203 protein-coding genes, 2 tRNA genes, 6 pseudogenes and 1 riboswitch (2 of these 212 only partly in view) are annotated in these 226,092 nt (G+C 66.5%); of the genes and pseudogenes, 121 read left to right on the top strand and 90 right to left on the bottom strand.

The window, feature by feature from the left end:
• Nucleotides 1–760 carry the start of a DNA mismatch repair endonuclease MutL gene (gene mutL / locus BBJ41_RS08425; RefSeq protein WP_069746121.1) on the bottom strand. It extends 1,229 nt beyond the left edge of the window, so the window shows 760 of its 1,989 coding nt (coding positions 1–760); it begins with the start codon at nucleotides 758–760; its stop codon lies off the left edge, out of view.
• Between the two features lie 181 nt (nucleotides 761–941).
• Between mutL and BBJ41_RS08420 the strand changes: the two genes are divergently transcribed.
• On the top strand, nucleotides 942–1,625 hold the full coding sequence (locus tag BBJ41_RS08420) for a DedA family protein (RefSeq protein ID WP_069746120.1): 684 nt from the start codon (nucleotides 942–944) through the stop codon (nucleotides 1,623–1,625).
• A gap of 85 nt (nucleotides 1,626–1,710) precedes the next feature.
• Here the strand turns inward: BBJ41_RS08420 and BBJ41_RS08415 are convergent, their stop codons facing one another.
• The 4 genes and pseudogenes from BBJ41_RS08415 to BBJ41_RS08400 form a co-directional block, all read right to left on the bottom strand.
• Nucleotides 1,711–2,523 (bottom strand): mechanosensitive ion channel family protein, encoded by an 813-nt coding sequence (locus BBJ41_RS08415; RefSeq protein WP_069746119.1) that lies wholly within the window; start codon nucleotides 2,521–2,523, stop codon nucleotides 1,711–1,713.
• A gap of 200 nt (nucleotides 2,524–2,723) precedes the next feature.
• Nucleotides 2,724–4,151, bottom strand: coding sequence for a mannose-1-phosphate guanylyltransferase/mannose-6-phosphate isomerase (locus BBJ41_RS08410; RefSeq protein ID WP_069746118.1), 1,428 nt, complete (start codon nucleotides 4,149–4,151; stop codon nucleotides 2,724–2,726).
• A 406-nt stretch (nucleotides 4,152–4,557) separates the two neighbouring features.
• Nucleotides 4,558–6,572: pseudogene (locus tag BBJ41_RS08405) on the bottom strand (capsular polysaccharide biosynthesis protein).
• Nucleotides 6,573–7,724 (bottom strand): glycosyltransferase family 4 protein, encoded by a 1,152-nt coding sequence (locus tag BBJ41_RS08400; protein ID WP_069746117.1) that lies wholly within the window; start codon nucleotides 7,722–7,724, stop codon nucleotides 6,573–6,575.
• A 176-nt stretch (nucleotides 7,725–7,900) separates the two neighbouring features.
• Here BBJ41_RS08400 and BBJ41_RS08395 point away from each other — a divergent pair, with 176 nt between their 5' ends.
• The 25 genes and pseudogenes from BBJ41_RS08395 (at nucleotide 7,901) to BBJ41_RS08275 (ending at nucleotide 40,506) form a co-directional block, all read left to right on the top strand.
• On the top strand, nucleotides 7,901–9,064 hold the full coding sequence (locus BBJ41_RS08395; protein ID WP_069746116.1) for a polysaccharide biosynthesis/export family protein: 1,164 nt from the start codon (nucleotides 7,901–7,903) through the stop codon (nucleotides 9,062–9,064).
• An 81-nt stretch (nucleotides 9,065–9,145) separates the two neighbouring features.
• Complete coding sequence (locus tag BBJ41_RS08390; protein ID WP_069746115.1) at nucleotides 9,146–10,693, top strand: KpsE/RkpR family capsule polysaccharide export protein; 1,548 nt, start codon at nucleotides 9,146–9,148, stop codon at nucleotides 10,691–10,693.
• A gap of 6 nt (nucleotides 10,694–10,699) precedes the next feature.
• The gene (locus tag BBJ41_RS08385; RefSeq protein ID WP_059675579.1) at nucleotides 10,700–11,482 is read left to right on the top strand and encodes an ABC transporter permease; all 783 of its coding nucleotides are present in this window, start codon (nucleotides 10,700–10,702) and stop codon (nucleotides 11,480–11,482) included.
• The gene (locus tag BBJ41_RS08380) at nucleotides 11,479–12,135 is read left to right on the top strand and encodes an ABC transporter ATP-binding protein (RefSeq protein WP_069746114.1); all 657 of its coding nucleotides are present in this window, start codon (nucleotides 11,479–11,481) and stop codon (nucleotides 12,133–12,135) included. The genes BBJ41_RS08385 and BBJ41_RS08380 overlap by 4 nt, the downstream gene beginning before the upstream one ends.
• Nucleotides 12,136–12,167: 32 nt before the next feature.
• Nucleotides 12,168–13,691: a glycosyltransferase family 4 protein gene (locus BBJ41_RS08375; protein WP_069746113.1), complete on the top strand. Its 1,524-nt coding sequence runs from the start codon at nucleotides 12,168–12,170 to the stop codon at nucleotides 13,689–13,691.
• Nucleotides 13,692–13,712: 21 nt separating this feature from the next.
• Nucleotides 13,713–15,035: a sulfotransferase family 2 domain-containing protein gene (locus BBJ41_RS08370; protein ID WP_069746112.1), complete on the top strand. Its 1,323-nt coding sequence runs from the start codon at nucleotides 13,713–13,715 to the stop codon at nucleotides 15,033–15,035.
• Nucleotides 15,036–15,134: 99 nt separating this feature from the next.
• On the top strand, nucleotides 15,135–15,986 hold the full coding sequence (locus BBJ41_RS08365) for a capsular biosynthesis protein (RefSeq protein ID WP_069747634.1): 852 nt from the start codon (nucleotides 15,135–15,137) through the stop codon (nucleotides 15,984–15,986).
• The gene (locus BBJ41_RS08360; protein ID WP_069746111.1) at nucleotides 15,983–17,779 is read left to right on the top strand and encodes a DUF4214 domain-containing protein; all 1,797 of its coding nucleotides are present in this window, start codon (nucleotides 15,983–15,985) and stop codon (nucleotides 17,777–17,779) included. The genes BBJ41_RS08365 and BBJ41_RS08360 overlap by 4 nt, the downstream gene beginning before the upstream one ends.
• Before the next feature lie 17 nt (nucleotides 17,780–17,796).
• A complete protein-coding gene (locus BBJ41_RS08355; protein ID WP_167362195.1) occupies nucleotides 17,797–18,732 on the top strand; it encodes a WcbI family polysaccharide biosynthesis putative acetyltransferase in 936 nt (311 codons plus the stop codon).
• Nucleotides 18,729–19,571: an NAD-dependent epimerase/dehydratase family protein gene (locus BBJ41_RS08350; RefSeq protein ID WP_069746110.1), complete on the top strand. Its 843-nt coding sequence runs from the start codon at nucleotides 18,729–18,731 to the stop codon at nucleotides 19,569–19,571. The genes BBJ41_RS08355 and BBJ41_RS08350 overlap by 4 nt, the downstream gene beginning before the upstream one ends.
• 9 nt (nucleotides 19,572–19,580) lie before the next feature.
• Nucleotides 19,581–20,594 (top strand): GDP-mannose 4,6-dehydratase, encoded by a 1,014-nt coding sequence (locus BBJ41_RS08345; protein WP_069746109.1) that lies wholly within the window; start codon nucleotides 19,581–19,583, stop codon nucleotides 20,592–20,594.
• 15 nt (nucleotides 20,595–20,609) lie between these two features.
• Nucleotides 20,610–21,650: a GHMP family kinase ATP-binding protein gene (locus BBJ41_RS08340; protein ID WP_069746108.1), complete on the top strand. Its 1,041-nt coding sequence runs from the start codon at nucleotides 20,610–20,612 to the stop codon at nucleotides 21,648–21,650.
• Nucleotides 21,632–22,225 carry a D-sedoheptulose 7-phosphate isomerase gene (gmhA, locus tag BBJ41_RS08335; protein ID WP_122167270.1) on the top strand — a complete coding sequence of 198 codons (594 nt, stop codon included), beginning with the start codon at nucleotides 21,632–21,634 and terminating at the stop codon, nucleotides 22,223–22,225. Before BBJ41_RS08340 ends, gmhA begins: the two co-directional genes overlap by 19 nt.
• A gap of 1 nt (nucleotide 22,226) precedes the next feature.
• A complete protein-coding gene (locus BBJ41_RS08330) occupies nucleotides 22,227–22,919 on the top strand; it encodes a nucleotidyltransferase family protein (RefSeq protein WP_069746106.1) in 693 nt (230 codons plus the stop codon).
• On the top strand, nucleotides 22,916–23,485 hold the full coding sequence (locus BBJ41_RS08325) for a D-glycero-alpha-D-manno-heptose-1,7-bisphosphate 7-phosphatase (protein WP_069746105.1): 570 nt from the start codon (nucleotides 22,916–22,918) through the stop codon (nucleotides 23,483–23,485). Before BBJ41_RS08330 ends, BBJ41_RS08325 begins: the two co-directional genes overlap by 4 nt.
• A 266-nt stretch (nucleotides 23,486–23,751) precedes the next feature.
• The gene (locus BBJ41_RS08320; RefSeq protein ID WP_069746104.1) at nucleotides 23,752–24,954 is read left to right on the top strand and encodes a capsule biosynthesis protein; all 1,203 of its coding nucleotides are present in this window, start codon (nucleotides 23,752–23,754) and stop codon (nucleotides 24,952–24,954) included.
• Nucleotides 24,951–25,415: pseudogene (locus tag BBJ41_RS08315) on the top strand (SDR family NAD(P)-dependent oxidoreductase); the annotation flags it as partial. The gene BBJ41_RS08320 and the pseudogene BBJ41_RS08315, both read left to right, overlap by 4 nt.
• Nucleotides 25,416–25,635: 220 nt before the next feature.
• Nucleotides 25,636–27,147, top strand: coding sequence for an IS21 family transposase (gene istA / locus BBJ41_RS08310; RefSeq protein WP_027809980.1), 1,512 nt, complete (start codon nucleotides 25,636–25,638; stop codon nucleotides 27,145–27,147).
• A 4-nt stretch (nucleotides 27,148–27,151) separates the two neighbouring features.
• Complete coding sequence (istB, locus tag BBJ41_RS08305; protein WP_012213993.1) at nucleotides 27,152–27,940, top strand: IS21-like element ISBmu1 family helper ATPase IstB; 789 nt, start codon at nucleotides 27,152–27,154, stop codon at nucleotides 27,938–27,940.
• A gap of 86 nt (nucleotides 27,941–28,026) precedes the next feature.
• Nucleotides 28,027–28,353, top strand: a pseudogene (locus BBJ41_RS08300) (SDR family NAD(P)-dependent oxidoreductase); the annotation flags it as partial.
• Nucleotide 28,354: 1 nt separating this feature from the next.
• A pseudogene (locus tag BBJ41_RS08295) lies at nucleotides 28,355–29,885 on the top strand (LTA synthase family protein).
• 2 nt (nucleotides 29,886–29,887) lie between these two features.
• Nucleotides 29,888–37,528, top strand: a complete 7,641-nt coding sequence (locus tag BBJ41_RS08290; protein WP_069746103.1) for a type I polyketide synthase — start codon at nucleotides 29,888–29,890, stop codon at nucleotides 37,526–37,528.
• A complete protein-coding gene (locus BBJ41_RS08285; protein ID WP_069746102.1) occupies nucleotides 37,525–38,442 on the top strand; it encodes a UDP-3-O-acyl N-acetylglycosamine deacetylase in 918 nt (305 codons plus the stop codon). Before BBJ41_RS08290 ends, BBJ41_RS08285 begins: the two co-directional genes overlap by 4 nt.
• 64 nt (nucleotides 38,443–38,506) lie before the next feature.
• Entirely contained in the window at nucleotides 38,507–39,835 is a 1,329-nt protein-coding gene (locus BBJ41_RS08280) for an aminotransferase class I/II-fold pyridoxal phosphate-dependent enzyme (protein ID WP_069746101.1), read from the top strand.
• Nucleotides 39,832–40,506, top strand: coding sequence for a GNAT family N-acetyltransferase (locus BBJ41_RS08275; protein WP_069746100.1), 675 nt, complete (start codon nucleotides 39,832–39,834; stop codon nucleotides 40,504–40,506). Before BBJ41_RS08280 ends, BBJ41_RS08275 begins: the two co-directional genes overlap by 4 nt.
• A 21-nt stretch (nucleotides 40,507–40,527) precedes the next feature.
• On the opposite strand, the gene BBJ41_RS08270 is transcribed toward BBJ41_RS08275, so the two are convergent.
• Together BBJ41_RS08270 and BBJ41_RS08265 are read right to left on the bottom strand one after the other, a co-directional pair.
• Nucleotides 40,528–41,361, bottom strand: coding sequence for a class II glutamine amidotransferase (locus BBJ41_RS08270; protein WP_069746099.1), 834 nt, complete (start codon nucleotides 41,359–41,361; stop codon nucleotides 40,528–40,530).
• 176 nt (nucleotides 41,362–41,537) lie between these two features.
• The gene (locus tag BBJ41_RS08265; protein WP_069746098.1) at nucleotides 41,538–41,867 is read right to left on the bottom strand and encodes a carboxymuconolactone decarboxylase family protein; all 330 of its coding nucleotides are present in this window, start codon (nucleotides 41,865–41,867) and stop codon (nucleotides 41,538–41,540) included.
• Nucleotides 41,868–41,996: 129 nt separating this feature from the next.
• Between BBJ41_RS08265 and BBJ41_RS08260 the strand changes: the two genes are divergently transcribed.
• The 11 genes from BBJ41_RS08260 (at nucleotide 41,997) to BBJ41_RS08210 (ending at nucleotide 53,197) form a co-directional block, all read left to right on the top strand.
• Nucleotides 41,997–42,944 (top strand): cupin domain-containing protein, encoded by a 948-nt coding sequence (locus tag BBJ41_RS08260; RefSeq protein ID WP_069746097.1) that lies wholly within the window; start codon nucleotides 41,997–41,999, stop codon nucleotides 42,942–42,944.
• Nucleotides 42,945–43,046: 102 nt separating this feature from the next.
• Nucleotides 43,047–43,490, top strand: coding sequence for an inner membrane protein YiaA (gene yiaA, locus BBJ41_RS08255; RefSeq protein WP_069747632.1), 444 nt, complete (start codon nucleotides 43,047–43,049; stop codon nucleotides 43,488–43,490).
• A 139-nt stretch (nucleotides 43,491–43,629) separates the two neighbouring features.
• Entirely contained in the window at nucleotides 43,630–44,703 is a 1,074-nt protein-coding gene (locus tag BBJ41_RS08250) for a glycosyltransferase family 2 protein (RefSeq protein WP_069747631.1), read from the top strand.
• 58 nt (nucleotides 44,704–44,761) lie between these two features.
• Nucleotides 44,762–45,778: a hypothetical protein gene (locus tag BBJ41_RS08245; RefSeq protein ID WP_069746096.1), complete on the top strand. Its 1,017-nt coding sequence runs from the start codon at nucleotides 44,762–44,764 to the stop codon at nucleotides 45,776–45,778.
• Complete coding sequence (locus BBJ41_RS08240; protein ID WP_083281826.1) at nucleotides 45,775–46,524, top strand: ferritin-like domain-containing protein; 750 nt, start codon at nucleotides 45,775–45,777, stop codon at nucleotides 46,522–46,524. Before BBJ41_RS08245 ends, BBJ41_RS08240 begins: the two co-directional genes overlap by 4 nt.
• Nucleotides 46,521–47,678: a glycosyltransferase family protein gene (locus BBJ41_RS08235; RefSeq protein WP_069746095.1), complete on the top strand. Its 1,158-nt coding sequence runs from the start codon at nucleotides 46,521–46,523 to the stop codon at nucleotides 47,676–47,678. The genes BBJ41_RS08240 and BBJ41_RS08235 overlap by 4 nt, the downstream gene beginning before the upstream one ends.
• Complete coding sequence (locus tag BBJ41_RS08230) at nucleotides 47,675–48,292, top strand: phosphatase PAP2 family protein (RefSeq protein WP_069747630.1); 618 nt, start codon at nucleotides 47,675–47,677, stop codon at nucleotides 48,290–48,292. The genes BBJ41_RS08235 and BBJ41_RS08230 overlap by 4 nt, the downstream gene beginning before the upstream one ends.
• On the top strand, nucleotides 48,289–49,236 hold the full coding sequence (locus BBJ41_RS08225) for a fatty acid desaturase family protein (protein WP_069746094.1): 948 nt from the start codon (nucleotides 48,289–48,291) through the stop codon (nucleotides 49,234–49,236). The genes BBJ41_RS08230 and BBJ41_RS08225 overlap by 4 nt, the downstream gene beginning before the upstream one ends.
• A gap of 40 nt (nucleotides 49,237–49,276) precedes the next feature.
• Nucleotides 49,277–50,416, top strand: coding sequence for a YncE family protein (locus BBJ41_RS08220; RefSeq protein ID WP_069746093.1), 1,140 nt, complete (start codon nucleotides 49,277–49,279; stop codon nucleotides 50,414–50,416).
• A complete protein-coding gene (locus tag BBJ41_RS08215; protein WP_069746092.1) occupies nucleotides 50,413–52,830 on the top strand; it encodes an NHL repeat-containing protein in 2,418 nt (805 codons plus the stop codon). The genes BBJ41_RS08220 and BBJ41_RS08215 overlap by 4 nt, the downstream gene beginning before the upstream one ends.
• Nucleotides 52,831–52,897: 67 nt before the next feature.
• The gene (locus BBJ41_RS08210; RefSeq protein ID WP_156814752.1) at nucleotides 52,898–53,197 is read left to right on the top strand and encodes a hypothetical protein; all 300 of its coding nucleotides are present in this window, start codon (nucleotides 52,898–52,900) and stop codon (nucleotides 53,195–53,197) included.
• A 378-nt stretch (nucleotides 53,198–53,575) separates the two neighbouring features.
• Here the strand turns inward: BBJ41_RS08210 and BBJ41_RS08205 are convergent.
• From BBJ41_RS08205 to BBJ41_RS08165, 9 genes are all read right to left on the bottom strand, one after another.
• Nucleotides 53,576–53,652 (bottom strand) — tRNA-Lys (locus tag BBJ41_RS08205).
• 125 nt (nucleotides 53,653–53,777) lie between these two features.
• Nucleotides 53,778–54,527, bottom strand: a complete 750-nt coding sequence (gene ybgF, locus BBJ41_RS08200) for a tol-pal system protein YbgF (protein WP_069746090.1) — start codon at nucleotides 54,525–54,527, stop codon at nucleotides 53,778–53,780.
• 19 nt (nucleotides 54,528–54,546) lie between these two features.
• Entirely contained in the window at nucleotides 54,547–55,059 is a 513-nt protein-coding gene (gene pal, locus BBJ41_RS08195; protein WP_021157174.1) for a peptidoglycan-associated lipoprotein Pal, read from the bottom strand.
• A gap of 17 nt (nucleotides 55,060–55,076) precedes the next feature.
• Nucleotides 55,077–56,372: a Tol-Pal system beta propeller repeat protein TolB gene (gene tolB, locus BBJ41_RS08190; RefSeq protein ID WP_069746089.1), complete on the bottom strand. Its 1,296-nt coding sequence runs from the start codon at nucleotides 56,370–56,372 to the stop codon at nucleotides 55,077–55,079.
• Nucleotides 56,373–56,483: 111 nt separating this feature from the next.
• A complete protein-coding gene (gene tolA / locus BBJ41_RS08185) occupies nucleotides 56,484–57,539 on the bottom strand; it encodes a cell envelope integrity protein TolA (protein WP_069746088.1) in 1,056 nt (351 codons plus the stop codon).
• Nucleotides 57,536–57,985, bottom strand: a complete 450-nt coding sequence (gene tolR, locus BBJ41_RS08180) for a protein TolR (RefSeq protein ID WP_006484943.1) — start codon at nucleotides 57,983–57,985, stop codon at nucleotides 57,536–57,538. The genes tolA and tolR overlap by 4 nt, the downstream gene beginning before the upstream one ends.
• A gap of 10 nt (nucleotides 57,986–57,995) precedes the next feature.
• The gene (tolQ, locus tag BBJ41_RS08175) at nucleotides 57,996–58,673 is read right to left on the bottom strand and encodes a protein TolQ (protein WP_021157170.1); all 678 of its coding nucleotides are present in this window, start codon (nucleotides 58,671–58,673) and stop codon (nucleotides 57,996–57,998) included.
• A gap of 130 nt (nucleotides 58,674–58,803) precedes the next feature.
• On the bottom strand, nucleotides 58,804–59,289 hold the full coding sequence (gene ybgC, locus BBJ41_RS08170; protein ID WP_069746087.1) for a tol-pal system-associated acyl-CoA thioesterase: 486 nt from the start codon (nucleotides 59,287–59,289) through the stop codon (nucleotides 58,804–58,806).
• A 100-nt stretch (nucleotides 59,290–59,389) separates the two neighbouring features.
• A complete protein-coding gene (locus tag BBJ41_RS08165) occupies nucleotides 59,390–60,136 on the bottom strand; it encodes an SDR family NAD(P)-dependent oxidoreductase (RefSeq protein ID WP_069746086.1) in 747 nt (248 codons plus the stop codon).
• Between the two features lie 180 nt (nucleotides 60,137–60,316).
• Nucleotides 60,317–60,417: riboswitch (ZMP/ZTP riboswitch) on the top strand.
• Between the two features lie 137 nt (nucleotides 60,418–60,554).
• Here BBJ41_RS08165 and glyA point away from each other — a divergent pair.
• From glyA to BBJ41_RS08135, 7 genes and pseudogenes are all read left to right on the top strand, one after another.
• Nucleotides 60,555–61,802: a serine hydroxymethyltransferase gene (glyA, locus tag BBJ41_RS08160; protein ID WP_069746085.1), complete on the top strand. Its 1,248-nt coding sequence runs from the start codon at nucleotides 60,555–60,557 to the stop codon at nucleotides 61,800–61,802.
• Between the two features lie 6 nt (nucleotides 61,803–61,808).
• Nucleotides 61,809–62,288, top strand: coding sequence for a transcriptional regulator NrdR (nrdR, locus tag BBJ41_RS08155; protein WP_006476792.1), 480 nt, complete (start codon nucleotides 61,809–61,811; stop codon nucleotides 62,286–62,288).
• 183 nt (nucleotides 62,289–62,471) lie between these two features.
• A pseudogene (locus BBJ41_RS38700) lies at nucleotides 62,472–63,004 on the top strand (pilus assembly FimT family protein).
• Between the two features lie 16 nt (nucleotides 63,005–63,020).
• On the top strand, nucleotides 63,021–63,410 hold the full coding sequence (locus BBJ41_RS08150; protein WP_175972743.1) for a type IV pilus modification PilV family protein: 390 nt from the start codon (nucleotides 63,021–63,023) through the stop codon (nucleotides 63,408–63,410).
• On the top strand, nucleotides 63,400–64,233 hold the full coding sequence (locus tag BBJ41_RS08145) for a type IV pilus assembly protein (protein WP_069746084.1): 834 nt from the start codon (nucleotides 63,400–63,402) through the stop codon (nucleotides 64,231–64,233). The genes BBJ41_RS08150 and BBJ41_RS08145 overlap by 11 nt, the downstream gene beginning before the upstream one ends.
• A gap of 203 nt (nucleotides 64,234–64,436) precedes the next feature.
• Nucleotides 64,437–64,898 (top strand): pilus assembly protein, encoded by a 462-nt coding sequence (locus BBJ41_RS08140; protein ID WP_069747627.1) that lies wholly within the window; start codon nucleotides 64,437–64,439, stop codon nucleotides 64,896–64,898.
• Nucleotides 64,895–65,338, top strand: coding sequence for a type IV pilin protein (locus tag BBJ41_RS08135; protein ID WP_069746083.1), 444 nt, complete (start codon nucleotides 64,895–64,897; stop codon nucleotides 65,336–65,338). The genes BBJ41_RS08140 and BBJ41_RS08135 overlap by 4 nt, the downstream gene beginning before the upstream one ends.
• Before the next feature lie 54 nt (nucleotides 65,339–65,392).
• Here BBJ41_RS08135 and BBJ41_RS08130 read toward each other — a convergent pair whose 3' ends face one another.
• The 3 genes from BBJ41_RS08130 to BBJ41_RS08120 form a co-directional block, all read right to left on the bottom strand.
• Nucleotides 65,393–65,836: a DUF3318 domain-containing protein gene (locus tag BBJ41_RS08130; RefSeq protein WP_069746082.1), complete on the bottom strand. Its 444-nt coding sequence runs from the start codon at nucleotides 65,834–65,836 to the stop codon at nucleotides 65,393–65,395.
• 43 nt (nucleotides 65,837–65,879) lie between these two features.
• A complete protein-coding gene (locus BBJ41_RS08125) occupies nucleotides 65,880–66,269 on the bottom strand; it encodes a phage holin family protein (RefSeq protein WP_069746081.1) in 390 nt (129 codons plus the stop codon).
• Between the two features lie 119 nt (nucleotides 66,270–66,388).
• Entirely contained in the window at nucleotides 66,389–66,691 is a 303-nt protein-coding gene (locus tag BBJ41_RS08120) for an ElaB/YgaM/YqjD family protein (RefSeq protein ID WP_006494044.1), read from the bottom strand.
• A 318-nt stretch (nucleotides 66,692–67,009) separates the two neighbouring features.
• On the opposite strand from BBJ41_RS08120, the gene BBJ41_RS08115 reads away from it, so the two are divergent.
• Nucleotides 67,010–67,648, top strand: a complete 639-nt coding sequence (locus BBJ41_RS08115; RefSeq protein ID WP_069746080.1) for a peroxiredoxin — start codon at nucleotides 67,010–67,012, stop codon at nucleotides 67,646–67,648.
• 151 nt (nucleotides 67,649–67,799) lie between these two features.
• On the opposite strand, the gene BBJ41_RS08110 is transcribed toward BBJ41_RS08115, so the two are convergent.
• Nucleotides 67,800–68,987, bottom strand: a complete 1,188-nt coding sequence (locus tag BBJ41_RS08110) for an acyl-CoA dehydrogenase (RefSeq protein WP_021157157.1) — start codon at nucleotides 68,985–68,987, stop codon at nucleotides 67,800–67,802.
• Between the two features lie 275 nt (nucleotides 68,988–69,262).
• Here BBJ41_RS08110 and BBJ41_RS08105 point away from each other — a divergent pair, with 275 nt between their 5' ends.
• Complete coding sequence (locus BBJ41_RS08105; RefSeq protein WP_069746079.1) at nucleotides 69,263–70,054, top strand: IclR family transcriptional regulator; 792 nt, start codon at nucleotides 69,263–69,265, stop codon at nucleotides 70,052–70,054.
• Nucleotides 70,055–70,203: 149 nt separating this feature from the next.
• Complete coding sequence (locus tag BBJ41_RS08100; RefSeq protein WP_069746078.1) at nucleotides 70,204–70,614, top strand: GFA family protein; 411 nt, start codon at nucleotides 70,204–70,206, stop codon at nucleotides 70,612–70,614.
• A gap of 268 nt (nucleotides 70,615–70,882) precedes the next feature.
• Here BBJ41_RS08100 and BBJ41_RS08095 read toward each other — a convergent pair whose 3' ends face one another.
• Entirely contained in the window at nucleotides 70,883–71,686 is an 804-nt protein-coding gene (locus BBJ41_RS08095; protein ID WP_069746077.1) for an EAL domain-containing protein, read from the bottom strand.
• Between the two features lie 365 nt (nucleotides 71,687–72,051).
• Here BBJ41_RS08095 and BBJ41_RS08090 point away from each other — a divergent pair, with 365 nt between their 5' ends.
• Genes BBJ41_RS08090 through fahA form a run of 5 tightly spaced genes read left to right on the top strand, consistent with a single transcriptional unit; the run spans nucleotide 72,052 to nucleotide 77,991 of the window.
• A complete protein-coding gene (locus tag BBJ41_RS08090; protein WP_083281825.1) occupies nucleotides 72,052–73,713 on the top strand; it encodes an FAD-dependent oxidoreductase in 1,662 nt (553 codons plus the stop codon).
• Nucleotides 73,714–73,751: 38 nt separating this feature from the next.
• Nucleotides 73,752–73,982 carry a DUF2783 domain-containing protein gene (locus tag BBJ41_RS08085; RefSeq protein WP_069746076.1) on the top strand — a complete coding sequence of 77 codons (231 nt, stop codon included), beginning with the start codon at nucleotides 73,752–73,754 and terminating at the stop codon, nucleotides 73,980–73,982.
• A complete protein-coding gene (locus BBJ41_RS08080; protein WP_069746075.1) occupies nucleotides 73,979–75,340 on the top strand; it encodes an MFS transporter in 1,362 nt (453 codons plus the stop codon). Before BBJ41_RS08085 ends, BBJ41_RS08080 begins: the two co-directional genes overlap by 4 nt.
• 15 nt (nucleotides 75,341–75,355) lie before the next feature.
• Complete coding sequence (gene hmgA / locus BBJ41_RS08075; RefSeq protein WP_069746074.1) at nucleotides 75,356–76,690, top strand: homogentisate 1,2-dioxygenase; 1,335 nt, start codon at nucleotides 75,356–75,358, stop codon at nucleotides 76,688–76,690.
• The gene (gene fahA / locus BBJ41_RS08070; RefSeq protein WP_069746073.1) at nucleotides 76,687–77,991 is read left to right on the top strand and encodes a fumarylacetoacetase; all 1,305 of its coding nucleotides are present in this window, start codon (nucleotides 76,687–76,689) and stop codon (nucleotides 77,989–77,991) included. The genes hmgA and fahA overlap by 4 nt, the downstream gene beginning before the upstream one ends.
• A gap of 146 nt (nucleotides 77,992–78,137) precedes the next feature.
• Here the strand turns inward: fahA and BBJ41_RS08065 are convergent, their stop codons facing one another.
• The 5 genes from BBJ41_RS08065 to BBJ41_RS08045 all read right to left on the bottom strand — a co-directional run bounded on the left by BBJ41_RS08065 (nucleotide 78,138) and on the right by BBJ41_RS08045 (nucleotide 83,765).
• Nucleotides 78,138–79,298 (bottom strand): MFS transporter, encoded by a 1,161-nt coding sequence (locus BBJ41_RS08065; RefSeq protein ID WP_069746072.1) that lies wholly within the window; start codon nucleotides 79,296–79,298, stop codon nucleotides 78,138–78,140.
• Nucleotides 79,299–79,390: 92 nt separating this feature from the next.
• Nucleotides 79,391–80,560, bottom strand: coding sequence for an MFS transporter (locus tag BBJ41_RS08060; RefSeq protein WP_069746071.1), 1,170 nt, complete (start codon nucleotides 80,558–80,560; stop codon nucleotides 79,391–79,393).
• A 238-nt stretch (nucleotides 80,561–80,798) separates the two neighbouring features.
• The gene (bluB, locus tag BBJ41_RS08055; RefSeq protein WP_069746070.1) at nucleotides 80,799–81,593 is read right to left on the bottom strand and encodes a 5,6-dimethylbenzimidazole synthase; all 795 of its coding nucleotides are present in this window, start codon (nucleotides 81,591–81,593) and stop codon (nucleotides 80,799–80,801) included.
• Between the two features lie 156 nt (nucleotides 81,594–81,749).
• Complete coding sequence (locus tag BBJ41_RS08050) at nucleotides 81,750–82,751, bottom strand: 2-hydroxyacid dehydrogenase (RefSeq protein WP_069746069.1); 1,002 nt, start codon at nucleotides 82,749–82,751, stop codon at nucleotides 81,750–81,752.
• Nucleotides 82,752–82,781: 30 nt separating this feature from the next.
• Nucleotides 82,782–83,765: a LysR family transcriptional regulator gene (locus BBJ41_RS08045; protein ID WP_069746068.1), complete on the bottom strand. Its 984-nt coding sequence runs from the start codon at nucleotides 83,763–83,765 to the stop codon at nucleotides 82,782–82,784.
• 751 nt (nucleotides 83,766–84,516) lie between these two features.
• On the opposite strand from BBJ41_RS08045, the gene BBJ41_RS08040 reads away from it, so the two are divergent.
• Entirely contained in the window at nucleotides 84,517–85,728 is a 1,212-nt protein-coding gene (locus BBJ41_RS08040; protein ID WP_069746067.1) for a pyridoxal-phosphate-dependent aminotransferase family protein, read from the top strand.
• A gap of 42 nt (nucleotides 85,729–85,770) precedes the next feature.
• Here the strand turns inward: BBJ41_RS08040 and BBJ41_RS08035 are convergent, their stop codons facing one another.
• Nucleotides 85,771–86,706 (bottom strand): AraC family transcriptional regulator, encoded by a 936-nt coding sequence (locus tag BBJ41_RS08035; protein ID WP_069746066.1) that lies wholly within the window; start codon nucleotides 86,704–86,706, stop codon nucleotides 85,771–85,773.
• A gap of 135 nt (nucleotides 86,707–86,841) precedes the next feature.
• Between BBJ41_RS08035 and BBJ41_RS08030 the strand changes: the two genes are divergently transcribed.
• Together BBJ41_RS08030 and BBJ41_RS40260 are read left to right on the top strand one after the other, a co-directional pair.
• On the top strand, nucleotides 86,842–87,732 hold the full coding sequence (locus BBJ41_RS08030) for a DMT family transporter (RefSeq protein WP_069746065.1): 891 nt from the start codon (nucleotides 86,842–86,844) through the stop codon (nucleotides 87,730–87,732).
• Nucleotides 87,733–87,840: 108 nt separating this feature from the next.
• Nucleotides 87,841–89,222 (top strand): IS3 family transposase gene (locus BBJ41_RS40260; RefSeq protein ID WP_156814746.1). Its coding sequence is split into 2 segments (ribosomal slippage): nucleotides 87,841–88,321 and nucleotides 88,321–89,222, totalling 1,383 coding nucleotides; the frame shifts between segments, so codons are not numbered across the junction.
• Nucleotides 89,223–89,317: 95 nt separating this feature from the next.
• Here the strand turns inward: BBJ41_RS40260 and BBJ41_RS08015 are convergent.
• Nucleotides 89,318–90,532 (bottom strand): MFS transporter, encoded by a 1,215-nt coding sequence (locus BBJ41_RS08015; protein ID WP_069746064.1) that lies wholly within the window; start codon nucleotides 90,530–90,532, stop codon nucleotides 89,318–89,320.
• A gap of 348 nt (nucleotides 90,533–90,880) precedes the next feature.
• On the opposite strand from BBJ41_RS08015, the gene xdhA reads away from it, so the two are divergent.
• The 4 genes from xdhA (at nucleotide 90,881) to BBJ41_RS07995 (ending at nucleotide 95,931) form a co-directional block, all read left to right on the top strand.
• On the top strand, nucleotides 90,881–92,431 hold the full coding sequence (xdhA, locus tag BBJ41_RS08010) for a xanthine dehydrogenase small subunit (protein WP_069746063.1): 1,551 nt from the start codon (nucleotides 90,881–90,883) through the stop codon (nucleotides 92,429–92,431).
• 18 nt (nucleotides 92,432–92,449) lie between these two features.
• Entirely contained in the window at nucleotides 92,450–94,813 is a 2,364-nt protein-coding gene (xdhB, locus tag BBJ41_RS08005) for a xanthine dehydrogenase molybdopterin binding subunit (protein WP_069746062.1), read from the top strand.
• Nucleotide 94,814: 1 nt separating this feature from the next.
• Nucleotides 94,815–95,432 (top strand): xanthine dehydrogenase accessory protein XdhC, encoded by a 618-nt coding sequence (xdhC, locus tag BBJ41_RS08000; RefSeq protein WP_069747625.1) that lies wholly within the window; start codon nucleotides 94,815–94,817, stop codon nucleotides 95,430–95,432.
• 97 nt (nucleotides 95,433–95,529) lie between these two features.
• Entirely contained in the window at nucleotides 95,530–95,931 is a 402-nt protein-coding gene (locus BBJ41_RS07995) for a nuclear transport factor 2 family protein (RefSeq protein ID WP_069746061.1), read from the top strand.
• Between the two features lie 28 nt (nucleotides 95,932–95,959).
• On the opposite strand, the gene BBJ41_RS07990 is transcribed toward BBJ41_RS07995, so the two are convergent.
• The 3 genes from BBJ41_RS07990 to BBJ41_RS07980 all read right to left on the bottom strand — a co-directional run bounded on the left by BBJ41_RS07990 (nucleotide 95,960) and on the right by BBJ41_RS07980 (nucleotide 99,141).
• The gene (locus BBJ41_RS07990) at nucleotides 95,960–96,907 is read right to left on the bottom strand and encodes a LysR family transcriptional regulator (protein WP_069746060.1); all 948 of its coding nucleotides are present in this window, start codon (nucleotides 96,905–96,907) and stop codon (nucleotides 95,960–95,962) included.
• 69 nt (nucleotides 96,908–96,976) lie between these two features.
• Nucleotides 96,977–97,615: a DsbA family protein gene (locus tag BBJ41_RS07985; protein WP_069746059.1), complete on the bottom strand. Its 639-nt coding sequence runs from the start codon at nucleotides 97,613–97,615 to the stop codon at nucleotides 96,977–96,979.
• Nucleotides 97,612–99,141 carry a TAXI family TRAP transporter solute-binding subunit gene (locus BBJ41_RS07980; protein ID WP_236872056.1) on the bottom strand — a complete coding sequence of 510 codons (1,530 nt, stop codon included), beginning with the start codon at nucleotides 99,139–99,141 and terminating at the stop codon, nucleotides 97,612–97,614. The genes BBJ41_RS07985 and BBJ41_RS07980 overlap by 4 nt, the downstream gene beginning before the upstream one ends.
• 431 nt (nucleotides 99,142–99,572) lie before the next feature.
• Between BBJ41_RS07980 and BBJ41_RS07975 the strand changes: the two genes are divergently transcribed.
• The 3 genes from BBJ41_RS07975 (at nucleotide 99,573) to BBJ41_RS07965 (ending at nucleotide 104,617) form a co-directional block, all read left to right on the top strand.
• Nucleotides 99,573–99,938, top strand: a complete 366-nt coding sequence (locus BBJ41_RS07975; RefSeq protein ID WP_069746058.1) for a BON domain-containing protein — start codon at nucleotides 99,573–99,575, stop codon at nucleotides 99,936–99,938.
• A gap of 138 nt (nucleotides 99,939–100,076) precedes the next feature.
• Nucleotides 100,077–102,167 (top strand): D-(-)-3-hydroxybutyrate oligomer hydrolase, encoded by a 2,091-nt coding sequence (locus tag BBJ41_RS07970; protein ID WP_069746057.1) that lies wholly within the window; start codon nucleotides 100,077–100,079, stop codon nucleotides 102,165–102,167.
• A gap of 611 nt (nucleotides 102,168–102,778) precedes the next feature.
• On the top strand, nucleotides 102,779–104,617 hold the full coding sequence (locus tag BBJ41_RS07965; protein WP_069746056.1) for a S10 family peptidase: 1,839 nt from the start codon (nucleotides 102,779–102,781) through the stop codon (nucleotides 104,615–104,617).
• A gap of 135 nt (nucleotides 104,618–104,752) precedes the next feature.
• Here the strand turns inward: BBJ41_RS07965 and BBJ41_RS07960 are convergent, their stop codons facing one another.
• The 5 genes from BBJ41_RS07960 to BBJ41_RS07940 all read right to left on the bottom strand — a co-directional run bounded on the left by BBJ41_RS07960 (nucleotide 104,753) and on the right by BBJ41_RS07940 (nucleotide 110,077).
• Nucleotides 104,753–105,541: a sulfite exporter TauE/SafE family protein gene (locus BBJ41_RS07960; protein WP_069746055.1), complete on the bottom strand. Its 789-nt coding sequence runs from the start codon at nucleotides 105,539–105,541 to the stop codon at nucleotides 104,753–104,755.
• Nucleotides 105,542–105,824: 283 nt separating this feature from the next.
• Entirely contained in the window at nucleotides 105,825–107,264 is a 1,440-nt protein-coding gene (locus BBJ41_RS07955; protein WP_069746054.1) for a DHA2 family efflux MFS transporter permease subunit, read from the bottom strand.
• Nucleotides 107,265–107,403: 139 nt separating this feature from the next.
• Entirely contained in the window at nucleotides 107,404–108,135 is a 732-nt protein-coding gene (locus tag BBJ41_RS07950) for a DsbA family oxidoreductase (protein ID WP_069746053.1), read from the bottom strand.
• A gap of 188 nt (nucleotides 108,136–108,323) precedes the next feature.
• Nucleotides 108,324–109,118 carry a helix-turn-helix transcriptional regulator gene (locus BBJ41_RS07945; protein WP_069746052.1) on the bottom strand — a complete coding sequence of 265 codons (795 nt, stop codon included), beginning with the start codon at nucleotides 109,116–109,118 and terminating at the stop codon, nucleotides 108,324–108,326.
• Nucleotides 109,115–110,077: an ornithine cyclodeaminase family protein gene (locus BBJ41_RS07940; protein ID WP_069746051.1), complete on the bottom strand. Its 963-nt coding sequence runs from the start codon at nucleotides 110,075–110,077 to the stop codon at nucleotides 109,115–109,117. The genes BBJ41_RS07945 and BBJ41_RS07940 overlap by 4 nt, the downstream gene beginning before the upstream one ends.
• Nucleotides 110,078–110,458: 381 nt before the next feature.
• Here BBJ41_RS07940 and BBJ41_RS07935 point away from each other — a divergent pair, with 381 nt between their 5' ends.
• The 9 genes from BBJ41_RS07935 (at nucleotide 110,459) to BBJ41_RS07895 (ending at nucleotide 119,669) form a co-directional block, all read left to right on the top strand.
• Nucleotides 110,459–111,238, top strand: coding sequence for an ABC transporter substrate-binding protein (locus BBJ41_RS07935; protein ID WP_069746050.1), 780 nt, complete (start codon nucleotides 110,459–110,461; stop codon nucleotides 111,236–111,238).
• Nucleotides 111,239–111,306: 68 nt separating this feature from the next.
• Nucleotides 111,307–112,551, top strand: coding sequence for an NAD(P)/FAD-dependent oxidoreductase (locus tag BBJ41_RS07930; RefSeq protein WP_069746049.1), 1,245 nt, complete (start codon nucleotides 111,307–111,309; stop codon nucleotides 112,549–112,551).
• Between the two features lie 522 nt (nucleotides 112,552–113,073).
• Nucleotides 113,074–116,070 carry a beta strand repeat-containing protein gene (locus tag BBJ41_RS07925; RefSeq protein ID WP_069746048.1) on the top strand — a complete coding sequence of 999 codons (2,997 nt, stop codon included), beginning with the start codon at nucleotides 113,074–113,076 and terminating at the stop codon, nucleotides 116,068–116,070.
• A gap of 271 nt (nucleotides 116,071–116,341) precedes the next feature.
• Entirely contained in the window at nucleotides 116,342–116,701 is a 360-nt protein-coding gene (locus BBJ41_RS07920) for a COG4315 family predicted lipoprotein (protein WP_069746047.1), read from the top strand.
• Nucleotides 116,702–116,728: 27 nt separating this feature from the next.
• Nucleotides 116,729–117,244, top strand: a complete 516-nt coding sequence (locus BBJ41_RS07915; protein WP_069746046.1) for a sigma-70 family RNA polymerase sigma factor — start codon at nucleotides 116,729–116,731, stop codon at nucleotides 117,242–117,244.
• Nucleotides 117,241–118,023, top strand: a complete 783-nt coding sequence (locus BBJ41_RS07910; RefSeq protein WP_069746045.1) for an anti-sigma factor family protein — start codon at nucleotides 117,241–117,243, stop codon at nucleotides 118,021–118,023. The genes BBJ41_RS07915 and BBJ41_RS07910 overlap by 4 nt, the downstream gene beginning before the upstream one ends.
• Nucleotides 118,024–118,051: 28 nt before the next feature.
• The gene (locus tag BBJ41_RS07905; protein ID WP_069746044.1) at nucleotides 118,052–118,468 is read left to right on the top strand and encodes a cupredoxin domain-containing protein; all 417 of its coding nucleotides are present in this window, start codon (nucleotides 118,052–118,054) and stop codon (nucleotides 118,466–118,468) included.
• A complete protein-coding gene (locus BBJ41_RS07900; RefSeq protein ID WP_069746043.1) occupies nucleotides 118,465–119,097 on the top strand; it encodes a LolA family protein in 633 nt (210 codons plus the stop codon). Before BBJ41_RS07905 ends, BBJ41_RS07900 begins: the two co-directional genes overlap by 4 nt.
• 56 nt (nucleotides 119,098–119,153) lie before the next feature.
• Entirely contained in the window at nucleotides 119,154–119,669 is a 516-nt protein-coding gene (locus BBJ41_RS07895) for an SRPBCC family protein (protein WP_069746042.1), read from the top strand.
• A gap of 18 nt (nucleotides 119,670–119,687) precedes the next feature.
• On the opposite strand, the gene BBJ41_RS07890 is transcribed toward BBJ41_RS07895, so the two are convergent.
• The 6 genes from BBJ41_RS07890 to BBJ41_RS07865 all read right to left on the bottom strand — a co-directional run bounded on the left by BBJ41_RS07890 (nucleotide 119,688) and on the right by BBJ41_RS07865 (nucleotide 127,461).
• The gene (locus BBJ41_RS07890) at nucleotides 119,688–120,737 is read right to left on the bottom strand and encodes an ABC transporter ATP-binding protein (RefSeq protein ID WP_069746041.1); all 1,050 of its coding nucleotides are present in this window, start codon (nucleotides 120,735–120,737) and stop codon (nucleotides 119,688–119,690) included.
• Between the two features lie 28 nt (nucleotides 120,738–120,765).
• Nucleotides 120,766–122,364, bottom strand: a complete 1,599-nt coding sequence (locus BBJ41_RS07885; protein ID WP_069746040.1) for an ABC transporter permease — start codon at nucleotides 122,362–122,364, stop codon at nucleotides 120,766–120,768.
• Between the two features lie 2 nt (nucleotides 122,365–122,366).
• A complete protein-coding gene (locus BBJ41_RS07880) occupies nucleotides 122,367–123,401 on the bottom strand; it encodes an iron ABC transporter substrate-binding protein (protein ID WP_069746039.1) in 1,035 nt (344 codons plus the stop codon).
• 72 nt (nucleotides 123,402–123,473) lie between these two features.
• Complete coding sequence (efeB, locus tag BBJ41_RS07875) at nucleotides 123,474–124,781, bottom strand: iron uptake transporter deferrochelatase/peroxidase subunit (RefSeq protein WP_069746038.1); 1,308 nt, start codon at nucleotides 124,779–124,781, stop codon at nucleotides 123,474–123,476.
• A gap of 12 nt (nucleotides 124,782–124,793) precedes the next feature.
• The gene (locus tag BBJ41_RS07870; protein WP_069746037.1) at nucleotides 124,794–125,927 is read right to left on the bottom strand and encodes a hypothetical protein; all 1,134 of its coding nucleotides are present in this window, start codon (nucleotides 125,925–125,927) and stop codon (nucleotides 124,794–124,796) included.
• Between the two features lie 67 nt (nucleotides 125,928–125,994).
• On the bottom strand, nucleotides 125,995–127,461 hold the full coding sequence (locus tag BBJ41_RS07865) for a carbohydrate porin (RefSeq protein WP_069746036.1): 1,467 nt from the start codon (nucleotides 127,459–127,461) through the stop codon (nucleotides 125,995–125,997).
• A 682-nt stretch (nucleotides 127,462–128,143) separates the two neighbouring features.
• Between BBJ41_RS07865 and groES the strand changes: the two genes are divergently transcribed.
• Nucleotides 128,144–128,437, top strand: coding sequence for a co-chaperone GroES (gene groES, locus BBJ41_RS07860; protein ID WP_069746035.1), 294 nt, complete (start codon nucleotides 128,144–128,146; stop codon nucleotides 128,435–128,437).
• A 46-nt stretch (nucleotides 128,438–128,483) separates the two neighbouring features.
• The gene (gene groL, locus BBJ41_RS07855) at nucleotides 128,484–130,124 is read left to right on the top strand and encodes a chaperonin GroEL (RefSeq protein ID WP_031402778.1); all 1,641 of its coding nucleotides are present in this window, start codon (nucleotides 128,484–128,486) and stop codon (nucleotides 130,122–130,124) included.
• Nucleotides 130,125–130,269: 145 nt separating this feature from the next.
• On the opposite strand, the gene BBJ41_RS07850 is transcribed toward groL, so the two are convergent.
• Nucleotides 130,270–131,136, bottom strand: coding sequence for a hydroxymethylpyrimidine/phosphomethylpyrimidine kinase (locus BBJ41_RS07850; protein WP_069746034.1), 867 nt, complete (start codon nucleotides 131,134–131,136; stop codon nucleotides 130,270–130,272).
• A gap of 254 nt (nucleotides 131,137–131,390) precedes the next feature.
• Between BBJ41_RS07850 and BBJ41_RS07845 the strand changes: the two genes are divergently transcribed.
• The 8 genes from BBJ41_RS07845 to BBJ41_RS07810 all read left to right on the top strand — a co-directional run bounded on the left by BBJ41_RS07845 (nucleotide 131,391) and on the right by BBJ41_RS07810 (nucleotide 137,992).
• Entirely contained in the window at nucleotides 131,391–131,561 is a 171-nt protein-coding gene (locus BBJ41_RS07845; RefSeq protein WP_004186709.1) for a rubredoxin, read from the top strand.
• Nucleotides 131,562–131,665: 104 nt separating this feature from the next.
• Nucleotides 131,666–132,967 (top strand): FimL-related protein, encoded by a 1,302-nt coding sequence (locus tag BBJ41_RS07840; RefSeq protein WP_069746033.1) that lies wholly within the window; start codon nucleotides 131,666–131,668, stop codon nucleotides 132,965–132,967.
• A 182-nt stretch (nucleotides 132,968–133,149) separates the two neighbouring features.
• Nucleotides 133,150–133,728, top strand: coding sequence for a YqgE/AlgH family protein (locus tag BBJ41_RS07835; RefSeq protein WP_011351143.1), 579 nt, complete (start codon nucleotides 133,150–133,152; stop codon nucleotides 133,726–133,728).
• On the top strand, nucleotides 133,725–134,174 hold the full coding sequence (gene ruvX / locus BBJ41_RS07830; RefSeq protein ID WP_027788201.1) for a Holliday junction resolvase RuvX: 450 nt from the start codon (nucleotides 133,725–133,727) through the stop codon (nucleotides 134,172–134,174). The genes BBJ41_RS07835 and ruvX overlap by 4 nt, the downstream gene beginning before the upstream one ends.
• Nucleotides 134,161–134,676, top strand: a complete 516-nt coding sequence (gene pyrR / locus BBJ41_RS07825) for a bifunctional pyr operon transcriptional regulator/uracil phosphoribosyltransferase PyrR (protein ID WP_069746032.1) — start codon at nucleotides 134,161–134,163, stop codon at nucleotides 134,674–134,676. The genes ruvX and pyrR overlap by 14 nt, the downstream gene beginning before the upstream one ends.
• A gap of 74 nt (nucleotides 134,677–134,750) precedes the next feature.
• A complete protein-coding gene (locus BBJ41_RS07820) occupies nucleotides 134,751–135,782 on the top strand; it encodes an aspartate carbamoyltransferase catalytic subunit (protein ID WP_006476735.1) in 1,032 nt (343 codons plus the stop codon).
• A gap of 51 nt (nucleotides 135,783–135,833) precedes the next feature.
• Nucleotides 135,834–137,111 carry a dihydroorotase gene (locus BBJ41_RS07815; RefSeq protein ID WP_069746031.1) on the top strand — a complete coding sequence of 426 codons (1,278 nt, stop codon included), beginning with the start codon at nucleotides 135,834–135,836 and terminating at the stop codon, nucleotides 137,109–137,111.
• Between the two features lie 23 nt (nucleotides 137,112–137,134).
• Nucleotides 137,135–137,992 (top strand): lysophospholipid acyltransferase family protein, encoded by an 858-nt coding sequence (locus BBJ41_RS07810; protein ID WP_069746030.1) that lies wholly within the window; start codon nucleotides 137,135–137,137, stop codon nucleotides 137,990–137,992.
• Between the two features lie 32 nt (nucleotides 137,993–138,024).
• Here the strand turns inward: BBJ41_RS07810 and BBJ41_RS07805 are convergent, their stop codons facing one another.
• Nucleotides 138,025–138,864, bottom strand: a complete 840-nt coding sequence (locus BBJ41_RS07805; RefSeq protein ID WP_069746029.1) for a symmetrical bis(5'-nucleosyl)-tetraphosphatase — start codon at nucleotides 138,862–138,864, stop codon at nucleotides 138,025–138,027.
• Between the two features lie 343 nt (nucleotides 138,865–139,207).
• On the opposite strand from BBJ41_RS07805, the gene rfbB reads away from it, so the two are divergent.
• The 17 genes from rfbB to BBJ41_RS07715 all read left to right on the top strand — a co-directional run bounded on the left by rfbB (nucleotide 139,208) and on the right by BBJ41_RS07715 (nucleotide 160,277).
• Nucleotides 139,208–140,269, top strand: a complete 1,062-nt coding sequence (gene rfbB, locus BBJ41_RS07800; protein ID WP_069746028.1) for a dTDP-glucose 4,6-dehydratase — start codon at nucleotides 139,208–139,210, stop codon at nucleotides 140,267–140,269.
• 11 nt (nucleotides 140,270–140,280) lie between these two features.
• The gene (gene rfbA / locus BBJ41_RS07795; protein ID WP_069746027.1) at nucleotides 140,281–141,174 is read left to right on the top strand and encodes a glucose-1-phosphate thymidylyltransferase RfbA; all 894 of its coding nucleotides are present in this window, start codon (nucleotides 140,281–140,283) and stop codon (nucleotides 141,172–141,174) included.
• Nucleotides 141,159–141,710, top strand: a complete 552-nt coding sequence (rfbC, locus tag BBJ41_RS07790) for a dTDP-4-dehydrorhamnose 3,5-epimerase (RefSeq protein WP_069746026.1) — start codon at nucleotides 141,159–141,161, stop codon at nucleotides 141,708–141,710. The genes rfbA and rfbC overlap by 16 nt, the downstream gene beginning before the upstream one ends.
• A 93-nt stretch (nucleotides 141,711–141,803) precedes the next feature.
• Entirely contained in the window at nucleotides 141,804–142,715 is a 912-nt protein-coding gene (rfbD, locus tag BBJ41_RS07785) for a dTDP-4-dehydrorhamnose reductase (RefSeq protein ID WP_069746025.1), read from the top strand.
• Nucleotides 142,716–143,168: 453 nt separating this feature from the next.
• Entirely contained in the window at nucleotides 143,169–144,017 is an 849-nt protein-coding gene (locus BBJ41_RS07780) for a glycosyltransferase (protein ID WP_069746024.1), read from the top strand.
• The gene (locus tag BBJ41_RS07775) at nucleotides 144,014–144,979 is read left to right on the top strand and encodes an NAD-dependent epimerase/dehydratase family protein (RefSeq protein ID WP_156814808.1); all 966 of its coding nucleotides are present in this window, start codon (nucleotides 144,014–144,016) and stop codon (nucleotides 144,977–144,979) included. The genes BBJ41_RS07780 and BBJ41_RS07775 overlap by 4 nt, the downstream gene beginning before the upstream one ends.
• A gap of 2 nt (nucleotides 144,980–144,981) precedes the next feature.
• On the top strand, nucleotides 144,982–145,977 hold the full coding sequence (locus BBJ41_RS07770; protein ID WP_122167148.1) for an MraY family glycosyltransferase: 996 nt from the start codon (nucleotides 144,982–144,984) through the stop codon (nucleotides 145,975–145,977).
• Nucleotides 145,978–146,098: 121 nt separating this feature from the next.
• A complete protein-coding gene (locus tag BBJ41_RS07765; protein ID WP_069746021.1) occupies nucleotides 146,099–146,890 on the top strand; it encodes an ABC transporter permease in 792 nt (263 codons plus the stop codon).
• Between the two features lie 14 nt (nucleotides 146,891–146,904).
• A complete protein-coding gene (locus BBJ41_RS07760; RefSeq protein ID WP_069746020.1) occupies nucleotides 146,905–147,654 on the top strand; it encodes an ABC transporter ATP-binding protein in 750 nt (249 codons plus the stop codon).
• 339 nt (nucleotides 147,655–147,993) lie between these two features.
• Nucleotides 147,994–148,863: a dTDP-4-dehydrorhamnose reductase family protein gene (locus tag BBJ41_RS07755; RefSeq protein ID WP_236872055.1), complete on the top strand. Its 870-nt coding sequence runs from the start codon at nucleotides 147,994–147,996 to the stop codon at nucleotides 148,861–148,863.
• Between the two features lie 28 nt (nucleotides 148,864–148,891).
• Complete coding sequence (locus BBJ41_RS07750; protein WP_069746018.1) at nucleotides 148,892–149,902, top strand: polysaccharide biosynthesis protein; 1,011 nt, start codon at nucleotides 148,892–148,894, stop codon at nucleotides 149,900–149,902.
• Complete coding sequence (wecB, locus tag BBJ41_RS07745) at nucleotides 149,895–151,022, top strand: non-hydrolyzing UDP-N-acetylglucosamine 2-epimerase (RefSeq protein ID WP_069746017.1); 1,128 nt, start codon at nucleotides 149,895–149,897, stop codon at nucleotides 151,020–151,022. Before BBJ41_RS07750 ends, wecB begins: the two co-directional genes overlap by 8 nt.
• Before the next feature lie 16 nt (nucleotides 151,023–151,038).
• Nucleotides 151,039–151,824, top strand: a complete 786-nt coding sequence (locus tag BBJ41_RS07740; RefSeq protein ID WP_069746016.1) for a 2OG-Fe(II) oxygenase — start codon at nucleotides 151,039–151,041, stop codon at nucleotides 151,822–151,824.
• A gap of 3 nt (nucleotides 151,825–151,827) precedes the next feature.
• On the top strand, nucleotides 151,828–153,069 hold the full coding sequence (locus BBJ41_RS07735) for a glycosyltransferase (protein ID WP_083281824.1): 1,242 nt from the start codon (nucleotides 151,828–151,830) through the stop codon (nucleotides 153,067–153,069).
• Nucleotides 153,070–154,266: 1,197 nt separating this feature from the next.
• Complete coding sequence (locus BBJ41_RS07725; RefSeq protein WP_156814751.1) at nucleotides 154,267–155,247, top strand: hypothetical protein; 981 nt, start codon at nucleotides 154,267–154,269, stop codon at nucleotides 155,245–155,247.
• Nucleotides 155,248–155,751: 504 nt separating this feature from the next.
• Nucleotides 155,752–157,986 carry a glycosyltransferase gene (locus BBJ41_RS07720; RefSeq protein ID WP_167362194.1) on the top strand — a complete coding sequence of 745 codons (2,235 nt, stop codon included), beginning with the start codon at nucleotides 155,752–155,754 and terminating at the stop codon, nucleotides 157,984–157,986.
• A gap of 410 nt (nucleotides 157,987–158,396) precedes the next feature.
• Nucleotides 158,397–160,277 (top strand): nucleoside-diphosphate sugar epimerase/dehydratase, encoded by a 1,881-nt coding sequence (locus BBJ41_RS07715; RefSeq protein ID WP_069746011.1) that lies wholly within the window; start codon nucleotides 158,397–158,399, stop codon nucleotides 160,275–160,277.
• 117 nt (nucleotides 160,278–160,394) lie between these two features.
• Here BBJ41_RS07715 and BBJ41_RS07710 read toward each other — a convergent pair whose 3' ends face one another.
• The 6 genes from BBJ41_RS07710 to BBJ41_RS07685 all read right to left on the bottom strand — a co-directional run bounded on the left by BBJ41_RS07710 (nucleotide 160,395) and on the right by BBJ41_RS07685 (nucleotide 166,967).
• A complete protein-coding gene (locus BBJ41_RS07710) occupies nucleotides 160,395–161,372 on the bottom strand; it encodes an acyltransferase (RefSeq protein ID WP_069746010.1) in 978 nt (325 codons plus the stop codon).
• A gap of 160 nt (nucleotides 161,373–161,532) precedes the next feature.
• Nucleotides 161,533–162,636, bottom strand: a complete 1,104-nt coding sequence (locus BBJ41_RS07705; protein WP_069746009.1) for an MraY family glycosyltransferase — start codon at nucleotides 162,634–162,636, stop codon at nucleotides 161,533–161,535.
• A 27-nt stretch (nucleotides 162,637–162,663) separates the two neighbouring features.
• The gene (galE, locus tag BBJ41_RS07700; RefSeq protein ID WP_069746008.1) at nucleotides 162,664–163,686 is read right to left on the bottom strand and encodes a UDP-glucose 4-epimerase GalE; all 1,023 of its coding nucleotides are present in this window, start codon (nucleotides 163,684–163,686) and stop codon (nucleotides 162,664–162,666) included.
• A 15-nt stretch (nucleotides 163,687–163,701) separates the two neighbouring features.
• The gene (locus BBJ41_RS07695; RefSeq protein ID WP_069746007.1) at nucleotides 163,702–164,838 is read right to left on the bottom strand and encodes a glycosyltransferase family 4 protein; all 1,137 of its coding nucleotides are present in this window, start codon (nucleotides 164,836–164,838) and stop codon (nucleotides 163,702–163,704) included.
• Nucleotides 164,839–164,889: 51 nt separating this feature from the next.
• The gene (locus tag BBJ41_RS07690) at nucleotides 164,890–165,714 is read right to left on the bottom strand and encodes a glycosyltransferase (protein WP_069746006.1); all 825 of its coding nucleotides are present in this window, start codon (nucleotides 165,712–165,714) and stop codon (nucleotides 164,890–164,892) included.
• Nucleotides 165,711–166,967 carry an oligosaccharide flippase family protein gene (locus tag BBJ41_RS07685; RefSeq protein WP_069746005.1) on the bottom strand — a complete coding sequence of 419 codons (1,257 nt, stop codon included), beginning with the start codon at nucleotides 166,965–166,967 and terminating at the stop codon, nucleotides 165,711–165,713. Before BBJ41_RS07685 ends, BBJ41_RS07690 begins: the two co-directional genes overlap by 4 nt.
• Before the next feature lie 245 nt (nucleotides 166,968–167,212).
• Here BBJ41_RS07685 and BBJ41_RS07680 point away from each other — a divergent pair, with 245 nt between their 5' ends.
• From BBJ41_RS07680 to waaA, 4 genes are all read left to right on the top strand, one after another.
• Nucleotides 167,213–168,607, top strand: coding sequence for a phosphomannomutase/phosphoglucomutase (locus BBJ41_RS07680; protein ID WP_069746004.1), 1,395 nt, complete (start codon nucleotides 167,213–167,215; stop codon nucleotides 168,605–168,607).
• A gap of 174 nt (nucleotides 168,608–168,781) precedes the next feature.
• Entirely contained in the window at nucleotides 168,782–169,777 is a 996-nt protein-coding gene (gene waaC / locus BBJ41_RS07675; RefSeq protein WP_069747624.1) for a lipopolysaccharide heptosyltransferase I, read from the top strand.
• 25 nt (nucleotides 169,778–169,802) lie between these two features.
• Nucleotides 169,803–170,687, top strand: a complete 885-nt coding sequence (locus tag BBJ41_RS07670; RefSeq protein WP_069746003.1) for a Kdo hydroxylase family protein — start codon at nucleotides 169,803–169,805, stop codon at nucleotides 170,685–170,687.
• 37 nt (nucleotides 170,688–170,724) lie between these two features.
• Nucleotides 170,725–172,080, top strand: coding sequence for a lipid IV(A) 3-deoxy-D-manno-octulosonic acid transferase (waaA, locus tag BBJ41_RS07665; protein WP_069746002.1), 1,356 nt, complete (start codon nucleotides 170,725–170,727; stop codon nucleotides 172,078–172,080).
• 54 nt (nucleotides 172,081–172,134) lie between these two features.
• Here the strand turns inward: waaA and ureG are convergent, their stop codons facing one another.
• The 16 genes from ureG to hemN all read right to left on the bottom strand — a co-directional run bounded on the left by ureG (nucleotide 172,135) and on the right by hemN (nucleotide 186,744).
• On the bottom strand, nucleotides 172,135–172,782 hold the full coding sequence (gene ureG, locus BBJ41_RS07660) for an urease accessory protein UreG (protein WP_069746001.1): 648 nt from the start codon (nucleotides 172,780–172,782) through the stop codon (nucleotides 172,135–172,137).
• Between the two features lie 16 nt (nucleotides 172,783–172,798).
• A complete protein-coding gene (locus tag BBJ41_RS07655; RefSeq protein WP_069747623.1) occupies nucleotides 172,799–173,479 on the bottom strand; it encodes an urease accessory protein UreF in 681 nt (226 codons plus the stop codon).
• On the bottom strand, nucleotides 173,466–174,095 hold the full coding sequence (gene ureE / locus BBJ41_RS07650; protein ID WP_069746000.1) for an urease accessory protein UreE: 630 nt from the start codon (nucleotides 174,093–174,095) through the stop codon (nucleotides 173,466–173,468). The genes BBJ41_RS07655 and ureE overlap by 14 nt, the downstream gene beginning before the upstream one ends.
• 17 nt (nucleotides 174,096–174,112) lie before the next feature.
• A complete protein-coding gene (gene ureC, locus BBJ41_RS07645; protein ID WP_069745999.1) occupies nucleotides 174,113–175,819 on the bottom strand; it encodes an urease subunit alpha in 1,707 nt (568 codons plus the stop codon).
• A 40-nt stretch (nucleotides 175,820–175,859) separates the two neighbouring features.
• Nucleotides 175,860–176,165: an urease subunit beta gene (locus BBJ41_RS07640; RefSeq protein WP_069745998.1), complete on the bottom strand. Its 306-nt coding sequence runs from the start codon at nucleotides 176,163–176,165 to the stop codon at nucleotides 175,860–175,862.
• Nucleotides 176,166–176,173: 8 nt separating this feature from the next.
• Nucleotides 176,174–176,476, bottom strand: a complete 303-nt coding sequence (gene ureA, locus BBJ41_RS07635; protein WP_006406310.1) for an urease subunit gamma — start codon at nucleotides 176,474–176,476, stop codon at nucleotides 176,174–176,176.
• Between the two features lie 237 nt (nucleotides 176,477–176,713).
• Nucleotides 176,714–177,589 (bottom strand): urease accessory protein UreD, encoded by an 876-nt coding sequence (locus tag BBJ41_RS07630; RefSeq protein WP_069745997.1) that lies wholly within the window; start codon nucleotides 177,587–177,589, stop codon nucleotides 176,714–176,716.
• Between the two features lie 154 nt (nucleotides 177,590–177,743).
• The gene (gene urtE / locus BBJ41_RS07625; protein ID WP_069745996.1) at nucleotides 177,744–178,436 is read right to left on the bottom strand and encodes an urea ABC transporter ATP-binding subunit UrtE; all 693 of its coding nucleotides are present in this window, start codon (nucleotides 178,434–178,436) and stop codon (nucleotides 177,744–177,746) included.
• A 4-nt stretch (nucleotides 178,437–178,440) separates the two neighbouring features.
• Nucleotides 178,441–179,298: an urea ABC transporter ATP-binding protein UrtD gene (urtD, locus tag BBJ41_RS07620; protein WP_069745995.1), complete on the bottom strand. Its 858-nt coding sequence runs from the start codon at nucleotides 179,296–179,298 to the stop codon at nucleotides 178,441–178,443.
• Entirely contained in the window at nucleotides 179,295–180,482 is a 1,188-nt protein-coding gene (gene urtC, locus BBJ41_RS07615) for an urea ABC transporter permease subunit UrtC (RefSeq protein WP_069745994.1), read from the bottom strand. The genes urtD and urtC overlap by 4 nt, the downstream gene beginning before the upstream one ends.
• 1 nt (nucleotide 180,483) lies before the next feature.
• Nucleotides 180,484–182,103 (bottom strand): urea ABC transporter permease subunit UrtB, encoded by a 1,620-nt coding sequence (gene urtB, locus BBJ41_RS07610; protein WP_069745993.1) that lies wholly within the window; start codon nucleotides 182,101–182,103, stop codon nucleotides 180,484–180,486.
• Between the two features lie 141 nt (nucleotides 182,104–182,244).
• Entirely contained in the window at nucleotides 182,245–183,552 is a 1,308-nt protein-coding gene (gene urtA / locus BBJ41_RS07605) for an urea ABC transporter substrate-binding protein (RefSeq protein WP_039367747.1), read from the bottom strand.
• A 405-nt stretch (nucleotides 183,553–183,957) separates the two neighbouring features.
• A complete protein-coding gene (locus BBJ41_RS07600) occupies nucleotides 183,958–184,281 on the bottom strand; it encodes a rhodanese-like domain-containing protein (RefSeq protein WP_006488544.1) in 324 nt (107 codons plus the stop codon).
• Nucleotides 184,282–184,295: 14 nt separating this feature from the next.
• Nucleotides 184,296–184,952 (bottom strand): protein-L-isoaspartate O-methyltransferase family protein, encoded by a 657-nt coding sequence (locus tag BBJ41_RS07595; RefSeq protein ID WP_069745992.1) that lies wholly within the window; start codon nucleotides 184,950–184,952, stop codon nucleotides 184,296–184,298.
• 104 nt (nucleotides 184,953–185,056) lie between these two features.
• Complete coding sequence (locus tag BBJ41_RS07590) at nucleotides 185,057–185,314, bottom strand: hypothetical protein (RefSeq protein ID WP_069745991.1); 258 nt, start codon at nucleotides 185,312–185,314, stop codon at nucleotides 185,057–185,059.
• A gap of 38 nt (nucleotides 185,315–185,352) precedes the next feature.
• Complete coding sequence (gene hemN / locus BBJ41_RS07585) at nucleotides 185,353–186,744, bottom strand: oxygen-independent coproporphyrinogen III oxidase (protein WP_069745990.1); 1,392 nt, start codon at nucleotides 186,742–186,744, stop codon at nucleotides 185,353–185,355.
• 172 nt (nucleotides 186,745–186,916) lie between these two features.
• On the opposite strand from hemN, the gene BBJ41_RS07580 reads away from it, so the two are divergent.
• From BBJ41_RS07580 to BBJ41_RS07570, 3 genes are all read left to right on the top strand, one after another.
• On the top strand, nucleotides 186,917–187,234 hold the full coding sequence (locus BBJ41_RS07580) for a YkgJ family cysteine cluster protein (RefSeq protein WP_069747622.1): 318 nt from the start codon (nucleotides 186,917–186,919) through the stop codon (nucleotides 187,232–187,234).
• A 142-nt stretch (nucleotides 187,235–187,376) separates the two neighbouring features.
• On the top strand, nucleotides 187,377–187,958 hold the full coding sequence (locus BBJ41_RS07575; protein WP_069745989.1) for a DUF1439 domain-containing protein: 582 nt from the start codon (nucleotides 187,377–187,379) through the stop codon (nucleotides 187,956–187,958).
• A gap of 79 nt (nucleotides 187,959–188,037) precedes the next feature.
• On the top strand, nucleotides 188,038–188,868 hold the full coding sequence (locus BBJ41_RS07570; RefSeq protein WP_069745988.1) for an undecaprenyl-diphosphate phosphatase: 831 nt from the start codon (nucleotides 188,038–188,040) through the stop codon (nucleotides 188,866–188,868).
• 90 nt (nucleotides 188,869–188,958) lie between these two features.
• Here BBJ41_RS07570 and trmB read toward each other — a convergent pair whose 3' ends face one another.
• Complete coding sequence (gene trmB / locus BBJ41_RS07565; RefSeq protein ID WP_069745987.1) at nucleotides 188,959–189,726, bottom strand: tRNA (guanosine(46)-N7)-methyltransferase TrmB; 768 nt, start codon at nucleotides 189,724–189,726, stop codon at nucleotides 188,959–188,961.
• Nucleotides 189,727–189,859: 133 nt separating this feature from the next.
• Nucleotides 189,860–189,934 (bottom strand) — tRNA-Gly (locus BBJ41_RS07560).
• A gap of 326 nt (nucleotides 189,935–190,260) precedes the next feature.
• Between BBJ41_RS07560 and BBJ41_RS07555 the strand changes: the two genes are divergently transcribed.
• Both BBJ41_RS07555 and BBJ41_RS07550 read left to right on the top strand, forming a co-directional pair.
• Nucleotides 190,261–190,605 (top strand): cupin domain-containing protein, encoded by a 345-nt coding sequence (locus BBJ41_RS07555; protein WP_069745986.1) that lies wholly within the window; start codon nucleotides 190,261–190,263, stop codon nucleotides 190,603–190,605.
• A 325-nt stretch (nucleotides 190,606–190,930) separates the two neighbouring features.
• Nucleotides 190,931–192,091: an enolase C-terminal domain-like protein gene (locus BBJ41_RS07550; RefSeq protein WP_069745985.1), complete on the top strand. Its 1,161-nt coding sequence runs from the start codon at nucleotides 190,931–190,933 to the stop codon at nucleotides 192,089–192,091.
• Here BBJ41_RS07550 and BBJ41_RS07545 read toward each other — a convergent pair.
• The 3 genes from BBJ41_RS07545 to BBJ41_RS07535 form a co-directional block, all read right to left on the bottom strand.
• Nucleotides 192,077–192,721: a LysE/ArgO family amino acid transporter gene (locus BBJ41_RS07545; protein ID WP_069745984.1), complete on the bottom strand. Its 645-nt coding sequence runs from the start codon at nucleotides 192,719–192,721 to the stop codon at nucleotides 192,077–192,079. The two genes, BBJ41_RS07550 and BBJ41_RS07545, sit on opposite strands and share 15 nt — an antisense overlap.
• Before the next feature lie 138 nt (nucleotides 192,722–192,859).
• The gene (locus BBJ41_RS07540; protein WP_069745983.1) at nucleotides 192,860–193,201 is read right to left on the bottom strand and encodes a DMT family transporter; all 342 of its coding nucleotides are present in this window, start codon (nucleotides 193,199–193,201) and stop codon (nucleotides 192,860–192,862) included.
• Nucleotides 193,202–193,324: 123 nt separating this feature from the next.
• Nucleotides 193,325–194,254, bottom strand: coding sequence for a LysR substrate-binding domain-containing protein (locus BBJ41_RS07535; RefSeq protein ID WP_069745982.1), 930 nt, complete (start codon nucleotides 194,252–194,254; stop codon nucleotides 193,325–193,327).
• Nucleotides 194,255–194,424: 170 nt separating this feature from the next.
• Here BBJ41_RS07535 and BBJ41_RS07530 point away from each other — a divergent pair, with 170 nt between their 5' ends.
• The 3 genes from BBJ41_RS07530 to scpB all read left to right on the top strand — a co-directional run bounded on the left by BBJ41_RS07530 (nucleotide 194,425) and on the right by scpB (nucleotide 197,838).
• Nucleotides 194,425–195,747 (top strand): MFS transporter, encoded by a 1,323-nt coding sequence (locus tag BBJ41_RS07530; RefSeq protein ID WP_069745981.1) that lies wholly within the window; start codon nucleotides 194,425–194,427, stop codon nucleotides 195,745–195,747.
• Nucleotides 195,748–195,808: 61 nt separating this feature from the next.
• Nucleotides 195,809–197,032: a CaiB/BaiF CoA transferase family protein gene (locus tag BBJ41_RS07525; RefSeq protein WP_069745980.1), complete on the top strand. Its 1,224-nt coding sequence runs from the start codon at nucleotides 195,809–195,811 to the stop codon at nucleotides 197,030–197,032.
• Nucleotides 197,029–197,838, top strand: a complete 810-nt coding sequence (gene scpB, locus BBJ41_RS07520; protein WP_069745979.1) for a methylmalonyl-CoA decarboxylase — start codon at nucleotides 197,029–197,031, stop codon at nucleotides 197,836–197,838. The genes BBJ41_RS07525 and scpB overlap by 4 nt, the downstream gene beginning before the upstream one ends.
• A gap of 25 nt (nucleotides 197,839–197,863) precedes the next feature.
• Here scpB and BBJ41_RS07515 read toward each other — a convergent pair whose 3' ends face one another.
• From BBJ41_RS07515 to BBJ41_RS07500, 3 genes are all read right to left on the bottom strand, one after another.
• The gene (locus BBJ41_RS07515; protein ID WP_069745978.1) at nucleotides 197,864–198,406 is read right to left on the bottom strand and encodes a chromate transporter; all 543 of its coding nucleotides are present in this window, start codon (nucleotides 198,404–198,406) and stop codon (nucleotides 197,864–197,866) included.
• Nucleotides 198,403–199,014, bottom strand: a complete 612-nt coding sequence (locus tag BBJ41_RS07510; RefSeq protein WP_069745977.1) for a chromate transporter — start codon at nucleotides 199,012–199,014, stop codon at nucleotides 198,403–198,405. The genes BBJ41_RS07515 and BBJ41_RS07510 overlap by 4 nt, the downstream gene beginning before the upstream one ends.
• Nucleotides 199,015–199,316: 302 nt before the next feature.
• A complete protein-coding gene (locus tag BBJ41_RS07500; RefSeq protein WP_069745975.1) occupies nucleotides 199,317–200,072 on the bottom strand; it encodes a DeoR/GlpR family DNA-binding transcription regulator in 756 nt (251 codons plus the stop codon).
• A gap of 80 nt (nucleotides 200,073–200,152) precedes the next feature.
• On the opposite strand from BBJ41_RS07500, the gene BBJ41_RS07495 reads away from it, so the two are divergent.
• The 5 genes from BBJ41_RS07495 to BBJ41_RS07475 all read left to right on the top strand — a co-directional run bounded on the left by BBJ41_RS07495 (nucleotide 200,153) and on the right by BBJ41_RS07475 (nucleotide 203,274).
• Nucleotides 200,153–200,752, top strand: coding sequence for an NUDIX domain-containing protein (locus BBJ41_RS07495; RefSeq protein WP_069747621.1), 600 nt, complete (start codon nucleotides 200,153–200,155; stop codon nucleotides 200,750–200,752).
• A complete protein-coding gene (locus BBJ41_RS07490) occupies nucleotides 200,749–201,129 on the top strand; it encodes a TIR domain-containing protein (protein ID WP_069747620.1) in 381 nt (126 codons plus the stop codon). The genes BBJ41_RS07495 and BBJ41_RS07490 overlap by 4 nt, the downstream gene beginning before the upstream one ends.
• Before the next feature lie 182 nt (nucleotides 201,130–201,311).
• Nucleotides 201,312–202,184: an SIR2 family NAD-dependent protein deacylase gene (locus BBJ41_RS07485; protein ID WP_069745974.1), complete on the top strand. Its 873-nt coding sequence runs from the start codon at nucleotides 201,312–201,314 to the stop codon at nucleotides 202,182–202,184.
• A 328-nt stretch (nucleotides 202,185–202,512) separates the two neighbouring features.
• Nucleotides 202,513–202,899, top strand: a complete 387-nt coding sequence (gene crcB, locus BBJ41_RS07480) for a fluoride efflux transporter CrcB (protein WP_069745973.1) — start codon at nucleotides 202,513–202,515, stop codon at nucleotides 202,897–202,899.
• Nucleotides 202,900–202,923: 24 nt separating this feature from the next.
• Nucleotides 202,924–203,274: a DUF190 domain-containing protein gene (locus BBJ41_RS07475; RefSeq protein WP_069745972.1), complete on the top strand. Its 351-nt coding sequence runs from the start codon at nucleotides 202,924–202,926 to the stop codon at nucleotides 203,272–203,274.
• A gap of 9 nt (nucleotides 203,275–203,283) precedes the next feature.
• Here BBJ41_RS07475 and BBJ41_RS07470 read toward each other — a convergent pair whose 3' ends face one another.
• The gene (locus BBJ41_RS07470; protein WP_027788138.1) at nucleotides 203,284–203,847 is read right to left on the bottom strand and encodes a YggT family protein; all 564 of its coding nucleotides are present in this window, start codon (nucleotides 203,845–203,847) and stop codon (nucleotides 203,284–203,286) included.
• A gap of 76 nt (nucleotides 203,848–203,923) precedes the next feature.
• Nucleotides 203,924–204,853 (bottom strand): Rossmann-like and DUF2520 domain-containing protein, encoded by a 930-nt coding sequence (locus BBJ41_RS07465; protein ID WP_069745971.1) that lies wholly within the window; start codon nucleotides 204,851–204,853, stop codon nucleotides 203,924–203,926.
• Nucleotides 204,854–205,368: 515 nt separating this feature from the next.
• Between BBJ41_RS07465 and BBJ41_RS07460 the strand changes: the two genes are divergently transcribed.
• Nucleotides 205,369–205,674: a hypothetical protein gene (locus tag BBJ41_RS07460; RefSeq protein ID WP_027783774.1), complete on the top strand. Its 306-nt coding sequence runs from the start codon at nucleotides 205,369–205,371 to the stop codon at nucleotides 205,672–205,674.
• A gap of 118 nt (nucleotides 205,675–205,792) precedes the next feature.
• On the opposite strand, the gene BBJ41_RS07455 is transcribed toward BBJ41_RS07460, so the two are convergent.
• Together BBJ41_RS07455 and BBJ41_RS07450 are read right to left on the bottom strand one after the other, a co-directional pair.
• Nucleotides 205,793–206,461 (bottom strand): LysE family translocator, encoded by a 669-nt coding sequence (locus BBJ41_RS07455; RefSeq protein WP_069747619.1) that lies wholly within the window; start codon nucleotides 206,459–206,461, stop codon nucleotides 205,793–205,795.
• Nucleotides 206,462–206,519: 58 nt separating this feature from the next.
• A complete protein-coding gene (locus BBJ41_RS07450) occupies nucleotides 206,520–208,076 on the bottom strand; it encodes a UbiD family decarboxylase (protein ID WP_069745970.1) in 1,557 nt (518 codons plus the stop codon).
• Between the two features lie 596 nt (nucleotides 208,077–208,672).
• Between BBJ41_RS07450 and BBJ41_RS07445 the strand changes: the two genes are divergently transcribed.
• On the top strand, nucleotides 208,673–209,800 hold the full coding sequence (locus tag BBJ41_RS07445) for a lytic transglycosylase domain-containing protein (protein WP_069745969.1): 1,128 nt from the start codon (nucleotides 208,673–208,675) through the stop codon (nucleotides 209,798–209,800).
• Nucleotides 209,801–209,905: 105 nt separating this feature from the next.
• Here BBJ41_RS07445 and BBJ41_RS07440 read toward each other — a convergent pair whose 3' ends face one another.
• The 5 genes from BBJ41_RS07440 to BBJ41_RS07420 form a co-directional block, all read right to left on the bottom strand.
• Nucleotides 209,906–211,102 (bottom strand): pyridoxal phosphate-dependent aminotransferase, encoded by a 1,197-nt coding sequence (locus BBJ41_RS07440; protein ID WP_069745968.1) that lies wholly within the window; start codon nucleotides 211,100–211,102, stop codon nucleotides 209,906–209,908.
• A gap of 68 nt (nucleotides 211,103–211,170) precedes the next feature.
• Complete coding sequence (nusB, locus tag BBJ41_RS07435) at nucleotides 211,171–211,608, bottom strand: transcription antitermination factor NusB (protein ID WP_069745967.1); 438 nt, start codon at nucleotides 211,606–211,608, stop codon at nucleotides 211,171–211,173.
• A complete protein-coding gene (gene ribH / locus BBJ41_RS07430) occupies nucleotides 211,605–212,123 on the bottom strand; it encodes a 6,7-dimethyl-8-ribityllumazine synthase (RefSeq protein WP_011351235.1) in 519 nt (172 codons plus the stop codon). The genes nusB and ribH overlap by 4 nt, the downstream gene beginning before the upstream one ends.
• Before the next feature lie 53 nt (nucleotides 212,124–212,176).
• Complete coding sequence (gene ribBA / locus BBJ41_RS07425) at nucleotides 212,177–213,319, bottom strand: bifunctional 3,4-dihydroxy-2-butanone-4-phosphate synthase/GTP cyclohydrolase II (protein WP_069745966.1); 1,143 nt, start codon at nucleotides 213,317–213,319, stop codon at nucleotides 212,177–212,179.
• Between the two features lie 188 nt (nucleotides 213,320–213,507).
• Nucleotides 213,508–214,026: a DUF1993 domain-containing protein gene (locus BBJ41_RS07420; RefSeq protein WP_069745965.1), complete on the bottom strand. Its 519-nt coding sequence runs from the start codon at nucleotides 214,024–214,026 to the stop codon at nucleotides 213,508–213,510.
• Nucleotides 214,027–214,298: 272 nt separating this feature from the next.
• Here BBJ41_RS07420 and BBJ41_RS07415 point away from each other — a divergent pair, with 272 nt between their 5' ends.
• Nucleotides 214,299–214,901, top strand: a complete 603-nt coding sequence (locus tag BBJ41_RS07415; protein WP_069745964.1) for an O-methyltransferase — start codon at nucleotides 214,299–214,301, stop codon at nucleotides 214,899–214,901.
• Nucleotides 214,898–215,581, top strand: a complete 684-nt coding sequence (locus tag BBJ41_RS07410) for a GntR family transcriptional regulator (RefSeq protein ID WP_069745963.1) — start codon at nucleotides 214,898–214,900, stop codon at nucleotides 215,579–215,581. Before BBJ41_RS07415 ends, BBJ41_RS07410 begins: the two co-directional genes overlap by 4 nt.
• Nucleotides 215,582–215,683: 102 nt before the next feature.
• On the opposite strand, the gene BBJ41_RS07405 is transcribed toward BBJ41_RS07410, so the two are convergent.
• The 4 genes from BBJ41_RS07405 to BBJ41_RS07390 all read right to left on the bottom strand — a co-directional run bounded on the left by BBJ41_RS07405 (nucleotide 215,684) and on the right by BBJ41_RS07390 (nucleotide 219,398).
• Nucleotides 215,684–216,313, bottom strand: a complete 630-nt coding sequence (locus BBJ41_RS07405; RefSeq protein ID WP_069745962.1) for a riboflavin synthase — start codon at nucleotides 216,311–216,313, stop codon at nucleotides 215,684–215,686.
• A gap of 14 nt (nucleotides 216,314–216,327) precedes the next feature.
• Entirely contained in the window at nucleotides 216,328–217,449 is a 1,122-nt protein-coding gene (gene ribD / locus BBJ41_RS07400) for a bifunctional diaminohydroxyphosphoribosylaminopyrimidine deaminase/5-amino-6-(5-phosphoribosylamino)uracil reductase RibD (RefSeq protein ID WP_069745961.1), read from the bottom strand.
• 15 nt (nucleotides 217,450–217,464) lie between these two features.
• Nucleotides 217,465–218,748, bottom strand: coding sequence for a glutamate-1-semialdehyde 2,1-aminomutase (hemL, locus tag BBJ41_RS07395; RefSeq protein ID WP_069745960.1), 1,284 nt, complete (start codon nucleotides 218,746–218,748; stop codon nucleotides 217,465–217,467).
• Nucleotides 218,749–218,945: 197 nt separating this feature from the next.
• Nucleotides 218,946–219,398, bottom strand: a complete 453-nt coding sequence (locus BBJ41_RS07390; protein ID WP_069745959.1) for a hypothetical protein — start codon at nucleotides 219,396–219,398, stop codon at nucleotides 218,946–218,948.
• 222 nt (nucleotides 219,399–219,620) lie between these two features.
• Between BBJ41_RS07390 and BBJ41_RS42080 the strand changes: the two are divergent.
• Nucleotides 219,621–220,837: pseudogene (locus tag BBJ41_RS42080) on the top strand (Bcr/CflA family multidrug efflux MFS transporter).
• A gap of 101 nt (nucleotides 220,838–220,938) precedes the next feature.
• On the opposite strand, the gene BBJ41_RS07380 reads toward BBJ41_RS42080, so the two are convergent.
• From BBJ41_RS07380 to zwf, 3 genes are all read right to left on the bottom strand, one after another.
• On the bottom strand, nucleotides 220,939–222,867 hold the full coding sequence (locus BBJ41_RS07380) for a bifunctional transcriptional regulator/glucokinase (protein ID WP_069745958.1): 1,929 nt from the start codon (nucleotides 222,865–222,867) through the stop codon (nucleotides 220,939–220,941).
• A complete protein-coding gene (gene pgl / locus BBJ41_RS07375) occupies nucleotides 222,845–223,525 on the bottom strand; it encodes a 6-phosphogluconolactonase (protein ID WP_069745957.1) in 681 nt (226 codons plus the stop codon). The genes BBJ41_RS07380 and pgl overlap by 23 nt, the downstream gene beginning before the upstream one ends.
• Before the next feature lie 88 nt (nucleotides 223,526–223,613).
• Nucleotides 223,614–225,083 (bottom strand): glucose-6-phosphate dehydrogenase, encoded by a 1,470-nt coding sequence (zwf, locus tag BBJ41_RS07370; protein ID WP_069745956.1) that lies wholly within the window; start codon nucleotides 225,081–225,083, stop codon nucleotides 223,614–223,616.
• A 430-nt stretch (nucleotides 225,084–225,513) separates the two neighbouring features.
• Between zwf and BBJ41_RS07365 the strand changes: the two genes are divergently transcribed.
• Nucleotides 225,514–226,092, top strand: partial view of an ABC transporter substrate-binding protein gene (locus BBJ41_RS07365; RefSeq protein ID WP_069745955.1) — the start only. The gene runs 669 nt beyond the window's last position; 579 of the gene's 1,248 nt are visible here — the first part of the coding sequence; the start codon lies at nucleotides 225,514–225,516; its stop codon lies off the right edge, out of view.

The raw sequence follows: 226,092 nt of genomic DNA, 5'->3' as shown, positions 1-226,092 counted from the left end.
GGCCTGCGCAACCGTAGACGGCGAGCGGGCCGGCCTGCTCGTCGAGCGGTAGGTGCGCGGTCGCGAAGCTGTCGCCGAGGATCTTCGCGACGCGCTGCGCGGGCTCGGTTGCGTTCCAGTGCTCGACGGCCTTGCCGTTGTGCAGCACCGAGATCGCGACGTCCGGCCGCGCGAGCGCCGCGCGGCGGATCATTTCCAGGCAGTGGCCGAACTCGGTCTGCTCGCTTTTCAGGAACTTGCGCCGCGCGGGCGTATTGAAGTACAGCTCGCGCACCTCGATCGTCGTGCCGGTCGAGCCGGCGGCGGGCGACAGCACGCCCGTCTGCGCATCGATCTTCATCGCGTGCGCGGCGTCGGCCGTCCGGCTCGTGATCGACATCTCGGCGACCGACGCGATCGAGGCGAGCGCTTCGCCACGGAACCCGAGCGTCGCAACCGCTTCGAGCTCCTCGAGCGAGCGGATCTTGCTGGTTGCGTGGCGCAGCAGCGCGAGCGGCAGCTCGTCGGGCGGAATCCCGCAGCCGTCGTCGGTGATCGAGATGCGCTTGACGCCGCCTTCTTCCAGCACGATGCGCAGCGTCGACGCGCCGGCATCCATCGCGTTCTCGAGCAGCTCCTTGACGACCGACGCAGGGCGTTCGACGACCTCGCCCGCGGCGATCTGGCTGATCAGCTGGTCGGGCAGGGGCAGGATCGCGCGCAGCGGGCGCGGAGCAGGGGCGGGCGCGGCGCCCGCGGCCGTTTCGGTGATATCGGACATGGCCGAATTATAGCGAGGCGGCGGATGCGTGCCGGGGCGGCGGACCGTTACGTTTTTTCACGGAGCCTTAAGGTAGTTTCGGTATGATGACTCCGTCGCGCTCGACGCCTTGGCCGGCGGGCGCTTCCGCCTTTTCCGGTCGTTCCGGCCCTTTCGTCCTTTCGCCTTCGAGGAATCGCATTTGGATACGCTGCTTCATTTCGTCAACCTTGTTCTGCATATCGACGCATTCCTCGGCGATTTCATCCGGCAGTACGGCGCATGGGTCTACCTCGTGCTGTTCCTGATCGTGTTCTGCGAGACGGGGCTCGTCGTGTTCCCGTTCCTGCCCGGCGATTCGCTGCTGTTCATCGGTGGCGCGTTCGCGGCGACGGGCGAAATGAACGTCGGCGTGCTGATCGTGCTGCTGCTCGTCGCGGCGATCTCCGGCAACACCGTCAACTACATGATCGGCCGCTGGGTCGGCCCGAAGGTGTTCAACACGCATATCCCGGTGCTGGAGCGCTTCCTCGATCGCGCGGCGCTGCAGAAGACCCACTCGTTCTATGACAAGCACGGCGGCAAGACGATCGTGCTCGCGCGCTTCATCCCGGTCGTGCGCACGTTCGCGCCGTTCGTCGCGGGCGCGTCGTCGATGAGTGTCGCGCGCTTCCAGCTCTTCAACGTGATCGGTGCGCTGGTGTGGGTGCTGCTGCTCGTGCTGCTCGGTTACTTCTTCGGCAACATCCCGTTCATTCGCCAGTACCTGAACGTGATCGTGCTGGTCGGGATCGGCGCGGCGATCGTGCCGGTCGCGCTCGGCGCCGTGTGGAAGCTCGTGCGCGGGCGGCAATCGGACAACGCGCAGAAGACGGGCGGGCGCTGAGCGGGGGCGCTTCTCTTCCTTTTCGTTGCAATAAAAAAGCGTGGCAATTTGAATTGGCACGCTTTTTTTTCGTCCGGTGCCGCTGTTACGCGTTGCGATGCGAGACCGGCGTTTCCGGTGTCGGGTATTGCGCGTCGCGGAACGTCTCGAGGATCACGCGGTTGGTGTCGCAGTACACCTGCCAGTAGTTTTCAGGTGCCGTGGACGGGCGCACGAACAGCAGCGGGCCTTCCGGCGTGAACTGGAACACGCCGACGTCCGGCGCCGGGTTGGTCAGCACGTTCGGGATCTGCTGGATCGACGTCTTCAGGCGGTTGATCGCGTCGACTGCATCGACGCCGTTCGCGATCTTCGCGGTCAGGTCGACGCGACGGTGCGACGTTGCGCTGTAGTTCGCGATGTTGTCCGAGAAGATCTTGTTGTTGCCGACGATCGTCACGATGTTGTCGGGCGTGATGATCGTCGTGCCGAACAGGCCGAGTTCCTTCACCGTGCCCGTGACGCCGCCCGCGTTGATCACGTCGCCGATCTTGAACGGGCGCAGCACCTGCATGAACACGCCGGCGGCGAAGTGCGCGAGCAGGCCGCCCCAGGCGGTGCCGATCGCGAGGCCGAGGCCGGCGAGCAGGGCGGCGAACGAAGTCGTTTGCACGCCGAAGACCTGCAGGATCGCGAGGATCAGCAGGACCGTCAGCAGCACGCCGACGACGGAGGTCAGGTAGTCGGTCAGCGTCGGGTCGACCTTGCCGCTGCGGCGGACGACCTTGCCGAGCAGGCGGGTGGCGATGTGGATCGCCCAGCGGCCGACGAACCACAATGCGATCGCGGCGAGGAGGTTGAGGCCGAAGTCGAGGCCGCGGGTCATCAGGAATTGCTGGGCGGTGGCGAGATCGATCATGCGTTCTCCGAAGTCAAGGGTGAAAAGGGCGGCGCATGCACCGGGTTGGGTGGCGCTTTTATAACCTGACCTGGGAGGGGCGGGCAACCCGCTTGACGTTGCTTGACGTAATGAGAAACGGGCAGGACGCGTGTGCGTGCTGCCCGTTGGGGGATGTTTGATCGAGAGCTGTGGCGGCGCGCGACCCGGGAATTACCGTTTTACGACGCCGTGCGGCCGTAGGTATCCTCGAAGCGGACGATGTCGTCCTCGCCGAGATAAGAGCCCGACTGGACTTCGATCAGTTCGAGCGGGATCTTGCCGGGGTTCGTCAGCCGGTGAGTCGTGCCGAGCGGGATATAGGTCGACTGGTTTTCGGTCAGCATGATTTCCTTGTCACCGTTCGTGACCATCGCCGTGCCCTTGACGACGACCCAGTGTTCGGCGCGGTGGTGGTGCATCTGCAGACTCAGCTGTGCGCCGGGATTCACGATGATGCGTTTGACCTGGAAGCGGTCGCCCTGGTCGATGCCTTCATAAGAACCCCACGGGCGCACGACGCGACGATGCGTGACCGATTCGTGGCGGCCCGACTCGTTCAGCCATTCGACGATTTTCTTGACGTCCTGGGCCTTGTCGCGATGTGCGACCAGCACGGCGTCGGCAGTTTCGACGATCACGATGTTGTCGAGGCCGAGGGCGGCAACCATGCGGTGTTCCGCGCGGATATACGAATTCTTGACGGAGTCCGTGAATATGTCGCCGACGCAGGCATTACCCGATGCATCGGTGTCCGCGATGTCCGCAAGTGCGCTCCACGACCCGATGTCGCTCCAGCCCAGATCGGTCGTTGCGACGACGGCCGCACGTTCGGTCCTTTCCATTACGGCGTAGTCGATCGAGACATTGGGACAGGCGGAGAACGCGTTGGCGTCGAGACGGAGAAAATCGTGGTCGTGCTTGGCCGACGCGAAGGCGAGTTCGACCTGATGGGCAATTTCCGGTGCATGGCGATGCAGTTCTTCCATGTACGTGGATGCCTTCAGCATGAACATGCCGCTGTTCCAGTAATACCCGCTGTCCTTGACAAAACGCTCGGCGGTTGCGGCATCGGGCTTTTCGACGAATGCATCGACCTTGAAGGCTTTTCTGCCGTCGGCAAGGGCGGGGCCGCGCCGGATATAACCGAACCCGGTATGCGCTTCCGTTGGCGTGATACCGAAGGTGACGAGATGCTTGTCTGCCGCGATTACCGCTGCCTCACTGGCTGCAGTGATGAACGCCGGCTCGTTGAGGATAACGTGGTCCGATGGCAGCACCAGCAGTAGTGCATCGGGCGAGTCGTGCATGGCGAGCAACGCGGCAATTGCAATGGCGGGTGCGGTATTGCGGCCGACGGGCTCGAGCACGATTGACGACGGAGTGATATTGACCTGACGCAGTTGTTCTGCGACCAGGAAACGCTGTTCGTTGTTGGTGACAACGATAGGTGCAGTTGTGTCCGGGATGTTGCGCAGGCGGAGCGCGGTTTGCTGGACCAGGGATCTATCGCCGGTCAGTTTCAGATACTGCTTGGGATAGCCGCCGCGCGACATGGGCCAAAGACGCGAGCCGCTGCCGCCGCACAGGATGACCGGATGAATGTTCATGGTGTGTGGTCCTGGATTTCACCGACTGAGGCACATGTTGCCGTGCGTTGCAAAGTCGACGACTTTTCGTCGATCTTGTGATTGCGCCGCGGGTCGCGAGAGTGGCGAGGCGGCATGGTCCGTACTTGATAGGCGGGACAGTTGGGCGGTGACGCGGCGATTGTCGCATAGACCGGCAGATCGCCCCGCGCCCGAGCGGATACACGCAACGTCGCGCTCGCTATGTCGAGCGACGTCCATGCCGGCCGTTCTGCCCGGATCGATGGCCCGTCCTGTTCTTTGGCCGTGTCGCCGAACGATCGCGTGGTCGTTTGGTGTTCAAGCCGGTACCGATCAGGCCGGGAGCAGACGGGTTCCGCATGGTCATGATTATCCTCATGCGGTTGTTTGCGATGGGTCGGCGGCACTATTTTCCGCATTGCCAGAGGAGATGGCGTAGGCAGCTTGCAATCCAGCGGAGTGCTTTCCGAAACGGCCGCAGGCGATCGCCGCGGATTCTCGCCAGCGGTCGCGCTGCGGGCGTTGCCAGTTGCCGGACAACGAACTCGGGCGACGCAAACATCCGGAGCGACCAGTCCCAATAGATCGGATAGCGCAGCAACACGCCGGCGGCCAGCATATCAAGGGAAAGTGTGCGTTTGCGCCAGGGTTGCTCGAGTGCATCGTGTGTCAGGCCCCATCCCGCGTAGAAGGGCAGACCATACGTATGCACGGTTTTTCCGCGGATCAGGGCGTCGAAGCCTGACAGTGATGAAAGCGTGTGGATCTCGTCGGCGATTTCTATCAGCGAGATCAGGTCGGAATCCTGTTCGATCAGGTCGGCGCACGCATCGACCTCGATCGCGCCTCGACGATTACCCGACAGCACATCCGGATGAGGCTTGTAGACGATGAAGGCGTCAGGACGTCTGGCGCGAACTTCGCGAAGAAGATCTTCCGCGGTCGTAATGCCGCGCGTACCGAGCCGGATGGAGGCATCGTCTGCTACCTGACCGGGTACGAGTACGACGCACTTGCCGAGGGGAGCGGACCATGCCGGTTTGCGGCGACCAAGGTTGTACTTGGTCAGGCCCAGGCGGGCGATTTCGCGGCGCAGCGCGTTCGCCCGGACGAGCTCGGCCTCGTCGAAGTTTGTTTCGTTCAGAATGGTCGTGAGATCGCTCGGCTGGCCAGGATCGAAATAAAGGCCGTTTCGATCGATGACCTGGCTGTATGGCGCCACATGATCCGAGCCGAGGCCGGTCGAATGCAGAAATCCATCTTCGATGCGGATGAGCCGTCTGCCGGGCGGCAAGTCGTTCGTGCTGCGTGCACCCCAGAATGCGGCGTGCTCACCTTCTCGCAGATGACTGGCCTGGCGAGTCCACCTCAGTGTTCCGCCGCCGGCCGTGAGGTAGGGCGTTGCAAACGGACGTTTCCACCATTGGAAGCGTACGCCGGCCACCTGCTGCAGATCGGAGAATCGACGGCGAACGCCGTTTTGCAATTCGATGGCGTCGAGTAGATCGTCCACGCGACCGGGTGCATGCGTGACGGGATTCAGGTAGCGAGCAAAGCGCAGAAAGACGACGTCGAACAATGCCGCGAGTGTGGGGCGCGCGTTGCGGCCAGGCAGCCGAACGGCATCGTCGGTTAGGCCCCAGCCGGCATAGTATGGCGCACCGAATGCATGGACTCGTGTCCCGGCCAGCAGTGCCTGCATTCCCTCGGAGGCGCTCACGGTGTAGACGTGGTCGACGTGCTCCAGCGCAGCGCATAACGATTCGTGCTCACCGAGGTGCTGCATGTCGGGGGGAGGATGTCGGCCGCGGACGTCGATAGCCAAATGCCGGAGCCACTGTCTCTGGTGCGGGCAAGCCAAAACTTGGCACCTGGATGAGCGGTACGCGCAGCACGGATCATCCGCTCGAACGCGCTACGGTTGTTGCTCGTCGCAATCGCGCCGATCCCTTGTGAATATTGGCGCTCATCGATCAGCAGTACTCGGATTTCGTCGGGCTGTCGAGGTGGCGCACGGAATTCGGACACGCCGTCGCGGCCTCGTATGGCGTGATTGAGGAGGACGCGCTTCATCAACTCACCGACGGCCGCCGCAGTCCCCGCCGCGCGGTCTTGCTCAAGTGCCGTATCGAGCGCTTGAACGAATGCATCCGGTCCGACACGGGTGACCGGTACGACGAACCATGAGAGCAGCGGCGTCCCGGCCGGTACTTCCGCCCAGATCGGGCCGGGCAATGCTGCATGAGTCTGGGCGCCGCATGCGCGCGCGACGCTCAATGCGATTCGTCCGATTTTCCGGTCTATCCAAATGTACTCACGGCCGTTGTCCGACGAGTGTCTTGGTCGCTGCCTGCGTGCGATGCCAACCGGACTCGGTACGATATCCGACCAGTTCAGACGCGATGCCGTTGGGCGGGTCATTTAGTGCAACGTGTCGAGAAAAGCATCGACGCGTTCGAAGTGGTCGGCCCACGTCGGCTCGCGGAAGTGCTCGATTCGGGCGAGTTGCGCCGTGCGTTCGGGACTGTCGACTCGTGCGTAATTGCGGATGCTGGCAGCCCAGCCCGGACCGTCGAGCGGATCGAGGTAATCGGGGATTTCCGCTGCGACTTCCCGAAACACGTCCAGGTTGCTTGCAAGCACGGGCACGCCGTGCCCCAGCGCTTCGACAAGCGGCATCCCGTAACCCTCGACAAACGAAGGGAAGAGAAGTGCGCGCGCATGCTGCAACCAGGCGTAAAGACGCTCGTCGGAGCAGTTGGCCTCTTCAATTACGGTGCCGGGCAGGCTTGCGCAACGTTCCAGCATGTCGATCACATTCTCGCATTCCCAACCCCGACGCCCGATCACGACCAGTTTCGGTGCGGCGGCCCCTAGCTGCTCGATCAGACGCCGCCAGACATGCAGGATGAACCAGTGATTTTTGCGCGGCTCGATTGTGCCGAGCATCACGAAGTAGGGGGCATCGAGCAGGCGCTGGCGAGGTGGCTGCGGCTCAACGCCCGAAGCGAGGTGCGCGATCGTGCACGGTGGCAGTGGCAACGTTGTCCGGGCCGCTTCTGCCGCGAGCGACTCCAGCGTCGATCTGGAATTGGTGATGAGGCCGCTGGCGTACGCCAGTGCCGTATGAATTCGCCGCCGGTGCGTGTGTTCGACTCCTGGCCGAGTATATTCGGCATGAGTCAGCGGGATTAGATCGTGGATAAGAAATACGGATTTAATACTGCGGCTTGCTAATTTTTTGTAATAGCGCGGGAATTCCATTCCGCTGTGGCTTGTGTGCAACAGCGCGCCATTTTGAATTCTTGCGTTGTAGCTTGATTTCAGGCAAGTGCGCGCAATGAGGCTGCGTATCGCATTTTTGTTACGTACCGATGACGTAAGCCACTCGAAAATAAGCGCCGAATCTTTTTCCGTCAAAGTGACGAAAAAGCCACGCTCGCTGAGTACCGCGCGCGCTCGGCTGCCGTAGTGCCGAATGTACTCCAGCCCGACGCGGTCTACTCCTGTCGGCAGCAGACCCTGGTAAAGGCGGGTAACGAGACGCGTGACGTCTAGGTAGATGGTTGACAAGCGCGAACTTCGGGGCGTGCGATGGTTAATTAAGGATGCGCTGATTCGGGGCGCGCGTTGACAATAGGCGCGTTTTTTGGTGCGCCAGCTTGCTTGGGTAAATTTTATCGCGGGCGCTCAGTCTACCGGAAGTTATGCGACAATGCGCGAGCTCATAGGTTCAGCAACTATAAATAATGTCGCGTCCATTCTGCAAAATGTTTTTGATCGCGTGTGTCATGGGCGCGGTCACGCTTGCCGGTTGTTCAAGTATTCCTACGTCGGGAGCCAGTGGCGCACAAATCGCTCGGGCGTCGGAGAGCCCATCCGGGATTCAGGTCGTCGATGTGACGGAGGATGTCGCGCGTCAGCTGTTTGCTGATCGAAATACGGCGGACTTCGTGACTGCGCTGGGCGGCGGTGCATCGTTTCGGCAGCAGTTGGGCGTCGGCGACACGATTCAAGTGTCGATTTGGGAGGCCCCGCCCGCCACGCTTTTTGGTGCGGCTCAGTCGGAGGGGAGTGCGGGGCCGGCGAACGCGCGCGTGACGGTGCTCCCTGATCAGGCTATCGATGGCGACGGCAATGTCAATGTCCCGTTTGCAGGACAGATCAAGGCAGTCGGTCGCTCGCCGGCTCAGTTGGCGCGTGAAATTGCAGCGCGGCTGAAAGGCATGGCGCACGATCCGCAAGTACTGGTGAAGCTCGCGCGCAACGAGACATCGTATGTGACGGTTGTGGGCGATGTGACGGAAAACTCCCGCATGGCGCTGACTGCTCGGGGGGAGCGCCTCCTTGATGCGCTGGCGAGTGCGGGCGGTGCGAAACACCCGGTCGACAAAGTTACGATCCAGGTTACCCGCGGCAAGACGGTGGCCTCGTTGCCGCTCGACATGGTTATCCGTGATCCGCGGCAGAACGTTCCGCTGCATGCGGGCGATGTGGTCACCGTATTGTTTCAGCCGTATAGCTTCACGGTGCTCGGCGCGACGGGCAAAAATGACGAAATCAATTTCGAAGCGAAGGGGATTACGCTTGCGCAAGCCCTTGCGCGCGCTGGCGGCTTGCAGGATTCCCGTGCCGATGCACAAGGTGTGTTCATCTTCCGGCTTGAAGATGCCAAGGCGCTGAAATGGCCGACGACTCCTGTGCGTACGACGGCAGACGGAAAGGTGCCTGTCGTGTATCGCGTGAACCTTCGCGATCCGAATTCGTTTTTCGTGGCACAAAGCTTCATGGTTGACAACAGCGATCTGTTGTATGTCTCGAACGCCCCGATTGCCGAGCTTCAAAAATTCTTGAATGTTGTGTTCTCCGTGGCGTATCCGGTGATTACCGGTGTTCAGACAGTCAGGTACTGATTGCGGCGCTGCAGGTGATGGTTGCCGTTGCCGACGGTAAGGGCATGTGTTCGTTGTTTCAGGTGGTGATCGAGTAACACTATGAATGGCGTTGCATTCGCTGACTTCTTTTCGGGTAATGACTTGCCGATGCTGGAATCGGTCATTGCTGTTTCGAACCCGCAAGCGGCGCTTGCTCGTGCCAGGGAGCGTTACTCGGACTGTTCGCCAGCGGTGGATACGCCGACTGCTCTGGGATATGTATTCAACACGTGGCGTTTCCTGCTCGAGACTGGCGACGGCCAAGTGCGCCTACGTATTCAATCGGCATTTGAAGGTACCGACCTTGAGCATCGTCAGCTCGTCTTGAGATATCTGCTGACCGACGCGCGTGCATCGGCCATTTCCGTCGACGAATTGCGGCCCGCGTCATCGCCTCAACCTGTTGATGCGGCGGATCTGGTTGACGGTCCCAATTCCGCATTGCCGAAACGTGTGGCAATGGAGAGTTTCGATGTTCCCGCGCAGGAATCGCCATGGTTCTGGCGCGTATGGACAATCGGGCGGCTGAAGCTGACTCCGCTGTTTCTGGCGACGGTTGTGCTCCCGACTGCGATTGCTACCATCTACTATGGCTTGATTGCTTCGGATGTCTACATCTCCGAATCGCAATTTATCCTGCGCACACCAAAGCGATCGAGCGAACCGGGTTTGGGGGCGCTGCTTCAAGGCGTTTCCCTGTCGAAGACCAGTGACGACTCCAGTGTCGTCCAGGATTACATAAAGTCGCGAGACGCACTCGTCGTTCTCGAGAAGAAAATGCCTCTCAAAGATGCATTTGGCGGCCGCTATGCCGATATTTTCAGTCGATTCCCGGGGATAATCGGGCGCGACGGATTTGAGTATTTCTATCGATACTTCAAGAATCATGTTGCCGTCGACGCAGGGACTGCAACTGCGGTAACTACGCTGCGCGTTCAAGCCTATACATCGAAAGACGCATATCAGATCAACAAGAATCTGCTTGAAATGGCGGAGAAGCGGGTCAACGAGCTGAACGATCGCTCACGTCAAGACTCGCTCCGTTACGCTCTGGCGGAGGTTGCGGGGGCGGAAACCAAAGTCAAGGCTGCGTCGATTGCACTGTCGAAATTCCGGAGCAAGGCTAGCCTGTTCGATCCGGATCGACAATCCAATATCCAGCTGGAACTCATTGCGAAGTTGCGGAGCGAGCTCATCGCCAAGCAGGCGCAACTGACGCAATTGCGCATGCTCAGCCCGCAGAATCCCCAGATTCCGAGCCTGACCGCATCCATTGGTGCATTGGAAGCATCGATTGCAAGCGAAAAAGGCGGAGTGGCCGGAGAGAAAAATTCGTTGTCGGATCGTTCTGTCGAGTATCAGCGGCTGGCTTTGGAGCAGTCGTTCGGGGAGAAGCTGCTTGCCTCGGCGCTGACTTCATTGGAGCAAGCCAGGGCAGATGCGGAACGAAAGCAAATCTATTTGGAGCGGGTGGCGGAACCGAACGAGCCGGACGTGGCAATGGAGCCCAAGCGTGCCCGTAACATCTTCGCCTGCTTCATTCTCGGGCTCGCGGCCTGGGGCGTGTTGAGCATGCTGGTGGCGGGTATTCGGGAACATCAGGAATAACGCACCATGGCAAATTTCGGCCGATCGTTGGCGGTTCAGCGAAGAGTGATATTCGCGTTGCTGATGCGGGAAGTGCTGACTAGGTATGGACGTCACAACATCGGATTCTTATGGCTGTTTGTCGAGCCGATGATTTTTACGGTCGGGATTACCATCCTCTGGAATGCGACAGGAGCAACTCACGGATCGAATCTCCCGATTTCGGCGTTTGCTCTGACCGGATATTCGACGGTTCTGCTCTGGAGAAACATGCCGGGGCGATGCAGCATGGCGGTCACGCCGAATTTGGCGCTGATGTATCACCGAAATGTCAAAGTCATTGACATCTTCATTGCTCGTATTTTGTTGGAAGTGGTTGGTAATACCGCATCCTTTTTTGTGCTGATGATTACGTTTCATGCGCTGGGTCTTGTTAACTACCCCGAAGATATTCTCGAGGTGATGTTTGCATGGGTCATGATTATCTGGTTTGGCGCATCGCTGGGTTTTATCATCGGGGCATTGAGCGAGAAAACGGAACTCATCGAGAAGCTTTGGCATCCGGTTACCTATCTGATGTTTCCGCTATCGGGCGCCATCTTCATGGTGGACTGGCTTTCGCCGGCATTTCAAAAAATCGTCCTGTGGTTGCCCATGGTGCACGGAGTCGAAATGCTTCGCGAGGGCTACTTCGGTAGTCTCGTCGCAGCGCATTATGATATCGGGTATATGGCTTGCTCTTGCCTGGCCATGTCGCTGATTGGTCTTGCGTTGGTTCGCGACGTGGGGCGTGAGGTCACGCCAGAATGATTCGACTTTCCCAGGTCAGGAAAACGTATCAGACAAAATCCGGGCCGCGTACGGTTCTTGATGGCGTTGACGTTGATATAGCAAGTGGAGAAAAGATCGGCATTCTCGGAGGAAATGGAGCGGGGAAGTCAACGCTGATTCGTATCATCAGTGGGGCTGAGAGGCCGACCTCGGGGCGCGTACACAGAGGGATGAGCGTTTCATGGCCTCTGGCATTTGGCGGTGCATTCCAGACGTCGCTCACGGGTATCGATAACCTGCGATTTATATGCCGGATCTATGATGTCTCGGTCGAGGACAAGCTCCCTTTTGTGCACGAATTCACCGAGCTTGGACGATACCTTAATGAGCCGGTCAAAACATATTCGGCGGGGATGCGGGCCAAGCTTGCCTTTGCTATTTCGATGGCAGTGGATTTTGATTGTTTCCTCATCGACGAAGTCACGGCTGTCGGGGATGAGCGCTTTCGTCAGAAATGCCATGTGGAATTGTTCGAGAAACGCAATTCAAGAGCAATGATTTTTGTTTCTCATGATCCGGGATTCATCAGGGCTAACTGCCAGAGGGCAACGGTCCTGCATAGAGGGAAGCTGTATGAGTTCCCGGAAATGGATGAGGCATATCATTTTTATCGAGAAATGCAGCGCGTATAAAGCGGCAAATCTGCCGGCAAAGAAGAGTTGCGATGAAGAACAAAGTGCGTGTATTGGTTGAGCTTCGACCCGCGCTTGACGGGTATTCGGGTATTCCGCAGGAAACGCGCTTGCTGTTTCGTACGCTGCTGGGCCTGAAAAAGATGGCCGTGACTGGCTTGCTCCAGCAGGGTGGCCGCGATATTACGGCGAAGATGGTGCATGCCGAAGAGTCGGGCCGCCCTGCTGCTCAGATTCGTGCGATGTCGAAGATCGTTGTGTCATTTACCGACGATGGGCGTAGAGGGGTTGCTGGAGTAATTTCGCGCGCCATTAATACCGTGATCCGCGGAATTTCGCTGCGAGTATCCGTTATTTTTGGCTCTTCCGAGAAGCTTGGATTTTTCGCTCCGACGGAATTTGAAGACTTTGTCTGGCGCCGCTTTTTCGCAAAAACCCTTCCGGTTGACGATCGCCCTCACGTTCTGGCTGCGCAATATCGTATATTGCCGCTTGCAATGGCGACGCTGCATCGTCTCAAGATTTCAATGTCCGGATTGCTGTCGGTCAAGCGATTCAAAAAAATAGAAACCCGGGATTTCGATGTGTTTATTTCGCAAACCCCATTCCCGGGTGTTTTATCTTATAATACAAAATTAATTGTAAGGTATCACGATGCGATACCGATTTTTCTTCCGCATACGATCAAAGATCGGGCTTTTCATCATGGGGCTCACTACGATGCACTCGCGCGCAATGTTCGCTCGGGTGCCTATTTTGCGTGTGTCTCGGCTGCGACCAGAAGTGACCTGTTGAAGGTATTTCCGGAAGTCGAGGATCGTGCGGTTGTTATTCATAATACCGTCTCGCCGATATATAACGAAGTCGATTCTCCTAGGGCGTTGGTCAAGGATATCGTGTCTTCTCGCTTGTTTCGGCCGCTTGCGAAGAAATACAAGGCGCTCAGTAGTGGTCAGGTCGACGTTTTTACGCGAAATCGATTGGTTTCCGATCAGCAGGATTTCGAATACCTGCTGATGGTATCAACGGTCGAGCCACGGAAAAATCATGCTTCGCTCGTTGCCGCCTGGGAATTGCTTCGATCCCGGCACAACGAAACGTTGAAGCTCGTCCTGGTCGGAGATCTCGGATGGGACTACGCTGAATTCGTTGACGCGATAGTGCCGTGGGTCGAGAAGGGGGAGTTGTTCTTGCTGAGTAACGTAGCGGCCTCGGATTTGCGAGACCTCTACAAGCACGCGACCGTGACGGTTTGTCCGAGTTACGCGGAAGGTTTTGATTATTCCGGCGTGGAATCGATGATGAGTGGTGGTGTCGTTGCTGCATCCGATATCCCGGTGCATCGGGAGGTCTATGAAGATGCCTGCATCTACTTCAACCCTTATTCTGTCGAATCAATTGTTGGCGGAATACGAGAGGCAATTGCGTTGCGCAACGCTGCGGACACATTTGCCGAGTACCGTCAATGCGCGAAGCGAATTTCGGCCCGCTACACGGCTGAGGCCATTTCGCCTCGTTGGGACGAGTTTATACAAAGCGTTGGTTCGGCCCCTTGAGGTTCGAGAAGGCAATGGCATATGCGTGAGCGCACTGTAGATTATTCGTTTCGTGGCACGGCTCGCAGTCGGGAGCGGCTGTCGGGCCAGATGGTGTTTCATCACATTCCTAAAACAGCGGGATCGTCGTTCAACCAGATACTCCGTACGCTCTATCGTGACGACGAGGTATGCAATGCGGCGTTGGATTACGAACTCGACGAGGCGATGGCCGATGAAGCGCGTCGCTACGGACTCTTTGTCGGGCATTTCAGTTTTGATGCGTTGCGCCGACATTTCGGTGATGCAACGCGCTTGACTTTTCTCCGTGATCCGGTGCAGCGCTGTATTTCGCAATACCACAACTGGCATGATTCTTCGCGTTATGCGGATGCCTGGGTCGGACGCAATGAGACCAACCCGGATGTGATTGACGCGCTGAAGATGGCGTCCGAGATGTCGCTGTGCGAGTTCGTGAGTTCGGATAATCTGGTGATTTCCGATAGCGCGCAAAACATGATGACGCGCTACCTTGCGCCTCGTGCCGATTGGAAGAAGGAGCGTGGATACTATGACGCTGCGCTCGTCGCAGAGGCCAAGCGCAACCTTGTCGAGTATTTCCATTTCTTCGGTCTGACCGAACAATTCGACCGTTCTTTGTTGATTCTTGCGCATACGCTTGGTATTCGCCCATGGGAGCGGAGCGAGACGCTGCTGACTAATCGAAATCCGAAGAAAACTTCGTTTAGCAGCGGCTACAATACCACGTCTGAAGAAGCCGGCATCCTGCGCGATTACAACTTGATGGATATCGAGTTGTACGAATTTGCAGTCAAGGAATTCAATCGCCGTTTCGACGTGAGCTACCAGAGGCTTGTCGAGTGCGCCTTTGAGTATCTTGCCGACAAGGACACGCGCGACATTGGCAATGCTGGCGATTTCCACGTGTTCGACATGACGACCGCAGTCGGCGCCCGCGGTTTGCATTTCCTCGAATCCACCCGGCTGCCATGCGGCACGGATGTTCTCGGGCGTTGGACAGGGTTGGAACCTCGGGCCGTGTGGGAGATTCCGCTTCGCGCAGGGCGTGACAGCCACGTTGTGATCGAGGTCGACTATATCGATAGCGTATCGCATGAGGCACTGACGCCGGGGCACTTCACTTTAAACGACATGTCGGCTGTGCAGCACGCCTTCAGCACGGAGGGCTCGGTCCAACGTCTGCGCCTCGTTTTTCCCGTTGGCGCCACGTTTGCCGGCAGGATGTTGCACACGATGAAATTGGCTACTCCGCTTGTGCGGGCGGAAGATGGGACGCGCGACGTCGGCGTGCTTCTATTGCGCTTGCAGTCTTACAGCGTTTAGGTAAAAGAAATGATAAAAATCGTGATAGACCAGGATGTTGAGGGTTCCGAGGCAGTGGCCTCCTATCTTGCCGGTCGCATAACGGTCGGTGGCCGCCGCGTGCGCATCCTGTCGCTCAATGAGGCGAAAAATGCTCACGCCGCTGAGCGGTCGATTCGATCGAACGAGTCGGTCATTTCCCTGACCGCGCATTATCGACCGTCCGATTCGGAGAAGATTGTCTACTGGCTCAACGAATCGGGCATGGGCGCGGCAAAGGAAGCGCCGAGCGTGTTCATTCGATTCAAACACCTTTTTGCGGGCGCAATGAACGTCGGGTCGCTCCGTGGTGAGCGGGTATTTGTGAACGACACCATTGCGAAGAGTGAACTTGCTACACGCGTGGAGCGGATCGAGGTACTGCCGTTCCCGTTGACCAGCAAGGTTGGCGAACTGCCCGGCGAATATGGTCGCATGATCGCAGTGGAAGTCGGCAATGTCGACATGACGGATGACGAACTGATTGCTTGTCTTGATGCTTTGGGGCAGCCCGGCATCGAAGAATTGCTGGTGTTTTCCGCCAACAGGCAGGTCTGCGAGCGCATGGTCGGAATCGGTGAGCGTGTCGTGTTGAAACCGAAGGTCGTCCGGGAGTTTGATGCTTTTGAGGTGGCATTGTCCCGTAGCCTGTTGTATGCGGGAATCGGACTGGATGCGCGACTCAGTTTTCAGCGTCTGTCTCTGGCGGCGGCACTGTTGCGACCCGTCGTGTTCTACCGCTCGTCGATCGACGAGCGCTACTTCGTGAATGAAGTGACCGGGTTTGAAACCGATGATGTCGATTTCGTTGGCCAGATTGCCGGGATGTTCGCGAGCGGGGTGCTGCCGCCGGAGGCGTTCGGCGAAAGTCTGCACCTTCATCAGATGAGGCGTTACAGCCCGGACAAAATTTTGATGGACGCACTGCAATGAAGCTTGCATTTTTTACTCCGTTTCATGCGGCATGCGGCCCTGGCTTCATGTCGAAGGCTGTCGTCGAATGTCTGAAAGACTACTTCGACGTCACGGTCTTCTATCAATGGCACGCCGTACACCAGCCGTATGAGGTTGAAGACGTCGACGTTCGTATCATTGACAGTGATATGGACATGGAGTCGGTCGCCCGCGAATTCGATGCGGTGATTTATAACCTGGGCAACAACGAAGAGAATCACTACTCGATCTTCCAGTGCCTGAAGAAGTTGCCGGGTATCGTCGTGCTACACGATTTCGTGATGCAGCACGGGATCGTCAACGACCTCTTCAATCGCAAGCAAAAGCCCGACCTGTACTATTGGCTGCTTGCCGCGTTATATGGCAAGGATGGCGTGCGAGCCTGTCATTCCAGCGCGCTGAGCTATGCAGGAGGTGTGCGCGGCGGCTGGGATTCGCCGTCGGTGGCTTCGTTCCCGATGTTCGAAGTCTTTTCCGGGCTCGCCTCGGCGTGTGTGGTGCATTCGAAGTTTTTTGAAAGCCAGCTGAAGCCGCACTTCGCCGGTCCGATTCTGAGGTCACGGAATCCGTACGATCTCAAACGTGTACCTTCCGAAGAGGTGATCGACACCTTCTACAAGGTTCGCGAAAAGGCGGGTGGCAAGGTCGTTTTTGCAGCGTTCGGCCATATGTCGCCGAGCAAGTGCATCGACCGGGTCCTGCGCGTCTTCGGTCATTCGGAGCGCCTGAAGAAGGAAGCGCGACTTATCCTTTGCGGCGGTGCTTCACCCGAATACGATCAGTATCTGCGACGCCTGTGCGCTGACGGCGATCTTGGTCATTGCGTCGAGTTTCGCGGTTCAGTCAGCGATACCGAACTGTATGCGCTTCAGGTTGAGGCCGACGTGTTCGTCAACCTCCGGCAGCCCAATACCGAGGGACAGTCGGGGTCGCTGATCGAACAGCTCGCAGCTGGCAAGCCGGTGATCTGCTACGACACGGGTTGTTATGCTGATTTGAGTGACGACGTCGCATATAAAGTGCATAGTACGGCTGATTTCAACGAACTTCAGCGCGTATTCGAACGTCTCCTGAACGGTGTTGCCGAACGTCGAGAAGTGGGCCTGCAAGGCCGCGCGGCAGCACTGGAGTACGATTGCGCCCGTTATGCGCGGGAACTGTTCGAGTTTGTCTTTGAGAATCGCGAGTATTTGAAGGCTTTCCAGCAGCGGAATTTCGATGCATTGCGGCCCCTGGGTGTTTCCGGAGCGACCATCGATACACGGCATCCCGAAAACTACTCGAAGACCCAATCCATCTGGGGCGTGCTGGACGGCTTCGTTTCCCATGCGTCGTCGCAGGCGCTTTCCCTGATTCCCGGGGATGCGCGACATCACTACCTGTCCTTCCTGACCCAGCCCTATCGGCCGTTGGTTGACAGCCTTCTCGAGTTGTCGGCAAGCGATGTTCAGGATGCCGAGTTGGAGGCGGACGGGTTGTCGTTGTATTCGACTGCATCGGCTCCGGTGCTGGACACCTCGTTCTGGACAAAGCTGAAGTGCCCGATCAGCGAGCACTTCGCGTATATCGGGTACAAGAAGCTGCTGTGTCGCGATCCTGATCTCGCCGGCCTTCGCGACTACGCCGAGAAGTTGGCGTCGGAAACGCTATCGAGGAAGGAAATGATTTTGGCCATGCTCCGTTCTACCGAGTTTGCGGAGCGCTTCGGCGACATTCGGAAAAGCAGCGACTACGTCAGCCTCATGCGCTGGGCAGACGCTCAGGTCGCTTAACGTACGGAGATCGGTTGATGGCACAACGAAAGAAATATTCGGTGTACGGCTCATGTCAGGCGCCGGCGTTAGCCAAGGTGCTGAACAGTTGCCCGGCATTCGTCCGTGACTGGGAACTGGTGGAGATGGAGCCGTGCTTTGTCGCCAGCGAAGAGCAGATCGATCGCCATCTTGCGGAAACGATACCGAAGCTCGATCTATTTCTCTATCAACCTGTCTCGGAGGGGTATCGGGGAGAGAAATTCTCGTCCGTATTCCTCAGAAACAGTATGTCGCCGGGTAGTGTCGCGTTGTCGGTGCAATACATGCATTGGGAAGGCTATCATCCCACCGTTAATTCGCCGTACGGCCTGCCACCCCATCCGGAAGGCTATGTCGATGCGTTGATTGCGGGGGCCGTCGTCATGGATGTCGACACGGATACCTACCTCCGACACCTCGAAGAGATTGGCGCGTCACTGCGCCTCGATATCGACGAAATTGAAAACTGGTGTGTTGACGAACTGAAGTCGCGAGAAGTCGGTGAGAACGACGGCGGAAAGCAGATCGACATTTCTGTCACTGATTTCATCCTGGCCAATTATCGTCAGAAGCGGTTGTTCTACACGATGAATCACCCGACCGCGACGCTGATGCGAGAAATCGCAACGCGATGCATGTTGGCGATGGGCTATACGTACTCGGATATCAGCTTCGATCAGGGTCTTGATCCCTTGGATGTCACCAAAATATCCTTGTACCCGATATACCGAGATTGCTTCGATTTCTCGGAATTGAACAGAATGAACGAGTACCAGGTGCTTTACAAAAAGAAGGCCTACGAACCGTATCTTCTGGAACAGTTCGACTGGTTTGGGCGCTCGTCGAAGGATGAGGTGTCTGCCTTCTTTGATCGTGTCGTCGCGAATCGTGGATGGGTTCGCACGGCACTGCGCAGGGCTTTTGAATCATGAAGGTATTTCTTGTGGGCAGCACGGGGTACATCGGCAAGACATTGCACGATGCGTGCAGCCGGCGCTGGAGAACGCTGGGAACGTCGACGCGCGATGGTGCCGACATTGTTTTCTCGTTGGCCCGCGCCGAGACTTTTCCGTATGAGCAAGTGAGCGCGGGGGATGTCGTTGCAGTCGCTGCGGCCATATCGTCTCCGGACGCGTGCGCAAAGGACTATGAGACGGCATTCCAGGTGAACGTGACGGGAACCCTGGCGTTGATCCATGGCGTAGTGGCTCGCGGTGCTCGCGTCATTTTCTTCTCGAGCGATACGGTTTATGGCGCCAGCGAACAGTCGCTGGGCGAAGATGCGGAACTGACGCCGGCCGGTGTTTATGGTGCGATGAAGCGTCAGGTGGAGGCGGAGCTTGAAGGGAATGCTGCCGTCAAGGTGATTCGACTTTCCTACGTATTCTCGCTTCGTGACCGGTTCACGCAGTACTTGCTCGGTTGCGCGAAAGAAGGGAAACGGGCTGACATATTCAGGCCGTTTTCGCGCTGTGTCGTGTATTTGGGCGACGTCGTGGAGGGAATCGTTTCCCTGATCGAGCGATGGGATACGGTCGACGAACGAGTGATCAATTTCGTCGGGCCGGAACTGGTTGCCCGAGAGGATTTCGTCGAAAAGGTCCGAGATCTGGCGGTGCCGGAGCTGGAATATGAGTTCAGCGAACCCGAGGCTGATTTCTTCGCAAATCGACCTCGCATCATCAATGTAAGTTCTGCGCGTTTCGAGAGGCTGTTGGGGCGGCGCCCTTGCAGTCTTGGTGAAGCGATTAATCTTGAATTGTCTAATTAACGGTGTGATATGGCAAAGCGTGTTTTGATTACGGGTATTACCGGGATGGTGGGGTCGCATCTGGCCGATTTCCTTCTGGAGAATACGGATTGGGAAATCTACGGTCTGTGCCGTTGGCGCAGCCCGCTCGACAACATTTCCCACCTGCTGCCGCGTATCAACGAAAAGAACAGGATTCGTCTGGTCTACGGCGATTTGCGCGATTACCTTTCCATTCACGAAGCCGTCAAGCAGTCGACGCCGGATTTCGTATTCCACCTGGCTGCGCAAAGCTACCCGAAGACCAGCTTCGACTCGCCGCTCGACACGCTGGAAACCAACGTGCAGGGAACGGCCAACGTGCTGGAAGCGCTGCGCAAGAACAATATCGACGCCGTAACGCATGTTTGCGCGTCGTCGGAAGTGTTCGGGCGCGTGCCGCGCGAAAAATTGCCGATCGATGAGGAGTGCACGTTCCACCCGGCATCGCCGTATGCAATCTCCAAGGTAGGTACGGACCTGATCGGGCGGTACTACGCCGAAGCGTACAACATGACCGTGATGACCACGCGGATGTTCACGCATACCGGCCCGCGTCGCGGCGACGTGTTTGCCGAATCGACATTCGCCAAGCAGATCGCGATGATCGAGCGCGGACTGATCCCGCCGATCGTCAAGACCGGCAATCTCGACTCGCTGCGGACGTTCGCCGACGTGCGAGATGCGGTTCGGGCCTATTACATGCTCGTGACGATCAACCCGATTCCGGGCGCCTATTACAACATCGGCGGCACGTATTCCTGCACGGTTGGCCAGATGCTGGATACCCTGGTCTCGATGTCGACCTCCAAGGACGTCATCCGGGTCGAAACGGATCCGGAGCGCCTGCGCCCGATCGATGCAGATTTGCAGGTTCCCAATACGCAGAAATTCGAGGCAATCACCGGCTGGAAGCCCGAGATCTCGTTTGAGAAGACGATGGAAGATTTGTTGAATTACTGGCGCGCCAGGATTTCCGCTGGCGAGAAATTCTTGACCCGATAGAAATATAAACAACCAATGAATCCGACAATCATTCGCGCACGGGCCCCGCTGCGGTTGGGCCTGGCGGGAGGGGGGACCGACGTAGCTCCCTACGCCGATACATTCGGAGGCTACGTCCTGAATGCGACCATTGATCGCTATGCATATGCAGTGATCAAGACGCTCACGATACCGGCCGTGCGGTTCGTCTCGACGGATCAGCAGGTAGAAAAACACAAGCTTATTTCAGAGCCACTGGAGCTGAACGGTACGCTGGACCTGCATAAGGCGGTGTACAACTACATGATCCGGAACTACAACCATGGCAAGCCGATTCCGCTTGAACTGAGTACGTTCTGCGATGCGCCTGCAGGTTCCGGCTTGGGGTCGTCGTCGACGCTGGTTGTCGTGATGATCAAGGCGTTTGTCGAGTTGCTGAATCTGGCGCTGGATGACTACGCGATTGCGCAACTGGCTTATCGCATTGAACGCGTCGATTGCGGGTTGGCCGGGGGACGCCAGGATCAATATTCGGCAACGTTCGGCGGCTTCAATTTCATGGAGTTCTACGAGCAAGAACGCACGATCGTGAATCCGTTGCGAATCAAGAACTGGATTCTTTGTGAACTCGAGGCGTCGCTGGTCCTTTTTTACACCGGCGTGTCGCGCGAGTCGGCAAAGATCATTCAGGACCAGAGCGACAACGTGGTGTCGCAGAAGACCGCGGCAATCGAGGCGATGCACGGTATCAAGCGTGAAGCGCTCGTCATGAAAGAGGCGTTGCTGAAGGGCGACTTCAAGTCCTTTGTCGCTTCGATGCGCCTGGGTTGGGACAACAAGAAGAATTCGGCCCGAACCGTTTCGAACGCACATATCGACGAGATTTACGACGCGGCCATGCGTTCCGGCGCTCAGGCAGGAAAGGTCTCGGGCGCGGGCGGCGGCGGCTTCATGCTGTTTTTCGTACCGACCGAAAAGCGCATGGACCTGATCAGGACGCTTGGCGAATACGACGGACAAGTTAGCAACTGCCACTTTACGAAGAACGGGACGCAGGCATGGAGAATCGCGAATTGACGTACATCACGGACAGTATTGCAGAGGCCCAGCGGGTGATGGCTGCGATGCTTGCAGACGACCAGTTGCTTGCGACGGTTCAGAAAGTTGCCGACACCTGCATCGCATCCATCTCCCAAGGTGGCAAGGTGTTGCTCGCCGGTAACGGCGGAAGTGCCGCGGATGCACAGCATATTGCAGGGGAGTTTGTCAGCCGGTTCGCGTTCGACCGCCCCGGGCTGCCGGCGGTGGCGTTGACGACGGATACGTCCATTCTCACGGCGATCGGTAACGATTATGGCTATGAGAAGCTGTTTTCCCGCCAGGTGCAGGCGCTCGGCAACAAGGGCGATGTCCTGATCGGTTATTCGACGTCCGGACGATCACCGAACATCCTGGCAGCGTTCCGTGAAGCAAAGGCAAAAGGAATGACGTGCGTTGGCTTCACCGGCAATCGCGGTGGAGAAATGCGCGAGCTGTGCGACTTGCTGCTCGAAGTTCCGTCGCCGGACACGCCCAAGATCCAGGAGGGGCATCTGGTTCTCGGGCATATCGTTTGCGGGCTGGTCGAGAACGCCATCTTCGGGAAGCAGTGAAATGAGGGAAGCGATCATCCTGGCTGGGGGGTTCGGTACGCGGTTGCGCACGGTTGTTTCCGACGTTCCCAAGCCGATGGCGCCGATTGCCGGCAGGCCATTTCTTGAAATTCTCCTGACGCGTTTGAGCGAAAAGAGATTTTCCAGGGTGGTCCTGTCCGTTGGTTTCATGGCGGAGAAAATCGTAGCCCATTTTGGCGATCGCTTCGCCGGAATCGACCTGGCGTATTCGGTCGAAAGCGCTCCGTTGGGTACCGGGGGCGCGCTGAAGGCAACGTTGCCATACTGCGAGGGCGACCACGCGTTCGTTTTCAACGGTGATACGTATCTGGATCTCGAAGTTGACGAACTGGAGGCCGATTGGCAGGGCAGCGGCTTTCCGACGATCGTGGCTCGACAAGTGCCGGATACTGGACGATACGGCAGTCTCGTCGTCGACGATGGGCGGGTGACCGGGTTTGCCGAAAAAGGCATTTCGGGGCCAGGCCTGATCAATGCCGGTTGTTATGTTCTGCCGAAGGACATTCTTGCTGGCGAGACGGCGGAGAAGTTCTCGTTCGAGGCCGACTTCATGGCGTCCGCTGTCCAGTCTCGCAGGTTCGATGTCTTCGTCACGCGCGGGCAGTTTATCGATATCGGGATTCCGGAGGATTTTTACCGCGCCCAAGATGAACTTTCTGGAATCTGCAAGTGAAGAATCGCGCGTTGTTTCTGGATCGTGATGGTGTCATCAATCGCGACGACGGCTATGTTTTCAAGATCGAGAATTTTGTCTTTCTGGACGGGATTTTCGATCTTGCCAGAGCCGCCAAGGCGTTGGGGTACTTAAGCGTCGTGGTGACCAACCAGGCGGGCATCGGGCGCGGCTACTATTCGGAAGACGACTTTTTCCGCTTGTCCGACTGGATGAAGGGGGTTTTCGCGACGGAAGGCGCGCCGATCGATGGCGTGTACTTTTGTCCGACGCATCCCGAGCACGGCGTTGGCAAGTATAAGGTCGAGTCCGATTTCAGGAAGCCGAATCCCGGGATGATCCTGGCGGCCCAGCGGGATTTCGATCTTGACCTCGGGGCGTCGTTGCTCGTGGGGGATAAGGAGTCCGATATTCAGGCCGGGTTGACTGCGGGTGTCGGGACGACTCTCCTCGTATGCGACAAGGACGTGTCCCGGGTGGCGACAACGGCAAACGCTGTCGTCCGCAATCCGCGCGATGTCATTCAGTTTTTGATGGATTCCGGACCGGAAGCGGGATCTCTCTGAAGGGGCATGGCTTGATCGACGTCAGGCGTTCCTCGTATGCGTTGTCCGGATCAGCATTGAGGAGTGCCGTGTGTCGTTGGTACAGATGACGCGCACACGTGCGCCCGTGCAACCGAACGGGGGCATGTGCCGTCACTGACGTCACGCTGTTGGAGCAGGGTGTCAGAAGAAGGGCGTGGGTGTCGAGCGGCAAGGTGGCGTCGCCATTTTGTTTACGATTTGCTCGAGTGCGTTGGGCCTTCATAACTCAATTAGATAAGAACTGTATGTCCCGCTTCTTCCTTGCCCTGCAAGGCACTGCCTCTCCTTTTTTTGGTCGACTCGCTGCCGGTCTCGGCCAGCGAGGCCACCAGGTTCGGCGTGTAAATTTTTGTGGCGGAGATCTGGCGTATCAAGGTGCGGAAAGCGCCTGGAACTATCGCGACGAACCCGAAGGTCTTGTCACGTGGTATCGCGATGCCATTGCAACCCATGGCGTGACGGACGTACTTCTGTTTGGGGATTGTCGTGCGATACACCGGCCGATGCACGAGATTGCTCGCGCCTCGGGTGTGCGTGTTCACGTATTCGAAGAGGGTTACGTTCGACCGCACTGGATCACGATGGAGGGGCACGGTGTCAATGGGCGATCGTTGTTGCCGCGAGACCCTGCCCACTATCTCGACGCGCGCACGCATATCCCGCCCGTAGTGCCCGGGAAGCCCACCGGCTACAACCTTTACGAGCGTGCCTGCCACGATATCAGGTACCGGATGGCCAACGCGGTCTACGCGCACCGCTTTCCACATTACAAGTCTCACCGGCCCAGGAGCGGATTCCAGGAATACGCGGGTCTTGCGTATCGCGCCATTCAGCAACGCGTGCGCGACAGGGAAGCAGAGAACGTTACTCGTGATTTGCTGGAGCGAAAGCGTAAATACTACCTGTTTCCGCTGCAGCTCAACTCCGATTCCCAGATCGTCGATCATTCCCCTTTTGGCGGAATTTGCGACGCGATTGCGATTGTTTTACACTCATTCGCCGAAAATGCGCCCGGCGACAGTTGGCTCGTGATCAAGAATCACCCGCTGGACACGGGGCTGATCCGTTACCGTCAATTTGCAACGGCACTTGCCACCGAGCTGGGTATCGAAAAGCGGGTGATCTTCATCGACGCAGGCCACTTGCCAACGCTGCTTGATCAGTGTCGTGGCGTGGTCGTGATAAACAGCACGGTCGGTTTGTCCGCCGTGCACCATCGTCGCCCGCTCGTTGCATTGGGCACCGCGATCTACTCGATGCCGGGGTTGACCTGGCAAGGAAGCCTGGCGGACTTTTGGACAGAGGCCGACAGCCCGGACATGAATCTCTATCAGGCTTTTCTCGACTACGTGATGCACCATACGCAGATCAACGGCGATTTCTATACGCGTACCGGTATAGAAATGAGCGTCGCCGGCGCCGTGAGCCGGCTCGAGGCGGTGGCGTGAGCGACGGCGCCTGGCCGCGGCATATCGCCATTACGGGTGCGAGCGCCGGTCTCGGGCGCGCGCTGGCCCGGGGTTACGCACGACCAGGGGTGGTGCTGAGCCTCGGCGGACGTGACGCGGTGCGCCTTGATGAAAGTGCGGCCGAGTGCCGTGCCCGCGGCGCTACGGTTTTCGTTGCAACCGTCGATGTCCGGGACGCCGGTGGCATGCAGCGGTGGCTTGAACAGTTCGACGATGCTTACCCGATCGACCTGTTGATCGCAAATGCCGGCGCGGCCAGTACGCTTGCGCATGGCGGTGACTGGGAGACGCGCGAACGCACCGCTGAAATTGTCGATACGAATTTCTACGGCGCGATGAACGCCGTACTACCGACCATCGATCGCATGCGTACGCGTGGTAACGGCCAGGTCGCGCTGATCAGTTCGCTCGCGGCGTTGCGAGGCATGGCGATTTCCCCTGTGTCACGGGGCGGCGCTATGGAGCCAATGCGGGGTCGGCATAAGGGCGCCACTTGAGGGGCGGCACATAGGCGCCAGTCCAAGGGCGGCGTAATGGCGCCACGTTAGGGGCGGCGCATAGGCGCCAGCAGCATCAGGGCGAGAACGCGGTTCGAACTTTCCGAGTCGGTACGCTCCGTTCTTTTTGAACGGAGCGTCCATGGCCAACAGGAGGTTCGAATTGTTTGAATACCGCCAAGTCCTTGTCCGCATGCGGCAAGGCGATTCTGACCGCGACATCGCGCGCGGCGGTTTGATGGGGCGCAAGAAGCTGACGACCGTGCGCCGCGAGGCTGAAGCGCGTAGTTGGCTGGATCCGGTGCAGCCGCTGCCGGACGACGCTACGATCGCGGGTGTCTTCGGGCGCACGCCGCACCTGCCGCACACCTGTGTGTCGACGGTTGAGCCATATCGCGAACAGGTCCGCGAATGGCTTGCCGCCGGCGTTCAGGGCACCACGATCCATGCCGCCCTTCAACGCAATCATGGCTACGCCGGCAGCTATTGTGCCGTGAAGCGCATGCTGCGCCATCTGGCTGCCGAGCGCAGCGTGGCCACCACAACGATCCTCGACTTCGCACCGGCCGACGCCGCGCAGGTCGACTTCGGCGCGGGACCCGTGCTGACGGTCGAGGGCATTGCGGTCCGGACGTGGATCTTCGTGATGACGTTGTGCTGGTCGCGCCACCAGTATGCCGAGATCGTGCTGGACCAGACCGTCGAGACGTGGCTCGCCAGCCACCGGCGCGCCTTCGAATGGTTCGGCGGCTGTCCCGACCGGGTCATCATCGATAACGCGAAGTGCGCGATCATCCGGGCGTGTCGATACGAGCCGGCGGTGCAACGCTCGTACGCCGCGCTTGCCGAGGGATATGGATTCCGGATCGACGCCTGTCCGCCGCACGATCCCCAGAAGAAGGGCGTCGTCGAATCGGGCGTCAAATACGTCAAGAAGTCCTTCGTGCCGCTGCGCGAGTTCCGGGATCTGGCCGACGCCAACCGGCAACTGCGCGAATGGGTGATGCAGCAGGCCGGCACTCGTATCCACGGCACCGTCCACGAACGGCCGCTGACGCGCTTCGGCGTCGAGCGCCCGTTGCTCGCTGCATTGCCGGACGTGCCGCCGGTACTGTCGGTCTGGAAGGAGGTGGCGGTCCATCGCGACGGCCACGTCGTCTACAAGCACGCGCTGTACTCTGCACCGTTCACGCTCGTCGGCAAGTCGCTCTGGCTGAAGGCGACCGATACGGTCATCCAGCTGTTCCATCGGCATGAACTCGTCGCAACCCATCCGCGGCAGCGGGCCGGCGGTCGCCACACGGTGCGAGATCACCAGCCGCCCGAAGCGCAGGCCTGGCTCGAGCACGATCCGCAGTGGTGTCTGGCGCGCGCGAAGGAGATCGGGCCGTCGTGCCACGGCGTGATCCTCGCGCTGTTCAACGACAAGGTGCTCGTCAACCTGCGCGGCGCGCAGGGGATCATCCGGCTGCGACAGAAAGTCGGCGATCAGAGGCTGGAAGCAGCCTGCGAGCGTGCGCTCGCGTTCAGCAGCGCGAAGTACAGCACCATCAAGGGCATCCTCGACAAAGGCCTGGACAGCGAACCGGTGCCGCGTCCCGCGTCGGCCCCGACTGGCGCTTACCAGAACGGCGGCCGCTTCGGCCGTGATCTCCAATCCCTGCTGATCCACTGACACCATGAACCCGAGTCCCGAATTGAATTCCATCCTCAAACAGCTGCGCCTGTCCGGCATCCTCGACTCGCTTGAGCAGCGCAACCGTCAGGCGATCGACGGGCAGCTCGCCTATACCGAGTTCCTTGCCATGCTGCTGCACGACGAGGTTGCCCGTCGCGAACACAAGAAGCTCGGCACCCGTCTGCTGCGCGCCGGCTTCGCGATGGGCAAGACGCTCGAGACGTTCGACTTCGACCGGCTGCCTACGTTGAACCGCTCACACGTTCATGATCTCGCGACAGGCCGGTATCTCGACGAGAAGGTCGCGATCCTGATCGCCGGTCCAACCGGCACCGGCAAAAGCCACTTGGCCCAGGCGCTGGGCCACTGCGCCGCCCGCCAAGGCCGCGATGTGCTGTTCATCTCGCAGACCGAGCTGCTCAAGCGATTGAACGCCGCGCGCGCCACCGGCGCCTATGACCGCAAGTTCCAGCAGTACGCCCGGGTGCCGCTGCTGATCGTCGATGACTTCGCGCTCAAACCGCTACGTACCCCGCAGGACGAGGACTTCCACGATCTCGTCGCGGCCCGCTACGAGCACGCGGCGACCATCCTGACGTCGAATCTCGACTTCGGTGAATGGGGCGCCGCGTTCCCCGACAACCGCATCCTCGGCACCGCCACACTCGACCGACTACGCCACGGCGCCTACCGGCTCGTCCTCGAGGGCGACAGTTACCGCACCCCGAAACCGATGCCAGATCCCCCTCAAAATGCAGTTGCCAAAAACGGCAAAAAACCGCAACCTTGAAACCGTTCGAATCCGCGTTTTACCCCCGGTTCTGCTGGCGCCATTACGCCGCCCATCCCCGGCTCCTTTACGCCGCCCCGCGACACCCTGCCTATTGCGCGAGCAAGGCTGCCTTGAAGGCATGGGGTGACTCGGTGCGTCCGGTGCTGAAGCGCGACGGCATTCGTCTATCCGTCGTTTTGCCGGGGTTTGTCAAAACGGCGATGAGCGACGTGTTTCCGGGAGACAAGCCTTTCCTGTGGTCGTCCGACAGGGCAGCGCAGTACATACAGCGCGGCATTGCCGCCCGGCGTGCCGAAATTGCGTTCCCTGGTCTCCTCGCACTGGGCATGCGGTTGCTCCCACTGTTGCCTGCGGTGATCGCAGACGCGATCCTGGGTCGACTGTCCTATTTGCCGCGCGAGGAGCGATAGCGTGGCGTCGTCGATTTCGATCACGTTCGTCTTTGCCATTGCCCTGTCATTTGCCGCAGATACGATTGCAATTCCTCGCGCAGCCGTTCGCCGTGCCGCCTTGGCGCTGGGGGTGCACGTCGCGAGCGTTCTATTCATCGCCTGTGTCATCCTTGCGCTTACCCATCGCCCGCACTTTGCCGCGTTTCTCGCACTGGCGCTGGTGGCGCTTGCCAGCGCAGTCAGCAATGCGAAATTCGCATCCCTGCGCGAACCTTTTGTTTTTACCGACCTGAGCCTGTTCAGTCAGTTGTTCTCGCATCCGCGTCTTTACTTGCCGTTTTTGAGCACGGCAACGGTCGTGGCGATGGTGCTCGGCTCGGTCGTTCTCGCGGGGGGCTTCTTTCTCGATCCTGCGGTCTCGTCGCAAACTGCGTGGCGAGCTGCGGCGACGGCCTTGATTTGTCTCGCGACGAGCTGCCTGTTTGCCGCGCGCTTACCCCTCACGCTCGACCCGCTCGAAGACCAGCGTCGTCACGGATTCTTTGCCGTCTTTGTCGCGTACTTGCTGAACGGCATGCGGCCCGCCACGTTTCGCTCGATGGCAGGATTGATTTCCGCCGGTCCGTTTTCCCGCGAAGATGAGTCGCTTGGCCATCCGGACGTGATCGTGATCCAGAGCGAATCGTTCTTTGACCCACGCCCGTTGTCGGCAGCGATCGATCCGTCGATCCTGCATCACTTCGATCGGGTGTGCCGCGAGTCGGTCGAGCACGGGAAACTGACCGTGCCCGCCTGGGGGGCGAACACAATGCGTTCGGAATTTGCGCTCCTGACGGGTTTGCCGTCATCGCAACTTGGCTACGCCCGTTTTATCCTTACGCATTCGTGCGGAGCACCTGTGCTTCACTGGCGGGCTGGTTTCGCCGGGCAGGTTATCGTACGGCGGCGATTCATCCTTATTACGCGGATTTTTTCGGTCGCAACCGAGTTTTTCCGCTGCTCCAGTTCGATCGCTTTTTCGACATTCGTGCGTTCGGCGATGCACCGCGTGCCGGTCCGTATATTTCAGACGCGGCCGTGCTCGACCGGATTGTCTCGCTGCTCGACGAGAATCGCACGCAACCGGCGTTTCTGTTCGCGATGACGATGGAGAATCACGGCCCGCTGCACCTGGAGCCGGTGGTGGCCGGGGAGGCTGCCCGCTACCATACGCTCGGTGACGATTCCACGTGGCGTGACCTCACGGCGTACCTGCGCCACGTCGCCAACGCAGATGCGATGATCGGACGGCTTGTCGCCTATCTGCGCGCGTGCCGTCGAGATACGATCCTGTGTTTCTACGGCGATCATGTGCCCGCGTTGCCGCATGTATTCGAGAAGTTCGGGAACATACCCGACCAAAGCAATTACTTCATCTGGCGGAATTTCGGAGAGCATTCCCCCGGAAGCAGGACCGAGCGGTCGAGGATCTTGGCACCGTGTTGCTTCGCGCGATGAAGACGACGGGTGGGCAGGCAGTTTCGACTGGCGCGTCGGAGATAACAACGTAGCTATGATTAACACCAAGATCGCAATTATCGGTACGTCGTGCCGATTCCCGGGCGGAGTTTCCGGACTGGAAGATTACTGGCAATTGCTCGAGGGCGAACGCGACGCAGTCACCGAAATCCCCGCCGACCGCTTCGGCACCGATTTCTACCAGCATCCGTCCAAACGCGAGCCGGGCAAGAGCTACACGTTCTCGGCCGGCGTGCTCGACAACGTCGCCGGCTTCGATGCCGCATTCTTCGGCATTTCCCCGCGCGAAGCGGCCCAGATGGACCCCCAGCAGCGCCTGCTGCTCGAACTCGCATGGGAAGCCTTCGAGGACGCCGGCGTGCGTCCGGCCGACATGCGCGGCAGCAACTGCGGCGTCTTCGTCGGCGCCGCCAGCATGGACTACGGCAACCGCAACATGGACGATCTGAACGTGATCGATCCGTATTCGGCAACCGGCAACACGCTGAGCATCGCGTCGAATCGCGTGTCCTACCTGTTCGACCTGCGCGGCCCGAGCATGTCCGTCGATACGGCCTGCTCGTCGTCGCTCGTCGCACTCCATCAGGCCGTCAAGGCGCTGCAGTCCGGAGAAGCCGACGTGGCGCTCGCCGGCGGCGTCAACCTGCTGCTGCACCCGTTCGGCTTCGTCAGCTTCTCCAAGGCGTCGATGCTGTCGCCGCGCGGCCGTTGCCGCGCGTTCGATGCGACCGGCGACGGCTACGTGCGCTCGGAAGGCGGCGCATTCGTGCTGCTCAAGCCGCTCGATCGCGCGCTCGCCGATGGCGACACGATCCACGCGGTGATCGCCGGCTCCGGCGTGAACTCGGTCGGTCACTCACCGGGCGGCATCAGCGTGCCGGGCGCGGCCGCGCAGGCGTCGCTGCTGCGCAGCGTGTACGCGCGCGCGGGCATCGACCCGCAGTCGCTTGCCTATCTCGAAGCGCATGGCACGGGCACCGCGGTCGGCGATCCGATCGAGGCGCGCGCGCTGATCGACGTCGTGTCGGGCGAGCGCCCGGCGGATCGTCCGCTGCTCATCGGTTCGGTCAAGACCAACATCGGCCACCTCGAGACGGCATCCGGCATGGCCGGCCTGCTGAAGGCCGTGCTGTGCCTGAAGCATCGCGCGGTGCCGCGCTCGCTGCATTTCGTCACGCCCAATCCCGGGATCGATTTCGACGGCGGGCGGCTGCGTGTCGTCGATCGCTACACGCCGCTCGACGCGGGCGGTGCGCCGCTGACGGTCGGCGTCAACTCGTTCGGCTTCGGCGGCACGAACGCGCACGTCGTGCTGACCGAAGCGCCGGCTGCCAAGGATGCGCCGACGGCTGCGCCGGAACCGGCCGATGCGCCGTCTCCGCTCGTGCTGACCGCGCGCAGCGCGAATGCGCTCGGCGCGCTCGCGGGCCGCTATCTGTCGATGCTCGACAACGGCGGCGACTGGCAGGCGCTTGCTGCCGCGGCCGCGCGTCGCCGCCAATGGCTTGAACATCGCGCAATCGTTGCACCGGCCGACGTGGCCGAAGGCCGTGCCGCACTCGCGGCGCTGGCGCAACCGGTACCGGCGGGGTTGCCGGCCTGCGTGGCAACCGGCGAAGCGCCGGCCGACGCGCTGCGCACCGCGCTCGTCTTCTCGGGCAACGGGTGTCAGTGGGTCGGGATGGGCAACGAGCTCTACGCCGAAAACGCCGTGTTCCGCGCGGCGCTCGACGAAGTCGACGCGCTGTGGTGCGCCGACGGCAGCCCGTCGCTGGTCGACGTGATGCGCGGCGGCCCGAGCGCGGAATGGCTGGCCGGCGCAGGCGCCGAATGGCTCGCCGCGACGGAGAACGCGCAGCCGCTGCTGTTCGCGATCCAGGTCGGCATGATTCGCGTGATCGACGCGCGCGGCATGCGTTACGACGCGGCGATCGGCCATAGCGTCGGCGAAATCGCCGCGGCGTGGGTAACGGGCGCGCTGTCGCTCGCCGACGCGGTTCGTGTGATCAAGATTCGCAGCCGCGCGCAGGCGATGACGCGCGGCAGCGGCCGGATGGCGGCCGTCGGCATCGGCGAGGCCGCCGCGCGCGAGCTGATCGCGCGCCACGGGCTGGCACGACGCGTCGAGATCGCCGGCATCAACAGCCCCGATGCGGTGACGCTCGCGGGCGAGCTGCAGGGCTTGCAGGCACTGGAGGCCGCGCTGCGCGGCAACGGCAAGTTCTTCCAGATGCTGGATCTCGACTACGCGTTCCATAGCAGCCACATGGACCGCATCGAACCGGTCGTGCTGGCCGAACTGGCCAGCCTGCGGCCGCAGCCGGGCAACGGCGCTTTCGTGTCGACCGTGACCGGCGGCGCGCTTGCCGGCAGCGAGCTCGATGCGCGCTACTGGTGGCGCAATATCCGCGAGCCCGTGCGCTTCGGCGACGGCATCGCGCATCTGATCGAGCAGGGCATCCGGCTGTTCGTCGAGGTATCGCCGCATTCGATCCTGCGCACGTACGTGAAGCAGGCGCTGGCGGCTGCCGGCGCCAACGGCGTGGCACTGCCGACGCTCAAGCGCGATCACGGCAGCGCGGCGACGCTGCGGCAGGCGATTCTGTCGGCGATCGCGCATGGCGCGAACGTCGATCCCGATCGCTTTGCGCCGGGCGCGTCGCATGCGGCACTGCCGTCCTATCCGTGGCAGCGCGACCGCTATTGGCTGACGCCGACCGTCGAAGGCTACGGCCTCGTCAACCGCCGCCGCGAGCATCCGCTGCTCGGCTATCGCCTGCACGAACACGCGTTCGCGTGGGAAAACCAGCTCGATCCGGCGAAGCTGCCGATGCTGGCCGATCACGCCGTCGATGGCGGCGTGGCGTTCCCGGGCGCGGGATACGTGGAAATGGCGCTCGCCGCGGCGCGTGTCTTCTTCGATACGCCGGACGCGGCACTCGAAAACGTCGAGATCCGCACGCCGGTCGTCTTCCAGCCGCAGCAGGCGAAGCTGTTCCGGCTGGTGATCGAGCCGCGCACCGCGACTTTCACGATCGAGACGCGCGACCGGATGACCGAAGGCGCGTGGACGCTGAACGTCACGGGGCGGATGCTGGAAAGCGGCAACGCGCTCGGCGCGGCGAGCGTCGTACCGTCCGATACGCTCGCTCGCCTGCTCGCGCTGCCGGCCGCCGACGGCGACACGCTGTACGCGAACACGGCGACGATCGGTCTCGGTTACGGGCCGGCGTTCCGCTGGGTCCGCACCGTGCGGGTCGCCGCGGACGACGACGCGGCGCTGGCCGACGTCGCCGCGCCGGCCGCATGTGGCGATGCGCGGGCGCTGTCCGCGTATCTGCTGCATCCGGCGCTGATGGACAGCGGGTTTCATCCGCTGTTCGCGTTGCTTGCCGCCCATGCGCGCGACGGCGAGCATCCGGCCTACGTGCCGGTGCAGATCGGTCGCGTCGACTATCTGCGCGGCGACACGGTCGAACGCGTGCTCGCGCGGATCGACCGGCGCAGCCCGCATTCGATCGTCGCGCATTTCGAATTCCTCGACGCGCAGGGCGCGATCGTCGCGCGGCTCGGCGGTTGCCGGTTCCGGCGCGTCGATCTCGTCGGCCGTCGGCAGAACGCGCCTGCGCGGTTCGTCTATCGTCTTGAAGAAGTACCGCTGCCGGATGAAGTCGACGCAGCAGGGTTGCCGGCTCCCGACGCGCTGCTCGCGCAAGCCGCTGCGCGGCTCGACGCCGCCGAACACGGCGGCCGTCGCACGCAGCACCTGACCGAAATTCTGCCGCTGCTCGACGTGCTCGCGAGCCTCTACGCGCTTCGCGCCTTCGACGTGCTTGGCGCATTCGCCGGCACGTGGCAGCCGTCGCCCGCGCATGCGGCGCTGGCGGCGCGTCTTGGCAACATGCTGGTCGAGGACGGTCTTGCCCATCGCGACGGCGACGACGGCGCACGCCTCGTGCGTGACGACGCGGCGTGCGCGGCGTTGCCGCCGCTCGACGAGCTGTGGCGCGGGCTGCTGGCCGAGTCGCCGGGGCACGTGGCCGAGCTGACGCTGCTCGCGCATTGCGGCGCGGCGTTGCCGGACGTGCTGAGTGGCGCGAAGGATGGCGCACGTTTGCTGTCGCCGACCGGGCACAGCCTGGTCGAGCAACTCCTTGCCGCATCGCCCACCTGGCAGCACGTGCACGCGCTGCTGACGGCGAGCGTCGAGCAGGCGGTCGACGCATGGCGCCCGGCGCGCCGGCTGCGCGTGCTCGAACTGGGCGCGACGGACGGCGACGTGCTGCAGACACTCGGCATGCATCTCGCGGCCGCGCGCTGCGATCACACGATCGCCGCGACGGCCGGCCAGCTGGCCGGGTTCGATGCGGATGCGGAAGCGGCGGTGCGCACGGTTGCGCTGCAGCCGGGCGAACGGCTGTCGCTGTCGGCCGACGAAGCCGGCCCCTACGACCTGATCGTCGCGAACCGCGCATTGGGCGGCCGCCAGGATGTGGCCGATGCGCTGAACGCGATCCGGTCATGGCTGGCGCCGGGTGGTTTGCTGCTGCTGGCCGAGTCGCGCCGCGGCCGGTTCTCCGACATCGTGTTCGGCTCGCAGGCGACGTCGGCGGAAGCCGGCGCGCCCGTGCCGCTGGCGCCGGCCGATCTCGATGCGGCGCTCGAGCGCGCGGGCTTCGTCGACGTCGTGCGGCACGTCGAGCAGTCGCTCGATCTTGACGGCACGCCGACGTTCGTCGTCGCGCGCAACCCCGCGAGCGCCGTCGCCGCGTCAGGCGGCAACGACCCGAGCGATCTCGATACGCTGGCACGCACCGAGCAATGGCTCGTGATACACGCGCCGGATGCCGTCGGCGGGTTCGGCGGGCGGCTCGCGGATGCGCTCGCGCACGCGGGCTATCCGGCCGATATCGTCGACATCACGCATGCGGCCGATGCGATCGCTTCGTTGCCGGCCGGGCAGCCCGCGCATGTCGTGTTCTGTGCGCCGGAAACGCCGCTGGCCGAATCGGCAACGGGAGACGGCCTGATGGCCGCGCAGCGTAACGGCGTGATCGCGCTGGCGGCGCTCGTGCGCGCGCTCGGCGCGCAGCCGAACGCTGCCACGCGGCTGACCGTCGTCACGCGCGGCGGGGCGCCATTCGCCGGCACGGCGAATGCGCATCCGGAGCAGGCGACGCTGTGGGGCCTCGGTCGCGTGCTGGCGAACGAGCATCCCGAGCTCGCGTGCCGCCTGATCGACGTCGATCCGATGGCGGACCGGATTCCCGATGCATTGATTCGCGAATTGACCGGCGCGGCGGTCGAGGAAGAAGTCATCCTGAACGCGCACGGCCGGCTGGTGCCGCGCATGCTGACGGCCGCGCAGGCCGCGGCCCGCACCGACGGCGCGATCGCGCGGGCGGCGGTGCTCGCGTTCGATGCGCCGGGCTCGTTGCGCAATCTCGAATGGTTTGCGTTGCCCGAGCACGCGCTGGGCGCGGACGAGGTGGAAATCGAGCCCGTTGCAACCGGCCTCAACTTCCGCGACGTGATGTACGCGATGGGGCTGCTGTCCGATGAAGCGGTCGAGACCGGCTTCGCAGGTGCAACGATCGGCATGGAGCTGTCCGGCCGCGTCGTGCGGGTGGGGAGCGACGTGACGGCATTCGCGCCGGGCGACGCGGTGCTCGGGTTCGCGCCGGCGTCGTTCGCGACGCGCGTCAGGACGCGCGCGCAGGCGATCGCGCCGAAACCCGAACGCCTGTCGTTCGAGGAAGCGGCGACCGTGCCGACCCCGTTCTTCACCGCGTACTACGCGCTCGTCGAACTCGCACGGCTGCGCCGCGGTGAACGCGTGCTCGTGCACGGCGGCGCGGGTGGTGTCGGGATCGCGGCGATCCAGCTCGCGCGCCATTTCGGCGCGGAAGTGTTCGCGACGGCCGGCAGCGACGAGAAGCGCGAGTTCGTGCGCCTGCTCGGCGCCGACCACGTGCTCGATTCGCGCAGCCTGGCGTTCGCGGACGAGATTCGCGCGATGACAGGCGGCCAGGGCGTCGACATCGTGCTGAATTCGCTCGCCGGCGAGGCGATGGTGCGCAGCATCGATACGCTGCGTCCGTTCGGCCGTTTCCTCGAGCTCGGCAAGCGCGATTTCTACGAAAACAGCCATATCGGGCTGCGGCCGTTCCGCAACAACATCAGCTATTTCGGCATCGACGCCGACCAGTTGATGGGCGCGCTGCCGGAGCTGACGGCACGCCTGTTCGGCGAAGTGATGGCGCTGTTCGCGGCCGCGGCGCTGCATCCGCTGCCGTATCGCGCGTTTCCCGCCGAACGGGCCGAGGATGCGTTCCGCTACATGCAGCAGGCGCGCCAGATCGGCAAGGTGCTCGTGACCTATCCGTCCGGCACGCCGGCGCCGACACGCGGGGTCGCGAGCGCGGGTTCGCTCGCGCTCGATCCGCATGGCGCGTATCTGGTGGTCGGCGGCACGGGCGGGCTCGGCTTCGCGAGCGCGCGCTGGATGGTCGAGCGCGGCGCACGCCGGATCACGCTGGCGAGCCGTTCCGGCGAACTCGCCGGCGCGGCGCGCGACGAAGTCGAGTGCTGGCGCGAGGCGCTCGGCGTGACGGTCGACGTCGTCTCGTGCGACGTGACCGACGCAGCGGCGGTCGATGCGATGATCGCCGCGATCGTCCGGCGCGACGTTCCGCTCAAGGGCGTGCTGCATTCCGCGATGTCGATCGACGACGGCCTCGTGCGCAATCTCGACGACGCGCGTTTGGCCGCGGTGCTCGCGCCGAAGGTGGCCGGCGCGTGGAACCTGCATCGCGCAACGCGGGCGCTGCCGCTCGACCTGTTCGTGGTCTATTCGTCGGCGACGACCTATCTCGGCAATCCGGGGCAGTCGAACTACGTCGCGGCCAACAGCTTCCTCGAGGCGCTCGTCGAACATCGCCGCGCGGCAGGGCTGCCCGGCACGTTCATGGCGTGGGGGCCGCTCGAGGACGTCGGTTTCCTTGCACGTAACGCGGATACGCGCGAAGCCCTGCAGTCGCGGATCGGCGGCGCGTCGATCACGTCCGGCGAGGCGATGATCGCGCTCGAGCGGGCGCTGGTCGCGGGCGCGGCCGGCGAAGCCGTGGTGCGGCTCGACTGGCACGCCGTTGCGCGCGGGATGCCGGCCGCGAAGGCGCGCCGGTATGCGCTGCTGCAATCGCACGCGAACGGCGGCGATGCGCGCGACGGCGGCACGCAACTGCGGGAAGATGTACTTGCGCTGCCGCGCGACGAAGCGATTGCGCTGGTGGCCGGGACGCTGCAGGCACAGATCGCGCGGATTCTGCACATGACGCCCGATCGCATCGCGCTCGACCGGTCGGTACTCGACATGGGCATGGATTCGCTGATGGGGATGGAACTCGGCCTCGCGGTCGAGGAAGCGTTCGAGGTCAAGCTGTCGGTGATGGCGATCGCGGAGGGCGCGTCCGTGACGACGCTGGCCGGACGCATCGTCGATTCGATCGGCGCGTCGGCCGATGCCGACGCCGGCTCCGCGGCCGATGCCGCGCAGGAGGCCGTCGCGGCGCTCGCCGCGAAGCATGCGATCGACGGCGAAGCGCGCGCGAAGCTCGACGTCCGGCCGGCTGCCGTCCCCGGTCATGCATCGCCGACGCTGGAGGTCGCCCGGTGAGCGCGCCGACCGGCTGGGCGACGCGCCAGGGCACGCTGGCAGGCCCGTTGACGATCGACGGTCACGGGCTGCATACGGGGCGCCGGGTGGGGGTGCGCATCCTGCCGGGGCGTCCGGAGGACGGCGTGACCGGCATCGCGTTCCGCCGCGTCGCACAGGGGCGCACCCTCGCGACGCTGCCGGTCGATCCCGCGCTGCGTCGCGCGCAGCCGCTCTGCACGATGCTGCGTAATGCCGACGGCGTCGGCGTTCGCACGGTCGAGCATCTGCTTGCTTCGCTGCTCGCGTGCGAGATCGATCACGCGATCGTCGAGCTCGATGCGGAAGAAGTGCCGATTCTCGACGGGAGCGCTACGCCCTGGGTGGACGCGATCCGCGCGTGCGGCCGCGTCGCGCTCGACGCGCCGAAGCGCTTCATCCGCGTGTTGCGGCCGGTCGTCGTCACGGATGGCGAGGGCGACCAGCGGCGCGAAATGCGGATCGAACCGGCGCCGCGTTACGAACTGAGCGTGCGCAACGACTTGCGCGGCTTCGGCGACATGCACTGGGACGGTGCGCTGACGCCGGCCGCATTCGCGACCGAAATCGCGCCGTCGCGTTCGTACGGGCGCGTGAAATGGGCCGTGCCGGCGATCGTCGCCGGCTACCTGCGCGGCGTGCCGATCCTGCGCGGCGCGCGGCCGTCGTGCACCGCTTCGATCGTCGGCAATCGCGTGCTGGGCGGGATGCGGTTGCCGGAAGAGTTCGTCCGGCACCGCGTGCTCGACCTGGTCGGCGATCTCGCGCTGGCCGGCGCGCCGCTGCTGGCGCGCGTGAGCGCGTTGCGGCCGAGCCACGAGATGAATTTCCGGCTGGTCGATGCGCTGCTGGCCGCGCCCGATGCGTGGCAGTGGGCCGAGTTTTCCGACGCGTGACACCACGCTTTTTCAAAATGCCCGGCGTAACATAGCGCCTTTTCGAGATAAAGCGAAGGAAGCAATGGCACTGGGAGAGCATCTTCGCCAGCAACTGGCGGCGAAAGCGCTGAAACGGCAACTGGAGCGCGCGACCGATGCCGCCGCGGCGCCCGGCGTGCCGGGCACGCCGGCTGCGCAGGCCGCCTCGGCGCGCAGCCGCTTCGAGTCGATGCCGCAGTATCAGCAGGTGCGGATCATGCGCGAGATGGGCGAGAAGCTGCGCGTCGACTCGCCGTTTTTCCGCGTGCACGACGGCGTTGCCGGTGCGACGACGCAGATCGGCGGCCGCGAATACCTGAACTTCGCGAACTACAACTACCTCGGCCTGGCCGGTGACCCGGCGGTCACCGCGCGCGCGAAAGCCGCGATCGACCGCTACGGCACGTCGGCCTCCGCGAGCCGGATGGTCGCGGGCGAGCGCCCGGTGCAGCGCGACCTCGAACGCGCGCTGGCGGCGTTCTACGAGACCGACGACTGCGTCGCGTTCGTGAGCGGCCATGCGACCAACGTGACCGTGATCGGTGCGTTGTTCGGGCCCGGCGACCTGATCGTCCACGATGCGCTTGCGCACAACAGCATCGTGCAGGGCGCGCAGCTGAGCGGCGCGAAGCGGCTGAGCTTCGCGCACAACGACTGGCAGGCGCTCGACGAACTGCTCTCCCGCGCGCGCCGCGAATACCGGCACGTGCTGATCGCGATCGAAGGGCTGTACAGCATGGACGGCGATTTCCCCGACCTGCAGCGCTTCGTCGACGTGAAGACGCGCCACGGCGCGTTCCTGCTGGTGGACGAGGCGCATTCGCTCGGCGTGCTCGGCGCGACCGGCAAGGGCATCCGCGAGCATGGCGGCGTCGCGTCCGACCAGGTCGACATGTGGATGGGCACGATGAGCAAGACGCTGGCCGGCTGCGGCGGTTTCATCGCCGGCTGCCAGCCGCTCGTCGACATGCTGCGCCACCTGGCGCCGGGCTTCCTGTACAGCGTCGGGCTCGCGCCGACGCTCGCCGAAGCGTCGCTGGCCGCGCTCGAGCGCCTGCAGGCCGAGCCGGAGCGCGTCGCGCGGCTGCAGGCGCGCGGGCGGCAGTTCCTGACCGAAGCGCGCGCCGCCGGGCTGAACACGGGCACGAGCGCCGGGTATGCGGTCGTGCCGGTGATCACGGGCAGTTCGCTGAAGGCCGCGCAGTGGGCGAACGCGATGTTCGAGGAAGGGATCAACGTGCAGCCGATCTTCTATCCGGCCGTCGAGGAAAAGGCCGCGCGCCTGCGCTTCTTCATCTGCTCGACGCACGAGCCGGAGCAGATCAGCCGGACGGTCGCCGTGTTGTCGCGGCTCGCGGGACGCGCCGCATGACGCAGGCCGCCGCGTTCGCGCATGCGGCACCGCGCGCCGATGGGCGCCTGCGGTTTCGCGCGGCCGAGGTGGGCGACGCGACGTCGTGCGCGCCGCTCGTGTTCGCGTCCGGCGTGGCCGAATTCGGTTTCTTTCTCGGTGAAAGCGATGCCCGCTGCATCGCGTTCCTGGAGCAGGGATTCCGGTCGCGATACGGGCGCTTCTCGTGGCGCCGGCATCGCGTCGCGGTCGCCGCCGACGGCACGGTGCGCGCCGTGATGGCGATTCACGACGGGCAGCGGACGATGTTCGACGACGTGCACGTGGTCTGGGCGCTGGCGCGCTTCTTTGGCGTGCGCCGCACGATCGGCCAGTTGCTGCGCGGGCTGATCCTCGAGACGGAAATCCCGGCGCCCAAGCGTTCGCAGATCCTCGTCGCACATTGCGCGACGGACGAGCGCCAGCGCGGCACCGGCATCTTCAGCGCGCTGTTTCGCGACGCGCTGGACACCGGCGCATTGCCGGGCGACGGCAGCCGCGACGTCGTGCTCGACGTGCTGACCCGCAACGTGCGCGCCCGCACGCTGTACGAACGGCTCGGGTTCGCCGCGCTGCCGCGCCCGCGCGCCCGTTCGCGCCGGCTGCCCGCCGAACTCGATTCGATCCGGATGCGGTTCACGCGCCGCGGCTGACGGCGCGCGCGGTAGCGGCCGCTACTTGTGCCGCGGGCTGAACGGCCGCTGCTGGACGTCGGCGCCGTGCGCGACGATCGCCATGCTCTCCGGCACTTCCTCCCACGCGCCGCGCAGGTCGACGAGCGGTTCGGACACGACCATGAACGCGTCGTCGCCGGCTTCGGCGATGCGCGGGTTGTGCGGATACAGCGCGTGCAGGTGCTTGAACGACGTGCTGTGGAACAGCGAGCGCGACTGCCGTTCGCTCGAGTAGCGCACCGCGATGATCCGTTCGCCGTCGGTCGCGCAGACCGTCATGTTGAGCGGGTCGGCCACGCGATGCCGCGCCGCGGTTTCCTCGACCACGCCGACCATCCGCTCGAGCGCCGGCAGCGGCGTCTGCTCGAGGCCGTACGTCAGCGCAAGGCGGAACATCAGCTCGGAGTCGGTCGAGCCTTCGAGCGTCGGGAACAGCGCCGGATCGACCTTCAACGTCAGGTCGCGGCGCAGCTTGTGAAAGTCGCGGATCAGCCCGTTGTGCGCGAACAGCCAGCGACCGTGGCGGAACGGGTGACAGTTGGTTTCCTGCACGGGCGTGTCGGTCGCCGCGCGGATATGCGCAATGAACATCCGCGAGCGGATCGCCCGCGCGGCTTCGCGCAGGTTGCGGTCGTTCCACGCGGGATGCACGGAGCGGTAGCGGAACGGCAGTTCGTCGGGGTGGCCGTACCAGCCGATGCCGAAGCCGTCGCCGTTGGTGGTCGTGGCGCCCAGCTCCGAATGCAGGCTCTGGTCGATCAGCGAATGCTTCGCGCGGAACAGCACGGTTTCCAGATGGATCGGATTGCCCGTATAGGCGAGCCAGCGGCACATGGAGCGCTCCTTCACGATGGATCGTTCGCGCATGGTAGCCGAGTTCGCCGCGCGCTCGCGCCTGCGCACGCCGGGGCGGTCGACCGGGCGGGCACGCCGCCCAATCGTCATACGTGGCGTCCGGACGCGCGGCGCCCGGGCGCCGCGCATCGTGGCTGCCGCCGCAGCCGTCGTGCTCAGTCGCCGAGCGCGTCCATCACGCGCGCCGAATAGACGAGCGCCGCGCCCGCATTCAGCGCAATCGCGACGCCGAGCGCTTCCGCCACTTCCTCCCTGGTCGCGCCGTGCTTGGTGGCCTCGGCCGTGTGAACGGCGATACAGCCGTCGCAGCGGGTCGTGACGGCCACCGCGAGCGCGATCAGCTCGCGCGTCTTCGCGTCGAGATGGCCCGTCTTGGCGCCCGCGCCGGACAGCGCCTTGTAGCCGGCCAGCGTATCGGGCGACAGCTTGGCGATGTCGCCGATGCGCGTCGAGAGTTCCTTCCGGTATTCGTTCCAGTTCAGCATGATGCGTCCTTTCGAGAAGAGGTGAGGAGGGCGGCGGGCGCCGCGATCTCGGGCGATGCAGGGCTATTCTGATCGTTCGCGCTGAGGGTTTCGATACGCTAGAGTGTCAATTTTTAGCGCGATCGTCTCATGGATGCGTTGAGTCAATTGTTGTCGCTGGGCCGCAGCCGGGTCGAACTCGACGTGCGCTGCCTGCTCGACGGGCCGTTCGCGATGCCGCACGATCCGTTGCCGCCCGGCGAGGCGGCGTTTCACCTGCTGCTGGCCGGAACGTGCCGGCTGCGTACCGCCGACGGGCGCACGCTGCAACTCGCCGACGGCGATTTCGTGCTGCTGCCCGCGGGCAGCGCGCACGACCTGTTCGATGCGGGTGCCGGCCGGTCGCGGTCGGCCGCGCCGCTGCGCGATTCGCACGCCGGCGGCGGCGCGGTGCTGCCGGTCAAGACGAATCTCGATTCCAACGAACCGGATGGCGCAAGCGTGGACCTGCTCTGTGGACGCTTCGTCTATGCGCGCGGCGCGGGCGAACTGCTGATGCGCACGCTGCCGCACGTGCTGCACGTCGGGTTGCGCGAGGCATCGGGGCCCGCGTCGCTGCAACTGCTGACGAGCGTGCTGCGTACCGAGGCGTCGAACGCGCATCCGGGCGCCGGCGCGATCGTGAACGCATTCGGGCAGGCGCTGCTGGCGTATGCGTTGCGCGCGTACGGCCGCGATGCGCGCGTGCCGTCCGGCTGGCTCGCGCTCGCGGCCGATGCGCGGCTCGGCCAGTCGGTCCAGGCCGTGCTGCAGGCGCCGGAGAAGCCGTGGACGGTCGAGTCGCTCGGCGAAGCTTCCGCGATGTCGCGCGCGACCTATGCGCGGCATTTCCGCGAGAAGGCCGGGATGAGCGTCGGCGCGTTCGTCGCGCAGATCCGGATGATGCACGCGTGCGCGCTGCTGCAGGACACGCAGCGCGGGCAGGCGGAGATCGGGCAGGCGGTTGGCTATCAGTCCGAGGCGGCCTTCGGCAAGGCGTTTCGCGCGGTGCTCGGCACGACGCCCGGGCGCTGGCGGCGCGCGCAGCGCGGAATGTAAGACTGCAAGCGCGGCGTCTTGGCGCGGGGCAAAGCTGCTACCATGCGCAAAACGCAGTTCAACGAAAACGATTTCGAACAAGAAGAAAGAGAGGGCAAAGCAATGAACCAGTCCACCATCCAGCAGCCGTCGTTTGCATTCGTGGCCGCATCGTGGGCCGCGCTGCTCGCGGGTTTCGCGGCATTCCTGATCGGTCTCTGGAACGCCGGCATGCAGCTCAACGAGAAGGGCTACTACTTCACCGTGCTGGTGTTCGGCCTCTATGCGGCGATCTCGCTGCAGAAAAGCGTCCGCGATCGCGCGGAAGGCATTCCCGTCACCGGCATCTACTACGGCCTCAGCTGGATTGCGCTGCTGCTGTCGATCGCGCTGCTGATCGTCGGCCTGTTCAATGCAACGCTGCAGTTGAGCGAGAAGGGTTTCTACGCGATGTCGTTCGTGCTCGCGCTGTTCGGCTCGGTAGCCGTGCAGAAGAACACGCGCGACCTGCAGAACGCGAAGCCGCGCTTTACCGACGCCGATTCCGCGCCGACGATTCAGGAGTGACGGTGCGCGGGGCGGGCGCCCGCAACGGCCGCCCGTTTCGTGAAGCCGTCCGCGGCGCATCGCATTCGCCCGCGCGCCGCAGGCTTCCCGTCGATGCGTTTCATCCATGCCGCCGCGCATGACGATGGAGATACTTCGGATGCCAGATCACACCCCCACCGCACGACATACGCTCGCGGCTGCCCGTTCCGTGGCGTCGAAGGCCGCACTCGTGCTGGAGACGAACAACCTGCGTGGCGGCGCCGGCCTCGCGCAGGCGGTCGACAGCCTGAAGCGCCTCGTGTCGGCGCTGTCGAAGCAGAGCGTGCCGCCCGTGGCGCTCGCGCAATGGATCATCACGCACGACGGCCTGCCCGCTGACGCATGCGCGCAGATCGCCGTGCTGGCCGGCCGCCCGATCGACTTCGTCGAGATCGGTGCGCGCACCGGTTACTACGATGCGAAGAACGACGGATTCGATCGCGTCGACGCGGCGCGCTGTGACTATGTGGTGTTCGGCGATGCCGATTGCCGGCCGGCCGACGACTGGCTCGAGCACCTGCTCGCGCCGTTCGCGCGCGATGACGGCAAAGAGGGCGATGCGCCCGTCGCGGTGGCGGGGCGCACCAGCTACGCGCCGAACGTGCTCGGCATCGCACTCACGTCGATCGATTTCATGTATTTCCCGAGCCCGCTGCGCGACGGCGCGACGCGCAATTTCTACGCGAACAACGTTGCGTTCCGGCACGACGTGTTCGCGCAATTCCGGTACGAGCCGCTCGACGGCGTCTATCGCGCGCATTGCCAGGTGATGGGGCTGCGGATGCAGGCGGCCGGCGTGGCCGTCGAGTTCGCGCCGGCCGCGCACACCGAGCATCGGCTGCCGGACACGCACCGCGAATCGCTGAAGCTGCGCTGGATGCGCGGCGAGGACAGCGTCGGGCTGACGCCGTATCTCGTCAACGCGTATCTGCCGCGCCGATGGCAATGGCTCGGCCGCAGCGGCCCGCTCGGCCCGTTCTGCGTGATGGCGATGCGGCTCGGCTACAGCCTGCGCGCGCTGAATCGCCAGCAACTGCCGCGGCTCGGTGTCGTGCGTTACTTCGCGGCCGCTGGCGTCACGATCGCCGCATCCGCCGTCGATACGCTCGGCGCGCTCGCGCGCGGTTTCGGGCTCGCGGGCCGCGCGTCGGCGCGGCGCGATCTCGAAGCGCTGTCCTATCACCGTCATTGAAGCGGCACCCTGCATCGCTGCGCCACGCCGCATAACCGCACCCATCACGACGACGACCATGCCCTCATTCGCTACCCGTGTTGCCTGCCTCGCCTTGTTTGCCATCGGCGCCCCCGCCCATGCCGCACCGGTCGATCACGCGGGGCGCGGGATCTACCACTTCGCGTCGCAAAGCGGCTGCCCGTTCACGAATGCGGCCGCGACGGACTGCAATCGCGTCGCGCTCGATGCGCCCGACGTTCACGCGAGCATCGATACCGACGCGCACGCGATCGTGTTTTCGAGCGACGCGAATCGCCGCACGAAGGACGTGCTCGGCGACGTGCTGCTGCAGGGCACGGGCGTCGACGGCGGCGGCCGGCGCGTACCGTTGAGCGTGCACGTGCTGCTGCGTCGCGACGGCGCGAAATGGGATCGCGACGTGTACGTCCATGCGCCCGTGCACGGCACGTTCACCGACGTGCGGATCGATCCGTACCGCGTGCGCGTGAAGGAGGGCGACGGCGAGCGCGACGTGCTCACGCCGGACGAAACGCTCGCGCTGTTCGCGCATCCGTCGCTGGCGTCGCGGCTCGCGCGGCATCTCGTGAAGGTGAGCGCGACCGATCCGAAGCAGCCGTCGGCGGACGACATCACGATCGCGCTCGGTGTCGGCGGCCTGACGAAATCGGTTGCGCGCGCGAGCTTCACGTCGAATGCGCCGCGCGACGCCGATGTCGATCGCGCACTGGCGTCCGGCACGTGGTCGGTTCGCTTCGATGCGCTGAGCAATCACATCCCGGTGTGGGTCGCGCAGCGCGAGCTGTTCCTGTTCGGCCTCGATGGCAGCACGCTCGTGAAAGACCTGCGCGAACGCGGCTTCAGGAAAAACGACCGGATCGAATTCGGCGCACGCGACGGCAACGGCTATCTGCGCGTGAACGGCCGCGAGGAACCCTTCGCGGGTGCGGCCGCGTCTGCGCATGCGTTCATGCAGGAAAGCTTCGTCGGCCTGATTCTCGGCTGGCGTCGCGATCCGGCGGCCGCTGCGGCATCCGCGTCGAAATCCGCATCCGCGCGGGGCGTGCCGGTATGAGCACGGCAGGCGAGTTGCCCGCGTCACGGCAGGTGGCGCACGGCGAACGCTTCGACTGTCTCGATGCGCCCGTGCCGCGCGGCGCGGCGCGGGTGCGCGCGTATCTCGTCGATCGCATCAAGCGTGCTGCGATCCGGCAGCTGCATCGCAGCACGCATGGCGAGCGCTGGATGCTGCGCATGTACCTGATCGGCGAGGAAGCGACCGAGTGCGCGCTGCACGAGGACTGGACCGGACAACCGCCGGACTGGCTCGCACCGCGCATCGAGCAGCATCTCGCGGACGAGCGCCGTCACGCGGACGCGTTTGCGGATGCGCTGCGCGTGCGTGGCGTTACACCATCGACGAAGCCGCACGCGCCCGACTGGTTGAGCCGGCGCAAGATCATGCGATGGCGCCGGCTCGCGCAGCGCCATGCACCGCATTTTGCGCAGGGCGTGCTCGTGCCGGCCTATGCGACGGGCCTGTGCGCGGAACAGATGGCGATGCGCGTGCTCGCCCGCCACTGCGCGACGATCGGCGAAGCGCATCCGCTGTATCCGCTGCTCGCGCGCGTGCTTGCCGACGAGACGCGGCACGTCCGGCTTTGTTCGGATACGCTGCGCCGTCTCGTGGCGCCGTCCGAGGCCGCGCAGCTTGCCGCATTGCTGGACGAGATTCGCGCGATCGAAGCCGGCTTCGGCGTGACGGGCGCGCTGGCGATGTACGCGGCCGGATGGGTCCAGTCGCTGCGTCCGCGCGCATGATGCCGCGCATCGTCTATCTCGCGACGGCCGACGCGCGCGGCCACCTGATGCGCGCGCAATTGCTCGTGCATGCGTTGCGCACGGCCGGCGCGCAGGTCGACGTGCTGACGACGTCCGATGAAGGGCAGGCATTCCTGGCTGCATTCGGTATCGACGCAGCCGTGCTGTCGCATCACTACGCGGTGCAGTTCGACGAACGGCAGAACATGCTGCGCGATGCGACCGATCGCAATGTCGCGCAATACGTGTTCAGGCCGACACGCATGCTGCGCGACATCGCGCGGCTGCGTGCGATCGTGCGCGATGCCGATCTCGTGATCAACGACTCGTTTCATCCGGCGTTGCTGTTCATGGGCGTGGTGCCGGGCTGGCGGCGGCGCGTCGTCCACGTGTATGGCGGCAGCCTTCGCCGTGCGCTGACCGCGAATTTCGACGAGCGGTTGCCGCGCGCGCTGGCACGCGCTTTCGCACGGATCGTCGACTGGCAGATCGATTCGGCGCTGTGCTGCATTGAGCATGATTTCGCGTACGACGCGTACGACGATGCACGGCGATCGCACGTGCATTACCGGCTGCCGACGCCGGTGCCGGTCGTCGCCGAACGGCCGGCTGCGGCGCCGACGGCCGCAGCCGTTTATCTGAATCCGCATTTCTGCGATGCCGCGCTCGCCGATGCGCTGTCGGCCGGCATGCGCGACGCGGGGCTCGCCGCGCATCGCGTGGGCGAGGGCTACGCCGGGCGCGACGGCTGGATCGGCGTCGACGCCGACTGGGCCGCGCGCGCCGCCCATGCGCCGCTGATCGTATCGGCGCCCGGCATGGCCGCGCTGTCGATCGCGCGCGTATATCGTCGCCCGATCCTGCTCGTGCAGACCGATCAGCCCGAACAGGCGAGCAACGCCGCGCGCGCGGCGCGGCTGAAACTCGTGCATCGTGTCGTCACGTGGCGCGGCGATGCGGCCGCGTTCCGGCACGAGGTCGGGCAGGCCGCCGCCGACCTGATGCGCGATCCGGGCACGCCGGCGGGAACGATCGCCGGCCGCGAGCATGCACGTGCGCGCGTGGAGGCATGGACGTCGTGCATTCTCGCGTTGCACGCGCGTGCGCAGACGGCCGACGCGGAAGCGCGATGCGAGGCGCCGGCACCGAGATGAGCACCTTGTCGTTTCGTGACGATCGCCGGCTCGATATCCGGCAGATGCTGGCCGCGACGTTCGGCATGGCCGCGGGCCTCGTGATCTTCTTTCTGCTGGAACGCGGTGTCACGCCGCGCTATGTGTTTGCCACGGAGATCGATGCGCGGATTCCATTCATCGCGTGGTCGTGGTTCGTCTATGTCGGTTTCTTTCCGTTCGTGATTGCGCTCGCCGCATACGCGCGGCCGCCTGCGTTCGCCGCGTTCAAGGAGGCCGTGCTGATCGCGTTCGTGGCCGGTGTCGTCTGCTTCCTGCTGTTTCCGGAAATCGTGCCGCGGCCGGACGTCGCGGAGATCGGCAACGCGTTCGTGCGGCATCGTCTCGCGCGCATGTGGCAGCTCGATCTCGCGGCGAACGGTTTTCCGAGCCTGCATGTCGCGGTGACGTGCCTCGCCTGCCGGATGCTGGCGGACCGGCGCCGGCTCGCGGTGGCGGCGATCGGCGTGCTGATCTGTGCGTCGACGCTGACGCTCAAGCAGCATACGGTCGCCGACGTGGCGGGCGGCGTGGCGCTCGCAGCAGTCAGTGCGCTGTGGGTCGAGCGGCGTTCGCCGCGCAGGAGGCTCGCATGACGGACGTCCTTCTTCACCATGCCGGATCGAACGCCGAGCTTGCGCGGTTCGTGCCCGATCCCGCGTTGTTCCGCGTGAACGCTTTGCGCGTCGGCGCGGCGTTGGCAGGCGACTGGCTGATGATTGCCGCGGCGTTCGCGGGTGCGATCGCGTTTGCGCATCCGCTCGCGTATGCGTGCGCCGCGATCGTGATCGCGCGCAGCCAGCTCGCGCTTGCCGTGATGATGCACGAAGGCGCGCACGGGTCGCTCGCGCGGAGCCGTCGCATCAACGACGTGCTTGGCCAGGTGTTCGCGGCAGGACCGCTGTGGCTGTCGCTGCGCACGTATCGAGCGGGTCATCTGAAGCATCATCGCGCGCCGATGCAGGCGGACGATCCCGTTGCACTGCTGTTCGGCGTTCACGACTATCCGGTGACGCGCAGGCAACTGATCGGTCGCCTGCTCGCGTACGCGTGCGGCATCGGCTACGTGACGAGCGTCGTGAAGCTCGCGCGCGGCGAGTTCGCGCATGCGTTGCCGAAGGTTCGGAAGTCGCGTGCGTATGCCGCGTGGGAAGTCGCGTCGATGCTGGCCGCCAACGGTGTGCTGTTCGGCGCGCTCGCGCTGGCCGGACATCCGCTGCTGTACGTCGCCTTGTGGATCGCGCCGTCCGTCACGCTTCTGCCGCTTGCCGGGCAGGTGCGCGCGATTTTCGAGCACGCGGGGCTGCCGGCCGGCTCGGACCAGAGCCGCAACGCGCGCACGATCGGCCGGCGTTCGTGGCAGACGTTCCTGTTCGGCCCGCATGCGATTCATTTTCATATCGAACATCACCTGTTCGCGAGGATGCCGTTCCATAACCTGCCGATCGTGCATCGGCAACTCGCGCAGCGGCAGTTGCTGCCCGATGCCAATCTGTACGCGGGATACGGGGCGGTGCTGCGCGACGTGAGCGTGCGCTGACGTGTCGTGTGGCACGTGCCTATATTCGAGGAGCAATAACGTGAAGGTGGATTTCAAGCCGCGTGTCGTGCGGCGGGCCATGTTTTCGGTGGCGTTCACGATGCTGGCGGCCGGCGTATACGCGCAAACGGAGCCGGCCAGGACCGATGCGCCGGCCGTCATCCCGGTCGGCAACGGCCCGGCCGGTATCGCGTTCGGGCCGGACGGCAAGCATCTGTACGTCACCAGCAACGGCGACAACGCCGTTGCGGTGATCGACGTTGCCGCCGCGCGTCGTGTGCGCGATCTCGGCGATCCACCGGCGAAAGCGGCCAGGGATGGTTGCCCCGACAATTTCTGTCGCGGGATCGGCGCGACGGGTATCGCGATCGCCACCGACGAGCGCCATGCTTACGTCAGCTCGATGCGCGCCGATTCGCTGGCGAGACTCGATCTCGACAGCGCGCGTGTCGATGGCGTCGCGAAAGTGCAGCGCTTTCCGCAGGCCGTCGCCGTGTCGCCGGACGGCGCGCGCGCGTATGTCCTGAACGTGGTCGCCAACTCGGTATCCGTCGTCGATCTCGCGACGTTCCGCACGCTCGGCAAGCCGATTGCGCTGAGCGGCGGGAATGCCGGCAACCAGCCCTTCGGGCGGCCTGCCGCACTGGCACTGTCTGCGGACGGCCGGCGCCTGTTCGTGACGAACGGCGTGGCGGGTGGCATCGACGCATTCGACACGCAGACGCGCGCGCAGGTCGGTACGATCGCCGATGCCGATGCATACGACGTCGCGGTCGAGCCGGGTTCCGGCGATCTGGTCGCGCTGTTTCGTGACGGCATCGCGGCTTATGACGCGAACACGCTTCGGCCGCGCCAGGCCGCGCAGTATTGCCGCGCGCTGACGAGTTATCACTTCGCGTTCAGCCCGGACGGCCGCACGGTGGCGTTCAGCCTGCCGCAGGAAAACACGGTGCTGATCGCCGATCGCGCGACGGGCATGCTGCGCGCCGCGTATCGCACTGGTGAATGGCCGCTTGCGCTGGCGTTCAGCCCCGACGGTAGCCGGCTCGCCGTGCTCAATGCGAGCCAGGCCGGCAGCGTGTCGTTGTTCGATGCGCGCGATCCGGGGCGGCTGGCCGACTATGTGGCCGCCAGCGGCGAGCTGTTCTGCCGACCGGCCGCGCAGGCCGCGTCGCAATGAGCGAAGAAAATCGCCCGGATGCCCGCGCGTTGCGCGTGTCGGCAGCGGGTACGAATGGAACGGGCAAGGAGAAGAAGATGATCCGGAATGCGAACGGAGTCGGTTTGCGCATCGCCACATGCGCGGCCGTGGCCGTGCTGTTGAGCGCGTGCGGCGGTTTTCCGCTGGCTGGCGGGCCGTCGCTCGAATGGGTGGCCGGCACGCCGGGTTCGGAAGGCAATCTCGACGGCACCGGCACGGCTGCGCGTTTCGCCGGCAGCCTGAAGCTGCATGCGGACCGCGACGGCGGCGTGCTCGTGCTCGACACGTACGCGTCGACCGTGCGGCATATCGATGCGCAGGGCCGCGTGACGACGCTGGCCGGCAGGAGCGGGGTACGCGCGTACCTGGACGGTGCGTCCGCCGCCGCGCGTTTCGACCAGCCGGGCGACGCCGTGCGTGCGCCGGACGGCACCGTCTATGTGGCCGACACCGGCAACTCGCTGGTGCGCGCGATCCGGCCGGACGGCACCGTCGCCACGATTGCCGGCGTGCCGGGCAAACCGGGCGATGCAGACGGTCCGCGCGGTGTCGGGCAGCTCGATCATCCTGACGCGATCGCGCTGGACGGACAGGGTCGGCTCTGGACGCGCGAGCAGTATTCGGGCCATTTGCGCATCGTCGGCGCCGACGGATCGGTCGCGACGTGGAAGCAGCCGGACGGCGATTGCACGCCGTCGGGCATCCGTGCGATCGCGGCGAGCCCGGATGGCGCGATCTGGATCACCGACGGCAAGACGTTCGGCCATGTGACGCCGGACGGCTACACGCCGTTGCCTTCGTGCAAGGCTGCCGATGCGTCGGACGATGCGAAGGCCGCGAGCGAAGCGGCCGCCGCCGCCGTGCGCGTGCCGCCCGAAGCCGGCCCGGTCGCGGCGCTGGCCGGCAGCGTGCCGTTCATCGGGGCGGCGCCTGCCGGGGCGGGCGACAAGAACACCGAAGCAAACGACGAGCAGGACGATCCCGGCTACATTGCGCTGGCGTTCGACGGCGCGGGACAGATGATCGCGGCGAGCGCACGTTCGATCGTGACCGTCGGCGCCGACGGCAAGCCGGGCGCGACCGTGCGCATCGCGCAACCGGCGTCGCGCCGCGGACGCTCGGACGATCGCGACCTGACGTCGCTGGCGATCGACGGATCGGGGCGCAGGCTGGTGACGACCGGCAGCGGTGAGGTCGTGCTGCAGGCGGCGCCGGACGGCCGGCTGCTCGCGTATGCAGGGGTGAGCAACCGCAGCGACGGGCTGATGGTGGCCGATGCGGCGGACGCGAAGGCCGCGCGGTTGCCGGGATCGGTCGACGACGACTTCGCGGTTGCCGCCGACGGCACGATCTACTACGTCGATCGTCTCGACGACGCGATCTACCGGATCGCGCCGGACGGCAAGGGCGAGCTCTGGGCGGGCGCGCCGGACGACAAAGGCCGCAGCGACGGGCCGCGGTTGAATGCGCGCTTTCGCTATCCGTCGGGGCTTGCGCTGGATGCGTCGGGCAACCTTTACGTCGCGGACAGCGGCAATGCGCTGATCCGGCGTATCGATCCGCAGGGCAACGTGCAGACGGTGAGCGGCACGGTCAGCGACCAGACGCGGGTCGACGGCCCGTTCGCGCAGGCGACCTTCTGGCGGCCGCGCTACCTGCGTTTCGATCGCGACGGCCGGTTGTACGTGCTCGACGACAGCCCGTACGTGGCGGGCCGCGGTGCGCGCATCCGTCGGCTCGATTTCTCGACCGGAACGGTTGCGACGGTGGCACGCGAGGAGCAGCAGTACAAGATTCCACGCGAAGACGTCGAGCGTTTCGTCGCGAGCAGGCGACGGCCGGGGAGCTACGAGGATCTGGCGATCGGCCCGCAGGGACAGCTCTACGTATTGAGCCGCGACGTGATCTGGCAGATCGACCCCTCGACCGGCGCCCACCGCATCCATTTCCTGCCGGGGCCGTGGCCGGCCGCGGAGCACGCGTACTACGGCGCGCTCGCGAATGCGAAGTCGCGCGACGAGGAAGACCGGCTGCGCAACAACCTGATCAGTTGCGACTGGACGTGGTGCATGCCCGACCGGATCGCGGCCGATGCGAGCGGCAACGTGTACGTGAGCGACGGCGGAAACCATACCGTGTTGCGGATCGACGCGAAGGGCGAGGCCGCGGTGATCGCCGGACAGCTCGGGTCACGCGGCAATCGGCCGGGGGTATTGCCGGGTTCGTTGAATCGTCCGGCGGGGATGGTCGTCACGCCGCACGACGATCTGTTCGTCGAAGTGGGGGAGGCGGGGATCATGCGGGTGCGCGCGCCGGGTGCGGCGGTAGCGCAGGTGCCCGTTGCGGCGGCGACGTCGGAAGGGGCCGTGGCGGTGAACGCGCATCAGCCGTGACGCGTATTGCGATTGCGGCTTGCTTGCCGGCGCGCAGCGCATGTGCCGTTCGGTATCGGGACGCCTGGTGGATGACCAGACCCGCAGGTTCAATTTCGTCGTGTTGGTGATCGGCGTGATCCTGACGGTGTGGGGTGTGACCGCGATCAGCGAACGGTTCGCTTTCATCGCGGCGTCCGTTGCCGCACCGGGAACGGTCGTCCGGTTGAATGACGGAGGGCATCACCCGCAGATCGCCTTCGTGACGCAAAGCGGCGAGCCCGTGTCGCTTCCGGCGAGTTTCGTGTCGGTCGCGGTGGGCGCACGGTTCCGGTGCGCCATGACCCGGCCAGGCCGCGCGCCACCGCGGAAGTCGATACGTTCATGAACGACTGGTTCGAGTCGATCATGCCGAGCGTTTTCATGGTTGCGTTTCTGTATGGCGGCTTCACGGGGCAACCGCTTCGGCCGAGGTGCGGCCGTGGATAAGCGAGTGCGTGGCGGGAATGCAGAATGAAGATGCGAGACCCCCGGCCGGCGGAGCAAAAGAAATGAGGCTTGGCAGCGGTAGCGTTCCGGGGCGATTGCCCGAATGTGAAGAGAAACGCGGAAGGGCGACGTTCGTCCGGCGAGTCGCGCAGGGTGCCCGGTGCTTGCGTATCTGACCGGAAATGGCGAGTCGAAATTCCGATCTCGACGCGCCAGGACGCAGACGCAAAAAAGCCTCCGCGCGGGAGGCTTCAATTGCAACTATCGAAAAGATAATTGGTAGGGTGGGAGGGACTCGAACCCTCGACTCTCTGATTAAAAGTCAGATACTCTAACCAACTGAGTTACCACCCCACGCCCTCAAAAACTGCTTGAGAACGAAAAAACTCGGAGTCGCTGCTCGATCAATTGAGCAACGACCTAAAGAGCAAAAGATTATAGCGGCGGATTGCCGGTCAGTCAACAATCCGACACGATAATTATTTGATCGTTTCGAGCTTGCCCTGCGCCGTCTGTGCTGCGTTCGACCCGGCGTACTGCGACACGACCTGCTCGAACGTCTTCTTTGCGGCCGCCTTCTGGCCTTGCTCGAGCTGGTTCGTACCGATCGCCACGAGGGCGTCGGCTGCGCGCGGGTGCTGCGGGTACTTGCTGACGATCCCTTGCCACGTCGCGGTCGAACCGCGGTAGTCGCGCAGCGCGTATTGCGCATTGCCGAGCCAGTACTGCGCGGTCGGCTGGTAGGGGCTCTGCGGATACTTCGCGATGAAGCTGCGGAACGAAGCCGCTGCCGCCTTGAAGTTGCCGTTGCGGAACTGCTGCTGCGCCGCGCTGAGCGCATCCGTTTCACCCGGCTGCACGGTGCCTTCGACACCGTCGATCGTCGCCTGCTGCGGCTCGAACTTCTTGAGCCGCGTGTCGAGATCCTGGTAGTACTCCTTCTGCTGCCGTTCGAGTGTCGTCAGCCGGTTCGTCAGGTCCTCGTTCTCGCCGCGCAGCGTCGCGACCTGCTGGTTCAGCTGGTCGAGACGGCCGGATTGATCGAGGATCGTACGCTGGGCGGCGGACAACTGGCTCGCCAGGTTGTCGGTCTTGCTGCGCAGGTCGAGCACGGCGCGGCGCGCTTCGTTGTCGTCGAACACGCCGGCGTGCGCCGGCGCGGCCGACCACGCCGCGCCGGCGACGCAGAAGGCTGCGGCTGCACGCAGCCAGGTTACACGGTGCGTCATACGGCGATTCTTCCGTTACTTACTGTTGGTAGACGAGGTCGGCGCGACGGTTCTGCGCCCACGATGCTTCGTCGTGACCCGTTGCCTGCGGCTTTTCCTTGCCGAGGCTCACGGCTTCCATCTGCGAATCGTTCACGCCGAGCAGCGCCATCGCGCGGCGGACGGCTTCCGCACGCTTCTGGCCCAGCGCGAGGTTGTACTCGCTCGTGCCGCGTTCGTCGGTGTTGCCCTGGATCAGCACGTGACGCTGCGGGTGGCTCTTCAGGTACTGAGCGTGCTGCTGCATCAGCGACTGGTAATCGTCCTTCACCGAATAGCTGTCGAAGTCGAAGTAGATGCTGCGCTTCGCGAGCGGGCTGTTCGGGTCGTTCAGCGGATCGACGTTCACTTGCGCGACGTTGTCGGCGCTCGGTTGCGTGCTGACCGCACCCGCGTTGTTCGCCTTGTCGTCGAGCTTCACGCCCGACTTGCACGCTGCGAGCGCGCTGATCATCATCACGGCCAAGGCCAGACGAGCTTTATTCGACATCATGGTTACTCTCCTTGTGGTCATTGCATGAAGGGCCCCCACGACGGCTCGCGAACGGAGCCGCCCTGGACGGACAGGATTTGCGGCGGCGCGCTGCCGTCGGAGGGCACTGCAGCCAGAACGTTGCGACCACCCGACTGGGTAGCGTACAGGAGGTACTGGCCGTTTGCCGCGAAGCTCGGCGATTCGTCGCGATTCGTATTCGTGATGGCGTTCGCCGCGCCGGATTGCAGATCCTGAACGTACAGCTTGAAGCCCCCGCCGGTGCGGGAGATGTAAGCGAGCAGCTTGCCGTCCGGGCTCACGCGCGGGCTCGTGTTGTAGCTGCCGGTGAAGGTCACGCGCTGTGCGGCGCCGGCGCTTTCGCCTTGTGCGGGCATCCGGTAGATCTGCGGCGCACCGCCGCGATCGCTCGTGAAGTAGATCCAGCGGCCGTCCGGCGAGTAGAACGGCTCGGTGTCGATCGAGCTGCTCTGCGTGAGACGGCGCAGGCCGCCGCCGTTCGCGTTGACCGTATAGATTTGCGTATTGCCCGTCAGCGACAGCGCGACCGCGAGCGTGTTGCTGTCCGGCGACCATGCCGGCGCGCTGTTGTTGCCCTTCTGGTCGGAGACCATGTAGCGGCGGCCGGTCGGCAGGTCATGGATGTAGACGATCGGCTTCTTGCGCTCGAACGACACGTACGCGACCTTCGTGCCGCTCGGCGACCAGGCCGGCGAGATGATCGGCTCGGTGCTCGACAGCGCGATGCGCGCGTTCTGGCCGTCCGAATCCGAGATCTGCAGCTGGTAGCGGTTGCCGGTCTTGATCACGTACGACAGGCGCGTCGCGAATACGCCGCGCACGCCGAGCAGCTTCTGGTAGATGTAGTCGGCGATCTTGTGGCCGGCCGTGCGCAGCGTGGTGTCGGTGGCCGTCAGCGACAGGCCGCCGAGGCTTTGCTGCTTCACGGTGTCGTACAGGATGAAGTTGACCTTGTACTGGCCGTTCGCCTCGCGGTTCACGCTGCCGGCGACGAATGCATTCGCGCCCTTGGCCTTCCATGCGCCGAGATCGACCGATGCGGTCTCGGGCACGGGCGTGCTGCCCGCGTCGACGTTGGTGAATTTGCCGCTGCGGGCGAGGTCGGCGCGAACGATCGACGTGACCTGCTGCGGCAGGCCGGCCTCGTTCGCGAAGTTCGCGGTGGCGATGGGGAACTGGGTCGACCCGACACCGGTGATCAGCACGTTGACCTGGGCGTTAGCGGCGTTGCCCGCCGCAATCAGACACGAGGCCACGAGTGCCCTGAAACCTAGTTTTGTCATCAAACTCATGCTTCTTGCTTCCCGTATGACTTGGATCGCTGCGCAACCGCAGAGAGACAGTAAAAATACCCGATTCGTTCCCGTCTGACAGCGACGCCCGGAGTGTAAGCGTATTTCCTTTCACTCCGCCGCCTTGAAGGTAATCGTAATGTCCGACGGGGTACGACCGTTAGAATCGGGCGGCAACGGGACCGATGCGTGGATCGCATTGACCACGGCTTGATCCCACCCCGAATTCCCGCTGGAACGGGAAACCGATGCGCTCAATACGTCACCGGACGGCGTGCACCGAATCTTGACGACGGTGGTCAGGCCTGCGCGCTCGCCACCCCAAACGATGTTCGGCTTGACGCGGCGGCGCACCTTGTCGGCATAGCCGGGCGTCGCGGCGTTGCCGCCGGAACCCGTGCCCGTGCCGCTTTTCGCGAGGCCTTCGCCGCCGCCTTCACCGGCGCCGGACAGACCCTGCATCTGCGCGAGACGCGCGCTGCGCTCGCGGTCGAGCTTCGCGTTTGCCGCCGCGCTGGCCTTCGCGCGTGCCGTGGCTTCGGCCTTCGCCTTGGCCTGGGCTTCCGCCTTTGCCTTCGCGGCCGCGTCAGCCTTCGCTTTCGCCGCCTGCTGCGCTTCGAGCTGCGCCTGCTTCTGCTGCTGGAGTTTCTGCTGTTCGAGCTTCTGCTGCTCGGCGAGCTGCTGTTGCTTGAGCTTGTCGGCCTGCTTCTGCTTTTCGCGGTCGGCGGCCTTTTGCGCGGCGAGTGCGGCTGCCTGCTGCGCGGCAAGCTGGGCGCGCCGGGCGTCGTCTTCCTGCTGCGCCTTCAGTTGCTGCGCGCGGCGCTGCTGCTCGAGCAGCGCTTCGCGCGCGGCCGCTTCCTGCTGGCGCTTCTTCTGCTGCAACGCGATGTCGGCCTGCTCGTCCCGTACCGGGGGAGGGGGCGGCGCGACCTTCGCGGGCGGCGTGGGCGTGACGACAGGCCGCGGTGCGGGTACGTCGGGCATCTCGGTCCACAGTTCGGCTTCGGCGCCGGCCGGCGTGCTGTTCTGCCACTGCACGCCGTGATAGAGAAACAGCGCGAGCAGCACGTGCATCAGCGCGGCGAGCGCGAACGCGCGCCACGTGCCGCGCTCGCGAGGAGGCCGAGGCGGATAGCCGGTGCTGCGCGTGGATTGCTGCGCGTTCATTGCGATTTGACGAGGAGGCCGACGCGCTTGACGCCGCGCGCCTTCAGATCCGACATCACGGTCATGACCGCATCGTACTGCACGGTCTTGTCGGCCGCGATCACGACCGGCTGGTCGGGATGATCGGCCTGCCGGGCCGAGATGAAGCTGTCGAGCTCGGCCTTCGTCATCGTGTCTTCCTGGGTCGCGCCCGAGTCGCCCTTGTACTTGACGCTCATCGTGCGGTCGGCCTTGATGTTGACGACGACGGGCGGCGTCTGCTCCTGCGGCGCGGCGTTGCCGACGGTCGGCAGGTTGATGATCGACGGGGCGACGAGCGGTGCGGTGACCATGAAGATCACGAGCAGCACCAGCATCACGTCGATGTACGGCACGACGTTGATGTCGGCCATCGCGCGGCGCGAGCGGCCGCCGCGCATGCTGGATCGGATGGGGCTTCCTGCCATGGCGCGCTCCTTACTGGGCCTGACGCTGCAGGATGTTCGAGAACTCTTCGATGAAGGTCTCGAAGCGGATCGCGAGGCGGTCGATGTCGTGCGCGTAGCGGTTGTACGCGACCACTGCCGGAATCGCGGCGAACAGGCCGATCGCGGTGGCGACGAGCGCCTCGGCGATGCCCGGTGCGACGTTCGCGAGCGTCGCCTGCTGCACGTTCGCGAGGCCGCGGAACGAGTTCATGATCCCCCAGACCGTGCCGAACAGACCGATGTACGGGCTGACCGAGCCGACCGATGCGAGGAATGCGAGGTTTGCTTCGAGCACGTCCATTTCACGCTGGAACGACGCGCGCATCGCGCGGCGCGCACCGTCGAGCACGAGGCCCGGATCGCTGATGCGTTTTTCCTTCGCTTTCAGGAATTCGCGCATCCCCGATTCGAAGATTCGCTCGAGCGCACCGATCGTGTGGCGGTTGTTGGCCGCGCTCTGGTACAGCGCCTGCAGGTCGCCGCCCGACCAGAAATCCTTCTCGAAGCGTTCGGTCTGCGCGCGCGCGCGGCGGATCGCGAACCACTTGCGGAAGATGAAGGTCCACGACATCAGCGACAGCAACAGCAGCAGTCCCATCACGGCCTGGGCCAGCACGCTCGCATTGAGGACGAGGGAAATGATCGACAGGTCTTGAGAAGTGTTCATAGAGGTTTGAGTAACGTCCCTTCGGGGCGCCCGGTATGCGTGTGGCGCGGCGCGCCGGTCACGCCTGACGCCGAACCTTGCTTAGTATCGAATCAGGAAGGCAAGTTCATAGGCCTTGTCTAAACGGGGCTCATGCGAGCTTCGTTGACAATACAGTCTGCCCGGCGTCGATGACGGGCCCGCGTTGCAGCGCGTCGAGCACGGCCGGCGGGATGGCCGCGGGCCGGATGCCGTTACGGTCGACGCAGCCGAGGCGGATGTGCCCGGCCACGAGCAGCGTGTTTCCGCACCAGGCTTCCTGCGTAAATTCCACCGATGCGCGGCCGATGCGTCCGGGCCGGCTCGTGATCGCCAGCGTGTCGTCGAGTCGCGCCGGCGCGCGGTAGTCGAGCGACGTGCTGCGGACGATGAAGATCGCGCCGGTGTCGTCGGCGAGCCGGCGCTGGTCGATGCCGCATGCGCGCAGCCACTCGGTGCGGGCACGCTCGAAGAACTTCAGGTAGTTGGCATAGAAGACGATGCCGCCTGCGTCGGTATCCTCGTAGTACACGCGCACCGGCCAGGTAAAGCCGGAAGGCGCTTCCGGGGAGCGGGTAGGCTGAGTCATGGCGCGCATTTTACCGGAAGGCCGGGACCGGATTCGTAACCGTTTCGTAACGGAATGTAGTACGCCGTAGCACACCGCGGGCCGGCCCGCCGGCCGGGCCCGCGGCGGTTCAGCCGCGATGGACGGTCGGGCCGCCGGGCGCTTGCGCGATCGGCATCAGCTCGATCGTGTTGACGTTGACGTGCGCCGGGCGCGTCGCGATCCAGTAGATCGTATCGGCGATGTCCTCGGGCATGAGCGGCTGGACATTGGTGTAGACGTTGGCGGCCTTCGCATCGTCGCCGCGATAGCGGACGTTCGAGAACTCGGTGCCGCCGCACAGGCCCGGCTCGATGTCGGTGACGCGCAGCGGGGTGCCGAGCAGGTCGGCGCGCAGGTTCAGGCTGAATTGTCGGACGAAAGCCTTGGTTGCGCCGTAGACGTTGCCGCCCGCATAAGGGTACGAACCCGCGACCGAGCCGAGATTGAAGATATGGCCGCGACCGCGCTCGATCATGCCGGGCAGCAGCGCATGCGTGACCGTGACGAGACCCGTGCAGTTCGTGTCGATCATCGTATGCCATTCGTCGAGGCTGGCCTTGTGCGCCGGCTCGACGCCGAGCGCGAGGCCGGCGTTGTTGACGAGCACGTCGAGCGCCGCGAATTCGGCGGGAAGGGCGGCCGGCACGGCCTCGACGGCTGCGCGGTCGCGCACGTCGAGTTCGAACGGCAGAAGGGCATCGCCGAGCTCGGCGGCGAGTGCGTCGAGACGATCCTTGCGGCGCGCGGTCGCGACGACGCGGTGGCCTCCGTTGACGAAGGCACGGGCGATGGCGGCGCCGAAGCCGGCGGACGCGCCTGTGACGAACACGATCATTGCTGCTCCTGGTCGGTAACGATGTAGCGGATGGAATCCCGCAAGCCTACTGAGATTGCCGCACCGCGGCAAGGCGACAAAGCGTTTCGGCACGGGCGCGTAGAATCTGGCCCCAATTGCCGTTTGGGCACCGCCGTGCGGTTGCCTATTCATGACGCATCCAATACACTAACGCGCTCATCACCCCTGCGTGACTGGCGATAGAACCCTTCGGGTTCAAGGTGGAGCATCCCACCGTGAAGCGCGGGGCGCCGTTTTTGCCGTTCGCCTGGGCAGCCGTTGTGCGCCGTCGCGTGCATCGCCGGTGGCTGTCCTGCCTCGCGTCATACGGATTCTTCCGCCACGTCGAGCTGGTCCCGCCAGCAACGCACCGTACTCGGCCACCCCGGTCAACCTGTACACACTTAACGGAAACCGTATGTTTGACAGAGCCCAAAGCACCATCGCGAACGTCGATCCCGAAGTCTTTGCAGCGATCGAGCAGGAAAACCGCCGCCAGGAAGATCACATCGAGCTGATCGCGTCGGAAAACTACACGAGCCCGGCCGTGATGGCCGCCCAGGGTTCGCAGCTCACGAACAAGTACGCGGAAGGTTATCCGGGCAAGCGCTACTACGGCGGTTGCGAGTACGTTGACGTCGTCGAGCAACTGGCGATCGAGCGCGTGAAGCAGCTGTTCGGCGCGGAAGCGGCGAACGTGCAGCCGAACTCGGGTTCGCAGGCGAACCAGGGCGTGTTCTTCGCGATGCTCAAGCCGGGCGACACGATCATGGGCATGAGCCTCGCGCACGGCGGTCACCTGACGCATGGCTCGCCGGTGAACATGTCGGGCAAGTGGTTCAACGTGGTGAGCTACGGCCTGAACGAGAACGAAGACATCGACTACGACGCGGCCGAGAAGCTGGCGCAGGAACACAAGCCGAAGCTGATCGTCGCGGGCGCGTCGGCGTTCTCGCTGAAGATCGATTTCGAGCGTCTGGCGAAGATCGCGAAGTCGGTGGGCGCGTACCTGATGGTGGACATGGCGCACTACGCGGGCCTGATCGCGGCGGGCGTGTATCCGAACCCGGTGCCGCACGCGGACTTCGTGACGACGACGACGCACAAGAGCCTGCGCGGCCCGCGCGGCGGCGTGATCCTGATGAAGGCCGAGTATGAGAAGCCGATCAACTCGGCGATCTTCCCGGGCATCCAGGGCGGCCCGCTGATGCACGTGATCGCGGCGAAGGCGGTGGCATTCAAGGAAGCGCTGTCGCCGGAGTTCAAGGCGTACCAGGAGAAGGTGGTCGAGAACGCGCGCGTGCTGGCTGAAACGCTGGTGAAGCGCGGGCTGCGGATCGTGTCGGGGCGCACGGAAAGCCACGTGATGCTGGTGGACCTGCGCGCGAAGAACATCACGGGCAAGGCGGCGGAAGCAGCGCTGGGCGCGGCCCACATCACGGTGAACAAGAACGCGATCCCGAACGACCCGGAAAAGCCGTTCGTGACGAGCGGCGTGCGCCTCGGCTCGCCGGCGATGACGACGCGCGGTTTCGGTCCGGCGGAAGCGGAGCAGGTGGGCAACCTGATCGCGGACGTGCTGGAGAACCCGGAAGATGCGGCGACGATCGAGCGCGTGCGCGTGCAGGTCGCCGAGCTGACCAAGCGTTTCCCGGTCTATCGCTGATCGACGATGCGCTGCCCGTTCTGCCGGCATGACGACACGCAGGTCGTTGACTCGCGCGTGTCCGAAGATGGCGCCGCGATTCGCCGGCGCCGTCGCTGCTCGGCTTGCGACAAGCGCTTCACGACGTACGAGCGGGTCGAGCTGTCGCTGCCGTTCGTCGTGAAGAAGGACGGCAGCCGCACGGAATTCGACCGTCGCAAGATCGTCGCCAGCATGCAACTCGCGCTGCGCAAGCGGCCGGTTGCCGCTGACGCGATCGACGCGGCGGTTGCCCGCATCGAGTATCAACTGCTCGCGACCGGCGAGCGTGAAGTGCGTAGCGAGAAGCTCGGCGAACTCGTGATGAACGAGCTGCGCGGCCTCGATACGATTGCTTATGTCCGCTTCGCATCGGTGTACCGCCGGTTCGAGGACGTTTCCGAATTTGCCGACGTGATCGAAGAGTTCCGTCGCGCCTCTCCCGCCAAGACCCCGCGTAAGCGCTGACGCGCTGCGTCCGTTCATCGTCTTCTCCGTTGGTTCAGTTCGCGCCGATTGTGTCGGTCGCGATCGCATGCCGCCAGTCGGCCGTTCGGCAAATGGCGCGCGTCCGCACGCATCGCTACAGTCGTCGCATCACATTGGCGAAGGACGGCTGCGATGGCACCGCGCGATCACCCCTCGAAAAAAATGCTGCGACGCTCGGGCGGGTTCACGCTCGTCGAGCTGATGGTCGCCCTTTCTCTGGCGGCCGGCCTCGCGCTTTATGCGGCGCCCGCGTTCGACCAGTGGCGCATGCGCGAACGTGTCGATGCACGCTCGCGCGCGTTGCTCGGGGCGCTGTCGTTCGCGCGCACCGAGGCGACGCGTCTCGGCGTGCGCGTCCGCTGTGTCGAGCCGGAAACGACGGCGCGTGCCTGCGTGCCGGTGAGCGGTGCGATCCGGCTGAATGGTCGTGCGACTGGCTCGTCAGCGGGCAATTCGACGGGCAGTCGCGCGTGCTGCGGCGCTATCCGCGCGATACCGAAGTGGTGGTCGCAGGCGCCGCACACGATCTGGCTTTCGCACCGCCGGTCGGGCAGGCAGTCGGTGGAATCCGGCGTTTCGAATTGCGTCCACGACGCGGCGTGTCCGGGGTCGACGACGCGCGCGCGTCGCGTTGCGTGCGAATTGCGGCGGGTGGTCGGGCGCGCATCGTCGCCGGCCGCTGTGGTGCGGCGTAAAGCCATGCGCAACGCAATGCGAGGCGCCTCGCTGATCGAGGCGATGCTGGCCGTCGCGCTGCTCGCGACCGTGATGCTGGCGGTGGCTGGCAGCCAGCTCGCAATGACGCGCACACAGCGGGCGACGATCTGGCGTGAACGCGCGCTATGGCTGGCCGATGCGCGTATCGAGCGCTCGCACGCAGCGGCTGGCGCCGGCGACGGACTTGCTGCGCTGGCAGCCGAGTCGTTGCCCGGCGGCGCGATGACGGTCGATGGCGGGCCCGATGGCATTCGCTACGCGGTGGTCGGATGGCGCAGCGGTAATGCGGCGGCATCGTTGCGATGTGACGCCGCGGGCGTATCGGAGCAACCGCCGTCGTGCGTCCGGATTCCGTTTCGGGAGGCTGCCGTCGATGAACGCTGATCGCCGCATGCGCGCACATACGCTGCTCGAAGTGCTGATCGCGATGACCGTCGGTCTCCTCGTGCTCGCGGCGGCTGGTGCGCTGTATCACGCACAGCGCGTTGCGCAACGGCGTGCGGAAGACGGATTCCGGATGCGCGACGCGGCCGGCACCGCACTGATGCTGATCGGTCAGCAGATCCAGATGGCGGGATTCCGGCCGCTTGATGCCGAACGGGCGTCACCGTTGCCGCCAGTGTTCGGCTGTTCGATGGCGCGTGTGCGGGGCGACGGCGCACACGCACGCTGCGAGCCCGTGCGCGCTTCGTCCGACGCGTTGCTGATCCGGTATGTCGGCGATGCCGTGTCGACGTGGCCGACGGTGAGCGGTCAGGTATCGGACTGTCTTGGGCAGGGCGTCGGCATGCCGGGCGAACGGCCGCAGGTGGAGAACCGCTTCGATGCGCATGTCAGCCCGTCGACGGGCGAGCCCGAACTGTATTGCGAAGGCGGCGGCCGTCCTGGCACGCCGCAGCCCGTCGTGTCGGGAATCGATCAGCTGCGCGTGCGCTATCTGCGTCGCGGCGGCATGCAGTTCGTCGATGCCGATGCAATGCGTGTCGACGACTGGCGCGATGTCGTGGCCGTGCATGTCTGCGTGCGGGCACGAGGCGAACCGATTCGCGGGTCGGCTCGTCATGTCGACTGTGATGGTCGTGCTGTTGTTGCACGTGACGGCCGTGCGCGTCTGACGCTTCATCGCATCGTCGCGTTGAGGAACGTTTCAACCACATTCGACGATACGGTGCGTGACGCAACGTACGCACGCGAGGTGTCGCGATGAGTGGAGCCGGACAGTACTTGCGGAAGATGGCGCGACGCATGGCGGCAGGCAGCACGCATGGGCGCATCGTGGCGGACGGGGGCAAACCGTTTCAGGCTGACCGTCCGGGAGCCGTGCCGGCGTGCCCGCACGAGCCGCGCATACGCTCGCGGCTCGCCGGTCGTGCCTGGCATCGCGACGCGGGCCTTGCGTTGCCCGCGGTGATTGCGGTCGCTACGGCCGTCGCTGCGCTGACCGGCGCGTGGTTCGAATCCGCGCTGACGGAATCACGTCGCACGCGTGCGTTGTCGGATCGGCTGATCGCGTTCCATGCGGCCGATGCGGCGCTTGCGGCGTGTACCGCGCGATTGCTTAGCGGTTCGGCACCCTATGTGCACGAACGTGACTCGCACGCGGAGCCCGACGCGTGGCGGCGCACACCGGCGCTGGCGGCCGCCGAAGTGTTCACGCCGTTCGCCGGATGGCCGATGGCCGCGCAGCCGCCGCGATGCCTGATCGAGGCGTGGCGCGGTGCAGGGCCGGCCGGTGGCCGCGCTTACCTCGTCACCGCGCGCGGTGTCGGTGCGCATGCGTCGAGCGCCGTCTGGCTGCAACACCAGCTTGCAATACGCGACGGGCGCATCGTCGCGCTGAACTGGCGCCGTGTCGCGGCGGGGCTTCGATGAACGGCCGCACGTCGAAGCGCCAGTCTGCGGGATTCACGCTGATCGAGCTGATGATCGTGCTCGCGATCGTCGCGGTGCTGGCCGGGTGGGGTGTCCCGTCGTATCGCGAGCATGTCGCGCGTGTCCATCGCGCGTCGGCGGTTTCCGCGCTGTACCGGGCGGCCCAATATCTCGAAACGTTGGATGGTGCGCCGCCTTCGGCATTGCCGGGTGCGCTCGCGCGGGCCCCGCCGGACGGGCAGGTCGTCTATCGATTGGCGCTGCGGCGGCCGGCCAACGACGATTCGCCAGTGACCTATAAGCTGGAAGCGAGCCCGCTAGATACTGGCCCGATGCGCGACGATGTATGCGGCACATTCACGCTGCGCTCGGACGGGACCAAAGGCAATGATCGGCGGAACGCCGACGAGCAGGACGCGGCTTGCTGGGGTGTGCGTTGAATTTGCAAGAAGGGCGCGCAACGGCGCATGGCCGTGCGCGCGGGATGTCGATGGTCAGTCGTCGTGGGCGTCGAGCCCGCGCTCGTCGCGGGACTGCTTCCAGATCCGGTAGACCTCCCAAGCGGCGAAGCCGAGCGTGCCCCACTTCAGCGCAGGGCCCGCGCTCGCGCGCAGCAGCGAGCGAACGGGTTTCGCCAGCACGAGCGATGCGAGCGAACTCAGCATCGGATACTGGTTGACGAGCTGGCCGAGGCTCGCGTTCAGGTTTTTTGCGGACTGACTGAACTTGTTGCTGGAAAGGCCGGGGATGAACACCTTGAGCCAGCTGAAGCGCGTGACGGCCTGGCGCATTTCGCCGGCGGCTTCCGCGAGCTCGAGCCGCTCGACCTCGGATCGCAGGATCAGCAATTCCTTGCGGAGCGCGCGGTGCTGCGACGCGCTCCAGTTCGATCGCGACGAATGGGAGCGGGGTGAATTGCCCGTGATGTTCTGGCTCATGGCGCGTCGGCGAAGTAGGTGGAAAGGGCGAGCGCGATTGCGTTCACGGCTTGCCGCGGAACAGGTCGCGGTCTTTCTCGAGTTCGGCGAGCGTCGCTTCGAACACGGTCGGCGCATCGCGCAGGCCCGAGCGCGCCTTCAGCGCGCACACGATGCCGCCTGCGGCATACAGCGCGGTGATCGCCGCGAGCGACTGCCAGCGGTAGGTATCCCAGAACGCGATCGCGATGAGTACGGTCAGGCTGATGAGCGCCATCGTCGCGAGCATCATCGCGGCGAGCCCGAGGAACAGCACGCCCATCAGGCGCTCCTTCTCCTCGGCAAGCTCGATGCCCACCAGTTCGAGGCGCGTTTGCAGAAGTCCGATCGCGGAGCCGACGAGGCGGCGCAGCGGTCCTTGGCCGGACGGCTGCGAGTTGGTGTCTGTCGTCATGGGTGAGGTGCGTGCGCGTGCAGTGAGCAGCTAGGACAAAGCCGCCGGCGGAGGCCGCCGGCGGGCTTCGACGCCCGCGGGCCGCGCGCGGCCCGCGGGACGGAACGGCGCAGAGCGCGTTACTTGCGGTTGATCAGCAGACCGATCAGCACGCCGACGCCGGCGGCGACGCCGATCGACGTCCACGGATGCTCGTGCACATAGTCGTCGGTCGCGCGTGCGGCCTTCTTGCCTTTCTCGACCACCACGACCTGGACGTCGGCTGCCTTTTCCTTGGCCTGCTTCAGGCGCGACATGGCTTTCTCGCGCAGCTCGGCCGCACGGTCGCCCGTGCTGCTCGCGGCTTGCTTGAGCAGGTCTTCGGCGTCCGAGAGAACGGTTTTGATATCCGACATCAGTTTCTCCTTGTTGATTTCCGACATTGCAACTCCCTTCGTGCTGTCATGCTGCAGGTTCACATCGTAGCGAAACGCCTGCCTGCTGGCGAGCCGGGAAGACACACGGCGGCAGTGCAAGACTGCATGGTAAACGACTTGTAATCATTTACAGAGCGGCAAACGGGGTGAAAAGTTTCCTCGACGGCCGTTCGTGCTGCACCAATACCCGGCAAAAATGACAAAAAAGTATGAATATCAAACGGAATAATCGTTCGCACGGCCCATTGCTTCCCGTAAGCTGATGGACTGTCCCGCGCTGCCCAGCGCGTGGTTTTAACCAGCATCGTTCGAGGAGGGAACATCATGAGTCTGCGTCTTGGCGACATCGCACCGGATTTCGAGCAGGAATCGAGCCTGGGCCCCATCAAGTTTCACGAGTGGCTCGGCGACGGCTGGGGCGTCCTGTTCTCCCACCCGGCCGATTACACGCCGGTGTGCACGACGGAGCTCGGGCTGACCTCGAAGCTGAAAGGCGAATTCGAGAAACGCAACGTGAAGGTGATCGCGCTGTCGGTCGACGGCGTCGAATCGCACAAGGGCTGGATCAACGACATCAACGAAACGCAGTCGACGGTCGTCGGCTTCCCGATCATCGCCGATGCGGACCGCAAGGTTTCGCAGCTGTACGACATGATCCACCCGAACGCGAACGAAACGCTGACGGTGCGTTCGCTGTTCGTGATCGACCCGAACAAGAAGGTGCGGCTCACGATCACCTATCCGGCGAGCACGGGGCGCAACTTCGACGAAGTGCTGCGCGTGATCGATTCGCTGCAACTGACCGACAACTACAAGGTCGCGACGCCCGGCAACTGGAAGGATGGCGACGACGTCGTGATCGTCCCGTCGCTGCAGGATCCGGAAGAGCTGAAGAAGCGTTTCCCGAAGGGCTACAACGCGGTGCGTCCGTACCTGCGCCTCACGCCGCAGCCGAACAAGTAAGCATCGGCTGCGCGTGAACGCGATACCGGGCTGGCGGCCCGGATCGCGGATGCGATGAAAAACGGCCCGCCCGGCAGTGATGCCGGGCGGGCCGTGTCTTTTCCGTGCCTGGTGCGCGGTGAGTCGTTCACCGCGCGCCACATCCGAACGATCAGAAGAATGCCTGGATGCCCGTCTGCGCGCGGCCGAGGATCAGCGCGTGGATGTCGTGCGTGCCTTCGTACGTGTTGACCACTTCGAGGTTCACGAGGTGGCGCGCGACGCCGAATTCGTCGGAGATGCCGTTGCCGCCGAGCATGTCGCGCGCGAGCCGCGCGATGTCGAGGGCCTTGCCGCACGAATTGCGCTTCATGATCGACGTGATCTCGACGGCCGCCGTACCTTCGTCCTTCATCCGGCCGAGGCGCAGCACGCCTTGCAGGCCGAGCGTGATTTCGGTCTGCATGTCGGCGAGCTTCTTCTGGATCAGCTGGTTCGCGGCGAGCGGCCGGCCGAACTGCTGGCGGTCGAGCACGTACTGGCGCGCGGTGTGCCAGCAGGACTCGGCGGCGCCGAGCGCACCCCACGCGATCCCGTAGCGCGCCGAATTCAGGCAGGTGAACGGGCCGCGCAGGCCGCTCACGTTCGGCATCAGGTTTTCTTCGGGCACGAACACTTCGTCGAGCACGATCTCGCCGGTGATCGACGCGCGCAGCCCGACCTTGCCGTGGATCGCAGGCGCCGACAGGCCCTTCCAGCCCTTCTCGAGAATGAAGCCGCGGATCGCGTCCTTGCCGTTCTCTTCCAGCTTTGCCCACACGACGAACACGTCGGCGATCGGCGAGTTCGTGATCCACATCTTCGCGCCGGACAGCGAGTAGCCGCCGGGCACCTTCTTCGCGCGCGTGACCATGCTGCCCGGATCGGAGCCGTGGTTCGGCTCGGTCAGCCCGAAGCAACCGATCCATTCGCCGGTCGCGAGCTTCGGCAGGTATTTCTGCTTCTGCGCGTCCGAGCCGAATTCGTAAATCGGCACCATCACGAGCGACGACTGCACGGACATCATCGACCGGTAGCCCGAATCGACGCGCTCGACTTCGCGCGCGATCAGCCCGTAGCTCACGTAGTTGAGGCCGGGGCCGCCGTATTCCTCCGGAATCGTCGGGCCGAGCAGGCCGACCTCGCCCATCTCGCGGAAGATTTCGGCATCGGTGCGTTCGTGGCGGAACGCCTCGGTGACGCGCGGCGCGAGCTTGTCCTGCGCATAGGCCTGCGCGGCATCGCGCACCATCCGCTCTTCTTCGGTCAGTTGCTGGTCGAGCAGCAGTGGATCGTCCCAGTGAAAAGTTGCAGCGCTCATCGTCTTATCTCCTGTCGGTCAGCGTTAGCGCTTCAGCGCTTACGCGGACCCCATGCTTTGCGGTCGGTCAGCGTTAGCGCTTCAGCGCTTACGCGGACCCCATGCTTTGCGGTCGGTCAGCGTTAGCGTTTCAGCGCTTGCCCTGATCCCATGCTTTGCGTTCGGTCCGGGGTTGCCGCTCGAGCATCCTGGCCGGGCCCATGTCCAAGATTCGCTTGACTGCAGTTCCGCTGTGCGGAACAATGTTTTGCAAATCGAACCCAGTGTAGCATCAGATGACGCTTTCAACCATCGACGAAACCACGATCGACGAACGCAAATTCGTCGTCGCGCTCGCGCGCGGGCTCGACCTGCTGCGCGCCTTCCGGCCCGGCGAGACGATGCTCGGCAATCGCGACTTCGCGGAGCGCACGGGGTTGCCGAAGGCGACCGTGAACCGGCTCGCCTATACGCTGACCGTGCTCGGCTACCTGCGCTACGACGAGACGCTCGGAAAGTATGCGCTGGACGCCGGCGTGCTGTCGCTCGGCTACGCGCTGCTGTCGGGCTCGGGGACGATCGACCTCGCACGGCCGCACATGCAGGCGCTCGCGCGCGAGATCGGCGCGGCCGTGTCGCTCGGCTGCCGCGACGGGCTCGACATGATCTATCTGGAGACGATCCGCAGCGAGACCGCGCTGACGCTCGGGCTCGCGCCCGGTTCGCGGCTGTCGATGCTGACGAGCTCGATGGGGCGCGCGTACCTGGCCGTGCAGCCGGAGGACGTGCGCCGTACGCTTTATGCGGAGCTGCACCGCGCGGCCGGCGGCGCGGCCGACGCCGATGCGCTCGTCGCCGCCGCGCAGCACGCGGTGGCCGAGTTCTCGGCGGGTGGTTGCTGTTATTCGTTCCGCGCGTGGCACATGGACGTGAATGCGGCGGCCGTGCCGTTTCGCGAGCCGCGCGAGGGGCGCTGGCTGATCCTGAGCTGCAGCGGGCCCGCATCATCGATGGACGAGGAGGTGTTCCGCACGCAGGTCGGGCCGAAGCTGAAGACGCTCGCGCAGCGGCTCGGGCCGACGGCCTGAGCATCGCGCCGCACGGCGGGCCGCCGCTGCGGGCGGGGGACGCCGGCGTCCGTGTGAACGGGAGAGGGCGATGTGGCCGCGTCGTCGGTTGCAACCGCGGCGAACCGCGCTCATCATCGTTCGCCAGCTTCCCGACGACGAGGTTCGCGATGTCCTATCCGGAAACGATGGAAGGCGGTTGCGCCTGCGGCGCGATTCGCTACCGTATCGCCGGCGTCCCGACCGACGCTGGCTTCTGCCATTGCCGGCTCTGCCAGCGCACGACGGGCGCGGCGGTCGTCGCTTCGGCATCGGTGCCGATCGACGCGTTCGAGTACCTGCAGGGCGAGCCGACCGTCTATGCGTCGAGCGCGTGGGGCGAGCGGCGTTTCTGCGGCCGTTGCGGCGCGCAGCTCGAATACCGGCTCGCCGATGCGCCGAAAACGGTCGAGATCAATTACGCGACGCTCGATGAACCGGCGCGGCTGCGTCCGGCGTGGCACGTCTGGTATGCCGATCGTTTCCCGGGCGTCGAGATGGCCGACGACCTGCCGCGGTACGACGATGGTGGAAGAGAGTAGGCGATCGTCGCCGCTGACGGACCGTCAGCGGAGCAGGCGCGGAAGGCGGTGACGAAGATTCCCGCGCGTTCGGCACGGAACCCGGCGCGCGTCAGGCCTCGCACCCCGGCGGGTGATGGCCCGATTTTCCGCGAATTCGGCAAGAAGCCCGCCACGCGTCGGCCCGCGCATCCTGACGGATGTCCTGATCCCCCGATTCCGCAGGCAGCACACCATCCGGGCCCGCCAACCGGCGCGCCATTTCCGGCGCGCCGTCGATTCGATCCCTTCAGGCCGTCACGACCTTCGCGAACACCGGCCCCTGCATGAACCGCACGTCGTGCTGGCGCAGCAACTCGCACTGCGTCTCGTCGACGACGCCGTCGAAGATCAGCGGAATCCGCACGCGCTGCGCATACGCGACCAGCGCCTTGACCATCCCGTCGCGCAACGCGATGCCCGCATCCATCTTGATGTAGTCGGGGCGCGCCATGTCCGATTCGACCGCGAGGATGCGGCCCGGATCGGGCAGCTTGTCCGCGACCTTGAAGCCGTGATGCTGGTAGCTGCGCGTCAGGTAGCCGAGGAAGGTCTTGTGCGCGACCGCGACTGCCGGCAGCTCGATCACGATCCGCTCGGTCGGTAGCCCGAAACGCTGCAGCACCGACGAGAAATGCTTGCCGTGGTCGTACTTCACGCTCTTGAGCAGCCGTTCGTGCACGCGCAGGAACAACAGCCCGTGGCGCTGCGCGCCGAAGAAGTTGATCGCGTGCAGCGCTCGCGACAGGCGGTCGATCGCGACGAGCGTCTGGTCGTCGACGGCCGCGTCGACCGGATCGTGCGCGGTGCCCGTGACGAGCGTGACGGCCTGGAAGCCGAGCTCGTCGCCGTAGCGCTCGATCGTATCGGCGAACGACGTCGATTGCGGCGCACCGGGCATCGTCACGTCGTAGATCGGTTCATAGGCGCTGCCGAGCGTGCGCTCGGGCAGATTCGCGCTCGCGGTGCCGCCTTCGGCGAGCGCGAGGTGATCCCGCAGATACGGCAGTTGCCCGGCACGGGCGACCAGCTCGGGAATGGTGGGCGGAATCATCGGCGTAAGAAGGAAAAACGGCGGCCGAACGGGCCGCCTCGTATCTGGATATTAGCAGCGCAGGCCCCGCTCGGCTTGGCGTTTCGCTCATATGGTTATCCCGTTTCGAGCCCGGGTCTAGGGTTTACGTTGATTTCACTATTCGTAATTGGTTTTACTATTCGTAAATCCAGGATGTGTCGCCGATCAAGAAATGCGGCATTCGGGCGCCGCGAGGCGGCGCCGTTCGCGAATCGAATCAACAGGAAGCAAGGAGCGAGACGTGGCGGTTGACAGGAATTGCGCGCGGGACGGCGGCCAGGCGCGCCGGGCGCCGGGCGGGACGACGGATGCGCCGGCGTGCGCACGGCAGGGCTGAGGAGCGGATGGCGACCATGAGCATCGATTACCAGACGCTGAAGTTCGAGTACCGCGCGCGCGCGCATGACGCGGCCGTCCACCCGGTGATCGTCGTCGGCGCGGGCCCGGTGGGCCTCGCGGCGGCGATCGACCTCGCGCAGCAGGGCGTGCCCGTCGTGCTGCTCGACGACGACGACACGCTGTCGACCGGCTCGCGCGCGATCTGCTTCGCGAAGCGCACGCTGGAGATCTTCGACCGGCTCGGCTGCGGCGAGCGCTTCGTCGACAAGGGCGTGAGCTGGCACGTCGGCAAGGTGTTCCTGCAGGACGAGCAGCTTTATGCGTTCGACCTGCTGCCCGAGGAAGGGCATGCGCGTCCCGCGTTCATCAACCTGCAGCAGTACTACGTCGAAGGCTATCTGGCCGATCGCGCGTTCGAGCTGCCGAACATCGACATCCGCTGGAAGCACAAGGTGACGGGCATCGAGCAGGCGGCCGAACACGCGGTGCTGACGATCGAGACGCCGGAAGGCGTCGCGACGCTGCGCGCGCAGTACGTGATCGCGGCCGACGGCTCGCGCAGCCCGATGCGCACGATGATGGGCCTCGAAAGCCACGGCCGTACGTTCAAGGACCGCTTCCTGATCGCCGACGTGAAGATGAAGGCGGAGTTTCCGACCGAGCGCTGGTTCTGGTTCGATCCGCCGTTCCACCGCAACCAGTCGGTGCTGCTGCACCGCCAGCCCGACAACGTGTGGCGCATCGACTTCCAGCTCGGCTGGGATGCCGATCCGGTCGCCGAGAAGCAGCCGGAGCGCGTGATCCCGCGCGTGCGCGCGCTGTTCGGGCCGGACGTCGAGTTCGAGCTCGAATGGGTGAGCGTCTATACGTTCCGTTGCCAGCGGATGGACACGTTCCGTCACGGCCGCGTGCTGTTCGCGGGCGATTCCGCGCATGGCGTGTCGCCGTTCGGCGCGCGCGGCGCGAACAGCGGCGTGCAGGATGCGGACAACCTCGCGTGGAAGCTGAAGCTCGTGCTCGACGGCCGCTCGGACGACGGCCTGCTCGATACGTACGCGAGCGAGCGCGAGTTCGCGGCCGACGAGAACATCCGCAACTCGACGCGCTCGACCGATTTCATCACGCCGAAGAGCCCGGTGTCGCGCGTGTTCCGCGACGCGACGCTGAAGCTCGCGCGCGACTGCGAGTTCGCGCGCAAACTCGTGAACAGCGGCCGCCTGTCGGTGCCGGCCGTGCTCGCCGATTCGCCGCTGAACACGCCGGACCGCGGCGGCGACGCGTTCGCGTGCGCGATGCGCCCGGGCGCGGCGGCGGCCGATGCGCCGGTGCGCGCAGCGGGTGCGCCGAGCTGGCTGCTGCGGCACCTGCGCAGCGGCTTCACGGGCGTGCTGTTCGGGTTGCCGGGCGACGCGGCCGCGCTCGCGCAGGCCGTCGACGGCCTCGCGCTGCCGGTGCGGCCCGTGCTCGTCGTGCCGGCCGGGCATGCGCAGCCGGTGGCCGGTGTCGACGTCGTGGAGGACGTCGACGGTTTCGCCGCGCAACGCTACGACGCGCAGCCCGGCACGTTCTATCTGCTGCGTCCCGACCAGCACGTCTGCGCACGCACGCGCACGCTGGACCGTCAGGCGATTGCCGACGCACTCGCGCGCGCCACCTGCGCACGCTGAACACCGCATTGCACACGACAACGACACCGGAGACCGTCATGCCCCCACTCGATACCCGCCCGCGCCTGGCCGATCCCGACGCGTTCTACGAAGCGCTGATCGACATGCATCGCGACCTGTCCGACAGCGACAGCCAGCTCGTCAACGCGAAGCTGATCCTGCTGCTGGCGAACCAGATCGGCGACCTCGACGTGCTGCGCGAAGCGATGACGCTCGCGCGCCAGGGCGTGACGCCGCCCGTGCATCCGGCCGCCGAGGTGGCGCAATGAGCGCGGCGCCGGCCGACGCGCGCGTGCTCGAAGTCGAGCGCGTGCTCGACGACACGCACAACCCGGGCTTTCACTGGATGCTGCTCGTGTTGTGCGGGCTGTGCCTCGTGATCGACGGCTTCGATGCGCAGGCGATGGGTTATGTCGCGCCGAGCGTGATCGCGGAATGGGGCGTGCCGAAGCAGGCGCTCGGTCCGGTGTTCAGCGCGAGCCTGTTCGGGATGCTGCTCGGCGCGCTCGGGCTGTCGGTGTTGGCCGACCGGATCGGGCGGCGCCCGGTGCTGATCGGCTCGACGCTGTTCTTCGCGGTGACGATGCTCGCGACGCCGTTCGCCGGCTCGATCCCGGTGCTGATGGCGCTGCGCTTCGTCACGGGCCTCGGCCTCGGCTGCATCATGCCGAACGCGATGGCGCTGGTCGGCGAGTTCAGCCCGGCCGCGCATCGGGTGAAACGGATGATGATCGTGTCGTGCGGCTTCACGCTCGGCGCTGCGATCGGCGGCTTCATCAGCGCCGCGCTGATCCCGGCGCTCGGCTGGCGGTCGGTGTTCTTCGTCGGCGGCGCGGTGCCGCTCGTGCTCACGATCGCGATGCTCGCGCGGCTGCCCGAATCGCTGCAGTTCCTGGTGCTGAAAGGGCGCGACGCGCAGGCGCGCAACTGGCTCGCACGCTTCGCGCCGCAGGCCGGCATCGATGCGTCGACGCGGCTCGTCGTGCGCGAGCGCGCCGCGACCGGCGCACCGGTCGCCGAGCTGTTCAGCCACGGCCGTCTGCCGGTCACGCTGCTGCTGTGGGCGATCAGCTTCATGAACCTGATCGATCTGTATTTCCTGTCGAACTGGCTGCCAACCGTGATGCGCGACGCGGGCTATTCGCCGGGCACGGCGGTGATCGTCGGCACGGTGCTGCAGACGGGCGGCGTGATCGGCACGCTGTCGCTCGGCTGGTTCATCGAACGCTACGGCTTCGTGCGCGTGCTGTTCGCATGCTTCGCGTGCGCGGCCGTGTCGGTGGGGTTGATCGGCTCGGTCGCGCATGCGCTGCCGTGGCTCTTGATCGTCGTGTTCGCGGGCGGGTTCTGCGTGGTCGGCGGGCAGCCGGCCGTGAACGCGCTCGCGGGCCAGTATTACCCGACGTCGCTGCGCTCGACGGGCATCGGCTGGAGCCTCGGCATCGGCCGGATCGGCTCGGTGCTCGGGCCGCTCGTCGGCGGGCAACTGATTGCGCTCAACTGGTCGAACGGCGCGCTGTTCCACGCGGCTGCCGTGCCCGTGCTGTGCTCGGCGCTGTTCGTCCTCGTGCTGGCGGGAGTGACGCGGCGGGGCGGCGCGCAGGCGCCGAACGCCGCGATGAATTGATGGAGAAAGGAAACGATGACGCTTGACCTGTCGAAACCGGCGACCGCCGGCTACCTGAGCGGTTTCGCGAACGAATTCGCAACCGAGGCGCTGCCCGGCGCGCTGCCGCACGGTCGCAACTCGCCGCAGCGCGCGCCGTACGGGCTGTATGCGGAGCAGTTGTCGGGCACCGCGTTCACTGCGCCGCGCGGCCACAACCGCCGCTCGTGGCTGTACCGCATCCGCCCGGCGGCCGTGCACCGGCCGTTCGAGCCGTTCGCGGGCCCGCAGCGGCTCGTGTCCGAATTCGGCGATTCGCCCGACGTGCCGCCGACGCCACCGAACCAGCTGCGCTGGGACCCGCTGCCGATGCCGGCCGAGCCGACCGATTTCGTCGAGGGGATGGTGACGATGGCCGGCAACGGCTCGGCGGCTGCGATGAACGGCTGCGCGATCCATCTGTACGCGGCGAACCGCTCGATGCAGGACCGCTTCTTCTACAGCGCGGACGGCGAACTGCTGATCGTGCCGCAGCAGGGGCGCCTGTTCATCGCGACCGAGTTCGGCCGGCTCGACGTCGAGCCGTTCGAGATCGCGGTGATCCCGCGCGGCGTGCGCTTCTCCGTCGCGCTGCCGGACGGCGACGCGCGCGGCTACATCTGCGAAAACTTCGGCGCGCAACTGCGCCTGCCGGATCTCGGCCCGATCGGCTCGAACGGTCTCGCGAATCCGCGCGACTTCCTGACGCCGCAGGCGGCGTACGAGGATCGCGAAGGCGCGTTCGAACTGATCGCGAAGCTGAACGGCCGCCTGTGGCGCGCGGACATCGGCCATTCGCCGCTCGACGTCGTCGCGTGGCACGGCAACTATGCGCCGTACAAATACGACCTGCGCCTGTTCAACACGATCGGCTCGATCAGCTTCGACCATCCCGATCCGTCGATCTTCCTCGTGCTGCAGGCGCAGAGCGACACGCCGGGCGTCGACACGATCGACTTCGTGATCTTCCCGCCGCGCTGGCTCGCGGCCGAGGACACGTTCCGCCCGCCCTGGTTCCACCGCAACGTCGCGAGCGAGTTCATGGGGCTTGTGCACGGCGCGTACGACGCGAAGGCCGAAGGCTTCGTGCCGGGCGGCGCGAGCCTGCACAACTGCATGTCGGGCCACGGGCCCGATGCGGACACGTTCGAGAAGGCGTCCGCGAGCGACACGACGAAGCCGCACAAGGTCGACGCGACGATGGCGTTCATGTTCGAGACCCGCACGCTGATCCGGCCGACGCGCTATGCGCTCGACACCGCGCAGCTGCAGGCCGACTACTTCGAGTGCTGGCAAGGCATCAAGAAACACTTCAACCCGGAGCAACGATGAGCGATACCCAAGACTGGCGCGCGACGCTCGACCCGGCTCGCAAGAGCTGGGTCGAGACGGCGAACGATCCCGCCTGCGATTTCCCGATCCAGAACCTGCCGTTCGGGATCTTCAGCGATGCGAAGCAGGCGTCGCGCCGTGCGGGCGTCGCACTCGGCGACCAGATCGTCGATCTCGCGGCGCTCGTGCGCGCGGGCCTCGTGACGCTGCCTGCCGGCGCCGATGCGTTCGCCGCGCCGACGCTCAACGCGTTCATCGCGCTCGGTCGCGATGCATGGCGCAGCGTGCGCGTGCAGCTGTCCGGCCTGTTCTCGCACGACGACGCGCGGCTGCGCGACGATGCGGCGCTGCGCGCGCAGGTGCTCGTCGCGCAGCGCGATGCGACGCTGCATCTGCCGGTCGAGATCCCCGGCTATACCGATTTCTATTCGTCGAAGGAGCACGCGACCAACGTCGGCTCGATGTTCCGCGATCCGAAGAATGCGCTGCTGCCGAATTGGCTGGAGATGCCGATCGGCTACAACGGCCGCGCGTCATCGGTGGTCGTCAGCGGCACGCCGGTGCGGCGCCCGAACGGGCAATTGAAGCTGCCCGACCAGGAGCGTCCGGTGTTCGGCGCGTGCCGCAAGCTCGACATCGAACTGGAGACGGGCTTCATCGTCGGCCGCGGCAACGCGCTCGGCGAGCCGATCGCGTGCGAGGACGCGGAAGCGCATATCTTCGGGATGGTGCTGCTGAACGACTGGAGCGCGCGCGACATTCAGCAGTGGGAATACGTGCCGCTCGGCCCGTTCAATGCGAAGACCTTCGCGACGACGATCTCGCCGTGGATCGTCACGCTCGACGCGCTCGAACCGTTCCGCACCGCGCAGCCCGAGCAGGCGCCGCAGCCGCTCGCGTATCTGCAGCACGCGGGCAAGCATGCGTTCGACATCTCGCTGGAAGTGACGCTGCGCGCCGAAGGTGCGGCAGAAGCGACGTCGATCTGCCGCACGAACTTCAAGCACATGTACTGGACGATGGCGCAGCAGCTCGCGCACCACACGGTCGCGGGCTGCAACACGCGGGTCGGCGACCTGATGGGCTCGGGCACGATCAGCGGGCCGACGAGGGATTCGTTCGGCAGCCTGCTCGAACTGACGTGGAACGGCAAGGAGCCGGTCGCGCTGGACGGCGGCGGCAGCCGCGCGTTCATCGAGGACGGCGACGAGCTCACGCTCGCCGGATGGTGCCAGGGCGACGGTTATCGCGTCGGCTTCGGTACGTGTGCGGGCAAGATCCTGCCGGCGCGGAGCGCGTAACGCTCGACTGCACGACAGCGTGATGGATCACGCGTTATTCGGAAGGACAGGGCGGCCCGCATCGCGCGGGCCGTTTTCTTTTTGCCTGCCTGCCTGCAGGCAGGCGGCGGGATCGATGTATCGACGCGAGTCGATGCGAGCCGGCGTCAGACCGCACGCTGCAACGCAGTGCGGCGTTCCCACAGTGCGGCCGCGACGAACGCCGCGACGCAGACGACCAGCACGCCGACCAGCGCGTTGCTGCCCAGTTGCTCCATCAATGCGCCCGCCACCAGCGGGCCGCCGAAGCTCGCGGCGCTCCACGACGCCGACACCAGCGAGCTCGCAGTGACGAGCGCCGCGCCGCGGAAGCGTTCGCCGCACGCGACGAGCGACAGCGTGTAGATGCTGCCGGCCGCCGCGCCGAGCACGAACAGCAGCGGCCAGCACAGCCAGGGGTTCGCGATGACGAGCGGCAGCAGCGGCAGGCCGGCCAGCACGATCCAGCCCGCGCCGAGGTGCACGCGTTCGCGGCCGAGCTTGTCCGCGAGCCAGCCGATCGGGAACTGCATCGCGGTATCGCCGAACAGCATGATCGATGCGAGCAGCACGGCGGTCGCGCTCGCGACGCCGTGATCCATCGCGTAGAGCGGCAGCAGCGACAGCGCGAGCGTATCGAACAGCGCGAAGAACCCGGTGCCGATGATCAGCGCGGGCATGCGCGGCAGCACGTCGAGCCAGCGGCCGTGCGCTTCGTGATGCGCATCGTCGCCGGCGAGCGGCGCGCGCCGGATCGTCGCGAGCGTCGGCAGCGCGAGCAGGAACAGCGCGCCGCACAGCGCGAAGCGGATGCTCGTCGCGCCCGCGATCTGGCTCACGAGCACGGGGCCGGCCATCTGGAACAGCGTGAAATTGGTCGCGTAGATCGCGACGACGCGGCCGCGCGTCGAATCGTCGGCGAGCTGGTTGACCCAGGCTTCGCCGATCGTGAACAGCAGCATCAGCGCGGCGCCGCACAGCACGCGCAGCACGCCCCACAGGATCAGGTTCGACGTGAACTGCATCAGCGCGGTGGCCGCCGCGAGCAGCACGACCGACACGACGATCGCGCGGCGCGAGCCGATGTGCCGCGCGAGCGCGGTGACGAACGGGACGATCGCGAGGCCGCCGAGGGCCTGTGCGGCCGTCAGCATGCCGACGACGTTGGTGCCGTGGCCGGCTTCGGTCAGCGCGAGTGCGGTGAGCGGCAGCGTGGCGCCGGTCCCGAGGCCGACGACCGCGACGCTCAGGATGAGCGCGAGGAAATCGCGATTAAGAATGGCTTTCATCGGCCGGGATGCTACACCGCGTGCCTTGAAAGGTCCATGAAGGCCATCAGCATCGAATGGGGTTGCGCGCGCAACCAATGCGCGCCGCTGCGTTACACATATTCGGTCGGCACGGCCACCGGACGGCGTTCGAGCGATGCCGACCACAGCGTGAGCGCGAGCGCCGCGACGGCCATCGCGACGCCGACCCACGGCAGGCTCACGAGCGACACGCCGGAGCCGATCGCCATCCCGCCGAGCCATGCGCCCGTCGCGTTGCCGAGGTTGAATGCCCCCTGGTTCAGCGTCGACGCGAGGTTCGGCGCGTCGCTGGCGCGGTCGACGATCAGGATCTGCAGCGGCGGCACGATCGCGAACGCGAGGATGCCCCAGACGAAGATCGTCGCGAGCGCGGCGAACGGCAGGTGCATCGTGCCCGCGAACAGCGCGAGGACGATGCCGATCAGCGCGAGCGTCGCGATCAGCGACGGCATCCGGCGCCAGTCGGCGAGCTTGCCGCCGAGCGTGCCGCCGACCGTCAGCCCGAGGCCGAACAGCAGCAGCACATAGGTGACCTGACGCGGCGAGAAGCCCGTCACGTCCTCGAGGATCGGCGTGATGTACGTGAACACGCTGAACAGGCTCGCCGACGCGAGCACGCTGATGCCGAGCACCATCAGCACCTGCGGGTGCTTCAGCACGCTGAATTCGCGCGTGATGCTGGTGTCGGGCATCGCGAGGTTCTTCGGCAGGCAGACCGCGAGCGCGGCGGCCGCGGCGATGCCGATGCCGGTGACGGCCCAGAACGTCGCGCGCCAGCCGAACGCCTGGCCGAGCGCGGTGCCGAGCGGCACGCCGAGCACGTTCGCGAGCGTGAGGCCGGTAAACATCAGCGCGATCGCCTGCGCGCGTCGGTTCGGCGCGACGAGGTTGCTCGCGACCACCGAACCGATCCCGAAGAACGCGCCGTGGCAGAACGCGGTGACCACGCGGGCGGCCATCAGCACCGCATAGCCGGGCGCGATCGCGCAAAACAGGTTGCCCGCGATGAACAGCCCGATCAGGCCCATCAGCGCGCGCTTGCGCGGCATCTTCGCGGTGACGATCGCGAGGATCGGCGCGCCGATCGTCACGCCGAGCGCGTAGCCCGACACGAGCATCCCGGCGGCCGGGATCGACACGCCGAGATCGCGCGCGACATTGGGCAGCAGCCCCATGATCACGAATTCGGTGGTACCGATTCCAAAAGCGGCGACGGCAAGGGCGAAAAGAGGTAAGGGCATCGCGGTAGGCTCGGGAAAAGCCGCCGCTCGGGCCAGGCGCAGGATGCGCGGGACGGGCGGACGGTCAGGCGAACGACAGCGCGATTCTACTTCAGTGAAAACCCCTATGCTCGGGGCCAAAACGGATGTTGCCGGCGTGCGACGGGGCGGCAGGCGGGAAGCTCACAGTGTGGGATTCGGCGGGGGCGGCGGTGAATGTGCCGGGGTTGGAACGATGGCGGCAGTGGTCCGTTGTTCGTCAGGCGATGCGTTCGGGTGACCCGCCGGGGCGCGCGGCGGATGGCGCCGGTTCCGTGATGGCGTCCGTTGCGTCCGATACGCCGGCTTCCGGGGTGACGGATTCGGGCGACGAAAGCGGCGCGGGCGATGCACACGCATCGGCGGTGTCGAGCGCGGCCGGATCGTCCCAGCCGTTCTCGAACAGGCACGCCTCGATCGGCATCCGCGCGGCCCAGCGCTCCGCTTCGAGCATCGGTTTCGCATAGAACGCGTCGACGTGTCCGACGCACAGCACGGCGATCGGCTTCGCGCCGTCGGGCATCCGCAGCAGCGTGCGCAGCGCATCGACGTCGAACAGCGACACCCAGCCCATCCCGAGCCCTTCCGCGCGCGCCGCGAGCCACATGTTCTGGATCGCGCACGCGGCGGACGCGAGATCCATCTCCGGCAGCGTGCGGCGGCCGAACACGTGGCGCTCGCGGCCGTCGGCAAGTGCGACGACCAGCAGCTCGCCGCATTCGCGCACGCCTTCGACCTTCAGCCGCATGAATTCGTCCTGGCGCTCGCCGAGCGCGTCGGCGGTCGCGCGGCGCTCGGCCTCGACCAGCGCGTGGATCGCGGTGCGCAGCGCGGGATCGGTGATGCGAATGAAGCGCCACGGCTGCATGAAGCCGACGCTCGGCGCGTGGTGCGCCGCGCGCAGCAAGCGCGCGAGCACGGCCGGATCGACGGGCGCCGGCGTGAAATGGCGCATGTCGCGCCGTTCGAAGATGGCGCGGTAGACCGCGGCGATGGCGGAGTCGTCGAAACGCATGAGCGGCAAAAGCAGGGGAGGACGTCGGCGCAACGATAGCAGACCGCGCGCGAGCCGCGTTACATCAGTCGAAACAAAACATGGGATTGTTGATGGAGTGCGCGTTCGGTCGCGAGCACGCACGACGTCGGCCGACAGGCGAACGACGCCGCGCGTTCAGCGATTCGCCGCGCTCACGACGTTGGCGGGCGTGCCCGCGTGCCACGCCTCGACGTTCAGCAGCGTCGTGTGCGCGATCTCCGCGAGCGCCTCGCGCGTGAAGAACGCCTGATGCGACGTGACGATCACGTTCGGGAACGTCAGCAGGCGCGCGAGCACGTCGTCCTGCAGCGGCAGGTCGGAGTGATCCTCGAAGAAGAGCCCGCTTTCCTCCTCGTACACGTCGAGCCCGAGATGGCCGAGCTGGCCGCTCTTGAGCGCGTCGATCAGCGCCTGCGCATCGACGAGGCCGCCCCGGCCCGTGTTGATCAGCATCGCGCCGTGCTTCATCCGCGCGAGCGTGCGTTCGTTGATCAGATGGTGCGTCGACGGCAACAGCGGGCAGTGCAGGCTGACGATGTCGGCATGGTGCAGCAACGCGTCGAGCTCGACGTAGCGCGCGCCGAACGCGATCAATTCATCGTTGTAAGGCGGCACCGAATGCGCGAGCACGTGCATCCCGAAGCCCATCATGATCTTCGCGAACACGCTGCCGATGATGCCGGTGCCGATCACGCCGACGGTCTTGCCGTGCAGGTCGAAGCCGAGCAGGCCGTTCAGCGAGAAGTCGCCTTCGCGGGTGCGTGCGACGGCGCGCGGCAGGCGGCGGTTGAGCGCGAGGATCAGCGCGACCGCGTGCTCGGCGACCGCGTGCGGCGAATAGGCGGGCACGCGCACGACGGTGATGCCGAGCCGCTCGGCGGCGGCCAGGTCGACATGGTTGAAGCCTGCCGAGCGCAGCGCGATCAGGCGCGTGCCGCCGTCTGCCAGCCGTTCGAGCACGGCTGCGTCGACGGTGTCGTTGACGAACGGGCAGACGACTTCATAGCCGTGCGCGAGGATCGCGGTTTCGGCGTCGAGGTGCGACGGCTGGAAGTGCAGCCGATAGCCGAACTGCCGGTTGGCGGCGGTAAACGAATCGTCGTCGTACTGCCGGCTGCTGAACAGGATCACGCGCACGCTGCACCTCCGATGGCTGACGCGCGCAGTTTACTGCAGGCCCGTGACGATGTCGGCGCGTTCGGGGCCGCGCGGCTGGCGCAGGAAGCTGTAGTCCGCCCGCTCGCGGGCCGCCTGCGCGCCGAAGTGGTCGAGTGCGTGCTCGACGAAGCTGCGCGTGCGGGCCGGCACGTACTGGCGGTTCGGGTAGACGAGCGACAACTGCGTGTCGGGATCATCGATCCGGTAGGTGGGCAGCAGCCGCACGAGCGTGCCGTGGTTGAGCGCGTCGGCGACGCACGGCTCGGGCAGCACCGCGATGCCGGCGCCGGCCAGCGCGGCGGCCTGCACGAGCGCGAGCTGGTTGACCGTGCAGGCCGGGCGCACCGTGACGGAATGCGCGACGCCGTCGTGGCCGACGAGCTGCCATGCACTCGCATGCTGGTGCGGCGCGAGCGTGACCCAGTCGTGGCCCGGCAGGTCGTCGGGCGAGCGCGGTTCGCCGCGCCGCTCGAGATAGGCCGGCGCCGCGCACGCGACGAACGGGTTCGGCGCGAGCGCATGGCCGATCAGCGACGGGTTGCCGTCGAGCCGGTTGCCCGTGACGATGCCGACGTCGTAGCCCGAATCGAGCACGTCGAGCGGCCCCTCGGTGACGGTCAGTTGCACACGCAGCTCGGGGAAGCGGTGCCGGAAGCTGCTGACGAGCGGCGTCAGCGCAAGCGGCGACAGCAAGCCCGACGCGACGACGCGCAGCGTGCCGCCCGGTTCGCGCACGGCGTGCGCGACGGACGATTCGAGGTGATCGAACTCCTCGAGCAGCGCCCGGCAGCCGTCGAGGTAGCGCGCGCCGGCCTCGGTGAGCGACAGGTTGCGCGTGGTGCGGTGGATCAGCCGTGTGTTCAGGTGGCCCTCGAGCATCGCGATCGAACGCGTGACGAGCGCATTGGACACGCCGAGATGGTGCGCCGCGCGCCGAAAGCTCTGCTGTTCGGCGACGCAGACGAATACACGCATGGTCTGAATCTGGTTCATGGCTTGCGTATTTCTGGCCCGGTTGATTGATTATGGTTGTGATTTTTCGCAGCACGACATCGAAAGCACATCGTGCGGCACCTGGTTCTCCCTCGTATCGAAAAATCCGTTTTCGATTCCGCAGATGATTGTTCAATACAGATGCGATATCCGTCAACCTGAGAAAATGGGCGGGTTGCGGAAAATCGAAATCGCGAGTACCGGTTAAACGGAGCGAAGCCGCGCGCGCTTGCCGGGCAAAACCGGCGCGGTATTGGAGCATGCGTCGCGACGATGAATATTGTTGATGTTAATCAATGGGTTGTGTGTGATTCGATCAGGCTGGATCGGGTAATTAAGGGAATCGTCCCCCAATACATGCTGGAATAATGGATGTTTTGTCGTCACGCGTGGATTTTGTGTATCGCATTCCATGAGGTGATTTTTATCGGGCGCCCGGTCTATTTCGTTCGATGCGCAAGTCGGTCTGAACCGCCGGTATCGAAGAATCGCGAGGATATTGCCGGAGAAAATCACGCGGCCGGAACCCGAATGGAACCGTTTCACAAGCGGCCGGCAATCGTTTTTCAATGAAGAACACCATCGCGCGATACCCGCGCGGCCGGCTGGCCCGGTCCGGCGACCGGACAGTTCGATGCTGTCAGGCCGCGCGTGCCTCTTGCGCGAGGCCGCGGAACGCGGAATGATCGATCAGTTCGCCATGCAGCGCGGCGAACTTCCATGCATTTCGTTTCCTCACCTTCTACCCGCCATGTCCATCGATTACTCGCCGATTCCCTGTCCCGTCGTCGTGCCGCTCGACGCGATCCTGCCCGAAGAACCGCTGCTGATGATGGGGGCCGGCCCGGTCCCGATCCCGGCCGCCGTCGCGAAGGCGAACACGATCGTGATCAACCACCTCGGCGCGACGATGGCGAAGATCATCGAGCAGGTGAAGGAGATGGCGCGCTACGTATTCCAGACCCGCACGAAGTGGGTGCTCGGCGTCGCGGGCCCCGGTTCGGCCGCGATGGAAATGGCGATCTCGAACCTCGCGTGGCGCGGCACGCGCGTGCTGTCGATCCGCAACGGCTTCTTCAGCGCGCGGATGGCCGAGATGGCCACGCGCGTCGGCGCCGACGTCGCGACGCTCGAAGTGGCCGATCGCGCGGTCGCGAGCCTCGACGAGATCGCGGATGCGATCGCGCGCGAGCGGCCCGACATCGTCACGATCGTGCAGGGCGAGACGTCGAACACCGTGTGGAACCGCGACCTGCGCGACATCGCGGCGCTCGCGAAGGCGGCCGGCGCGCTGGTCGTCGTCGACGCGGTGTGCACGCTGTCGACGATGCCGCTCGAAATGGACGCGTGGGGCATCGACGCGGTGATCACCGGCGGCCAGAAGGGGCTGTCGTCGATCCCGGGCGTATCGCTGATCGCGTTCTCCGACGCCGCGTGGGAGCGCATGAAGCATCGCCCGGAGCCGAACGCGCACTGGTGCCTCGACATGGCGCTCGCGGAGAACTTCTGGCACAACGCGGGCTATCACTACACGGCGCCGGTGTCGGGCGTGCTCGCGCTGCACGAGGCGCTGCGGCTCGTCTGCGCGGAGACGCTCGAAAGCCGCTTCGCACGCCACCTGCGCTGCTCGCTCGCGCTGCAGGCGGGTGTCGAGTCGATGGGGCTCAAGCTCTATGCGCCGAAAGATTGCCGGCTCAATTCGGTGGTCGGGATCGAGACGCCGGAAGGGCTGACGCCCGGGATGGTCTGCGGCCATATCTCGAAGCAGTACCAGGTCGAGATCTCCGGCTCGTTCGGGTTGCCGATCGTGCGGATCGGGCAGATGGGCGAGCAGTGCCGCGAACACAACCTGTTCCGCACGCTGCATGCGTTCGGCCGCACGATGGTCGATCTGAAGGTGCCGGTGGATCTGCCTGCCGGCGTCGCGGCGCTCGAACAGGAACTGTCGCGGCGCGGCGCGTAAGCCACGCAGCGGCCGGCCGCGGGCCGGCCGGTCATGCCGCGCTCAGCGGCCCTGCATCGCGCGCCGGTAGGTATTCGGCGTCGTGCCGTGCGCGTCGCGAAAGCGATGGCTGAAGTGGCCGGCGTTCGCGTAGCCGCAGTCGGCCGCGATCTGCGCGAGCGGCAGCGACGTCGTGCGCAGCAGCTCGCGCGCCCGCGCGAGCCGTTGCTCGGCGACCCACGCGTGCGGCGCGCGGCCGAACGACAGCCGGAACATCCGCGAGAAGTGGTATTCGGACAGTGCGGCGACGTCGGCGAGTTCGCCGAGCGTCAGCGGTTGCGTCAGGTACGTGTCGATGTAATCGCGCACGCGGCGGCGCACGGCCGGCGCGAGCCCGCCGCGAAACGACGCGTCGGTGCGCGTCGTGCTCTGCCCGCGCAGCAGCAGGCTCAGCACCTCGTGCGCGGTTTCGTTCACGCGCAACCGCTCGTCGGCGTCGTCCCAGCCGTCCAGCGCGAGCGAGCGCAGCAGCGCCGCGACGCGCGCATCCTCGAAATAGGTGCGGTCGGCCAGCTTCAGCTCGCGCGGCTCGCGGTCGAGTTCGCGGATCGCACGCTGCGTGAAGTGTTCGGGCAGGAAATACAGGTGGATGAAGTGCATCTCGCCGCGCACCCACCAGCGCGATTCATGGTCGCCCGGCAGCGCGCACAGCAGGCTCGGCGCGCCGTAGCGCGGCACGCGTTCCCGCTCGGTCCGGTAGCCGCCGTCGAGGTAGCACGACAGCGTGTGGTGGCCGGGCTGCTCGTAGATCGTCTCGCTTTCGTCGGTGATCCGCGTCCATTCGGCGATCGCGAGATGATCGCCGAGCCACGCGAAGCGCTCGAGCGTCGCGTTCGCGTCGGCGAGCGTGCGGCACACCGATTGCAGGCCGAACGGCAAATCGCCTTCGGCCAGGGCGGTGGCGCGGTCGACGGGCGGAGCGGAGAGGGAGAGACTCATGATGCGGCGAGTATAAGCGCGGGCGCGGCACCGCGTGCGGCGTCCCGAAAAAGACCGCAATTCCGGACAATCGGCACGCATCGCGCGGCGGCATAGTCGGAGTTCCGTTTCACCCGATTTCCGGACGTTGCCGCCATGAACCTGTCGCTTTATTTCGTCACCGTATTGATCTGGGGGACCACCTGGATCGCGATCAAGTGGCAGCTCGGCGCCGTGCCGCCGCCCGTATCGATCGCGTGGCGCTTCTGGCTCGCGGCCGCCGTGCTGTTCGCGCTGCTGCGCGTGATGCGCCGGCCGATCCGCCCGCCGCGCGAAGCGTGGCGCTTCCTCGTCGCGCAGGGCTTCGCGCTGTTCTGCCTGAACTTCCTGTGCTTCTACTACGCGGAGCAGGTCGTGCCGAGCGGTCTCGTCGCGGTGATCTTCTCGACCGCACCGCTGCTGAACTCGATCAACGGCCGGCTGTTCATGGGCCGCCCGCTGCGGCCGACGGCGATCGCCGGCGCGCTGCTCGGCCTGACCGGCATCGCATGCCTGTTCTGGCAGCAGATGGCCGGCCATCTCGACGACCACGCGACCTGGACGGGCCTCGCGATCGCGTTCGCAGGCACGATGTGCTTCTCGGCCGGCAACCTGCTGTCGAGCCGGATGCAGTCGATGGGGCTGCATCCGCTCGCGACCAACGGCTGGGCGATGCTGATCGGCGCGGCGATCCTGACCGTCGGCAGCGCGGTGGCCGGGCTGCCGTTCACGATCGACCCGAATCCGCGCTATCTCGGTGCGCTCGTCTACCTGGCCATACCGGGCTCCGTGATCGGCTTCACCGCGTACCTGACCCTCGTCGGCCGCATCGGGCCGGAGCGCGCCGCATACTGCACGGTGCTGTTCCCGATCGTCGCGCTGGCCGTGTCGACGGTGTTCGAGGGCTACCAGTGGTCACTGCTCGCGGTGATCGGGCTGCTGCTCGTGGTGGCCGGCAATCTCGTCGCGTTCGACCTGACGCGCCGGCTGTTTCTCCGCACCGCCTGACCGGCTGACCGGCGCGGCCGTCGTAACGGCCACTGGATAAAAAAACGCCCGCGCGATGAACTGCACCCCAAAAGTTGGACATCGATCCAACCTTTGGGGTGTTTTTTCATGACGAAGTACAACGAGCAGTTCAAGCGGCAAATCGTAGACGAGTACCTTGCCGGCAACGCTGGAGTGAAGGCGTTGGGCAAGCGATACGGCCTGAGCTATACGCTAGTGCACCGGTGGGTCGCCCGGTATCGTGAGCACGGCGTTGCCGGACTGAGTAAGAAATACAGCCACTATGATGAGCAGTTCAAGCTTTCGGTTTTACAGCGTATGTGGCGCGATGAGCTTTCGTATCGCGAGGTCGCGACACTATTCAACATTCGTGGTGACCGAACCGTGGCAACTTGGGTGCGCTTGTATCATGACGGCGGTATAGATGCTCTGAAGCCTCGCCGACGAGGACGCCCGCCCAGCATGAAGCCTGAACCAGACATGAAACCGGAGTTCCCGCTGCAGCCCGATGAGGCACGCACGCCGGACACGCTCTCACGCGACGACCTGCTCAAAGAGAACGAATATCTGCGTGCGGAGGTGGCGTACCTAAAAAAGCTCGATGCGCTGCTGCGATCAAAGGAGCAAGCAGCGCCAAAGAAAAAGCGCAAATAGTGCGCGAGCTCAGGCAATGCCATCCGATAGCAGCCCTTCTGAAAGCAGCAGATCTGGCGCGCAGCACGTTCTACTATCAGTTGAAGGTGCTGGATGCCGGTGATCGACATGCCGATCTCAAAGCCAGGATCCGGACCGTGTACGAGCATCACCAAGGTCGTTACGGCTATCGGCGAATCACCGCCACAATCCGGCAGGCAGGACACGCGATCAACCATAAGACCGTGCAACGACTGATGGGACAATTGCGACTGAAGTCCTTGGTGCGCCCAAAGAAATACCGCTCCTGGCGAGGCGAAGTTGGTCGTGTCGCGCCTAATCTGCTGCAGCGCAAGTTCGATGTCGAGCGCCCGAATCAGAAATGGGTAACCGACGTGACTGAGTTCAACGTCGGTGGCCAGAAGCTGTACCTGTCGCCAGTGATGGATCTGTACAACGGGGAGATCGTCGCCTATCAGATGGATCGACGGCCAAGCTTCGAGATGGTCAGCCGTATGCTGAAGAAGGCGCTGACCAAGCTTGGACGCAAGGATCGACCGCTGCTGCATTCGGATCAGGGCTGGCAGTATCAGATGCCAGCGTATCGTCGGCTGCTTGGCCAGCACGCGTTGACGCAGAGCATGTCACGCAAAGGCAACTGCTTGGACAACGCCGCGATGGAGAGCTTCTTCGGTACGCTCAAGTCAGAGTGCTACAGGCTGCAACGCTTTGCTAGCGTCGAACAGTTACGCGATGCGTTGGATCGCTACATCCATTACTACAACCACGATCGCATCAAGCTCAAACTAAAAGGGCTGAGTCCCGTTCAATACAGAACTCAGCCCTTGGGCGCCTAGCCTTCTTAAACTGTCCAACTTTGTGGGGTCAGTTCACGATGCGGGCGTTTTCTTTTGGGGCGGTGGCCTCTGCCATCGCCTGCCGGACGGCGAGGTCAGGCAGCCGCGCCGCTCCCGGCGACACGCGCCTGCCGCTGGTACAGCACCATCGACAGCGCGACGCCCGCAGCAGCAGCGGCCGCCGCGAACAGGAACACCTGCGGATAGCCGAACGCGCCCGCGATATAGCCGGCGAGCGGGCCCGTGATGCCGAGCGACAGATCGAGGAACACCGAGTACGCGGACAATGCCGCGCCGCGGCTGGCAGCCGGCACGAGCGCGACGGCCTCGACGCCGAGCGCCGGGAAGATCAGCGCGAAGCCGAAGCCCGTCAGCGCGGCGCCGACGAGCGCGACGTGCGGCACGGGCGCGAGCCACAGCAGCACGAGGCCCGAACATTCGAACGCGAACGACACGATCGCGACGCGGAAGCCGCCATAGGTCTTGATCGTGTTCGCGAACAGCAGGCGCGCGCCGATGAACAGCGTGCCGAACACGGTCAGCGACAGCGCGGCGTTTGGCCAGTGGCGCGCCGCGTAGTACAGCGTGACGAAGGTCGCGATCGAGCCGAAGCCGGCCGAGCCGAGTGCGAGGCCGAGGCCGTGCGGCAGCACGCGCGTGAACACGCTCGCGTACGACATCCGTTCGCCGTGCACGAGCGGCACGGCGTCGATCAGGCGTGCGAGGTAGAAGCCGATCGCGGCGAGCGCGATCACGATCACGCCGATCAGCGCCGGGTTCAGCGTATGCGCGATCGCGACGCCCACCGGCGCGCCGAGCGCGAGCGCGCCGTACGTCGCAATGCCGTTCCACGAGATCACCTTCGCGTTGTGCGCGACGCCGACCCGTCCGATGCCCCACAGGATCGCGCCGGTGCCGCACAGGCTTTCGCCGACGCCCAGCACGAGCCGGCTCGCGACCAGCAGCACGAGGCTCGCGACCGGCCAGTGCGCGAGCAGCAGCGCGACGAGCAGCAGCACGCCCGACACGCCGCAGCCAACCAGCCCGCGCAGCACCGTCTGCTTCGGGCCGAGCGTATCGGCGAAGCGCCCGGCGAGCGGCCGCGACGCGAGCGTCGCGAAATACTGGACGCTGATCGCACCGCCCGCGACGATCGCGGAAAAACCGAGGTCGTCATGGACGAAACCCGGCAGCACCGCGAGCGGCAGGCCGATGGTCAGGTAGCAGATGAACGTGAAGCAGACGACGGACACGATTTGCAGCGTGACCGCGAACCCGCTGCGCGGCGGTGTGACGGAGTCGGTTGACATGGGGTCGGAACGAATGAGCGTAACGGAACGATACGGAACGGACGGCGGCGAAAAACGGAATCGGGATTTTCCCATGGAACCGGTTTTCACGCAGGTACCATTTAGTTAATTCCGACCCGTTTTCGGACTTGAACGATCGGCGCGGGCACGCCGGAACGGCCCGCGGAGCGCCGTCCGGAAAGGGCGCCGGGCGGCCCCGGCGCTCATATCGCGGCAGTTATATGGGCCCCATGCGTGATGGGCTATGGGTTGCGGAATTTGATGGTGATAGCGTGCAAACTGTCAGAAAAACGTCGGTCGAGCGCTCCGCGCAGGCCGCCTTGCCCCCATTTGAAGAATCATAGAGACATGAGTGAGCCGATCCGCTTCTACCATCGTCACGCGATCCGCGAAGTCAGCGGCGCGGACGTCACCCGCACCGTGCTGCAGTACCTGCGCGAGGACGCGCATTGCACCGGCACCAAGGAAGGCTGCGCGGAAGGCGACTGCGGCGCGTGCACGGTCGTCGTCGGCGAGCTGACCGACACCGGCGCGGTCGAGTTCAAGGCCGTCAACGCATGCATCCAGTTCCTGCCGACGCTCGACGGCAAGGCGCTGCTGACGGTCGAGGACCTGCGCCAGCCGGATGGCGGGCTGCACCCGGTTCAGCAGGCGATGGTCGACTGCCACGGTTCGCAATGCGGGTTCTGCACGCCCGGCTTCGTGATGTCGATGTGGGCGCTGTACGAGAAGCACGGCCACGAAGGTTGCGCGAGCGCCGGCACGTGCGCGAAGGCGAAGGACGTGCCGACGCGCACCGAGATCGCCGATGCGCTGACGGGCAACCTGTGCCGCTGCACCGGCTACCGCCCGATCGTCGATGCGGCCGTGCAGATGTTCGATGCGCCGGCGCCGTCGGCGCCGGTCGATACGGCTGCGCTCGCCCGCACGCTCGCGTCGCTCAAGCGCGACGACACGTTCGACTACACGACGGTCAACGGCGCGCGTTTCGCTGCGCCGCGCACGCTCGACGCGCTGGCCGCACTGAAGGCCGAGCGGCCCGACGCACGCATCCTCGCGGGCAGCACCGACATCGGCCTGTGGGTCACCAAGCAGATGCGCCGGCTCGACGACCTGATCTACGTCGGCCAGATCGCCGAATTGCAGCGCCTCGCGGAGCGCGGCGACTGGATCGAGATCGGCGCGGGCGTGACGGTCGAGAAGGCCTATGCGGCGCTGGCCGGCACGTATCCGGAACTGACCGAGATGTGGAAGCGCTTCGCGTCGCTGCCGATCCGCAACGCGGGCACGATCGGCGGCAACGTCGCGAACGGCTCGCCGATCGGCGACTCGATGCCGGGCCTGATCGCGCTCGGCGCGCGCGTCGTGCTGCGCGGCGGCGATACGGTGCGCGAGCTGCCGCTCGAGGCGCTCTACACGGGCTACCAGCAGAAGGACATGGCGCCGCACGAATTCGTCGTCGGCCTGAAGGTGCCGACCCGCACCGGCGCACGCGCGAATCTGCAATTCCGCACGTACAAGCTGTCGAAGCGGTTCGACTCCGACATTTCGGCCGTGTGCGCGGCGTTCGCGTTCATCGCGGACGGCGACACGATCCGCGAGCCGCGCATCGCGTTCGGCGGGATGGCCGCGACGCCGAAGCGCGCAGCGCAAACGGAAGCCGTGCTCGACGGCGCGTTGTGGCACGAAGCCACCGCGCAGGCCGCGATGCAGGCGCTCGAGCGTGACTACCAGCCGCTGTCCGACATGCGCGCGACGAGCACGTATCGCCTCGATACCGCGAAGAACCTGATGTACCGATTCTGGCTGGAGACGCGCCCGCACGACCCGCTGCCGCCGCAAGCCCTGAATGTGCGTGAAGTGGCCGCCGAAATCGGCACCGACGCGGCGCGCGTCTGAAGACGGAGAACACCGAACATGAACCAGCAAGCAGAGCCGTTCCTGAGCACCCTCGACCCGCAAGCCGACGCTGCGGAGGTGCACGTATCGCGCGCGCATGAATCCGCCCACCTGCACGTGAGCGGGCGCGCCACCTACACCGACGACATCCCGGTCGTCGCCGGCACGCTGCACGCGGCGCTCGGATTGTCGGCGAAGCCGCACGCGAAGATCGTGTCGATGAACTTCGACGCGGTGCGCGCGACGCCGGGCGTGGTCGCCGTGTTCACGGCCGACGACATCCCGGGCGTCAACGATTGCGGCCCGATCATCCACGACGACCCGGTGCTCGCGAAGGGCATCGTGCAGTTCGTCGGCCAGCCGATGTTCATCGTCGTCGCGACGTCGCATGAAACCGCGCGGCTCGCCGCGCGCCGCGCGCAGGTCGACTACGAGGAGCTGCCCGCGATCCTGACCGCGCAGGAAGCGCGCCAGGCCGAAACCTACGTGATCCCGCCGCTGAAGCTCGCGCGCGGCGACGCGGCCGGGCGGCTCGCTGCCGCGCCGCACCGCGAGTCGGGCGAGATGCTGCTCGGCGGCCAGGAGCAGTTCTATCTCGAAGGACAGATCGCGTACGCCGTGCCGAAGGACGACGACGGCATGCACGTGTACTGCTCGACGCAGCACCCGAGCGAAATGCAGCACCTCGTCGCGCACGTGCTCGGCGTCGCGTCGCACAACGTGCTCGTCGAATGCCGCCGGATGGGCGGCGGGTTCGGCGGCAAGGAATCGCAGTCGGGCCTGTTCGCGTGCTGCGCGGCGCTCGCCGCGTGGAAGCTGCTGTGCCCGGTGAAGCTGCGTCCGGACCGCGACGACGACATGATGATCACCGGCAAGCGGCACGACTTCCATTACCGCTTCGACGTCGGCTACGACGACGACGGCCGCATCGACGGCGTGGCGCTCGACATGACGTCGCGCTGCGGCTTCTCGGCCGACCTGTCGGGCCCGGTGATGACGCGCGCGGTGTGCCACTTCGACAACGCGTACTGGCTGGGCGACGTCGACATCGCCGGCTACTGTGGCAAGACCAACACGCAGTCGAACACCGCGTTCCGCGGCTTCGGCGGCCCGCAGGGCGCCTTCGCGATCGAGTACATCCTCGACGACGTCGCTCGCTCGCTCGACCGCGATCCGCTCGACGTCCGCTACGCGAACCTGTACGGCAAGACCGAACGCAACGTGACGCCGTACGGGCAGACGGTCGAGGACAACGTGCTGCAGGAGCTGCTCGGCGAACTCGAGACGACGAGCGACTACCGCGCGCGGCGCGCGGGCGTGCGCGAATTCAACGCGCGCAACACGGTGCTGAAGAAGGGCATCGCAATCACGCCGGTGAAGTTCGGGATCGCGTTCAACGTCACGCACTTCAACCAGGCCGGCGCGCTGGTGCACATCTACACCGACGGCTCGGTGCTCGTGAACCACGGCGGCACGGAGATGGGGCAGGGGCTGAACACGAAGGTCGCGCAGGTCGTCGCGCACGAGCTCGGCATCCGCTTCGGCCGGATCCGCGTGACCGCGACCGACACGAGCAAGGTCGCGAACACGTCCGCGACGGCTGCGTCGACGGGCTCCGACCTGAACGGCAAGGCCGCGCAGGATGCGGCGCGCCAGTTGCGCGAGCGGCTCGCGGTGTTCGCGGCGAAGCAGTACGGCGACGGCAAGGTCGATGCGGCCGACGTGAAGTTCGGCAACGACTTCGTGTGGGTCGGCGGCAACAGCGTGCCGTTCGGCGAAGTGATCTCGAAGGCGTACCTCGCGCGGGTGCAGCTCTGGTCCGACGGTTTCTACGCAACGCCGAAGTTGTACTGGGATCAGTCGAAGCTGCAGGGCCGGCCGTTCTACTACTACTCGTACGGCGCGGCCGTATCGGAAGTCGTGATCGACACGCTGACCGGCGAGATGCGCACGCTGCGCGTCGATGCGCTGCACGACGTGGGCGCATCGCTGAACCCGGCGCTCGACGTCGGCCAGGTCGAAGGCGCGTTCATCCAGGGGATGGGCTGGCTCACGACCGAGGAGCTGTGGTGGAACAAGGGCGGCAAGCTGATGACGCATGCGCCGTCCACGTACAAGATCCCGACCGTCAACGACACGCCGCCCGAATTCAACGTGCTGCTGTTCAAGAACCGCAACGTGGAGGACAGCATTCACCGTTCGAAGGCCGTCGGCGAACCGCCGCTGCTGCTGCCGTTCTCGGTGTTCTTCGCGGTGCGCGACGCGGTCGCGGCGGTCGGCGATTACAAGGTGAACCCGCCGCTCGACGCGCCGGCCACCGGCGAGTCGATCCTGCGCGCGGTGAGTGCAGTGCGCGCGGCTCGCGCGGGCCAGGCAGGCTGACATGAACGGACCCGCACGCTCGCTTCGCGCCGCGTCGAACCCGACGTTCGCGCAGGGTACCGGCCAGCGCAACCGCGCGGCCGGCGCGCCACCGCCGATGCACATCGTGCTGTTCGGCGCCGGGCACGTCGGTCATGCGCTCGTCACGCTGCTCGGCGCGCTGCCGTGCGTCGTGCAGTGGGTCGACACGCGCGACGAGCTGTTCCCGGACGAATGTCCGCCGAACGTGCAGCCGGAGCCGACCGACACGCCGGAAGCCGTGGTCGACGCGGCGCCGCCCGGCGCGTACTTCCTCGTGATGACGCACAACCACGCGCTCGACTTCTCGCTCGCCGCGCAGATCATGCGGCGGCGTGACTATGCGTACTTCGGGATGATCGGCTCGCGCACCAAGCGCGTGAAGTTCGAGCGCCGGCTCGCTGCGCGCGGCGTCGATCCGGCGCGGCTCGTAGAAATGGTGTGCCCGATCGGCGTCGCCGGCATCGTCGACAAGGCGCCGGGCGCGATCGCGGTGGCCGTGTGCGCGGAGCTGCTGCAGGCGCGCTCGGGCATGCCGGTGGCCGATGCGAAGGCGGCCGCGTCGGGGCACGCGCGCGACGACGTGTCCTGCGCGCGGTAACGTCACGCGGGCCGTGCGGCCGGCGCACGGCCGCGCGTTTTTGCATACACTGCACGGCAGCGCGCGGCATCGGGCCGCGCCTTACCGTGCATGCACCATGTCCGATCATCCGGTTTATCTCGACGCGCTCGATACGAGCCTCGTCGCCATCGAGCGCTGGCTGTCCGGCGTCGACACCGCACCCGCGGCGCTCGACGCGCTGCTTGCGCCGTTCTCCGCCGGTTTCACGATGATCCTGACCGACGGCCGCGTGGTCGACCGCGACGGCACGCGCGCGCTGTTCGCGAAGCTCGCCGGCGCGAAGCCGGGGCTGCGCATCACGCTGTCGGAAACCCGCGTGCTCGCGGCCGACGCATCGCACGCGGTGATCACCTATCTCGAAGCGCAGCACGCGGCGTCGGGCGAGCTGCCCGCGCGCCGCGCGACCGCCGTGTTCGAGCGCGACGCGGCGGGCGTCGTGCGCTGGGCCCATCTGCAGGAAACGTTCTGCACGGCCTGAGCGGCCGCGCCGCGTATCGGCACGTCTGTCAGCGCTTGCGGGTGCGCGCGACCGTCAGCTCGTCGGACACGCTCTGCATCAGCGCGCACAGCCACGCGATGTCGGTGGGGCGGTCGGGCTGCGGATGCGTGAGCAGGTAGCTCTTGATGCGCGGGAACGGCACGGGCGGCGTGACGACGACGAGCGGCAGCAACTGCGCATAGTGCGTCGCGAAGCGGCGCGTCGTCGTGAAGATCAGGTCCGACTGCAGCAGCACCTGCGGCACGATCCCGAAGTACGGCAGCGTCGTCACGATGCGCCGTGTGAGGCGCGCGCGTGCGAGGCCGATCTCGATCGCGTTGCGCTTGTCGCCGGTGTACGGCGTCGGCGCGACGTGCGCGGCCGACGCATACGCTTCGCGCGTGAGCGGCGCGCGCGAGAGCGGATGCGCGTCGCGCATCAGGCACACGATCGTGTCGGAGAACAGGTCCTGGCGCGCGAACTGCGGGTCGGGCTTCGGCCAGTTGCCGATCACGAGATCGAGCGCGCCCGATTCGAGCGCGCCCGCGTGGTCGAGCGCGGGATTCAGCGAATCGATTTCCAGGTGCGCATGCGGCGCCGCGTCGCGAAAGCGCTCGATCAGCGTCGGCATGAAGAAATCGTTCAGGTAGTCGGGCGCGGCGACGCGGAACGTGCGCCGTGCGGACGACGGGTCGAAGTCGCCGTGCGGCGTCGCGATGAAGTCGACCTCGCGCAGCGCGCGCTGCGCGGCTTCGAGCAGCGATGCGCCGTATTCGGTCGGCACCATCCCGGATTTGCCGCGCACGAGAATCGGGTCGTTCAGCGTCTCGCGCAGCTTGCGCAGCGCGGTGCTGATCGCGGGCTGGGTCTGGTTGAGCCGCAGCGCGGCCTGCGTGACGCTGCGCTCGAGCAGCAGCGTGCGCAATACGCGCACGAGCCAGATGTCGAGCGAGGCGGTACGGTCGTCGTCTTCCATCGGTGCGGGGTGATTCGGGGGAAGCGTAACCTTACCGCAGCCTGGCGTTGACGTGCGTGATACCGGCCATCACGCACGACCCTTGGGCAGCGCGCTGATCCGCGTGACCTCGCGCGATTCGAGCCAGTTCGGCGTGCGCGCGCAGTACAGCACCATCGGCAGCGCATCCTCGCCCCAGAACAGCTGCTGGTTCATCCAGAACGTCGGCACGCCGAACACGCCGAGCGCGATCGCATCGGCGTTGTTGCGGGCGAGCTGCGCGCTCGTCTCCTCGAATTCGATCAGTTCGTCGCCGTGGCCGACGCCGACGCGTTCGCACAGCGCCGCGAAACCGTCCGGCGTCGACGGATCGTTGCCGTCGCGCCAGATGAAGCGGAACATGTCCAGCACGGTCGCGATGTCGGCGCGCAGCGCGATCGCGAGGCGCAGCACCTTGTCGGAATCGAACGGATGCGCGGGCGGCATCTTGAAGCGGATGCCGAGCTGCTCCGCGCGGAACAGCGCGTGACGGTACGTGAATATGCGCTTGGCCGGCACGTCGGCGCCCGGGCGTTGCCCCCAGTGGCGCTGCAGGTCGATGAGCGACACGGCGACGGGTTCGAACGGCACGTCCGGCCACTTGTCATGCTGTTCGAGCAGCAGATAGGAGAACGGCGACACGAAGTCGAAGAACCAGGCGGGCTGGGCGGTGTCGAGGCCGGTTGTCATGACGATCTCCAGAGGGTGGGGCGTACGGCGGCCTCCATGGTACGCGGCGGTACGTGCTTGCAGCAATGATCGCGGATCGTCCGCTTACGCGGAACCGGGAGTCGCCCGGGGGGATCGCCGGCCGGCGGCGCGGCATCGGCATGCGCCTGCGGCGGGCCGTTGGCGCCGGACGGGCCCGCCGGCGCGTCGTGGTCGTGCGAGGTGAGCCGTTCGCGCACGAAGCCGATGTGCTCGCGCAGCACGTAGAACTGCCCGGCGTAGGCGAGCGGCATCTTCATCCGGTTCACGGCTTCCTCGATGTCGTCGAGCTCGTCGAGCAGCTGGACGCGCTCCTCGGCCGTGTGCTCGCCGAGCGCGCTGCGCTCGAGCGCGATCAGCGCGCCGTACCAGCGATAGATGCGCGAGCGTACGCGCCAGCCGTACAGCGACGGCACGAGCCGCAGCCCGGGGATCAGCACGACGATCAGCGGCACGATCACGACGAGCAGCCGGTCGACCAGGCTCGCGACCCAGAACGGCAGCCGCCGGTACAGGAAGGTCTTGCCCGATTTGTAGTAGCGCGCCGCGTCGTCGGACAGCGGGAAGCCGCGCGTGACGGGCGACGGGAATTCGCCCGCATGCTGCAGGATCGTCGCGTGGCCGTGCACTTCGCGCGCGGCTTCGATCAGCAGGTCGGACAGCGCGGGGTGCAGCGAATCGCGCGCGACCAGCTCGATCGTCGGCGCGACCGTATGGATGTCGGTGGGCGGCAGGTTCTGGCCGAGATCGTAGACGCCCATCGGCAGCGTGATCGCGGTCAGGTACGGAAAGCGCCGCGCGTACGCTTCGGCCTGCGTGAACGAATACACGTGCACGCCGGGCGCGCGGAACAGTTTCGCCATCACCGGGATCTGCGTCGAGTCGCCGGACAGAAACGCCGCGTCGATCTTGCCGTCGAGCAGCGCGGTGGCAGCGTCCTCGCCGGCGGTCGGCAGCAGTTGGGTCGAACCGCCGGGCACGATGCCGTTCATCTTCAGCAGTGCGAGGCTCAGCTCGCGCGCGCCGCTGCCTTCCGCGCCGAGCGCGAGCCGCTTGCCCTTGAAGTCGGACAGGCGCGCGACGACCGGGCCGCGATACATGATCGCGAGCGGCACGTAGCCGATGCTGCCGAGCGATACGAGTTGTTCGCTGCGCTCCTTCGGGCCGATGCCGCTCTGCACGAAGCCGACGTCGACCGGCGCGTCCGGGTTCGACAGCCGCGCGAGGTTCTGCGCGGATCCTTCGGACGATTCGACGTCGAGCGTGACGCCGTTTTTCGCGAGGATGGCCTTGTATTTCTGCGCGGCGTTCCAGTACGTGCTGCCGGGCGGCCCGGACGAGATCACGAGGGTGGACGGCGGCGCCGGCTGGATCAGCCTGACCGCGAGCCAGACGGCCGCTCCCGCGAGCAGCACGGTGGGGCCGATCGACAGCGCGAGGTCGCGCCACGACACCGCGACGAAGCGGGCGAGGATGCGGCGAGGCGGGCGAGGGCGGGCAGGCTTCATGGGATCGGCGGATGACGCTGGCGTGACGCATCGGTGACGGTCGTCGCGGACGATGCGGATTCTCGCGGCGATGGTACCCGGTTTCGCCGCGCCTGCGCGAGTCGGGCGCCGTGGCGCGGCTGCCCGGCGACAGCGGCGGGCGGCGCCGCGTCAAAAGCTTTGCGCTTCCGCGGGCGCTGGATTACATTGTGCGACGCAGCCGCGCCCGATTCGCGCGCGACCCGGCACGCAATGAGACCGGGCGCGTCCGGCCGGCGGCTGTCCGGCCCGGCCGGCCCGCTTGTTGCGCGCGCCGGCTGCCGGCCCGTCTCGCCTCTCTCGCATCGCCGTGGAAATCACCGGCTGTCCCGCCCGTTCGCGCGCGGGCCGGCTGTCTTTGGGGGTATCCGGCCGTACTGTGCACGGCCGTTCCGGAGTTACAAGGAGATAGCATGAAGTCGATCGTGTTGAGAGCGTTGGGCGTTGCGGCCGTGGCGGCCTGTCTGTCGGGCAGCGTGTATGCGCAGTCGAGCGATGCGGCGGCAACCGAAGCGCCGGCAGCCGCGACCAGCGCGCCGAAGGCCGCTGCGAAAACCGCGAAGAAGGCGAACCGCAAGCTCGGCTACGCCGTGCGCAAGGCGATTTCGAAGGAATCCGGCGTGAACGTGTCGAACCTGGTCGTCCGTTCGAAGGGCGGCGCGATCACGCTGGAGGGCACGATGCCCGAACAGGCACAGATCGACAAGGCCGAAGCCGCGGCCAAGGGCGTGAAGGGCGTGACGTCGGTCGCGAACAAGCTGACGGTCCAGCAGCAGTAACGCCGGGCAGCGGCGCGCGAGCGCCGCGTATGCCTGCTTTCAGGCGGGCCCCGGCGTGCCGGGGCCCGTTTGCGCTTCAGAGGCCGCGAACCGCGCGCGACGCGGCGGCGGACCGATAACGATATCGAGAGGGCGGCGATGGCGAGGCTCGGGTGGGGCAGGCGGATGGTTTTCGGTGCGGCGCTGGCCGCTGTCGCGATGCTGGGCGCCTGCAACGGCGACGATTCGGGCGAGCGCAACCGGTTGCCGGCCTTCGTGTCGGGCAGCGTGCGCACGACCGCCTACGACGGCGCGAGCGACGATCTGCTGACCGCCGGCCTCGGCAAGACGGGCCTCGGCACGGCGAGCGCGCCCGGCTTCGCGAACGCGTCCCGGCCGACGAGCGCCGAGCTGCGCCGCCTCGCGATCTGGTCGAACTATCGCGCGCTCGTCGACATGAGCGCGAACGGCGGCTACGGCCGCTTCTGGGGGCCGAACGTCGACCTCGACGGCAACGATACGCTCGGCGAAGGCAAGATCCCCGGTACCGAATATCTCGCGTATTCCGACGACGGCAGCGGCACGAAGAACGTGACGCTGCTCGTGCAGGTGCCTGCGAGCTTCGATCCCGCGCAACCGTGCATCGTCACTGCGACGTCGTCGGGCTCGCGCGGCGTGTATGGTGCGATCTCCGCGGCCGGCGAGTGGGCGCTCAAGCGCGGCTGCGCGGTGGCCTACAACGACAAGGGCGGCGGCAACGGCGCGCACGAGCTCGGCTCCGACACGGTCACGCTGATCGACGGCACGCTCGCCAACGCGGTACTCGCCGGCACCGCGAGCCTGTTCACCGCGAACGTGACGAGCGGCGATCTCGCCGCGTTCAACAACCGCTTCCCGAACCGCTATGCGTTCAAGCACGCGCATTCGCAGCAGAATCCCGAGCAGGACTGGGGGCGCGTGACGCTGCAGTCGGTCGAGTTCGCCTACTGGGCGCTCAACGAGCAGTTCGGACCGCTGATCGACGGCTCGCATCACGGCGTGCGCTACCGCGCGGGCGACATCACGACGATCGCGGCGTCCGTCAGCAACGGCGGCGGCGCGTCGCTCGCGGCCGCCGAGCAGGACACGCGCGGCTGGATCACCGCGGTCGTGGTCGGCGAACCGCAGATCAACGTGCGGATGGCGCCGAACGCGATCGTGCGCACGGGCGGCCAGCCCGTGCCGTCGTTCGGCCGGCCGCTCGCCGACTACGCGACGCTCGCGAACCTGCTGGAGCCGTGCGCGGCCGCGTCCGCGTCGCTCGCCGGCGCGCCGTACCTGAGCGCGCTGCCGGCCGCCACCACGCAGTCGATCCGCACCCAGCGCTGCGCGACGCTCGCCGCGGCCGGGCTCGTGTCGGGCGGCGACACGCAGAGCCAGGCCGCCGACGCGCTCGCGCAGCTCCACGCGGCCGGCTACCTCGCCGATTCCGACCTGCTGCAGGCGCCGATGTGGGATTCGCAGGCGATTCCGGCGATCGCCGTCACCTACGCGAACGCGTACACGCGCTCGCGCGTCACCGACAACCTGTGCAATTTCAGCTTCGCGACGACGAGCGCGGCGACCGGGACGGTCGCCCCGCCCGCCGCGTCACCGATGCCGGCCGTGTTCGGGCTCGGCAACGGCGTGCCGCCGACGGCCGGCATCGACCTCGTGTTCAACACGGGCGCGGGCGTCGACCACCGGCTCGCGACGCCCGATGCGAGCTTCGCGGGCGCGCTGTGCCTGCGCCAGCTGTGGACCAACGGGATGCTCGGGATGCCCGCGAACGTCGACGCGGTGCGCGTGAACGCGAACCTGCAGGGCAAGCCGGCGATCATCGTGCAGGGCCGCAACGACGCGCTCGTGCCGGTGAACCACGCGTCGCGCGCCTATGTCGCGCAGAACGGCATCAGCGAGGGCAGCCGCAGCCAGCTCGTGTTCTACGAGGTGACGAACGGCCAGCACTTCGACGCGTTCCTGCCGGTCGCGGGCTTCGACACGCGCTTCGTGCCGGTGCACTACTACAACCTGCAGGCGCTGAACCTGATGTGGCGGCACCTGAAGAACGGCGCGCCGCTGCCGCCGTCGCAGGTGATCCGCACGGTGCCGCGCGGCGGCACGCCGGGCGCCGCGCCCGCGTTGACGAGCGCGAACCTGCCGCCGATCTCGGCCGCGCCGGGCGCGAACGCAATCACGGCCGGCGCCGGCGCGATCGACGTGCCGCTCTGACGGCGCCCGCCGCGCCGCCATCACGAAGCCGGACAGCCGTCCGGCTTTTTTCTTTTCGGGAGTGGAATCGGTCCCGTGCCGCCTTTTATCCGAATGGCGAGCGCCGTAACAAATTATTACTTTACGGCCATAAATCCGGAACCTATTATGCGCCGGTATTTTCACTTAATTTAATAAATTCCTGATACGAGAACATTCCTTTCCGTTTGGTTAATCGATCCTTTCGATTTTATTAAATCGGCTCGAACGCGATTGGTCGCCGCTTTGCGATTAATCGGTGTCTCGCCGAGGGGGATTGTTCGTCCGTTCGCAGCGAAGCCGCCTTATCCGGCGGGCTTTGCGGGGCATTCTTTTGCCGGTGATTTTGTGCATCTGCGGAAAGGTGAAATGACTCCGTATTGCCGCGGATTATTGAATTGTCGTTTGCAATGGAATTGATTCCATTGTGCAGTCGCAAAAATATGGGTGGGGTAAATCATGCCGGTCGGTATTCGCCGATCCGGTAAAAAACTCGGAGTGCGTCGCATAACGAATGCATTCCTGGTGCGGAGCGCCGGCGCAAACGATCCTTTGCGACCGGCGGTATTTATCGTTCTGTTCGAGAGGCAATAATGACGACACGGAAGTCCTTGAAAGACGGTTTCGCGCTATTCGGAACGACACTGAGCGTGCCGCTCGCCGCGGCTGCGGCAGCCGCGCTGCTCGTCACGGGGTGCGGCGGCGACGACGGGCCGAGCCCGTCCGCTTCGGCCGCCGCCGCGGCCGCGACGACGTCCAACGGCAGCTCGTCGGCCAGCACCAACGCAACGGCCGCCGCCGCGGCCGACCAGCCGTACGTCGACACCGACGTGTACGGCACCGGGCCGAACGACGCGGTCACGGATTCGACGGAAGGCGCAGCCGTCGTGCACCGCCAGGTCACGATCGGCGGCAAGACCATCAAGTACACGGCCACCACCGGCCACCTGACGACGATCGATCCGGCCACGTCGGCGCCGAACGCGAAGATGTTCTACGTCGCGTACACGCAGGACAATCCCGACCCGTCGAAGCCGCGCCCGGTCACGTTCTTCTACAACGGCGGCCCCGGCTCGTCGTCGGTCTACCTGCTGCTCGGCTCGTACGGGCCGAAGCGCCTGCAGTCGTCGTTCCCGAACTTCACGCCGCCCGCGCCGTACAAGCTGCTCGACAACCCGGACAGCCTGCTCGACCGCACCGACCTCGTGTTCATCAACCCGGTCGGCACCGGTTACTCGACGGCCGTCGCCCCGGCGAAGAACAAGGACTTCTGGGGCACCGACCAGGATGCGCGCTCGATCGACCGCTTCATCCAGCGCTACCTGACCAAGTACTCGCGCTGGAATTCGCCGAAGTTCCTGTACGGCGAGTCGTACGGCACGGCGCGCAGCGCGGTCGTGTCGTGGGTGCTGCACGAGGACGGCATCGACCTGAACGGGATCACGCTGCAGTCGTCGATTCTCGACTACGCGAACGCGCTGTCCGCGCCGGGTACGTTCCCGACGCTCGCGGCCGATGCGTTCTACTGGAAGAAGACGACGCTCAACCCGACGCCGACCGATCTCGACGCGTACATGGTCCAGGCCCGCAACTACGCGGACAACACGCTCGCGCCGCTCGCGCAGAAGCCGAACCCGCAGGATGGCGGCTTCGTGAACGTGCGGCTGAACCTGAACCTGCAGACCGCGCAGCAGATGGGTTCGTACATCGGCACCGACCCGACGTCGCTGATCCAGACCTTCGGCAACCCGGCCGCGCTCGGCAACGTGCCGTCGTCCAACGACAACCCGCCGTACACGTTCTTCCTGACGCTCGTGCCGGGCACGCAGATCGGCCAGTACGACGGTCGCGCGAACTTCACGGGCAAGGGCATCGCGCCGTACATCCTGCCGAACTCGGGCAGCAACGATCCGTCGATCTCGAACGTCGGCGGCGCGTACACGGTGCTGTGGAACAGCTATATCAACACCGACCTCAAGTACACGTCGACGTCGTCGTTCGTGGACCTGAACGACCAGGTCTTCAACAACTGGGACTTCAGCCACACGGACCCGACCGGCGCGAACAAGGGCGGCGGCAATACGCTGTACACGGCCGGCGACCTGGCGTCGACGATGAGCGTGAACCCGGACCTGAAGGTGCTGTCGGCGAACGGTTATTTCGACGCGGTCACGCCGTTCCACCAGACGGAGCTGACGCTCGCGCAGATGCCGCTCGATCCGACGATCAAGGCGCAGAACCTGACGATCAAGAACTACCCGTCGGGCCACATGATCTACCTGAACGACGCGTCCCGGACCGCGCTGAAGGGCGATCTTGCCAACTTCTACGACGGCATCCTCGCGAACCGCACCGCGCTGCAGCGCGTGCTGAAACTGCAGGCGCGCACGCAGCAGCTCAAGCAGCAGCAACTGCAGCAGCAGGGGCAGTAAGCGCCGCGGGCGGCGCATGCCGCCCCGGATGGACGACAGCCCGATCGGCGCAGGCCGATCGGGCTGTTTTTTTGGAGAGGCTGGCGATGGGCCGGCGCGTCGCGCCGGCCGGGCAGGAAGGGGCAGCCGCGCCGCTTACGCGAGCACGAGCCGCACGCCGACCGCGACGAGCGTCGCGGCGAGCAGGTTGCGCAGCAGCCGCTCGGGCGCGCGCGCCGACAGCAGGCTGCCGAGCACGATGCCGGGCAGCGAGCCGAGCAGCAGCGACAGCAGCATCGACCAGTCGACCGAACCGAGCAGCCAGTGGCCCATCCCGGCGACGAGCGTGAGCGGCACCGCGTGCGCGATGTCGGAGCCGACGATGCGGGACGTCGCGAGCATCGGGTACAGCAGCAGGAGCACGGTCACGCCGATCGCGCCGGCGCCGACCGACGTCATCGACACGAGCACGCCGAGCACGGCGCCCGTCAGTACGGTCGACCACAGCGTGCGCGCGGGGCTCGGCGCGAGCGGGTTGCGCGCGGCGAATGCGGTGAGCTGCGGCCGGAAGATCAGCGCGAGCGACGTGAGCAGCAGCGCGATGCCGAGCACGAGCTGGATCATCCGCGCGGTGCCCGGCGTGTTCATGCCGTGCGTGTGCAGCCACCACAGCGTGAGCGCCGCGGCCGGGACGCTGCCCGCCGCGAGCCGGCCCGTGATGCGCCAGTCGATCGATCCTTTCAGGCCGTGGACGAGCGTGCCGGTGGCCTTGGTCGCGGCCGCGTACAGCAGGTCGGTGCCGACCGCCGTCGCGGGGTGGACGCCGAACAGCAGCACGAGGATCGGCGTCATCAGCGAACCGCCGCCGACGCCTGTCAGGCCGACGAGGATGCCGACGAACAGGCCGGACAGGGAGTACAGCAGGTCGATATGGGGGAGCGACATCGGAAGCAGGCGGTTGTGCGGCGTTCGGCGGCGGCGCGTGGGTCAAAGTCCGCCATTGTCGCAAATGTGGCGGGTCGGTGTACGACTGCGTTAAAAATCGGCCGGGAAGGTGCGTGCGGCGTGCGGCGGTGAAACGCGTGTTCGAACCGGGGCGGGGCCGGCGAAGCGGCCGGAGCGGCACGCTGCGAGGGGCTGCGCGGCAGGCGGGACCCTGAAGACGAAAAAAGGGCGCGACGAGGCGCGCCCGTGTGCGGTGCCGGCGGCCGGCTCCGTCTGCGACCGGTCAGTGCGTCGCGGGACCGACGCCTTCGACCGCGCCTTGCCGCCGGATGCGCAGCGCGAGGCCGATCAGCGCGGCCGCGACGGCGAACGCCGCGCCGAATGCGAATGCGGCGTGGTACCCGCCGTTCAGCGCGTCGAGCGGCGCGGCCTGCGCGGCGGCGAGTGCGTCGGTGCGCGCGGCCGCGAGGCTCGCGAGCACGGCGAGGCCGAGCGCGCCGCCCATCATGAACGCGGTGTTGACGATGCCCGACGCGAGCCCGGAATCGGCCGGGTCGACGTCGCTCATCGCGGCGAGCAGCATCGGGTTGAACGCGACGCCCGCGCCGATGCCGAGCAGCGTCATGCCCGGCAGCACGTGCCCCACGAAGCCGCCGTCGACCGGCGCGCGCGAAAACAGCGCGAGGCCGCAGGCCGCGATCAGCAGGCCGGCGGCGATCGGGCCGCGAATGCCGAAGCGCATCACGATCCGCGCCGACAGCCCGAGCGAGAACGCGGCCATGATCAGGTTCGCCGGCAGGAACGCGAGGCCGACCTGCAGCGGCCCGTAGCCGAGCACGCGCTGCATGTAGAGCGCGGACAGGAAGAACCACGCGAACATCGCGGCCGCCCACAGCACGCCGATCACGTTCGCGAGCGCGACGTTGCGCGCCGCGAACAGCGTGAGCGGCATCAGCGGATGCGCGGCGCGCGCCTCGATCGCGATGAACAGCGCAAGCAGCGCAATGGCCGCGCCGATCAGCGCGACGGTCTGCGTCGACAGCCAGCCGGCCTCGTTGCCGCCGACGATCCCGTAGACGGCCAGCATCAGCGACCCGGTCACGGTGATCGCGCCCGCGACGTCGAGCCGCGCGGCGCCGGCCGGCGCGCGCATGCGCGGCAGCAGCGCGGCGCACATCGCGTAGACCGCGATGCCGATCGGCAGGTTGACGAGGAAGATCCAGTGCCACGACAGCGAGCTCGTCAGCAGCCCGCCGAGCAGCACGCCGATGCTGCCGCCGCCTGCGCAGACGAAACCGTAGACGCCCATCGCGCGCGCCCGTTCGCCGGGTTCGGTGAACAGGTTCATGATCAGCGACAGCGAGACGGCCGACACGACCGCGCCGCCGAGCCCCTGCACCGCGCGCGCGGCGATCAGCATCGTCTGCGATTGCGCGAGGCCGCAGGCGAGCGACGCGAGCGTGAACACGACGAGGCCCGCGAGGAACATGCGCCGCTGACCGTACAGGTCGCCGAGCCGGCCGCCGAGCAGCAGGCAGCCGCCGAACGTGAGCAGGTACGCGTTGACGACCCACACGAGGGCCGTTTCGGTGAAGTGGAGATCGGTACTGATCGACGGCAGCGCCACGTTCACGATCGTGCTGTCGAGCACGATCATCAGCACGCCGAGGCAGAGGACGATCAGCGCGTACCAGCGCTTCTCGCCGTGAATCCCGTGGGTCATGGGCTTGCAGCCTTCTGATAGTTATCTGAAAGGATGCATTGTAGACGTCGTCGGCACGGGCTTCCTGCCGGTTTGTGGCAGCAGAGACGCGTAGCGGCGCGCCCGGACCGAACGCTCGGGGCGGGCGTGATGCGTCGTGTTACGAGCGCGCCGGCAGTGCGCAGCCGTCGGGGCCGCAGGCGGCCGCGTCGTCGCCCGCGAGTTCGACGATGCCGTCGCGCCACGCCTGGTCGAGCGCCTGCTCGAACGCGTCGGCCGGTTGCGCGCCCGACACCGCGTAGCGGCCGCCGAACACGAACAGCGGCACGCCGCGCCCGCCGATCTGCGCGGCGCGCGCGATGTCGGCTTCGACTTCGTCGCGGTACAGGTCGCTGCGCAGCACGTCTTCGACGGCCGCGCGCTCGAGCCCCGCTTCGACCGCGAATTCGGTCAGCTCGGCGTGATCGAACAGCGAGCCGTGTTCGCAGAAATACGCGCGGTACAGCCGCTCGGTCAGCGTGTGCGCGCGGCCGGTCGCTTCCGCGAGCTTCACGAGCCGGTGGCCGTCGAGCGTGTCGCCGACGAGCGTGCCGGGCAGGTCGTAGTGCAGCCCGACGCTTGCAGCCGCGTCGGTCACCTGGCGCAGCATCTGGTCGACCTGCGCGGGCGACATCCGGTATTTGCCGGCGAGCATCGCCTCGACCGGCTCGACGGGCTGGCCGGGCATCAGCCGGTACGCGCGCAGCGCGACGTCGACGCGATCGGCGTGCGCAAACCTGGCGAGCGCCTCGTCGAAGCGGCGCTTGCCGATCCAGCACCACGGGCAGATCAGGTCGGACCAGATTTCGACGGTCAGGGTCGGGCGGGCGGTCGGGGCGGGAGCGGTCGTCATGGGCGGTTCAGGGCAGCAAAAAATGTAACCGGGACTATATCACTTTGTGCTTCGACGCTTCGTCGCGGCCGGGTTCGTGCCCGACGTATCAGGAAGCATAGACACGGAAGCCGCGCTCCGATAGCGATTACCGCTGCCGGCCGCCGCCTGTTCCGGCCAAGCGGCTCGGGCGGCAAGCGGCTTGCGGCTTATGCGTCGCCCTGCGTTTCCTTCAGGTGTTTCAGGTGCTTGTAGACCGTCGCGCGCCCCATCCCGAGCACGTTCGCGACGTAGTTCGCCGCGCTCTTGCCGCGGAACGCGCCTTCCGCGTAGAGCGCCTCGACGAGCTCGCGCCGGTGCTCGCGCGTGAGCCCGTTCAGCCCGACCTGGCGCTCGCGCAGCCAGCCGTGCAGGAACGTGTTGATGCGTTCCTGCCAGTCGTCGCGGAACAGCTCGTCGGGCTGCGCGACGACGCCCGCGCCCTTGATGAACAGGTCGAGCGTCGCACGCACCTCGTCGAACACCGCGATGTTGAAGTTGATGCACATCATCCCGGCCGGGCGGCCTTCGTCGTCGAACAGCACGTTGCTCACGCAGCGCATCCGCCGGCCGTCCCAGTTCAGCTTCTCGTACGGGCCGATCACGCGCTCGCGTGCCGAATGATCGATTTCCTCGAGCGCGGAATCGTCGCCGATCTCGCGCTTGGACAGGTTGTTCGCGAGATACAGCACGGTCTGGTCGTGCAGGTCGTGGATCACGACTTCCGCGTACGGGAAGAACAGCGCGGCGATACCGTCGGCGATCGGCGCGTAGCGGGTGAGCAGCAGGTCTTTGACGGGGGATTGCTTCTTGCGCATCGGTGTCGCCATCTCGGGTGGGCGTGGGCCGGGCGGCGCATCGGGACGGCGTGCGGGCGCGCCGGTGGCCGGCATGCCCGTGCGCCCGCGCGCGGCCGCGGCGGCGGTTGCGCCATTGTATCGGCCCCGCGCGCGCGTGATGCTCATGCGCGCGTCAGGTGCGTGTACAGCGCGTGCGCGATCGCGATGTCCTCGAGCCCGAGGCCGATCGAGCGGAAGAACGCGTGACGCGCGCGCGACGGCGCCGCGCAGGTGCCGGCGACGAGCGCGGGAAGATCGCCGACGATCCGCTCGGCGGCCCAGCCGTGGTCGGCCGCCGCGATCTGCATCTCGCCGGCGCTCGCCGGCGTCGTGTGCCGGTAGTCGCAGTACACGTCCATGTCGGGCAGCCACGCGGGCGGGATCTCGTGCGCGCGTGCGACGTTCGTGCTGATCGACGTGACGAGCGCGGGGCGCGTGAGCATGCCGTCGCCGAGCACGGGCGTGCCTGACGACGTGCACAGCATCACGACGTCCGCGTCGCGCACGCAGGCGTCGACGCTCGCGGCGGCCCGCGCGCGCGGGTCGAGCTGCGCGAGCGTCGCCTGCAGCGCCGCGTCGCCGGCGAGCGCGGGCGAGTACACGCGGATCTTCTCCCAGTCGCGCAGCGCCGCCGTGTGCCGCAGGTGCGCGAGGCCGACCGCGCCCGCGCCGACGATCGCGAGATGGCGCGCGTCGCACGGCGCGAGGCAGTCGACCGCGAGCGCGGTCGTGCCGGCCGTGCGCTCGACGGTCAGCAGCCCCGCGTCGCACCACATCAGCGGCTGGCCGGTGCGCATCGACATCAATGCGGTCCACGCGGTGACGATGGGCTTGCCGCCCGTGACCACGTACGGCGACAGCTTCGCGCCGAACACCTGCTCGTCGGCGAGCGCGCCGAGATACGTGATGAAGTCGCCGGCCTGGTCGGGAAACAGCGTGAGGGTCTGCGGTGGCTGCACCGCGCGCGCGGAGGCGAGCGAGGCGAACATGCGGCGCAGCGTGCCGAGCACGTCGAGCGACGGCAGGGCTGCGCGCACCGCGGCTTCGTCGACGGTCAGCGGCAGGGGCGGGACGGTTTGCGTCATGGGGACATCTCCGGTCGGGGCCGGACGGCACGGTCTCGAAAGGCGGTGTCCGGCAGTGTTCGTGATGGACGAAAAGTCTAATATAGACAAACAAAAACGGGAGAATTTTTCTTTTCGGGATTTCGTATCGCTGGGGGCTCGATGAAAAACACCGAAAAATCAACGATGTTTTTGATGAGCGATGACATTCCGGCGCGGCGAGACGAGGCTCGATTCTCGTATCCCCTATAGTCTATAGTAGACTTTGAGTCTATATTTCGCATGCAGGATACGGCGTGCCGCCGTGCGGCGGCCGTCTGCATCGAATGCCGATCCGGCGCCCCGGTGCGGGCGTCGCGCGACCGCTCTTCATCGCCCCCATCGAGAACAGAAGGACCCGTCATGAACTGGAAGCTTTCCCTCTGCGCCGCCGCGGCGCTCGCGTGCGCGGCCGTCACGGCCCATGCGGAACAGACCACGCTGCGCTTCGGAATCGAAGCCGCCTATCCGCCGTTCGAGAGCAAGACGCCGGCCGGCCAGCTGCAGGGCTTCGACGTCGACATCGGCAACGCGGTGTGCGCGAAGCTGAACATGAAATGCGTGTGGGTCGAGAATTCGTTCGACGGCCTGATTCCGGCGCTGCAGGCGCGCAAGTTCGATGCGATCAACTCGGCGATGAACATCACCGCGAAGCGCCGGCAGAGCATCGACTTCACGCCGGCGATCTACGTGGTGCCGATCGTGATGGTCGCGAAGCGCGGCTCGCCGCTGCGGCCCGACGTCGCGAGCCTGCGCGGCAAGCACGTCGGCGTGCTGCAGGGCTCGTCGCAGGAGGATTTCCTGAAGGCGCACTGGGCCAATGCGGGCGTGGCCGTCGTGTCGTACCAGGATCAGGACCAGATCTACGCCGATCTCGTCGCGGGGCGTCTCGACGCGGCCGTGCAGGAAGCGCAGACCGCGCAGGACGGTTTCCTCGACAAGCCGGCCGGCCGCGACTACCAGATCGTCGGCGAGGCGCTGAAGGATCCGGCGACGCTCGGCGAAGGCACGGGCTTCGGGATGCGCAAGAACGACAAGGCGCTGCAGGCGAAGATCGTCGGCGCGCTCGATGCGCTGAAGAAGGACGGCACGCTGAGCGCGCTGTCGCAGAAGTATTTCAAGCGCGACATCGTCGCGAAGTAAGCACGGCCGCGCGCCGGCCGGCGGTGCCGGCGCGTGTCGCATCGACTTTCGACGCAGCACGGGGAAACATGGATTTCGACGTCATCGTTCTGGGGGCCGGCATCGTCGGCGTGTCGTCGGCGCTGCATCTGCAGGATCGCGGGCTGCGCGTCGCGCTCGTCGACCGGCGTGAGCCGGGCGAGGAAACGAGCCACGGCAATGCCGGGCTGATCGAGCGCTCGTCGGTCGTGCCGTATGCGTTTCCGCGCAGGCTCGGCACGCTGCTGCGCTATGCGCGCAACCGCTCGGTCGATCTCTATTGGGACTATCGCGCGCTGCCCGCGTATGCGGGCTGGCTCGCGCGCTTCTGGCGCGAATCGTCGCCGCAGCGGCTCGCGGCCGCCGCGCGGGACTTGCTGCCGCTCGTCGAGGCGAGCGTCGTCGAGCACGACGCGCTGCTCGCGCGTACCGACGCGCAGCCGCTCGTGCACGACGGCGGCTGGATCGAGGCATTCCGTTCGCCGGCGCTGTTCGACGCGGAAGCGCGCGTGCAGCAGCGTGTGGCCGACGCGCACGGGCTGCGGATGACCGTGCTCGACGCACGTGCGTTGCGCGATCGCGAGCCGGGCGTCAGCGATGCGTTTTGCGGCGCATTCCACTGGCAGGACCCGAAGACCGTGTCGAGCCCGGGCGGGCTGACGAAGGCCTATGCGCGGCTGTTCGAGCGCGACGGCGGCACCTTCGTGCTCGGCGATGCGACGACGCTCGCGCAGGTGGATGACGGCTGGCGGGTCGGTACGGCGCACGGGCCGATCTCGGCACGTTCGGCCGTGGTTGCGCTCGGGCCGTGGTCCGATCACGTGTTCGCGCCGCTCGGCTACCGGATTCCGCTGCGCGCGAAGCGCGGCTACCACATGCATTACCAGCCGACGCGCACGCCGCTCACCGTGCCCGTGTGCGATACCGAGGAGGGTTTCGTCGTCGCGCCGATGGACGGCGGCCGCCTGCGGCTCACGACCGGCGTCGAGATCGCGCTGCGCGGCGCACCGCCGACCGGCGTGCAGCTCGCGCGCGCCGAGCCGCTCGCGCGCGACGCGTTCGGCATCGGCGAACGGCTCGATCCCGAGCCGTGGCTCGGGATGCGGCCGTGCACGCCGGACATGCGTCCGGTGATCGGGCCCGCGCCGCGCCATCGCCACCTGTGGTTCGCGTTCGGCCATTGTCATCACGGGCTCACGCTGGGCCCCGCGACCGGGCGCCTGCTCGCCGAGATGATGACGGGCGCGCCGACCTATATCGATCCCCATCCGTACCGGCCCGCGCGTTTCGGCTGAACCTGCGGCGCGGCGATGCGGCCCCGGCCGCCGTCGCGCGCGTCGCTCCCGTGCTCCGGTCGCAATGCGGCCGTCACAGTTTTTCATTCGGCTGTCCACATTGTCGAAAGCTGCGCAATCGGAAATGATCTGCGTAATCGACCGGAAAGAAATCGTGCAATAAATAAAATCAGCAAATTCGCGATTCATCAATGCATTTTCATATTGCTGAAATGCGCAATTGGCAGCCGGCGATGACGACGCCGGGCACGGTCCCGACCGGACGTTCCAGTGTTACGCGAATGTACCGGAACACGTTACCACGGGGCTCGCAAACGTTACGTTACATCCGCGCTCCGTCGGCCAGTTTCGTCAGATGATTCGAACTCCGCAACCCGCGTATTTCGCCGGAAATCGATTAAAAAAGCGTTATTGCGAGGCAATAGGCAGACGAATCAATCCCGTTTTTTGAATTGGCACGCTTCATGCAATCCGTCCCCATGCTTTATCAACGTAGTGCCAACCGAGATGGGGTAAATAAGGATGGGACAAAATCTTAAATTGACGGGTGTGGCGCTGTCGGTCGCGACGGTGTTCGGGGTACTCGCTTCCGGTTCAGCCGTGGCGGGGGTTCTCGATGCGCTGCCGATTCCGCAGGTGATCGTCAATCCGCCGACGAACAGCGTATCGGTCGGGCTGGTCGCGACGGGCACGTCGCCGCTGGGTTCGGTCACGGTGGCCGCGGGCGGGTCGGGCTCGATCCAGACGTCGCTCGGCGATCCCGGCCAGGTGCTGTCGGGTGCGGTGGGCGCGGTGACGGGCGCACTCGGCGGTGGCGGCGGCACGGTGACGCCGCTCGCGCCGGTGCAGGGCCTGGTGAACCAGGTGACGGGTGCGCTTAGCGGCGGCAACCCGGCAGGTGCGTTGACCGGTGCGCTGAATACGGCGACGGGGACGCTGAGCAATGCGGTTGGCACGGTAACGGGCGCGCTGGGCAGCGTCGGCGGTGGGGCGAACCCGCTGGCGCCGGTTCAAGGCGTGGTGAATCAGGTGACGGGTGCGCTCGGCAGCGGCAACCCGGCAGGCGCGTTGACCGGTGCACTCGGCACGGTGACCGGTGCGCTGGGTGGCGTCGGCGGTGGGGCGAACCCGCTGGCGCCGGTTCAAGGCGTGGTGAATCAGGTGACGGGTGCGCTCGGCAGCGGCAACCCGGCAGGCGCGCTGACCGGCGCTCTCGGCACGGTCACGGGCGCACTGGGCAACATCGGCGGCGCGGGCAGCCCGCTGGCGCCGGTCCAGGGCGTGGTGAATCAGGTCACGGGTGCGTTGAGTGGCGGTAACCCGGCCGGTGCGTTGACCGGCGCATTGAATACGGCGACCGGCGCGCTGAGCAACGCGGTTGGTACGGTGACGGGTGCACTGGGTAGCGTTGGTGGTGGCTCGAATCCGCTGGCGCCGGTCCAAGGCGTCGTGAACCAAGTCACGGGCGCACTCGGTAGCGGCAACCCGGCAGGCGCACTGACGGGTGCTCTCGGCACGGTCACTGGCGCACTGGGCAACATCGGCGGCGCGGGGAGCCCGCTGGCACCGGTTCAAGGCGTTGTGAATCAAGTCACGGGTGCACTTGGTAGCGGCAACCCGGCAGGCGCACTGACTGGTGCCCTCGGCACGGTTACGGGTGCACTGGGCAACATCGGTGGCGCGGGTAGCCCGCTGGCGCCGGTTCAAGGCGTCGTGAATCAAGTCACGGGCGCACTCGGTAGCGGCAACCCGGCAGGCGCACTGACCGGCGCGCTCGGTACGGTTACGGGTGCACTGGGCAACATCGGTGGCGCGGGTAGCCCGCTGGCGCCGGTTCAAGGCGTCGTGAATCAAGTCACGGGCGCACTCGGTAGCGGCAACCCGGCAGGCGCACTGACCGGCGCGCTCGGTACGGTCACGGGTGCACTGGGCAACATCGGCGGCGCGGGCAGCCCGCTGGCGCCGGTTCAAGGCGTCGTGAACCAAGTCACGGGTGCACTTGGCAGCGGCAACCCGGCAGGCGCGCTGACTGGTGCCCTCGGCACGGTCACGGGTGCACTGGGCAACCTCGGCGGTGCGGGCAGCCCGCTAGCGCCGGTTCAAGGCGTCGTGAATCAAGTCACGGGCGCACTCGGTAGCGGCAACCCGGCAGGCGCACTGACTGGCGCGCTCGGCACGGTAACGGGTGCACTGGGCAACATCGGTGGCGCGGGCAGCCCGCTGGCGCCGGTCCAAGGCGTGGTGAACCAAGTCACGGGCGCACTCGGTAGCGGCAACCCGGCAGGCGCACTGACCGGCGCCCTCGGCACGGTCACCGGCGCACTGGGCAACCTCGGCGGCGCCTCGAACCCGCTGGCGCCGATCCAGAGCGTCGTCGACCAGGTCACTGGCACGCTCGGCAGCGGCAACCCGGCCGGCGCACTGAGCAACGCGGTCAACACGATCACGGGCACGCTCGGCAACGTCGGCGGCGCGGGCGGCCCGCTGGCACCGGTCCAGGGCGTCGTTACGCAACTCGCCGGCACGCTCGGCAACGGCGATCCGGCCGGTGCGCTGACGGGCGCGCTGAACTCGGTGACGGGCGCACTCGGCAACCTCGGCGGCTCGAACCCGCTGGCGCCGGTGCAAGGCGTCGTGAACCAGGTCGTCGGCACGCTGTCGGGTGCCGGTGGCGGCAGCCCGATCGCACCGATCACGAACCTCGTCAACGGTCTGCAGAACGCGTTGCCCACGGGCAATGCAGCCGGCGCACTGACCGGCGCACTCGGTTCGGTGACGGGCGCGCTCGGCAACCTCGGCGGGTCCAATCCGCTGGCTCCGGTGCAGGGCGTCGTGAACCAGGTCGTCGGCACGCTCGGCGGCAGCAACGCGGCCGGTACGCTGACCAACGCGGTCGGCACGGCCACGGGCGCACTGGGCAACGCGGTCGGCTCCGTCGTGGGCGCGCTCGGCAGCGGTAATCCGGCCGGCGCACTGACGGGCGCGCTGAACTCGGTGACGGGCACGCTCGGCAACCTCGGCGGCTCGAACCCGCTGGCGCCGGTGCAAGGCGTCGTGAACCAGGTCGTCGGCACGCTGACGGGCGCGGCGGGCAGCAACCCGATCGCACCGATCACGAACCTCGTGAGCGGCCTGACGGGCGGCAGCAACCCGGCCGGCGCACTGACCGGTGCACTTGGCTCGGTGACGGGCGCACTCGCGAACGGTCCGGCAGCCCTCGGGCAGGCGGCCGGCGCGCTGACGGGTGCGGCCGGTTCGGCGGCTTCGGCGGGCGGCAGCCTGCTCGGCTCGGGCGCGAACGCGGCCGGCGGCACGGCGGGCGCGGTCGGCTCGCTGCTGACGACGGGCGCCAATGCGACGGCAACGGTCGTCAATTCGGTCGGCACGGCGGTCGGTACGACGCTCGGCTCCGCGCCGGGCCTGTCGGTCACGCCGCATTCGGGCACCGGCACGGCGAACAATCCGCTCGCACCGGTGACGTCGCTGCTCCAGTCGCTGACGGGCGCACTGCCGAGGTAATCGGCCCGATCGCGCGGCGGCGTATCGGCCGCCGCGCGAAACGGGACGCGCAACGCGGCATGACAGGAATGTCATGCCGCGTTTTCTTTGGGTTTCCCGGTTTCTTTCGTCGCACGAATGGCCGATGCGGGGCCGCATGGAATAACCGGCCGCCGCCGTCCGTTTACATACCGAGTCCCGGCACGACCGGCCGGCGGGATAATGATCGCGATGAAGCCGATCGTCCCGTCCGGCGCCGCGGTGTCGCGATGCCAGGCCAAGGAGAACGGGAATGAAACGGATACTTTTCGCTGCCGCGCTGACCGCGGCGATCGTGCAGCCGGCGGCCGCGGAGCCGCCACAGGCCGCCGCCGGGAAACTGGTCGACGAAGATCACATGACGCTGTACGTGTTCGATCGCGACGCGCCCGGCAAGAGCGCGTGCGACAGCGCCTGCGCGACCAATTGGCCGCCTGCGATCGCCGATGCGTACGACAAGGCGTCGGGCGCGTGGAGCCTCGTCGCGCGCGACGATGGCAAGAAGCAATGGGCGTACCACGGGCGCCCGCTGTATCGCTGGAAGATGGACCACAAGGCCGGCGAAATGGGCGGCGACGGGATCGGCGGCATGTGGCACGTCGCGCGTCCGTGACGGCGCGGCGGCGCGCGAGGCATCCTGATGAGCTATGAATCGGATCTGCTGGTGTGGTTGCCGCATCTCACGCGCTATGCGCGCGCGCTGACGGGCGACCGGGCCTGGGCGGACGATCTCGTGCAGGACACGCTCGAGCGTGCGCTGAACCGGCCGCCGCGCGACGGCGGCAACCTGCGCGCATGGCTGCTGACGCTGCTGCGGCACCGCTTCATCGACCAGTTGCGCGCGCGCCACGAGATCGCGGTCGACGACGCGACGGCGCCATGGCAAACCATGGCCGCGCCGACCGGCGAGATCGGCGGGCTGATGCTGCGCGACGTGCAGCGTGCGCTGTACCGGCTGCCCGTCGAGCAGCGCGAGGTGCTGCTGCTGGTCGCACTCGAAGAGTTGAGTTATCGCGACGCCGCGCAGGTGCTCGGCGTGCCGGTGGGAACGGTGATGTCGCGGCTCGCGCGGGCGCGCGGCCAGATGCGCGCACTGCTGTCGGACGAGCCGTCTGCGCACGGTTCGGCCGCGTTACGGGTGATCGGGAAGACATGATGGATGATTCGCGCAAGCCTTCGAACGATCGGGACGACGATGCGTCGGCGCAACTGCTGTCCGCGTTGCTGGATGGCGAGCTGTCCGGAAACGAGCGCCGCGAGGTGCTCGAGCGCCTGCAATCCGATCCGGAGGAAGCCGAACGATTCGCGCATTACCGCGCGCAGCGCGATGCGCTGCAGGCGCTGTTCCCGTTGCCTGGCGCGGCGTCGGCGCTGTTCGTGCAGCGCCGCCTGTCGCGCCGGCGCGGTATCGCGTACGCGTGCGCGGGGCTGGCGGCCGGGCTGCTGATCGGCATCGCGCTGCATGCGGGTTGGACGGCGTTCGGCAGCGAACCGGCGTTCGCCGCGCGCGCGGATGTCGCGTATGCGGTGTACGCGGCCGATCGCGAGGATCCGGTCGAGGTCGGCGCGGGCGATCGCGGCCGTCTCGACGCGTGGCTGTCGGCGCGGGTGGGGCGGCCGGTGCGCGCGCCGTCGCTCGACGAATACGGCTATGCACTGCTCGGCGGCCGGTTGCTGCCCGGCGAAGCGGGGCCGGCCGCGCAGCTCATGTATCAGCGCGCCGACGGCGAGCGCGTGACGCTGTACATGACCGCGTACGACGCGCGGCGCCTCGCGCCGCAGGCGATGTCGGCCGACGGCCGCTACACGTATTTCTGGTCGGATCGCGGCATGGGTTATGCGCTGTCCGGCCGCGGCGACGAACGGCGCCTGCGCGAGCTCGCGATCGAGGCGTGCGGCGCGCTCGGCGGCTCGACCGATGCGTGGAAAGGATGACGCGCGTAGCGCCCGCAGGGAGCACGCGATGAAGACGATGGCGAAGATGCTGGTGCCGGCGATGCTTGCCGCAAGCGTCGCGCTCGCGCGGGCGGACGGCGACGCGCCGGTGCGCGTGCCGGTCGACGCCGACGGCGTGCAGCGGGTGGCGATCGTCGGCGGCAGCTATTTCTTCCGGCCGAACCACGTGATCGTGCGCGCGCACGTGCCGGTCGAGCTGACCGTGTCGACCGAGCCCGGCCTGGTGCCGCACAGCTTCGAGATCGACGCGCCGCAGGCCGGCATCGCGGTGCACACCGAACTCGGCACGACGCCGAAGACCTTTCGCTTCACCCCTGCGCAGCCGGGCCGGTTCGCCTACTATTGCACGCATCGGCTGCTGTTCCTCAGGAGCCATCGCGAGCGCGGGATGGAAGGCGTGCTCGACGTCGAGGCGGCGCCGTGATCGCCGCGTTGCTGGCCGCGAGCCTGATAGGAGCGAGCATGACCGCCGATCCCGTGACCGTCGCGCAGGCGCATTTCGACCACGTCCGCTCGTACCGCGCGACGATCCGCTCGTCGGCGCGCGGCGGCGAACACACCGAAATCCATTACGCGTACCTGAAACCCGGCTTCGTGCGGATGGATTTCGTGTCGCCGCATCACGGCGCGGTGCTCGCCTACGATCCCGGCGACGGCAAGGTGCGGCTGCGCCCGTTCGGCGCGCACGCGCCGCCCGCGCTGACGCTGTCGCCGTCCAATCCGCTCGTGCGCGACCGCAGCGGCCACCGGGTCGACCGGTCGGACGTCGGCGAACTGCTGCGCAACGTTCATGCGCTGCAGCAAGGCGGCGCGACGGTGACCGAAGGCGAGGAGGCCGTCGGCGGCCGGACCGCGCTGCGCGTGTCGGTCACCGGCGCGCCCGCGCACGCGGTCGACGGCGTGCATCGCTACCGGCTGTGGCTCGACACCGAGGATGGCTTTCCGCTGAAGGTCGTGAGCTTCGCGGACGATGGTGACGAGCCGCTCGAAACCGTGACGCTCGACGATGTCGAGATCGACGTCGCGTTTCCCGAGCGCTTCTTTTCGCCCTGACCCCGTTCCCGTTTCCGTTCCCGTTTCATGCCCGCGACGGGCATGCCGGAGGCTGCATGGCGCAATACCGGTTCTCGACGACCTGGCGCGTGGACGCACCGCTCGCGGCGGTCTGGGACGCGATCTACCAGGTCGACCGCTGGCCCGACTGGTGGAAGGGCGCCGTGCGCACCGTCGAGATCGAGCCGGGCGACGCACGCGGCGTCGGCGCGCTGCACCGGTACACGTGGAAGGGCGCGCTGCCGTACCGGCTGACCTTCGATATGCGCGTGCGGCGCGTCGAGCCGCCGCATGCGCTCGAAGGCCGTGCGAGCGGCGCGATCGAAGGCGACGGACGCTGGTCGTTCGCCGCCGACGGCGCACGCACGGTCGTGCGCTACGACTGGCACATCCGTACGCACCTGAAGTGGATGAACTGGCTGGAGCCGGTCGCGCGCCCGCTGTTCAGATGGAATCACGACGTCGTGATGCGCGAAGGCGCGAAGGGCCTTGCGCGGCGGCTGGGCGCGTCGGTCGAGACCGACGGCCGGATTTATGCGCCTGTAGCCGGCGCGGGCTGTGCCGATGCGTGAGCGCGGCGCGCGGCCCGCTCAGCGCGCGTACGCCATCACCGCTCCGTCGACGACCAGCGCGACGCGCTCGCCGACGGTCGGGCACCGATGCCCCGGCACGCGCGCACGCACGAACGTGTCGGCGTCGGCATCGAGACGCACGAGCACGTCGGCGTCCTGGCCGGCGAACTGCGCAGCTTCGACGCGCGCCGTATGGCCGCGCGCGGCGTCGACGTGCGCAGCCGGCACGATGCCGATCTGTTCGGGGCGCAGCATCGCATCGGCGGGCCCGTCGGGCAGCGGCGCGACGAGCGGCAGCTCGCCGAGCGCGCACGTGATGCGCCCGCCGTGCACGCGGCCCGCGAGCAGCACGGCCTGCCCAACGAACGACGCGACGTCGCGCGTGACGGGCTGCCGGTACAGCATCTGCGGCGCGGCCGTTTGCACGAGCCGGCCTTGCCACATCACCGCCACTTCGTCGCCGAGCGTCATCGCCTCGGGCTGGTCGTGCGTGACGAGCACCGAGGTCGCGCCCGCCGCGGCGAGCGCATCCGCGACCGCGCTGCGCGTTTCGTGCCGCAGCGACGTGTCGAGCGCGGAGAACGGTTCGTCGAGGATCACGAGCGACGGCTCGGGCGCCAGCGCGCGCGCGAGCGCGACGCGCTGCTGCTGACCGCCGGACAGTTGCTGCGGCACGCGGCTCGCATACGACGCGGGCAGCCCGACCATTTCGAGCAGTTCGTCGACGCGATGATGGCGCCGCCGTGCCGCGCGCGGCAGCCCGAACGCGATGTTGTCGGCCACCGACAGGTGCGGAAACAGCGCGCCTTCCTGCGGCACGTAGCCGATCCGCCGCTGCTCGGGCGGCAGGTGCACGTCGGGTGCGGCCACGCGGCGCCCGTCGATCTCGACGGTGCCGCGCTCGGCGCGCTCGAAGCCGCACAGCACGCGCAGCAGCGTCGTCTTGCCGCTGCCCGACGGGCCGAGCAACGCGAGGCGCGAGCCGCGCCGCACCGTGAGATCGATGTCGTGCAGGACGGTATGCGATCCGAACGATTTCGACAGGCCGTGGATGCGTAGTTCGCTCATGAGCGGTTCCGGGGAAAAGGGGCGGCGCTCAGTCGCGCACCGACGCGCGGCCGAGCAGCAGGAACAGCAGGCCCGACGCGCCCAGCGACAGCGCGACGAGGAGCGCCGCATACGGCGCCGCGGCCGCGAACGCGAGCGTCGCCGTATCGCTCCACACCTGCGTCGCGAGCGTGCGGGTGCCGATCGGCGACAGCAGCAGCGTCGCGTTGAGTTCCGTCACGACCGAGATGAACACCATCGTCGCGGCCGCGCCGAGGCCGGGCGCCGCGAGCGGCAGCACCACGCGCGTGAGCGTCGCGCGCCAGCCGAGGCCGAGCGAGCGCGCGGTTTCCTCGAGCCGGACCTGCACGTGCGACAGCGCGGCGCGCACGCTGACGACCGCGAGCGGCAGGAACAGGATCGCGTACGCGCCGACCAGCGCCGGTGCGCTCTGGTAGAGCGGCTGCAGCAGCCGCACCGTGAGCGACACGATTGCGAGTGCGACGACGATGCCCGGCACGCCCTGCACGGTCATCGCCGTGCGTTCGAGCAGCGTTGCGACGCGGCCCGGATATCGGACCAGCAGGAACGCGAGCGGCAGCGCGAGCAGCGTCGTGACGGCCGCGGCGACGAGACCGTAGCCGCTCGATGCGAGCGCGGTCTGCCACAGCAGCTCGGGCGATACGTCGGCCGGCGTGACGGCGGCCGCGCCCTGTTGCGTGAGCCAGTAGCCGATCATCCCGAGCGGCACGCCGAGCGTCGCGGCCGCGAGCGCGGCGAATGCCGCGGCGGCGGGGAGGCGCCAGCGTCCGAGCGGGTAGCGCATCGCGACGCGGCGCGCCGCGCGATGCGTATGACCGTAACGTGCATGGCCGCGCGCGCGCGCCTCGATCGCGAGGCACAGCAGGCACAGCGCGATCAGCACGCAACCGAGCAGCGATGCGCCGCCGCCGTCGAACGCGGTGCGGTATTCCGCGTAGATCTCGGTCGTGAACGTGCGAAATCGCAGCAACTGGAACGCGCCGAACTCGGACAGCACGCCGAGCGCGACGAGCAGCATCCCGCCGCACAGCGCGGGGCGCAGTTGCGGCAGCACGACGCGAAAGAACGTATGCCACGGCGAGCAGCCGAGCGTGCGCGCGCTTTCTTCGAGCGCGGGGTCGAGCTCGCGCAACGCGGCGGCCACCGGCAGGTAGACGAGCGGAAAGTACGCGGAGGTCAGCACGATCAGCGCGCCGAGGAAATCCTGCAGGTCGAGGCTCAGCGACACCCACGCGTAGCTCGTGATGAACGGCGGCACCGCGAGCGGCGCCGCGGCGAGCGCGGTCCACAGCGGCCGGGCGGGCAGGTCCGTGCGCTCGATGAACCACGCGAGCGCAGTGCCGAGCAGCGCGCACGCGACGGTGGCGGCGAGCGTGATCGACAGCGTGTTGACGAGCAGTTCGCCGACGAGCGGCCGCCACAGCAGCTCGATCGCGTCGTCGAAGCCGAAGGTCGCCGCGCGATACAGCGTGAAGCCGAGCGGCAGCAGGATCGCGAGCGGCCCGCACGCGGCCGCGGCGACGAGCGCGCGCGACGGGCGCCGCCGCGTCGCGGTGCGCTTGCCGTCGCGTGCGGCGCGCGCCGTGCGGGACACGGCGTCGCTCATGCTCAGAGCAGGCCGGCCTGGCGCAGCAGCTTGCCGGCCTGGCTATCGTCGCCGAGCTGTTCGAACGTCAGCGCCGGCGGGCTCAGTTCGTTGAACGGCTTCAGGATCGGGTCGGGTGCGACGCCCGGATGCAGCGGGTACTCGAAGCTGATGTGGCCGCCCGCCATCAGCTTCTGCGCGCGCTCGCTGACGAGATACGCGACGAACTTCTGCGCGTCGGCCTGGTGCTTCGACGCCTTCAGCACCGCGGCGCCGGACACGTTGACGGCTGCGCCGACGTCGTGATTGCCGAAATGGTGGATCGCGCTCTTCGTCGACTTGTCGCCGAGCTCGGCGTGCAGGCGGTCCCAGTAGTAGTTGTTGATGATGCCGGTCAGCACGCCGCCGCGATTGACGGCCGCCGTCACGCCTTCGTCGTCGTCGAAGATCTGCGCGTTGGTCTTCAGGCCCTTCAGCCATTGCAGCGTCGCGGCTTCGCCGTGCAGCGCGAGCACCGCGCTCACGAGCGGCAGGAAGTCGGCATCGCTCGGCGCGACACCGACCTTGCCTTTCCATTCCGGCTTCGCGAGATCGAGCAGCGACGCGGGCAGTTGCTGCGGCTGCAGCTTCGCCGTGTTGTAGACGAGCACGTTCTCGCGCGCGAGCACGCCGACCCAGTTGCCGTCGGCCGGGTTGAAGCGCGCGGGCACCGCCTGCAGCGCGGCGCCGTCGGTCTTCGCGAGCAGGCCCTTGCGGTCGAGCAGCACGAGCTCGGGCGAATTCTCGGTGAAGTACACGTCGGCCGGCGTGCGATCGCCTTCCGCGACGAGCTGCGCGGCGAGCGCCGGGCCTTCGCCCGAGCGCACCTTCACGGTGATGCCGCTTTGCGCTTCGAAGTCCTTGACGAGCTGGTTGACGACCTGTTCGTGCTGCGCGTTGTACAGCGTGAGCGTCGCGGCATGCGCGCGCGCGGCGTGCAGCGCGCCGGTCAGCATGAGTGCGGCGGCGGCCGCGGAGATCAGGTGCCGCAGCGGGCGGCTAACGGGTGAGGTCTTCATGTCGTCGTCGTGGGTTGCATCCGGCCGGGCCGGAAAAAAGAGGCGTTGGGTGCGGTGCTTGCCGTTGCGTCGTTACGCTTCGAACAGCGCGGCGCCGATGTACGAACCAGGTTGCGCGCCCGGCGGGCACGCGAAGATCGCGCTGCCGACGTGCGTGGTGAACTGGTTCATGATGTCCAGCTTCGCGAGCTTCTCGTTGATCGGAATGAAACCCTTGCGCGGATCGCGCTGGTGCGCGACGAACATCAGCCCCGCGTCGTACTCGGTCTGCTGGCGCCACGGCGGCCAGCGCTCGATGTAGAAGTTCGCGCTGTCGTTGTACGAATACGCGCGGCGCAGGATCTGCGCGCCGTTGTTGAGTTGCGGCGAGGCGAGACGCGCGTGCGCGTTGTCGGGGATCACCGAATTGCCGTCCTTGTCGACCGCGTCGAGGTCGAGCGCTTCGAATTCCTGCTTGCCGCCGAGCGGCGCGCCGCTGTACTTCTTGCGGCCGAACACCTGCTCCTGGAAGCCGAGCTCGGTGTTGTCCCAGTGTTCGAGCGTGATGCGGATGCGGCGCACGACCGTATAGGTGCCGCCGTTCATCCACGCCGGGCCTTCGCTGCCGGCCCACACGAATTCGTTCATCGTGGCCGGATCGTCGCGCGACGGGTTCATCGTGCCGTCCTTGAAACCCATCAGGTTGCGCGGCGTCTCGCCCGGCTTGCCGGACGTGAAGCCGGCCTGGCCCCAGCGCATCTGCACGGTCTTGCCGCCGAGGCGTACGAGCTGGCGCACCGCATGGAACGCGACCTGCGCGTCGTTCGCGCACGCCTGGATGAACAGGTCGCCGCCGGTCTTTTCCGGAATCAGCTGGTCGCCGTTGAAGCGCGGCAGATCGACGAGCGCGGCCGGGCGCTGCTTCGCGAGGCCGTAGCGGTCCTTGCCCGCGACCGCGAACAGGCCGGGCCCGAAGCCGAACGTGATCGTCAGTCGCGACGCGCCGATACCGAGCGCGTCGCCCGAGTCGGGTGGCACCGCTTCGTCGCCGCCGGTCGCCGGCAGCGGCTGCGCGGTGTCGCCGCGCGTCAGGCGCGCGGCCGCGTCGGTCCACGTCTTCAGCAGCGCGATCACGTCGGCGCGTTTGTCGGTCGAGAGGTCGAGCGCCGCGAAATACGCGTTGCGCTGCTGCGGCGTCGTGATGCCGCTCTGGTGCTTGCCGTAGAACGGCTCGAGGTCGTCGTCGTGCGCGTGCGCGTCGGGCGCGGCCGGGGCGGCGGTGTCGGCCGCGCGCGCGGCCGGCATCGTGCCCGCGGCGAGGCCCGCGGCCACCGCCGCGCCACCGGCTTTCAGGAAGCCGCGGCGCGCGGGGCGCGACGGCGGGTTTTGATCGTCTGCCATGATTCGGCTCCGTTACTTCGCGAGCATCAGCGTGTTGACGTCGTCCTGGACGTAATAGAAACCGTCGCCTTCGGGCGTCATCGCGATCCCGAACAGGTCGCCGTTGCCGGGCGGCGATTGCGCCTTGTCGGTGTCGATCCAGCGCGCATAGAGCTGCTTGCCGGCGGCAGGGTCGATCTCGACGACCTGGCCGTTCAGCGCGTTGGTCGCGAGCAGGTGGCCGTTCGGCGCGGTCGCGAGCGCGAGCGGGCGGCGCAGGAAGCCGTCGGCCGTGATCTGGCGGCCGACGCCCGCGCTCGTGTCGCGCGTGAGCGGATCGTCGATCTCGACGATCCGGTTGCCGATCGCGTCCGACACGTACAGCTTCTTCTGGTCGCCCGACAGCGCGAGGCCCGTCGGGCCGACCAGGAACACGCCCTTGTCGGCCTGCGCGCCGAGGCCGCTCGCGACGACGGTTTCCTGCTTGATGACGGGCGGCTTGCCGGCCGGCACGTCGACGTCGAGGCGCAGTACGGTGGCCTGCTTGTAGACGGGCGGATTGCCGTCCGCGCCGCCGACGCCGAAGCCGGCCATGCTGACGAACAGCGTCGCGCTGTCGCCGCGGTCGACCACGGCCATGTTGCCCCACGGGTCGTTGATGTTCGGGCTCGACCACGTCGAAGCGATCTTGCCTTGCGGATCGAGCACGATCAGGCAGCCGGCGCCCTTCGTCGACGTCGTGCCGTCGTTGCTCGGCGTGCTGCCGACGATCACCCAGCCCGACTTCAGCATCGTCATCGCGGTCGACAGGCCGACGCCGCCGGGGCATGCCTTCAGGTCGCGCGGAATCGACGCGAACAGGCTCATCTGCTTGGTCGACGGGCGGTAGTTGACGATCGTGCTGCCGGTGCCTTGCAGGTTCGCCGCATTGTTGAAGTTGTCGACGAGCACGTCGCCGGCCTGGATCGTGCCGGCCGACACCGGCGCGACCGCGATCGCGTACGGGTTCTGGTCGCCGTTGTCGGGCACCGTGTTGACGAGCAGCGTGTGGCGATGCAGCGTTTCGAGGAAGCCTTGCGGCTCGGCGAACGCGCCGGCGGCGGCCGTCAGCGCGGCGGCGGCCAGTGCGCCCGTCGCGAGGCGGCGAAGCGGGGCGGATTGAATCATCTCGGTCTCTCCTGGGGGACGCGCCGCCGTGGCGGCGCGCGAAAAACGGGTGGCGCGGGCGCGGCGGTCAGAACGTGATGGTCGTACGTGCGCCGAGCACGAACGTGTTGCGCAGCGGCTGCGTCGCGTCGCTCGGGTTCTGGCCGGCGCCGGCATTGAACGTGTACTGCGCGTCGGCCGCGATCACCCACCACGGGTTGACCTGGTACTGATAGGTCGCCTCGAGCGTCGTCTCGCGGGTGCGCACGCCGTACGGGCCGGTCGCGAACGACCGCGCGCTCTGGTCGAGGTCGTTCACGTGGCTGCCGACCTGGATGTACGTGACGGCGAGGCCGACGCTGTCGTTGTCGCGGCCTTCGAACGGCGCCTTCAGCACGATGCCGGCATTGGCCGACAGGCTGACGAGATTGCGGTCGCCCGGCGCGCCCATCACGCGCGCGAACACGCCGAGGCTGCGCGGGCCGGTCGGGTCCGGGCGCCAGATCATCTGGTCGGCCACCGCGTAGAAGCTGTAGTCGCCGTGGTGCTGCTGCGCGTTGCCGTTCGATGCCGGATCGGAGAGCGACAGCCCGTCGGTGCCGACGTTCTGGTCCGCGAAGCGGCCGTTGTGATACCAGACGCCGATCTTGTAGGTGCCCGGCAGCCCGTTCGAGTGGCCGGTATCCATTTCGCCGTCGGACGGCTGGTTCAGCGCGTACTGCAGCTCGCCGATGTAGAGCGTGCCGTTGTGCAGGTTGAAGTTGGTGCCGCTCAGGTTGTTCGGGTCGTTGCCGAGCGGATCGCCGTCGAACACGCCCGCGAGCGCGGTGAGCTTCGGCGTGATCTGCGCGCGCACGCGCACGCCGAGGCCCGCGAGCGGGTACGCGGGGCCGCCGTTCGGCAGGTCGTACGACGGCAGCGCGGGCCAGCCGAACATCGTGTTGATGAACGTGTTCGCATACGTGCTGACCATGAATTCCTGGTCCAGGCTCTGCTGGCCGATCTTCACGTCGACGCGCTTGTCGAGGAACGATTGCTGGTACCACAGCTCCCAGAGGCGCGTCGTGTCCTGCGCCTCGATGCCGCTCGCGGTGTTGAGCGTGCCGAGATTGCGCGCGCTCAGGTTGGTGCCGTGGATCTGCAGCGCGCTGACGTTGAACGTGCCGCCGGGCAGGCCGATCGCCTTTTGCGTATCGACCGTCAGCGTGGCCGTGGTCAGCCCGTCGTATGCACCGCCGCGGTTCAGGCCGCCGCGCAGGTTCGCGAGGTATTCGCTGGTTTCGGTGATCTGCAGGGTCGCGCCGTACTTGCCGAGCCACGGGCGGATGCCGCCCATGTCGCCGAGCAGGCTCTGGCGTGTCCAGATGCCGGTCCACATGTCGGTCGGCTTCGCCTGGATCGAGAGGTCGGCCTCGGGTGCTTCGGGTTGCGCGTCGACCGGCGTGGCGGCGAACGCGGCGCCGCTTGCGAACGATGCGCACGCGACGATGGCCGCACAGGCGGCAGGGCGCATCCGGGCGCGGATGCGGTCTCCGTTGAACGACGCAACCTTCATATCTGATCCCTGGTTCTATTTGGTTTGGAGTCCTGCTTGTCGGTCGCCGTCCGAACGCTCGGCACACGTTGGCCAGGGCATGAAGAGGAACGCAACGCGGCGCATCGTAGGAGTGTCAAATGGGAAAGTCAATGTAAACGAGAATGATTCGCATTAAATTACTGATTGTAATGTGAGGCCTTACGGATAAGGCTCGGCCCGTGTTTAGCAGTGAGGTAAACCGTAAATATCAGTGAAATGAAATTGAATGATTCGATGCGGACCGAGGGGGGCGCGGGAAGGTGGCGCGAAGGGTCGTCCGGCGAGCGCGAAATGGCGCGTTGCGGCGGACGGAGTCGACGCCTGCACAAGTATTTTTATGCAATGCCGTCAGGCGCAGGAACTCCGTGCTTACCCGGTGTCCAAACGGGGCTGGATGAAATTCGCGGGCCGCCCGGGCCCGCCCGGCGGGCAGGGTGGTGATGCGCAGGGTTTTGTTTTGAAAGGGTTTTTTGCTGTTTTTGCGTGGTTTTTACGCTGCTGCGCTGCCCCGAAAATTCATCTGGCTTCCCTTCTTGAATTTGTCAAAACCCGTCCATATAATTAGCACTCGCTGCACGAGAGTGCTAACAATTCTCTGCCGGGCGATTTGCCGGGCAGATTCCCTAAGCGTTCTTCAATCTCAGTCAAGAGAGGAGTGAATATGAACCTTCGTCCTTTGCACGATCGCGTGATCGTCAAGCGCCTGGATCAGGAAACCAAGACCGCCTCGGGCATCGTGATCCCCGAAGCTGCTGCTGAAAAGCCGGACCAAGGCGAGATCCTCGCGGTTGGCCCGGGCAAGCGCGACGACAAGGGCGCCCTGATCGCGCTCGACGTGAAGGTCGGCGATCGCGTCCTGTTCGGCAAGTACGCAGGTCAGACCGTGAAGGTCGACGGCCAGGAACTGCTGGTCATGCGCGAAGAAGACATCATGGCCGTGGTCAACGCTAAGTAAGCGTCCGCCGACGGTACATATTCCCAAGAATTCAAGGAGTTAGAAGATGGCAGCTAAAGACGTCGTATTCGGCGATTCCGCCCGTTCGAAGATGGTCGAAGGCGTGAACATTCTCGCCAACGCAGTCAAGGTCACGCTGGGTCCGAAGGGCCGCAACGTGGTGCTCGAGCGCAGCTTCGGCGGCCCGACGGTCACCAAGGACGGTGTGTCGGTCGCGAAGGAAATCGAGCTGAAGGACAAGCTCCAGAACATGGGCGCGCAAATGGTCAAGGAAGTCGCTTCCAAGACCAGCGACAACGCAGGCGACGGCACGACGACGGCAACCGTCCTCGCGCAATCGATCGTTCGCGAAGGCATGAAGTACGTCGCATCGGGCATGAACCCGATGGACCTGAAGCGCGGCATCGACAAGGCAGTCGCAGCGGCTGTCGAAGAGCTGAAGAAGATCAGCAAGCCGTGCACGACGAACAAGGAAATCGCACAGGTCGGCTCGATCTCGGCGAACAGCGATTCGTCGATCGGCGATCGCATCGCTGAAGCGATGGACAAGGTCGGCAAGGAAGGCGTGATCACCGTCGAAGACGGCAAGTCGCTGGCCGACGAACTCGACGTCGTCGAAGGCATGCAATTCGACCGCGGCTACCTGTCGCCGTACTTCATCAACAACCCGGACAAGCAAGTCGCCGTCCTCGACAACCCGTTCGTGCTGCTGCACGACAAGAAGGTGTCGAACATACGTGATCTGCTGCCGGTACTCGAGCAAGTCGCGAAGGCTGGCCGTCCGCTGCTGATCATCGCTGAAGACGTCGAAGGCGAAGCGCTCGCAACGCTGGTCGTCAACAACATCCGCGGCATCCTGAAGACCGTTGCAGTCAAGGCGCCGGGCTTCGGCGATCGCCGCAAGGCAATGCTGGAAGACATCGCGATCCTGACCGGTGGTCAAGTCGTCGCGGAAGAAACCGGCCTGACGCTCGAGAAGGCAACGCTGGCAGAACTGGGCCAGGCGAAGCGCATCGAAGTGGGCAAGGAAAACACGACGATCATCGACGGCGCAGGCGAAGCCGTGAACATCGAAGCACGCGTGAAGCAAGTGCGCGCGCAAATCGAAGAAGCGACGTCGGACTACGACCGTGAAAAGCTGCAAGAGCGCGTGGCGAAGCTGGCCGGCGGCGTGGCAGTGATCAAGGTCGGCGCTGCGACCGAAGTCGAAATGAAGGAAAAGAAGGCACGTGTCGAAGACGCACTGCACGCAACGCGCGCAGCTGTGGAAGAAGGCATCGTGGCAGGCGGCGGCGTTGCGCTGATCCGCGCTCGCACCGCGATCGCAGGCCTGACCGGCCTGAACGCCGACCAGAACGCCGGCATCAAGATCGTGCTGCGCGCCATGGAAGAGCCGCTGCGCCAGATCGTCACGAACGGTGGTGAAGAAGCCAGCGTCGTGGTGGCGGCAGTTGCTGCAGGCAAGGGCAACTACGGCTACAACGCAGCGACGGGCGAGTACGTCGACATGGTCGAAGCCGGCGTCGTCGACCCGACCAAGGTCACGCGTACCGCACTGCAGAACGCAGCTTCGGTTGCAGGCCTGCTGCTGACGACGGACGCAGCCGTTGCAGAACTGCCGAAGGAAGATGCACCGATGCCGGGCGGCATGCCGGGCGGCATGGGCGGCATGGGCATGGACATGTAATCGACTTCGGTCGATGGTGTCCGGAACGCGCAGCGATGCGCGTTCCAGCCAAAAGAAAAGACCCGCAGCGATGCGGGTCTTTTTTTATTTGCGCGCCCGGATGCGGTGCGCATGCGGGGCGGCGTTCATGGCCGCCGCGCGCGTTTCAGTGCCGGTGCGATGTCCGCGGCACCGGGTCGGCCTTCGCGGCCGGCGGGGTATCCGCATCGTCGTTGCTGCGCGCCCAGAAGAACCGGTCGGGCAGGTACGCGCCCATCCCGGGCCGGAACGCGTCGCGCACGGCCTGGTACAGGTACTCCTGTGCCTCGCGGACCGCCTCGGGCGGTTCCTGGCCGTTCGCGAGCAGCGCCGCGATGGCCGCGCCGAGCGTGTCGGTGAGGCCCATCAGCCGGTGCGGCGAGCGATCCCACATATCCTCGCGGAGCTGGCCTTCCTCGCCGTACAGCGTGTTGACGAGCCGGTGCGAGCCCATCTCGGACGACAGGATGTACTCGCAGCCCTGCGACAGCAGGTGCGACACGGCCGCGTCGAGATTCGGCGCCTCGGCATCGCCGTCCGGCTGCGCGAGCGCGATCAGCGTCGCGTAGTCGGCGACCAGCAACGTGGTTTGCGGCGCAAGCAGATCGGCGATGGATTCGCGCAGGTCGTCGGCCGCAAGCACGTGCTCGTCGTCGAGCGTGAAATCCGGCGCGAGCACGAGCGGCACGCCGTCGTAGTCGGCGACGACCTCGGCGATCGCGCTCACGACTTCCGCGCGCGTCGCCGCGCCGATCTTGAACGCGGCGACCGGCATGTCCTCGAGCAGCATGCGCGCCTGGGCGGCGACGACTTCGGGATCGAGGCCGGTCACTTCGTCGCAGGCGGCCGAGTCGCGCACGGTGTAGCCCGTCAGGACGGACACGCCGTGACAGCCCATGCTCGCCAGGGTCATCAGATCGGCTTGGAGGCCGGAGCCGCCGGTGGGATCGGACAGGCCGAAGGTGAGGACGATCGGAGGGGCGTTGCTGGACATGTAAAAATGGGGCAAGAGAAAAACGGGAAAGCGACGGAGATGCGGACGGCGAGGCGAAATGGGCTTTTTCGGCCCTGTGTTGCCCGGCAGGCCGCACTTTTCAGCCATTATGCGGCGGAATCCGGGCCGCACGACGGATTTTTTAGCGCAGCGCAACGTAGTCGCCGTACTCCAGCGTGATTGCTAGGCAGTCCGGCCCCGACACGGTACCATCATGGCTCCCGAATTTACCGACTTTCCCGACGCGGCTTAAGATGGAATACAAGAGCTGGATGTGCCTGATTTGTGGCTGGATTTACGACGAAGAAGCCGGGCTGCCGGAAGAGGGCATTGCCCCGGGCACGCGCTGGGAAGACGTCCCGATCAACTGGACGTGCCCTGAATGCGGCGCCCGCAAGGAAGACTTCGAGATGGTCCAGATCTGACCGGACCGTCGGCCCACGGACACACCGCTCAGGCCTCGCCTTGGCCCGGCGCTCGCGCGCCGGGGTTCGCGCGAGCGACTAGACGATGACAGGCGCGCGTGTCCATGACGTCCGATCCGGCGAACGTTCCCCACCCTGACGCACTGCCCAACCCTCGCGGCGGGGCCGTGCGCGCGGCCGACGCGTGGCTTGCGGCGGCCGCCGACGCATTCGAGCGTCGCGGCGATGCGGCCGAGCCGCTGTCCGCTGCCGCGGCCGTGCTGGCCGAAGCCGGCTGGCTGCCGGCCGCGCGTTTCGCGGGACAACTGTCGGCCACCGCGCCGCTGGTCGCCGCCGAGCCCACTTCGGCCGGCTGGCGTGCCGCGTTGCGCGATTTCCGTGCGGCCGTCGGGCGTCACAACCTGCGCGAGCTCGCCTGCTCGCCGGTTCTCTTCGAGCATTTCCGTGCATTGCGCGCGCAAAGCGCAGCCGATCTGCGTGCGAACGCGCCGCACGACGCGCTCGCGCTCGTCGGTCGCGCGGTGCCGCCGGCCACGCTGCGCGTGTTGCCGGATGCGTTCGCGCCCCGGATACGCGCCCGCTACGAGCAGGCGCTGCTCGGCGTGCTGCGCGCGCAACCAGGCGTGCCCGACGCGGCGCTCGACGAACTCGATGCGGCGCTGGCCGCGCTGGCCGACGACGCGCCGTACGATTTCTGGCGGCTCGCGACCGCGTGCCTGCGCGCGCTGCGCGCAAGCGGCGCCCCCGAACTGAAACGCTTTCTTGCACGGACGAACCTGCTGCTCGGCGAGCATGCGCAGGGCCGGCGCAGCGCGCCGCCCGAGCTCGTGCGCGAGACGGTGGCACTGCTATGGCGCGATTTCGCGCTGTTCGGCGCCGCGGCCGAGGATGTCGCGCTCGTCGACGTGCTGCACGACTACGGGCTGACGGTCGACTGGCACGTCGCCGGCACGCCCGCGTCGGAAGCGCTGTGGGAGGCCGATGCCGCGCGGGCCGAGCACGATGCGGTGGCCGCCGCGCCGACCCGCACGCTCGGCGTCGTGACCGTCAACGCGCATGCCTATGAGGATTTCCTGCAGACGGCCGATGCGTCGATGGCCGACCTCGCGGCCGATCCGGCCATAGCCGATGCCGGCGTGGCGTGGCATGCGTCCGGCGCTGCCTACCGGGTCGGTACGGCCGCGTGCGGGCTCGGGCTCGGCCACGCGGCGCTGCTGGCCGATACGCTGGGCCTGGCGTGGCGCCGGGCTGCGCACGGCATGCCGCTCGCCGACGGCGGCCTCGACGCGCACGCTCACGCGTCCGACATGTTGCGCGCGGCGCTGCTGAAGATCGCGGCGGGCGTGGCGCCGCCGGACCTGACCGCGGCGTCCGCGGCGCTCGGCGCGGCGCTCGGCCGGGCCTGACGAACAAGGGGACGGACACGTGGCGGCGGCCCTTGCCGCGCAGGCCCGCAACACGCTGCCGACAGCGCCCGCGCGCGTGTTAGAGTGCCGTGTGATCCGCGCGCGCCGTTGCCAGCGCGGCGCGGCGTTGCTTGTTGATCGCGGCCCGGTCAGGCCGCGGCGTCTTTGCTAAAATTCAAACCATGTCAAAGCCTTCCGATCGCATCAATCTCACCAACCAGTTCCTGATTGCCATGCCCAACATGGCCGATCCGACGTTTTCAGGAACGGTGGTCTATCTTTGCGATCACAGCGAGCGCGGTGCGCTCGGCCTCGTCATCAATCGTCCTACCGACATCGACCTCGAATCGCTGTTCAACCGCATCGACCTGAAGCTCGACATCGAGCCGCTGCTGCACATCCCGGTGTACTTCGGCGGGCCGGTGCAGACCGAGCGCGGCTTCGTGCTGCACGAGCCGGTGGAAGGCGCGAGCTACAACTCGTCGATGTCCGTCGAGGGCGGGCTCGAGATGACGACGTCGAAGGACGTGCTCGAGGCGGTCGCGACGGGCACCGGCCCGAAGCGCTTCCTGCTGACGCTAGGCCATGCAGGCTGGGGCGCAGGGCAGCTCGAGGAAGAAATTTCCCGCAACGGCTGGCTGACCGTGGCCGCCGATCCGCGCATCGTGTTCGACACGCCGGCCGAGGAACGCTTCGAAGCCGCGCTCGGCCTGCTCGGCGTCAGCTCGTCGATGCTGTCCGGCGAAGCAGGGCACGCATGAGTGGCGCGAGTGCGCGCGATGCGACGCTGCTGGCGTTCGACTACGGCGAAAAGCGTATCGGCGTCGCGATCGGCAACGCGCTGACGCGCTCGGCCCGCGCGCTCGTCGTGATCCAGAACCTGAACCGCGAGCACCGCTTCAAGGCGGTCGGCGACCTGCTGGCCGAATGGCGGCCGGACGCGCTCGTCGTCGGCCTGCCGATGCATCCGGACGGCACGCCGCACGACATGACGCAGCAGGCGAAGCGCTTCGGCAACCAGCTGAACGGCCGCTTCGGGCTGCCCGTCACGTGGGTCGACGAGCGCTATTCGTCGGTCGAGGCCGAGGCCGGGCTGCGCGAGCGCAACGTGCGCGGCCGCGCACGCGCCGAGATGCTCGATGCCGAGGCCGCACGCGTCATCCTTCAACAGTATCTCGATCAATTGTCCGACCATGAGCACCATTGACGCCGAGGCGCTTTACCGCGTCCTGCTCGACCAGATCCGCGCCGCATACGGCACGGCTTTCGCCGAACCGGGCGGCCCGCGGCTCGCGGGCATCCACAGCGGCGGCGCATGGCTCGCCGAGCGCCTGGCGCACGATCTCGGCGCGCCGGCGTTCGGCGTCGTGAACGTCGCGCTGCACCGTGACGACTACGCGAAGAAGGGGCTGCACAGCCAGGCGAGCCCGACGTCGCTGCCGTTCGACGTCAACGGCGCGCGCATCGTGCTCGTCGACGACGTGCTGTACACCGGGCGCACCGTGCGCGCGGCGCTCAACGAGCTGTTCGACTACGGCCGTCCGGCCGCGGTCGAGCTTGCGGTGCTCGCCGATCGCGGCGGCCGCGAGCTGCCGGTCGCCGCGCGCTTCGCGGGCGGCGCGCCCGACGTGCCGGCCGGCGCGACGCTCGTGCTCGCACGCGACGATGCCGCGCGGTTCACGCTGAGCGTGGACGCGCACGGCGCCTGAGCGAAACGCGACACCGTATCCCGGGCCGCCGGTTCGCACCGCGGCCCGTTTGCATAGTTGGAATCACGCACACCATGACCACCGACACCACTGGCCGCACCGGCAATCCCGCTGCGGCCGCGAGCCCCGACCGGTTCCGCTACGGTTTCCTGAAGGGCAACCCGCAGCTCACGAAAAACGGCGAGCTGAAGCACCTGCTGTCGATCGAGGGCCTGCCGCGCTCGATCGTCAACCACATCCTCGATACGGCCGAGCAGTTCGTCAGCGTGACGGACCGTGAAGTGAAGAAGGTGCCGCTGCTGCGCGGCAAGTCCGTCTTCAACCTGTTCTTCGAGAACTCGACGCGCACGCGCACGACCTTCGAGATCGCCGCGACGCGCCTGTCGGCCGACGTGCTGAACCTGAACATCAACGCGTCGTCGACGAGCAAGGGCGAATCGCTGCTCGACACGATCAACAACCTGTCGGCGATGCATGCCGACCTGTTCGTCGTGCGCCACGCGTCGAGCGGCGCGCCGTACCTGATCGCCGAGCACTGCGCGCCGCACGTGCACGTGATCAATGCCGGCGACGGCCGCCATGCGCACCCGACGCAGGGCCTGCTCGACATGTACACGATCCGTCACTACAAGCGCGACTTCACGAAGCTGCGCGTGGCGATCGTCGGCGACATCCTCCATTCGCGCGTCGCGCGTTCCGACATCCACGCGCTCACCACGCTCGGCGTGCCGGAAGTGCGCGCGATCGGCCCGCGCACGCTGCTGCCGGGCGGCCTCGAGCAGATGGGCGTGAAGGTGTTCCACAACCTCGACGAAGGGTTGAAGGGCGTCGACGTGATCATCATGCTGCGCCTGCAGAACGAGCGGATGAGCGGCGCGCTGCTGCCGTCCGCGCAGGAATACTTCAAGACCTGGGGCCTGACGCCCGAGCGCCTCGCGCTCGCCGCGCCCGACGCGATCGTGATGCACCCGGGCCCGATGAACCGCGGCGTCGAGATCGACTCGCAGGTCGCCGACGGCCCGCAGTCGGTGATCCTCAACCAGGTCACGTTCGGCATCGCCGTGCGGATGGCGGTGATGGGCATCGTCGCCGGCAACAGCGACTGAGCCCGCTTTCGCGCATCCCTTTCACGCAATCAACGCATTCACTGACAGCGCATGAAGATTCATATCAAAGGCGGCACGCTGATCGACCCGGTCGCCGGCACCGAGCGTCAGGCCGACGTATTCGTCGCGGCGGGCAAGATCGCCGCGATCGGCACGGCGCCGGCCGATTTCAACGCCGCGAAGACCATCGACGCGTCGGGCCTGATCGTCGCGCCCGGCCTCGTCGACCTGTGCGCGCGGCTGCGCGAGCCCGGCTACGAGCACAAGGCGACGCTTGCCTCCGAGATGGCCGCGGCCGTCGCCGGCGGCGTCACGACCCTCGTGTGCCCGCCGGACACAGATCCCGTGCTCGACGAGCCGGGCCTCGTCGAGATGCTCAAGTTCCGCGCGCGCAACCTGCACCAGGCGAACGTTCATCCGCTCGGCGCATTGACGGTCGGCCTCAAGGGTGAAGTGATCACCGAGATGGTCGCGCTGACCGAGTCCGGTTGCGTCGGCTTCACGCATGCCAACGTGCCGGTGCGCGATACGCAGGTGCTGCTGCGCGCGCTGCAGTACGCGAGCACCTACGGCTACACCACGTGGCTGCGCCCGCTCGACGCGTTCATCGGCCGCGGCGGCGTCGCTGCGAGCGGCGCGCTCGCGTCGCGGCTCGGGTTGTCCGGCGTGCCGGTCGCGGCCGAGACGATCGCGCTGCATACGATCTTCGAACTGATCCGCGTGACGGGCGCGCGCGTGCACCTCGCGCGGCTGTCGTCGGCGGCGGGCCTCGCGCTCGTGCGCGCGGCGAAGGCCGAAGGGTTGCCCGTGACCTGCGACGTCGGCGTGAACCACCTGCACCTGATCGACGTCGACATCGGCTACTTCGATTCGCAGTTCCGGCTCGACCCGCCGCTGCGCAGCGAGCGCGACCGCGAAGCGATCCGCGCGGCGCTCGCCGACGGCACGATCGATGCGATCTGCTCCGACCACACGCCCGTCGACGACGACGAGAAACTCCTGCCGTTCGGCGAAGCGACGCCGGGCGCGACGGGGCTCGAACTGCTGCTGTCGCTGACGCTGAAGTGGGCGGAAGAAACGCGCACGCCGCTCGCGCAGGCGCTGCGCCGCATCACGTCCGCGCCGGCTGACGTGCTGCAGCTGCCGGCCGGCCGCCTGGTCGAGGGCGGCGCCGCCGACCTGTGCGTGTTCGACCCGCGCGCCCACTGGCGCGTCGAGCCGCGTGCGCTGAAGAGCCAGGGCCACAACTCGCCGTTCCTCGGCTACGAACTGCCCGCCAGCGTGCGTACCACGCTCGTCGCCGGGCAGATCGCGTTCGAGCGCCACTGACAGAACCACGCCGGACCTTCGCCATGACCGCCCTTCGCAAGCTGCGTCTCGTTTTTCACCTGTTGCGCGGCATGGCGATCGTCGCGCTGCGTTTTTCGCACGTCACGCCCGCGCGCCGCGCCGAGATGACGCGCCGCTGGACGCTCAAGATGCTGCGCATCTGCGGGATGCGCCTCGTCGTTCACAACGACGGCGCGCGGCTCGATGCGAGCGCGCTCGTGGTCGGCAACCACGTGTCGTGGCTCGACATCTACGCGATCAACGCGTGGCGGCCGACGCCGTTCGTGTCGAAGGCCGAGGTGCGGCAGTGGCCGGTCGTCGGCTGGCTCGCCGAGAAGCTCGATACGGTGTTCCTGCAGCGCGAGAAGCGCACCGAGGCGATGCGGATCATGCACGAGATGGCCGAGCGCCTGCGCAACGGCGGGCTGATGTGCGTGTTTCCGGAGGGGACGACGACCGACGGCCAGGAACTGCTGCCGTTCCACGCGAACCTGTTCCAGGCCGCGGTATCGGCCGGCTGCGCGGTGCAGCCGATCTGCCTGATGTACGAGGACGCGCAGCGGCGGCAGTCGGTCGCGCCGGCCTATACGGGCGAGCTGTCGCTCGGCAAGTCGCTCGACATGGTGCTGCGCGGCGGGCCGCTCGTCGCGCATCTGTACGTGTGCGAGCCGATCGCGCCGGGCGGCGACCGGCGGGCGACGTCCGCGGCGGCGCGCGATGCGATCGCGGTTGCGCTTGCGACGATGCAGGCGAACGTCGGCAAACCGTCGGCCGAGTCGCTCGCGGAGCTGGCGAAGCATGCATATCCGGCGACCGAAATCGGCGCCGGCGCGGCTGGCGATGCGGCAGCCGACGAGCCGGTGCCGGGGCGCGAGGGTTGACGCGCTTCCCGGCCGGGCGACTCAGCGCGTAATCACTCGCCGCCCGGCGAGCGGCACGCTTCGCACGGCACCTGCGTGACCGTGCGCTGCGCCGGATCGGCTGTCAGCCGCACGGCCGACAACCGGTTTCCCCACACGCATCCCGAATCGAGCGCGACCACGTTCTCGCGCAGCATCAGGCCGAGTGCGGCCCAGTGCCCGAACACGACCGTCACGTCCTCCGTGCGGCGCCCGGGCACGTCGAACCACGGCAGGTAGCCGGGCGGCGCGCTGTCGGGGCCGCCGTTCGCCTTGAATTCCATGACGCCGTCGGGCGTGCAGAAGCGCAGGCGCGTGAATGCGTTGAACGCGACGCGCATCCGGTCGCGTTTCTTCAGGTCCGGGCTCCACTGGTTCGGCTCGTTGCCGTACAGCTTCTGCAGCGTGTCGCGCCAGTCGGGCGCGCGCAGCGCGCGCTGGAGTTCGTCGGCGAGTTCGAGCGCGAGCGTGGTGTCCCATTGCGGCAGCACGCCCGCATGCACGAGCAGCATCCCGTTCTCGGCATGTACGAACGGGCGGTGGCGCACCCAGTCGAGCAGTGCATCGGCGTCGGGGTCGTCGAGAATCTCGCCGATGGTGTCGCCCGGGCGTTCGGTACGCAGGCCGGCCGAGACCGCGAGCAGGTGGAGGTCGTGATTGCCGAGCACGACGGTCGCGCGCGGCCCGAGATCGATGAGCGCGCGCAGCGCGGCGAGGGAGCCCGGCCCGCGGTTGACGACGTCGCCGGCGATCCACAGCGGCGTGTCGGCAGGCGCTGAAAGCTTCTCGATCAGTGCCTGGAAAGCGGAATGACAGCCCTGGATGTCGCCGATGGCGATGGGGGTCGGAAGCATGAGGGTCGGATCGTGACGAATCTGGGTGAACTGAGAAAAAAATCGCATAAACACGCATGCGGCGCAACGACCGTTCCACATCGGGCCGTTCGCCTGGCATGCGATTTTTCGCGACGCAAAGGGCCGGGGCGCTGTATCAAGTTGTTAGCGGCATGGAGTTCGCGCCGGCCGGATTCCTATAATTGTCATTTTCGCTCCGAAATTAACATCTCGTGGCTTTGCCGGTCATGGCGACCGGTTAAAATGCCGGGCCTGATCGGCCGAGGTTTGGCCACTGCGACATGACAAGAAGTGCGATGGGCGCCTGCCAGGCACGCCGCACGTTATTAATAGAGGGAGCTTCATGATCCTGGTTACCGGCGGCGCGGGTTTTATCGGTGCCAATTTTGTACTCGACTGGATGGACGCCTCCGGCGAGGCCGTGCTCAACGTCGACAAGCTGACCTATGCGGGCAACCTGCATACGCTGGCGCCGCTGGACGGCAATCCGGATCATGTGTTCGCTCGCGTCGATATCTGCGATCGCGCGGCACTCGATGCGCTGTTTGCCGAGCACAAGCCGCGCGCCGTCATTCACTTTGCCGCGGAAAGCCACGTCGATCGTTCGATTCACGGGCCGGCCGATTTCGTGCAAACCAACGTGGTCGGCACGTTTACGCTGCTCGAAGCGGCGCGTTCGCACTGGAACGGCCTGAACGATGCCGACAAGGCGGCATTCCGCTTCCTGCACGTGTCGACCGACGAGGTGTTCGGGTCGCTGTCCGCCACCGATCCGCAGTTCTCGGAGACGACACCCTACGCACCGAACAGCCCCTATTCGGCGACGAAGGCCGGCTCCGATCACCTGGTGCGCGCGTATCACCACACGTACGGCCTGCCGACGCTCACCACGAATTGCTCGAACAACTACGGCCCGTACCAGTTCCCCGAGAAACTGATCCCGCTGATGATCGCGAATGCGCTCGCGGGCAAGCCGCTGCCGGTCTACGGCGACGGCCAGAACGTACGCGACTGGCTGTACGTCGGCGACCACTGCAGCGCGATCCGCGAAGTGCTCGCGCGCGGCGTGCCGGGCGAGACGTACAACATCGGCGGCTGGAACGAGAAGAAGAACCTCGACGTGGTGCACACGCTCTGCGACCTGCTCGACGCCGCGCGGCCGAAGGCGGCGGGTTCGTACCGCGAGCAGATCACCTACGTGAAGGACCGTCCGGGCCACGACCGCCGCTACGCGATCGATGCGCGCAAGCTCGAGCGCGAGCTCGGCTGGAAGCCGGCCGAGACGTTCGAGACGGGGCTCGCGAAGACCGTGCGCTGGTATCTCGAGAATCAGGCGTGGGTGGATGACGTCGCGTCCGGCGATTACCGCAAGTGGGTCGAAACGAATTACGCGCAACGCACGTGAGGGTCTGATCGATGGCACGTAAAGGCATTATTCTGGCCGGCGGCTCGGGTACGCGGTTGTATCCGATCACGCATGTCGTATCGAAGCAGCTGCTGCCGGTGTACGACAAACCGATGATCTACTATCCGCTGTCGACGCTGATGATCGCGGGCATTCGCGACGTGTTGATCATCTCGACGCCGCAGGACACCCCGCGCTTCGAGGCGATGCTCGGTGACGGCAGCCAGTGGGGGATGAACATCCAGTATGCGGTGCAGCCGTCGCCCGATGGGCTCGCACAGGCGTTCATCATCGGCAAGGATTTTGTCGGCAACGATCCGTCCGCGCTGATTCTCGGCGACAACATCTTCTACGGGCACGACCTCGCGAAGCAGCTCGAGCGGGCCAGCGCGAAAGAGGCCGGCGCGACCGTGTTTGCCTATCACGTGCAGGACCCGGAGCGCTACGGCGTCGTCGAATTCGACCGCGAGTTCCGCGCGCTGTCGATCGAGGAGAAGCCGGCGAAGCCGCGTTCGAACTATGCCGTGACGGGGCTCTATTTCTACGACGCGCAGGTGTGCGATATCGCCGCCGACATCAAGCCGTCGGCGCGCGGCGAACTCGAGATCACGGACGTCAATTCACGCTATCTGTCGGCCGGACAACTCGACGTCGAAATCATGGGGCGCGGCTATGCGTGGCTCGATACGGGCACGCACGATTCGCTGATCGAGGCGGCGACCTTCATCGCGACGCTGCAAAAGCGGCAGGGGCTGGTTGTCGCATGCCCGGAGGAAATTGCCTATCGCATGCGCTGGATCGACGCCGAGCAACTGCTGGCGCTCGCACAGCCGCTTGCGAAGAACGCCTACGGAAAATACCTGCAACACATTCTCGACGACCAATTGGCATGGCTATCCAAGTAACCGACACAGCGCTGCCGGAAATCAAGATCATCGAGCCGAAGGTGTTCGGCGACGCGCGCGGGTTCTTTTACGAGAGCTTCAATGAGCGCGAATTTGCCGAACGGGTCGCGCCAGGCGTGACGTTCGTGCAGGACAATCACTCGAGATCGGCCCGCGGCGTGCTGCGCGGGCTGCATTACCAGATCGAGCATGCGCAGGGAAAGCTGGTGCGTGTGGTCGAAGGAGAGGTGTTCGATGTCGCGGTCGACGTGCGGCGCAGCTCGCCGAACTTCGGCAAATGGGTCGGCGTGACGCTGTCCACCGACAATCATCGGCAGCTCTGGGTGCCGCCCGGTTTCGCACACGGCTTCGTCGTGCTGTCAGAGTCGGCGCAGTTCCTCTACAAGACGACCGATTACTGGTTTCCCGAGCATGAGCGCAGCATCGTCTGGAACGATCCGGATATCGGCATCGAATGGCCGTTCGATGGCGAGCCGGTGCTCGCCGCGAAAGATGCGGCGGGCCAGCGGCTCGCCGATGCGGAAGTCTATGTGTGAACCGCGTAGCGCGACGTTGCCGCGGCGAGGGCAGGTTCGCGTGTCGAATGGGGCAGCGCGCATCCGATCGGTCGTCACTCAATTCTGAATGCGATGAATGATTCGTTTCATGTAATGCGGCCGATTCTCGTGACCGGCGCGAATGGGCAGGTCGGCTTCGAGTTGACGCGATCGCTGCAAGGACTGGCGCCGGTGATCGCGCTGGACCGGAGCCGCCTGGATCTTGCCGATCCGGACCAGATTCGCCGCGTCGTGCGCGACATCGGTCCGGCTGTCATCGTCAACGCGGCGGCGTACACCGCGGTCGATCGCGCGGAGAGCGATGAAGCGGCGGCGCGGCAAATCAATGGCGAGGCGCCCGGAATACTGGCCGAGGAGGCCGCGCGAGCCGGTGCGCTGCTCGTCCACTACTCGACGGATTACGTGTTTGACGGACACGGCGATCAGCCGTTTTCCGAGGACGACGCGACCGGTCCGCTGAATGCCTATGGCCGCACGAAGCTCGCCGGCGAGCAGGCGATCGAGGCCGTTGGCGGCGATCACCTGGTATTCCGCACGAGCTGGGTATACGGCGCAACGGGGAAGAATTTTCTCGCGACGATGCTCAGGCTGGGGCGTGAGCGCGACGAGCTGAGCGTGGTCGCGGATCAGATCGGCGCGCCGACGTGGAGCGGCACGATTGCCGCACTGACCAGCCACGTTCTTGCCCGGTATTGTGCCGATCGTGGCGGTAGGCGCGATTGGTGGCGCGAGCACGCCGGTGTCTATCATTTGACGAATAGCGGTCAGGCATCGTGGCATGGCTTTGCCGAGGCCATTTTCGCTCGCGCCGGCCTGGACCGCGTCGTCGTGCATCCGATCACGAGCGATCAATATCCGACGCCGGCGGCGCGTCCCCGCAATTCGCGGTTGTCGAACGACAAGTTGTTCAGGGTATTCGGATTGCGTGCGCCGTCCTGGGAGGATTCGCTTGCGCGATGCCTGCAGGAACCCGTATTCACGTAACCGGTTGCCGCGGGCTGTGGGCCCGGGCGGGCTGCATGCGGGGGCCAAAGCGGGTGTTGCGTCCGGCCGGCGCATTGCCGGTATCGGCCGAAACGGGGAGGCATCGTAAAGATGACACAATATGTACGGCCGCAACAATCTGTAACAGGTCTGCTCATTTATAATGCTGCGCTGGCGAGTTGGGCCCCGGCCTGATTGTCAGGGCAAAAGCAGCATGGCCATTGTTGCGCGCGGGTGCGGACGTGTTTCCCCGGCGAGCGCTTCCGCGAGGGGCTGGCCATTGCGTTCACCCCGGTTGGCGGCGGCGCGGGCAACTTTTACAAATTGATAATATTTCGCGGCCCACCTTCAGTACCATCTCTCACTTGCTGTGACCTGGCGAGGTCTTCCCGAGCGGATTCGCATGACAGGTGGTGGCAGTAAGGTGCAAACAGCGAAACCACACTCTGCTCAATGACTCGAACTTCGTCGCCCAGCTATCTGCTCTCGATTTCCGTTGTCGCTTATCGACCGGATCCGGTGCTGCTTGAGCGTACGCTGTCGACCCTTCTCGAATCGTTGCTGGCGTTGCGCGAAGCCCCGCAACCGGCCGATTGCGAACGGCTGGCAAAGTTCTATCTTGTCGATAACGGCGACAGCGAGGTTCCGCAGGCGTGGCGAGATCGCCTCGAGCAGGCCGGTGTCGAATTCGAAGTGCTGCGCGGTCACGGTAACGTCGGATACGGCCGGGGCCACAATCTCGCCATCGAGCGCAGCGACAGTGTCTTTCATCTCGTCCTGAACCCGGACGTGCTCTGCGAGCGCGATACGCTGACGGCAGCGACCGACCTGATGGCAGCGTACCCGGATGTCGGCCTGGTCGTTCCCGAGGTGCGCGGCGAGGATGGCTCGGTCCAGTACCTGTGTCGCCGTTATCCGAAGGTACTGGATCTGCTTTTGCGCGGCTTTGCGCCGCAATCGGTTCGCCGCCTGTTCAGGGCGCGTCTCGATCGCTACGAAATGCGCCAAGAGTGCGGCACGGCCGAAAACGTCTGGGGGCCCGCTATCGTGAGCGGATGCTTCATGTTCTATCGGAGCAGCGTCCTGCGGAAGCTGGCCGGTTTCGACCCGCGCTATTTTCTTTACTTCGAGGATTACGACCTCAGCCTCCGAACGGCCGAGGTCGCGCGGATCGTCTATTCGCCGAGCATCAGGATCGTCCATTTCGGTGGCGGGGCGGCCAGGAAGGGATGGCTGCACGTCCGGCTCTTCGTCGCGTCGGCGATTCAGTTCTACAACCGTTTTGGCTGGCGGTGGGTCTGATGCGCGTTCTAGTTTCCGGTGCGAACGGGTTTGTCGGGCGCGTGGTGTGTGCCGCGGCGGTGGCGCGCGGTCACGACGTGACGGCGCTGGTTCGTCGCCCGGGCCTCAGCATTCCCGGCGTGCGCGAATGGGTGTCGCCCGAACCGGATTTCGTCTCGGTCGGCGACGCGTGGGCCGCGGGCGAGATCGATGCCGTGGTGCACACGGCGGCGCGCGTGCATCAGTTCGGACGTCACGAGGCGCAGTTGCTTGATGCGTATCGTCGCACCAACGTTGACGGCACGTTGCGGCTGGCCGAGGCCGCCTATCGGCACGGCTGTCACCGGTTCGTGAGCATGAGCAGCGTGAAGGCGCTGGCCGAACGCGATGCCGGCCGGCCTTTGCGCGAGACCGACACGCCTCGACCGCTCGATGCATACGGCATTTCGAAGCGGGAGACCGAGGAGGCGCTGGTGTCGCTCGCCGCCCGGTTCCGGCAACAGGGCATTTCAGTGCGGTGTCCGCTCGTCTACGGTCCCGGTGTCGCCGGCAATTTCGAACGCCTGATGTCGGCTGTCGCACGTCGCACGCCGTTGCCGCTCGGACGGGCATCCGCGCCGCGCAGCCTTGTATTCGTCGGCAACCTCGCCGATGCGTTGCTCGCGCTGGCGGAGCATACGGGCGTGTGCCAATCCGTCTATCACGTCGCGGATCGCGAAACACTGACCGTGCGCGAACTGGTCGAGGCGCTGGGGCGTCATCTCGGGCAGCCAGCACGGCTCATCGATATTCCCGTCGGCCTGCTGCAACTGGCTGCGCGCGTCACCGGGCGGACCGAGACGGTGCGTCGGCTCGTCGATCCGCTTCGGCTGGATACCGGCGCAATCCAGCACGATCTCGGCTGGCAGCCGCCTTTCAGCTGCGAGGAGGGCCTGGCCGAAACCGCACGGGCGCGTCGTGAACATCGCGAGGAGGGGCGCTGAGCATGCGTGATCTTCCTTCAATCGCTGCAGCCGCGGCGCTCGCCGCGGTCGCGTGCGTGGCGGTGCTGGCAGGTCTGCTGAAGACGCGGCTTGCGTGGCGGCTCGCGATCGATACGCCCAACTGGCGGTCACTTCATACGATACCCGTGCCGCGCGTCGGCGGCTGGGGGATCGTGCCCGCGGCCGTGGCGGCATCCCTGGTGGTCGGTGCCGGTTCGCGGATCGGCTATGCGCTGGCCGGCATGGCCGCGCTGGCCGTACTCTCGTTCATCGACGATCGGCGAGGGCTGCCGGCAAGCATCCGGTTTGCCGTCCACTTCGTCGTCGCTGGGGTGTTCGTCTGGTCGCTCAGAACCGGCAATGGCCTGTGGGCGGTCATCATACTGGGCGTCGCGACCGTCTGGATGACCAATCTGTACAACTTCATGGACGGGCTCGACGGTCTTGCCGGCGGCATGGCGCTGTTCGGGTTCGCCGCGTATGCATGGGCGGCCGCTGGCCATGCATCGGAGCTGGCCGTCATTGCGGCGGCGCTTGCCGGCGCCGCGCTGGGTTTCCTCGTGTTCAATTTTCACCCGGCGAAAATCTTTCTCGGCGATGTCGGCTCGATTCCGCTGGGCTTCATGGCCGGTGCGCTCGGACTGTACGGCTGGCGAAACGAGGTCTGGCCGCTCTGGTATCCGGCGATCGTCTTTTCGCCGTTCATTGCGGATGCGTCGCTGACGCTCGCCAAGCGCGCGATCCGGAAAGAGAAGATCTGGGAGGCGCACCGCGAGCATTACTACCAGCGCCTTGTCCGCATGGGCATGGGGCATCGGCCGATTGCCGCGGTCTGGTACGGATTGATGGCGGCCGCGGCGCTGCTGGGCATCGGCATGCTGTCATTGTCAGCGATCGCTCAGTACACGATCCTGGTGTTGTGGTATCTAGGGTTGCTTGTCGCCTGCTTCAGACTGGATGCGGCCTGGGAGCGCTTCGAGCGCCAGGGGTCCACCTGAGGCGCAAGCGGCTGGCTGTCTTGACGAGACTTTGCGTCGAGCGGCCGATGAAGGCGTGCGGTCGCGTCGACGGATTGCGACGCGGATGCGAAGGTAAATTGGAGCTGGACAACTGATACGTATGAGTCAAATCGATTACCGAAGGAACGAGCTGTTCGACACGGTCAAGGCGCCGCAGCTGTGGGGATTGCTCGCGTGGTACGACATCAAGCAGCGCTATCGCCGCTCGGTGCTGGGGCCGTTCTGGATGACGCTGAGCACCGGGATCATGATCGCGACGCTGGGTGTCGTCTGGTCGATGATCTTCAAGATGCAGATTCACGAGTACCTGCCGTTCTACGCGATCGGCCAGGTGGTCTGGTCGTTCTATTCGACGCAGGTCAACGAGTCGTGCACGGCGTTTTCCCAGTTCGAAGGGCTGATGAAGCAGACGCGTCTGCCGCTGCCGTCGTTCGTGCTCCGGCTGGTGGTCCGCAACCTGATCATCTTCGCGCACAACTTCGTGGTGGTCGCGCTGGTCATTACGTTCGTCGGCCCGGGCTGGTCGTGGTACGCGCTGCTTGCCGTGCCGGGGCTGATGCTCGCATCTGTCGCGATTTTCTTCATTTCGCTGTGCGTGGCCATTCCCTGCACCCGTTTTCGTGACTTGCTGCCCGTCGTGCAGAATTTGACGATGATCGGCTTCTACCTGACGCCGATCCTGTGGCAGCCGAAGACGCTCGGCTCGAAGTTCGCGTGGATGGTCGCCCTCAACCCGGCCGCGCATCTGCTGGACGTCGTGCGCAGCCCGCTGCTGGGGCAGATGCCGTCGCTGACATCGTGGGTGTGGGTAATCGGCATCATCGTAGTAACCGGCGGGGTGGCATCGCTGCTGTTGTCGCGGTATCGCCACCGTGTTGCGTATTGGCTTTGATCGAGAGTGGCTGTATGGAATCTGTGCATATTCGTGCTGAACGCATCACCGTCGAGTTTCCGATTTTCAACGCATCGCACCGCTCGTTGAAAAAGGCGGTGCTGCGCGCAACGACGGGCGGGCGTGTCGCGCATGACGCCGGCAAGCATGTCGTCGTGCGCGCGGTGAGCGAGGCGACGTTCGAGTTCAAGCCGGGCGATCGCGTTGCGCTGGTCGGCCATAACGGCGCCGGCAAGACGACGCTCCTGCGCGTGCTGTCGGGCGTGTATGCGCCGGTCTCCGGGCGGCTCGACGTGAAGGGTCGCATCGGTTCGCTGCTGGACATTTCGCTCGGCATGGATCCCGAGGCGACCGGCTATGAAAATATCTTCCTGCGCGGTGTCGTGATGGGCCTGCGGCCGCGCGAGATCGAAGAAAAGATCGACGAGATTGCCGAGTTCAGCGAACTGGGCGACTACCTGAACATGCCGACGCGCACTTATTCGAGCGGGATGGCGCTGCGGCTTGCGTTCGCCGTATCGACGGCCGTCCACCCGGACATCCTTCTGATGGACGAATGGCTGTCCGTCGGCGACGAGTCGTTCAACAAGAAGGCGTCGGACCGGTTGAATTCGCTGGTCGAGCGCTCGTCGATCCTCGTGATGGCATCGCATTCGCCGCAACTCGTGGAGCGCGTCTGCAACCGGAAGATCGTCATCGACAAGGGGACGCTGACCGAGGTGCCGATGGACAGCCCGACGTCGGATCTCGTGGTTAGTGCGTAGTTCATAACATTCGTCAAACGCGCGGCCGGCCCGGGCCGGGGCGCGCAAAAACGGGTGGGATATAATCCGCTACGGCTATACAGGGTATGCCCTGAGCGGGCGGGTGAGTCCAGATACAAGTGGTTCGCATCCGCCGCGGGATCGTGACGTACGACAAGCGCGTCATGTGTCTGCCGTGCAGCGGATGGGTTGGCGTCCTAACGAGAGCAATCTCTGGGGCGGTATGGTCCAGGTTCTTGAAAGACTTCGGTTCGGGAATGTCTGTCAGGCCCGGTCGCGACGACAGCCGTTTGTCGTCGGGTTCTGGCGGGCAGACGGGTATCTTCTCGAAGAAGTCGGATGGAAGGTAACTTTATGCGCATATTGGTCCTCGGCGTTTCCGGCATGCTCGGAAACGCAGTCTTTCGGGTATTTGCGGGCGATTCGGCCTTCGAAGTTTTTGGCGCGGCGCGTAGCGCTTCCGCGTTGCGGCATTTCGACGAGAGCCTCGCGCGCCGCATTATGGTCGGCTTCGACGTGGAAAGCCCCGATGCGTTGATGCGATTGTTCGCAGCGACGAAGCCGGATCTGGTTGTCAACTGTATTGGCCTGGTCAAGCAACTGTCCGCGGCCAACCAGATCCTCGATGCCGTTCCGCTCAACACGATTCTTCCGCACCGGCTCGCCGTGCTCTGCGAAGCGGCGGGTGCGCGCCTGATCCAGGTCAGTACCGATTGCGTCTTCTCCGGCGCCAAGGGCGGTTATCTGGAAAGCGATTTCCCCGATGCGTACGACATTTACGGCCGCTCGAAGCTGCTCGGCGAAGTCGACTACCCGAATGCGATTACGCTTCGCACGTCGATCATCGGCCATGAGCTCGAAGGCGCCCGCAGCCTCGTCGGCTGGTTCCTGGCGCAGCAAGGGGCCGTGAAGGGATTCACCAAGGCCGTTTTCTCGGGCCTGCCGACCGTCGAGCTCGCGACGGTCATGAAAGATTACGTGGTTCCGCGTCCCCAGATGCGCGGCCTTTACCACGTATCCGCCGCCCCGATCGACAAGTACGAACTGTTGCGACTGGTGGCCGATGCCTATGGCAAGGAGATCCGCATTGATCCGTCGGACGAACTTGTCATCGATCGCTCCCTCGATTCGACGCGCTTCCGGGCGGAGACGGGTTACCAGCCGCCCGAGTGGCCGGAACTCGTCCGACGCATGCGCGATTTCAAATGACTGAACGATAAAGGTTACACGTACCGCAATGTTTGCAAATAAAACCCTGATGATTACGGGCGGCACCGGTTCTTTCGGCAACGCCGTTCTCAAGCGCTTCCTCGACACCGATATCTCCGAGATCCGGATCTTCAGCCGCGACGAGAAGAAGCAGGAAGACATGCGGATTGCGTTCAACAATCCGAAGCTGCGTTTCTATATCGGTGACGTGCGCGATTACGACAGCGTGCGGCAGGCGATGCACGGCGTGGACTACGTGTTCCACGCGGCTGCGCTCAAGCAGGTGCCGTCCTGCGAGTTCTACCCGATGGAGGCCGTCCAGACCAACATCGTCGGCGCGGAAAACGTGATGGCGGCAGCGATTCACGAAGGCGTCGAGCGCGTCATCGTGCTGAGCACCGACAAGGCCGTCTACCCGATCAATGCGATGGGGTTGTCGAAGGCGATGATGGAAAAGCTGATGGTGGCCAAGTCGCGGATGCGGCGCGACGGCGAGACGATTCTCTGCGCGACGCGTTACGGCAACGTGATGGCGAGCCGCGGGTCGGTCATTCCGCTGTTCGTTTCGCAGATCCGGGAAGGCAAGCCGCTGACCATCACCGATCCGGAGATGACGCGTTTCCTGATGTCGCTCGACGATTCGGTCGATCTGGTGCTGTACGCGTTCGAGCACGGCAACCAGGGCGACATCTTCGTGCAGAAGGCGCCCGCCTCGACGATCCAGGATCTCGCCGAGGCGCTGAAGGATCTGTTCAAGGCAAGCAACGAAATCAAGGCGATCGGCACCCGGCACGGCGAGAAGCTGTACGAGTCGCTCGTGAGCCGCGAAGAGCTCGCGCGCGCCGAAGATCTCGGCGGCTATTACCGAATCCCGGCGGATGCGCGCGACCTGAACTACGCGAAGTTCTTCGTCGAGGGCGAAGCGAAGATTTCGACCTTCGAGGATTACACGTCCCACAACACCGAGCGCCTCGACCGCGAGGGCGTCAAGTCGCTGCTGATGAAGCTCGATTTCATCCAGGAGCAACTCGATGCTTAAGGTCATGACGATCGTCGGCACGCGTCCCGAACTGATCAAGATGGCCCGGGTGATTGCCGAGTTCGACAAGCACACCAACCATGTGCTGGTTCACACCGGTCAGAACTTCGACTTCGAGCTGAATCAGATCTTTTTCGACGAGCTCGGCATTCGCAAGCCCGATTATTTCCTCGAGGCGGTCGGCGAAAACGCGGCGCAGACGATTGCGCGCGTGATCGAAAAGTCGGACAAGGTGATGGAGCAGGAGAAGCCCGACGCGGTCCTGCTCTACGGCGACACGAATTCGTGCCTCGCCGTCATCTCGGCAAAGCGCCGCAAGATCCCGGTATTTCACATGGAAGCCGGGAACCGCTGTTTCGACCAGCGCGTGCCGGAGGAACTGAACCGGAAGGTGCTCGATCACCTCAGCGACATTAATCTGGTGCTGACCGAACATGCGCGGCGCTACCTGATCGCCGAGGGCATTCCGCAGGACCGGATCATCAAGTCCGGGTCGCACATGGCCGAGGTGCTGGAGCACTTCAAGCATGAAATCGAATCGGCGACGGCGCTGGAAAAGCTCGGGCTTGAAGAGCGGAAGTACTTCGTGGTCAGCGCGCACCGCGAGGAGAACGTCGATTCCGAGGAAAACCTTCGCAGTCTCGTCGCGACGCTCGATGCGTTGGCCGCCAAGTATGGCTTCCCGGTCATCGTGTCGACGCATCCGCGCACCCAGAAGCGCATGGCGGCACTCGACCTGAAGCCGGCCTCGCCGCTGGTCCGGTATCTGAAGCCGTTCGGGTTCTTCGATTACGTCAAGCTTCAGCAGAAGGCGACCTGCGTTCTGTCCGATAGCGGAACGATCACGGAGGAGTCGGCGCTGCTGAACTTCCCGGCGGTCACGATCCGGAATTCGCACGAGCGGCCCGAAGGCATGGACCAGGGAACGCTCGTGATGTGCGGGCTGCAGGCGGATTACGTGCTCGATGCCGTCGGCATCGTGACGGCGCAATGGGCAGAGGCGGGCGATACGTACCGGCCTCCCGCCGATTATGTCGCCGAGAACGTCTCGCAAAAGATTCTCCGCATCGTTTTGAGCTACACGCGATTCGTCAATCAGCGCGTGTGGTTCCAATTCTAGATACATAGGTCGAGAAATGACGCAATTTACACAAGCGCAACTCAAGTCGATTGCCGAATATTCCTGCGAACGCCTGCTTGCTGCTCGGGAAGGCATCGAGCTTTTCGACGAGCCCTTCAAGCACGTCGTCATCGACAATTTTTTCCCTGACGACTTCGCGAAGGCATGCCTCGACGCGTTTCCGGACATCACCGATCCGGTCTGGGAGCATGCGAACGATCCGGATATCGAAGTGAAATACCGGACCGACTGGAAATCGGAATTCGACATTCCGGACGGCATGCTGCCTTCCGTGCGCATTCTGAACAGCGCGCCGTTCCTGCAGGCGATGTCGAAGGTGATGGGCATCCAGAAGATCATTCCGGACCCGTACTTCACGGGTGGCGGCCTGAATGTCACGATGCGCGGCGGGTTGCTCGACGTGCACGTCGACGGCAACTACCACGACGCGACCGGTTTGAACCGGCGCCTGAATGCGCTCGTCTATCTGAATCCGAACTGGGAGGAAGAGTGGGGCGGCGAGTTCGGCGTGTACGACGCGGAAGGCGAAGTGTGCGTGAAGAAGGTCGCGCCGCTTTACAACCGTCTGGTCATTTTCGATTCGCACGACAAGAGCTTCCACGGCTTGCCCGATCCGGTGAACTTCCCGGAGCACGAGCCGCGCCGGTCGATCATTCTTTATTACTACACGATGGAATCCCGTCCTGACGGCCATGTCGTCGTGGACGAGCCGCACAGCGCGCTGTGGAAGAAGCGGAACCTCCTGGACAAGCGCGGTAACAAGACGCGCAATTTCACCTGATCCATGCGCACTGTTCTGAATATTTCCAAACATGACGCTACCGGACGGAGATTCAACAATCTGGATGCCCGTCCGGGCTTTCTCGCGCATGATTGGGATGCGAAGTTCGCCTGCTGGACCCCTCGCACGGAATCGGAAGAATATGTCCAGCAGGCAGGCTCGAGCCTGACCCGCAACATGACGCCGTTGCTGTCGAAGCTGGGGCGCCGGACCGGCAACTTGAACGGCTACTACCGTAATGCATCGGCGATTACGGACCTCGATTTCTATCGAGCGGCCGATTTGCTGCATTTCCATATCGTCCACGAAGAATTTCTGTCCGTGCGCGATTGGGTCGAGATTGCAGCCGACAAGCCGCTGGTCTGGACGTGGCATGACCCGTACATGTTAAGCGGCCACTGTATTTATTCGCTTGATTGCAACGGTTTTGAATCCGGCTGTATCCGGTGCCCGAATCTCAATTATCATTTTCCGATCAAGCGGGATCGTAGCGCGCGAAATCTCGAAGAAAAGCTCGCGGTGGTGAAGAAGCTCGATCCGTTGGTCATTGTGGCTTCCGAGTACATGCGCGAGCTGGTGGCGCGCTCTGTATACGAAAACCAGATCCGGATTCGCGTGGTTCCGTTTGGCGTCGAAATGGGCTCGGGGCTGAGCCAGGCCGACGCAAAGCGGGCGCTGGGCATTCCGGAAGGTAATATCGTGGTCGGCTTCCGGGCCGTGTATTCGGAATACAAGGGGATGTCGCTGATCCTCGCCGCGCTGCGCCGCTTGTCCGCACGCTATCCGGGCCTGCCGCTCACCGTCATCGCTTTCCAGGAGACGGGCTGCTGCCGCGGATTGTCCAGCCGTTATCAGATCATCGACACGGGCTGGATCAAGGATGCGGAAATCGCCAAGTATTACAGCGCGATGGATTACTTCTTCATGCCGTCGAAGGCGGAAGCGTTCGGCCTGATGGCCATCGAGGCGATGGCTGCCGGGGCGACGCCGATCGTGACGGTGGGCACTGCGTTGCCTGCACTGGTCGGTGCGCCGATCTACGGCCTGTGCAGTGAGCATTCGGACGACGCGTATGCGGATGTCGTCGAGACGGCCGTTCTTCGCGCGGAGCGCAATGCCGAAGGGCGTGCGGCCCGCCAGCAGTTTGCGCGGGACCACTACAGCATGGATGTCTTCTGCAAAGAACTCTCCGGAATTTACGATGAAGAAGTTGAGTATTCCCATAGTGTCCGACGTACCACCTGATTCCAGCTATACCGCTGGACAGGTGCTGCACCGGATCATTTCGTCGATACCCGACGCCCGGTTCGAGTTCTTCTGGGTCAATCATTCAGGTCTTCCGGGGCACATCGCCGTTCCGGAGAACTGCATGGTCGCCCGCGTGTTCGGCTTCCAGCTGGGCGGCATCTGGCTGCGAATCGCCCGCCTGACGAAGCGGATCGGCGAGCGTTCGGCGCTGCTGCACCGGTTAGGGCTCGTCGTGCGCATGATGATGTGGATGGCCAAGACGGCGCTGATCGGCGTCCGGCTCGGCCTCAATCTGCGCCATTCACCGTCGCGCGTAGTCTGGTTCGTGGTGCAGGGCGAGAAGACCGTGCTGTGCTACACGGTTGCCGCGTGGGTGTCCGGCAAGAAGTTCATCGTCCACCAGTGGGATCCGCTTGCCTGGTGGATGACGCACCGCGGCCATCCGCGGCAGCTTCACGGCCTGATGCGCAGGCTGCTGGACCGGCTCGAGCGGCGTGCGATCCTGAATCTGGTGCCGAGCGATGCATGGAAAGCACGACTGACGAGCGAGGGCAAGCACAGCATTCGTATCGACAACTTCTTCGACGATCCGGCCGATGACAACCAGGACCTGGTCCTGTTGTCCGACCCGAAGTCCGTACATGCGGTGTTCGTCGGCCAGTTCTACTCGAATGCGGAACTGGATGCATTGCTCAACGTGCTCTCGCGCACGTTGCTCGCGATGGGCAAGTCGCTGGTGCTGCATTATTTCGGTTACGGCAATCCGTCTGCGACGAACCCGGGCTATCAGCTCATCGCACACGGTGCGTTGCCGCGCGACGAGCTCGTCACGCGAATCGCGAAATGGGATCTCGCATTGTTGCCGTATCCGACCGAGGAGCGCTTTATCGAGACTTCCACGCTGTCGTTCCCGTCGAAATCCCGCGTCTACCTCGCGGCCGGTCTGCCGATCATGTCGTGGGCCCGGGAAGGGGCTTCGCCGGACGTGTTCTATCGCCAGCACTACGGGGCGCATTATCACAACGGCTCGATCGCGGAAGGGACCGACGCGTTCATCCGGTCGATCATGGAGGCGACGCCCGCGCACCGGCGGCAACGCCATGAAACGGCGCGGAAAATCCTCAGCGAGCAATTCTCGTATTCATCCGAACTCGTTCCATTTCGTGACTTTCTGGTGCAACACGTATGAGCAACATGACCCTGGAATCCCTGGTTGTCGAAAACAAGATTCTGAAGAATCAGGCCAACCAGCTTCGATACTTCCTCGGTGGTTCGCGTATCGATGTCCGGACGGTGAACGATGTCGAATACGGGCAGACGCTCCATTGCAGTCATGATGCGCTGCATCGCGTGGCGACCAGCCTGCTGAAGCCGGCGGATGTCTGTCTGGACATCGGGCCGGGCGTGCGCCCGCAACGGATGCTCGATTGCTCCGTCCATGTGCTCGTCGAGCCGCATCGTCCGTATGCCGAGAAGCTCGTTGCCAGCTACCCGGACAAGGTCGTGTATTGCGTCGACGGTCTCGAATACTTCAAGGGCGCGCTCGACAAGAGCACCGACACGGTATTCATGCTCGACGTGATCGAGCATCTGGAAAAGGAAGACGGTCAGAAGCTGCTGGATCAGGCGCTGCGGGTCGCACGCAAGCAGGTCGTGATATTCACGCCGTTGGGCTTCATGCCGCAGCACTACACGGAATCCGTGTCGTGGGAAGGTGTTCCCCATTCGGAACTGCAGAATCATCGGTCGGGCTGGGAGCCGCACGAATTCGCCAACGCCATCCACGTGGTTTGCGAGAACTATCACGCGTCGGGTTCGAAGGTGTACGGCGCGTTCTACTCGATCATCGATGCATCGGTCGAGCGGCAACCGCGGCTCGTGCTGATTTCCGATGGCGTGCCGAACGACTTCGAGTTTCAGGATGGCGACGTCATCATCGCGGACGTCATGTTCTCGGAGCTCAGCTGGAAGATCAATTACGTGCCCAAGCGCAACATGATCGTCGTTCCGCTTCAGCTGATCGCCGAAGAAAGCCTGACGCCCCCGGCGATCCTGCGCAACTCGATCATCAACTTCGGTGCGCTCGAAAACTATCTGCGCCGTTTCGACAACGTCGTCGCAGTCGGCGCGTCGGCGGAGGTCGTACTTCAACGGCATCGCAACGGGTGGTCCTGATCCGGATCAACGACCCGCGCCGCGCACCGGATATCGTTTGACGATTCCGACTGCAACGCACGGTGTCGGCGGGCCGATTGCCGTAACGCATCGGTGGGGCATGAATCGGGGCCCGAGGGCAGTGCTTCAGCGTGTTGGCAAGCTGCGACACCGGGCTTCATCAAGCGCCGGTACTCGTTTTAAAATGGGGTCGCATCTATCTCGTACTGCGACGCGCCTCGTGATGTTGCATTTTGTAGCATCCGGGGGTGTCAATGATGAGAGACTTCTGTCTTGCGATTCGTGTCGCAATGCGCGGTCGCGTCGTGGCCGCGCACAATCTTGCCGGCGGCTGCGCCGCCCAGGGCAATCGCGGCCGGTTGATGCCCGATATGCCGATACATCGTGTTCCCGAGCCGTCGTCGCGGCGCATATCACCGGGCCGATGGCCGACGACGCATACGCGCGATCGCGCATCGGACCGGAATGCGCCTGAATTTTCAAGCTTGGAACGCCTTACCAATCGTGACTGACACGCTTTCTACCTCGTCTGTGACCCGCAACGCCGCATCCCAGTCGGCCCCAGTCGTGGTCGTCGTGCCGGTGTATCGGGATTGTGAATTGACGCGAGCATGTCTGGCATCCGCGATGCCGGCCGTGATGCGCCATCCCGATGCACGGCTGGTCGCCATCAACGATGCCTCGCCGGATGCCGGGATGGACGACACGCTGGCAAGCGAGGCACAGCGGTGGGGCGAAAAACTCGTGGTGCTTCGCAATGACGTCAACCTGGGTTTCGTGAAGACCGCCAATCGTGGCATTCGTTACGATGCCGGCGCGGACGTCATCCTGCTGAACAACGATGTCATCCTGCCGGACCAGTGGCTCGAGCGGATCGTTGAGGACGCGGAGATGCTCGCCGACGCGGGAACCGTGACGCCGCTGTCGAACAACACGACGATCTCGTCGTTCCCCAATTTCGTCGCCGAGAATGCCAGCCCACTGCAGCTCGATCTCGAGCAGGTCGACGAAGCGTTCCGGGCCGTGCGTCTGAACCCTGTCGACGCACCGACCGGCATCGGATTCTGCATGTACATCAAGCGCCGGTGCCTGGACGAGGTCGGCGAACTGGACGAGAAGTCGTTTGGTACCGGCTACGGCGAAGAGAATGACTTTTGTCAGCGCGCGCTGCGCAAGGGCTGGAAAAGCTATATTTCGCCCAATCTCTACGTTCATCACCGCGGCGGTGTGAGTTTCGGCGATCAGCGAACGGAGCGTATCCGCCACGCGGATCAGACGCTCGATCGCCGCTATCCGAACTACCACGCCGACGTTCAATCCTACGTTGCGAAGGACGAACTGCGCGGCGCACGGCTGCAACGCTATTTCGACCTGGTGCGCGTCCGGCGGCTCCCGATCGTGCTGCACGTGTCGCATGGATTGGGTGGCGGCGTCGAACAGCATATCAAGGACCTGGCACAGCGCACCGAAGGGCGACTCGTGTCGCTCGTGCTTCGGCCGGAAGATGGCGGGAGACTGGTATCGATCGGCGCGTGGGATGCGGATTCGTCGATGCGGATCTCGGTCGACGCGCAGCAGGGCCTTGCGTTGCTGCTGTCGTTCCTGAAGTCGGTCGGGGTCGATCTGGTCCATTACCATCATGTGCTCGGCCTGCCCACGGATTACCTGACGCTGGGTGCATCGCTGGGCGCCCGTCAGATTTTCACGGTTCATGATTTTTACCTGATCAACGGTAATCCGACGCTGACGGACGAGCGCGGCGTGTTCGATCCCGTTGAGCTGGACAAGGCCCACAACCCGCTGTATCCGTTGCCGAAGGGAACCACCCGCGAGGCCTGGCGCGAGCAGTATCGAGGATTCCTGGCTGCGTGCGAGCGGGTGATTTTTCCGTCGCACTCGACGTTCGAGTTGTTCGGACGCTTCTTCGAGGTCCGCACCCCGCTGCTTGCCTACCATCCCGAGGATATGGCGCAGCACGACCGGCCGCATCGACCCTTCATCCCGAAGACGAAGTACACGATCGGCGTGCTGGGTGCGTTGAGCCGCGAAAAGGGGGCCGATCTGCTCGAGGCCGCGGCAGCACTTGCCGCGTCCCGGCAGTCGAAAGTCGGGTTCACGCTGATCGGATATGCATATCGTCCGCTCCAGGGCGTCAAGACCACCGGGCCGTACGACAGCGAGCGAATCGGCGAGTTGATCGACAGCGAGTCGTGCGACCTGATCGCGTTCCCGGCGCAGTGGCCCGAGACTTACAGCTATACGCTCAGTTCCGCACTGGCAAGCGGGCTGCCGATCGTCGCACCGAGCATCGGCGCGTTTCCGGAGCGCCTCGCAGGGCTGGAGCGGACGGCGCTGTTGCCGCATCCGCCGACGGCCGAGGCGTTGCTGGCGGCCGTCGAGTCGCTGTTGACGACACTCGAGCGCGGCGGGCAATCGCGTGCGCCGGCGTTCGGCGGCGAACTGCCGTGTGCGAACCATTACGAGCAGCAGTACGTGCGCGATGCGGGTACGGCCAGAGGGCCGGTGGATCGCACGGAGATGGTGGCAGCCCTCGATGCGCTGCTGGCCGTGCAGGAAATCGTCGTCCATGGTGTGCGTGAGCGTTTCCTGCGGGTGCTTTGGGGCATTTATACGGATCCGCGTACGCAAGCGATGTCCAGGCTGATTCCGCATCGGATGAAACGTGCAGTCAAGCGCTTGCTGTCGAAGCGACCGTTGCACGAAGTGATTCGAAGCTGACGTGCGGTCGTGATCGGGCCGTGCCTGCATGTGCTTTCCCGTGGGCCGGTGTCGACGAAAGGAAGCTGAACGAACGGGCGCAATATTGCGCTGCGACATCCGTGCTGCGCCGGATGCCGTTGCGGTAACCGGCGGCGGTTTCGCCTGCATCGAGTTTCAGGCGTATCGCCGCGTTTTGCTGCGATGCGCAGTTCGGCCGTCGGCCCAGCGACGCCGGGCGGTGTATTGGAAGCCCCGGTCGTTGACGGCATAATGGTCGCCGTGTTGCCACCTCGGCGTGCCCGCCACGATGGCGTAGTGCGTGGTTGTTCGATCGACCGGTATGGGTTCGTCGCTGTTTCATGCCACTGGCCCTGGCGGTTGGTGCATTTGCGAGGCAGCGCCGCAAAATTTCTTCGAGGTCTCCGTCGATGTTTCGTTTCAAGGCGTCGTGGCAGTCGTTGAGCGCTTTTCTGTTCGACCTGATTGCGGTTGCAGGCGCTTGGCTGACTGCGTACGTAGTTCGATTCAATGGAAGCGTCCCCGCCGACTTTCTCACGGGCGCGTTCGATGCGCTCGCATGGGTGCTGCCGATCTACGGGTTGATGTTCCATTGTTTCGGCCTGTACCGCGGGTTGTGGGTCTTCGCGAGCCTTCCCGACCTTCTGCGCATCTCGAAAGCCGTTATCGGCGGCGGACTGATCGTGATGATCGGTGCCGTCATGCTGCAGCCGACGCCCATCATTCCCCGTTCCGCCCTTGTTCTGTCGCCGGTGCTCCTGTTCCTGGCGATGGGGGGCGCGCGCGCGCTGTATCGCGCGAGCAAGGAGTTCTATCTGTACGGCGGGCTCGTCGGCAAAGGCAAGCCGGTGCTCGTGCTCGGTGCGGGGACGGCGGGTGCCAGCCTCGCGCGCGAACTGTCCCGCTCCGGCGAGTGGCGGCTTGTCGGCCTGCTCGACGACGATCCGGCCAAGCGAGGGCGCGAAATTTACGGCTACAAGGTGCTGGGCGCGATCGGCGAGTTGAATCACTGGGCGGAGTTCACCAAGGCGGAGCACGCGATCATTGCGCTGCCTTCCACGCCGGTTGAAGTGCAGCGCCGGGTTGCCACGCAGTGCGTGCGCGCCGGCGTGAAGGCGATGGTGCTGCCGGCGCTGACTGCGCTGATGCCGGGGCAGGGCTTTCTGTCGCAGGTTCGGAATATCGACCTCGAAGACCTGCTCGGTCGCGATGCGGTGACGATCGACACGCCGCACGTCGAGGCGTTGCTGCATGGCAGGGTCGTGATGGTGACGGGGGCGGGTGGCTCGATCGGTTCGGAATTGTGCCGGCAGATCCTGCGTTTCTCGCCGGCGCAACTGATTGCGTTCGACCTGTCCGAGTATGCGATGTATCGGCTGACGGAGGAATTGCGCGAGCGCTTTCCCGATCAGCAGGTCGTGCCGATCATCGGCGACGCGAAGGATTCGCTGCTGCTCGATCAGTTGATGTCGCGCTACGCACCGCACATCGTGTTCCATGCGGCCGCCTACAAGCACGTGCCGTTGATGGAGGAGCACAACGCGTGGCAGGCGTTGCGCAACAACGTGCTCGGAACGTATCGCGTCGCGCGTGCGGCGATTCGGCACGACGTGCGCCACTTCGTGCTGATATCGACGGACAAGGCCGTCAATCCGACCAATGTGATGGGCGCCAGCAAGCGCTTGGCCGAGATGGCGTGCCAGGCGCTTCAGCAGACGAGCCAGCGCACGCAGTTCGAAACCGTCCGGTTCGGCAACGTGCTCGGCAGCGCGGGTAGCGTGATCCCGAAGTTTCAGCAGCAGATCTCGAAGGGCGGCCCGGTGACGGTGACGCACCCGGAGATCACGCGCTTATTCATGACGATTCCGGAAGCGTCGCAACTTGTGCTGCAGGCATCGAGCATGGGGCGCGGCGGCGAGATATTCATCCTCGACATGGGGCAGCCGGTGAAGATCGTGGATCTTGCCCGTGACCTGATTCGTCTTTACGGCTTCTCCGAAGAGCAGATTCGCATCGAGTTCACCGGGCTGCGCCCGGGCGAAAAGCTCTACGAGGAACTGCTCGCGGACGACGAGACGACGACCCGCACGCCCCATCCGAAGCTGCGGATCGCGCGTGCGCGCGAGGTGCCGGACAACCTGCTCGACGAACTGCTGCCGTGGCTGATGCAGCATCGCGTCCTGAGCGATGACGAAGTGCGGCGCGATTTGCGGAGATGGGTGTCCGAATATCAGTCGTCCAGCGCGCCGGTCCTGCACAGCGTACCCGCTCGTGCTGCATCGCGGATTTGACGGGCGGGCCGGGGACGCATTGCGCCGGTAACGGCGAACCATTCATGACGACGCGATCTGCGCGCAACCCGGTGCAGGTCGCGTTTTTCGTTGCAGGGTGTCCGTTGCTCCGCTCGATCAGATGACGATGCGAAGCGGCTGGCGCCCGAACAGCGGAATCCAGCGCAGGAATGCAATGATCGCGAGCGCTGTACCGAATATGAGCAGCGTGGCCAGCAGCGGATCGATCAACGGCCATCCGGTCAGCTGCAGCAGTCCCAGGTGTTTCGCAAACGGATCGATCAGGAACGGATGCAATCCGTAGATGCCGAGCGTGCATCCGGATACGGTATTCAGCAGCGCCGACGATTTCCCCGCATCCACACCCATGAACGCATGGAACAGGCCGCATGCCGCGATCACGACGAGTGGCGACAGGTAGAGCTGGAAGAACGGGTTGGGCACTCCGTGGAGATGTGATTCCCAAATGGTGGCGAGCACGGTGGCCACCACGGATACTGCGAAGAGCGCCAATCCGGTGGCGACATTCCCCTTGCGTTCCGCAAGACAGGCACCGAGAACCAGGAAGCCTGCATACATGCCATAGTAGGACGGATCGTAGACGCTCCCGGTCCCCCACTTGGCGATCAGGTCATCTTCGCGCCCGGCCAGCAGTGCCTGCAAGGTAGGGTAAAGCGATGCAGTCACGAACCAGACGGCAAGCAGCCACACCCGCTCGGATTGCGATGCGCTTTGATAGAAGCGACGCATGGCCGGCACGACCAGGTAGATGCCGAAGATGACGTAGAAGAACCACAGATGAAACATGGTCGGGCCGGCGAGGATCGCCAGTATCCAGTTCCCGGTGTGCACGTTGTTGAAGCTGAGCCACCACAGATAGAACGTGGACCAGAAAACGAGCGGGGGAAGCACGCGCAGCACCCGCTTCGACAGGAACGTGCCGAGCGGCTCGGTTTTCCTGAGCAGGTTGGCGCCGGAAATCATGAAGAAAATCGGCACGCACGCGCGCGACAGCGATTCGTAGCAGTTCGATGCATTCCACGTGGCGCTGTACTTCACGAAGCTTTCGCTGGACACGTGCAGCAGCACGACCATGAAGCAGGCAACCACACGCAATGCGTCTACTCGTCTATCCATCCCGATAGTGTCTCCGTGCCCCTGAGTGTCGTTTCAGCGGGGCTTCATGTTAGGCGATGTCAGGTGTTCGTGGGATTGTGGAAATCCACCATTCAAATGTGCGTCGCAGTGCGGACGATCAGTGGGGCCGGTGCTTGCGCACCACCATCCAGCGCGGCGCACGAAAGCGCACGATGCTGAGATACAGCCACACGTACGTCAGCGCGAACAGCACGACGAACACGAACAGGTGCACCGTGTGCCGCCAGAACAGCGTTGCGGGGATCACTGCGACGAGGCACAGCAGCCACAGGTACGGCGACGTCAGCGAATTGCGGCGCGTCAGGTCGTGCGCGTGCTTCGTGCCGACGGCCCAGCGCATCAGCCGCTTGTACACGAGCATGTGCAGGTGCACGCCGTCCGGAATGCCGGGCGACATCCCGCGGATGAATTTCTTCCGGTAGATCGAGAAGCAGGTCTCGAAGATCGGGTACATGAACAGCAGTACCGGATACCACGCGGATACTTCGCGGTTGCGCATCACCAGCATGATCGCGAGTTCCGCGAGCATGAAGCCGATGAAATACGCGCCGCCGTCGCCGAGAAAGATCAGCCCGGCCGGGAAATTCCACAGGAAGAAGCCGAGCACGGCGCCCATCATGATGATCGACGCGGACATCACGACCGGGTCACCGACCTGGAACGCCACGTACGCGAGCGACGCGAACATCATGAAGCTGACCATCGATGCGAGCCCGTTGAAGCCGTCGATGATGTTGATCGCATTCGCGAGCGCCGCGACCGCGAGCACGGTGACGAACGCCGAAATGGCGACGTAGCCGAGCAGGAAATCGAGCGGCGGGACGCTGATGCGCGTGACCGCGATGTTCATCACCCAGAACGCGAGTGCGGCGGCGCCCATCGTGCAGAGCAGCCGCGCGCGCGGCGACACGCGCTTGGTCAGGTCCTCGACGAGGCCGGACAGGAAAGCCGGCAGCCCGCAGGCGACGATGCCGAGAATGCTGCCGGCGATCGTCGGATAGCGCTGCGTCAGCAGCAGCGCCGATGCGACGACGCCTGCGAGGATCCCGATGCCCCCGACCCGCGGCACGGGCCGCACGTGGAATTTCTGCACGCCGGCCAGATCGCTGTCGACCGAGAATTTCTCGTGAAGGTGCGCATAGCGCACGATGAACAGCGTGACGAGCAGAGAGACGATGAAGCCGGACGCGAAGCTGAGCATGGGATCGCTCGAAAAATGGACAGCGGATTATACAAAACCGCGCGGGTTCCCCTCCTGCCATCGCCAGTGGTCGGCACACATTTCTTCGATGCCGAGCGTCGCGCGCCAGCCGATGATGTCGGCCGCGGCCTGCGGGTTCGCGTAGCACTCGGCGATGTCGCCCGGGCGGCGCGCGACGAGTTCGTACGGCACCGGGCGGCCCGAGGCCTTCTCGAACGCGCGGACCACTTCCAGCACGCTGTAGCCCTGCCCGGTGCCGAGGTTCACGACGAAGCTCGCGTCGCGCTTGGCCAGCGCGTCGAGCGCGGCGATGTGTCCCTTTGCGAGATCGACGACGTGGATGTAGTCGCGCACGCCCGTGCCGTCCGGCGTCGGGTAGTCGGCGCCGAACACGCGCAGCTTCTCCAGCTTGCCGACCGCGACCTGCGCGACATACGGCATCAGGTTGTTCGGGATGCCGGCCGGGTCCTCGCCGATCAGCCCGCTCACGTGCGCGCCGACCGGATTGAAGTAGCGCAGCGTCGCGATGCGCCACGACGGGTCGGATACCTCGAGATCGCGCAGGATCTGTTCGGCGATCAGCTTCGACTGGCCGTACGGGTTCGTCGCCGACAGCGGGAACGATTCGTCGATCGGCGAGCGCTCGGGCACGCCGTACACGGTCGCGGACGAGCTGAACACGAACTGCTTCACGTTGCGCTCGCGCATGACCTTGAGCACGGCAAGCAGGCCGCCGATGTTGTTCTGGTAGTACTCGAGCGGCTTGGCGACCGATTCGCCGACGGCCTTCAGCGCCGCGAAGTGAATCGTGCCGGTGATCGGGTGTGCGTCGAACACCTTTGCGAGCGCGGCTTCGTCGCACACGTCGACCTGGTGAAACGCGGGCGTCTTGCCCGTGATCTGTTCGATGCGCCGTACCGACTCGGCCTTGCTGTTGACTAGGTTGTCGACGATCACGACATCGTAGCCGTTGCCGAGCAGCTCGACGGCCGTGTGCGAACCGATATAGCCCGCTCCGCCGGTGACGAGGATGGTGCCTTTAGCAGTCATTGCTGATGCGCTCCTTCAAAAGGTGATGCCGGTCAACGAGTGGATGGTCTGCCGGTAACGTTCGACGACCTGCTGCTCGTCGAATTCCGCCGTGACCTTCTGCCGGCCGCGCGCGCCCATCGCTTCGCGGCCGGCGGTTCCGAGTTCGATCATGCGGAGCAGTTGCTCCGCGAGGCTCGCGCTGTCACGCACGCGGCACAGGAAGCCGGTTTCGCCGTCGGCGACGACGTCGCGACAGCCCGGCACGTCGGTCGCGACGATCGGGCGGCCCATCGCCGACGCTTCCATCAGCGTGCGCGGCACGCCTTCGCGGTACGACGGCAGCACGACGCAGTCGGCCGCCGCGATGTGCGGGCGCACGTCGTGCGCCTCGCCGAGATACTCGACGACGCCTTCGCCGACCCACGTGTCGACATCGGCGCGACCGATCGCGCTCGGGTTGTCGACGCCGAGCGGCCCGAGCAACTGGAAGCGCGCGCGGGGGAAGCGGGCGCGCACGATGCGCGCGGCCTCCACGTATTCGCGCACGCCCTTGTCCCACAGCAGCCGGCCGATCAGGATGAAGACGGGTGCGTCGCCGGCGGGCAGCGGCACGGGCGCGAACTGTTCGAGATCGACGCCTTCGCCGTGCAGCAGCCGCGCGCGGTCGGGATGCGCGAGCAACTGTTCGTCGGTGAAGGTCGCGAGATCGTCGCGGTTCAGGAACCAGACTTCACGCGGGAAGCGGAACGCGAACCGGTACAGGCGCTTCGCGACCGCCGCCGCGCGGCTCTTCTGGATGAACACGTAACCGAGCCCCGTCGTCACCGCGATCGACGGCACGCGCGCGAGCCACGCGGCGACCGAGCCGTAGATATTCGGTTTGATCGTGTAATGGAACACGAGATCGGGCTTCAGCGCGCGGTAGTGGCGCACCAGCGCGGCGAGCGTGCCGAGATCCTCGCGCGGGCTCGTGCCTTTCGACGCGACCGCGAGCGCCACGTAGCGGCAGCCCATCTGCTCGAGCAGCGGCACCGTGCGGTCGTGCGGCGCGATCACGACGACCTCGGCGCCGCGCGCGACGAGCGCACGGATCAGCCCGTGGCGATACGTGTAGATCGCCCAGGCCGTGTTGCAGACGAGCGCGATGCGCAGCGGGGAGGTGGCGGACATGAAAAAAAGAAAAAATAAAGCGTCGAAAATGCCGAAAGGGCCGGATGCGCGCTACGCGGACGGCCGCGCGGCGAACAGCGTCTGCTTGATCCGCTGCAGCGTGCGGTACGGCGTCACGAAATGCAGCAGGTTCTTGGCGAGGCCGGCCCAGTCGTACGGGTTCAGCGCGTTGAAGTGGCTGAACAGCAGCTGCAGCGTCGATACGAGCTGACGTCGGCGCTTGGTCGCGCTGATCCCGCCCTCGTTAAGTTCGTAATAGAGGCCGAGTTCCGGCAGGTTCGCGCAATCGTAGCGTTGCATTAACCGTAAAAAAAGATCGAGATCCTCGGCCGCGCGGTATTTCTCGCGATAGTTGCCGACTTCGCGCACGGCATCGATGCGCAACATGACCGACGGATGCACGAGCGGCGAGCGCAGGAAGCGCGTGCGGCGCAGCGTGCGCGGATCGGCGGGCGGCGTCAGCATGAAGCGCGGTTCGCCGGCACGCGACACGACCTGCGTCCACATGCCGACGCAGGCCACGCGCGGGTGGGCGCCGAGAAACGCGCGCTCCTTCGCGAGGCGCTGCGGCGCGGCGAGGTCGCCCGCATCGATGCGCGCCGCATAGCGGAAGCCGCGCGCGGCGAGCGCGTCGATGCCGGCCGCGAGCGCGCGTTCGATGCCGCCGTTCTGCGGCATGCGCAGCACGTCGATCGCGAGGCCGGGCAGGTCGGGCGCGACGATCGGCGGCGTGCTGCCGTCGTCGACGATCAGCACGTGCACGGGCGCGTCCTCGCGAAACGACGCGAGGGTCCGGACGACGTCGTCGTGCCCGTTGTAGGCCGGCAGCAGCACGGCCACATCGTCGAGCGGGGTCGGGCAATCAGGGGACGTCATGGTCGCAGCTTGAAACGGATGTAATAAAAATTGACGGCCGCCGCCGCCAGGTAGCCGGCGGCCAGCCCGACGAGCGCGCCGTACAGCCCGAGCCGCGGGATCGCGAACAGGTTGACGAGCGCGGCGATCGCGAGCGCGAGCAGCCATTTCGACAGCAAGACGAATTTTGCTTGATATTTGAGAACGATAAGATTGCCTATCGCCTCGATGCCGGCCGGCACGGACAGCCAGACGGCCCAGCGGAAGATGTCGACCGATGCCTCGTAGCCGCGGCCGAACACCTTGCCGACGATCAGCGGGGCGGCTGCGTCGAGCACGAGCGCGCCGGCCGTCATCAGGCAGGCCGTCATCGCGATCAGCCGGACGATGTTGCGGCGCAGTCGCGCGACGTCCTGCACGCGGTAGACGAAAGCGGGCGCGATGGTTTGCGCGAGCATCAGCGCGAGCGTGATCCAGTTCTCGTTGAGCTGTTGCGCGGCCGAATAGCGGCCGAGATCGGCGAACGACACGTGGCGCTCGAGCATCAGGCGGTCGAGCTTCAGGAACAGGTACATGCAGATGAGGCCGAGCCAGAACACCGTGCCGGCCGTCGCAAAGTGCCTGAACAGCGGTTTGTCGAACGTCCAGCCGAGTGCGCCGCCGTTACGATGCCGGTAGTACAGCAGCAGCGCGAAGCCGATCGCGGCGGCCTCGAGCGCCCACAGCCACGCGAAGCGCGCGGGGCCGGCGGCTGCGCGGACCAGCAGCCACACGAGCAGCGCCTTCGCGAGCGCGGTGACCATGCTGGTGACGAGCTGCGGCTTGCTGTAGGTCATGCTCTGCAGCCACGCGTTGATCATGCCGACGAATGGCTCGCGGAACACCATGGTGACCGCCAGGCCCGCGAGCATTGCGCCGACCAGCGGATCGAAGGCGCCCGCGGCGATCGCGATCCAGGTCACGACGAGCGCGGCGACCGATACGACGATGCGCAGCGCGAACGCGCTGCCGAGCACCGCGCCGAGCTGGGCGGGCGGGCGCTGGACGATGGTCGGAACGAGGATTTCCGCGCCGCACACCCAGGTGAGCGGCGCCAGCACGAGGAGAAGCGTATTCGCATACTGCCATTTGCCGAACACGTCCGGCCCGAAATAACGGGCCAGAAGACCGCTGATCGCGATCGCGACGCCGATCTGCGTGAGCCGTTCAAGCCCCAGCCAGACGAGGTTCGCGACGGCTTTCGCGACGTCCGGGTTGCCGAATCGCTTCAGCATGCGCGGCGGCGGCGCGCGCAAAAGGCGGCCGGAGACTGCAGGTTGGCGGCGGCGGCGGGACGGCTGGGCATTAAAATGGGCGACATGCGCGTCGTCAAAACCCGCGATTATAAGTGGGATCGGGGTCGCTCCCGCCGTTCCGCCCGGTGTTCCGTTACCCGGCCTGTATCATGCGCGGCACCGGCTGGAGGCGGCCAGACAAGCCAGACATTTTCCATGCACGCAACTGAGAGAGAAGTGAATCGATGATCTCCCAATCCATCTTCAAGGCATATGACATTCGTGGCGTGGTCGGCAAGACACTCGACGTCGACACGGCGCGTGCGATCGGCCGGGCATTCGGCAGCGAAGTGCGTGCGCAGGGCGGCGACGCGGTCGTCGTCGCGCGCGACGGCCGCTTGTCCGGGCCCGATCTCGTCGGCGCACTCGCCGATGGCCTGCGTGCGGCAGGCGTCGACGTCGTCGACGTCGGCATGGTGCCCACGCCGGTCGGCTATTTTGCGGCGAGCGTGCCGCTGGCGCTGAAGGGCGGCGAGCGCCGCGTCGATTCGTGCATCGTCGTCACGGGCAGCCACAACCCGCCCGATTACAACGGTTTCAAGATGGTGCTGCGCGGCGCCGCGATCTACGGCGAGCAGATCCAGGCGCTGTACCGCCGCATCGTCGACGAACGCTTCGAGACGGGCAGCGGCACCTATGAGCAGCTCGACGTCGCGGATCAATACATCGCGCGCATCGTCGGCGACGTGAAGCTCGCCCGCCCGCTGAAGCTCGTCGTCGACGCCGGCAACGGCGTCGCCGGCCCGCTCGCGACGCGCCTGTTCAAGGCGCTCGGCTGCGAACTCGTCGAGCGCTTCACCGACATCGACGGCACGTTCCCGAACCACCACCCCGATCCCGCGCATCCGGAAAACCTGCAGGACGTGATCCAGGCGCTGAACGACACCGATGCCGAGCTCGGCTTCGCGTTCGACGGCGACGGCGACCGCCTCGGCGTCGTCACGAAGGACGGCCAGATCATCTATCCGGACCGCCAGCTGATGCTGTTCGCGGAAGAAGTGCTGTCGCGCAACCCGGGCGCGCTGATCATCTACGACGTGAAGTGCACGCGCAATCTCGCGCGCTGGGTGAAGTCCAAGGGCGGCGAGCCGCTGATGTGGAAGACGGGCCACTCGCTCGTGAAGGCGAAGCTGCGCGAGACGGGTGCGCCGCTCGCCGGCGAAATGAGCGGCCACGTGTTCTTCAAGGATCGCTGGTACGGCTTCGACGACGGCCTCTACACGGGCGCGCGCCTGCTCGAGATCCTCACGAAGACGGCCGATCCGAGCGCGCTGCTCAACGGGCTGCCCGATGCGATGAGCACGCCCGAGCTGCAGCTCTGGCTCGATGAAGGCGAAAACTTCCGCCTGATCGACAAGCTGCAGAAAGAGGCGAAGTTCGACGGCGCCGACGAAGTCGTGACGATCGACGGACTGCGCGTCGAGTACCCGGACGGCTTCGGCCTCGCGCGTTCGTCGAACACGACGCCGGTCGTCGTGATGCGTTTCGAGTCGGAGACGCAGGAAGGGCTCAAGCGTATCCAGGAGGACTTCCGCCGCGTGCTGACGGCCGCGAAGCCGGACGTCAAGCTGCCGTTCTGAGCGCCGGCGGCCTTCGGGCCGCCCACGGCGCGGCGGCCGGTTCACCGGCCGGGCCATCCCCGAAAAGCGGCGCATGCCACCGGCGTGCGCCGCTTTTTATCTGTCTGCTCCCCCGGGCGAGATAAAATCGCTCCTTTATGCTTGTCGCCGGCTGCCTGCCGGCGTTTTTTCAGCGTGCAAAAGATCCTGATCGTGCGCGTGTCGTCGCTGGGCGACGTCGTGCACAACATGCCGGTGATCGCCGATATCCGGCGCCGCCACCCCGATGCGCAGATCGACTGGCTCGTCGAGGAAAGTTTCGTCGACCTTGTGCGGCTCGTCGACGGCGTGCGCGACGTGCTGCCGTTCTCGCTGCGCCGCTGGCGCAAGAAGCCGTTCTCGGGCGCCACGTGGCGCGAGATCCGCGCGTTCCGCCGGCGCCTCGCGGCCGAGCAGTACGATCTCGTGATCGATTGCCAGGGGCTCATCAAGACGGCCTGGGTCGCAAGCTGGGCGCGCGGCCCGCTCGTCGGGCTCGGCAACCGCACCGACGGCGCCGGCTACGAATGGCCGGTGCGCTTCTTCTACCGCAAGCGCGTGCCGATCGCGCCGCGCACGCACGTCGTCGAGCGTTCGCGGCAACTCGTCGCGGCCGCGCTGGGCGACCCGGCGCCGACGCCGGCCGATCCGGTCGACTTCGGCCTCGACACGCGCGCGGCGACGCTCGCGGTGGCCGCGCTCGGCCTGAACCTGCCGGTGCCGTACGTGGTGTTCGTCCATGCGACGTCGCGTGCCGACAAGCAGTGGCCGGACGCCGCTTGGATCGAGCTCGGCCAGGCGCTCGTGCGGCGCGGTGCGTCGCTGGTGCTGCCGTGGGGCAACGACGCGGAGCGCGCGACGAGCGAGCGGCTCGCCCAGGCGTTCGGCGAGGCGGCGATCGTGCCGCCGAAGTTGTCGCTGCCGGCCGTGGTCGGTCTGATCGACGGCGCGGCGGCGACCGTCGGGGTTGATACAGGTCTGGTTCACATCGCGGCCGCGCTGAAGCGTCCGACGGTCGAACTGTACAATTTCGCGACGGCCTGGCGCACCGGCGGCTACTGGTCGCCGAACGTCGTCAATCTCGGCACGGCGGGGCAGCCCCCGTCGATCGCCCAGGTGAAGTCGACGCTCGCGGGCTTCGGTCTCCTGTAACGCCTGCCATACACGCGAACCGATCATGAGCGAATCCCAGATCATCGAAGTCTCGTCCGCCGACTGGAGCGGACACAACCTATCGGCGCCGCGCGAGCAACTGCTGGCCGCGGTCGAGGAAGGCAAGGTGCTGTATTTCCCGCACCTGCGCTTCGCGATCGAAGGCGGCGAGGAAGCGCTGCTCGATCCGGCGCTTGCCGACCCGAAACGCAAGAACATCAGCCTCGCGCCGAACGGCGGCGCGCTCGCCGGCGTGCTCGGCGACAGCGTCACGCAGTCGGCCGTGCGCGCGCTCGTCGCGCGCTTCCAGCAGCAGGCCGGCACGCTCGTCGACGGCCTCTTTCCCGAATACAGCGGCAAGCTGCGCGTCGCGCCGACGAGCCTGCGCCTGATGCAGGTCGAGACGCGCGAGACCTCGTGGCGCAAGGACGACAGCCGGCTGCACGTCGATGCGTTCCCGTCGCGGCCGAACTACGGCGAGCGCATCCTGCGCGTGTTCACGAACGTGAACCCGGCCGGCGTGCCGCGCGTGTGGCGCGTCGGCGAGCCGTTCGAGGACGTCGCGAAGCGCTTCCTGCCGCACATCCGGCCGCAGCTGCCGGGCGCCGCGTGGCTGCTGAACCTGCTGCACGTGACGAAGTCGCCGCGCAGCGCGTACGACCACCTGATGCTGAACCTGCACGACAGCATGAAGGCCGACCTCGACTACCAGAAGACAAGCCCGCAGGAGACGATGCCGTTTCCGCCGGGCTGCGTGTGGATATGTTTCTCGGATCAGACTTCGCACGCTGTGATGTCCGGCCAGTTCATGCTCGAGCAGACGTTCTTCCTGCCGGTCGACGCGATGGTCCGCCGCGAATGCGCGCCGCTCGGCATTCTCGAACGCCTGCAGGGCAGGGCGCTGGTTTGAGTGCGCACCTTCCCCGACGCAACACGAGGGTCGCTTCATGCTGAGGGCGATCTATCGTGCACTGTGGTGGCTCGTCGCACCGATCGCGGTCATCCGGCTTTACGTGCGCTCGCGCAAGGAGCGCGGCTACCGCGAGCACATCGGCGAACGCTTTGGCCACGTGAGCGGTCGCTCGCGCGACGACCGCGCGCCGCTGATCTGGGTGCATGCGGTATCGGTCGGCGAGACGCGCGCCGCGCAGCCGCTGATCGACGCGCTGATGCACGCGCGCCCCGATGCGCGCATCCTGCTCACGCACATGACGCCGAGCGGCCGCGCAACCGGCGAACAGATCTTCGGCGATCGCGTGCTGCGCTGCTACCTGCCGTACGACATGCCGGGCGCGGTGCGGCGCTTCCTGCGCGCGTGGCGGCCGACGCTGGGCCTCGTGATGGAAACCGAGGTGTGGCCGACGCTGATCGACGAATGCCGCCGCGCGGACGTGCCGCTCGTGCTCACCAATGCGCGAATGTCCGCGCGTTCGTTCCGGCGCGCGGCGAAGTTCGGCGCGGCGACGCGCGACGTGTTCGGCGGGTTCTCGCGCGTGCTCGCGCAGAGTCCGGCCGATGCGGAGCGGCTGACCTCGCTCGGCGCGCGCAACGTGAGCGTGCTCGGCAACCTGAAATTCGACATGACGACGCCGCCGGAACTCGCGGCGCGCGGCCATGCGTGGCGCGATGCGATCGGCGCGCGGCCCGTGTGGGTCGCCGCCAGCACGCGCGAGAACGAGGAGGCGCTGGTGCTGCAGGCGTTCGCGGCGATGCGCACGCCCGGCGCGCTGCTGGTGCTCGTGCCGCGTCATCCACAGCGTTTTGCCGAAGTCGAGGCGCTCGTCGAGCGCAACGGGCTCAAGGGCGCGCGGCGCTCCGTATGGGCGGCCGATGCCGCCGCGCTCGCGGCCGGCCGGCCGGCGGCCGAACCGCTGCCGGATGACGTGACGGTGCTGCTCGGCGATTCGATGGGCGAGCTCGGCGCGTATTACGCGGCCGCCGACGTCGCGTTCATCGGCGGCAGCCTGCTGCCGCTCGGCGGACAGAACCTGATCGAAGCGTGCGCGGTCGGCGTGCCGGTGCTGATCGGGCCGCACGTGTTCAACTTCACGCAGGCGACCGCCGACGCGGTCGCGGCGGGCGCGGCGATGCAGGTCGCGGACCCGCTCGATCTCGCGCACGTGCTCGACGCGCTGTTCGCCGACAAGGCGCGGCGCATCGCGATGGGCGCGGCCGGCGCGGCGTTCGCGTCGCGTCACCGCGGCGCGACCGCGCGCACGGTCGACGTGCTTGCGGCGTTGCTGCCGCCCGCCGTACGCGGCGCGCGCGCGCTGCAGGACACGCAGGACGCCTCCGACGAATAGGCGGCGCAATGCCGCCCGGGCACGCGCGGCGGCGTCAGGCCGCCGCGCTGCCGCTCAGACCGTCAGCAAACCCTTCTTCTCGATGAACGCGATCACGTCCGCGACGCCTTCGAGCGCCTTCAGGTTCGTCATCACGTAGGGCCGCTCGCCGCGCATCTTCTTCGTGTCGGACGCCATCACGTCGAGGTTCGCGCCGACCAGCGGCGCGAGGTCGGTCTTGTTGATCACGAGCAGGTCCGATTTCGTGATGCCGGGGCCGCCCTTGCGCGGAATCTTCTCGCCGCCCGCGACGTCGATCACGTAGATCGTCAGGTCCGACAGCTCGGGGCTGAACGTGGCTGCGAGATTGTCGCCGCCCGATTCGATGAACACGATGTCGGCGTCGGGAAAGCGCGACAGCATCCGGTCGACGGCTTCGAGGTTGATCGACGCATCCTCGCGGATCGCCGTGTGCGGGCAGCCGCCCGTCTCGACGCCCATGATGCGCTCCTCGGGCAGCGCGCCGGCCACCGTCAGCAGCCGCTGGTCTTCCTTCGTGTAGATGTCGTTCGTGATCGCGACGAGGTCGTAGCGCTCGCGCATCGCCTTGCACAGCATTTCGAGCAGCGTGGTCTTGCCGGAGCCGACAGGGCCGCCGATGCCGACGCGCAGCGGCGGCAGTTTCTTCGTGCGGCGGGCGGAGGAGGGGGCGGGTGCGTTCATGGTGTGGCGTCGTGGTTCAGGAGCGGAACAAGCGCGAGTACTGGGTTTCGTGCCGCGCGGAGAGGATGCCGAGTTGCGGCGCGAACGTGTTGACGGCGTCGGGCGGTGTCGCGAGCGCGCGGCGCACGGCCGCGTCGATCGCGCCGCGCAGCGCGACGATGATGCGTTGCCCGGCGAGCTGGCCGAGCGGCACGGCCTTCAGCGCGGCGGACGTCTGGTTTTCGACCCAGCCGAATGCGTACGCGGCGAGCGTTGCGTCGGCGCCGGCGTCGTGCGCGGCGGCTGCGTATGCGAACGCGGTCGGCAGCGCGATCGGCGACAGCGATGCGAGCGTCGCGCGGCGCGCGGCATCGCCCCATTCGAGCGATGCGCAGAGCTGCGCGAGCGACCAGCCCATCTGCTCGGTTTCGCGGCGCAGTTCCGCCGATTCGCGGCTCGCGACGAACCATGCGTTTTCGGCGGCGAGCGCGGGCGCGTCGTGCGCGTGCCAGCGCGCGAGCTGGTGCGCGAGGAACGGCAACTCGCCGTGCGCGAGCACGTCGGTCAGGCCGCTCGCGATCCAGTCGCGCGCGGATTCCGCATCGCGGATCAGGTTCGCGTCGAGCGCGGCTTCGAGGCCCTGCGAATAGCTGAACGCGCCGATCGGCAGCGCCGGCGACGCGAGATGCAGCAGCGCGACGAGTTCAGTGGTGGTCATGGCCGTGGCCGTGCGCGCATCCGGGACCATGCTGGTGATCGTGATCGTGATCGTGATCGTGCGAGTGCGAGTGCGAGTGCGAGTGCGAGTGCGAGTGTCCGTGGTGTTCGCCGAACACCTGCTGCGCAAGCGCATAGTCCTCGGCGAACGTCGCATCGTGTCCGTGCTTGTGGCCGCCGCCGTATGCGCCGGCTTCCGGCTGGAACGGCGCGCTCGTCTCCTCGACCTGCGTGCCGAGGCGGCGCAGCATGTCCGCGAGCACGGGATCGGCTTCGAGCTTCAGGTAACCGTCGCCGATCTCGACCGGCGTGTGGCGGTTGCCGAGGTGGTACGCGGCGCGCATCAGCGTGAGCGGATCGGCCGCGCGCACGCGCAGCACGGTTTCCGACGCGGCGGCGATACGTACGAGCGCGCCGTCGTCGGCGACGAGCACGTCGCCGTCGCGCAGCGCGGTGCCGCGCGGCAGCAGCACCGCGACGTCTTCGCCGGTATCGAGCGTGGCCGCGAGGCGGCTCTTGCAGCGGGCGTCGTAGGCGAGCGTGAGCGTCGGCGCGCGCGCGACGAGCGACGCGGCGAGTTTCACGTTCGGGGCAATGCGTTTGTCGAGGGTGCGCATGAGGCGGGAACCGGAAATCAGAACAGGAAATAGCGCTGCGCCATCGGCAGCACGGTCGCCGGCTCGCAGGTGAGCAACTGGCCGTCGGCGATCACGTCGTAGGTTTCGGGATCGACGCTGATCGACGGGCGCCATGCGTTGTGGATCATGTCGGCCTTCGTCACGTTGCGGCAGTTGCGCACGGGCACGATCTGCTTTGCGAGGCCGTAGCGTTCCGCGATGCCCGCGTCGGCTGCCATCTGCGACACGAAGGTCAGCGACGTGCGCGCGAGCGCGCCGCCGCGCGTCGCGAACATCTCGCGATAGTGAACGGGCTGCGGCGTCGGGATCGACGCGTTCGGGTCGCCCATCTGCGCCATCGCGATCATGCCGCCCTTGAGGATCATCGTCGGCTTGATCCCGAAGAACGCAGGCTCCCACAGCACGAGGTCGGCCCACTTGCCGGGTTCGATCGAACCGACTTCGTGCGCGATCCCGTGCGTGAGCGCCGGGTTGATCGTGTACTTCGCGACGTAGCGCTTCGCGCGGAAGTTGTCGTTGCGCGCGTTGTCTTCCGGCAGCGCGCCGCGCTGCACCTTCATCTTGTGCGCGGTCTGCCATGTGCGGATGATCACTTCGCCGACGCGGCCCATCGCCTGCGAATCGGACGACAGCATCGACAGCGCGCCGAGGTCGTGCAGGATGTCCTCGGCCGCGATCGTCTCGCGGCGAATCCGCGATTCGGCGAACGCGAGATCCTCGGCGATCGACGGATCGAGGTGATGGCACACCATCAGCATGTCGAGATGCTCGTCGAGCGTGTTGATCGTGTACGGGCGCGTCGGGTTGGTCGACGACGGCAGCACGTTCGCCTCGCCGCACACCTTCAGGATGTCGGGCGCATGGCCGCCGCCCGCACCTTCGGTGTGGTACGTGTGGATCGTGCGGCCCTTGAACGCCGCGACCGTCGATTCGACGAAACCGCCTTCGTTCAGCGTGTCGGTGTGGATCGCGACCTGCGTGTCGGTGTCGTCGGCGACCGACAGGCAGTTGTCGATCGCGGCGGGCGTCGTGCCCCAGTCCTCGTGCAGCTTCAGCCCGATCGCGCCGGCGGCGATCTGCTCGACGAGCGGCTGCGGCAGGCTCGCGTTGCCCTTGCCGAGGAAGCCGAGGTTGATCGGCCAGCCGTCGGCGGCCTGCAGCATCCGCTCCATGTGCCACGGGCCCGGCGTGCAGGTCGTCGCGTTGGTGCCGGTGGCCGGCCCCGTGCCGCCGCCGAGCATCGTCGTGACGCCGGATGCGAGCGCCTCGTCGATCTGCTGCGGGCTGATGAAGTGGATGTGCGTGTCGATGCCGCCGGCCGTCACGATCAGCCCTTCGCCGGCGATCACTTCGGTCGCGGCGCCGATCGCGATCGTCACGCCCGGCTGGATGTCGGGATTGCCGGCCTTGCCGATCGCGGCGATGCGGCCGTGCTTGATCGCGATGTCGGCCTTCACGATGCCCCAGTGATCGAGGATCACCGCGTTCGTGATGACCGTATCGGGCACGTCGGCGGCCACGCGCTGCGACTGGCCCATGCCGTCGCGGATCACCTTCCCGCCGCCGAATTTCACTTCCTCGCCGTAGGTCGTGTAATCGCGTTCGATCTCGATCAGCAGTTCGGTGTCGGCGAGCCGGACGCGGTCGCCCGTCGTCGGCCCGAACATTTCCGCGTACGCGCGGCGGCTCAAGCGTAGTGTCATGTCGTGCTGTTCCTGAAGACCTGAAGAGCGGGGCGCGCGCTCAGAGCGGCCCCATCACCTTGCCCTGAAAACCGTAGACGGTGCGCTCGCCTGCCAGCGCGACGAGCTCGACGGTGCGCGTCTGGCCCGGCTCGAAGCGCACGGCCGTGCCGGCCGCGATGTTGAGCCGGAAGCCGCGCGCGGCCGCACGGTCGAACGACAGCGCGTCGTTGACTTCGAAGAAGTGGTAGTGCGAGCCGACCTGCACCGGGCGGTCGCCGGTGTTCGCGACGACGAGCGTCAGCGTTTCGCGGCCCGCGTTCAGTTCGTGTTCGCCGTCGTCGGTGAGGATTTCGCCGGGGATCATGCGTTGCCTCACGGAATCGGATGATGGACGGTCACGAGCTTGGTGCCGTCGGGGAAGGTCGCCTCGACCTGGATGTCGGGAATCATTTCCGGCACGCCGTCCATCACGTCGTCGCGCGTGAGCAGCGTCGTGCCGTAGTGCATCACCTCGGCGACGGTCTTGCCGTCGCGCGCGGCTTCCATCAGCGCGGCGGTGATGAAGGCGACCGCCTCCGGATAGTTGAGCTTCAGGCCGCGCGCGCGCCGGCGTTCGGCCAGCAGCGCCGCCGTGAAGATCAGCAGCTTGTCCTTTTCTCGGGGAGTCAGTTTCATGAAGGCAAACGTTCAGGAAAACGTAATTATTATCGGTGCGCACGCAACCAGGCGGGCGCGCGGGTCATCCTAGCACCGCGCTGTTTTGCGTGCGTCGTGTATCGGTTATGTAAGGAGCAAGGCGCGTGCCATGGCCGCCGCGCGGGGCGCGATGCGCGCTCGTGGTGCACAGTGCATGAACGGCGTGCAAGGCCGGTTGCGGTGTTGCGCCGAAACGGTGCGTGCGACCGGACGCGCTCAGGTTTGCCAGAGGCGCAGCGGCCGTGCGTCGACGCCGTGCACGATCGGCCGCAGGTGCAGCCAGCAGTCGGTGAAGTGGCGCTGCAGCGCTTCCATCGACGTCGACAGCGCGCGCACGAGCACGACGCCCGGCGTGACGCAGGTCACGCCCGTGCGAAGCGTATCGTCGAACGGCATCCGCTCGGCAAGCGATTCGGCGAGCGTGGCGTCGCACGCGGCGCCGGCGGCCCACAGCGTGCCGTACGCGGGAAAGCCTGCGAGGCCCTGCAGCGCGCCGCGCAGCGGGTCGTGCGCATCGAGCAGCGCGCGCTCGGTCCACAGCGGCCGGCCGTCGGCGCCGACGAGTGCGCTGGTCGATGCGATGCGGCCCGTCGACCAGGTTTCGCCGGCCGCCTGCCGGCCGAGCTGTGTCGCGTCCCAGCCGATCGCGCTCGCGCCCGCGCCGAGCGTCACCGTGAAGTCGAGCGATGCGTGCGCCGCGTCGAAGAACAGGTTGTTCTGCGGCAGCCAGTCGAGCTTCGCGCCCGCGCCGACCTTGATGCCGATGCGCTGCGTCGCGTCCAGGCCGTTCGACTTGTACCACTTGGTTGCGCCGGGCGTCGTCAGCACCGCGTGCGTGTCGCTGCCGAGCGCGATGTCGATGTCGAGCCGGTCGCCGCCCGCGACGCCGCCCGGCGGATGGACGATCACCGCGTGGCAGATCGCGTCGCCTTCCGGGTACAGCGGACGCTGCACGCGCAGCGGGCCGTCGTGCAGCCGGTGCGCGAGCGTCGTGCGCGCGCCGTGCCGCTCGAAGCCGAGTTCGAGACGGCCGCGCCACGATTTGGCGACGGCGGGACGGGACAGCGGAGCGTGGGAATCGGGGGCGGACATCGGCGGTGAACGGAAAGCGTGGCGAACGGAGGCAAGCGGGCGCAAGCAACGAGGATGCTACCGGAACAATAATGCAGATGCCGCATTCGCTGGAAGCATCCCGTTCATCGGCCGGCAGAATCCCCGGAGCGCCGCCGCGCCGCCGCGCCGTGTGTTACACCGCGATCAGCTCGCGCACGCCGTTCGTCTCCATGTCCCGCGCGTCGCCGCCCGCGACGATCTCGCCGCGGCTCATCACCCAGTAGTGATCCGCGATCGAGCGCGCGAAGTCGTAATACTGTTCGACGAGCAGCACGGTCATCTTCGATTCGTCGACGAGTTGGCGCAGCGTGCGGCCGATGTCCTGGATGATCGACGGCTGGATGCCTTCGGTCGGCTCGTCGAGGATCAGCAACTGCGGCTCGCTCATCAGCGCGCGGCCGATCGCGAGCTGCTGCTGCTGGCCGCCCGACAGGTCGCCGCCGCGTCGTGCGCGCATGTCCTTCAGCACCGGGAACAAATCGTAGATGCGGTCGGGCACCTTCGACGGCGCTTTCCGGCTCGCTGCGCCGACCAGCAGGTTTTCCTCGACGGTCAGCCGCGGGAAGATGTCGCGGCCCTGCGGCACGTACGCGAGCCCGGCCGCGACGCGCGCATACGGCGGCAGCGCGCCGAGCGCCTTGCCGCGCCACGACACGGCGCCGCTCTTCGCGGCGACGACGCCCATCAGGCAGCGCAGCAACGTGCTCTTGCCGACGCCGTTGCGGCCCAGCAGCACGGTGAGCTTGCCGTCGTCGGCGGCGAGGTTCACGTTGCGCAGGATGTGGCTGCCGCCGTAGTACTGGTTCAGCGCATCGATCTTCAGCATCGTTTCATCGTCCCAGGTAAGACTCGATCACCGCGTCGTCGCGCTTGACCTGATCGAGCGTGCCTTGCGCGAGCACCGCGCCTTCGGCCATCACCGTCACGCGGCCCGTGTCGCCCGCGAGCGCCGCGACGAATTCCATGTCGTGCTCGACGACCATCATCGAGCAGGTGCCGCGCAGCGTGTTCAGCAGCTCGGCGAGTTCCATCGTCTCGTGGTCGGTCATCCCGGCTGCCGGCTCGTCGAGCAGCAGCAGCGCGGGGCGCTGCATCAGCAGCATGCCGATCTCGAGCCGCTGCTTCTGCCCGTGCGACAGCTCGCCGGCCGCGCGGTACGCGTGGCTTTCGAGGCCGATCAGCGCGAGCGTCTCCTCGATCTTCGCCTGTGCCGCGCGGTCGAGCCGCGCGCGCAGCGACGCGAGCCAGCCCTTGTCGGTCTGCATCGCGAGCTCGAGGTTTTCCCACACCGGATGCTGCTCGAACACGGTCGGCTTCTGGAACTTGCGGCCGATGCCTGCACGCGCGATCTCGGGCTCGCTCATGCGCGCGAGGTCGAGCGTCTGGCCGAGAAACACGTTGCCCGCGTCGGGGCGCGTCTTGCCGGTGATCACGTCCATCATCGTCGTCTTGCCGGCACCGTTCGGGCCGATCACGCAGCGCAGCTCGCCCGCGTCGATCGCGAGCGACAGCTTCTTCAGCGCGCGGAAGCCGTCGAAGCTCACCTCGATGTCCTCGAGGTAGAGGATCGTGCCGTGCGACGTGTCGATGCCGGGCGGCACGACGCGGCCCATCGATGCGGTGCCGCTGACGGCCAGCAGCTCGTCCTCGGGCGGCGGCGTGAATTGATAGAGGGCCGTTCCGTTCATGTGCGTTTGCCTTTCGAGAGCACGGTTTCGACGAGGCCCATGATCCCGCGCGGCAGCAGCAGCGGCACGAGCACGAAGATGAGGCCGAGGAAGAACAGCCAGTATTCGGCGAAGTACGCGGTGAAAAAGCTCTTCGCGCCGTTCACCGCGAATGCGCCGACGATCGGCCCGATCAGCGTGCCGCGCCCGCCGACCGCGACCCAGATCGCCATCTCGATCGAATTGCCCGGCGACATCTCGCCGGGATTGATGATGCCGACCTGCGGCACGTACAACGCGCCTGCGATACCGCACAGCACGGCCGACACGGTCCACACGAACAGCTTGTACGCAAGCGGGCTGTAGCCGAGGAACATCAGCCGCGTCTCGCCGTCGCGCACGGCGGTGACGACACGCCCGAGCTTGCTCGTGACGATCGCGCGCGCGGCGATGAACGCGAGCACCAGCGTCGCGAACGTCAGCAGCAACAGCACCGTGCGCGTGCCGGGCGACGTGATCGCAAAGCCTGCGATGCGCTTGAAATCGGTGAACCCGTTGTTGCCGCCGAAGCCCGTCTCGTTGCGATAGAACAGCAGCATCGCGGCGAATGTCAGCGCCTGGGTGATGATCGACAGGTACACGCCCTTCACGCGCGAGCGGAACGTGAAGAAGCCGAACACCCACGCGAGTACGGCCGGCACGAGCACGACGAGCGCGAGCGCCCACGCGAGATGCTGCGTGCCGCTCCAGTACCACGGCAACTGGTGCCAGTCGAGGAACACCATGAAGTCGGGCAGGTCGCTGCCGTACTTGCCGTCGCGGCCGATCTCGCGCATCAGGTACATGCCGATCGCATATCCGCCGAGCGCGAAGAACAGCCCGTGGCCGAGGCTCAGGATGCCGCAATAGCCCCACACGAGATCGAGCGCGAGCGCGGCGATCGCGTAGCACATCAGCTTGCCGGCGAGCGTCATCGCGTAAGCGGACAGATGGAACGCGCTCGCTTCGGGCGCGACGAGCGCGGCGAGCGGCACGCCGACGCCGATCGCGACGCACAGCGCGACGAGCGCGAGCCATGCGCGGCGCGACAGCAGCGCGGGGCGCGGCGGCAGGCCGAGCGCGAAGCCGTCTGCCGTGCGGGCGGCGGCGGCGGGTTTCGGCGCGTCGGCAACCGGGTTCGACATCGAATCGGTAATGAAAGTCATGTCACGCCTCCGCGCTGCGGCCCTTCGGGGCGAACATGCCCTGCGGACGTTTCTGGATGAACAGCACGATCATCACGAGCACCGCGATCTTCGCGAGCACGGCGCCCCAGAACGGCTCGATCGCCTTGCTGACGAGGCCGAGCCCGAAGCCGCCGAGCACGGTGCCGGCGATCTGCCCGACGCCGCCGAGCACGACGGCCATGAACGAATCGATGATGTAGTTCTGGCCGAGGTCGGGGCCCACGTTGCCGATCTGCGACAGCGCGCAGCCGCCGAGGCCCGCGATGCCCGCGCCGAATGCGAACGCATACGCGTCGACGCGCGCGGTCTTCACGCCGACGCACGCGGCCATCCGGCGGTTCTGCGTCACTGCGCGCACGAACAGGCCGAGCCGCGTCTTGGTCAGCACGGCCCATGCAACGAACACCACCGCGAGCGCGAACGCGAGGATCACGAGCCGGTTGTACGGCAGGATCAGGTTCTGCATCACGGTCACGCCGCCGCTCATCCACGACGGGTTCACGACCTGCACGTTCTGCGCGCCGAACAGCATGCGCGTCCCCTGGATCAGGATCAGGCTCACGCCGAAGGTCGCGAGCAGCGTCTCGAGCGGGCGGCCGTACAGGTGGCGCAGCACGAGCCGTTCGAGCACGATCCCGACGAGCGCGGCCGCCGCGAACGACGCGGGCACGGCGACGAGCGGATACCAGTCGAACGCGCCCGGCGCGTAGCGCTGGATCAGCGTCTGCACGACATAGGTTGCGTACGCACCGATCATCAGGAATTCGCCGTGCGCCATGTTGATCACGCCGATCAGCCCGTACGTGATCGCGAGGCCGAGCGCCGCGAGCAGCAGCACGCTGCCGAGCGACAGGCCCGCGAACACGGTGCCGACGATCTCGCCGCGCTGCTGCAGCGTGTGCAGTGCATCGAGCCCCTGCTGCGCGGCATCGCGCACGCGCGCGTCGGGCTCCGCGAAGCTGCCGTCGGCATTCTTCGCGACGAGCGGGCGCAGTTGTTCGATCATGTCGAGATCGCGGCGCGCAGCCACGACCTGCACGGCTTCGAGACGCTTCGCCGGATCGCCGTCATGCAGCGCGGCGATCGCCCACAGCGCGTCGAGACGACGCTTCAGCGCGGGATCGGTTTCCTTTGCGCGGGCGCGGTCGATCATCGGTTTGAGCGCCGGGTCCGGCGACTTCAGCAGCGCATCGATCGCGTCGCGCCGCGCGGCAACGTCCGGCGACGCGAGCGCGAGCCCCGACAGCGCGCCGGCGATCTTCGTGCGCAGCAGGTTGTTCAGCATCACGGGCTGCGCGTCGCCGGCCGGCGTCGCGGCTTGCGTGAACGCGTCGTGCGCGGTGTCGCCGGCCTGGATCAGCAGGCGGCCGTCGCCGGTCGCGAGCGCGTCGCCGGTCGACAGCGCGTTGAGCAGCGCGACGGCGCGCGGATCGGTGTCGGCGGCGAGCCGGTCGACCGCGGCCGTTTTCGCGTCGAAGTCGTCGCCGGCGAGCGCGGCCGTATCGGCGGCCGTCAGCGCGAATGCGGCGCGCGGCAGCCCGCCCGCGAGAGCGGCGCAGGCGACGATCGCGACGGCGGCGCGGCGAAAGCGTGTAGGCATCGGGAAATCCTGTCGGGCGTGGGAAAGCGGATTCGTGCGGCGATGCGCCGGCGATTGCGGTTCGTCACGGCAATCGCGGCGCTCGCTCGCACCGGCATGCGAGCGGGGCGTCGCGCGCGATGCGCGATGCCCCGCGCAGCGTCAGGCCAGCGCCGCGCGCTGCCGGCGCAGGAATGCCGGGATCGACGTGACGATGTCCGGCTTGCCCTGATTGCCGGCGATGAACGGGCTCCACGGCTGCGCGCGCACCGCGGTCTTCGTTTTCCACACGACGTTGAACTGCCCGTCGCCGCGGATCTCGCCGATCATTACCGGCTTGTGCAGGTGATGGTTGCCGTCCATCGCGAGCGTGAAACCCGACGGCGCGGCGACGGTCTGGCCGATCATCGCGACGCGCACCTTGTCGACGTCGGTGCTCTTTGCTTTTTCGACCGCCTGTTTCCACATGTGGATGCCGACGTAAGTCGCTTCCATCGGGTCGTTGGTCACGCGCTTTGCGCCGCCCGGCAGGTTGTTCGCCTTCACCCACGCGGCGAACTGGTCCTTGAACTTCGTGTTGGTCGGGTTCTTCACCGACATGAAGTAGTTCCACGCGGCGAGATGGCCGACGAGCGGTTTCGTGTCGATCCCGCGCAGCTCTTCCTCGCCGACCGAGAATGCGACGACCGGCACGTCGGTCGCCTTGATCCCCTGGTTGCCGAGTTCCTTGTAGAACGGCACGTTCGAATCGCCGTTGATCGTCGAGATCACGGTCGTCTTGCCGCCCTGCGAGAAGTTCTTGATGTTCGCGACGATGGTCTGGTAATCACTGTGGCCGAACGGTGTGTAGACTTCCTGAATATCGGCGTCCTTCACGCCCTTCGATTTCAGGAACGCGCGCAGGATCTTGTTGGTCGTGCGCGGATACACGTAGTCGGTGCCGAGCAGGAAGAAGCGTTTCGCGCCGCCGCCTTCCGCGCTCATCAGGTACTCGACGGCCGGAATCGCCTGCTGGTTCGGCGCGGCGCCCGTGTAGAACACGTTGCGCGACATTTCCTCGCCTTCGTATTGCACCGGGTAGTAGAGCAGCCCGTTCAGTTCCTCGAACACCGGCAGCACCGACTTGCGCGACACCGACGTCCAGCAGCCGAACACGCATGCCACCTTGTCCTGCGTGAGCAGCTGGCGCGCCTTCTCCGCGAAGAGCGGCCAGTTCGACGCGGGATCGACCACCACCGGCTCGAGCTTGCGGCCCATCACGCCGCCGCTCTTGTTGATGTCGGCGATCGTCATCAGCGCCGTGTCTTTCAGCGACGTTTCGGAGATCGCCATCGTGCCCGACAGCGAGTGCAGGATGCCGACCTTGATCGGGCCGGTGCCCGCATCGGCTGCGTGCGCGAACGGGCTCTTGCCCGCCAGCGCGAGCGCGCCGGCCATCGAACCGAACTTCAACAGACTGCGACGTTTCATCGGGTTCCCCTTGACGTGTTGGATATGCGTGCGCCTTGAAGGCGTCGGCCATCGTGTAACGCAAGGCATGTGCCAGTCGTGCGAATGCACGCCCGGCGTGCCTGTGCAGGGGTGTGAAGGGCGTCGCGGCGGTGCGCGTGATGCGTCGTGCAGCATGTGCGTTCCGTTGCGGTGCAGTGTTGCGGGCGCAATTGGTGCACGGTCGCGCTTCACTGTTCCGGTGCGTGCTTGCGCTACCGAGAGGGCACGAAGGGCGGATTGTCAGGCGCGTTCGCGCGCGTTGCCGAAGCGCTGAAGGAAACGGGGCGGGGAAAGAGAAACGGGCGCAACAGGCGCCCGTTCGGTGGATCGTGTGGCCGGCGAGGTGCCGGCACCGGCGCGGCGCGCGATGCGCCGCCGGAAAGGTCAGTAACGCGGCACGGACGGGTCGACGTCGCGCGACCACGCGTCGATACCGCCCTGCAGGTTGTACAGCTTCGTGAAGCCGCGCGATTCGAGGAACATCGCGACCTGCGCGCTGCGCATCCCGTGATGACACACGCAGACGATTTCCGCTTCGTCGTCGAGCTCTTCGCTGCGCGCGGGGATCTGCTGCATCGGGATCGATACGCTGCCGGCGATCTGCGCGGTGGCGATTTCCCACGGCTCGCGCACGTCGAGCACGACCGGCGCGGGGCGCGCCGTGTCACCGAGCCATTCCGCGAGCATCGCGGGCGTCAGGATCTGCATGGAGGCTCCGCTGCTCAGAACTTGAAGCGCGACGGCTCGATCGCGTTGACGAGGTGGTCGATGTAGGTCTCGAACACGTCGGCGACGCGGTACTGCTTGTCGTCGATGCGCGTGATGATTTGCGCCTTCATCACCGGACGGCCGCCGACGAATGCCGACAGGCGGCCGCCGACCTTCAGCTGTTCGAGCATTTCCTGCGGCACGACGGGCAGGCCGCCCGCGACGCAGATCACGTCGTACGGCGCCTTGCCGGCCCAGCCGCGCGAACCGTCGCCGAGCACGACTTCAGCGTTGGTCACGCCGTCGTTGCGGAGGTTGTCTTCCGCGAACTTCGCGATCGCCGGATCGATCTCGACGGCCGTCACGTGCTGCGCGCGATGCGCGAACAGGGCGGCCAGGTAGCCGGAGCCGGCACCGATCACGAGCACGTTCTCGTGCTTCTTGACCGTCAGTTCCTGCAGCACGCGCGCTTCGACGCGCGGGAACAGCATCTTGCTGCTGCCGCCGGGCAGCGGCAGTTCGAGGTCGGCGAACGCGAGATCGCGGTATTCGGCCGGCACGTAGTTTTCACGCTTGACGATCGACAGCAGGCCCAGGACGTCGAGATCCAGCACGTCCCACGGCCGGATCTGTTGTTCGATCATGTTGAAACGCGCGTTTTCGATATTCATGGTGTGGTCACGCAGCCTGGTCGGCCATCAGCGGGGATAGAGAAACTTCGTGATTGTACCAAACGGGGCGGCCGCCAAGCCTTCAGGCGGCCTGCAACAGACCTTTACCCTTTGCTCTTCTTGATCTGCGCCTCGAATGCGAGGTCGAGCTTGCTCGCCTTGCGCGGCTTTTTGGGGCCGAATTCGTCGACGAACTTGACGAATTCGTCGAGCGGCAGCGGCTCGCAGCGCTTTTCGGTCGTGCCGCCGGCGCGGTCGACGAGATAAAACAGGCCGCCCGCCATCGCGACGACCGCGAATTGCGGGTTGCCGGAGCGGGTCTTCAGGCGTTCGACCGCGTAGGTCGCTTTGGTGGTGCGCATCGTGCGGGGTTTGGGCAGGGCGTGAGCCCCACACTGTATCAAACCGTGCGCGAGTAGCGTTGCCGCGGCGTCTGGCCGAGATACGCGTCGAACGCCATCGCGATGTTGCGCACGACCATCCGGCCGGCCGGATGGATCGTCAGGCGGTCGCGCGCGATCGTCAGCAACCCGTCGCGCTCGAACGGGCGCAGCGCGTCGAGTTCGCGCGCGAAATGATCGGCGAAGCGGATGCCGTGCGCGGCCTCGACATGCGAGAACGGCAGTTCGAGGTTGCACATCAGTTGCGTGATCACGTCGCGGCGCAGGCGGTCGTCGGGCGTGAGCCGTACGCCGCGCACGATCGGCAGCCGGCCCGCGTCGAGCGCGGCGCCGTACGCGGGCAGGTCCTTCGCGTTCTGTGCGTAGACGTCGCCGACCTTGCCGATCGACGACACGCCGAAACCGACGAGGTCGGTATCCGCGCGCGTGCTGTAGCCCTGGAAATTGCGCTGCAGCGTGCCGTTGCGTTGCGCGCGCACGAGTTCGTCGGACGGCCGCGCGAAATGGTCCATCCCGATGTACACGTAGCCGGCGGACGTCAGCATGTCGATCGCGAGGCCGAGCAGCGCGATGCGCGTTTCGGGCGGCGGCAGTGTCGCATCGTCGATCTGCCGCTGCATCTTGAACAGGTGCGGCATGTGCGCGTAGCCGAACACCGACAGGCGATCGGGCGCGAGTTCGATGATGGTTTCGAGCGTGCGCGCGAACACGGCGACCGTCTGGTGCGGCAGCCCGTAGATCAGGTCGACGCTGACCGAATGGAAGCCCGTCGCACGCGCGGCGGCGAGCAGGTCGGCCGTCATCGCGAGCGGCTGGATGCGGTTGATCGCCTGCTGCACGACCGGATCGAAATCCTGTACGCCGAGGCTCAGCCGGTTGAAGCCGATCGTGCGCAGGTGGACGAGCGTCGCCGGCGTGACCGTGCGCGGGTCGATCTCGATCGAGAATTCGGCGTCGGCATCCGGCGCGAGCGCGAAGTGCTCGCGGGTGGCCGCCATCAGTTCGGCCGTTTCGTCGTCGGACAGGAAGGTCGGCGTGCCGCCGCCCCAGTGCAGTTGCGTGACGGGGCGTGCCGGATCGAACAGTGCAGCCTGCAATGCCATCTCGCGCTTGAGCTGGTCGAGATACGGGCGCGCGCGGCGGCGGTTGTTGGTCGCGATCTTGTTGCAGCCGCAGTAGAAGCAGGCCGTATTGCAGAAGGGAATATGGAAGTACAGCGACAGCTCGCTCGACGACGCGCCGGGGTCGCTGGCCGCGCGCACATAGTCGGCCATGTCGAAATCGTCGCGGAACTGCAGCGCGGTGGGGTACGACGTATAGCGCGGCCCGTTCGCGCCGTACTTCGCGAGCAAATCGGGACGGAACATTGTGTCGGCAGAACCAGAACTCATGACGGTCTCGCGCTTTTTAGATGTTTTCGAGTATATAAACGCGCGATTCGGCTGCATTGTGTAATAACGTCGCAGCCGGCGATGGCACAATGCGGGGTGCGGCTGCCGGCACCGCGTCCGGTTGCCGCACCGTTTTTTGTTGTCCGTTCGAGAGAGCCGAGTGTCCGTCGAAATGCCTGTCCGCCCGGCGTCCGCCGATGTCCCGCCGTCGCACGCGTGCCGCGAGGGCTGCGGCGCGTGCTGTATCGCGCCGTCGATTTCCAGCCCGATTCCCGGCATGCCCGACGGCAAGCCGGCCGGCGTGCGCTGCGTGCAGCTCGGCGACGACCTGCGCTGCCGGATTTTCGGCCGGCCCGAGCGGCCCGCGTGCTGTTCCGGGTTGCAGCCGGCGGCCGACATGTGCGGCGCATCGCGCGACGACGCGCTCGCGTGGCTCACGCGCCTGGAAGTCGCGACGCAGCCGTCGCAGCGTGGCGGCACGGGGCGGTAGCGGGCTGCCCGCTACGTTCGAGACGCAGACGACGCATGGAACCCGCGGCGCGCGCCGAAGCACTAACGCCGGTCGATTGCCCGGCATGGGCCGGCGCGGATCGTCCGCACGTCGCGACGCCCGATACAGGAGATTGTTCAGCATGACCGCACCTCGCGCGCCCGGCCGGCGCAGTTTTCTTGCCGCATGCGGCGGCGCCGTCGGCGTGATCGTGTCGCTCGCCGCCTGCGCGTCGACGTTCCCGTTCATCCCCGATCACTACACGTTCTCGCGCGGCGACGTGCAGAAAGCCGTCGCGCGCAAGTTTCCGTACCAGAAGACGGTCGCGCAGGTGGTCGACGTGTCGCTCGCGAACCCGGCCGTCAACCTGCTGCCCGACCAGAACCGCATCGCCGTGCAGCTCGACGCGCATTTCGCGAGCCCGTTCCTGCGCGCGCCCGTCAGCGGCAAGTTCACCGTGTCCGGGCAGCTCGCGTACGACGCGCCGAGCCGCTCGGTCGTGCTGAAATCGCCGGCCGTGGACAGCCTCGTGCTCGACGGCGACGCGCAGATGTACGCGCAGCAGGTCGGCGCGGCCGCCGGGCTGCTCGCGACGCAGTTGCTGACCAACTATCCGATCTACACGTTCAAGCCCGAACAACTGCAATTTGCCGGTGTGAACTACGAACCCGGTACAATTACGATTCTTACAAACGGCATACGCGTGGCGATCGTCGAAAAGTGACGACGTACCGCGCGCAGCCGGGCGGGCTGCGCGTACAGGGGTGGCCCTTTCTTTCGACTACTTCGGAGTTGGGCCACGGATGGACTGGATCCTGATCTGCAAGGCATTGATCCTCGGCGTCGTCGAGGGGCTGACGGAATTCCTGCCGGTATCGAGTACCGGTCACCTGATCGTCGCGGGCAGCTTCCTGAATTTCAACGATTCGCACGCGAAGACCTTCGACGTCGTGATCCAGTTCGGCGCGATCCTCGCGGTCTGCTGGGAATACCGGCAACGGATCGCATCCATCGTGTCCGGGCTGCCGAGCCGGCCCGATGCACGGCGCTTCACGCTGAACGTCGTGATCGCGACCATTCCCGCGATCGCGCTCGGCCTCCTGTTCGAGAAGAAGATCAAGGCCGTGCTGTTCTCGCCGGTGCCGGTCGCGTTCGCGCTCGTCGTGGGCGGCGCGATCATCCTGTGGGCCGAGGCGCGGCAGCGCGAGCGCAGCGAGCCGCCGCGCGTGATGTCGGTCGATGCGCTGACGCCGCTCGATGCGCTCAAGGTCGGCATCGCGCAGTGCTTTGCACTGGTGCCCGGCATGTCGCGCTCGGGGTCGACGATCATCGGCGGAATGCTGTTCGGCCTCGACCGGCGCGTGGCGACCGAATTCTCGTTCTTCCTCGCGATTCCGATCATCTTCGGCGCGACGCTCTACGAAACCGTCAAGGACTGGCAGGCGTTCACCGTCGATTCGCTCGGCCTGTTCGCGCTCGGGCTCGTAGCGGCGTTCATCAGCGCGTTCGTGTGCGTGCGCTGGCTGCTGCGCTACGTCGCGACGCACGATTTCACCGTGTTCGCGTGGTACCGGATCGCGTTCGGGCTGTTCGTGCTGCTGGTCGGCTACAGCGGCTGGCTGAACTGGGCGTGATGCGGACACGGAGGCGAGTGCGACTCCGATAAAAAATGGCCCGATCGGCAGATGCCGGTCGGGCCATTTTTCTCAGGGCGGCAGGAGTGCTTAACCCGCGCGCTTGCGGAACACCAGATCCCACACGCCGTGGCCGAGCCGCAGCCCGCGCCGTTCGAACTTCGTGACCGGGCGGTAGTCGGGGCGCGGTGCGTAGTCGGCAGCGGTGTTTTCGAGCGACGGTTCCGCGCCGAGCACTTCCAGCATCTGTTCCGCGTAGTTCTGCCAGTCGGTCGCGCAGTGAATGTATGCGCCGGGCTTCAGGCGCGACGCGAGATGCGCGACGAGCGGCGGCTGGATCAGCCGGCGCTTGTGGTGGCGCGCCTTGTGCCACGGATCGGGGAAGAAGATGTGCACGCCGTCGAGGCTTTCCGGCGCGAGCATGTGCTCGAGCACTTCGACCGCGTCGTGCTGGATGATGCGGATGTTCGGCAGGTCCTGCTCGCCGATCAGCTTCAGCAGCGCGCCGACGCCCGGTTCGTGCACCTCGACGCCGAGGAAGTCGTCGCCGGGGCGATTCGCGGCGATTTCCGCGGTCGATGCGCCCATCCCGAAGCCGATCTCGAGGATGCGCGGCGCGCTGCGGCCGAACACCGCGTTCCAGTCGGGCATTTCCGGCGCATACGGGACGACGAAGCGCGGGCCGAGTTCGTCGAGCGCGCGGCGCTGGCCGGTCGATACGCGGCCGGCGCGCGTGACGAAGCTGCGGATGCGGCGGTGGTGCAGCGGATTGACTTCGTCGGCGCCGTCAGTGGCTTCGTCGGAAATGGCGTCGTCGTGCGGCGGCAGGCCGGCTTCGTTCGGATCGTCGTGCATCATCGGTACAGAGAAAGGCTCGGTTGCGGGCGAGGGCCCGTTTCGCGCAGCAGTGCGCCGGGCGATCCGGCACATGGTACAAAAAAGCCGCCTTCGACGAGGCGGCTCTTGCGCAGGCTGCCGTGCAGCCGGAAATTGGAGCGGGCGATGGGAATCGAACCCACGTCATCAGCTTGGGAAGCTGAGGTAATGGCCATTATACGACGCCCGCAGAACGGCGGATTGTACAGGGTTTGACGTGGGGATGGCAAGCAGGCGGTTTGGGGCGGCAGCAGCGGAACCGGCAGGCTGGATCGTGGGGCGGTGGCGTCGCCGAAAATGGACGTCGACGATCGGCCAAAAAACGGTTCGTCAACGCGTTGTGCCCGATGGGTTGAATCTGCCAATAGCCGGAGCCATTCCTCCCGAGCCAGGGGGCAACGCGCTTGCAGGCGAGCCGGTGTCGAAAATAGACGAGTCGGTGTCGGAAGCATACAAGCCCCGGTCGTGCTTCCGAACTAACGTGTCGGACCACTTACCCGAATGTTTGGAGCTGACATGTCTGATTTCATCACCGTTTTGCGCGAAACCTGCCCGACTCCGGTCCTCGACGCGACCAAGTGGAAGCGCATCGGCGGCGATCCGCACACCGTGAACCTCAACGCTTACGTCTCCAAGGACGGCAGCAAGATCATGGGCACTTGGATCTGCACCCCGGGCAAGTTCGAGGTGAACTACGAGAAATGGGAGTTCTGCCACTTCCTCGACGGCTACTGCATCATCACGCCGGAAGGCGAGGAGGCGGTGCACCTGAAAGCCGGCGATGTGTTCGTGATCGAGCCCGGCATGAAAGGGACCTGGGAAGTGGTGGAGACGGTGCGCAAGTACTTCGTCTTCGCCTGAGCGGGCCTGTCGGGTCGACCGCGCATGTCGTTGTCGTCCGGATGCCTTTCCGGTTCGCGGCCCTTGCATGGTGCAAGGGCCCATACCCATTAAAAACAAGGTGACGCTCGCAGAACGCGTATCTCGACGAGGAATCTGCTCAGGGCGGCAACGACGCGACAACGCATGCCGGCGTGTGCCGGCACTGACGAATGCGTGATTACACCCGTCGCTTCACCCGGCACGACATCGTCCAAACCCCTATGATGCAGCGGTCCGCCCACCGTTTCGGCTGCAGCGCGTGAACCCTTCCGCATGCGCCGGGCGCCCCACCGGAACCCCGACCATGCGCATCACCGCCATCCACGAACAAGCGATTCCCGTCTCCCGCTACGCCGACCCGTCCATTCCATCCGGTGGCCTGACGACGAGCATCGTCGCAGTCGTCACGGACGTCATCCGCGACGGCCGCCCCGTGACGGGTTACGGCTACGCATCGGTCGGCCGCTTCGCGCAGGGCGGCCTGATCCGCGAACGGTTCGCGCCGCGCCTGCTGGCCGCCACCGACACGCTCGCCGACGAAGCCGGCACGAACCTCGATCCGTTTCGCGCATGGCGCGCGATGATGGCCGGCGAAAAACCCGGCGGGCACGGCGAACGCTGCGTCGCGGTCGGCACGCTCGACATGGCGATCTGGGACGCCGCCGCGAAGATCGCCAACCTGCCGCTTCATCGCTTGCTCGCCGACCGGCTCGCACGCGCGGCCGCCCCGCGCGTGCGCGTGTACGCGGGCGGCGGCTACTGCTATCCGCATGACGATCTCGCACGCCTGTCCGACGAGATGCGCCGCATCGCCGATCTCGGCTACACGCACGCGAAGATCAAGATCGGCGGCGCGGATCTCGATCAGGATCGCCGACGCATCGAAGCCGCCGCCGCGCACCTTGTCGACGGCTCGCATCTGGCGGTCGACGCGATGAACGCGTACGACGCGACGACCGTGCAAGCCGCCGCGATGATGCTCGCGCCGTTCGATCTCTGGTGGTTCGAGGACGTATGCGACCCGCTCGACCTGCCGCTCCACGCCGACCTGGCCGCGCGATACGCACCGCCGATCGCGACCGGCGAAGCGCTGTTCTCGCTCGCGGAAGCGAAGCTGCTCGACCGCTACGGCGGCCTGCGCCGCGACCGCGACGTGCTCGTGTTCGATCCGGTGCATTGCTATGGCGTACCCGGCTATCTGCAGATCGTCGATCACTTCGTGTCGCAGGGCTGGCGGCGCGATGCGTTCTGGCCGCATGGCGGCCATCTGTTCTCGCTGCACGTCGTGGCCGCGCTCGGGCTCGGCGGTGCGGAAGTCAGTCCATTTGCATTTCATCCGTTCAGCGGGCTGGCCAATGGCGAAACCGTCGACGCCGGATATGCCCGCGTGTCGCAAGCGCCGGGCATCGGTTTCGAACTTCATGCCGGGGCGCATGACGCATTTCGCGCGCTATCGGCCCGCTGACGCCTGAAGCGCGTCGATCGCGAAACGCGCCGCGAAGCCGAGCATCATCGCCGCGACGAAAAAATCGAGCACACGCCAGGCGAGCGCGCGAGCGAACCACGCGCGGCACGCACGTGCGCCGTAGACGAGCATCAGGAACCACGCGAGCGAAGCCGTCATCGCACCGATCGCGAACGGCGTGCGCGCAGCAGGCGCGTGGCTCACGGTCACGGTGCCGAGCAGCAGCACGGTGTCGATCCACGCATACGGATTGAGCAGCGAGACGGCGGCGGTGGCGAGCACCGTGCGTGACAGCGTGGTTTTGCAGTCCGCGCGTGAAGGGTCGATGGACTCCGGCCGCCGCCGCCGGATCGCGGAGCGTAGCGCGAGCAGGCCATAACCGGCGAGATACGCGATGCCGGCCCACAGCGCCGCCGATACCACGCCGGGATGCCGTGCCAGCATCGCCGACAGCCCCTGCGCGCCGAGCGCGATCAGCAGCGCGTCGCTGCCGGCGCAGACGAGGGCGATGGAGAGCAGATGGGGGCTCGAGATCGAGCGCTTGATGACGAAGGCGTCTTTGGGGCCGACCGACGTGAACAGGCCGGCGCCAAGCAGCAGGCCTTCGAGGAAGGCGGAGGTGTCGAGCACGAGCGGGCCGACAACCTCTTAAGCTGAACCGGTGATGGTTACGATGCGAGCAACGTTAAGGGGCGGCGGGGGGCGTTGTCAATGCCTCCCGCCACCGACGCTCGACATCCGCGCGCCGACGGTTGGCGCCGATCGAAGTCAGTGCGCCGCTGCATCGCCGAGGTTGAGTGCGACGAGCGCACAGACGGTCAGCGCGATGCCCGCGAGCTTCAGCGACGACACCGACTCATCGAAGCAGACGATACCGATCACGGCTGTGGCCGCCGTGCTGGCGGCGGCCCAGCTCGCATACGCGAGCCCCAGTTCGAGACGCTTCGTCGCGAGCGCCATCAACCAGACGGCGCACGCATAACAGACGATCGTGATTGCGGACGGCAGCGGGCGGGAAAAGCCGGCCGAGAATTTCAGGCCGACGGAGCCGAGCACTTCGGCGAGGACACTGACGCCGAGCAGAAGCCAGGCAGACTGGAGCGGGGACACGAACGGCCTCCTTCCCCCGACGCTTATACCGAGCGGCGAGGAGAAGAGGAGGGAGTAGCGGTACCCGGGATGCGAGCAGCTTAGTACGCGCGGCGGGGCGGCACAAGGCATGCATCGCGCAAGTCACGCGCGGCCGGCATCGCCGGCCGCCCACTCCGGCCGTCGCCCGAGCGTGTCGAACAGCCGCACGATCTCGGCCTTCACCTTCTGCACCGCGTTGCTGACGAGCGCCGTATCGTGCCAGCACAGCGACAGGTCGCGCGCGAACAGCCGGTGCGCGACCGTCGACAGCTTGAGCTTGCGTTCCTCGATCTCGACGTGCGCGGCCGTCCACGGCAGGATCGTCACGCCGAGTTGCGCCATCACGGCCGCGAACAGCAGCCCGGTCGAACTCGCCTCGAAGCTGATTCCGTACGACAGCCCGGCCTCGCGCATCGCCCAGTCGACGCGGTTGCGAATCGTGTTCGGCGCGCTCGGCAGCACGAGCGGCATCTGCGCGATCGCGTCGAGCGGCACCGGATCGTCCGGCACCGGAAACTCCGGCCACGTGATCAGGTACAGCGTTTCCGTCAGCAGCCGGTGGATCGCGATGCCGCGCGTGTCGACCGCGTCGACGACGATCGCGAGATCGAGCCGCGCGCGTTCGAGCAGCGTGTCGAGATCGGCGCTCGGCGCCTCGATCAGCTCGAGCATGATGCCGGGATAACGATCGCGCACGGCGCGGGCGAGCGGGATGGCCAGCACGCGGGCGGTGCTCGACGGCATGCCGACCGTCACGCGGCCTTGCGGCGTTTCGGCGTCGCGGCGCAGCAGCTCGCGCGTGCCGTCGGCCTGGCGCAGCAGTTCGAGCGCGTGCTGGTACAGCGTGCGGCCGGCGGCCGTCGGCGCGACGCCGCGCACGCTCCGTTCGAGCAGCTGCATCCCGAGATCCTGTTCGAGATTGCGCATCTGCTGGCTCACCGCCGGCTGCGCGACATGCAGCGCCTCGCTCGCATGCGTGACGTTGCCGCATTCGACGACCTTCACGAAGTAGCGCAACTGTCTCAAGTCCATCGCCGCCGTCTCCCGATTCAAGCCATAAGCCAATCCGATCGAGCAAGATGAATATCATATTTTTCGGCGATCGATGGTGTTTCTATACTCGTCTCACAAAAGAGCCAGCCTGCCGGCCATCCCGGACCGGACGCGGCAAAAGCGCCGGCCCCGCCGGCAAGGAGACGAAGATGTTCAAGGCGATCGACGCGCCGGCGGCCGGCGCGAAGCCGCGGCGCACGCCGCTCACGCGCGAGCAGGTCAAGGGCTTCTGGGCCGTGTATGCGGGCTGGGTGCTCGACGGCGTGGATTCGGTGATCTACGCGCTCGTGCTGATTCCCGCACTGACCGAATTGCTGCCGGCGTCCGGCATCGCGGCGACGCCCGCGAATCTCGGGATGTACGGCTCGATCCTGTTCGCGCTGTTCCTGATCGGCTGGGGGCTGTCGTTCATCTGGGGGCCGCTCGCCGACCGCTTCGGCCGCGTGCGTACGCTCGCCGCGAGCATCCTGATCTATTCGGTCTTCACCGGCGCGGCCGCGTTCGTGCACGACGTGTGGGCGCTGGCCGCGTGCCGGCTGATCGCCGGGATCGGCGTCGGCGGCGAATGGGCGCTGGCGGGCACCTACGTCGCCGAGAGCTGGCCGGAAGACCGCCGCAAGATGGGCGCCGGCTACCTGCAGACGGGCTATTACTTCGGCTTCTTCATCGCGGCCTGCCTGAACTACACGATCGGCGCGACCTACGGCTGGCGCGCGATGTTCCTGTGCGGGCTGGCGCCCGCGCTGCTCGCGGTGTTCACCGTGATGCGCGTGAAGGAGCCGGGGCAGTGGCGCCGGCACGATGCCCGCGACGGCGACGTGGCCGACGCGCAGCGCGCGCATCCGCTGCGCGAGATCTTCGCGCCGGCCTTCCTGCGCCGCACGCTGACGAGCGCGAGCCTCGTCGGTGTCGCGATCGTCGGGCTGTGGGCCGGCTCCGTCTACGAGGCGAGCGCGGTCACCACGCTGGCGGCGCGTGCGGGCATCGATCACATCGGCGCGCTGCGGCTCGCGTCGGTCGGCGCGGCGATCCTGTCGTGCGCGACGATCGCCGGTTGCCTGGTCGCACCGTGGCTGTCGGAGCGACTCGGCAGGCGCACGGCGCTCGGCGTGTATTTCGCGGGCATGGCCGGCTCGATCGTGTTCGCGTTCGGCTGGGCGTTCTACCAGCCGAACGGGCTCGCGGCGTTCATGGTGTCGCTCGCGTTCCTCGGTTTCTTCGGCGGCAACTTCGCGATCTTCTCGCTGTGGCTGCCCGAGCAGTATCCGACGCGCGTGCGGGCCACCGCGTTCGCGTTCAATGCATCGGTCGGCCGCTTCATCGGCGCGGGCGTGAACTTCCTGCTCGGCGCCGCGATTCACGGCTACGGATCGCTCGGCGTGCCGGTCGCATGGACCGCGGCCGTGTTCGGGCTCGGCATCCTGATCCTGCCGTTCGCGGTCGAAACACGCCACCAGACGCTGCCCGAATGAGCGGGGCAACACCATCGCTCAGTCATACGCAACATCCAGTCATCACCATCAGGAGTCGGGAATGCAGGCATTACAAGGAATCAGGGTCGTCGATCTGAGTCGCGCGCTGTCGGGGCCGTTCTGCTCGATGGTGCTCGCCGATCTCGGCGCCGAGGTGATCAAGGTCGAGTCGGGGCCGAACGGCGACATGAGCCGCGCATGGGGGCCGTTCGATCGCGGCGTGAGCACGTACTACCTGTCCTGCAACCGCAACAAGCGCGGCATCTGCGTGGATTTCCGGCAGCCGGCCGGCATCGATGTGGTGCGGCGGCTGATCGCGCAGGCCGACGTCGTGATCGAGAATTTCAAGGCCGGCACGATGGACGCGATGGGGCTCGGCTACGCCGCGCTCAGCGCGCGTGATCCGCGGCTCGTGATGGGCAGCGTCACCGCGTTCGGCCCGCGCGGCCCGTTGCGCGACTGGCCGGGTTTCGACCAGATCGCGCAGGGTTATGCGGGGCTGATGAGCCTCACCGGTTTCCCGGACGGCGAGCCGACTCGCACGGGCACCGCGATCGGCGATCTCAGTTCCGGGATGTGGGTCGCGACCGGCGTGATGGCCGCGCTGTTCGAGCGTGAGCGCACGGGGCGCGGCCAGCACGTCGGCACGTCGCTGCTCGAAAGTCTCGTCTCGCTGCTGAGCGTGCATGGTCAACGCTACCTGAGCCTCGGCGACGTGCCGCGCCGCACCGGCAATGCGCATGCGGTGATCGCGCCGTACGGCGTGTTCGAGACGGCCGACGGGCCGCTCAATCTCGCCCCGATCACGACCGACATGTGGCTGCGCCTGTGCCAGTTGCTGGACCTGCCCGACCTGCCGAACGATCCGCGCTTCGCGACCAACGATGCGCGCGTCGAACACCGCGACGCACTGAAAGTGCTGCTCGAAAGCCGGCTGCGCACGCGCGGCAAGCGCGAATGGACGCAGCGTTTCGTCGAGGCCGGGTTGCCGGCCGGGCCGATCAATACGCTCGACGAAGTGTTCGCCGATCCGCAGCTCGCGCACTGCGGGCTGGTCGAACCGGTCGCGCATCCGACGCTCGGCACGCTGCGCCAGGTCGTCACGCCGCTCGGCGGCATGGGCGACGACGTGCCGGCGCCGCGCACGCGCCATGCGCCGCCGCTGCTCGGCGAGCATACGGTCGACGTGCTGCGCGAAGCGGGCTACGGCGACGACGCGATCGACGCGCTGCTGGCCGAGCGCGCGATTTTCCAGGCGGAAGCGGTGGCGGAGGCCGTGCAATGAACGACATCACGACACCCGACACCCGATCGCCCGTGACGGTCGACCTGATCGGCGAGCGGATCGCACGCGTACGGTTCGCGAATCCGGCGCGGCGGCATGCGCTCGACGCGCCGTTGCTCGATGCGCTCGTCGAGTGCATCGATTCGCTTGCGGCGCTGCGTCCGCCGCCGGTCGTGATCCTGTCGAACGACGGCAGCGGCGACGTGTGGAGCGCCGGGCACGACCTGCGCGAGCTGGCCGACGACCGCGATCCGCTTGCGTACGGCAAGCCGCTCGAACGGGCGCTGCGGCGCGTGCGCACTTACCCGGGCGCGGTGATCGCGGCGGTGGCCGGGTCGGCGTGGGGCGGGGCGGTCGACCTCGTGATGAGCTGCGACCTCGTCGTCGCCGCGCGCGACGCGCGTTTCGCGATGACGCCCGCGAACATCGGCCTGCCGTATTCGACGAGCGGCCTGCTGCGCTTCTACGACAACCTGCCGATCCACGTGCTGAAGGAAATGTTCTTCTGCGCGCAGCCGCTCGATGCGGAGCGCGCCGCGCATCACGGGCTCGTCAATCGGCTGGCGGAAGCGGGCGGTGTCGACGATGCCGCGCTCGACGTGGCGCGCACGATCGCCGCGAAGGCGCCGCTCGCGGTGCAGGCCGTGAAGGAGCAGTTGCGCGTGTTGCAGGACGCGCGGCCGTTGCCGGCCGATGCGTTCGAGCGAATTGCCGAGCTGCGCCGGCAAGCGTGCGAGGGCGCGGATTTCGACGAAGGGCTGCGCGCGTTTGCGGAGCGGCGCGCGCCGGTGTTTCGCGGCGTCTAGGTGCCGGGCGTGACGGCGGCGCGCGTCATGCGCCGCCGATCGCGTGCATGCCGACGAGCAGCAGCGCGCCCGCCGCGATCAGCAGCAGTGCGTGAATGCGCGTGGTCATCACGCACAGCGTCGACACGAGTGCGATCGCGCGTGCGGCCCAGCCGCCATCGAGCGCCTGCAGCAGCACCCACACCGATGCGAGGATCATGCCGGCCGCGACCGGTCGCAGGCCGGCTTCGAGCGCGAGCTGCCAGCGCGCACCCTGATGCCGCCGCCACAGATGCGCGACGCCGTAGATCAGGAACGCGGTCGGGCCGAACAGCGCGAGCGTCGCGATCACCGCGCCCCAGAAGCCGGCCACCTGCCAGCCGATCAGCGTCGCGAGCAGCGAGCCGGGGCCCGGCGCCATCCGCGCGATCGCGAAGTCGTTCACGAATTGCGTGGCGGTCATCCAGTGATGCACGTCGACGACCTGGCGCTGGATGTCGGCGATGATCGCCTGTCCGCCGCCGATCGTCGCGATCGACAGCGGCGCGAACACGCCGAACAGCGCGGCGTAGCGTTGCGACGCGGTCATGGCGCGTCGCTCCCGGCCGATGCCGCGGCCGCACGGCGGTATTCGAGCGCGACGCTCAACGTGCCGCCGATCAGCACGGTCCACACGAGCGGCCAGTGCAGCACGGCAACCGACACGAAGGTGAGCGCCATCACCGTGAACGGCAACGCGCGGCGCGGCAGCCGGCGCACGGCCGTGATCGCCATCGAGATCGACAGCCCGATCGCCGCGGCCGCCGCGCCGGCGAGCGCGACATGCGTGAGCGGAAAGCGTGTGAGGGTCGAGAACGCGACGCCGAACAGCACGATCAGCACGGCCGGCGGCGCGATGATGCCGGTGAAGCCGGCCACCGCGCCGCGCCATCCGGCGAGCCGGTAGCCGATCCAGATCGCGAGGTTCTTCACGTTGACGCCCGGCAACGCCTGCGACAGCGCGAGGCCGTTGAGGAACGCCTCTTCGTCGAGCCAGCGCCGCTCGTGCACGAAGTCGCGCATCATGCGTCCGCTCAGGCCGCCGCCGAAGCTGGTCAGGCCGATTTGCGAGAACGCGATGAACAGTGCGAGGACGCCGGGTGGCGGCGCGTCGCCCGCAGGTGGCGCGGGCGGGATGGAGGCGGCGGGCGGAGGCATCGGGCGGGCGGTGCGAGACGGTTGGGCGGGCGCCCATGTTAGCAAGCGGTGCCTGTCAGCACGCTGACATCGGATCGGTGCGGGTGTGATGAAAAACCGCAGCCGATTCGATGCGTATGATCCGGCGCGCAACCGCAACCGCAACCGCAACCGCAACCGCAACCGCAACCGCAACCGCAACCGCAACCGCAACCGCAACCGCAACCGCAACCAAGCCCAAGCCCAAGCCCAAGCCCAAGCCCAAGCCCAAGCCCAAGCCCAAGCCCAAGCCCAAGCCCAAGCCCAAGCCCGCCGTCGCGTCGCTACGCGCGCACGACCGTCACCCCCGCCGCTTCGATCGGCTTCGTGAGCGCGGCCTCGGTTTCCTTCTCGACCACCACGGTCTGCGCGAGCGTGATGTCGCCGATCACGAACTGCGATGCCGCGCGCAGTTTCGACTGCGACGCGAGCACGACCGTCTCGGCCGCGCGTTCGGCCAGCGCGCGCTTGATCGCCGCTTCCTCGAAATCGCCGGTGCTCAATCCCGCGACCGGATGCACGCCCGTGACGCCCATGAAGTACAGGTCCGCATGAATGCGCGCGATGCCTTCCATCGCCGCGGCGCCGACCGCGACGATCGAATGCTTGTACAACCGCCCGCCGATCAGGATCACGTCGATCGACGGATGCGCAGCCAGCGCGACCGCGACGCTCGGGCTGTGCGTGACGATCGTCGCGTGCAGGTCGGCCGGCAACTGGCTGACGAGCAGCGCCGACGTCGTGCCGCCGTCGACGATCGCGACTTGCCCGGGCGCGATCATCTGCGCGGCGCGCCGCGCAATGCGCCGCTTCTCGGCCGTTTCGAGCGCCTCGCGCTGCGCGAACGGCGCGACGGCCGGCGACGCCGGCAGCGCACCGCCGTGCACGCGCTGCAGCAGGCCTTCGGCCGCGAGCTCGCGCAGGTCGCGGCGGATCGTGTCTTCGGAGACGTCGAATTGCGCGCTCAGTTCGACCGCCAGCACCTGGCCGTCGCGCGCGAGCGCGTCGAGGATCGCTTTCTTGCGTTGCGTCGTCAGCATCGTGTTTGCACGAAAATTCTTGAAGTTGCACGAAAATGCACGTTACCATGAGCACCGTCTTTTGTCGAATGGAGGCTGCGATGGCTGCAACGCGGGACCGGGTCCGCATCGTCGACACGACGGTGCTGTCCGACGACTGGTATGTGCTGAAGAAGGTGACGTTCGATTTCCTGCGCCGCGACGGAACGTGGCAGCGCCTGAGCCGCGAGACCTACGATCGCGGCAATGGCGCGACCATCCTGCTGCGCAATGCCGGCACGGGCGACGTGCTGCTGACGCGGCAGTTCCGGATGCCGGCGTTCGTCAGCGGGCATGACGGCATGCTGCTCGAGGCCGCCGCCGGCCTGCTCGACGATGCGACGCCCGAGGCGCGCATCCGCGCGGAAGCCGAGGAGGAAACCGGCTACCGCGTGCGCGGCGTGCGCAAGGTGTTCGAGGCGTTCATGAGCCCGGGCTCGGTGACGGAGAAGCTGCATTTCTTCGTCGGCGAATACGACGCGTCGCTGCGCACCGGCGACGGTGGCGGCGTCGCGGAGGAGGGCGAGGATCTCGAGGTCGTCGAGATGCCGCTGCAGGCGGCGCTGGACGCCATCGAGCGCGGCGAGATCGTCGATGCGAAGACGATCATGCTGCTGCAGTACGTCGCGCTGCGGGAAACCGCATGCGCGGGCACGGCATGACGCCGCTGCTCGTGCTGGTCGCCGGCCCCTATCGTAGCGGCACCGACGGCGACTCCGCGCGCATCGCCGCGAACCTGCACCGGCTCGAAGCGGCGGCGCTCGACGTGTACCGCCGCGGGCACGTGCCGATGATCGGTGAATGGGTGTCGTTGCCGCTTTCCGTCGCGGCCGGGTCGCGGCAGGTCGGCGATGAAATCAGCGAGGCGTTCCTGTATCCGGCCGCGCACCGGCTGCTGCGACGCTGCGATGCGGTATGGCGGATCGACGGCGCGTCGCGTGGGGCCGACGCCGACGTCAGCCTTGCGCGGCGCCTCGGCAAGCCGGTTTACTTCTCGGTCGACGAGATTCCGGTCGCGCAAGACGATTCGGATAGCTGAGCGGGCGGGGAGGCGCAGGGTGATGGTTGCCTGACGCTTTCCCGCATCGGCCGACGCCTGCATCACCGGCGGCCGGACGAGCGCAGCGTCATGCCGTGGCATTGCGCATGCGGCGCGACGCCCGAACCGGCGTATGATCGCGACGCCATCCGCACACCGCCTGACGTTACCGCTGCCCGATCATGCCGTTCTCCGATTCCGCCGACTCCGACGATTCCTCTGCCGCCTTGCAACTTCCCGCCGACCTCGTCGCGTCCGCCGTCGATGCGCTCGCGCGCGCCGACGCGTTGCTCGTGACGGCGGGCGCAGGCATCGGCGTCGATTCCGGGTTGCCCGATTTCCGCGGCACGGACGGTTTCTGGCGTGCGTATCCGGCGCTGCGCCACGAGCGTTTCGAATTCCACGAGATCGCGTCGCCGCACGCGTTCCGTGCGCGTGCGCCGCTCGCGTGGGGGTTCTACGGGCACCGTCTCGCGCTCTACCGTGCGACGGTTCCGCATGCGGGCTTCGCGATCCTGCGCCGCTGGATCGACGCGATGCCGAACGGCGGTTTCGTGCTGACGAGCAACGTCGACGGCCAGTTCCAGAAAGCCGGCTTCGATCCGGCGCGCATCGTCGAGATTCACGGTTCGATCCATGCGATGCAGTGCCTGCGTCCCTGTTCGGACGACACATGGGACGCGGCGCCGTTCGTGCCGGACGTCGACGAAGCCACGTGCCGGCTGGTCGGCGAAGCACCGCGCTGTCCGCGCTGCGGCGGCCTCGCGCGGCCGAACATCCTGATGTTCGGTGATACCGGCTGGCTCGGCGAACGCTACGACGCGCAGGAGCGCGCACTGGAAGACTGGATCGCGCAGGCCGGACGCGTCGTCGTGGTCGAGATCGGTGCGGGCACCGCGATTCCGACCGTGCGGATGCTGAGCGAACGGCTCGGCGCCGACGTGATCCGCATCAACGCGCGCGAAGCGCATGCGCGCCGGGCGGACGTGATCGGGCTGAAGGGCGGCGCGCTGGCGACGTTGACCGCGCTCGACCGTGCGTGGCGCGGCGGCTGAACATCACGCGCCGGGGGCGTGCAGTTACAGCTGGGCGACGCCCGCCTGCACGAGCGACGGCGCCTGTGGTGAACCGATCTCCGTCACGTGGTCGCAGCTGCGTGCTGCGTGCTGCGTGCTGCGTGCAGCGTGCAGCATTGCAGGCATTGCTGCAACTGCCGTTGAACCCGGCCGTCACACCGTGAACGTCGCTGCCGTCCGCGGTTTTTCCGACAGCATGGAGCGAGCCCTGGTGGCCGTTTCACCGGCATTGCGGCCGCGACGCGATTCCGCATACAGTTCAGCGTAGGCCGCATCCGCCACGCGGCGTCGTCAGCGAGGAGTGCCCTTGTTCTATTCGATAGTCGCGATCTTCGTCGGCGCCGGCCTTGGCGCGTTGTTGCGCTGGTTCCTGAGTCTCGCGCTCAACGAATTCTTTCCCGAGGTGCCGCTCGGCACGCTCGCGGCGAACCTGATCGGCGGCTACGTGATCGGCGTGGCCGCCGTCGTGTTCACGACCCGCGTCGGGCTGCCGCCCGAGTGGCGGCTGTTCGTGATCACCGGTTTCCTTGGCGGTCTCACGACGTTCTCGACCTATTCGGTCGAAGTGATGACGCATGCGCTGCAGGGCGAATTCGGATGGGCGTTTGCGGTGGCTGCCCTACACTTGATGGGATCGTTCACGCTGACGGCGCTCGGCATGTGGACCGCGCGCGCGTGGCTCGCGGCGGCTTGAGCGTGCCGCCCATCGGAGGGCGCGATGGACAAGGTTTTCTTGCGTTTCTATGTGCACGAGCAGCATCGGCTGCACTGGAAGCCGCTGTGGGAATGGCTGCTCGACGAGGCGAACCGGATGGGTGTCGCGGGCGGTTCCGCGTTTCGCGCGATGGCTGGTTTCGGTCAGCATCGCGTGCTGCACGAGGACCGTTTCTTCGAACTGCAGGGTTCGCTCGCGATCGAGGTCGAATTCATCGTCACCGAGGACGAAGCGCAGCGGCTGCTCGAGCGGCTGTCGCACGAGAAGGTGCGGGTGTGTTACGCGATGATTCCGGCGTGCTTCGGCGTGATCGACACGCTCGGCGTACCGCCGGCGCAGGGGCCGGCGGCATAGGGCAACGTCTTAGATACCGAACATCGTCAGCGACACGGCGGCGCGCGTGACGATCATCAGCAGCACCTGCACGATCACGAACAGCAGGATCGGCGACAGGTCGATGCCGCCGAGGTTCGGGATCACGCGGCGCAGCGGGTTCAGGAACGGCGCGGTGAGCTGGTAGAGGATCGGCATCGCCGGCGAGCGCGGGTTCAGCCACGACAGCAGCGCCATCAGGATCGTCATCCAGATCACGAGATTGAGCGCCCACTTCACGACGGTGAGCAGCGCGACCACGACGAGCGTCGCGATCACCGCGGCCGGATCGAAGCCGGCCATCACGACCATCAGCACGACGTAGACAAGCGCGGTGAGCAGGGCGGCGACGACGCTGGCCCAGTCGATGCCGCGCACGCCCGCGATCACGCGGCGCAGCGGCAGCACCAGCCAGTTGGTCGCCTGCAGCACGGCCTGCGTGACGGGGTTGTACGGCGGCACGCGAACGGCCTGCATCCAGACGCGCAGGATCAGCGCGGCGCCGAACAGCGTGAAGATGGTATTGAGCAGAAAACGGGCGATCTCGCCGAACATCGTTGGCATCCTTTTTTATACAGTCAGTAGCGCGCGGCCGCCAACGCCGGATGGCGGCGCATCGGCCGACACCTTATCACGCCTCGTCTCGCGGCGGGGAGGGGTGCGCGGCCGTGCGCGCGAGCGACGTTTCGACGGCGTCGGCGAGCGCCGGCAGCGACGCCGGCGGCGCGGCGCGCTTCGCCGCGAGCGCGACCGCACGGCGCGTCATCAGCGCGTACAGCGTCGCGTGATCGCCGCCGCGCGCTTCGAGCAGCGCAAGCTGGCGCTCGACGATACCCTTATCGCCGCGCGACACGGGGCCGGAGAGTGCGTTCGAGAGCCCCTTGTCGCGGGCGGTTTCGATCGTGCCGGCGAGCATCGGCAGCAGCGCGCGCAGCGCGGCTTCCTCGTCGAAACCGAGGCCGCGCCACAGCTCGACCGCTTCCGACAGCCCGCACAGCGCGAAGCTCGCCGCGTAGTGCGCAGCCGCGTGATACAGCATCCGGCCGCCGGCCGGAATCGACAGCGGATGGCAGCCGAGTGCGGCAGCAAGTCGCATCAGCGTCGTGTGCAGCGCGCCGTCGGCCTCGATCGTGACCGAGCAGCCGTCGATGCGCGCGAGGTCGGCGTCCGTGCCGCCGAACAGGTAGAGCGGATGGAAGCCGCCGGTGGCCGCGCCTTGCCGTTTCGCCGGATCGAGCAGGTCGACGGCCGATGCGCCGCTGCAGTGGACGACCGCCTGCCGCGCGGCGCGCGATGCGTCGAAGCGGAGCGCCGCGGCGGTCGACGCGAGGTGGTCGTCGGGGACGGTCAGGAAGATCAGGTCGGCGGTGTCGGCGACCTGCTGCGGCGTATCGACCGCCTGGCAGCCGTCGATGCGCGCAGCGAGCGCCGCGGCCGATTCGGGCGTGCGGCTCGCGATCGCGACGACGGGAAAGCCGGCCTGCGCAAAGCGCTGCGCGACGCAGCGCGCGAGACGGCCGGCGCCGATGAAGCCGAGGCGGGGTGGGTCGGGGAGAGGCATGGCAGCGGACAGATGCGAAAACGGAGCAGCCGCCAGTATCGCAGGAATGAAGGCGTGGTCGCGGGCGGTCGATTTCCGCGCAGATGCAGGTATGGATTACCGGTGCGCGGCGCGATCCGTACGCGTCGCGGCGTCCGTCAGCCCGGTCGAATCACGATCGAGGAATCCGACCCCGAAACATATCGCGCGCACATCCCGCTTGAATTGTCGGCATCTTGTCTCAAATTTGTAATCGTTCATTACGCACGCGTGCCTGCCAGGTGCGCCGGATCCGGTAAGACTGACCGGTCGCCGTGTCGCGACCCGACTCGTCGGACGGAATCGCGCGGCCGGCAAGGGTCGCGGCCGGCGGGGGAAGCCGCGCCGCACGGCGGCTGCGGCCGCGTGCAATTGCAATTTGCAACAAATGCGCGGTACGCGAGGGGCGGGTTTTCGCTACATTGGTCCCATGCGACGTGCATGCCCGCCGTTGCCGACAGGAGCGCATAAAATACCGCTCCAGCAGGAGAATCGAAGTGAAAAAGCTCATTCCGTTCATCGCCGCCGCCGCGCTGGGCCTGGGTGCCGCAAGCGCTGCGCAGGCTCACGTGTCGATCGGGGTCGGCATCGGTATCCCGGTCGCACCCGCATACCCCGTTTATGCACCGCCGCCGCCCGTGTACTACGCGCCGCCGCCTCCGCCCGTCTACTACGCACCGGCACCGGCCTACTATGCGCCGCCGCCTGCGGTGGTCGTCGGCGGCTACGGCGGTTACTACGGCCGTCCGTACTGGCGTCACGGTTACGGCGGCTGGGGCCATCACGGCTACTGGCGTCGCTGATTGGGCCCGCGCGGCTTGACCGCGCGTGGCAAAACGGCGCAACGTCCCGCGAGGGGCGCTGCGCCGTTTTTTTCATTGGGCCGCCGCTTTGTGCGCGGCCCGTTCAGTTCGGTTTCGATTACACCGCGTGCACGATCAGGTCGCGGTAGCCGCCGACGATCACGCTGTACGAGAAATACGCGAACAGCAGCGCCGACGCGACGTGGCACGCGCGCATCAGCCCCGCGCCTGCGCGCTTGCGGCCCTGGCTCGCGAGCGTGCACATGAAGAGCGTCCACGCGAGACCGCCGAGGAAGAAGCCCGACAGGAACACCGACGCGGTGACCGGTGTAGTCGCGCCGGCCTTTGCGATCAGCGCGCCGCCGACCGCCGCGAACCACAGGATCGCGCTCGGCGACGACATCGCGAGCAGCATCCCGCGCAGGAAACTGCGCCGCGCGCTCGCACGCGGCTGCGGGGCATCGTCGGCATCGCCGCCGGCCGCCTTGGCCGGCGCGAGCGCTTCGCGCGCCATCTTCCACGTGAGGAACAGCAGCACGGCGCCGCCGCCGATCCACACGACCCAGCGCACGGCCTCGAACTGCAGCAGCACGGCCATCCCCGCGAGCGCGAGCGCCGCGTAGACGAGATCGCCGACGCACGAGCCGACGCCGAGCCAGAAGCCCGGCCGGAAGCCGTGCGACAGCGTCAGCGACAGCATCGCGACGTTCACGAGGCCGATGTCGAGGCAAAGCGAAAGCGACAGCAGGAAACCATCGGACAGCATGGCGGCGGGCGGAAAGCTCATCATCGTCGTTCTTGTGGTGGGTAGGGTGCGTGGGCCGGCGGGCGCCGGCCGTGTGGCGTCAGAGCCCGATCTCCTGCCAGAGCCGGTCGACGCGCGCCTTCACGGCCGCATCCATCTCGATCGGACGGCCCCATTCGCGGTTCGTCTCGCCGGGCCACTTGTTCGTCGCGTCGAGCCCCATCTTCGAGCCGAGGCCGGCAACCGGCGACGCGAAATCGAGATAGTCGATCGGCGTGCTGTCGACCATCACCGTGTCGCGTACGGGGTCGACGCGCGTCGTGATCGCCCAGATCACTTCCTTCCAGTCGCGGATGTTCACGTCCTCGTCGACGACCACGATGAACTTCGTGTACATGAACTGCCGCAGGAAGCTCCACACGCCGAACATCACGCGTTTCGCGTGGCCCGCGTAGCTCTTCTTCATCTGGACGATGGCCATCCGGTAGCTGCAGCCTTCGGGAGGCAGGTAGAAGTCGGTGATCTCCGTGAACTGCTTCTGCAGCAGCGGCACGAACACCTCGTTGAGCGCGACGCCGAGCACCGCAGGCTCGTCCGGCGGTTTGCCCGTGTAGGTCGAGTGGTAGATCGCGTCGCGGCGCATCGTGATGCGCTCGACCGTGAACACCGGGAACCACTCCTGCTCGTTGTAGTAGCCGGTGTGGTCGCCGTACGGGCCTTCGAGCGCGTGTTCGTACGCGGCGGACGCGTTGCCGGCCGGCCGCGGCGGTGCGCCGGCCGGCGCGGGGGCAGGGGCGCCTTCCTGCGGATGGATGAAGCCTTCGAGCACGATCTCCGCGCGCGCGGGCACTTGCAGCGTGTCGACGCCGGGCGTCAGGCACTTCGCGAGCTCCGTGCGGCTGCCGCGCAGCAGCCCGGCGAACTGATACTCGGACAGCGAATCGGGCACTGGCGTTACCGCGCCGAGTGTCGTGGCCGGATCTGCGCCGAGCACGACCGCGACCGGATACGGCTTGCCGGGGTTCTGCAGCGCGAATTCGCGGAAGTCGAGCGCGCCGCCGCGATGCGCGAGCCAGCGCATGATCAGCTTGTTGCGGCCGATCAACTGCTGCCGGTAGATGCCGAGGTTCTGGCGTGACTTGTTCGGCCCGCGCGTGACCGTCAGGCCCCACGTGACGAGCGGCCCCGCATCGCCGGGCCAGCAGGTCTGGATCGGCAGCTTGTTCAGGTCGACGTCGGCGCCTTCCCAGACGATCTCCTGGCACGGCGGCGACGATACCGACTTCGGTGCCATGTCCCACACGGCCTTCGCGAGCGACAGCAGCTTGCCGGCGTCCTTCAGGCTCTTCGGCGGGTCGGGTTCCTTCAGCGCGGACAGCAGCCGCCCGAGATCGCGCAACGAACCGAGCGCGGCGTCGTCGCCCGCATCGACGCCCATCCCGAGCGCGACGCGGCGCGGCGTGCCGAACAGGTTGCCGAGCACCGGAAACGCATGGCCGGGCGGAGCGTTGAACAGCAGCGCAGGGCCGCCGGCGCGCAGCACGCGGTCGCACAGCTCGGTCATTTCGAGCACCGGCGACACGGGTTGCGTCACGCGCCGCAGCTCGCCGAGCGCCTCGAGGCGCTGGATGAAATCTCGTAAGTCTTTGTATTTCATGAAGAAGGTCCGGGCCGCCCGCAAGGCGGGCAGCGATGGGCGGGCGCAGCGGCCGGCTGCGGCCCCGAATCGACCGACGATTTTACCCGGGCCGCCGCGTGCCCGCCCGGCGGAGAAAAAAGTCGACCGCGCGCAAACCCCCTACGGCAGGGGGATCCCGATCTGAAGAGCGGTTTTAAATTACTTTTTGTTATAATTTCACGGTTTTATAGTGTTGACGATCTATAAAACCCTGCTAGAATCCGCTCACATTGGTTGCAGGGTAAAAGGCTTCGAGCCGCCAATCACCGATCTTTGACGCAACGCGTCACCGTCCGCCGAAACCTGCACGGCGTATCCGACGGCCTTAGTCGTAGTCTCAGCCAGCGCTACCAGACGCTGGTTTTTTGCGTGGGTGCCACCGCGTATGCCCGCCTCGCCCAATGTGCGAAGGCGCCGGCCCTCTTACACCGTGGCCTCGAACGGTACTTATACCGTTTCTCCGATGCCTGCACGTCATAACCAAGGCGTGCGGCGTCGTGATTCCGCGGCGCGTATTCTGTCTCGCCATCGAGCTGAGCGAGCCGCACGAGTCATGTTCATGGGAGATGATCTGAATGAACGCTTGGTTATCGTGGCGTCCCACTGAGCAGCATGCACAAATCGTGCGCAACATGCTGCGTCGGGGGACGCGTGTCAGTCACCACCTATTCAGCGTTGTCGGCTGTTTCGCTGTTGCGGTTGCGCTTGCCCTGTGGCTGCTGCCGACCGTGCGCGGCACGCTCGCCGCGAAGCTGATGCCGGTCGTATCCGCGGCCGTGCAGGCCGGACCGGCTCGTCTGCTGTCCGGTCATCCGCTGCCAAACTTCGCGCCTGCCGGCGTGCAGCCGCAGCAGGAAGACGGTCCCGAAACGGATGCGCTTGCGGTCGGCCTCGACGTCGCACCGGAAGCTGCCGCCGCGCAGAGCGGCGATGCGTCCGACGCGGCCCGCAACGGCCCGTCGCCCGTCGCGCTCGCGAAACTGATTCCGATCCAGCGCGTGGCAGCCGATGCGCGTGACGATCGTGCGCTTGCGTCGAACCGCGAACAGGCGCTCGTCGCGACCTACCTGTCGCGCCGCTATCGCGTTGCGCAGGAGCCGCTCGGCCAGCTCGTCAAGGCGGCATTCCAGACCGGCCGCGACGTCGGCCTCGATCCGCTGCTGCTGCTGTCCGTGATGGCGATCGAATCGGGCTTCAACCCGTACGCCGAAAGCGGCGTCGGGGCGCAAGGCCTGATGCAGGTCATGTCGAAGGTCCACTCCGACAAGTTCGAGTATTTCGGCGGCACCGACACCGCGCTGCAGCCGCTCGCGAATCTCCAGGTCGGCGCGCTCGTGCTGAAGGACTGCATCGCACGCGGCGGCTCGCTCGCGACCGGCCTGCGCCTGTACAACGGCTCGACGAACCCGGACGACAACGGCTACGGCTCGAAAGTGATGGCCGAGCGCGGTCGCCTGCGCGATGTGGCGCGCGGCCGCAGCGTGCCGGTCAACGCACCGCAGGCACCGGCGCAGCCGACCAAGCCGATCGTCACGGCTGCGGCAGTGACGGCCGCGGCAGGCGGCGCGAAGCGCGTGCACGCGACGCTCGACAGCACGACGTCGGTGAAGACGGCAACGCCGAAGGAAGCACCGTCGCAGGATGACGCGAGCGTCGACACCGCGAAGCAATCGCACGGCGACCATTCGGAGCTCGGCGCATAACGCGCGCGTACCGCGCGGTTCCGTCGGCAGGAAATGAAAAAGGCACCCGATCCAGGTGCCTTTTCTTTTTGGGTGCGCGTAAAGGCCGGCGTGCCGGCCGTGGCGTCAGTGCTGACCGAACAGCGTCGCCAGCCGTTCGACAGCCTCTTCGAGCCGCGAGTAGGCGGTCGCATAGGACAGGCGGATATAGTCGCGCGGCGCATGGACACCGAAGTCCATGCCCGGCACCAGCACGACGCCCGCGTCGTGCAGCATTGCCTGCGTGAGCGCGTCGCTGTCGCCGGCCGCCGGGTGAGCGACGCCACCGCAATGCGCATACACGTAGAACGCGCCGTCCGGCATCACCGGAACCGTGAAGCCGAGCCGTTCGAGCGCCGGCGCGATGAAGTCGCGGCGGCGCTTGAATTCGAGCCTGCGTGCTTCGTAGATGTCGAGCGTGGCCGGCTCGAAGCATGCGAGCGCGGCGTGCTGCGCGAGCGCCGACGGGCAGATGAACAGGTTCTGCGAAAGCTTCTCGAACGTGCCGACCAGCGCGGGCGGCACGACGAGCCAGCCGAGCCGCCAGCCCGTCATGCTGAAATACTTCGAGAAGCTGTTCACGGTGATGACATCGTCGCCGAACGACAGCGCCGACACGGGCGCCGCGTCGTAGCTGAGCCCCTGGTAGATCTCGTCGACGATCGTGAAGCCGCCGCGTTCGCGCACGGCCTCGACGATCCGCTTCAGTTCGTCCGGCTCGAGCGACGTGCCGGTCGGGTTCGATGGCGACGCGAGCAGCACGCCGCGCGTACGGTCGCCCCAGCGCGTGCGGACGTCGTCCTCGGTGAGCTGAAAGCGTGCGTCCGGGCCGCTCGGCACGAGCACCGCGCGGCCTTCTGCCGCCGCCACGAAGTGACGGTTGCACGGATACGACGGGTCGGGCATCAGCACTTCGTCGTCGCGGCCGACGAGCGCCAGGCACGCGAGCAGCAGCGCGGCCGACGCGCCGGCCGTCACGACGATCCGCTCGGGGCTGATCGTCAGGCCGTACGCGTGCGCGTAGTGCGCGGCGATCGCTTCGCGCAGCGGCGCAATGCCGAGCGCGCCCGTGTACTGCGTGACGCCACGGCGCAGTGCGGCCGCGGCCGCTTCGACGACCGGCTCCGGCGCAGTGAAATCCGGCTCGCCGATGCCCATGTGGATAACATCGCGCCCGGAGGACTCGAGCCGCTGTGCCTCCTTCATCAGTTCCATCACATAGAAGGGCTGGATCGCGTCGACGCGTGCGGCGAGCGTGACGAGCGAATCGGCGGTGGTATTCATCGGTCGGGCGGAGCGGGGGAAGGGGAATGAAAAACGGGCGCTTGCGCGCCCGTGGACAAACAACGGTATCAGCCGTTGCGGCGCGCCTGCGTTTCGGCGGGGCGCAGCGTCGCGGCGAGCTTGTCGAGCACGCCGTTGACGTACTTGTAGCCGTCGGAGCCGCCGAACGTCTTCGTGAGTTCGACTGCTTCGTTGATGATCACGCGGTACGGCGTTTCGACGTGGTGCGTGAGCTCGAACGTCGCGATCAGCAGCACCGCGCGTTCGACCGGTGACAACTGTTCGATCGGGCGATCCAGCGCGGGCGTCAGCGCTTCGACGAGCGTGGCGTGCTCGCGGATCACGCCGTGCAGGATGGCTTCGAGCAGTTCCTTGTCAGCCTTGTCGTAACCGAGCGCGCCGCGCAGTTGCGCGTCGATCTCGCCGGAGGGCGCGTTCGACAGCAGCCACTGATACAGGCCCTGCGTCGCCAGCTCGCGCGATTGTCGGCGGGCGCTCTTCTTCATGCGCGCTCCTCTTCGTCGTCTTCGTCTTCTTCTTCGTCCTCGTCGTCGTCGCCGAGTTGGTCGAGCGCCATCGTCAGGTTGGCCATCTCGACGGCGACGCGCGCGGCGTCACGACCCTTTTCGGTCATGCGCGCGACGGCCTGCTCGTCGTTTTCGGTCGTCAGGACCGCGTTTGCGATCGGCAGGTTGAAGTCGAGGCCGATGCGGGTGATGCCCGCGCCGCTCTCGTTCGATACGAGTTCGAAGTGGTACGTTTCGCCGCGGATCACCGCGCCGAGTGCGATCAGCGCGTCGAACTGGCCGCTTTCCGCGAGCTTTTGCAGCGCGAGCGGGATTTCCAGCGCGCCGGGCACCGACACGAGCAGCACGTCTTCACCGGTGACGCCGAGGCGCTCCAGTTCTTCGACGCACGCGTCGGCGAGGCCGTTGCACACGGGCTCGTTGAAGCGCGATTGCACGATGCCGATACGCAGGCCGTCGCCTTCGAGATTCGGTTGGTATTGTCCGATTTCCATGATCTTGTCCGTGGTGTGGATGAACGGTTATAGGGCGAAAGCGCCGTAGCGGGTTACGCGTGGGACGCCGGGCAGGACTTGGCTTCGCCGCCGGGCATCGGGATGAAGCCCGTGACTTCGAGGCCGTAGCCGGACATGCTGCCCAGCTTGCGCGGATTCGACAGCACCTGCATCTTGCCGACGCCGACATCGCGCAGGATCTGCGCGCCGATGCCGAACGTCTTGAAATCGACCGGCCGGCGCTTGAGCGCAGCGGCCTTTTCTTCCTCGTCGAACGCCTTGAAGACGTCGATCAGGTGTTCCTTCGTGTCGCCGCAGTTGAGCAGCACGATCACGCCGAGGTCGCGTTGCGCGATGTCGCGCATCGCGGCGTCGAGCGTCCACGAGTGCGTCGAGACCCCCGTTTCGAGCAGGTCGAGCACCGACAGCGGCTCGTGCACGCGCACGGGCGTATCGACGTCGGGCGACGGCGTGCCGCGCACCAGCGCGATGTGCGGCGAGCCGCTCGGCTGGTCGCGGTACAGCACCGCGCGGAACGTGCCGTGCGCGGTCTGCATCGTGCGCTCGGCGATCCGCTCGATGATCGATTCGGTGCGGCTGCGGTACTGGATCAGGTCGGCGATCGTGCCGATCTTCAGGTTGTGTTCCTTCGCGAATTCGATCAGGTCGGGCAGGCGCGCCATCGTGCCGTCGTCCTTGATGATCTCGCAGATCACCGCGGCCGGCGTGAGGCCCGCGAGCGCGGTGAAGTCGCAACCGGCCTCGGTGTGACCGGCGCGCACGAGCACGCCGCCCGGCTGCGCCATGATCGGGAACACGTGGCCCGGCTGGACGATGTGCTCGGGGCGCACGTCGTGCGCGACCGCCGTGGCGATCGTGTGTGCGCGGTCGGCGGCCGAGATGCCGGTCGTCACGCCTTCGGCCGCTTCGATGCTGACCGTGAACGCGGTGCCGTACTGCGTGCCGTTGCGGTAGGTCATCAGCGGCAGGTGCAGCTGCTTGCAGCGTTCCTGCGTCAACGTCAGACAAACCAGGCCGCGGCCGTATTTGGCCATGAAGTTGATCGCTTCCGGCGTGACGAATTCGGCGGCGATCACGAGGTCGCCTTCGTTTTCGCGGTCTTCTTCGTCGACCAGGATCACCATCCGGCCGGCTTTCAGCTCGGCGATGATGTCGAGCGTGGAGGCGAGCGTCATAAGGGGCGAGAAAGAGGAAAGTGCGTATTTTACGCCAGCCGGACGGCGTTTCGGCTGGCATGCGCCGCGGGCCGCCGGCAAGCGCTCCGGAAAGGGGGGCGGCCGGCCTGCGCGGCAGGCCAGGCCGGGCCGCCGCGCGTTGCCTGCACGCGGGCGCGGGCGGCTGCGGGCGGGGCAAACCCGTCGCGTCAGGCTTGCTCGTTGCGCCCGCCGAGGTAGTCGAGCTTGCCGAGTTCGACGCCGCTGTGGCGCAGGATGTCGTACGCGGTCGTCACGTGGAAGAAGAAATTGGGCAGCACGAAGTTCAGCAGGTACGACTCGCCGGTGAACTCGATCGGGCCGACGCGCATCTTGAGCACGATCTGGCGCGCCTCGCTGCCGTCGATCTGCGCGGCGTCGAAGCTTTTCAGGTAGTCGATCGTCTTCTGGATGCGCGCATGCAGTTCGTCGAACGTCTGCTCGACGTCCGGGTAGCTCGGGATCTCGACGCCGGCGAGCCGCGCGGCGCAACCCTTGGCCGTGTCGGTCGCGATGTAGACCTGGCGGACGAGCGGCAGCATGTCCGGATAGAGGCGTGCGCCGACGAATACCGACGGATCGACCTGCTTCTCGGCCGCGTGTGCCTGCGCCTTGCCGAGGATGTGCTGCAGGTTGGTCAGACCGCGGATCAGGACGGGCAGCGAAGCCTGGTACATCGAGATGGACATGGGAACGACTCCTGTGGGAAGAGGGGCGGCCGATACGCGGCGCGTCGTGCGTTGCGGCGTTGAAACCGCTGTCGACGCATCTTAGCGCGCCGGCATGGCCCGTGCGCGTCGTTGGCTATTCGGCCAGGTGTCGGCTGAGCGACCGGCCGACGAGCGCGCTGCGTTCGCCGAGATTGCGCCGGAATGCCGGACCTCGCCGGCACCGCGTGCCGGTTCGAAAAACGTCGTATCATGAAACACGAAACACGAAATATGAATCGACGGAGACTCGCATGATCGAACTCGACAGCGCCGCATCGGCCGTGCTCGCGCGTATGGCGTCCTTCGGCCAGGAAAACGACGCGCGGATGGCCGAGCGCAGCCACAAGATGCTCAACCTCGAGCCGCCTACGGCCGAACTGCTGTACCTGCTCGTCACTGGCGCGCAGCGCCGGCGCGTACTGGAAATCGGTACGTCCAACGGCTACAGCGCGATCTGGCTCGCCCACGCGCTGCGTGAAACGGACGGGCAGCCGCTCGTCACCGTCGAGTTTTCGCCCGACAAGGCCGAGCAGGCGCGGGCCAACCTGCGCGCGGCGTCGCTGCAGGACTGGGCCCAGGTGATCGAAGGCGACGCGACGCAGGTTTGCGCGGCCGTGACCGGCCCGTTCGACTGTGTGTTCTTCGATGCCGACCGGGTGAGCGCACCGCAGCAATTCGCGCATCTGTTGCCGAAGCTGACGGCCGACGCGCTGCTCGTCGCGGACAACGCGCTGTCCCATCCGGACGAGATCGCCGGCTATCTCGCCGCCGTCGATGCATCACGGCAGTTCGACACGACGATCGTGCCGATCGGCAAGGGGCTCCACATCGCGCGTCGCCGGAGGCCGGCATGACGCGGGTCACGCTCGAGCGCACGACACTGGGGCGCGACGCATACGGGGCGATCAGGGAGATGCTGGTCGACGAAGCGCGCTTCGCGGCGGGCGAGAAGATCAGCGTCGAAGCGCTGTCGCGCGATCTGGGCATCAGTCGCTCGCCGGTGTGGGCTGCGGTCTCGCGCCTGGAGGCCGAGGGGCTGTTGCAGGTCGTGCCGCGGCAGGGCGTCTTCGTCATCGCGTTCGATCGCGCGCGGATCGTGGCCATCTTCGAGGCGCGGGAGGCGCTCGAGGGCATGGCCGCGCGCCTGGCGGCGCAGCGCATGACGCCCGACGACCACGCGGCGCTGGACGATGCATTGTCGCGGCAGGCACGCGCGGTCGACGCGCGCGACGGCGACGCCTATCGCATCGCCAACCTCGATTTCCATCACGGGCTGCTCGCGACCGCGCGCAACGCGACGATCGAGACGTCGCTCAGGGCGCTGTATGCGCAGGTGCAGACGATGTGTGCCGGCGGCGCGAGTCCGATGGACGACTGGCAACGACTGGGCGGCAATGTCGCCGAACATCGGCAGGTGCTTGACAGGATGGCGGAGCGCGATGCGGATGCGGCCGAGCGTGCGGCGCGCGAGCATGTGCGGCAGTTGCTCGACACGATTCTGGCGCGCGCGGGCGACGAGGGGGCGGATGCCTGACCGGCTGAGTGCCGGTGGGTGACAACAGCAGGGGGACGGAAGAAAAGCGGCGCGCGTCCCGCATCGGGGTACCGGCCGCCGCTTCGGTGACTGTCGGCGCGATCAGTCCTGGTGCGCGCCGTTGGAGGCCGACAGCATCCGCTCGACGTACCGCGCGATCATGTCGATTTCGAGGTTGACCTTGTCGCCGGCCTTCAGATGGCGCAGCGTCGTCACCTCGACCGTATGCGGAATCAGGTTGATCGAGAATTCACAGCCGTCGGCACGATCGTCGACGGTATTGACGGTCAGGCTCACGCCGTTGACCGTGATCGACCCCTTGTACGCGAGATAACGGCCAAGCTCGCGCGGCGCGATGACGCGCAGTTCGTGCGACTCGCCGACCGGCGCGAAGCGCGACACGGTGCCGAGGCCGTCGACGTGGCCCGACACGATGTGCCCGCCGAGGCGGTCGTGCGCGCGCAGCGCCTTTTCGAGATTCACTTCGCTCGGCTGCGCGAGGCCGACCGTGCGGTTCAGGCTTTCGCGCGACACATCGACGTCGAACGCGGCGTCGGTCTTTTCGATCACCGTCATGCACGCACCCTGGATCGCGATGCTGTCGCCGAGCGCGACGTCGTCGAGGTCGAGCCCGCCGGCCAGCACGGTCAGGCGCACGCCCGCATCGGCCGACGTGCCCAGCGGCTTGATCGATTCGATGCGGCCGACGGCCGCGACAATTCCGGTAAACATCGTGGCGGTTCCGTTCAGTGAGCGGCGTCGGGCGGCGTGAAGCGCGCCAGGATCCGCAAATCGTCGCCGACCCGCTCGAACCCGTGAAACGACAGTCGCGTGCGTGCTTCAAGATTCGCCGGCGCGGCGAGGTCGAACATGCCGGCTGCGTCAGCGCCCAAGAGGCTCGGCGCGAGATAGACGAGCAATTCGTCGACGCACTGTTCGCGCAGCAGCGAGCCGTTCAGCTTGTGGCCGGCCTCGACGTGCAGCTCGTTGACGCCGCGCGCGCCGAGCGCCGCGAGCATCGCCGGCAGGTCGACCTTGCCGTGCGCATTCGCGAGCGGCACGATTTCCGCGCCGCGCGACTTCAGCACGTTCGCGCGCACCTCGCCGGCTGCATCGAGCCGGCCGCAGAAGATCAGCAGCGGCGCGCCTTCGAGCAGCCGCGCGTCGAGCGGCAGGTCGAGGCGGCTGTCGACCAGCACGCGCTGCGGCTGGCGCGGCGTATCGATGCCGCGCACGGTCAGGAGCGGGTTGTCCTCGCGCACGGTGCCGATGCCGGTGAGGATCGCGCAGGCGCGTGCGCGCCATGCGTGCCCGTCGAGGCGCGCAGCCTCGCCGGTGATCCATTGGCTTTCGCCGGACGGCAGCGCAGTGCGGCCGTCGAGCGACGCGGCGGTCTTCATCCGCACCCACGGGCGGCCGCGCGTCATCCGCGACACGAAGCCGATGTTCAACTCGCCGGCTTCATGCGCGAGCAGCCCGCAGCGCACGTCGATGCCCGCGTCGCGCAGCATTCCGAGGCCGCGCCCCGACACCTGCGGGTTCGGGTCTTCCATCGCCGCGACGACTTTCGCGACGCGCGCTTCGATCAGCGCGTTCGCGCACGGCGGCGTGCGGCCGAAATGGCTGCACGGTTCGAGCGTCACGTAGACGGTCGAGCCCGCAACGTCGTGGCCGCGCGAGCGCGCGTCCTTCAGCGCCTGCACTTCCGCGTGGTCCTGGCCGGCCGGCTGCGTGAAGCCTTCGCCGATCACGTCGCCGTTCTTGACGATCACGCAGCCGACGCGCGGGTTCGGCGCCGTCGTATACATGCCGCGCGCCGCGAGTGCGAGCGCGCGCTCCATGTGGGCGAAGTCGATGTCCGAAAACATGCGCGCGGACCCGGGTCAGGCGGCGAGTGCCGCGAACGCGCGGCGCGCGGCCGCGAGCGTCGCGTCGATCACCGCGTCGTCGTGCGTGCTCGACACGAAGCCGGCTTCGTACGCGGACGGCGCGAAGTACACGCCCTCGTCGAGCATCAGATGGAAGAAACGGTTGAAGCGCTCGGTGTCGCTCTTCGTCACTTCCGCGAAGCTCGTCGGCACGCGCTCGGCGAAATAGAGGCCGAACATCGCGCCGATCGAATCGGCCGCGAACGGCACGCCGGCGGCGCGCGCTTCGGCCGCGAGGCCGTCGGCGAGGCGCTTCGTCTGCGCGGTGAGCGCGTCGTAGAAGCCCGGCGCCTGGATCAGCTGCAGCGTCTTGAGCCCCGCTGCAACCGCGATCCGGTTGCCCGACAGCGTGCCGGCCTGGTAGACGCCGCCGAGCGGCGCGAGGTGGGCCATGATGTCGCGGCGGCCGCCGAACGCGGCGGCCGGCATCCCGCCGCCGATCACCTTGCCGAGGCAGGTGAGGTCGGCCGTGATCCCGTAGTACGCCTGCGCGCCGCCGAGCGCGACGCGGAAACCGCACATCACTTCGTCGAAGATCAGCACGGCGCCGTGCTTCGTGCACAGCGCGCGCAGCGCGTTCAGGAATTCGGGCATGCCGCGCACGAGGTTCATGTTGCCCGCGACGGGCTCGACGATCACCGCGGCAATCTCGTCGCCGAACGCGCCGAATGCTTCTTCGAGCGCGGCGACGTTGTTGTATTCGAGGACGGTGGTGTGTTTAGCGATGTCGGCGGGCACGCCGGCCGACGTCGGGTTGCCGAACGTGAGCAGGCCGGAGCCGGCTTTCACGAGCAGGCTGTCCGCGTGGCCGTGGTAGCAGCCCTCGAACTTGACGATGCGGCTGCGGCCCGTGAAGCCGCGCGCGAGACGCAGCGCGCTCATCGTGGCCTCGGTGCCGCTCGACACCATCCGCACCTGTTCGATCGACGGCACGAGCTTGCAGATTTCCTCGGCGATCACGATCTCGGCTTCGGTCGGCGCGCCGAACGAGAAGCCGTCGGCGAGCACGTTCTGCACGGCCGACAGCACTTCCGGATGGACGTGGCCGACGATCATCGGGCCCCAGGAGCCGATGTAGTCGATGTACTGCTTGCCGTCGGCATCCCAGAAATACGGGCCTTGCGCGCGTGCGACGAAACGCGGCGTGCCGCCGACCGAACGGAATGCGCGCACCGGCGAATTGACGCCGCCGGGAATGGTCTTCTGGGCGCGTTCGAAGAGGATCTGATTGTTGGACATGGACGAAACCTGCGAGAGAACGGCGCGGGGGCCTGTGCACGGGCCGCGGCGCCTGGGCGGAACGATCGTCTGATTGTACCGGAGACGCGCGCGGCGGGCCTGCCGGGCGGTCTGCGGCCTTTCGGCGCGCGGGGGAGCGCGCGGGCCGCAAAGGCGGTCCGGATGTGTCCCGGTTATCGGCCCGCTTATCTGCGTGGTTATCGCGGCGGCTTGCGCTTGCCGGTCAGCTCGGCCCAGCGCTTCTCGAGCGGGCCTTCGACCATCGGCTTGATCGACGTGCCGGACGATTGCGCATCCCAGGTCTGTACCGAGTACGGATGGACGCGCAGCGCGTCGCGCGGGATCACGACCTCCTGGTGCGCGTCGACCAGCCAGTCGTATACGAAGTCGATGCACAGCCGGTAGCCGCGCTTCGTCGCCGGGTCGGGCACCTCGTAAGGCGCGCGCGTCACGTAGCCGGAGCCGAACACGCCCTTGGGCTCCTTCGCGACGCGGTTCAGGAATACGCGGTCGCCCGGCAGGATGCCGCGTGCGAAGCCGCAACCCCACACGTCATGCACGGCCTCGCCGGTCTTCACGCGCGCGGCGACGTCGGGCAGCTCGGGCCACGGCCATTTCTTGGGGCTCCAGATCAGCAGGAATGCGGTCATCGGTTTTGTCGTATGACGAATGAGGCTGGCAACGGGGGCAAGCTTAATCGAATCCGCATGCCATCGCGCCGCCGGCGTCTCCCGGCCTTGTACCGCAAGCGGCCCGGGCTGCGCGAAAAAGTTGCGCGTACAATCATGGGCCTGGGCGCGCCGCGTGCGGCGCGTTCCCCGTCTTCACCGCCACGCGCGCCCCGAAGCGTGCGGGCTCCATTCCGGATACCCATGTCTCACGCCGTCCGGCGCCGGCCCGATGCCCGGCTGATCCTGTTGCTCGGCGCGCTCGCAGCCTGCGGGCCGATTGCCACCGACATGTACCTGCCGAGCCTGCCGTCGATCGCCGACGGCTTCTCCGTCAGCCCCGGCGCCGCGCAGCGCACGCTGACGAGCTTCATGGCCGGCTTCTCGATCGGCATGCTGCTGTACGGCCCGCTGTCCGACACATGGGGCCGCCGTCCCGTGCTGCTCGGCGGCATCGCGCTGTTTACGCTCGCGAGCATCGGCTGCTTCGTCGCCGGGTCGATCGACATGCTGATTCTCGTGCGCTTCCTGCAGGCGCTCGGCGCCGGCGCCGCGTCGGTGCTGGCGCGGGCGATCGCGCGGGACGCGCACGAGCCGACCGACGCGGCGAAGGTGCTGTCGATGGTCGCGATCGTCACCGCGGTCGGGCCGCTGCTCGCACCGCTCATCGGCGGCCAGATCCTGCGCTTCTCGGGCTGGCGCGGCGTGTTCGTCGTGCTGGCCGTGTTCGGCGCGGTGTGCGCGGCGACCGCCTACCTGCGCGTGCCCGAAACCTGGCCGAAGGAGCGGCGCAAGAGCACGGCCGTGCTCGCCTCGTTCGCGTCGTACGGGCGCATCCTGTCCGACCCGGTCGCATGGGGCACATGCTGTGCGGCGGGATGGCGTTTGCGGCGATGTTCTCGTACATCACCGCGACGCCGTTCGTGTACATCGAGTATTTCCACGTGTCGCCGCAGCACTACGGGCTGCTGTTCGGCCTGAACGTCGTCGGGATCATGATCGGCAACTTCGCGAACACGCGGCTCGTCGGCCGCATCGGCTCGCTGCGCATCATCGCGGCCGCGTCGCTCGTGAGCAGCATCGCGTCGCTCGCGGTCGCGCTCGTCGCGCTGACGGGGTGGGGCGGGCTGTGGTCGATCGTCGTGTGCCTGTTCTTCGTGGTCGGCGTGGTCGGGATCCTGTCCGCGAACTGCACGACCGACCTCATGCATCGTTATCCGCACAACGCGGGCGCGTCGGCGGCCGTGTTCGGCGCGATGCAGCTCGCGCTCGGCGCGCTCGCGAGCGTCGTGATCGGCGCACTCGCCGACGGCACGCCGTTCGCGATGGGCGTGACGATCGGGGTATCGGGCGTGCTGTGTTTCGCCGGACGCTACCTCGTGCTGCGCTGGCACGGGCGGCCCGTGAAAGCGGGCGCCTGAACCGGCCGACAGGCGGCAGAATGAAAAACGCCACCGCGCGCGATGCGCCGGTGGCGTTTTTCTTTGGGGCGCGGGAAGCAACTGCCGCCGCGCCGCGTGCGTCAGTCCCGCGCGACGTCCTTCGTCGCCGGCGACGCGCCGTGGCTCAGCCAGTCGAGTACGTCGGCCGTCTCGTCGTCGTTCGCGCGCGCCTTCGCCTGGGCGACGGCCTCGGGCAGCTCGCCGTTCGTCGATGCGCGGCGGATCGCGACGCCGACCGCGAGGATGTCGATCATCAGCAGATGCAGGATCCGCGAGATCATCGACAACTGCGACTCGCGCATCTCGATGTGGTCGGTCTCGAGCGCGACGGTCGCGCGCTTCGCGAGCGGCGTGTTGCTCGACGTGATCGCGATCACCTTCGCGCCGGCCTGCATCGCGACGTCGAGCACGCGCAGCAGCTCGGGCGCGCGCCCCGACTTCGACACTGCGACGATCACGTCGCCCTTGCCGAGCAGCGCGGCCGATGCGGCCTGCATGTACAGGTCGCCGTACGCAATCGTCGGAATCCCGAAGCGGAAGAACTTGTAGTGCGCGTCCTGCGCGACGATGTTCGAATTGCCGAGCCCGTAGAACTCGATGCGCCGCGCGCCGTTCAGGATCTCGATCGCGTTCTCGACGTTCTCGAAGTTCAGGTGTTCGCGCAGTTGCAGGATCGCGGACACCGTGTTGTCGAGCACCTTCGCGCCGAAGTCGGTGGCCGTGTCGCCGAGATGCACCTGGCTGTGGCTCATCGGGATCGTGCCGGTGAGGCCGGTGGCGAGCTTCAGCTTGAAGTCCGACAGCCCCTGGCAGCCGAGCGAGCGGCAGAAGCGGATCACGGTCGGCTGGCTCACGTCGGCCTTGCGCGCGATGTCGACGATCGGGTCGTTGATGATCGAGCGCGGATGGTTCAACGCGAGATCGGCGACGCGACGCTCGGCCGGCGTCAGCGCGTCGCGCATCTGGCGGATCCGCTCGAACACGGCCGACGACGCGCCGCCCGAGCGGTTCGACAACTGCTCCGCGAGGATCGCCGACACGCCGAGGAACGCCGGGTATTCGGCGGTGATCAGGTAGGTCGGGATGTTCTCGAGATAGTGCGTGAAGCGGCCCTTCGCCTCGAAGCGCGCGCGGAACGGCGAGCGCGTGAACAGTTCGCCGAGCTTCAGCGCGACGCCGCCGCCGATGTACACGCCGCCGAGCGCGCCGAGCGTCAACGCGACGCTGCCGGCGAACGCGCCGAGAATCCCGCAGAAGCATTCGACCGTCTCGAGCGCGAGCGCGTCGCCCGCATGCGCGCGCTCGACGATTTCGACGGTGTCGACGGTCGCGGCGACGCGCTTCTTGTCGCGCGCGGCGAGCGCGCGATAGATGATCTCCATGCCGGGGCCGGCGCACACGCGTTCGAACGACACGTGCGGATACTTCTTGCGCGCGTACTGCAGCACGAGGTCCTCGCGTTCGTCCTGCGGCGCGAACGACGCGTGGCCGCCTTCGCTGCCGAGCGCGATCCAGCGGTCGTCGGCCGGAATCAGCCCCGACACGCCGAGCCCCGTGCCGGGCCCGAGCAGCCCGATCACGCTGTTCTGGCGGCGCGCGCCGCCGCCGATCTGCACGCGCTGTGCGTCGGTGAGGCCCGGCAGCGCCATCGCGAGCGCCGTGAAATCGTTGACGACGAGCAGCGTGTCGAAACCGAGCGCGCGGCGCGTCGCCTCGATCGAGAAGCTCCAGTCGTGGTTGGTCATCGTGACCTGATCGCCGTCGACCGGATTGGCGATCGCGATCGCCGCGTGGTTCACGCGGCTGATCTTCACGTCCTTCAAATATTTGCGGATCGCGTCGGTGAGCGTCGGATAGTCGGCGCCGGGATAGACACGGATCTGCGTGATCTCGCCGGGGCCGGTTTCCAGCGCGAAGCGCGCGTTGGTGCCGCCGACGTCCGCGAGCAGGCGCGGGCCGTCGGCATGCTGGCCCGCGACGGCGGCCTTACTTTGCGCACCAGTAGACATCGAGCTGGGTCCCCTTGTCGTTGGCCAGTTGGGAAATCGCGTTCTTCTGCAGCGACGCGGCCGCGGCGTCGAGCACGTTGCGCTTGGCAGGGCCCGCGATCAGCAGGAACAGCCGGTCGACGCGCTTGAGCGCATCGAGCGAAAAACTCACGCGCGCATGCGGCGCGGCGCCGGGATGCACGGCGACGAAACGCTCGGGCGTCGTGATCGCATGGTCCCATTCGGGCGCGTCGGCGAAGATCGACGCGGTGTGGCCGTCCTCGCCCATGCCGAGCACGGCGACGTTCGGCACGCGGTAGTCGGCGTTCGCGTTGAGTGCGGCGACGTGCGCGTCGAGCGCGGCGCGCGTGTCGACGAGCGGCAGGAAACGGGCGGGGGCCGCCGCGTGCTGCAGCAGCGTGTCGCGCACGAGGTGCGCGTTGCTGGCCGAGTCGCCTTCCGGCACCCAGCGGTCGTCGACCAGCGTGACGTCGACGCCGGCCCAGTCGAGCGCCGCATGCGACAGCGTTTGCAGGAACGGGCGCGGGCTCGTGCCGCCGGACACCGCGAGCGTCGGGCGCGCGGGGCCGGCGAGCGCGGTGCGCAGCGCATCCCCGACGGCGCGCGCGAGCGCTTCGCTTTGCGCTTCCTGGGTGTCGAAAGCGTGGATCTCGATCACATCTCCTCCGGACTGCTTTGTCTGTTCAAATCGTACGAATCGTGGGGCACGTTGCCGGACGCGGTGGCGTGCGCGGCAACGGTTTGTATCAGTTTTCTTCCTCGAGCCAGCAGGTGTCGTGCTGCGCGAGCATCGCGCTCGCCGCGGCCGGCCCCCAAGTACCCGCCGCGTACGGCTTCGGCGGCTTCAGCGAGCGCGCCCATTCGTTCAGGATAGGCTCGACCCAGCGCCATGCGGCTTCCTGTTCGTCGCGCCGCACGAAAAGGGCGAGCCGGCCGTTGATCACGTCGAGCAGCAGGCGCTGGTACGCCTCCATCTGCCCTTCCTTGAAGAACTGGTCGAACGCGAGGTCGAGGTGCACGCTCGCGAGGTTCATCCCTTCGCCGGGCTGCTTCGCGAGACAGTACAGGCGGATCGTCTCGTTCGGCTGCAGCCGGATCACGAGGCGGTTCGAGCCGGGGCGCAGCGCAGTGGGCCCGAGCGCCGAGTGCGGCACCGGGCGGAAGTTGACGACGATCTCCGCGACGCGGTCGGCGAGACGCTTGCCGGTGCGCAGGAAGAACGGCACGCCGGCCCAGCGCCAGTTCTCGATCTCGACCTTCAGCGCGACGAAGGTTTCGGTCTGGCTGTCGGGCTTCACGCCCGGCTCGGTCGCGTAGGCCGGCACCTGCGCGCCCTTGATCACGCCCGCATGATACTGGCCGCGCACGGCGACCTTGCCGATGTCGCGCGGATCGACCGGCTTCAGCGCGCGCAGCACGCGCAGCTTCTCGTCGCGCACCGAGTCGGAATCCATCGAGTGCGGCGGCTCCATCGCGACGATCGACAGCAACTGCAGCAGGTGGTTCTGCACCATGTCGCGCAGCGCGCCCGTATTGTCGTAGAAATCGCCGCGCGCCTCGACGCCGAGCTCCTCGGCGATCGTGATCTGGATGCTCTCGACCCATTCGCGGCGCCACAGCGGCTCGAACAGCGCGTTGCCGAAGCGCAGCGCGAGCAGGTTCTGCACCGGCTCCTTGCCGAGGTAGTGATCGATCCGGTAGATCTGGCCTTCCGCGAAGATCTCGCCGACCGCGTCGTTGATCGCATTCGACGAGCGCAGGTCGTAGCCGAGCGGCTTCTCGAGCACGATGCGCGAGCCTTCGTTCAGGCCCACCGACGCGAGCGCCTTGCAGATCGGCACGAACAGCGACGGGCCCGTCGCCAGGTAGAACACGCGGATGCCCGGCAGCGACGCGATCGCGTCGCGCAGCACGACGTAGTCTTCCGCGCGGCCGAGATCGAGCTTCACGTACTCGATGCGCTCGAGGAAGGACTTCCACGCGGTCTCGTCGAATGCCTTGGCGGCCGCCTTGACCGCGTGCGGTTTCACATGCGTGTCGACCCACTCGAGATAACCCGCCCGGTCCGATTCGTGCCGCGCCACGGCGACGATCCGGCCGCTCTCCGCCAGCATGTTCGCGCGGTGCGCTTCGAACAGCGCGGGCAGGATCTTGCGCATCGACAGATCGCCGGTGCCGCCGAAAAGTACGAAGGTAAAGCTGGAATCGGTATGCATGTGTCTCCGCCGGGTTGGGGTGCTGGGAAGCGATCCGTAGTGCGATAAAAATATTTTTGACACTGAATTGTAGTTTAACTACAATCCGCCGCAAGGGGTAGCACCTGGGTGAAGAAAAAAAGAAGTGCGGTCGATGAACTGCGCGAGCTTCGCCTTCGGGAATGCCATGTGCCGAATGTTATCGGACATTGACAGCGCGCATCGTCGGCGCGCCGTCTGCCCCGGGCTCGCGCCGCATCATCGCGGCGGGCCAGAAACACAAAGAGGAGACACGCCGTTGAATCTCGATTCACGCTTTCTGTAAGAGCCCGGCCGGTCATCGGCCCGTACGCTGCATGCGTCCCGCGGCTCGATTTCCCCGTCGTTTATCAAGAAGCCGGTTCCCGGTGAGGGAACCTCACGAGTTGATTCAGTCTGGAGGAGATAAGTAATGAAAGTTCGCTCGATCATGGGTGCGCTCTGCGCCGCAGGTCTGATGGCTGGCGCCGTGGCGGCGCAGGCAGCCGAGAATGTCACGGTGCTGCACTGGTGGACCTCGGGCGGCGAGTCGAAGGCCGTCGGCGTGCTGAAGGACGACCTGCAGAAGCAGGGCTACGTGTGGAAGGACTTCGCGGTGGCGGGCGGCGCGGGCGCGGCGGCGATGACCGCGCTGAAGACCAAGGTGATCAGCGGCGACGCACCGTCGGCCGCGCAGATCAAGGGTCCGCTGATCCAGGACTGGGCCGACCAGGGCGTGCTCGTCAACATCGATTCCGCCGCAGGCGACTGGAAGCAGAACCTGCCGCCGGAAATCGACAAGATCATCAAGTACAAGGGCCACACCGTCGCTGCGCCGTTCTCGGTGCACCGCGTGAACTGGCTGTACATCAACAAGGCCGCGCTCGACAAGGTCGGCGCGAAGGTGCCGACCACCTGGCCTGAATTCTTCGCGGTGGCCGACAAGCTGAAGGCCGCGGGCATCCAGCCGGTCGCGATGGGCGGCCAGCCGTGGCAGGACCTGACGCTGTGG

This window comes from Burkholderia stabilis, from assembly GCF_001742165.1.
Lineage (GTDB): Bacteria > Pseudomonadota > Gammaproteobacteria > Burkholderiales > Burkholderiaceae > Burkholderia > Burkholderia stabilis.
This window is presented reverse-complemented; position numbering and strand designations above follow the sequence as displayed.

Excerpts from the sequence above, each read along its gene's own strand:
- BBJ41_RS08415 (WP_069746119.1), bottom strand. The coding sequence starts at position 2,523 with ATGATCGATCTCGCCACCGCCCAGCAATTCCTGATGACCCGCGGCCTC.
- BBJ41_RS08410 (WP_069746118.1), bottom strand. The coding sequence starts at position 4,151 with ATGAACATTCATCCGGTCATCCTGTGCGGCGGCAGCGGCTCGCGTCTT.
- BBJ41_RS08395 (WP_069746116.1), top strand. The coding sequence starts at position 7,901 with ATGTCGCGTCCATTCTGCAAAATGTTTTTGATCGCGTGTGTCATGGGC.
- BBJ41_RS08390 (WP_069746115.1), top strand. The coding sequence starts at position 9,146 with ATGAATGGCGTTGCATTCGCTGACTTCTTTTCGGGTAATGACTTGCCG.
- BBJ41_RS08385 (WP_059675579.1), top strand. The coding sequence starts at position 10,700 with ATGGCAAATTTCGGCCGATCGTTGGCGGTTCAGCGAAGAGTGATATTC.
- BBJ41_RS08380 (WP_069746114.1), top strand. The coding sequence starts at position 11,479 with ATGATTCGACTTTCCCAGGTCAGGAAAACGTATCAGACAAAATCCGGG.
- BBJ41_RS08375 (WP_069746113.1), top strand. The coding sequence starts at position 12,168 with ATGAAGAACAAAGTGCGTGTATTGGTTGAGCTTCGACCCGCGCTTGAC.
- BBJ41_RS08370 (WP_069746112.1), top strand. The coding sequence starts at position 13,713 with ATGCGTGAGCGCACTGTAGATTATTCGTTTCGTGGCACGGCTCGCAGT.
- BBJ41_RS08360 (WP_069746111.1), top strand. The coding sequence starts at position 15,983 with ATGAAGCTTGCATTTTTTACTCCGTTTCATGCGGCATGCGGCCCTGGC.
- BBJ41_RS08355 (WP_167362195.1), top strand. The coding sequence starts at position 17,797 with ATGGCACAACGAAAGAAATATTCGGTGTACGGCTCATGTCAGGCGCCG.
- BBJ41_RS08350 (WP_069746110.1), top strand. The coding sequence starts at position 18,729 with ATGAAGGTATTTCTTGTGGGCAGCACGGGGTACATCGGCAAGACATTG.
- BBJ41_RS08345 (WP_069746109.1), top strand. The coding sequence starts at position 19,581 with ATGGCAAAGCGTGTTTTGATTACGGGTATTACCGGGATGGTGGGGTCG.
- BBJ41_RS08340 (WP_069746108.1), top strand. The coding sequence starts at position 20,610 with ATGAATCCGACAATCATTCGCGCACGGGCCCCGCTGCGGTTGGGCCTG.
- gmhA (WP_122167270.1), top strand. The coding sequence starts at position 21,632 with ATGGAGAATCGCGAATTGACGTACATCACGGACAGTATTGCAGAGGCC.
- BBJ41_RS08330 (WP_069746106.1), top strand. The coding sequence starts at position 22,227 with ATGAGGGAAGCGATCATCCTGGCTGGGGGGTTCGGTACGCGGTTGCGC.
- BBJ41_RS08320 (WP_069746104.1), top strand. The coding sequence starts at position 23,752 with ATGTCCCGCTTCTTCCTTGCCCTGCAAGGCACTGCCTCTCCTTTTTTT.
- istB (WP_012213993.1), top strand. The coding sequence starts at position 27,152 with ATGAACCCGAGTCCCGAATTGAATTCCATCCTCAAACAGCTGCGCCTG.
- BBJ41_RS08290 (WP_069746103.1), top strand. The coding sequence starts at position 29,888 with ATGATTAACACCAAGATCGCAATTATCGGTACGTCGTGCCGATTCCCG.
- BBJ41_RS08280 (WP_069746101.1), top strand. The coding sequence starts at position 38,507 with ATGGCACTGGGAGAGCATCTTCGCCAGCAACTGGCGGCGAAAGCGCTG.
- BBJ41_RS08275 (WP_069746100.1), top strand. The coding sequence starts at position 39,832 with ATGACGCAGGCCGCCGCGTTCGCGCATGCGGCACCGCGCGCCGATGGG.
- BBJ41_RS08270 (WP_069746099.1), bottom strand. The coding sequence starts at position 41,361 with ATGTGCCGCTGGCTCGCCTATACGGGCAATCCGATCCATCTGGAAACC.
- BBJ41_RS08265 (WP_069746098.1), bottom strand. The coding sequence starts at position 41,867 with ATGCTGAACTGGAACGAATACCGGAAGGAACTCTCGACGCGCATCGGC.
- BBJ41_RS08260 (WP_069746097.1), top strand. The coding sequence starts at position 41,997 with ATGGATGCGTTGAGTCAATTGTTGTCGCTGGGCCGCAGCCGGGTCGAA.
- yiaA (WP_069747632.1), top strand. The coding sequence starts at position 43,047 with ATGAACCAGTCCACCATCCAGCAGCCGTCGTTTGCATTCGTGGCCGCA.
- BBJ41_RS08250 (WP_069747631.1), top strand. The coding sequence starts at position 43,630 with ATGCCAGATCACACCCCCACCGCACGACATACGCTCGCGGCTGCCCGT.
- BBJ41_RS08245 (WP_069746096.1), top strand. The coding sequence starts at position 44,762 with ATGCCCTCATTCGCTACCCGTGTTGCCTGCCTCGCCTTGTTTGCCATC.
- BBJ41_RS08240 (WP_083281826.1), top strand. The coding sequence starts at position 45,775 with ATGAGCACGGCAGGCGAGTTGCCCGCGTCACGGCAGGTGGCGCACGGC.
- BBJ41_RS08235 (WP_069746095.1), top strand. The coding sequence starts at position 46,521 with ATGATGCCGCGCATCGTCTATCTCGCGACGGCCGACGCGCGCGGCCAC.
- BBJ41_RS08230 (WP_069747630.1), top strand. The coding sequence starts at position 47,675 with ATGAGCACCTTGTCGTTTCGTGACGATCGCCGGCTCGATATCCGGCAG.
- BBJ41_RS08225 (WP_069746094.1), top strand. The coding sequence starts at position 48,289 with ATGACGGACGTCCTTCTTCACCATGCCGGATCGAACGCCGAGCTTGCG.
- BBJ41_RS08215 (WP_069746092.1), top strand. The coding sequence starts at position 50,413 with ATGAGCGAAGAAAATCGCCCGGATGCCCGCGCGTTGCGCGTGTCGGCA.
- ybgF (WP_069746090.1), bottom strand. The coding sequence starts at position 54,527 with ATGACGCACCGTGTAACCTGGCTGCGTGCAGCCGCAGCCTTCTGCGTC.
- pal (WP_021157174.1), bottom strand. The coding sequence starts at position 55,059 with ATGATGTCGAATAAAGCTCGTCTGGCCTTGGCCGTGATGATGATCAGC.
- tolB (WP_069746089.1), bottom strand. The coding sequence starts at position 56,372 with ATGAGTTTGATGACAAAACTAGGTTTCAGGGCACTCGTGGCCTCGTGT.
- tolA (WP_069746088.1), bottom strand. The coding sequence starts at position 57,539 with ATGAACGCGCAGCAATCCACGCGCAGCACCGGCTATCCGCCTCGGCCT.
- tolR (WP_006484943.1), bottom strand. The coding sequence starts at position 57,985 with ATGGCAGGAAGCCCCATCCGATCCAGCATGCGCGGCGGCCGCTCGCGC.
- tolQ (WP_021157170.1), bottom strand. The coding sequence starts at position 58,673 with ATGAACACTTCTCAAGACCTGTCGATCATTTCCCTCGTCCTCAATGCG.
- ybgC (WP_069746087.1), bottom strand. The coding sequence starts at position 59,289 with ATGCGCGCCATGACTCAGCCTACCCGCTCCCCGGAAGCGCCTTCCGGC.
- BBJ41_RS08165 (WP_069746086.1), bottom strand. The coding sequence starts at position 60,136 with ATGATCGTGTTCGTCACAGGCGCGTCCGCCGGCTTCGGCGCCGCCATC.
- glyA (WP_069746085.1), top strand. The coding sequence starts at position 60,555 with ATGTTTGACAGAGCCCAAAGCACCATCGCGAACGTCGATCCCGAAGTC.
- nrdR (WP_006476792.1), top strand. The coding sequence starts at position 61,809 with ATGCGCTGCCCGTTCTGCCGGCATGACGACACGCAGGTCGTTGACTCG.
- BBJ41_RS08150 (WP_175972743.1), top strand. The coding sequence starts at position 63,021 with ATGCGAGGCGCCTCGCTGATCGAGGCGATGCTGGCCGTCGCGCTGCTC.
- BBJ41_RS08145 (WP_069746084.1), top strand. The coding sequence starts at position 63,400 with ATGAACGCTGATCGCCGCATGCGCGCACATACGCTGCTCGAAGTGCTG.
- BBJ41_RS08135 (WP_069746083.1), top strand. The coding sequence starts at position 64,895 with ATGAACGGCCGCACGTCGAAGCGCCAGTCTGCGGGATTCACGCTGATC.
- BBJ41_RS08130 (WP_069746082.1), bottom strand. The coding sequence starts at position 65,836 with ATGAGCCAGAACATCACGGGCAATTCACCCCGCTCCCATTCGTCGCGA.
- BBJ41_RS08125 (WP_069746081.1), bottom strand. The coding sequence starts at position 66,269 with ATGACGACAGACACCAACTCGCAGCCGTCCGGCCAAGGACCGCTGCGC.
- BBJ41_RS08120 (WP_006494044.1), bottom strand. The coding sequence starts at position 66,691 with ATGTCGGAAATCAACAAGGAGAAACTGATGTCGGATATCAAAACCGTT.
- BBJ41_RS08115 (WP_069746080.1), top strand. The coding sequence starts at position 67,010 with ATGAGTCTGCGTCTTGGCGACATCGCACCGGATTTCGAGCAGGAATCG.
- BBJ41_RS08110 (WP_021157157.1), bottom strand. The coding sequence starts at position 68,987 with ATGAGCGCTGCAACTTTTCACTGGGACGATCCACTGCTGCTCGACCAG.
- BBJ41_RS08105 (WP_069746079.1), top strand. The coding sequence starts at position 69,263 with ATGACGCTTTCAACCATCGACGAAACCACGATCGACGAACGCAAATTC.
- BBJ41_RS08100 (WP_069746078.1), top strand. The coding sequence starts at position 70,204 with ATGTCCTATCCGGAAACGATGGAAGGCGGTTGCGCCTGCGGCGCGATT.
- BBJ41_RS08095 (WP_069746077.1), bottom strand. The coding sequence starts at position 71,686 with ATGATTCCGCCCACCATTCCCGAGCTGGTCGCCCGTGCCGGGCAACTG.
- BBJ41_RS08090 (WP_083281825.1), top strand. The coding sequence starts at position 72,052 with ATGGCGACCATGAGCATCGATTACCAGACGCTGAAGTTCGAGTACCGC.
- BBJ41_RS08085 (WP_069746076.1), top strand. The coding sequence starts at position 73,752 with ATGCCCCCACTCGATACCCGCCCGCGCCTGGCCGATCCCGACGCGTTC.
- BBJ41_RS08080 (WP_069746075.1), top strand. The coding sequence starts at position 73,979 with ATGAGCGCGGCGCCGGCCGACGCGCGCGTGCTCGAAGTCGAGCGCGTG.
- hmgA (WP_069746074.1), top strand. The coding sequence starts at position 75,356 with ATGACGCTTGACCTGTCGAAACCGGCGACCGCCGGCTACCTGAGCGGT.
- fahA (WP_069746073.1), top strand. The coding sequence starts at position 76,687 with ATGAGCGATACCCAAGACTGGCGCGCGACGCTCGACCCGGCTCGCAAG.
- BBJ41_RS08065 (WP_069746072.1), bottom strand. The coding sequence starts at position 79,298 with ATGAAAGCCATTCTTAATCGCGATTTCCTCGCGCTCATCCTGAGCGTC.
- BBJ41_RS08060 (WP_069746071.1), bottom strand. The coding sequence starts at position 80,560 with ATGCCCTTACCTCTTTTCGCCCTTGCCGTCGCCGCTTTTGGAATCGGT.
- bluB (WP_069746070.1), bottom strand. The coding sequence starts at position 81,593 with ATGCGTTTCGACGACTCCGCCATCGCCGCGGTCTACCGCGCCATCTTC.
- BBJ41_RS08045 (WP_069746068.1), bottom strand. The coding sequence starts at position 83,765 with ATGAACCAGATTCAGACCATGCGTGTATTCGTCTGCGTCGCCGAACAG.
- BBJ41_RS08040 (WP_069746067.1), top strand. The coding sequence starts at position 84,517 with ATGTCCATCGATTACTCGCCGATTCCCTGTCCCGTCGTCGTGCCGCTC.
- BBJ41_RS08035 (WP_069746066.1), bottom strand. The coding sequence starts at position 86,706 with ATGAGTCTCTCCCTCTCCGCTCCGCCCGTCGACCGCGCCACCGCCCTG.
- BBJ41_RS08030 (WP_069746065.1), top strand. The coding sequence starts at position 86,842 with ATGAACCTGTCGCTTTATTTCGTCACCGTATTGATCTGGGGGACCACC.
- BBJ41_RS08015 (WP_069746064.1), bottom strand. The coding sequence starts at position 90,532 with ATGTCAACCGACTCCGTCACACCGCCGCGCAGCGGGTTCGCGGTCACG.
- xdhA (WP_069746063.1), top strand. The coding sequence starts at position 90,881 with ATGAGTGAGCCGATCCGCTTCTACCATCGTCACGCGATCCGCGAAGTC.
- xdhB (WP_069746062.1), top strand. The coding sequence starts at position 92,450 with ATGAACCAGCAAGCAGAGCCGTTCCTGAGCACCCTCGACCCGCAAGCC.
- xdhC (WP_069747625.1), top strand. The coding sequence starts at position 94,815 with ATGAACGGACCCGCACGCTCGCTTCGCGCCGCGTCGAACCCGACGTTC.
- BBJ41_RS07995 (WP_069746061.1), top strand. The coding sequence starts at position 95,530 with ATGTCCGATCATCCGGTTTATCTCGACGCGCTCGATACGAGCCTCGTC.
- BBJ41_RS07990 (WP_069746060.1), bottom strand. The coding sequence starts at position 96,907 with ATGGAAGACGACGACCGTACCGCCTCGCTCGACATCTGGCTCGTGCGC.
- BBJ41_RS07985 (WP_069746059.1), bottom strand. The coding sequence starts at position 97,615 with ATGACAACCGGCCTCGACACCGCCCAGCCCGCCTGGTTCTTCGACTTC.
- BBJ41_RS07980 (WP_236872056.1), bottom strand. The coding sequence starts at position 99,141 with ATGAAGCCTGCCCGCCCTCGCCCGCCTCGCCGCATCCTCGCCCGCTTC.
- BBJ41_RS07975 (WP_069746058.1), top strand. The coding sequence starts at position 99,573 with ATGAAGTCGATCGTGTTGAGAGCGTTGGGCGTTGCGGCCGTGGCGGCC.
- BBJ41_RS07970 (WP_069746057.1), top strand. The coding sequence starts at position 100,077 with ATGGCGAGGCTCGGGTGGGGCAGGCGGATGGTTTTCGGTGCGGCGCTG.
- BBJ41_RS07965 (WP_069746056.1), top strand. The coding sequence starts at position 102,779 with ATGACGACACGGAAGTCCTTGAAAGACGGTTTCGCGCTATTCGGAACG.
- BBJ41_RS07960 (WP_069746055.1), bottom strand. The coding sequence starts at position 105,541 with ATGTCGCTCCCCCATATCGACCTGCTGTACTCCCTGTCCGGCCTGTTC.
- BBJ41_RS07955 (WP_069746054.1), bottom strand. The coding sequence starts at position 107,264 with ATGACCCACGGGATTCACGGCGAGAAGCGCTGGTACGCGCTGATCGTC.
- BBJ41_RS07950 (WP_069746053.1), bottom strand. The coding sequence starts at position 108,135 with ATGACGACCGCTCCCGCCCCGACCGCCCGCCCGACCCTGACCGTCGAA.
- BBJ41_RS07945 (WP_069746052.1), bottom strand. The coding sequence starts at position 109,118 with ATGAGCATCACGCGCGCGCGGGGCCGATACAATGGCGCAACCGCCGCC.
- BBJ41_RS07940 (WP_069746051.1), bottom strand. The coding sequence starts at position 110,077 with ATGACGCAAACCGTCCCGCCCCTGCCGCTGACCGTCGACGAAGCCGCG.
- BBJ41_RS07935 (WP_069746050.1), top strand. The coding sequence starts at position 110,459 with ATGAACTGGAAGCTTTCCCTCTGCGCCGCCGCGGCGCTCGCGTGCGCG.
- BBJ41_RS07930 (WP_069746049.1), top strand. The coding sequence starts at position 111,307 with ATGGATTTCGACGTCATCGTTCTGGGGGCCGGCATCGTCGGCGTGTCG.
- BBJ41_RS07925 (WP_069746048.1), top strand. The coding sequence starts at position 113,074 with ATGGGACAAAATCTTAAATTGACGGGTGTGGCGCTGTCGGTCGCGACG.
- BBJ41_RS07920 (WP_069746047.1), top strand. The coding sequence starts at position 116,342 with ATGAAACGGATACTTTTCGCTGCCGCGCTGACCGCGGCGATCGTGCAG.
- BBJ41_RS07915 (WP_069746046.1), top strand. The coding sequence starts at position 116,729 with ATGAGCTATGAATCGGATCTGCTGGTGTGGTTGCCGCATCTCACGCGC.
- BBJ41_RS07910 (WP_069746045.1), top strand. The coding sequence starts at position 117,241 with ATGATGGATGATTCGCGCAAGCCTTCGAACGATCGGGACGACGATGCG.
- BBJ41_RS07905 (WP_069746044.1), top strand. The coding sequence starts at position 118,052 with ATGAAGACGATGGCGAAGATGCTGGTGCCGGCGATGCTTGCCGCAAGC.
- BBJ41_RS07895 (WP_069746042.1), top strand. The coding sequence starts at position 119,154 with ATGGCGCAATACCGGTTCTCGACGACCTGGCGCGTGGACGCACCGCTC.
- BBJ41_RS07890 (WP_069746041.1), bottom strand. The coding sequence starts at position 120,737 with ATGAGCGAACTACGCATCCACGGCCTGTCGAAATCGTTCGGATCGCAT.
- BBJ41_RS07885 (WP_069746040.1), bottom strand. The coding sequence starts at position 122,364 with ATGAGCGACGCCGTGTCCCGCACGGCGCGCGCCGCACGCGACGGCAAG.
- BBJ41_RS07880 (WP_069746039.1), bottom strand. The coding sequence starts at position 123,401 with ATGAAGACCTCACCCGTTAGCCGCCCGCTGCGGCACCTGATCTCCGCG.
- efeB (WP_069746038.1), bottom strand. The coding sequence starts at position 124,781 with ATGGCAGACGATCAAAACCCGCCGTCGCGCCCCGCGCGCCGCGGCTTC.
- BBJ41_RS07870 (WP_069746037.1), bottom strand. The coding sequence starts at position 125,927 with ATGATTCAATCCGCCCCGCTTCGCCGCCTCGCGACGGGCGCACTGGCC.
- BBJ41_RS07865 (WP_069746036.1), bottom strand. The coding sequence starts at position 127,461 with ATGAAGGTTGCGTCGTTCAACGGAGACCGCATCCGCGCCCGGATGCGC.
- groES (WP_069746035.1), top strand. The coding sequence starts at position 128,144 with ATGAACCTTCGTCCTTTGCACGATCGCGTGATCGTCAAGCGCCTGGAT.
- groL (WP_031402778.1), top strand. The coding sequence starts at position 128,484 with ATGGCAGCTAAAGACGTCGTATTCGGCGATTCCGCCCGTTCGAAGATG.
- BBJ41_RS07850 (WP_069746034.1), bottom strand. The coding sequence starts at position 131,136 with ATGTCCAGCAACGCCCCTCCGATCGTCCTCACCTTCGGCCTGTCCGAT.
- BBJ41_RS07845 (WP_004186709.1), top strand. The coding sequence starts at position 131,391 with ATGGAATACAAGAGCTGGATGTGCCTGATTTGTGGCTGGATTTACGAC.
- BBJ41_RS07840 (WP_069746033.1), top strand. The coding sequence starts at position 131,666 with ATGACGTCCGATCCGGCGAACGTTCCCCACCCTGACGCACTGCCCAAC.
- BBJ41_RS07835 (WP_011351143.1), top strand. The coding sequence starts at position 133,150 with ATGTCAAAGCCTTCCGATCGCATCAATCTCACCAACCAGTTCCTGATT.
- ruvX (WP_027788201.1), top strand. The coding sequence starts at position 133,725 with ATGAGTGGCGCGAGTGCGCGCGATGCGACGCTGCTGGCGTTCGACTAC.
- pyrR (WP_069746032.1), top strand. The coding sequence starts at position 134,161 with ATGAGCACCATTGACGCCGAGGCGCTTTACCGCGTCCTGCTCGACCAG.
- BBJ41_RS07820 (WP_006476735.1), top strand. The coding sequence starts at position 134,751 with ATGACCACCGACACCACTGGCCGCACCGGCAATCCCGCTGCGGCCGCG.
- BBJ41_RS07815 (WP_069746031.1), top strand. The coding sequence starts at position 135,834 with ATGAAGATTCATATCAAAGGCGGCACGCTGATCGACCCGGTCGCCGGC.
- BBJ41_RS07810 (WP_069746030.1), top strand. The coding sequence starts at position 137,135 with ATGACCGCCCTTCGCAAGCTGCGTCTCGTTTTTCACCTGTTGCGCGGC.
- BBJ41_RS07805 (WP_069746029.1), bottom strand. The coding sequence starts at position 138,864 with ATGCTTCCGACCCCCATCGCCATCGGCGACATCCAGGGCTGTCATTCC.
- rfbB (WP_069746028.1), top strand. The coding sequence starts at position 139,208 with ATGATCCTGGTTACCGGCGGCGCGGGTTTTATCGGTGCCAATTTTGTA.
- rfbA (WP_069746027.1), top strand. The coding sequence starts at position 140,281 with ATGGCACGTAAAGGCATTATTCTGGCCGGCGGCTCGGGTACGCGGTTG.
- rfbC (WP_069746026.1), top strand. The coding sequence starts at position 141,159 with ATGGCTATCCAAGTAACCGACACAGCGCTGCCGGAAATCAAGATCATC.
- rfbD (WP_069746025.1), top strand. The coding sequence starts at position 141,804 with ATGAATGATTCGTTTCATGTAATGCGGCCGATTCTCGTGACCGGCGCG.
- BBJ41_RS07780 (WP_069746024.1), top strand. The coding sequence starts at position 143,169 with ATGACTCGAACTTCGTCGCCCAGCTATCTGCTCTCGATTTCCGTTGTC.
- BBJ41_RS07770 (WP_122167148.1), top strand. The coding sequence starts at position 144,982 with ATGCGTGATCTTCCTTCAATCGCTGCAGCCGCGGCGCTCGCCGCGGTC.
- BBJ41_RS07765 (WP_069746021.1), top strand. The coding sequence starts at position 146,099 with ATGAGTCAAATCGATTACCGAAGGAACGAGCTGTTCGACACGGTCAAG.
- BBJ41_RS07760 (WP_069746020.1), top strand. The coding sequence starts at position 146,905 with ATGGAATCTGTGCATATTCGTGCTGAACGCATCACCGTCGAGTTTCCG.
- BBJ41_RS07755 (WP_236872055.1), top strand. The coding sequence starts at position 147,994 with ATGGAAGGTAACTTTATGCGCATATTGGTCCTCGGCGTTTCCGGCATG.
- BBJ41_RS07750 (WP_069746018.1), top strand. The coding sequence starts at position 148,892 with ATGTTTGCAAATAAAACCCTGATGATTACGGGCGGCACCGGTTCTTTC.
- wecB (WP_069746017.1), top strand. The coding sequence starts at position 149,895 with ATGCTTAAGGTCATGACGATCGTCGGCACGCGTCCCGAACTGATCAAG.
- BBJ41_RS07740 (WP_069746016.1), top strand. The coding sequence starts at position 151,039 with ATGACGCAATTTACACAAGCGCAACTCAAGTCGATTGCCGAATATTCC.
- BBJ41_RS07735 (WP_083281824.1), top strand. The coding sequence starts at position 151,828 with ATGCGCACTGTTCTGAATATTTCCAAACATGACGCTACCGGACGGAGA.
- BBJ41_RS07725 (WP_156814751.1), top strand. The coding sequence starts at position 154,267 with ATGACCCTGGAATCCCTGGTTGTCGAAAACAAGATTCTGAAGAATCAG.
- BBJ41_RS07715 (WP_069746011.1), top strand. The coding sequence starts at position 158,397 with ATGTTTCGTTTCAAGGCGTCGTGGCAGTCGTTGAGCGCTTTTCTGTTC.
- BBJ41_RS07710 (WP_069746010.1), bottom strand. The coding sequence starts at position 161,372 with ATGGTCGTGCTGCTGCACGTGTCCAGCGAAAGCTTCGTGAAGTACAGC.
- BBJ41_RS07705 (WP_069746009.1), bottom strand. The coding sequence starts at position 162,636 with ATGCTCAGCTTCGCGTCCGGCTTCATCGTCTCTCTGCTCGTCACGCTG.
- galE (WP_069746008.1), bottom strand. The coding sequence starts at position 163,686 with ATGACTGCTAAAGGCACCATCCTCGTCACCGGCGGAGCGGGCTATATC.
- BBJ41_RS07695 (WP_069746007.1), bottom strand. The coding sequence starts at position 164,838 with ATGTCCGCCACCTCCCCGCTGCGCATCGCGCTCGTCTGCAACACGGCC.
- BBJ41_RS07690 (WP_069746006.1), bottom strand. The coding sequence starts at position 165,714 with ATGACGTCCCCTGATTGCCCGACCCCGCTCGACGATGTGGCCGTGCTG.
- BBJ41_RS07685 (WP_069746005.1), bottom strand. The coding sequence starts at position 166,967 with ATGCTGAAGCGATTCGGCAACCCGGACGTCGCGAAAGCCGTCGCGAAC.
- BBJ41_RS07680 (WP_069746004.1), top strand. The coding sequence starts at position 167,213 with ATGATCTCCCAATCCATCTTCAAGGCATATGACATTCGTGGCGTGGTC.
- BBJ41_RS07670 (WP_069746003.1), top strand. The coding sequence starts at position 169,803 with ATGAGCGAATCCCAGATCATCGAAGTCTCGTCCGCCGACTGGAGCGGA.
- waaA (WP_069746002.1), top strand. The coding sequence starts at position 170,725 with ATGCTGAGGGCGATCTATCGTGCACTGTGGTGGCTCGTCGCACCGATC.
- ureG (WP_069746001.1), bottom strand. The coding sequence starts at position 172,782 with ATGAACGCACCCGCCCCCTCCTCCGCCCGCCGCACGAAGAAACTGCCG.
- BBJ41_RS07655 (WP_069747623.1), bottom strand. The coding sequence starts at position 173,479 with ATGACCACCACTGAACTCGTCGCGCTGCTGCATCTCGCGTCGCCGGCG.
- ureE (WP_069746000.1), bottom strand. The coding sequence starts at position 174,095 with ATGCGCACCCTCGACAAACGCATTGCCCCGAACGTGAAACTCGCCGCG.
- ureC (WP_069745999.1), bottom strand. The coding sequence starts at position 175,819 with ATGACACTACGCTTGAGCCGCCGCGCGTACGCGGAAATGTTCGGGCCG.
- BBJ41_RS07640 (WP_069745998.1), bottom strand. The coding sequence starts at position 176,165 with ATGATCCCCGGCGAAATCCTCACCGACGACGGCGAACACGAACTGAAC.
- ureA (WP_006406310.1), bottom strand. The coding sequence starts at position 176,476 with ATGAAACTGACTCCCCGAGAAAAGGACAAGCTGCTGATCTTCACGGCG.
- BBJ41_RS07630 (WP_069745997.1), bottom strand. The coding sequence starts at position 177,589 with ATGTCCGCCCCCGATTCCCACGCTCCGCTGTCCCGTCCCGCCGTCGCC.
- urtE (WP_069745996.1), bottom strand. The coding sequence starts at position 178,436 with ATGCTGAAGATCGATGCGCTGAACCAGTACTACGGCGGCAGCCACATC.
- urtD (WP_069745995.1), bottom strand. The coding sequence starts at position 179,298 with ATGAACGGAACGGCCCTCTATCAATTCACGCCGCCGCCCGAGGACGAG.
- urtC (WP_069745994.1), bottom strand. The coding sequence starts at position 180,482 with ATGACTTTCATTACCGATTCGATGTCGAACCCGGTTGCCGACGCGCCG.
- urtB (WP_069745993.1), bottom strand. The coding sequence starts at position 182,103 with ATGCCTACACGCTTTCGCCGCGCCGCCGTCGCGATCGTCGCCTGCGCC.
- urtA (WP_039367747.1), bottom strand. The coding sequence starts at position 183,552 with ATGAAACGTCGCAGTCTGTTGAAGTTCGGTTCGATGGCCGGCGCGCTC.
- BBJ41_RS07600 (WP_006488544.1), bottom strand. The coding sequence starts at position 184,281 with ATGCAGATCCTGACGCCCGCGATGCTCGCGGAATGGCTCGGTGACACG.
- BBJ41_RS07595 (WP_069745992.1), bottom strand. The coding sequence starts at position 184,952 with ATGAATATCGAAAACGCGCGTTTCAACATGATCGAACAACAGATCCGG.
- BBJ41_RS07590 (WP_069745991.1), bottom strand. The coding sequence starts at position 185,314 with ATGCGCACCACCAAAGCGACCTACGCGGTCGAACGCCTGAAGACCCGC.
- hemN (WP_069745990.1), bottom strand. The coding sequence starts at position 186,744 with ATGAGTTCTGGTTCTGCCGACACAATGTTCCGTCCCGATTTGCTCGCG.
- BBJ41_RS07580 (WP_069747622.1), top strand. The coding sequence starts at position 186,917 with ATGCCTGTCCGCCCGGCGTCCGCCGATGTCCCGCCGTCGCACGCGTGC.
- BBJ41_RS07575 (WP_069745989.1), top strand. The coding sequence starts at position 187,377 with ATGACCGCACCTCGCGCGCCCGGCCGGCGCAGTTTTCTTGCCGCATGC.
- BBJ41_RS07570 (WP_069745988.1), top strand. The coding sequence starts at position 188,038 with ATGGACTGGATCCTGATCTGCAAGGCATTGATCCTCGGCGTCGTCGAG.
- trmB (WP_069745987.1), bottom strand. The coding sequence starts at position 189,726 with ATGATGCACGACGATCCGAACGAAGCCGGCCTGCCGCCGCACGACGAC.
- BBJ41_RS07555 (WP_069745986.1), top strand. The coding sequence starts at position 190,261 with ATGTCTGATTTCATCACCGTTTTGCGCGAAACCTGCCCGACTCCGGTC.
- BBJ41_RS07550 (WP_069745985.1), top strand. The coding sequence starts at position 190,931 with ATGCGCATCACCGCCATCCACGAACAAGCGATTCCCGTCTCCCGCTAC.
- BBJ41_RS07535 (WP_069745982.1), bottom strand. The coding sequence starts at position 194,254 with ATGGACTTGAGACAGTTGCGCTACTTCGTGAAGGTCGTCGAATGCGGC.
- BBJ41_RS07530 (WP_069745981.1), top strand. The coding sequence starts at position 194,425 with ATGTTCAAGGCGATCGACGCGCCGGCGGCCGGCGCGAAGCCGCGGCGC.
- BBJ41_RS07525 (WP_069745980.1), top strand. The coding sequence starts at position 195,809 with ATGCAGGCATTACAAGGAATCAGGGTCGTCGATCTGAGTCGCGCGCTG.
- scpB (WP_069745979.1), top strand. The coding sequence starts at position 197,029 with ATGAACGACATCACGACACCCGACACCCGATCGCCCGTGACGGTCGAC.
- BBJ41_RS07515 (WP_069745978.1), bottom strand. The coding sequence starts at position 198,406 with ATGACCGCGTCGCAACGCTACGCCGCGCTGTTCGGCGTGTTCGCGCCG.
- BBJ41_RS07510 (WP_069745977.1), bottom strand. The coding sequence starts at position 199,014 with ATGCCTCCGCCCGCCGCCTCCATCCCGCCCGCGCCACCTGCGGGCGAC.
- BBJ41_RS07500 (WP_069745975.1), bottom strand. The coding sequence starts at position 200,072 with ATGCTGACGACGCAACGCAAGAAAGCGATCCTCGACGCGCTCGCGCGC.
- BBJ41_RS07495 (WP_069747621.1), top strand. The coding sequence starts at position 200,153 with ATGGCTGCAACGCGGGACCGGGTCCGCATCGTCGACACGACGGTGCTG.
- BBJ41_RS07490 (WP_069747620.1), top strand. The coding sequence starts at position 200,749 with ATGACGCCGCTGCTCGTGCTGGTCGCCGGCCCCTATCGTAGCGGCACC.
- BBJ41_RS07485 (WP_069745974.1), top strand. The coding sequence starts at position 201,312 with ATGCCGTTCTCCGATTCCGCCGACTCCGACGATTCCTCTGCCGCCTTG.
- BBJ41_RS07475 (WP_069745972.1), top strand. The coding sequence starts at position 202,924 with ATGGACAAGGTTTTCTTGCGTTTCTATGTGCACGAGCAGCATCGGCTG.
- BBJ41_RS07470 (WP_027788138.1), bottom strand. The coding sequence starts at position 203,847 with ATGTTCGGCGAGATCGCCCGTTTTCTGCTCAATACCATCTTCACGCTG.
- BBJ41_RS07465 (WP_069745971.1), bottom strand. The coding sequence starts at position 204,853 with ATGCCTCTCCCCGACCCACCCCGCCTCGGCTTCATCGGCGCCGGCCGT.
- BBJ41_RS07455 (WP_069747619.1), bottom strand. The coding sequence starts at position 206,461 with ATGAGCTTTCCGCCCGCCGCCATGCTGTCCGATGGTTTCCTGCTGTCG.
- BBJ41_RS07450 (WP_069745970.1), bottom strand. The coding sequence starts at position 208,076 with ATGAAATACAAAGACTTACGAGATTTCATCCAGCGCCTCGAGGCGCTC.
- BBJ41_RS07445 (WP_069745969.1), top strand. The coding sequence starts at position 208,673 with ATGAACGCTTGGTTATCGTGGCGTCCCACTGAGCAGCATGCACAAATC.
- BBJ41_RS07440 (WP_069745968.1), bottom strand. The coding sequence starts at position 211,102 with ATGAATACCACCGCCGATTCGCTCGTCACGCTCGCCGCACGCGTCGAC.
- nusB (WP_069745967.1), bottom strand. The coding sequence starts at position 211,608 with ATGAAGAAGAGCGCCCGCCGACAATCGCGCGAGCTGGCGACGCAGGGC.
- ribH (WP_011351235.1), bottom strand. The coding sequence starts at position 212,123 with ATGGAAATCGGACAATACCAACCGAATCTCGAAGGCGACGGCCTGCGT.
- ribBA (WP_069745966.1), bottom strand. The coding sequence starts at position 213,319 with ATGACGCTCGCCTCCACGCTCGACATCATCGCCGAGCTGAAAGCCGGC.
- BBJ41_RS07420 (WP_069745965.1), bottom strand. The coding sequence starts at position 214,026 with ATGTCCATCTCGATGTACCAGGCTTCGCTGCCCGTCCTGATCCGCGGT.
- BBJ41_RS07415 (WP_069745964.1), top strand. The coding sequence starts at position 214,299 with ATGATCGAACTCGACAGCGCCGCATCGGCCGTGCTCGCGCGTATGGCG.
- BBJ41_RS07410 (WP_069745963.1), top strand. The coding sequence starts at position 214,898 with ATGACGCGGGTCACGCTCGAGCGCACGACACTGGGGCGCGACGCATAC.
- BBJ41_RS07405 (WP_069745962.1), bottom strand. The coding sequence starts at position 216,313 with ATGTTTACCGGAATTGTCGCGGCCGTCGGCCGCATCGAATCGATCAAG.
- ribD (WP_069745961.1), bottom strand. The coding sequence starts at position 217,449 with ATGTTTTCGGACATCGACTTCGCCCACATGGAGCGCGCGCTCGCACTC.
- hemL (WP_069745960.1), bottom strand. The coding sequence starts at position 218,748 with ATGTCCAACAATCAGATCCTCTTCGAACGCGCCCAGAAGACCATTCCC.
- BBJ41_RS07390 (WP_069745959.1), bottom strand. The coding sequence starts at position 219,398 with ATGACCGCATTCCTGCTGATCTGGAGCCCCAAGAAATGGCCGTGGCCC.
- BBJ41_RS07380 (WP_069745958.1), bottom strand. The coding sequence starts at position 222,867 with ATGTCTACTGGTGCGCAAAGTAAGGCCGCCGTCGCGGGCCAGCATGCC.
- zwf (WP_069745956.1), bottom strand. The coding sequence starts at position 225,083 with ATGCATACCGATTCCAGCTTTACCTTCGTACTTTTCGGCGGCACCGGC.